This window comes from Vreelandella sp. V005 (genome assembly GCF_052645115.1).
Genome location: NZ_JBQXYA010000001.1, coordinates 574982 through 804106, shown reverse-complemented (window position 1 = coordinate 804106; position 229125 = coordinate 574982). Strand labels below are relative to the sequence as shown.

The following is a 229125-nucleotide window of genomic DNA, read 5'->3' as shown; positions in this document are numbered from 1 at the left end:
AGGCAATGCCCAATACGCCCCAAGCGATGCTGCTTCGCGGTCAGAACTTGCTGGGCTACCGCCACTACGCCGATGACGTCGTCGATAAGTTCGTCGAGCGGGCGAAAATCAATGGTGTGGATGTTTTCCGTGTGTTTGATGCGATGAATGATCCGCGCAACCTGGAACGCGCCATTCAAGCTGTGCGTAATGTGGAAGGCCATGCGCAAGGCACGATCTCCTATACCGTCAGCCCGGTGCATACCCTGGATAGCTGGGTCGATCTCGCCAAAACCATTGCCGGTTTAGGTGCGGATTCATTGGCTATCAAGGATATGGCGGGGCTTCTTACGCCTTATACCGCCTTCGATTTGGTAACGCGGCTCAAAAAAGAGCTGTCGATTCCGGTACACCTGCACTGCCACGCCACCACCGGCCTTTCCACCTCGACCATCTTGAAGGCGGTGGAAGCAGGCATCGATAACGTCGACACCTCGATTTCCTCCATGTCGATGACCTATGGCCACAGTCCGACGGAGTCCGTCGTGGCCATGTTGAAAGATACCGGGCGTGATACCGGGCTGGATCTTGAGTTGCTAGAAGATATTGCCGGTTACTTCCGCGAAGTGCGCAAAAAGTACGCTGCTTTTGAAGGTTCGCTGCGCGGTATCGATTCGCGCATCCTAATTGCCCAGGTGCCGGGCGGCATGCTGACCAACATGGAAGGCCAGTTAAAGGAGCAGGGCGCAGGCGATAAACTGGACGACGTGCTGAATGAAATTCCTCGTGTGCGCGAAGATCTGGGCTTTATTCCGCTGGTGACACCGACCTCGCAAATTGTCGGCACCCAGGCCGTCATGAACGTCATGATGGGCGAGCGTTACAAGTCCATTTCCAAAGAAGTTCAAGCGCTGCTCAAAGGTGAGTACGGTGCGGCGCCTGCGCCGTTTAACGCCGAGCTGCAAAAGCGCGTGTTGGAAGGCGGCGAGCCGATTACCTGCCGCCCGGCGGATAATCTCTCACCTGAGATGGAAAAGCTGGCCGCAGAGCTAAAAGAGAAGGCCAGCGCTGACGGTATCCGCTTGGCCGAAGGCGAGCGCGAAGTGGATGACGTGCTGACCTACGCACTGTTTCCCCAGATTGGCCTGAAATTCCTCAAGAACCGTGACAATCCAGAGGCCTTTGAGCCTGCCCCGCAGGTGGCTGAGGCGAGTGCCGAAAAAGCGCCTGCTCCAGCAGAGAGCCGCGCGCCCGTCGCCAGCAGTGGGCCAGAAACCTACACCGTTAAGCTCAACGGCAAAGCGTATGTGGTGGAGGTCTCCGAAGGTGGAGAGCTTGGCGAGGTGCAAGAGCAGGCGACTGCGAGCAACAGTGCACCCCAAGATGAAGCCCCGGCGCCCAGTGGAGAAAGTATTGATGCCCCCTTGGCGGGCAACATATTCAAGGTCAATGTGCGCCCTGGCGAGCAGGTCGCTGAAGGGGATGTCGTCATCATCCTGGAAGCGATGAAAATGGAAACCGAGGTGCGTGCCAGCAGTGCAGGCACGGTGTCTAAGGTTAACGTCAGCGAGGGCGACAGCGTAGCCGTAGGCGACACGTTGATCGAGCTCTAAGGGCCCAGTAATGGATAAATTAGTCACGTTGTGGGAAGGCTCTGGGCTGTATAGCCTTGAGCTTGGTCAGGCGGCCATGATCCTGGTGGGCCTACTGCTGCTTTATCTGGCCATCTATAAGAAGTTTGAGCCGCTGCTGCTGGTGCCGATCGGTTTTGGCGGCATCCTCGCTAATATTCCTGAAGCGGGGCTGGCAATTTCAGCTCTCGACCAAGCGATTGAGGTAGCTAAACCCGCGGTGCTACAGCAGATGGCGGCCGCGTTGGGCGCTACGTTGGATCCGCTCGTGAAAGCGGAAGCGTGGCGCGAAGCGTTAAAAACGATTGCTCATGACGGCGCCGCGCCGGACCAACTGCGTGCGGCACGAGATATTGCCATTGGCGTTGGTTACAGCGATGGCATGCTTTACAACTTCTATAAAGTGGCGATTGGATCGGGCATTGCCCCGCTAATCATCTTTATGGGCGTTGGGGCCATGACGGACTTTGGCCCGCTGCTGGCGAACCCCCGCACGCTGTTTTTAGGGGCTGCCGCTCAGTTTGGTATTTTTGCCACGCTATTTGGTGCTGTGGCGCTCACCTCGATGGGGATCATGGATTTCTCGCTCAATCAGGCGGCCGCTATCGGTATTATCGGTGGGGCAGATGGTCCGACCTCTATCTACGTTTCCAGCGTGTTGGCACCTGAATTGCTGGGGGCGATTGCGGTGGCTGCCTACGCCTATATGGCGTTGGTGCCGCTGATACAGCCGCCGATCATGCGTCTTTTGACCACTGATAAAGAGCGTCAAATCAAGATGACGCAGCTACGGCCGGTCTCCAAGTTGGAGAAGGTCGTCTTCCCCTTGATGCTGTTGATTCTGGTCGCGCTTTTTCTACCGGATGCCGCACCACTGCTGGGTATGTTTTGCTTCGGTAACTTGATGCGTGAATGTGGCGTAGTAGAACGCTTGTCGGACACCTCGCAAAATGCGCTTATCAATATCGTCACCATTATTCTTGGCCTGTCGGTAGGTTCTAAGCTGATGGCCGAAAGCTTTCTGGCATTTGAGACGCTGGGCATACTGGGACTGGGCATTGTTGCCTTTGGTATCGGCACCGCGGCGGGGGTATTGATGGCGAAGCTGATGAACTTGGTTAGCAAAATGCCCATCAATCCGCTGATCGGGGCCGCAGGCGTATCGGCGGTGCCGATGGCCGCCCGAGTGGCTAACAAAGTAGGATTGGAATCTAACCCGCATAACTTCCTGCTGATGCATGCTATGGGGCCCAATGTTGCAGGCGTTATTGGGTCTGCGGTGGCTGCGGGTGTAATGATTAAATATCTGGGCTAGTCATTTACTGACTGTCATCGCGAACGAAGCGCGGCGATCCCGTTTTTGTGTTCCACCGCAAGACGAGATCGCCACGTCGCAAGCTCCTCGCAATGACCGGTAGGTGTCATTGCGAACAAAGTGAAGCAATCTGGGTTCGTTCTCAAGGTAAGACGAGGTTGTCGCGTCGCAGGCTCCACGCAATGACATATGGGGGTCTTCAGCCCTGCTGCGTCATGTCGTTGGTGCAGAGAGAATCTCAACAGCGCTCTTCAAGCGGTTTTCTAGCGGGGCAAGGTCAAGCGGGCAATCTCGCGGCCAGCCAATGGTCAGGCGGACGCCGTCGCCATCATAGTCTGCTTGTTCAATGGGGATATCGCCTTCTTCGCACCAGGCGCGGGCAATGGCTTCGTTGGCAAAGCTCAGCCGTAAGGTGTAACGGTCGCGTTCGACCACTTCCTGGGTAGGTAGCGTTTCGAGCGCATGGCTAACGGCCTGAGCGTAAGCGCGGGCCAAGCCGCCGGTGCCTAACTTGGTGCCGCCAAAATAGCGAATCACCACGCAACCAATATGGCCGAGTTGGCTGCCTTGAAGCACTTGGTACATGGGCCGTCCCGCGGTGCCGCCAGGTTCGCCGTCATCCGAAAAACCAATCTGATTCTGCTCGCCGGGCGGTCCGGCTATAAAGGCGGTGCAGTGATGGCTCGCATTGGGGTGCGCGGCTTTAGCCGCTGCCAGCATATGGCTGAATGCATCGATCGCTGCGGCGTGGCAAATCCAGGTGATGAATTGGCTCTTTTCTACTTCTATCTCAGACGTGTGCCAGGAAGAGGGGGAAAGCTCTGGAACCCGATAGCGCATTAATGCTCCGTGACAGTTGGCTTACTGTTCAGGCAATCTCTTGGATGAGGTTCAACACCCATCACCATGCCCAATACCTGAATATCACGGTTATGCAAAAAAAGCGCTGGCTGCACGGCATCTTCAGGCCAAAGTTCAACGCCAAAGCGGCTGATCGAAAGGTGCTTCAAGGCTATTGTTTGCTGGTTGATTTCGGCAACAGCGGTTTCTGTTTGGGCATCGTGTTGATAGCGCCGAATAATAATGACATCGCCGTCGAACAAGTTGCAATCACACAGTGCGTTACCGCGGATTTTAAGCGCGTAGGTATTACGGCGTGTCACGCTGGGTGCCATGGCGAAAGCCTGCGGTACTGGTTGTCTATGGCCGAAGGTCGCGGTGGGTACTGCCATCGATATCGTCATTGTGAAATCTCCAGTGCTGAGCTCGCCAGAACATGTCTTTTCATACAGTGGTTTTAGTATAGGCCTGTTTTTGCATACAGTGCTAGCAGTAATTAGTCGTAATGCTGATGGCGGTAGATCACGCTGCGACCCAGCGCCGCATAGAGTGAGTGGCGAGAAACGGGCTTTCCGTGTAGAGTTCGACCCGAAATCAATGTGCCTGGAGAGTCTCTTGAGCCTGTGTCTACAAGCCCGACAGCTGTCCTGCGAACGTGATGATCGCTCACTGTTTAAGGGGCTGGATCTCGATATTCGCAGCGGCGAGATCGTGCGTATTGAAGGGCCGAACGGCAGCGGTAAAACCAGTCTGTTAAAAATCCTCTCTGGGCAGCTCAGCGACTATCAAGGCGAATTGTTCTGGAATGGCGCACCCATGAAGCGCGTGCGTGAACATTTTCTCGCAAATTTACTCTATCTAGGGCATGCGCCAGGTATAAAAACAGGCCTTTCTCCGTTGGAAAACTTAGCCTGGTATCAGGCGCTATATGGTGAGAAAAACGCGGATGGCCACAGCGAGGACCAACGTCTGGACGCCCTTGAACGGGTAGGTTTGGCAGGCTTTGAAGATGTGCCCACTGGGCAACTCTCGGCGGGGCAGCAGCGCCGGGTGGCGCTGGCGCGCTTAACCCTGTCGCCGCGGGCGCTGTGGATACTGGATGAGCCTTTTACTGCGATTGATCGCCACGGCGTCGCCGCGCTTGAACGGCAACTGACGATGCATGCGCAGACGGGTGGCTGTGTGATTGTCACCACCCACCATGCGTTAACCGCCTCACCGCTGCTAAGGCGTATAGCGCTAGGGTAGAAGGAGACAGGGTTGCACAGCACTTCACACAGCACTTCAGACAGTACTTCACATAGTTCTGAAAATAGTTCTGCACACGGAGTGCCAGCTAGCGCTATAGATAGCTCTTTACCAGGGGCAGAAACCGCTAGAGAGGCACCGGCGTTGCCACTGCTTGAACATCAGGGCGGGCTGATGGTCGCCGTGAAGGCGACCTTGGTGCGAGATCTAACGCTGCTGCTGCGGCGGCGTGGCGAAGTGCTCAACCCGCTGGTGTTTTTTGCGCTGGTGATCACGCTGTTCCCGATTGCGATTTCGCCGGACCCAGAGCTATTGGCCGTTATCGCACCCGGCTTGCTGTGGGTGGCCGCCTTGCTAGCCGCGCTGCTGTCGTTGGACAGTCTATTTCGCAGCGATTATGACGATGGCAGCTTGGAACAGTTGCTGTTGGCGCCGCAGCCGCTGGCCGCGCTGAGCTTAGCCAAAGTGGCGGTCCATTGGCTACTTACCGGGCTGCCTTTAGCGCTGATGGCGCCCCTGCTGGGCATTATGCTCGCGCTGCCTGCGGGTAGCTACGCGGTATTGGCACTGTCGCTGGCGCTGGGTACAGCAAGCTTGAGCCTGATTGGCGCCATTGGCGCAGCGCTAACGGTCGGTTTGGCGCGAGGCGGTGTACTGCTTTCGCTGCTGATACTGCCGCTGTATATCCCGGTGCTCATTTTTGGCGCAGGCGCGGTACAGGCCGCTATTTTAGGTGACGGTGTTGCCGCGCACCTGGCTATTCTAGGGGCGCTGCTTGCCGCTGCGCTCATGTTGGCGCCGTGGGCGATTGCCGCATCGCTGCGTATCAGTATTAACGGTTAAGGACAGGACACGCTATGTGGGCCTTTATACATAAACTGGGATCACCCAAGTGGTTCTATGGCATTAGTGCCAAATTGCAGCCCTGGTTTTGGGCGGCAGCGGCGCTGCTGCTGGTGGTGGGTTCGCTGTGGGGGCTCGTATTTGCGCCAGCGGATTACCAGCAGGGCCACAGCTTCCGGATCATTTATGTCCACGTGCCGGCGGCGTTTTTAGCCCAATCCATTTTTATCTCCATGGCAGTGTCTGGGCTGGTGTTTATGGTCTGGAAAATTAAAGTGGCCGATATGGCCGCTGCAGTCATGGCCCCGCTGGGCGCTGCCATGACCTTTGTGGCGCTGTTTTCCGGGGCGGTATGGGGCGTGCCTACGTGGGGTACGTGGTGGATGTGGGACGCACGGCTCACCTCCATGCTGATTCTGCTGTTTCTTTATTTAGGCGTCATTGCGCTGCGCGGCGCGTTCTCCAGCCGTGATAGCGCGTCTCGGGCGGCCTCGGTGCTCGCTATGGTGGGGGTCATCAATATTCCCATCATCAAATACTCGGTGGATTGGTGGTACACCCTGCACCAACCCGCCTCGTTTACGTTAACCTCGCGGCCAACAATGCCCACCGAGATGTGGCTGCCGCTGGTCATTATGGTGCTGGGTTTTTACAGCTTTTTTATTGCTTTAACGCTGATGCGCACGCGCAGCGAGATCCTGCGCCGAGAAGCCAGCAAGCGCTGGGTGCAAGACCTGGTTAATGGTCAAGCGATGCACGTTCAGGCAGAGGAGACGCGCTAATGGCATTTGCCTCATTTTCAGAATTTCTTGCCATGGGCGGGCACGCGCCTTATGTCTGGTCCGCCTGGGGAGTAACCGCACTGCTGCTGGTGGCCACCGTTTGGCATGCACGCGTTGAGCAGCGTCAGTTATTGAATGGCATAAAGCGTCGGGCGCGGCGCGCAAACAGCTTGAGAGGTAACGCCCAATGACCCCTAAACGTAAACAGAAACTCTTCGTCATTATGGGTTTGGTGTCGTTAACCGCGATTGCTGTCGGGTTAACGCTTTATGCGCTGCGTGCCAATATCAATCTGTTTTTTAGCCCAGTACAAATCGCTCAAGGCGACGCCCCTATAGAACGCCAGATCCGCGCGGGCGGCATGGTGAAAGAGGGCTCGGTTTCCCGCGACCCTGAAAGCCTTGATGTAGCGTTTACCGTAACCGACTACGTCGATGATCTGGAGGTCTACTACAGCGGCATCCTGCCCGACCTGTTCCGTGAAGGCCAAGGCGTCGTGGTGGTGGGTGAGCTGCAGGCCGATGGCCGGTTATATGCCGATAAGGTGCTTGCCCGCCACGATGAAAACTACATGCCCCCGGAGGTAGCGCAGGCGTTGGAAGAAGCTGGCTATTCGCCAGCTGACTACCAGGCCAAAGCCGCCGAGGTTGGCCAACGCCTGGATGAAGAGGGCGTCCCCGAGGCAAGCGAATACTAGTTAATGCAACACCAGGGTTGGCAACTCAGCCTCATGCGGAGCACACATGTTCATCAAATTGATCCCTGAAATTGGCCATTTTGCGCTTATCATTGCGCTGTTAATGGCAATGGTGCAGGCAGTGATGCCACTGGCAGGCGCAGCGACTCGCCGCCCCCTGTGGATGGCTTATGGCCAGCCCATGGCGGCCGGGCAGTTTCTATTTGTCGCTATTGCTTATGCCTGCTTGACCGCCAGCTACATGCTGGATGACTTCAGCGTGGCAAACGTGGCCAATAACTCCAATTCGCTCCTGCCGTGGTACTACAAATTCAGCGCGGTGTGGGGCAACCATGAGGGCTCTGTCCTGTTATGGAGCCTGATGCTGGCGGGCTGGGGCTTTGCGGCCAGTCTGTTCACCGGCAACCTGCCGCGGGATATGGTCGCTCGGGTGATGGGTGTAATGGGCATGGTGTGTGTCGGCTTCTTACTGTTTATCCTGATCACCTCCAATCCGTTTGAGCGCCTGCTCCCCGATATGCCGCAGGATGGCGCTGACCTTAACCCACTGCTGCAAGATTTCGGCTTAGTTGTTCACCCGCCGATGCTCTATATGGGCTATGTGGGCTTTTCGGTGGTCTTTGCGTTTGCGATTGCCGCGCTGATGGGCGGGCGTTTGGATGCGGCCTGGACCCGCTGGGCGCGGCCCTGGACCAACCTGGCCTGGGCGTTTCTGACCGTGGGTATCGCGCTGGGGAGCTGGTGGGCCTATTACGAGCTGGGCTGGGGCGGCTGGTGGTTCTGGGACCCGGTCGAAAATGCTTCGCTATTGCCCTGGCTGACCGGCACTGCATTGGTTCACTCGCTGGCGGTCACCGAAAAGCGCGGCTCGTTTAAAAGCTGGACCGTGCTGCTGGCGATCTCGACCTTTTCGCTTTCGCTGATGGGCACCTTCCTGGTGCGCTCCGGCGTGCTCACCTCCGTGCACGCGTTTGCCAATGATCCTGCCCGCGGTTTCTTTATCCTGATGCTGCTGGCGATCACGGTCACACTGTCGCTGCTGGTGTTTGCCCTGCGCGCCCCCCGGGTCAGCCACAAAGTGGGCTTTAACTGGCTCTCCCGCGATGCGCTGCTGCTGGTGAATAATATCTTCCTGGTAATCATGACCGTGACCGTGCTGCTCGGCACCGTCTACCCGTTGATTCTCGACTCCTTGGGGCTGGGTAAAATCAGTGTGGGCCCGCCCTATTTCAATGCGTTGTTTGTCCCGCTCACCGTGGTGATGTGTATCTTTATGGGGCTTGGTTCGGTTACCCGCTGGAAGAGCATGGCGGCGCGGGATTTAGTCCACAAGCTATGGCTGGCGGGCATGGCTGCGCTGGTATTGGGCCTATTGATGCCGCTGCTTTATCGCGGGGAGTGGAATCTCTTCGTCTCCCTCGGCATTGTCTCTGCGCTCTGGATTGTGCTGCCGATGGTGCGCGATGTATTTGATAAAACCCGCCACGCCAGCTCGTTTGTCGCTGGCGTGCGCAAGCTCTCGCTCTCTTATTGGGGCATGGTATTAGGCCACATTGGGGTGGCCGTCACGATCGTGGGTGTGGCGGTGGTTTCCAACTACAACATCGAACGCAACGTGCGCATGTCGCCGGGTACCACGGTAGACGTCGCCGGCTATCAGTTCTCCATGCGCGAGCTGACCGAGCGCCGCGGACCTAACTTTCTCGCCGATACCTCGATTATCGAGGTGCAGCGTGGCGATTCCGGTAGCCGCTTTATCATGCGCCCTGAAAAGCGCCTTTATCTAGCGACAGGCATGCCGATGACCCAGGTGGCCCTGCGGCCGGGGCTGTTCCGTGATCTGTATGTGGCCATGGGCGAAGACCTGGGCGACGGCAGTTGGGCGATGCGCGTGCAGTACAAACCGTTTGTTCGCTGGCTGTGGCTCGGTGCACTGCTAATGGCATCCGGCGGGCTGTTGGCGGTACTCGACAAGCGCTACCGTCGTGCTGCCGTCCACAGTAGCGCGTCGAGCATGAAGAGTAATAGCGATACACCCAGGGAGGCCACGGCATGAAGCGACGGCTTTTACTATTACTTCTACCGGTGGGTTTCTTAGGCTTGGCACTGTTTTTCTACCACGGCCTGTCACTGGATCCCTCGCAGCGCGATTCGGCGTTGATGGCGCGCGAGTTTCCGGCCTTCGAGGCGACCACGCTGCGCGATGAAGCTCAGCAGGTCGATCAGTCGCTGCTCAAGGGGGAGGTCACGCTGGTTAACGTATGGGGTGAATGGTGCCCCGCATGCAAACAGGAAATGCCTCAGTTGTTGGAACTGGCCGACCACGATATCCGCATGATTGGGGTTAACTATCGCGATACCCGCGAAAAAGGCCTAGAGTTTCTAAGCGAATTTGGCGACCCGTTTGAGACCAATATTTTTGATCCGGAAGGCGCATTAGGCTTTGATCTTGGCGTCTATGGCGCTCCGGAAACCTTTTTGGTCGATGCCGACGGCGTGATTCGCTACCACCATAAAGGCTATGTCTCGCCGGAAGACGTACGCGAACGGATACTGCCGGAGGTGGAAAAATGGCGTTGATGCGTATCATCGCGGCACTAATGCTGTTGGTTATGACGTCAGGCGCCGTGGCGGCGGGCATTGAATTACGCGAGTTTGACGATCCCGTCATGGAGCAGCGCTACCGCGACTTGACCTCCTCAATGCGCTGTCCGCTATGTGAAAACCAAGCCATTGATGATTCCGACGCCCCTATTTCGGCGGATATGCGCGAGCGGGTCTATCAACTGCTGCAAGACGGGCAGTCGGACATCGAAATCGTTAACCATATGGTGCAGCGGTTTGGTGAATATATTCTCTATAATCCGCGATTAGAGAGTCGCACCTACCTGCTTTGGGGGCTGCCTATTGCGCTGGTATTGCTAGGCGCGCTGGTGGTGGTCTTGATGATTCGCGCCCGCCGACATGCTTCTGCCAAAGCGCTCAGCGTCGAAGAGCGTCGCCGCATAGAGGCGCTGATTAACCGAAAGGGGTCTTCATGACGCTGCTCTGGATTGCGATTGCCGTTTTACTGCTTCCCGCGTTATGGCTCTTGGTCCTACCGCTAAGAAACGCGCGCCGATTACATGACCAACAGCATGCGTTTGAAACCAATGATACTTCTGCCGAGCAAAACGTAGCGATATTCAAACGTCGGCTAAGTTCATTAGAAGCCGCGCGGGCGCGTGGCGATATTGGTGCCGAGCGCTTTGAAGAGGACCGCCTGGAGCTCGAGCGGAGCCTGCTGGAAGACACCGCTGCCCGCGAGCGTCGGCCGCTCAAAGCGGCGGGCGCAGGGCGCTTTGCTGTCCCGGTGGTCATGGTGGCCATGGTTGTCGTCAGCGTACTCTGGTATCAGCAAGAGGGTGCCGAGGGTGACCTTGTACTGCTGTCGGTACAGCAAGCGGTGCAGAACGACCCTGACGGTTCGCTGGCGCTGTATATCGAACGCATGGAGGAGCAGGCCGAGCGCCAGCCGGATAACCCTAACGTATGGAGCTTGCTATTCCCTGCCTATCGCGAAACCGGCCAGCTGCCCGAGGCGGTGGATGCGCTTGAGCATTTGATTGGCATTGAGGGGCGTATTCCGCCGCTGCTTGCTCAACTGGCGCAAATTCGTTTCTTTATGGCCGAGCGTGAACTCACCGATGAAGTGCAAGCACTGGTCGATGAAACCCTGGCGCAAGACCCGCGCCAACCAACGGTGTTGGGTTTGCTAGGGGTTAACGCCTTTAATAACGGCGATTACGCACAGGCGATTGATCACTGGCGTCGAGCGATCGCCAACATCGAAGACCCCAATACGGTTACCTCTCTACGCGAAGGCATTCGCGTGGCTCAGGAGCGCCTGGGTATCGAGCCTGAACAAACCAACGCCGAGAGCAGTGGCATTCGCGTGCACGTCTCGCTGGATGAAGCCATCGCTGAACGCGTTGACGGCGATGACACGGTATTCATTACCGCGCGTGATTTGGAAGGTGAACTACCGCCGCTGGCTGTCGTGCAGGCACAGGTGGCTGAGCTTCCCATGACCGTGGTGCTAGACAACAGCGTCGCCATGTCGCCACAGGCGCAAATCTCTCAGGTACGTGAGGCGCGTTTAGTAGTGCGCGTTTCGCCTTCTGGCCAAGCCATGCCCCAGCCGGGGGATTTATTTGGCGACCTGGAAAGCGTCAGCGTTGGGCCAATCTCAGACGATGAAGCCGCCGAGGTGGTGATTAACCGTGTCTTTGAGTAGCCTCGCTTTGAACCGCTCTGCTTTGACGCCGCGAAAAGTGACGCCGATATGCGTTTAACCTCGATACGCTTAGTCGGGTTCAAGTCCTTTGTGGATCCTGTCACGGTCCCTTTCGATGGCAACATGACAGCCATCGTGGGCCCGAACGGCTGCGGTAAATCCAATATTATTGACGCCGTGCGCTGGGTCATGGGGGAATCCTCCGCCAAAACCCTGCGCGGCGAATCGATGGCGGACGTTATTTTCAACGGTTCCACCGGCCGGAAACCCATCAGCCAAGCTTCGATCGAACTCAAATTCGATAATCGCGACGGCGGCATGGGCGGCGTTTATGCGCAGTATGCCGAAATCGTCGTTAGGCGCTTAGTGACCCGCGACGGGCAATCCAACTACTTCTTCAACGGCCAAAAGTGCCGGAGGCGGGATATCGCCGACCTGTTTATGGGCACCGGGCTAGGCCCGCGCTCCTACGCGATTATCGGTCAGGGCATGATCTCGCGGTTGATCGAAGCCCGCCCCGACGACCTGCGCTCGACGCTAGAAGAAGCTGCGGGTATTTCCAAATACAAAGAGCGCCGGCGTGAAACCGAAAACCGCATGCGGCGCACGCAGGAGAACCTGGAGCGTCTGGACGATATTCGTGAAGAGTTGGATAAACAGCTAGAACGTCTCAAGCGTCAGGCCGAAGCCGCCAAGCGCTACCAAGAGCTTAAAGAGCAAGAGTACCGACTCAAGGGCGAGTTGGCGCTGCTGCGGGGCCGCACCCTTCGCGCGGAACAATCGCACCAGGAGAGCCGCGTTCGCGAATTGGAAATAGCGGTAGAAAAAGACGTCTTTGGGGTGCGCCAGTGCGAAACCCGCTTGGAACAAGCCCGCGAGCAGCACGACGAACTTTCAAAAGTGTTGGATCGCCACCAGCAGCAGTTCTTTGAAACCACCACCCGCATTGCCCGCTTAGAGCAGGATCAGGCTCACCGCCGTAGCCGTGAAACGCAGTTGGCCAGTGACATCGCCACCGCCAAGCGTGAACTGGACGAGCAGCGCCGGGTGAGCGAAGGCGATCAGTCGCGTTTAGCCGCCATCGATGAGCGCTTTGACGATCTGCTTCCCGAGCACGAAGCGTTAGAGGAGCAGCTCGAAAGCCTGGAACAGGCGCTTGCTGATGCCTCTCCCGCGCTAGAAGCCGCCGAACAGCAGTGGAGCGATGCCGAAACCCGCTGGCGGGATGCCAGCCGCGATGCAGACCGCTCCCAGGATCAACTGCGTGACCTGGAGCAGCGTATCCAGCGCCTGCAGGCTGAAAATCAGCGCCGCCGCCAGCAACGCAGTGAGGTCGCCGATCTTACTGGGCTGCGCGAAGAGCATGGTGTGTGTGACGAACAGTTAGCTGCTGCCCAGCAGCAGGCGGAAAGCTTTCAAGCCCAGCGCGACCAGTGGCAGCAGCGCTATAGCGACGCCAAAGCGGCCTACCAGCAGGCCACCCAGTCACGCGATCAGCAGCGCGCTGAACTCAGCCAGCGCCAAGGGGAGTTGGCCTCGCTGCAAGCACTGATAGACGCGGCGTTGGCAGACCACGACCCAGCGCTCGGCACGACCCTTGAAGCGCATGGCCTGACAGAGGCGCCGCAACTCGGTGAGTTACTACAGGTCGAGCCCGGTTGGGAAGCGCTTACTTCCTGGCTACTCGCCCCCTGGCTCAATGCACGGCTTGTAACCCCTCAACAGCTGGCCGCCTTGCCTGAGGCTTTAGCCACCGACTGGCGCTTGATTGATAAAACGGCACCAGCCGCTTCAGCGTTTGGGCAGCGGCTGGACAGCCTCGTCAAAGGCGCCGGTGCGCTGGGCGAGTGGTTAGCAAGCATTCACTACACGCAAACGACAGCAGAAGCTGAGGCACAGGTCGCTCATCTCGCCCCCGGCGAAAGCGTGGTGAGCCAGGAGGGCGTATGGCTGGGGCGCGGTTGGCTACAGCAGCAGGCCAACGGTGAGGGCATCGACGGGCTACTGCTGACGCGCCGACGTTTCGCCGAGCTGACTGCGCAGCGCGAGCGTGAAGAAGAGGCGTTGGCGCTGGCCGAGGAGCAGTGCGACGTTGCTAGCGAAGCCATCGAAACCCTGGAGCAGGAGCGTGAACAACAGGCCGAACAAGAGCGCGCTCATGCCGTCAGCCTGCAGCAGTTAGCGGTTAAAGAGCGCAGCCTGGCGCAACGATTGGAGCACTTGGAAAGCCGCGCCAAGGAGCTGGATGAAGAGCTTGCCCAGCTACAAGAGGCTGAAGCAGAGTTAGCGCTTACTCTTGATGAGCAACGCGCCCGTTGGCATTTGGCCATGGAGCAACTGGAGAGCGCGTCGCAAGCGCGGGAAACCAACGCCGAGCAGCGCAACCGGCAGCGTGAGGCGCGTGACCAGTTGACGCAACAGCACGCCCCACTCAAAGCGCAGCAGCAGGCATTGGCATTAGAACGCGAACGCTTAAGCGCCGAGCGCGATAGCCTACGTTCTCAGCAGGCGCGCTCCAGTGACGCTGAGGAGCGGCTCTCGCTGCGCATTGCTGAACTGGAAGAAGCGCGAGAGATGTTGATCGAGCCCGACGAGCTGGCGGGGGAAGAGCTTGAAGAATTGCTCCATCAGCGTGAGCAGCAGGAAGGGCGATTGAATGCGACGCGTCAGCAAGCCCAGGCATTGGCAGAGCAACTGCGTAATGACGAACTTGCCCGCCAGCAGCATGAACGTAACCTAGAACAGAGCCGCGAGCAGTTACAGCAGCGGCGTATGGACGTGCAAGCGCTGGCACTTAAAGCAGCCACCCAGGATGAGCAGCTAACTGAGCTTGGCCATAACGTCGAGACCCTCGCCGAACAATTGCCGCAGGAAGCGACGGAAACCCGTTGGCAAGAGCGCCTGGAAAGCACCACGGACAAGATTCGCCGCTTGGGGGCGATCAACCTGGCCGCCATTGAGGAGTACGACCAACAGGCCGAGCGGCGCAACTACTTAGAAGCCCAGCACGCTGAACTCACGGAAGCACTGGAAACCCTTGAACGGGCGATTAAGCGTATCGATCAGGAAACTCGGGTGCGCTTCCGCGAGACCTTTGATCAGGTCAATAGCGGGCTGCAAGCGCTGTTTCCTCGTGTGTTCGGTGGCGGCGCGGCATGGCTAACGTTGACCGGGGATGATCTGCTGGAAACCGGCGTGGCGATTATGGCTCGCCCACCGGGCAAGAAGAACAGCACCATTCATCTGCTTTCGGGCGGTGAAAAGGCGCTTACCGCGCTATCGCTGGTATTCGCCATTTTTCAGCTTAATCCCGCGCCTTTCTGTATGTTGGACGAGGTAGACGCACCGCTAGACGACGCCAACGTGGGGCGTTACGCCAAGCTGGTAAAAGAAATGTCCGAGAACGTTCAGTTCATCTATATCACCCACAACAAAATCGCCATGGAAGCCGCCGAGCGCCTGATGGGGGTCACCATGCAAGAGCCCGGCGTCTCACGGTTGGTCTCGGTGGGTATAGAAGAAGCGGCGGCGTTGGTCGATTAAGCGCCTTAGCCGCTTACCCTTCACCCATAACTTTCATCCTTAACTTTCACCAAGCGCGCGCATGACGGCATAAAGTTTAGACTTCGCTTCGAAACCCACACCGGGAATGTCTGGCAACCCTACATAGCCATTCTCCACCTGAATACCATCCGCAAAACCGCCAAACGGCTGGAAAACGTCCGGGTAGGATTCATTGCCGCCTAGCTGTAGACCTGCGGCGATATTCAGCGACATCTGGTGGCCGCCATGGGGAACCACGCGGCGCGAAGACCAGCCAAGCTCATCCATGACCTGCAGGGTACGCATATACTCCACCAAGCCATAGGAGAGTGCGCAATCGAACTGCACGTAGTCGCGGTCGGGCCGCATACCGCCATGGCGAAGTAAGTTTCTCGCATCCTGATGCGAGAACAGGTTCTCGCCTGTCGCCATGGGCAGCTCATAATGGTTGGCAAGCTCCGCCTGCAGGGCGTAGTCGAGCGGGTCGCCAGCCTCTTCGTACCAGAACAGGTTGTAAGGCTTGAGCGCTTCGGCGTAGGCAATAGCAGTGGCTTGGTCAAAACGGCCATTGGCATCCACGGCTAACCGGCTGCCATCGCCGACTACCTTAATAACGGCTTCGATGCGGCGTATGTCCTCTTCTAGTGGCGCAGCGCCAATCTTCATTTTGACCACGTTATAGCCGCGATCCAAATAGCTTCGCATCTCGTCCTGCAGTTTGCTGTGATCCTTGCCTGGGTAGTAGTAGCCACCGGCTGCGTAGACCCAAACTTTATCGTCTGCCTGCCCGTGGCGATAACGATCAGCCAGCAGCCGGTAAAGCGGCTTGCCTTCGATTTTGGCCACTGCATCCCACACGGCCATGTCGATTGTGCCTACCGCCACGGAGCGTTCGCCATGGCCGCCGGGCTTTTCGTTGGCCATTAAGGTTTTCCAGATAGCAAAGGGGTCCAGGTTGTCATTGGCCTGATCAATCAGGCTTTCCGGGTCGGCCTCGCTGATACGGTCAAGAAAACGGTCGCGCATCAAGGCGCCCTGGCCATAGCGGCCATTAGAGTTAAAACCGTAACCAATCACGGGCTTACCGTCGCGAATAACGTCGGTGATGACCGCCACCACCGAACAGGTCATCTTGGAAAAGTCGATATAAGCGTTGGCAATGGGCGAGGCGATAGAAACGGTTTTTTCGCGGATTTCAACAATGCGCATGCTGTGCTCCTTAATGGGTGATGGCACCACATTAAGCGTGACAACTCGGCGCTACCAATGCTATTACTGCGCCACCCCATGCTGAAACGGCATTGCCCATGGAACTTGTTTGGCTCGAAGACTTTATCGCCTTGGCAGAACACGGCAGCTTTGTGCGCGCAGCAGAAGCACGCCACATTACCCAGCCTGCGTTTAGCCGGCGCATTCGCTCGCTTGAACAGTGGATGGGCGTCAGCCTGTTTGTGCGCACGCCCCAAGGAACCTCGCTCACCGAAGCCGGTGCCCATATTCATACGCGTGCATTCGAAGCGACAAGCCGCCTTTATCGGCTGCGCGCAGAAGCGCAAGAGGTGGCAGGTAAAGCAGCGAAAACCCTGCAGTTCGCCGCCACCCACTCGCTCTCCTTTACGTTTTTTCCACGCTGGATTCGCCAGGTGGAGAGCGGCGCGCCGATTGAGGCCATGCAACTCCACTCAGACAGCATGCTTGGCTGCGAGCAGTTGTTGGTGCACGGCGAGGTTCCCTTTCTGCTCTGTCACCGGCATCCAGAAGTGCCGTCGCCACTGGCCAAGGAGCATTTCGTCAGTCAGCAAGTCGGTAATGACACCCTCATCGCCTTAGTCGGAAGCTCGCTAGACAGACATGTCGCCACTCACCAGCTTCCCTATTTAGCCTATACCGAAGCGTCGGGGTTGGGGCGCATTGTGGCCCATCGTTTCCATGGCAATAGCGAGCAGTTAGCGCTTAAGCCGCAGTTTAGTAGCCATTTAGCGGCTGTGCTGATGTCGATGGCTCTAGAAGGGAAAGGTCTTGCTTGGCTGCCAAAAAGCCTTGCAGAACAAGAGATTATCGATGGGCGATTAGTGAGAGCTCTGGATGAACAATGGGATATTACAGTACAAATTCATCTTGTACGGCCAATAGCCCCATTAAGCGTTGCCGCCGAAAACTTTTGGACGCGTGTGTCAGATCAATGTGCAAGCAACTAACAAAGAGCGATTAATGTTAGGCTGAAAGCGTAAAAATATGTTCTTAAGCGCTCATGTTAACTATATTACCTCTATTAAGAGCGCGCTAGTGAAGGCTAAGCGATTTATTGAGGAGTTGGGCAACGGTAGCTGAGGCGCTTGTCAAAACGGCTTTTCTTGCTACTTTGTTTCCTTTATAAAGCTATATATAAATGTTAAAGCAAAGCGTGTAGCACTTTTGTTTGAAGTTGAGGTCGTATTTTCTTGGCTTAGCAGCGCCGAAAATTGGCGGAGACGTGAAAATCGCGTTAAATGCAGCAAAAATTGGCCATTTTCATAACATTCGCGCTATGCTTGGACTTATTGATGGCACGCATTTATTTAATAGCCGTTACCTATATTCAGATTCAGGCATGAATTTTTAGACGCAGTGCCTTAGCAACCGGCAAGATGACCATGGAACGTTCGACATGGAACTAAGAGAGTGGCTAATCATTTTAGGACTGGCGTTGGTATCGCTCATCGTTATAGACGGTGCGCGTAGACTTCAACGACAGCGGCGTGTACCCCGTTTGGATCAAGCGGGTCAGGATCTTTCTGCTAGTCAGCAAGAAGATCCCGATGAGGCTGCTAAAGCAGCGGAAATCAATTGGGAACTTCCCAATGGAGGAGCCCGCGTTGTTAAACCCGCTGACTATAGTGGCTTAGGTAATAAACCCAAGCTAGAGCGTCAAGAGCATCCTGGCCCTTCCAGGGTGCTTTCTGAGTTTAGGCGTTCGGCATCAGCCAAGGCAGCTAAGCGTAAGGCGGATAAAGCGGAATTCACTGCTAATAAGCACGCCGTGGCAACTGAAAAATCGCAACGTCCAGAAGTCGCCCAATCCACAGTGGCGCCTTCCATGCCGTCTGAGCATGAGCGACGCGAGCCCAGTATTTCGATGGCTAGTACGGCTGCACCGCAACCACACTCCGATCAACCGGCTGCTTCCACGCCAGCGCCCTCTGTAGCTGCTACCAGCGCACAGATAGACCTAACAGAATCTTCACCAGTCGCCACTGCAAAAGAATCCACCGCGGCGGTAAAAGAAGCGCCAGCGAGTACACCGCCCGCAGCTTCTTCTGACGCTGGTGCCATCAGTACAAGTTCCATCAGCACCCGGGATGCCGATACCGACACCACCGCTCAGCCTCATTATGAAGCGGAGCCGGTACTGCGCGCCGAGCCCGAAGATGCCGTGTTTGCCAAGCATGCTAATGAACACTCGCCTAAACGCCGCCAACTGCGCTCCGATACCGTCGGTGAGTACGACGAGCTGGGCGATGATGAAGTGGATGAGTATCGGTTAGTCGATTTTGAAGGCATGGGGCGCTCACTTAAGCGGCGTTTGATTGAGCGACGCAAAGAGAATCAGCGCAAAAAGGCTGAAAAAGCAGCGCGCGATAAAGCCTTGGCGCAGCAGAAAGCCGAGCGTAAAGCATTAGAAGCTGAGCAGCGGCGCGAAGCGAAAGAAGCCGCCGATGCTGAGCGAGCTCGCGTGGCTCAAGAGCAGGCGCAGGCACGTGAAGAAGCGGCGGCGGAAAGGCTCGCCGCCCAACAGCGTATGGATGAGCAGGCGCGGGAAGAGGCCCACTATGAAGCGCCGGGTTATGAAGCGGATTATCATGGTGATGTGGCTGAAAGCGACGATTATCTCGGCGATACAGGCTATGCACTTGATGAAACAGAGCGTGGTGAAACAGAGGCGTATGGGAGCAACGAGAGAGTTCGCATTCATCCCACGTTAGAAAAAGCCCTGCGCCACGATGTCAGCGGTGAACATGCCAAAGAGACGCTCTCCAGCGCGGAAGAAGTCGTGGTGATCAGCGTTCTTTCCCGCGACCCTGAAGGTTTTGATGGCAGCAAACTGCTCGAACTCATGATGGTGTGTGGCTTGCGCTATAGCCGTGAAATGGGCATTTTTCATCGCTTTGAAACGGAAAGTGATGACAGCGAATTGCAGTTTTCCATGGTCAATGTCGTCAAGCCCGGTACCTTCCCCATTGAAGAGATGGGTGAGTTCATGACGCCAGGCATTACCTTATTGATGCCACTGCCGGGTGCGCTCGATAGCGCGGCCGCCTTCGAGGCGATGGTCGAGACCGCTATGGTCGTGGTGCGTCATATGGGCGGCGAATTGAAAGATGAAAACCGCAGCGTGATGACCGCACAAACGATTGAGTTTGCCCGTCAACGCGTGCGTGAATTTGAACGTCGCCATCGCCTGCATCGGCACATGCAAGCCCGCTAATTTATGTTGGCTGTTCAACACCCGCCTTCTTGCCAGAAGGCGGGTGTTTTTGTTCAATACGCACTAATTTTGCAGTCATTTACTGTTCGCTTTCATTCTATTTTTTAACTGCTTAGGTTTGGCGTTGTCGCTGCCAAGTACTGGAACCCATTCTAATGAGCAAGTCTGATTCTCAACCTGTGGAAGAGATTACCCAACTGCGCGCCGCCCTGGACGAGGCCAACTACCGTTACTACGTGCTGGATGATCCTACCCTCACCGATGCCGACTATGACCGGAAACTGCAGCGTCTCAAGCAGTTGGAAACCGATCAGCCAGAACTGATCACCAACGATTCACCTACTCAACGTGTCGGCGCCGCCCCCGCTGATGGCTTTCCCTCTGTGGCCCACGCCATCCCCATGCTGTCATTGGATAATGCCTTTAGCCGCGGCGACATTCATGCTTTTGCCGAACGAGTAGCGGAACGCCTGGAGTGCACGGCAGACGAGGTGGAATTTACCTGCGAGCCGAAATTGGATGGTGCGGCGGTGTCCCTGGTGTATGAACAGGGCGTGCTGGTGAGTGGCGCGACCCGAGGCGATGGGCGCACCGGTGAAGGAATTACCTCTAATCTGCGTACACTGCGCTCGGTGCCGCTAAAGCTGATGGGCAAAAACACCCCCGAGTTACTAGAAGTCCGGGGTGAAGTGATTATGCGCCACCAAGGCTTCGAGGCGCTGAACGAACGCGCTCGGGAAGAGGGCAGCAAGGTATTTGCCAACCCGCGCAACGCTGCGGCTGGCAGCCTGCGTCAGCTCGACCCGCGCATTACCGCCAAGCGCCCGCTGGAGTTTCATGCTTATCAAGTTGCCCGCATCAATATGGCTAATTTGGATGACAGCGTAATTCCTACGCATAGTCGCCAGATGGAAAGGCTTAAAGATTGGGGCTTTCGATCAAGTAATAAACTTGAAATTGTTACAGGTCCCGAGGCGGTCGCCGATTACTGTGAGCAGTTGGGCGCAAAACGTGATGCCCTGGGCTTTGATATCGACGGCGTCGTCATCAAGGTGAATGACCTGCGTTACCAGCGTGAGTTGGGCTTTGTGGCCCGCGCGCCGCGCTGGGCGGTGGCGTTTAAGTATCCTGCCCAGGAAGAGGTCACCACCCTAAACGATGTCGAGTTTCAGGTCGGCCGCACCGGCGCGATTACGCCGGTGGCGCGGCTCGAGCCGGTCACGGTGGCTGGGGTGACGGTCTCCAATGCCACGCTGCACAACGCCGATGAGATCAACCGGCTGGACGTGATGATCGGTGACACGGTCTCTATTCGCCGCGCTGGCGACGTTATCCCTCAGGTCGTCAGAGTGCATGTGGAGCAACGGCCTGCCGATGCCAGAGTTATTGTTTTTCCTGAGCACTGCCCGGTGTGCGGTTCGGATATTGAGCGCATCGACGGCGAAGCGGTCGCCCGTTGTTCCGGTGGCCTCTATTGTGCCGCTCAGCGCAAAGAGGCCTTGAAGCACTTTGCCAGCCGTAAGGCGCTGGATATTGACGGCCTGGGCGAGAAATTGATCGTGCAACTGGTCGACCTGGATTGGGTGAAAACCCCGGCGGATCTGTTTCATCTCACCATTGAACAGCTCAAAAGCCTGCCGCGCATGGGCGAGAAATCGGCTACGAACCTGGTCAACTCCCACGAAAAAGCCAAATCGACTACCCTGGCACGGTTTATCTATTCGCTGGGTATTCGTGAAGTGGGCGAAGCCACCGCGGCCAACTTGGCCAACCATTTTGGCACGCTCGAAGCTGTTCAAGCGGCCGAGCTGGCAGCGCTGGAAGCGGTGAACGATGTTGGCCCGATTGTCGCGGCCCATGTGCATACCTTTTTCCGCCAGCCCCACAACCAGGAAACCATTGCTGCGTTGATTGATGCCGGCGTTACTTGGCAAGAAGCAGCGGTTACCCAAGGGCCGACGCCGCTGGAAGGCCAAACCTGGGTGTTGACCGGTTCGCTGGAAAGCATGACGCGGGATGAAGGTAAGGCACGCCTGCAGGCGTTAGGGGCCAAGGTGGCAGGCAGCGTATCGAAAAAAACCACGTGTTTAGTCGCTGGTGAAGCGGCAGGCAGCAAGCTGACCAAAGCCGAACAGATGGGCGTGGAAGTTGTCGACGAAGCCACTTTTATTGAACGTTTGGCAGAGTGGGAGCAGGGTTAATGAGTCGTTTTATTGAAGTGCCCGCCAGAATGTTGCCGCCGGAAACCCTCGATGCCTTGCTAGAGGCGTTTGTGACCCGCCAGGGTTACGACACCACTGATACCACGGGTGAAGGCATGCACGGCTGGGTAGCCGAGCTAAAAAAGCAGCTAGAGCGTAATGAGCTGATCATCGCCCACGACCTCGAGCTAGAGATGACCGAAGTCATGACCCTAGCACGATGGCGCTCGTTTGGCCGTGATATCGCTGATGACGAGGAAGAGGGAGATTATTGAGCGCGAATAATCGCGCTAATAATGCGCCGTCCTGGGTGCAGGTGATCGACCAGCGGCGCTTCCAGCGGCATCGGTTCGTCGCACATGCGTGAGGCAATCACCTCGGCGCATAAAGGGGCGCTGGCCAATCCGCGCGAGCCGTGTGCGGCGGATATCCACAGGCCCGAATAGTGCGCGCCGGGTGTGACGGGCACGCGGGTGGCATCTTTGCTCAGCAGGGAATAATCCGCCCGCCACGCCTCTGCTACCGGCACTGGCCCTGCGTAAGGGGTTTTATCGGGGCTGGCTGCACGTACCGCCGCACGGCCCTGAAGCTGCTCTGGGCTTAGCGCAATACCCGCCTGCTCCAATTCCGCCACCAACGCGGGCAGCGTTTGCCGCAGCTCCTCAATATTGCGCTGATGATCGTCGGCGGTTACATCGCTGGTTGCGTTATTAGGTAAAAAGCTGGCGCCAAAGGTCAGTACCCCATCTAGAGCAGGCGCTACATAGCCCCCGGCGCATACCACGCGGGTTGGGCCTGTTACCTCATCGGGTAGCTTTATCTCGCTTATCTGGCCGCGCACCGATTGCAGCGGCAGCTCAGCCGTTTGTGCAAAGCGATTGGCTAAATGGGCGTTGGCGATCACCACCTGATCCGCCTTAAGCGTACTGCCATCGGCCAAGTTCAACTGCCAGCCGGTGTCGAGTGGCGTAAGGGAGCTAACGTCACCCTGCAGGCAGGTCACGCCGGGCTGTTTAAGCAAGTGTTCACAGAGAGCTTTGGGCCGCACCCAACCTGCTTGTGGGTAAATTAGCCCATGGGGTGCATCAATGGGCATTGCCGCGGCTTCGCTGAGAGCCGGGTTGCTTAACCCGGTAACGACGTCGCTGGGCAGCGGGTGCTGTTCGATAAAACGCTGCTGGCGGCGCGCTTCTTTATCGCTACTCGCCAACTGCACCACACCGCAGGGCTGCCACAAAACGTGGGCGGCACGTTGCTGTGACAGCCAGCGCTGGCTATACAGCAGTCCAGAAAGATAAACCCGGCTTTGATGATTGGTTTCAGCCGCCAGTTTTACATACAGCGCCCCTTGGCGGTTGCCTGAGCCGCCTGCGCCGGGGGCTTCGCGCTCAATCACCGTCACCTTAATGCCACGTTTAGCCAGCGCCGCCGCCACGCTGCTGCCCGCAAGCCCTGCACCGACGATGGCTACGTGCATCGCAGCGTGCTTTACATTGACCAAGGGCGGTGGCGTAAACCAGGGCGTTGCTTGGCGGCGCTGATCCACAGGCGGCGTTTCAATACTGCCCGCGAGCATTTCCCGCTTGCGGCCATAGCCCGGTACTTTCTTCCAATCAAAGCCCGCTGCTTTCAAGCCCCGCTTAACGATGCCTGCACAAGTGAAGGTGGCAAACGTCGCGCCGGGCCGCGAGCGGGCGGCCATGGCATTGAATAGCTCGGGTTGCCACATGTCGGGGTTTTTGGAAGGCGCAAAGCCGTCTAAAAACCAGGCGTCGACTTGACCATCCAGTTGCGTCAGGCGTTCGGTGGTATCGCCGTAATGCAGGTCGAGGGTGACGCGCTCGGTCAAGTGCAGGCGGTGGATACCACTGACGCCCGCGGGCCACTGATCACACAGCACGCGCGCATAAGCCGCTAGCGATGGCCAGGCAGCCAGGGCCTGTTCCAACGCTTCTCGCGCAAGCGGAAACTTCTCTGTGGATATCAGGTGTAGCCGTGCAGTGGGCGCTGCATGCTGCTCAAAACAGGCCCAGGCGCAGAGCATATTAAGCCCAGTGCCAAAGCCGGTTTCGCCAATCACAAAGGGCCGTTTGGCTTCCCAGGCGGCAAAGCGTTGAGGAAGGTGGTTGGCACCGAGAAAGACATGCTCGGTTTCAGCACGCCCATCCCCACGGGTGAAATAGACGTCATCAAATGCTGCCGAATGGGGCGCGCCCTCGTTCCAGGTAAGCAGTGGCGACGTTAATGCCGCGAGGGCAGGCAAAGCATTGGAACGTTGGGTCACGCAGATATCCGTCTAAGTAAAAAGCTGGTTAAAAAATGATCAATTTGTCGCCGCTGGCGCTGGCTCTGGCTTAGCGCAAAGCGTCCGCCGGGTTTGCACAGAGTTTTCCACAGGCTCTGTGAAAAAGCGGGCGGACCCTCCACACTCGCCTATTGGGGTCAAGGCAAAACTTTTTTGAACGGCTTAACAATTACCTTGGCATAGACCCCTGCAATCATGTATGGGTCGGCGTCGGCCCATGCATTGGCGTCTTCCAGGCTCTCGAATTCGGCCACGACCAAGCTGCCGGAAAAGCCCGCATCGCCTGGGTTTTCAGCGTCGATGGCAGGGTGTGGGCCAGCCAATACTACGCGGCCTTCATCGCGCAGCGCTTCCAAACGGGCTAGGTGATCAGGACGAGCGGCCAAGCGGCGCTCTAAGCTGTTGGGCACGTCTTCACTGATAATGGCATACAGCATTGGGGATAACTCCTTGAAAACAAGAGGGATGAAAAGCGACCGCTAATTGACCGCGCTAGCAGATGCGCGCACCATATCTTACCTATTACACGTACTTTATTCACAGCTGAAAAAGCGCATTCTGACAAACTGCTCACACGGCGTCATTTATGTCCCGACTTCCTAATACCTTTGATGCCGATCAACGCTACCCGGTTGATTTGCACATGCACTCCACCGCTTCTGATGGTGCGCTATCGCCCACGGAACTAGTAGCGCTGTGCGCTGCACGTGGGCTGACGCATATGTCGCTTACCGATCACGATACCATGGATGGGATTGATGAAGCGGCCCACGCGGCACAGCAAGCAGGCCTATGTTTGATTCCTGGCTGTGAGTTATCCACACGCTGGCAGGGCGTCAATATCCATGTCGTGGCGCTAATGCCCGGCGGCTTGCAGGGGGCCATGGTGGAAGGCCTAATTCAACAGCGCGAGGCGCGTATTCAGCGTGCGGAAGTGATAGCCGAACGGCTGGAAAAAGTCGGCTTAACGAATGCGCTAGAAAAAGCGCGACTTCACGCCGGAAGCGACCGCCCGCTAGGCCGCCCGGATTTTGCCCGTGCCCTGGTGGAAGATGGAGTGGTGCCCGATTGGGCGAGCGCCTTTAAACGCTATCTGGGCAGCGGTAAGAAGGGCGATGTTAAAGCCCATTGGCCGGAAATTAGCCAAGCGGTTAGCTGGATTGTCGGATCCGGCGGCGTCGCAGTTATCGCCCATCCATTGCGCCATGGGCTTACCCGACGCAAGCGTGGCCTGCTAATGGATACTTTTCAGGCAGCGGGTGGGCAAGCGGCCGAACTGGTGAGTGGGCAGCAGAACCCGGATAGCACTCGCGACCTGGCGCGTCAATTAGTGGAGCGCGGCCTTTACGCCTCTATGGGCAGCGATTTTCACTTCCCCGGCAGCCATGCGGCCCCTGGTAGCATGAGCTTGGTACCGCGCACGGCAGCCCCCCCCATATGGCAGCATCCGCGCCTGGTACATCTGCACGATGCCGCCCCCGGCCAGTTAGCGGCCGGCTAAGTCGTCAGCCGCTTAAGTGATCACCGGCATAAGTTATCAACAGCCAATGTCAGCTATGCTGTAGGTACGCGCTAAGCGAGTGAGCTTTCAAAGGAGCAGTTTTATGAGCCAATATTTTCAGATTCACCCGGAAAACCCTCAAAAACGCCTCATTGATCAGGCGATTACGATCATTCGTAAAGGCGGTGTTGTCGCTTATCCCACCGACTCTGGATACGCCTTGGGTTGTCACTTGGGGGAAAAGAAAGCCATCGAGAAAATCAAATGGCTGCGCTCTCTGGACGATAAGCACAACTTTACCCTGGTATGTTCCGACCTATCGCAAATCGGCACCTACGCCAAGGTGGATAATGACGTTTTCCGCTTGTTGAAAGCGCATACGCCGGGGCCTTATACCTATATTTTGGACGCGACCTCCGAAGTGCCGCGCTTATTGTTACACCCTAAGCGTCGCTCCATCGGCGTGCGCGTGCCGGACCATCGCATTACTCACGCGCTGCTGGCCGCGTTGGGGGAGCCGTTGATGAGTGTCACGCTGATTCCGGTAGGCGATGATCTGCCCATGAACGACCCGGAAGGGATCCGCGAGCGTTTTGGTGCGCACCTGGATGCCATTATCGACGGCGGCGCCTGCCATCTAGATCCCACCAGCGTTATCGACTTGCGTGCATTACCGCCCACCATTATTCGCGAAGGGCGCGGTGATATCAGCCCCTTTCAGGCATAGATTCATGTGTCAGTAAGCTAGTCCGAAGGCGGGTCTGCCTGCGCGTCTTTGTTTTCGTCTTTCTTGCGCGGGTCTTCGCTGTCTTCGTCTAGCCAAGTACCGCAGCGTAGGCAGTAGCGGGCACGTTTTTCATGTCGTTCGTGCCCGCAGCCGGGGCAGGCTTCTTCTGAGTAGCGCTCTTCGCGAATCGAGCGAATCACCTGCGCGGAGAACACCCCGGTGGGTACGGCAATGATCGAGTAACCGAGCAGCATTAAAATCACGGTAATTGACTTACCCAGCGACGTGGCGGGAACGATGTCGCCGTAGCCGACCGTGGTCATGCTAACGATAGCCCAATACATCGACATGGGAATGCTGGTAAAGCCCGCCTCGGGGGATTCGATGGTGTACATCAAGGCCGCGAACAGCGTGATGACCATCAAGATGGCGCTAAAAAATAGCAGAATCTGACGCATGCTGCGTTTGAGCGCATCTAGCAGGAGGCGCGCCTCGCCGACAAAATCCATCAAACGTAGAATGCGGAAAATACGCAGCACACGCAGTAAGCGAACAATCACCAACCCATGGGCGCCCGGTACCAGAAGTACGAGCCAAGTGGGCAGAATGGCAATTAAATCCACGATTCCATAAAAGCTTCTTAAATAGAGCAGAGGTCTTTCCAGGCAGTAGATGCGCAGCGCCAGCTCGATGGTAAACAGCAGCGTAAAGGTCCATTCGAGGTAGAAAAAAATATGCCCGTAACGCTCAGCATAAATTTCAATGCTGTCCAGCATAATGACCGCAACGCTGAGCAAAATTGCCCCAATCAATGCGATATCGAAGGCTTTGGCACCCGGCGTGTCGGACTCAAAAATAATATGGAACAGACGGGCACGCAGCCCTTCGGCGCCAGGAGTTAAGTGTAAATTCATTGCATCATCCTGAAAGGGGGCTCAATACGGTCCTTCAAAACAGTCCTTCAAACCAGTTCCTCAAAACAGTCCTTAATGTTACTTACCGCTAGCGTAGCGCGGTTTGATACGCCAAGCGATGGGCGAGTGCCAACGCAGCTTTACCGTAAGCGGTGCTGGGCTGGCCCTGGGCGTCTAAGCCGCCAAGTAGCGCTTGTGCGTACGGGCGGGTAGTCGCATCCAGGGCAGGGTGATGGGCCAGAGTGGTTAACGCCTGCTGGGCATCGGTCAGGAAGTTTGCCTGCTGGCTGTCGTGGTAGGCGTCCAGCGCCAGCGTGGCGCGATGCAGCCACTGCGCCAGGGAGTGCGCTTCAGGCAGTGGCCAGTGCTGTGTGCTGAGTGCATTACCACGCGCCGCTTTGCTGCTATCGGAAGGGCGCAGCGGCACCTGCTCTGAAAGCGTCAATGCCAAGGCCCACAGCGTCTCCGGATCGCCCTCCTTCAGTTCAAGTTCCATCTCTCGAATAGGCGTGCGGTAGCCGCCGCTGCTAATTTCACCTTCATCAAGAACCAGTTCGATATGCCCAGGTTGGGGTGAGGACGCATCAATGAGCTGCCAGCTGCGGCGTGTAAAGTCGGTGCTAAGTTGAGGGGTGAGGCAGCTCAGCACCTTGCCAAGCTCGCCTTTAAAAGGAGGAAGCTCAGCGAGTGCGGCTAGGTCTAGCGCGTCGCCAGGCACCTGCCACTCCCACTCTGCCCGTTGTGAAAGTCCGCCACCGCCCTGGCCAGCGGTTTTCACTGTTTGCAGTACGTGGCCATCTATTTTGCGTAGGCGTAACGCGATTCTTGCCTTGGCCAAATCACCGTCAGGCGTATCAAAGTAAGTGTTGGTTAGCGTTTGCTGGCGCGCCAATGTTGAGCCAAGGTGAGGGTGTGCGCGTAGCGCCGCAGGCCCTTCAGGTGCTAGGGCAAGCTTCAATTCCACTTCCATGGGATGGGTATTTTTCATGACACTTGCCACCTCGTTATCGTGACATTTAAATGAATATTTGGTTACATTTGTGAACTTTTCATGACGGCGGCGGGCGCACTCTTTATACTGGCGCCGCCATTTCCAGGCTTTCCGAAAACAGGCTAAAAGGCATTATGGTTACCTCCAATCCTTTTTCTTCGATGTTTGGCCGCTCGCCATTCCAGCCGTTATTGGCCCATATCGTCAAGGCGAATGAATGTGCCGACCAGCTGTTGCCGTTTTTTGAAGCAACGCTTGCCAACGACTGGGACAAAGCAGCCGAGCTACGCGAAAACGTCACCCGTTTAGAGCATGACGCCGATACGCTGAAAACAGAGCTGCGGTTGAATCTGCCCAACACCATGTTTCTGCCGGTCTCGCGCTCCGACCTACTCGACCTGATCAGCGTGCAGGACAAAATCGCCAATAAGACGCGCGACATTACCGGCATTATGCTGGGGCGTAAAATGCGCGTGCCTGACGAGCTGGCGGATCCTATGCGCGATTACATCCGTACCAGTGTTGCTTGTGTTGCCCAAGCCCGCCAAGCGTTGGAAGAACTCAAGGATCTGCTTGAGTCCGGCTTTGGCAAAAACGTCTCTGATGTCATGCAAAATATGATCCGTGAACTGCATACCCTTGAGCACCAAGCTGATGATCAACAGGTGACGATCCGTCGCCAACTCTTCGCGCTTGAGAGCCAGCTACCGCCAGTAGACGTGATCTTCCTCTACAAAATCATTGAATGGGTTGGCGAACTATCTGATCGCGCTGAGCGCGTGGGTAGCCGCCTGCAGATCCTGACTGCCCGCTAAGGGGACCTTTCATGCAGATTATTGCCCAGCACGGTGACATCTTCATTATCCTGGCCTGTTTGTTTGGCTTCTTCATGGCCTGGGGTGTGGGTGCCAATGACGTCGCCAACGCTATGGGAACCTCGGTGGGGTCGAAAGCGATCACCATCAAGCAAGCCATTCTTATCGCTGTCGTCTTCGAGTTCTTAGGCGCGTGGTTGGCGGGCGGCGAGGTGACCAACACGATCCGCAAAGGGATTATCGATCCTGAGCTGTTGCAAGATGACCCGCAACTGCTGGTATACGGCATGCTGGCAGCGTTGCTGGCCGCTGGCACTTGGCTGCTGGTGGCGTCCATGAAAGGCTGGCCGGTTTCCACGACCCACTCGATTGTCGGCGCGATCGTGGGCTTTGCGGTCGCAGGGCTAGGCCCCGCCATGGTGGATTGGGGTGCCGTGGGCACGATTGCCGCTAGCTGGGTGGTGTCGCCCTTGTTGGCAGGCACCATTGGCTTTGTGCTGTTTAAATCGGTTCACCACCTGATTTTTGAAGATGCCAACCCATTCACGGCCGCTAAACGCTATGTGCCGGGCTATGTATTCCTGGTTGGGTTTATCGTTTCGATGGTAACGCTGACCAAAGGGCTGTCCCATGTGGGGCTGGACTTAACCTTTAACCAGAGCCTGCTGCTGTCGATTCTGCTGGGGCTGGTGATTATGGTGATTGGTTTGGTGATGCAGCGGCGTATCAAGTTTGAGCACAACGCGAATGATCACTTTGGCTACGCCAACGTAGAGCGCGTGTTTGGCGTGCTGATGATCTTCACCGCCTGCGCCATGGCCTTTGCCCATGGTTCAAACGATGTGGCGAATGCGGTTGGCCCGCTGGCAGCAGTCATCAGCGTGGTACAAACCGGTGGTGAAATTGGTAGTTCTGCGCTGGTGCCTTGGTGGGTACTGGTACTTGGCGGCGGCGGTATCGTGGTGGGTCTAGTCACTTACGGCCATAAAGTCATCGCCACTGTAGGTACTGGAATTACCGAGCTCACGCCCAGTCGTGGTTTCGCGGCCACGCTGGCGGCAGCCACGACGGTGGTGCTTGCATCGGGTACTGGCCTGCCGATTTCCACTACGCATACCCTGGTAGGGGCAATTTTAGGTGTTGGACTCGCACGCGGCATGGCGGCGCTTAACCTACGGGTTATCGGTACGATTGCGGCGTCTTGGTTGATCACCTTGCCCGCCGGTGCTGGTCTTGCGATCCTGTTCTTCTTCATGTTCAAAGGCATGTTCGGCTAAATATAGGCTCGAAAGTCTTTAAGCAGTACCTGAGCGGGAATATCACAGCGGCATCTTCATGTTTATCTGCTTTAGATCGAGCAGATTTGCATTAGAAGGTGCCGCTGTTTTTTGTGCTCTGGTAAAGTAACTCATTGGACGTGGACAACGTCGTATGTTTCTTTCACCTGCTGCCGGAGAGCGGCCCTTGGATACGCGCTTCCCCTTTGTTGATTGGTTTCGTAACGCTTCCCCCTACATTAATGCGCACCGGGGGCGAACCTTTGTCATCTTAATTGAAGGCGAAGCGATGGCGTCTGGCCGAGGGGAGCAGCTGATTCAAGATTTGGCTCTGCTGCACACCTTGGGCGTTCGTCTGGTCGTGGTGTTTGGCATTCGCCCACAGGTGCATGAATCGCTAACCGCTGCGGGCGTGGAACCCACGCGAATCGACGGCCGCTGGGTGGCGGATCGCGCAGTGATGGCTCACGTAGAACAAGTCGCCGCCCACCAGCGGCTATGGCTCGAAGCGCGTCTGTCGCTTGGCCTGCCGAGTACACCGCTGCACGGTGTAGAGCTCAGCGTGATCTCCGGCAACCTGGTGACCGCCAAGCCGCTGGGCGTGCGTGAAGGGGTCGATTTCGACCACAGTGGTGAAGTGCGCCGCGTGCGGGCCAGCGCGATTCAGGGATTGCTGGAAAAAGGCTCGCTGGTGCTGCTACCGCCGCTGGGCTTCTCCAGTACCGGTGAAGTGTTTGATCTGGACGCCTCCGAAGTGGCCCAGCACGCCGCCGTGGCGCTAAAAGCCGACAAGCTGATTCTGCTGGGGGAGTCCGAAGGATTGGAAGACGAGCATGGCGCGCTGCTGCGTCAGCTTTCGCCAGCGGAAGCCGAGCCACGGTTAACCCACGCCGTGCCGGGTAGCGAGCTGGCCCGCCACCTACAGGCTGCCTGCACCGCCGCCCGGGAAGGCGTGGCGCGCACGCATCTACTTTCCTGGCACAACCACGACGCTCTGCTGGGTGAGCTGTTCACCCGTGACGGCGTGGGCACCATGATTACCCAGCACCGCTACGAACAGCTGCGCCCAGCCACATTGAACGATATAGCAGGGCTATTGGAACTACTCGAGCCGTTAGAGCGCCGGGGCATGCTGGTCGCCCGTTCCCGTGAGCGGTTGGAGCACGAGATCGATGATTACATGGTGATCGAGCGCGACGGCATGGTGATCGGCTGCGCTGCGCTGCACGTATTTACGGATACCAGCATTGCCGAACTCGCCTGCGTGGCAGTGCACGACAGCTACCGCGGCGGCGAGCGCGGTGAACGCCTAGTAGAAGCCATGGAGCGCCGTGCTCGTCAGCGTGGCTTGGATGAGATGTTTGTGCTCACTACCCACACCGCCCACTGGTTTGTGGAGCGCGGCTTCCGCGCCGCCAGTCTGGAAGACCTACCGCCACTGAAACGTGAAACCTACAATCACGCCCGTAAATCGAAGGTGTTGGTCAAGCAATTGGCGTAATGCGCTTATTAGCAGATCTGGATTAGCTGATTGAGCTCGGCGTTAGCGAAAACAGCGCCGGCTGTTGTCGCGCTTCTTGTTGAATAGCGTCGTCAATCGGTGTGTCGTAGGTGTTGAGTAAATAACCCAGCACCGAATAGAAACCCACCATAGCGATCAGGTCGATCACTGCCTGGCGCCCGATCGCCTCGGCAAGCTCTGCTTCCTGCTCCTTGGCCAGCATACGCTCATCGAATAACGCATCCACAGCGTTGACGATAAGGCCGTCAACGCCTTCGGGCGTACCGCGAATAGCCGTAATGCGATGCTCGGAGAATCCCAGGGCGAGCGCCCGGCTCACATGATGAGCCCACTCGTAGGCGGAACCCATACGCAAACCCGCACGTAAAATTACCACTTCGGTCAGTTCTGGGCCTAACGCATTCTCCTTGACAACGTGCTGGCGTAAGGGCGCCCATGCGCTAAGCAAGGCCGGGTGATGGGCCATGGTGCGATACACATTGAGCGCGCCAGCAAACCCCTCGCGTAAATCAGTGATCTCTTGAGGCCAGTCAGCGTTGGCAATGGGCGGGCAGGGAGACGGTGGCATGGGTGAGCTCCAGTTAGATCGTTATTTAGGTAGTTGTCGTGTTATTACTCTGCAATGGCGGCGTCGATGGCCTCGGCGATACGCTCAATGATCAGATCTACTTCGTCAGGCGCAATAATATAGGGCGGCGCCAGCAGGATATGGTCACCATGAATGCCATCAATGGTGCCGCCCATCGGGTAGCTGATCAGGCCGCGCGCCATCGCCTGCCGCTTGATCTTGGCGTGAAGCTTGCGAGCCGGGTCGAAAGGCGTTTTGCTTTCCCTCTCCGCGACAATCTCGATGCCGCGAAACAAGCCCCTGCCGCGAATATCGCCCACGTGGGGGGATGCGCCGAGCGCTGCTTCAAGGCCGCTCTGCAGTCTCATGCCCATGGCCTTTACGTTAGCCAGCGTCTCTGGTCGTGAGATGATCTCGACCACTTTGTTGGCGGCTGCGGCAGCCACAGGGTGGCCCAAATAGGTATGGCCATGCTGAAACAGCCCAGACCCATTGGCAAAACTGGCGTAAATGTTGGCCGATAGCATCACCGCGCCGATCGGCTGATAGCCGCCGCCCAACCCTTTGGCGATCGTGACGATATCCGGGACGACACCATCTTGCTCGCAGGCAAATACGGTGCCGGTTCTTCCCATGCCGCACATCACTTCGTCGAGAATCAGCAGCACGCCGTATTTATCGCAAATGGCACGCACGCGCTTGAAGTAATCTGCCTCAGAGGCGACCGCCCCTAAGGTGGCGCCGACGACGGGCTCGGCAACGAAGGCCATCACTTCTTCAGGACCAAGTGCCAGAATTTTCGCCTCAAGCTCCTCGGCAAGCCGTGCCGCGTAGGCTGCAGGCGACTCGTCGCTGCCCTTATCGCGATACGCATAGCAAGGTGATACATGGTGGGTTTCTGGCAAAATGGGCTGAAATTGCTGGCGCCGCATGGCATTGCCACCGGTGGCCAACGCGCCGATGGTATTGCCATGGTAGCTCTGGCGTCTGGCAATGATATGCCGACGCTGAGGCTGATTGATCTCGACAAAATACTGCCGAGCCATTTTCAGCGCCGCTTCAACGGCTTCTGACCCACCCGATACCAGGTAGACGTAATCCAGCCCGTCTGGGGCCAAATCCACCAACTTTTCGGCAAGTGCTTCGGCGGCATCGGTTGTGAAAAATGAAGTGTGGGCGTAACAGAGGCTATCGATCTGGGAGCGCATGGCGTCCAGCACTTCCGGGTGGGCATGACCGACACTGGTGACCGCAGCGCCTCCCGACCCATCCAGATAGCGGTGCCCCGTGGTATCCGTGATATAGACGCCTTGCGCCGACGCAGCATGAGGTAGCTGCGCGCCGATACCACGGTGAAGAATACGTGTCATAGCCTCTTTTCCTCATTATTAAACGGTAGCCATTCCTATGACAATGAGATTGGCACACTCGCAAAGATATTTGCAACAAATAAATCATTTAAATATATTATGAAACAAATAGATCATTTTTCACAGAGCCAACCCCTATTTCTACACAGAGCTAACCATTATGCCGCCGAGCGATTCGCTGAGAGAGCAGATAATTGCCCAGTACGATGACATGTCTGTGCAGTTGCAACAGGCCGCTCGCTACGTACTTGAGCATCCGCAGGAAGTGGCGCTGGTATCTATGCGTGAGTTGGCGCGCCATGCGGGGGTGCAGCCCGCCACCATGACACGGCTGGCCAAATTCCTGGGGTTACCAGGCTACGACGAACTTCGGGCGCAGCATGCCGCGGCGTTACGCGAGGGAGGCGATGGCTTCGCAGCCAAGGTTCGAAAGCGCGGGGGTAAAGGCAGTGAAAGGGGAGTCAGCGATACCGCCTCGCATATGCTTCAAGGGCTAAGTGCCCAGCTGGCTAAGCTGTGTGAGCCTGATTCGCTGCGGCGCCTGGAAGCAACGGCCGATAGGCTAAGGTCAGCGAGAAAAGTATACGTGCTGGGTTTACGTTCCAGCCATGCCGTTGCCTGGCACTTCCACTACGTGATGACCCTGCTGGGCGAACGTTCGGTGCACCTGGATGGGCCTGGAGGAACCGGCGGTGATGCGTTAATTCGCGCTACGCCTGAGGATGTCTTGCTCGTTATCTCCATCAACCCTTATGCAACAGGGGCGCTGGAACTTGCCCAGCTGGCAAAAGAGCAGGGGGTGGGCATTGTTTCTATTACCGATAGCGAGGTGTCGCCGCTGATAGCGCTGTCAGAGCAGACTGTTCTATGCCCCACGGAAAGCGATAGCTTCTTCCATACGCTAACCCCGGCATTAGCCGTCTCCGAAGTGCTTTGCAGCTTATTGGCGGAGTTCGACCGGCCCAAAACGCTAGAGGCCTTACAGCAAGCAGATAAACATCTCTTACAGCGCAATACCTATGCAACGGCTATACCTCGGCGGCAGTGAAAATCGAGGCTTCTGAATCCAACATGACTGTCAGATAAAACCCTTCAATGATTACCGAGCGGTAACTATCAACCGTCACTTCGGTTTATTAGGAGTCAATATTCCCGAACGGGAGTATATTAGCAGGCAGCGATTTTATACGAAATGCATTAACGGGGCGGCCAAAGGCCGCCCCGTTAAAGTGCGCGCCATATTCAAATAAGAAACGCTTAGGTGTTTAAAATCACACCACCATTGAGGTGCATGGTCTGGCCACTCATGTAGGAAGACTCTTCACTGGCCAAGTAGACATACGCAGGGCCCATTTCACTAGGCTGGCCTGCGCGATTCATCGGTACCTGACCGCCGAATGAAGCTACTTTCTCATCTTCAAAGCTGGCAGGAATCAGCGGGGTCCACACTGGCCCTGGCGCCACGGCGTTGACTCGAATGCCTCGATCCATCAGCGACATTGCCAGCGAACGCACTAACCCCTGAATAGCACCTTTGGTGGCGGTGTAATCGATCAGCGTAGCGTTGCCCTTAAAGGCGTTGATCGAAGAAGTCGAAATGATCGTATCGCCCTTTTCGAGGTGCGGCAGGGCAGACTTGGTCAGGTAAAAGTGGCTAAAGATATTGGTCTGGAAGGTACGCAGCAGTTGATCATCGGGGATCTCGGTAATGTCGTCCCAATCATACTGCTCGGCGGCATTGTTGATCACAATATTGATCTTTCCGAAGTGATCCATCGTGCGCTTGACGATATCGCGGCAAAACTCGGGTTCCGCCACATCTCCTTTCAATACCAAGCAGCGGCGGCCTTCCGCTTCGACCAACCGTTTGGTCTCTTCGGCGTCACTATCTTCGTCTAGATAGGCAATCGTGCAGTCTGCTCCTTCGCGGGCATAGTGAACGGCCACGGCCCGGCCAATGCCGCTGTCGCCGCCAGTAATAATCGCGACTTTGTCCAATAGCTTGTCAGTGCCGCGGTAGCTATCACGAATATATTCTGGCTCTGGACGCATCGCGTACTCATCGCCCGGCTGCTTATCTTGATGCTGGGGAGGCTGTTTTTGATCACTCATGTGCGGTCACTCCATTGTTAGCACGGAAGTGTGTCGTTCAACGTTGATAATGAATCACGCCATTAACCAGCGAATATCCGTTCCTCGAATATTCACCGCTTTTAAGGTAGACCAAAGGCGTAGAAACAAGCAAACCACGACAAATGAACTGACTTACTTTCATTTCAGTGCCTTATTATTATTTCAATAACAAGCGTTAAGATAAAAACCTAAGCCGCAAAACAAATAACCTATGTTAAGTAGATAGGCGGTTGTTTAAATGTCGTCGCGCAACAATTGACATTAATAGAAAGCGCACTATGTTTTTAAAAGCATGTTTGGAATGTGCATGATTTAAAAGTGCCATTTTAAAAGTGCTATGTTTTAAAAGGGGTTAATCTACTAAGGAGGGTAAGCTTGCTAAATTTAAGTGCTTATTCTTTTCTAAGTGCATCATTGTATTAGCTTCTTAGTGATAATTGAGCGCACTTAATAGATGTGTAGCGATGCTGATTGTGTTTCACCACGGATGCTGAAAAGTGAGACGACAAGGAGGAAGTGACAGATGACCGATCAAGGAAAGCAGCCCAACACAGGCGCACCCAACCAGTCCAACCGCTCAACGGAGTCGCTCAAACAGCAAGGGCGTGACACGGCCCATGATGTCAGTGATGCGGCCCATCACCAAGCTGAAAACTACTTCAATCAACAGCGTGATAACGCGGCAGAACAGTCCCACAAGTTCACCAGCGTTTTGCAAAAAATGGCTGATGAGTTCGATAATCAGCAGCAACCCTATTTCTCGAAACAAGCGAGAAAATTTGCTGATACCACCGAACGGTTTTCCAGCTCATTACGCGATAAAGATTTACGCACGGTATGCAATGAAGCGCAAAGCTTTAGCCGTCGTGAACCGGCGTTATTTGTAGGCGGTTTGATTGCTGCTGGCTTTCTAGCGACCCGCTTTCTGCGTAGTTCCGGCCAACACTCGCACAGTGATGATGCGAATTCAGGTTATTCACACACGACGGATGAGCGCACCACGGGGCTTCCGATGCAGGAAAATGTACCCGCCGGGCAGGCGTCACCGGCTAGCCAGGCATCGAGTCTTTCAGGCAGCCCCATTACCGGTAACGGGGCAATGGGTTCGTCAGGTCGAGAAAATGGAATGCCCTAACGTCAGGGCCAGGGAGGCACAGAATGGATTCGGATAACAAACCAACGTCGCAAAGCTCATCGGTCGGTTCGCTACTCTCGACAGTGATGCAGGAAATAAGCTCGCTGGTGCGCAACGAGGCCGCACTCGCCAAGACAGAGATGACCGAGAAAACCCACCAAGCGATGGGGGCAATTGCTTCGATTGCGATGGCCGGTGCGGTTTTGCTAGGCGGCTTTTTGACTCTGTTAGCAGCGCTGGTCTTTCTGCTCAACGAAGTGCTTCCGCCTGACACCACGCCGTGGCTCTCTGCCTTAATTGTCGGCGTCGTGGTGACGATTATTGGTGTGATGATGCTTAAAGCGGGCCAGAAGAAACTGCAGGCGCGCAACCTGATGCCCAGCCGTACGATGCATAGTTTGCAGAGCGATAAGACCACGGCGCAACAGCATCGGCACAACGTCAAGGAGGAGTTGAAATGACGGATCATGACCATCAGCGCAGTCCTGAAGAGATTGAAAAGGATATCCATCAGTCGCGCGAGCGCCTTGATTCAACCCTGCATGAAATCGAAGAGCGTTTCTCTCCTCAGCAGTTGTTGAATACCTCCTATGAGTATATTCGCCATGGGGGCGCTAACGAGTTCGTTTCTAATTTAAGCACCACCATTAAGCAGAACCCCTTGCCGTTCCTGCTCACCAGTGCCGGTATCGGCTGGTTAATGCTGGCTCAGCGCCAACCGAATGCGTCACGCAATCATCAGCAATACGCATCGGATATGGACCGGCGTTTCTACACCGGTGGGCAGTCTTCTCAAGAGACGAGCGGTGCCCATGGCACGCCAGGCGTGCCCGTGCACGAAGGCACTCATCCTAACGGTGGAACGCCCGCTTATAGCAGTAGCCCTTCCGGGGTAGCCGGTGGTTCAGAGAGCCATAGCGATGGTAAAGGCCGTATGAGCCGGGCGAAAGAGGGTGCCAGCAGCATGAAAGACGGCGCGAAAGGCAAAGCCCAGCACTTAGGTCAAAAAGCCAAAGACACCGCCCAGCAATGGGGCAGCAAGGCACACCAAATGGGGGATAATATGCGTAACTCTTCATCCCATCTTCAGCATGGCGCTCACGACCGCATGCATAACATGGGGCATCGTGCTCACCAGTCTGGGAGCCAAGCCTCCGATTTTATTCAGGATCATCCGTTGGTAGTGGGTGCACTTGGGTTTGCGCTGGGGGCGGCCCTGGGCGGCATTTTCCCCGCCACCAAGAAAGAGGATGAGTACATGGGCGAATACCGCGACCGCATGATGCATAAAGCTGCTGAGACCGGGCAAGCGCAAGCGGACAAGGCTCAACACACCATCCATGAAAAAGCCGAGTCCTATAAAGGCGAGCATCAAGATGATGCGAACGTGAATGCCTCGCAGCATCAAAACATGGGGTTGGCTGGGGCAACCACCCCAACGCCCACCACGGAGCGTTCGACGCCTGAGAAACACGACCAGGATCATGAAAAGAAACATAGTCAGGGTTTGGCAGGGTCGAGCACGCCTTCCGGTAACACCCAAGGTTCAGGCACTAATCACACGTCTTAAAAGTGTGAACAACAGCGTAAGAAACAGTGGCCGCTTAATGCGGCCACTGTCATTTAGCACCTCGGTATTTAGCATCCAGCTATTAATAACCCAGATTAAGCGCAAAGCGCCGGAAGCTACGCCCGCCGATAGCGCCTGACCATAAGCATCATTGGTATTCCCAATAGTGTCTTTTTAGTATGTGTTTTCTGATCAAGTAACTGTTTTTAAAGTATTATTTTGAAGATGGTGACTTGGTGGGCGCTGTGCGGCTGCATTGCAAGTTAACCATTAAGCGCTACAGTAAAAGCAGCTTGGATGGGAGGTAGCGTTCTTGGAGAATTAGCTGCCTCCATTCTTGCGTTCATCACGCTACTCAAGGAGCCCGGTTCGCCACAAAGGCTAGGGCAATAATGAACCTCAGTACTTGAACATTAGTACGTCAGCGAAAGGAAAAAACGATGACTCAAGCCTCCGAGCACGACAAAAAAGCGCCTAAAGAGCGCGATGATCACCACGATGATGCCAATCCAATGCCGGATACCCATCACGTCAACCCCGATTCCGACAGCCAGAAATCGAAGGATGGCCAGAAAAAGGGGCACTGAATACGCTTTAAGCGCTGCTGATAACAGCGCTGATACGGCTAAGGCGCTACTGATAAGTAGCGCCTTTTTCATATAACGCTAAATCTCAATGTTGATAGACGACGTTGATACGGAAACGTCACCGAGCGAAGTAGGTAGCAACTGCCCCAATGAGGAGTAAAGAGCGTCAGAAGCTGATGCGGCAACTGTTTGGTTCGTCTTATCCATGACCTCTTCCGCTTTCTTTAGCTCCCTACGGGCTTCCTTGTCTTCCTCTCTCAGCCGAACCTTAAGTTCATTAACCGCTTCGCGCAGCGCTTTCTGGGCGTCAGTCAATACGCCGCGGAGTGCGTGTTCACTAGCGCTGGCGCCGTTGGATTTCGAGCGATTATCTTCATTTTGAATGAGGCTGGGTAGGCTAGGTAATACGCCGAGCTCGGTGGCTTCATCACCTTCAGGCTCGCCCGCGGCTTTCTCGGCCTCTTGCTCAGCGTTTTCTTCAGCTGTTTGTGCACTGGCTTCGGCTTGCTGCGCGTCGCTTGATACGGTTGCCTGGGCGCTCTCATCGCCACCCGCTGGCGCCTCAGCTGATTCTGCTCCGCTGGGTTGAGCTACCGCTTGTGAAGCGGCTGCCGATCCAACTGCTGGCGTCGAAACCACTGAGGGGATAGCAGTCATGCCGGCACTACCGCCCCCTTGGCTGTTCAACAGCTTAGCCGCCCCGGCAAGTTCACGGGCGATGCTCTTGAGCTCCTTGGCCATATTTTTAAGTTGTTCAGGAGAGGCGAAGGCCATCATGGCTTTCAGCATTTCAATCCGCTGGCGCAAAAAGCCTACTTTATCGGTGGCCTGCTGCTGGGAGGCTTCTTTGGGAGTAGGTAAAGACGCCAAGCTCTCCAATGCTTCTTGCTGCTTTTTAAGACGCTTTGTGAACGGGTCGTCTTCCGCACGCGCGGCGGCAGGCTCTCTCTTCTGCGGTTCAACGCGGGTAGAGGCTAAAAACTGTGGCTTATCCTGGCGCTGGTTAATCAGTGTAAATAACGAAAATCCTATCTTCATGGCGGTGGCCTCTCCTCATTGTTATAAGGTATCGGCCATTTAACTTAGGTCTTTAGACGCCGCTTCACTTCTACACTTAGCCTACCTTCACCTAGCTTCAGTTTCAGCTTCTGGCCGGGCTTTGTATCTTCCGCGCGCCGAATGACCTGGCCCTGCTCATCTTGGGCAATGGCATAGCCCCGCCCCAGCACCGCCAGCGGGCTGACCGCATTGAGCTCCCGCGCAGCACTGGTTAAGCGTGCCTGACGGTTTTCGAGCTGGCGCTGCATGGCCACACCCAAACGCCGCTGCAGTTGGTTTACCCGCTCGCTTTCTGCCCGATGCAGTCGCGTCATATCCTGGCTGGCCAAGCGCCTGCTCAGCTGTGTGAGCTGGGCTTTTTGCTGGCTGAGCGCTTGCTGTATGGCGCGATTCAAGCGCTGATCAAGGGCAGTTAAATGTTGTCGCTGGCGATTGAGCTGCTCGCCGGGGTGGCGCAGCTTGGCGCGCAGGGTATCCAGCCGCTGGCTATCGCGCTCCAGGCGCGCTTGCATCGCCCGTTGCAGGCGGCTGTGCTGATGCTCCAGCTGGCGCTTGAGGGTGGTCTGATCCGGCACCAAGCGTTCTGCGGCAGCGGAGGGCGTAGGCGCGCGCATATCCGCCGAAAAATCCGCCAAGGTGATATCCACTTCGTGGCCCACCGCCGACATCACCGGCAGCCGGGAGTGAAAAATTGCCCGCGCCAAATGCTCGTTGTTGAAGGCCCATAAATCTTCCAGGCTGCCGCCACCGCGGGTGATTAGAATCACGTCCCGCTCAGGGTCTAATCGCGCCTGGCGGTTAAGCAACGCCAGCGCCGAGATCATCGCAGGCGCCGCTTCGGCCCCCTGTACCGGCACCGGTATCAGCGTCACGTCCGCCAGCGGCCAGCGCGCTTCCAGCACCGCGAGCACATCGCGGATGGCCGCCCCGGTACCGGAGCTTAAAATCAGCAGCTTGCGGGGCGGGAAGGGCAGCGGTCGGTCGTTAGCAAACACGCCTTCGCCTTCCAACTGCGCCTTCAAGCGCTCGAACGCCGCCAGCAGTTCCCCCAGGCCAGCCGCCTGCACGGCATCGGCAATGAGCTGGTAGTCGCCTCGCGGCTCAAACAGTGACACCCGCCCGCGCAGCTTCACCTGATCGCCATCGCGCATCGGCGCCGAGACAAACCGCGCCCGCTGGCGGAACAGCGCGCAGCGGATCTGCGCCCGGTCATCCTTCAAGGTGAAATAGACATGCCCCGACGCCGGGCGGGAGACGTTAGAAAGCTCGCCCTCCACCCACACTTCGCCCACATCGCGCTCAAGGGTTTGCTTGGCGCGTTGGTTGAGTTGGCTGACGGAGAGCGCCTGGGGAGTAGGGGAGGCCATAGGGTTATGCCCGCTCTAATAAATAACGTTTTAACGCCGCAGGATCAGGCACGCCCTGAATCACTTCGCCATCGATCACCAGCGTTGGTACCGACTGAATACGCGCTTCATCCACCGCGTGGCGCTGCGCCGCTTGGTGTTGCTCGCGGTAACGGCCTTCGGCCAGGGCATCGAGTACTGCTTGGCGCTCCAAACCTACCGACTCGCCAATATCGGCCAGTACCTCGGGGTCGCCGATATCGCGTTCCTGTTGAAAGAATGCTTTCAAGGCCGCCATGGAGTAGGCGTGGCCCACTCCCTGTTCTTCGGCCATGGCAAACACTTCAAAGGCCTTATCCGTACGCGGCTGCGGGGAGATGTTGGGCAGCGTAATGGGCACGCCGAGCTTTTTAGCCATGGGGTAAACCGAATCCTGCCATATCTTAGGCAAGTAAGGGTCTTCCACCTTCAACGTGGGCACCGGGGCAGGGCGCAACTCAAAAGGCCGCCAGCGGATTTCCACATCCAGGCCGTTGGTCGCTTGAACAATCGCCTCTTCGGCCAGCAGGCAGAAGGGGCAAACATAATCGGTATATACAATGATTTCCTGAGGCAACAGAACGCCCTCCGCGTCGTAAAATTTCCAGTCAGCAGCCTAACATTAAACGTCATTAGCAATTGGTATAAGCACAACAGCCTGACTGCATTGCTGGAGCACCCCTCAAAACGCTATAATAGACGATTAACCTTTCACGCCCCACTTCCTCTCAATCAGGGTGTTGCCGCTATGCTACGTATGGCCCAAGAAGCACTTACGTTCGATGACGTTCTTCTCGTTCCCGGCTTCTCCGATGTCCTCCCCAAGGATGTCAGCCTCAAAACTCGCCTGACCCGCAATCTCTCGCTCAATATTCCCCTGCTTTCTGCCGCGATGGACACCGTTACCGAAGCGCGCCTAGCGATTGCGATGGCTCAGGAAGGCGGCATTGGCATCATCCATAAAAGCATGACCATGACCCAGCAAGCGGCTGAAGTGCGCAAGGTCAAAAAGCACGAAAGCGTGATTGTGAAAGATCCGGTCACCGTGAGCCCGAAGGCTAAACTCGAAGACCTGCTTGCCATGGCGCGGGAGTACGGCTTCTCCGGCTTCCCCGTGGTAGAAGGCGAAACCCTGGTAGGCATCGTGACCGAGCGCGACATGCGCTTCCAGCCTAACCACGGCGACAGTGTAGAAGCGATCATGACGCCGCGCGACCGGCTGATTACCGTCAAAGAAGGCACCGATCTCGAAACCAGCAAAGCCAAAATGCGCGAACACCGCATCGAGAAAATGTTGATCGTCGATGACGAGTTCCACCTGCGCGGCCTGGTCACCTTCCAGGATATCGAAAAAGCCCGTACCTACCCGATGGCCGCCAAAGACAGCGACGGTCGTTTGTTAGTCGGCGCTGCGGTCGGCACCGGCCCGGAAACCCCGGATCGTGTTGCGGCCCTGGCTGAGGCAGGCGTGGATGTGATCATTGTCGATACCGCCCACGGCCACTCCAAAGGCGTGATTGACCGCGTTCGCTGGATTAAAGAACACTTCCCACAGATTCAGGTGATTGGCGGCAATATCGCCACCGCCGCCGCTGCCAAAGCGCTGGCCGAAGCGGGTGCGGATGCTGTGAAAGTGGGTATTGGCCCCGGCTCGATCTGCACCACGCGCATCGTTGCCGGTGTGGGCGTACCGCAAATCACCGCGGTTTCCAACGTGGCCGAAGCGCTCAAAGCGTTCGATATTCCGCTGATTGCCGATGGCGGCGTGCGCTACTCCGGTGATTTGGCCAAAGCGATTGCCGCTGGCGCCAGTGCCGTGATGGTCGGTGGCCTGCTGGCCGGTACCGAAGAAGCGCCGGGTGAAGTCGAGCTTTACCAGGGCCGTACCTATAAAGCCTACCGTGGCATGGGCTCCATGGGTGCCATGTCCCAGAACCAAGGCAGCGCCGACCGCTACTTCCAGGATAAGAGCGAAGGTGCCGAGAAGCTGGTGCCGGAAGGCATTGAAGGTCGCGTTCCCTATAAAGGCATGATGAGCGCCATCGTTCACCAGTTGATGGGCGGCCTGCGCGCTTCCATGGGCTACACCGGCTGCCGCGACATTCAGGAAATGCGCACCAAGCCGGAGTTCGTACAGATTACCGGCGCTGGCTTTAACGAATCCCACGTCCACAACGTGCAGATCACCAAAGAAGCTCCCAACTATCGGGTGAGCTAATACAGCGTTTTTAGTTAAAACGGCGGCGGGCAAAGCTCGCCGCTTGCTTTTTGGCCTTACCAGCGGCACCCACACCGCTTAACCGAGACCCCGCCATGAGTGACATTCACGCCCACAAGATTTTGATTCTCGACTTCGGCTCGCAGTACACCCAACTGATCGCCCGCCGCGTTCGCGAGATCGGCGTTTATTCCGAAGTCCGCGCGTTTGATATCACCGAAGAAGAGATCCGCGAGTACAACCCCAACGGCATTATCATGGCCGGTGGACCGGAATCCGTGACGGAACTGGACTCCCCGCGTGCGCCGCAGTGCGTGTTTGAAATGGGCCTGCCGGTGTTTGGTATCTGCTACGGTATGCAGACCATGGCCGAGCAGCTGGGCGGTAAGGTAGAAGGCTCTAACCAGCGCGAATTTGGCTACGCGCAGATTCAGATCGACGAAGACAACGCGCTGTTCAAAGACATCAAAGACCACGTAGACGCTAAAAGCGGCAAAGCCCTGCTGGACGTATGGATGAGCCATGGCGACAAGGTGGCCCAAGCGCCCGACGCGTTCACCGTGACCGCCTCCACGCCGAGCTGCCCCATTGCCGCCATGGCCTGGGAAGAGAAGCAGTTTTACGGCGTACAGTTCCACCCGGAAGTGACCCACACCCTGCAAGGCCAGCGCATTCTCGAGCACTTCGTGCTGGATATCTGTAAAGCCGAAAAACTCTGGACGCCCGCGCAAATCATCGAAGACCAGGTACAGCGCGTGCGCGAGCAAGTGGGCGACCGCCATGTACTGCTCGGCCTCTCCGGCGGTGTGGATTCCTCTGTGGTTGCCGCGCTGCTGCACAAAGCGATTGGCACTCAGCTGACCTGCGTGTTCGTCGACAACGGCCTGCTGCGTAAAGCGGAAGGCGACCAGGTCATGGAAACCTTCGCCAAACACATGGGCGTTAAGGTGATCCGTGTAGACGCCGAAGACCTGTTCCTCGGCAAGTTGAAAGGCGAGAAAGACCCGGAAGCCAAGCGCAAGATCATCGGTAACACCTTCATCGACGTATTCGATGAAGAGGCCAGCAAGATCGACGGCGTCGAGTTCTTGGCCCAAGGCACCATCTACCCGGACGTGATCGAATCCGCCGCCTCTAAAACCGGCAAAGCGCACGTGATCAAATCTCATCACAACGTGGGTGGCCTGCCGGAAACCATGAAGCTCAAGTTGGTCGAGCCGCTGCGCGAACTGTTTAAAGACGAAGTGCGCAAACTCGGCCTGGAACTCGGCTTGCCCTACGATATGGTCTACCGCCACCCGTTCCCTGGCCCCGGCCTGGGCGTGCGTATCCTAGGCGAAGTGAAGAAAGAGTACGCCGACATCCTCCGCGATGCCGACGCCATCTTCATCGAAGAGCTTCGCGCCTCCGGCTGGTACGAAAAAACCAGCCAAGCCTTCGCCGTGTTCCTGCCGGTGAAATCCGTAGGCGTTGTCGGCGACGGCCGCCGCTACGAGTGGGTCATCGCACTCCGCGCGGTAGAAACCATCGACTTCATGACCGCCCGCTGGGCGCACCTGCCCTATGAACTGCTGGAGAAGGTTTCCAACCGGATTATCAATGAGTTGGAAGGGGTTTCGCGAGTGACTTATGATGTGAGCAGCAAGCCGCCTGCTACTATTGAGTGGGAGTGATCAACGTTGTATGACAGCATTGAAGGGTTCATCGAAAGATGAGCCCTTTCTTTTTTTATGTTATGTTTAGTTAGCGAATGTTGGCTTTTTATAAATAATTCATTCTTAATAGATGCTGCTGTTTTTAATAGGCGATGCTGGTAAATGGAAAAGTATGAAAATGTTGTTCTAAATAGCAGAGCTAAATATGGGCAGTTCTATACTGATCCAAACGTAGGGCGTTTGCTTGTCAGTCGTATAGAAACTGCCGCTCCAAATTCTGTGATTGATCTAGGGGCTGGGCTCGGAAGTCTTTCGATGGCGGCAAGTAAGAAATGGAAAAGTGCATCTATTGTAAGTGTTGAGTTAGATAGCCTGTCTTATTTTTCATCTTTGAAAGGCAATCATTTTCACATATATGCTGATGCGCTTGACTATGATTTGCCAAATAAGATTAAAAATGAATATGGTGAATTTGATGTAGCATTATGTAACCCTCCATATACGAGGCCGTTATGGAAACCAGAGTATGAGAAAATCCTTGAAGAGGCAGGGCTTAGCGAAACAAGGGGCGTCCCTAAAGATGGTCGTGCTGAACTACTGTTTTTAGCTCAAAACTTAAGACTAACAAAAAGTGGTGGAGAGTTAGGCGTTATAGTGCCAAGTGGAATTATAACTGGCGAGCGATCGTTAGATATCCGAAAGAAGCTGTTAGATAACTATTGCGTAGAAAGTGTTGTTGACTTGCCAAGAGGTGTTTTTTCAAATACAGAAGCAAAAGCACATATTTTATTTTTAAAAAAATCGTCTCCTTATAAAAAAAATATTAAACTTTATGAAGTGAAGAAAAAGGGTGGAGTTTCTAGACCAATCTTCATACCAAGAGAAGCAGGTATAGACCGTCTCGATTATGGTTTTCATAGCCAAAAAATTACGAAAGTTAGTGACCACTGTAAACCATTAAGTTTTTTCGATGTGAGTATTATTCGTGGTTCTCTTTCATCTAGAGAAGTAAGGGAAGCAGTGATTCCAGTGTTTCACACAACTGATTTCCCTATAAACTCAGGAACGTCTATCGTTGACCTGCCAATAGTTAATGGAGGGTTAGTTGATCGGTTTGCGCATGCGATTCAAGGGGATATCCTAATCGCACGAGTTGGCAGAAATCTTGAAGAGAAAGTTTGTTATGTGCGAGAAGGAATGGTTCCTGTGTCAGACTGCATTTTTATATTAAGAATTATTGATATGGAGTTGAGAAAGGTGGTCTTTGAATACCTTGTTTCTAACGAAGGAAAGCGATGGTTAGGGGCTTGCTCACGAGGAGTTGGTGCTAGATATATTACTCGCTCTGATCTTCTAAATATGAATATTAAGCTTTAGAGGCTAATATGAAAGAAGAATTGACACGTCGAGAAGAGGCCGAGCTTCAACAAGCTTTAGATGAAAGGGCGGACCATATACCTGCTGAGCAGTTGAAAGAAGGTACTGCTCAGGGAGAGTTTTTTAATTCAATACATAAGTCACTGGTAGCTAGAGGAACAAAGCTAATTGTGGGTCCTAGAGGGTGTGGTAAAACACATCTTATGCGCTATACATGGCTGTTGTGTAAAGAAGATGATTCTCTTCCGTTAGCAATCTATGTTACATTTAATCGCTACTATAGACTTGAGCCTTTGTTAAGGGGGCGTGCTAATGCCACAGATCTTTTTCATGTTTGGGTTCTTGCTCGAATAATAAAGTCACTTAAAGAAGTTGTGCCTAGTTATTTTTTGAAGAATATTAGTGATGAAAAGTCTAGATATTTAAATTTTGATGATGATCTTCTTGATGGCTTGATAGGTCGGCTCGAGAGAGGAGTGTCTTTAACTGAAGATGATGATTATGTTGTAAAAAATATTAATATAAATGAATTAATATTGTCGGTCGAGTTAGCTGTTGATCTTTTGGAAAGAAAACGAGCTGTTATATTAATGGATGATGCGGCTTTAACGCTTACCCCTGAGTATTTGACAGAATTTTTTGATGTAGTAAGAGTGTTGAGAACACAAAAAATTTCTCCTAAAGCCTCAGTATATCCCGCTACAGATTATGGTGCCAAGTTTCACGCTGATCATGAAGCAGAGAAAGTTAACGTATGGCTTTCTGTCAATGATCCTAATTATATTGATGTAATGGGCGCGATAGCAAAGCAAAGATTTCCAGTTTTAAATATAAATCAAGATGTTGACGTTTTGTTAAGATATGCTGCTTTTGGAGTTCCGCGAGCTTACCTTACTATGCTTAGAGAGTATGAGCATGGTAAAGGCAGACCTCATCAGTTAGCAAATAGTGTCATTGAATCGCATTACAATTCTAGAAAATACGAATATGAGTCCATGTCAATTAAGGTGCCTAGGTTCGAAACTTTAATAAAGGCTGGTATGCAGGTTTTTGACTCAATGATTCACGATCTAAAAGACTTTAATGCTAAATCTATCGAGAAAGATGAAAAGCAGTTAATGCTAGGTGTTCCAGGTGCAGAGATATCAGCGCAACCATTAGTAGATAGGATGTTTAATCTTCTTATCGAAGCGGGAATGTTGTACGAAAATCCAAGTGTATCGCATGGAGAAGATAGAATTTACCGACGCTATACTCCTCACTTGGCGGCACTAATATCTTTACGTGCTCTCAGTGGAGGAAGCCGGAGCTCTTCAGCAAGCCTAACTTTAAAAACAATAGGCTTAAAATCTGCAAAGCATCCGCTTAGACGAAGTGTTTCTAAGCTTGCTGACCATGAAATTTTGGAGGGCTTACGCATAGACCTTCCTCCATGTAGAGTGTGCGATACCCCAAGGTTAACAGACCAACAGAAGTTTTGTCATAACTGTGGTAGTCAATTGCTAGATGACTCAACATTTACTAAGTGCATGTCTTTGCCCCTTAATAGTGTACCTGGCTTAACTACTTGGCAAAAAGAAAAAGTGTCAAAGCTTGAAAGAGTCCAAACCATTGGAGATTTATTAGCTATACGCGATCCTGGAACTGAATTGCGCAAAATTCACAGGGTTGGAACTGTGCGTGCAAGTAAAATGATAGAGCTTGTTACAAGTTTTGTTGATGATTTTTTATCTTGATTACAGGGTTGTCTTTTTATGGCTACAGCACAAAATCTATTTCGCTCTATTACAGTAGTTCAGACATCTCTGCAGACAGTTGAAACTACTGCTATGTTTGATGCAACTCATGTTGACCAAGATATGAGCCCAGTCGATCAATTTATAGATAATACTAATAAAATAAATACTATTTATTTGCCTTTGAATTCTTTAAGTCGAGAAATGGGTACGTTGGTTCTGCTTGGTTATATGTCGGCAGTTGAAAGCTACTTTAGAGCTATTTTTAGGCACTTGGTAAACGTGGACGAATACTCTAGGAAACTAGTTGAGCCTTTAAATGTTACTTATGGAGCTGCGCTTAACCATAAGCCTGAAATATTAGCTGAAGCCCTGCTTGAAGAATATTCTTTTTCCGGTTCTTATAATGTTAAGCAAGCATTAAAGGATTTTGCAGGTATTAAAGGGAATCGTCCTGCTGAAGTTGAAAAAGCTTTTTTAGATTACCAGAAAATATGTGAGATGAGGCATTGTTGTGTGCACAGATTTGGAAAGCTCGGAGCTAAAAATGCTATTAAGCTTGGATTGGATTCTCATAAGGATATATTGGAAAAACCACTTTCTTTGACTATGGATGGTCTGCAAGATGTTTCAGAGGTGATTAGGAATTCCGTTAAAATAATTAATAATTATATGTTTGAGAGTATTTTGTTAAGGACTTTTAAGAATCGTGTAGATGATGGTGTGATACCTTACCAAAATAGTTGGACTTGGGATTTTAGAAGAGACAGGAATCGTTTCTCAAAGTACTATAATATATTTTCAAGCAATCTTGACACTCGCCCCTCGCCACCCTTGAAAGATGTTTATAATAGTTTTAGAGATAGCTGTAAGTAGGTGTTTGTATTTTATTGTTTCTCTATGTTTTTTAATAGCTGAAGTGTTATTTTTTAAGTGTTGATTTTAGTTTCTGTGTTTGCTAAAAGCTATTTATTGCAGGGCATGGATAATTAGGGTTGTCGCAAGCCGTGTTTTGTATTAGAAGGTGGTAAAAATAATCATAAATAAACCAAGTGCTAGAGTAATACTATTGATTTTTAGCCGCTGGATTTAAACCCTGAATTCAGGAACAGAAAGGCTATTCGAGAAGTCATGAACGTTGTGGAATCGGTATCGGCAGAGAAATCGCCGATGGCTTTGTGGTACTTAAAGGCTTTTTGGCTCGTGCTTAAGAAGCGGTGTCTATCCACGACCACATGCGCGAGCAGCGCCAGCTTTCGAAAGAGCGCGGTGCGCTCGCTGCTAGATGGAAAGCTGGTGTTTACCCAAGATTTTCGCTTTTCATCTCTTTCAACAGTAGCAGGGATGTTGGTGGACGGCAGCGCCAACGGTCGGCTCGTCTGGAAGGATGCTAATGGCAAAACTCTGAAAGCCATTCAAGACGTGCGGTTATCTGTTATTTAGCCAATGCGCTTTTCAACTTGTCCAAGTTGAATGTTCGACGCTGCTGAAACTAATCTTTTCCCCTATCAAGTCCTCGGCCTAGCCCGTGAGCCGAATATAAACCATAATCGGCTCATAATATGATCTGAATAGGTGAGGCAAACGGCTCATGTATATCTGGGAACAGCGACATTGGCCGCATTTTGAGTGGAATGAGTTCGTTCTGCGGCCTACGCTGGATGCCGTGCGGTTACTGCAGGGCAGGGTGTTGGGTAAAACTGAGGCTATCCACGGTCAGGCCGATCTGGACGTGGAGATGGACACACTGATCCAGAACGCTATTCGTACCAGCGAAATCGAAGGTGAGCACCTGGACGTTGGCTCTGTGAGGTCTTCCGTTGCTCGCCAGTTGGGTTTAGAGCAAGCCGGTGTCTCCGCCAGAACAACACCAGAATCTGAAGCGCTGGTCGAGCTATTGCTGCAATCCACGCATCAATTGGATGAGCCGCTTTCCCGCGAACAGTTGTGCCTCTGGCAATCCATGCTTTTTGTGCAAGGCCCCGGCGTGCTTGGCAATGTACGTGTAGGCGAGCTGCGTGGCGATCACCCCATGCAAGTGGTGTCGGAGCGGCTTGATCAACCTGTTGTGCATTTTGAGCCACCGCCCCGTGGGCAGCTTGAGGCTGAGCTGGATGCATTTATTACGTGGTTCAACCATCCACCACTGGGGCTTGATGGGCTGGTTCGCGCTGGCATCACCCATCTATGGTTAATTACCTTGCATCCCTTTGATGACGGTAATGGGCGCGTTACCCGCGCGGTGACAGATCGCGCGCTGGCTCAAGTAGAGCGGCAATCCGTTCGCTTCTATTCCTTGAGCGCGGCCATTATGGCGCGCCGCCATGCCTACTACGATCAACTTGAAAACGCCCAGAAAGGCAGCCTCAATATTACGCCGTGGTTGTTGTGGTTTCTGGACACGCTGAAAGAGGCGCTTGAACAGGCGCTGTTAAGAATCGACCGTGTGTTAATGAAAGCCACCTTCTGGCAGCGTCATGCCACCACCGTGCTGAACGAACGGCAAATCAAGGTGCTGAACCGTTTATTGGATACCGCAGGGGAGGAGTTTGCGCAGGGCATCAATGCGCGTAAGTACCAATCGTTGACCAAAGTGAGTAAAGCTACCGCAACGCGGGATTTGGCAGAGCTGCTGGAAAAAGACTGCCTTTCCAAGCTACCCGGCGGTGGGCGCAGTACGCGCTATACGGTTTTACTTGGGTGAACAGTGGATGGCACCTTGTAGTGGAGAATACGCAAGCCGCTATGCCATGGCATGGGAACAAGACACCTGCTGGTAAGGTTTATAAAATTTCTTATAAAGTCACTCTGAGTGACTTTTTTTACTCTTTATTAAACCCAGGTCATTGTGCTGGTTTATAGACAGTGTATTTTAGTCACTATGAGTGATCAAAATGATGGAAAATTAAACCGCCTGTTGGCAGGGCTGAGCGATACCGGCGTGGTTTCCAGCCGGTGGTTAAGAGCGCACGGCTATTACAGCAGCTTGTTGGCCCGTTATGTCGCCAGCGGTTGGCTGGTCTCACCGGCGCGTGGCGTGTACATGCGCAAAGGAGGCTCGCTGCAGTGGGAAGGGGTGGTGCGCACGCTTCAACAGACGGAGGGTTTGTCGCTGCGTGTAGGTGGGCGCTTTGCGTTGGCTTGGCTGGGGCATGAGCACTACCTACGGCTTGGCGAAGCCGCAGTAATCACACTCTATGGATCGGATCGCTTGCCGGGGTGGGTGTGCAATTTGCCGTTAGTGGAGCGGGTCGACTACTGCGGCAAGGGGCCTTTTGACCTGCCAGTTATTCCGCTTACTGATGAGACAACGGATCACGCGTTGCTGGACCAAGGGCTGGAACGGCGTGAAGCGGTGCCGAGCGTGGGGCTTGTATGCTCTACACCGGAGCGGGCCATGCTGGAGTTATGTAATGAGGCGTCTGATGCTGGTGGAGTCTATGAGGTGGATGCATTGATGCAGGGTATGGCCACACTGCGTCCAAAGCGGCTTGAAACGCTGTTGCGCCATTGCCACAGCATCAAGGCTAAGCGTCTTTTTCTCGCGCTGGCCGAACGTCATGGGCACGCTTGGTTTTCGCACCTAACGGTTAATGGTTTAAATCTCGGGCGTGGTAAGCGATCGCTGGTTCCTGGTGGCCGTTTGCATCCCAAGTATCAAATTGTCCTGCCGGGAGATCTTGATGAGCAGTTGGGATAAAAGAGACGCTCCGTTCCAGCCGCTATGTGCTTTACTATCTGCAACTGTTATTCACGGAGGAAACATCCATGGCCATAGGCGGCTTGATAGGATTACTGGATGACATTGCCGCATTGGCTAAGTTGTCCGCAGCCTCACTGGACGATGTGAGTGCCGCCGCTGGGCGTGCGACGGCGAAGGCGGCCGGGGTGGTGGTGGATGATACGGCGGTGACGCCGCAATATTTGCAGGGGGTGGCAGCAGAACGTGAACTGTCGCTTGTGAAGCAGATCGCGCTGGGCTCGATCCGCAACAAGCTGATTTTTATCCTGCCGGTGGCGCTGCTGCTGAATCACTTTTTGCCCGCACTATTGCCGATCATCCTGATGGTGGGCGGCACCTACCTGGCTTTTGAGGGCGCGGAGAAGGTGTGGCACAAGCTCTCCGGCCAGCATGGGGACGACAAGCCCGCGGTAGAGAAGGGGCCGGAAGCCGAGAAAAAGATCGTGAGTGGGGCCGTTCGTACCGACCTGATTCTGTCTGCTGAAATCATGGTGATCGCGCTTTCAACCGTTTCCCATCAAGGGTTCTGGTCGCAGATGATGAGCCTGGTGGTGGTCGCGTTTGTCATCACCATTCTGGTGTATGGCGTGGTGGCACTGTTGATCAGGATGGATGATATCGGCCTGAAGCTCGCCCAGCGGGATAGTTCGGGAGTGCAAGCCCTTGGCCGTGGACTGGTGACGGCCATGCCCAAGGTGCTAAAGACCATCTCAGTCGTGGGCACCGTTGCCATGCTCTGGGTGGGTGGGCATATTCTGATGGTCAATCTGGGGGCCGATGGCACGGGTTGGTTCAACGCGCCCTATGCGTGGGTACACCATATTGAGCAAGGCATTAGCGAGGCAACAGGTGCCTTGGGCGGCGCGCTGGGTTGGAGCTTCAATACACTGTGCTCTGCGGTGATTGGCTTTTTGGTGGGCTCGGTGGTGGTGGGGGCGCTGCACCTACTTCCTATCAAGAAGGCGCATGCCGAGTAGGTGCGCGTCGCTAAGTAAGTATCAGGCATCTAAATGCCCGCCATCAAGGCGGGCATTTTTGTGAGATAGGGTGCAGGTATTTCCCGTGACCTTACTCTGCCAGCGCCGCTGAATATTGCTGACCGGCGCTCGCCCAGGCAATAACGGCCAAGCCTAAAGCGATCAACGAAAGGATGGCGCCCGCCCAGTTTGGAGAGGCCAAACCGAACCCGGCGGCAATCGTTGCGCCACCCACCCATGCGCCGATAGCATTACCCAGGTTGAACATACCGATGTTCACCGACGCTGCCATGGTGGGCGCGCCTGCTTGGCTGGCACGGTCCATTACCAGTTTCTGGATCGGCGAGACTGTGGCGAAGCCAAAGGCGGCCATGAGGAAGACAGAGGCCGAGGCCACAACGCTGTTCCCAACGCCGAGCCAGAAGACGAAAAGTACCGCCGCCTGCGCTGCAAGGGTTACAAACAGCGTTCCGAAAAGTGAACGGTCAGCAAAGCGACCGCCTATCCAGTTACCAACCGCCAGACCCAGCCCGAACAGAACCATCAGTTTTGCCACACCGGTGTCGGAAAACCCTGCCTCTTCGACCATCATCGGGGCGATGTAGGTAATAGAGGTAAAGAAAGCGGCAGGGCCGAAGACGGTAATGCCCATGGCGAGCAGAACCTGGGGGTCTGCGAAAGCACGTAGCTCACTCTTCAAGGCGATGGCCTTGCCCGCTTTGATGGGGGGCACTAGCAGCGCGATGCTGATGACGGTGATAAGGCCGATCCCGGCTATCAACCAGAACACTAGCCGCCAGCTGTAGGCTTGCGCGAGCCAGGTGCCAGCAGGAACGCCGAATAGGTTGGCCATCGTTAGCCCGGAGAACATGAAGGCGATGGCACTTGCTTGACGGTCTTTCGCGACCAGCGAGGCGGCGATGATGGAGCCCATACCGAAGAAAGTGCCGTGGTTGAACGCCGTTAAAATACGGCCCGCCAGCGCGATGGGAAGCGTCGGCGCCACTGCCGTAATCACGTTACCTAGCGTGAAGATGAGAGCGAGGCTAATTAGCATCGTTTTACGTGGCACCTTGGCGCCTAGAATCGTCAGGATGGGCGCACCTACGAACACGCCTAATGCGTAGGTGGTGGCCATTAAACCTGACGTGGGTATATCGACGCCGAAGTCCCTGGCGATCTGGGGAAGGATGCCAGCGACGACGAATTCAGTCAGTCCGATACCGAATGCGCCAATCGCCAACGCGAAAAGTGCTAATGGCATAATAGTGTCTCCGTATATGATATTTTCAATCGAATGTGGTTCGGTTATATTTATTTTATTGAAAATAATATTCGGAGGTAAAACGATAATGGTGCCGTCAGATAAAGAAACAGATGCTATTCGGCAGATAAAGCATCATCCTGCTGAACTTGATTCAATTGACCGAAAAATATTAGGCGCGCTCGCCGAAGATGCGTCGCGTAGCTACGCAGAACTCAGCAAAATCGTGCACCTCTCCGCCCCGGCTGTGCATGACCGTGTAAAAAGGCTTAAGCGTGATGGCGTCATCAAGGGCACCGTCGCCATTCTCGACGGCTGCAAGCTTGGCCGAACCTTACTGACCTTTCTGCTGGTCGATACCAGTAGCTACAGCGCCACACGCAAACTGCTGACCTTTGCCGACAGACCCGAAGTAGAAGAGCTGCACACCGTGGCAGGGGATGGCTGCGTGCTCATTAAAGTGCGTGCGGCGAATACTGAATCTCTCGAGGACTTCCTGATGGAGATTCAGAGCCTTGAAGGGGTCAGGTCTGTCCGCAGCTATATTGCACTTTCCACCTTCCTGGAAAGAGGCCCATCGCCAGATTAGATAGCCTGCTCGATAGCATGATGGAAGGGGGACGGCGAGCCAAAAGGGATGCTCGCGTTTCCTTTTCTTTGTACTGCGAAATATAGGCGTCAGCCCCGCCGCTGCCGTAACACCATCACCCCCGCGATTAAGATCATGCCCATACCCAGCCAGGTCATGGCATCGGGCACTTCGCTGAATAGCAGGTAGCCCCAAAGGCTGGCAAAGATGAGGTAGGCGTAGTCAAAGGTGCCGATTAACGCCGAAGGGGCTACTTGATAGGCCCTTGCCACCCCGGTATTCACAATGATCAGCAGTAGGGCGTAGGCGCCCACGATCAATAACGCTTCGGCGCCTAGCGGTTGCCAACCGGCGAACAGGAAAGGCGCGCATTCAGCGATTGATACTGTGCTGTTGATTGCCACCAGCACGCTGAAGAGGCTGCCTGCTGCCAGGAAGGCTAGATTTAATCCCAGGGTGAGAAGTAAGGGGTGCTCTCTTTGGCAGTGGTGGCGAGTGACCAGCATGGCTAGCGCATAAAAGAGGGCGGCAAGTACGGGTAGCAGTGTGGCAGGTGTGAAGGTATCGCCGCCAGGGCGCAACACCACCACCACGCCCAGGAATCCGCAGAGTATGCCCAGCCACGCCTGGCGTGAAAGATGCTCGCCCGCCCCAAAAGCAGCCAGCACGGCAATAAACAGCGGCGTGGTGTAAATGGCGACCGCCGCCACCGAGAGTGGAATCAGCGGCAGTGCTGCGTAGTAGGCGATCCACATCAGCAACAGAAGCAGGCTTCTTATCGCCACCCAGCGGTGTGATTTTACCTTGGGGCGGGGGCCTGAATGGCCAATGATCAACCCAAAGAGTATCGGCAGCGATAGTGTTGAGGCGATGACATAGAGTTGCCATAGCGACATACTGGCACTCAGATACTTAACCAGAGCGTCGGTCAACGCCAGGAGAAAGACAGCCCCCACTATAAGGCTTATGCCCTGTAGGATATTATCTTGTGGTTCAGCGGTGGCCTTCATTGCAGCATTCCAAGTATGAATTCCGCTCTAGAATGCCGCTGCCTTTAGCAGTGCTTCAAACGACTTCTGCGTCACCATGCATGAGCTCAGATTATGGATAACTTCATTAAGTCTCTTCCACCGCTGGCAACGCTGCGCCCCTTTGAGGCAGCCGCCAGGCTGGAAAGCTTTTCGCGCGCGGCGGATGAGCTCCACCTGACCCAGGCGGCGATCAGCCGACAGATCCGTGCGCTGGAGGAAGACCTTGGCGTGATGCTTTTCGAGCGCCGTCATCGCCGTGTGTTTCTTACCCGTGAAGGGCGTGAGTTTGGCCGCACGGTCTCCCAGGCGCTGGAAAGTATTGCCACTGGGGCTCAGGCGCTGCGCGGCGATCCGGATGATAAACGCGTCGTGTTGTTCTGCCAGTTATGCGAAGCGTTCTATTGGCTGATGCCACAGCTGGCTCACTTCAATCGTCGCTATCCTGAAATCGAGATACAGCTGGCGACGTCGACACGGCCGATTACCGAATTTAGCGGAAGCTTCGACATTGCGCTGCAAACCAACGGACGACCCAGCGGGAGCCATCGATTGGTGTTTACCGCCGAGGACGAGATATTTCCGGTCTGCAGCCCTGCCTACCTGAACGGTGTCTCCATGCCGCTGAGTCTCAATGCGTTACGAAACCAGCGACTACTGCACCATCACGCTGACCCGGCAGATTGGCTGGAGTGGGATGGCTGGTTGCGTGCCATGGGGCACTTTGAACTCTCATCAGCGGAGAGTGCTGTGTTCGATAGTTACCCACTGCTACTGCAAGCGGCTGTCGCGGGGCACGGTATCGCCTTGGGATGGCGGCGCACGACGCAACGCTTAATCGAAAATGGTGAACTGATCCGCCCGGTGGCAGAGAGCTTGCCCCAGCACAATGCCATCGCCCTATACACACGCCAGGGCGCGCCTCAACGCGCAGGCAGCGAAGCGTTACTGGGTTGGCTGCGTGAGGTGTTGGGTGACGAGGTTTGTACGGACTAACAAAGAGCGTATCGACAAGATGTTTACCCGCTGGGCAGGCGCGCCTAATACTTGAAGGTCGTTAATCAGTCAGAAAATAGGAGATGATATCCATTTCTTTGTGTGGAATGCCGATTATCTCAATGTATTCATGGCCAATCAGGTAAAAGATAACGTGCTGGCCCTGAGGGTGGCTGAAATAACCCTCGTTGATATCCGAGCGATGTTTTCCTAGCAGAGGATTTTCTGCGAGCCAGTGAAACCGTTTTTCAAAATCCCTTAGATAGGTATTCCGTTGGTTCTTGCCCCACTGCCATTCCGTTTAGCGGCCGATATCTTTTAAATCGTCCCTCGCTCTCGGTGTAATATGGAACGTGGGCATTACGTTTCTCTATCCAATTCGTTGATTAGTGCATCCATTGGGAAATCGTCCACGAATTCACCGGCGCTAGCTTGCTTGGCACCTTGGGCTAGATGCGTACGTAGCGCCTCAAGTTTGCTTTTGCGTTCCTCCATGGCACGTAAAGCATCACGGACAACCTCACTGGCAGAGCCGTAGCGGCCGCTAGAGACTTCGTTTCTGATAAAGACTTCCCAGTGCTCCCCTAAGCTAAGGCTGGTCGTAGCCATGATTTTCTTCCTGTATTCAAAAGTAACAAATATGAATATAGGTATGGCTGACAAGAAAGACAAGTGGGCAGACAAAGTGATCGCCCTTTCTGGTTTTGGCTGCTGAGGATGGCAGACATTCTCCACGCCATGAAAGAACCTAATACCGATGACTACGGAATGTCTGGAAAGTGTTGTGCTAACGCCTGAACCAACTGCTTTTACGCTTTCTGTTGACGATTAGCCGCCCAAACAAAAGCGCTGGGAGACTGGCCGAGCACCTTGCGAAACATGCTGGAGAAAGCAGCAGGGGTGTCGTCACCGAGTTCCAGCGCGGTTCAGGTCACGGAGCTGCCGGAAAGCAGCCTAGGGATCGCCGCCATTAGGTAGGCCTGCTGGCGCCATACGCGATTGAAGGTGCGCTGACTGCAATACAACTGCCGAGCATTTATAAGAGTGGAGAACTGAATGAAGACAGCACATATGCCATTTAGGAACATATGGCTGAGCATGGGCAGCGATACCGCACCAAACACTACAACCTTGATGTCATTATCTCCGCTGGCTATCGGCTCAGCTCTAAGCGTGCCACCCAGTTTTGTAGATGGGCCACTCAGGTTCTTAAAAACCATTTAATTCAAGGCTATATTATAAACCAGCGCCGCTTAACCGAGCGCGGTATAGCGTTTGAACAGGCGGTGAGTTTGCTCAGCCGAACCCTGACCAATCAAGGCTTGGTTTCAACAGAAGGCGAAGCGGTTGCTCATGTGATTAGCGATTACACTCGTTCTTGGGATCACGCGTAAACTGCACGAAAGATAAGCGCGAAGGCCACTTGGCTTATGAGCCGAATACAAACCGTATTCGGCTCATAAAGTGAGCTAATTAATGGGGTGTGCTAGCGCTTATAGATAACGCTGGGGCAAGGGGTTGTTGAGCTACGCCCAGCGTTATCTAACTCTTTGCACCTAAGAGCAGCGCTTTTCGCCTGTTACGCGCTTTCCCCCCATAGCGTTGCTAGTGACCCGTCTACCGGGGAATCTTCAGGTAAGGCAACGTCAGCCACCCGTTCTTGAGCCGCTTTAAGCTGTGCGGGGTCACCGCGCTCTATCTCTGGCTCTTGGCCGGGTGGGTAGGCGCCGACCATGCAGAAATCTTCGTCTGCTTCGATGCTGGCATGCCCAACCCCCGCTGGCAGCACTAGCACATCGCCCGCTTTAAGCACCGTCTCTTGGCCGTTAGGGCCGCCCAGCCGCGCCCGGGCCTGCCCACGGAAGATCCCTAATGCCTCGTGAGCGGTGGAGTGGAAGTGATCGAAGTCATACAGGTGGTAGCGCCATGCCGGTGGCCAGCCGTGGCGTTTGAACATGGCTTCAAACGACTCGGCTCGTTCTTCTGCACTGCCGGTGTCGAGCACCTGACGGTATATCAGCACCGGCAGTGGTGAATTGGGGTAGCCGGTCGTGTCATCGCTGTCCAAATGGAGCGTTTCTGGTTGTGGTATTTGCACTATGACCTCCTTGTGCTGATGTTAGCGGCTAAGTGAAGAGACACATGGTTTAGCCTAGCAGCGCTTTTTCACTCATGCTGTTTCTATGCACGCTATTGCTTAAAATCACCCACTGACAGGCTACCTATTGCAAATTTGCTTCAGGTGACTTCACATCTGTACCGCTATCTCTGCATCCGAAACGTGATGCCGCTTACTCACTCCATGCCGCCCGAGCGGTATCATCATCGGTTTGCCGGTAACGGGGTCTTCGATGACCCGGCTCTCCAGGCCAAACACGTCGCGCACCATCTGCTCGGTCAGGATTTTCTCCGGCGGGCCTACCGCGTAAACCTCGCCGTTGGCCATGGCGACCAGTTGGTCGGCGTAGCGGGCGGCCAGATTGAGTTCGTGTAGCACCATCACAATGGTGGTGCCGCGCTGCTGGTTGAGGTCGGTGAGAAGGTCGAGCACGTCGACCTGGTGGTTGATATCCAGAAAGGTGGTGGGCTCATCCAGCAGCAGCACTTTGGTTTGTTGGGCCAGCGCCATAGCGATCCACACCCGCTGGCGCTGCCCGCCGGAAAGCTCATCCACGTGGCGCTCGGCCAGCTCACTCATATGGGTGGCGGCCAGGGCGTCGGCAACGGCGGTCTCATCGGCTGCGCTCCAGCGTTTGAATAGCCCCTGGTGCGGGTGGCGGCCGCGGCTGACCAGTTCGAGTACGCTAATGCCTTCCGGGGCGATAGGTGATTGCGGCAGAAACCCAAGCTGCTGCGCCAGGCGGCGGGTGGGTAGCTGGTGTATGGCTTTACCCTGCAGCAGTACGCTGCCTTGCGTGGGCGTCAGCAACCGCGAAAGCACGCGCAAAAGCGTCGATTTCCCGCAGGCGTTGGCGCCTACGATAGCGGTTGTGTGGCCAGCCAGTACGTTGAGATTCACCTCATTGAGAATGGTGCGTTCCCCGTAGCCTGCCACCAGGCCTTGGGCGAGTAGCGAACAAGCGCTCATAGGGTGCCTCGGGTTTTATTGTCGCGAAGTATTAAATAAAGGAGATAGGGGGCGCCCAGCACGCCCGTCACGATGCCGACCGGGTAGCGGGCGGGCAGTAGAAACTGGCCCGCATAATCGCCTAATAGCACCAGCAGAGCCCCCACCAGCGCGGCGGGCACCAGCAGCGAGCCGTTGCGGCCCATCAGGCGCGCTGCAATGGGGCCGGAAAGAAACGCCACAAAGGCCACCGGGCCGGAAACAGCGGTGGCAAACGCCACCAGCGCCACCGCGGTGATGACCACGATCACTCGCGTCACTGCTAAGCGAACCCCCAGCCCGGCGGCAAGGTCGTCACCCATGCGCAGCGTTTCTAGATCGCGTTGGCGGCTTAACAATAGCCCGCCGAACAGCAGTAGGGCGACCAGTAGCGGCAGTGCTTGATCCAATTGCGCGCCGTTCACGCTCCCGGTGAGCCAGCGCAGGGCTTCTTGTAGCGTCCAACTGGGTGCTCGCATCAGCAGGTAGGCGGTCACGCTTTGCAGCATCGCGGCCAGACCAATGCCGATCAGAATCAACCGTCCGCCGGTCACGCCCTGACGCCAGGAGAGCGTGTAGATCAACAGTGCCACGCCCAGCCCGGCAGCAATCGCTACCATTGAAACCGCCGGGCCGCTTAGCGAAAGCACCACGATGGCAAACACGGCACCGGTGCTGGCGCCGGTGCTGATGCCAATGATATCCGGGCTTGCCAGCGGGTTGCGCAGCATGGTTTGAAAGGCGATGCCGCCCAGGCCAAAGCAGGCGCCCACCAGCACTGAAACGACGGCCCTGGGCAGGCGTAGTTCGCGCACGGTGAAACCCGCCCCCGGCACCTCCGCACCGCCCAGTATGCGCAGCACCGTGGTTAGCGGGGTGAAGGACTGCCCCAGCATCAGGGTTAACAACACGCCCGCTAAAAGGCAGGCAAAAAGCACCGCCATGATGCGTAAGCGATGCCTCGCGTTTGCTCGGCGGATGTGCCGGAAGTGGCTGATTGCGTTGAGTGGCGTCTGGCTCATAGCGCGCCTACCTTGCGGTTGCGCACTATCCAGATAAACACCGGCGCGCCAATAAAGGCAGTCACAATGCCCACGTCCAGCTCTGAAGGGTGGGCGATCAGTCGCCCAGCCACGTCTGAAAAGGTTAGCAGCACGGCGCCCCCGAGGGCAGAGAAGGGTAGCAGCCAGCGGTAGTCGCCGCCTGCTAGCAGGCGGCAGGCGTGGGGCACTACCAGCCCTACAAAACCGATCGGGCCACAAACGGCGGTGATCGACCCACACAGCAGCACCGCACCGATGGCTGACATGGCTCGAGCTACCGCTACCTTTTCACCCAGCCCGGCAGCGGTGTCATCACCCAGTGCTAGCATATTGAGCTTGCGCGCGGCGAGCAGGGTGATCACAAACCCTGTGATCAGAAAGGGCAGCATGGGCAGAAGTTGATCGTAGGTCGCGCCGCCCACGCCGCCGACTAACCAGGATTGCGCCAGCCCTCCGATATCGCCACGCGGTAACACCACGGCGGTCGTCAGCGAGCTAAGCGCGGCGGTAATGGCCGCCCCTGCCAGGGCCAGCCTGAGCGGCGTGGCGCCGCCCTGGCCGAGGCTGGCAATGGCGTAAACCGCACAGGCCGCCACACTGGCGCCGGCAATGGCAGTCCATATGTAGCTGGTCGTCTCGTCGATGCCGAACCAGGCAATGCCAATCACCACCGCCAGCGCCGCCCCCGAGTTAACCCCCAGCAGGCCGGGGTCTGCCAGCGGGTTGCGGGTCAGGCCCTGCATTACCCCACCGGAAACGCCCAGTGCCGCCCCCGCGAGAATGGCGAGCAACGTACGCGGCAGGCGGCTGGCCACGGCGGCATCGCCAATGTTTTCTACCTGGCCACTTAGCGCGGCGACGATTTCCGGCCAGCCTACTACACGGGCGCCAAACGCCACAGAGAGCATGGCCGCAAGGCCGAGCAGCACAAGCAGCACCACGCCGCCCGCTAACCGGCGGGTGGCGTGATGTTTGAGGCGAACAGCCGCTGAGCGATTAACATCTGAGCCCAGCGCGACGCCGCTACTCGTGTGACTTGCGTGCGGCTTCTGAGAGTAGGTCTGCATAATCGTCCAGCAACCATGAAATCGACATGGGGGTAGGGTTGGCGGCTGTACCCAGCGGGGTATTACCGAGTGTGACAATGGCCCCATTTTCTACCACCGGCAGCCGGGAAGTGAGCGGGTGGGCGTTGAGCTGCTCGATCAGCGGCTGGCCACCGTAAGTGACGAGAATGTCCACATCATTGAGTTCGTCGATCAACTCAGAACTGATCTCTCCAGCGAATTTGCCGGGAGTGGAGTTCTGTTTGACGACCTCAGGCGAGGCCAGCCCTAGATCGTGGAAAAACCGTACCCGTGCGTCGTTGTCGGTGTAGAACGAAATGCGCCCCAGGTTGGTGGGGTCAAGGTGAGTCACGAACATGGCGGTTTTGCCCGCAAGGTCCGGGTGGTTGGCGGCGGTGTCGGTAATGTGTGCCTCAAGCTGCTCGATGAGTGCTTGGCCTTCCTCGGCCATGCCCATGCCTTGGCTGTTCAGTTGGATCATATCGCGCCATTCGGTCGCCCACGGGCCTTCGGGGTAGGCCACCACTGGGGCAATCTGGCTCAGGGTGGTGTAATCCGCCTGACTCAGCCCCGAGTAGGCGGCCAAAATCACATCCGGCTGGCTAGCGGCCACGGCTTCAAAATCGATTCCGTCGCCTTCATCGAACAGGGCAGGGGGCGTGGCATTCAGGTCTTCAAACCGGGTTTCTACCCAGGGCAATAGCCCGTTGCCGTTGTCGTCGCCAAAGTTGGCAGCGGCAAAGCCGACCGGCACCACGCCAAGCGCCAGCGGCACTTCATGATTGGCCCATGCCACGGTGGCTACCCGTTCGGGCTTTTCGGAAAGTACCGTGGTGCCCAGAGCGTGTTCGATTTCAAGGGGGTAGCGCTGTGCGCTAACGGGCACTGCGCTAAGGCTGCACACAGTGAGAAGCGCTATGCAGGTGGCTGAACGTTGATGGAGCGATGCCATCCCTTCCTCCGAAGGCTTGAGTTTTTGAAATAGCTCTTTGAGATAGCTCTTTGAAACCGCGCTTTGAATAGCGTGCCCCACCGAGAGGGAAGTGCTCAATATCGGTGGGGTTGGCAAGCGGCACAGGCAGGCATGGCATATTGCTAGCATGGCTGTTTTTAAAATAAATGATTATGATTGACATTAGCACTATTGACTCGGTGTTGCTAGCTCCGGATACTCTTGCGGCCTTTCAAAAGAAAACCACAAGGCAAGCAAGGCGGGTTTATTCATTCCAAGGGATCTTCAACATGACTGATAGCAAAGGCACCGTCCGGCTTAACGCAAGCCGCTTGCGGTGGCAACAGACGACGACTGCCCTTCTGTGCGGTTCGACGCTGGTCTCACTTCCCATGCTTGGGAACGCGCAAGAGTCAGGCGAAGCCAGTGACAATAATGAGGGCTATCGCCTCGCGCCCATTATCGTCAATGCCCAGGCCTACGCCGATGATGATGCCAACTCGATAGTGGCCCAGGAGCTTTGGGTAGGCGGTAAGGTAGCCACCAGTATTCTCGATACGCCGGCCTCTGTGTCAGTCATTACCGAACAAGAGATTGAGCAACGCAACGCCTCTACCACTGAAGAAGTGCTGCAATATACGCCAGGTGTCCTCACCGATTATTACGGCACTGATGACCGTAACGACTATTTTAAAATTCGCGGATTTCAGGCGACCACTTACCGTGACGGGCTGACGCTAGGCTCTATGCGCGGTGTGCGTGAAGAGCCTTATGCTTACGAGCGCGTTGAAGTGTTGCGCGGCGCCAACTCGACGCTGTTTGGCCCGGCGGATCCCGGTGGTTCGGTCAACTTCGTGAGCAAGCGGCCACGCTTTGAGCGGTTTGGCGAGGGCTATCTCTCCTACGGTTCATTTGATGCGAAAGAGGCCGGTGTTGATGTGGGTGACACGCTGAACTCTGACGAGACCGTGGCCTACCGGTTTACCGGCACCATCCGGGACAGCGATCGCGAATACGATCACTCCAAAGACAACAATGGTTTCTTGATGGGCGGCCTGACGTGGGAGCCAACGGATGCCACGTCAGCCAGTGTTATTTTCGATTATCTGAAGCGTGACGACACACCCAATAGCGGTGGTTATCCGCTCGACCGTGAGTACGACCGCAGCGAGTTCTTTGGTGAGCCTGGCTTTAATTCTCATGACGTCGAGCGTACCAGCCTCACCGGTCAGCTCACCCATGATTTCAATAACGGCCTGACGCTGCGCGGCAACCTACGCTACAGCGATCTAACCGATGATTTCGGTTACGTCTATATCACTGACTCGGCGGCGCGAGTCGGCAGCGTGGTAGATCGTGATTACTTTGGTACTGACAGCGAAGCCCAGGAATTGATCGGTAATGCTATTCTGCAATACGACGCCCGTTTTGATCAGGTCGATAGCAGCACGCTTGTGGGCGTCGAGTATCGCGATGCTTCAACCGAAGACAGTTCGTTTTACGGGGATGCGACGTCAATCGATATCGCCAATCCTGTCTTTAGCGGTGCGCCGAGTAGCCTGAATATCTATCGCAGCAACAAGCAGGATTACACCACCGAGTCGGTCTTCCTGACCCAGAACCTGTCTTTCTATGATCGATTCATCGTCACCGCGGGCGTGCGCAATGATGGTCTGGATATCTCGAGTACCAACATGGCTGGCGTCACCGAATCTGACGACTACTCGGAAACTTCCGTTCGTGGCGCGCTTACCTATCGCGTCACTGATGAAATTTCCACCTATGTCAGCATGGTGGAGTCGGTTGCACCGCCCACCGTTGGCGTCGAGCCGGAGCGGGGCGAGCAGTATGAAATTGGTGCGAAATACTCGCCCTTTGGTACGAACGCCCTGTTTTCTGCGGCCGTTTATGACCTCACCCGCGATGACGTCACTATCTCGGTTGTCCAAGACAATGGCGTGATCGAACGGGAAACCGTGGGTGAATCCCGCGTGCGAGGCCTTGATTTAGAAGCCAAAGCCGAGCTGACCGATAGCATTAGCGTAGCCGGTGGTTACTCCTATATGGAGTCGGAAGTGGTACGCGACAGCAACGCCGCCAGAGAGGACAAAGAGTTTACCGCAGCGCCCAAACATACGGCGTCGCTATGGGGCTACTATACTTTACCACGCCAGGATATGAGTGTTGGTCTCGGCGCCCGTTACGTTGGCTCCTACTACTTTGATGTTGCTAATACGTCCAAGAGCAGTGCGGCAACGCTTTTTGATGCGGCCTTTAGCTACCAGCTCACCCAAGATGCCGACTTGGCCGTCAACGTTAGCAACTTGCTTGACGAGCAGCACGTGGTCGGTTCAAGCACGGCCGACTACTATAATCCGGGTCGTGAAATCAGCGCGAAGGTAAGCTACCGCTGGTGATGTTATAGCGCCCATCCCGGTAGGCATTACTAAAACCCCCGCTTTGATAGCGGGGGTTTTACGCTTTTACGCTTCTTGAATACCGTCAACGATAAAGGCGCGGTAGTCGGCGCCCTGGAAGCGGTGTTGGCGGGCTTCCTGGTAGGCGGGGCTTTGATACCAGGCGCGGGCGGCGGCCATGTCGGGGAAGCGTAGAATGACAGCACCTTCCATCGCGCTGCCTTCCAGCACTTCAAAATCCCCATAAAAAGCCAGTGGCTGTGGGTCGTGGCCTTCACGGGCGGCTTTTGCCTTCTCGCCGTAGCGCTCCATTTCCTGGGCGTCGTGGGTGTGTTCGCGGGTCAGTACGACATAAGCGGGCATTCGATTCTCCTGTTGTCATCATTAAACAATCCGCTAGAGCATATCACCGCCCCACAGCGTAGCCCTATTAGCAAAGCTGCTATTCCGCTTTACTGGCCATATCGGTAGTTAAAGGTGGCACCGGTTCCGGCGTTGGCCCTATCAATGCGACGGGCTCAAGCTGCTCGTTTGTCAGTGTTGCCAGGGCGATCTCATAACAGTCATCGATATGGCTGTTGCCCATGTATTTCATGGTGGCAAAGCTGATGCCGCCCGCAATGGCGCTGCCCAGGAAGGGCACATATTTCGACGCACTTTTTGCCGAGATCCTGCCAGCCATCTTTTTGAACATCACCGTGATCAATTTGCGGGTGATATATTTACCCGCCATTTTGCTTCCGGTCGTTGAGATGGAGGTCATGACGAACAGCCGGGTTTCTGTATCCAGACTCTCGATCTGTTCCGGCGATAAGCCAAATTGCTCGTTAATCTTCGGGATCAAGCGCAGCAAGATAGCGACGTCTGAACCGATGTTCACGCCGGGAATGGGGATAATGGCGGTACCGGCAGAAAGGCTAGAGCTCTTGGTTACCATTGAGCGGCACGACTGTTTAACGGCTTCGAGCTCTTCCAGTGATCTGATCATATAAATCCCTTTTAAAACAAACGGAAAAGGCGGCAGCCTAAGTGGCTGCCGCCTTCTTCACGCTATTGAATAACGCAGAGCGCGGTTAGTCATTGCCATCATAGGTGACGCGCCACACGGCATTCGTCAGGTCATCGGCGATGATGAGGGCGCCGTCCGGGTCGATGGTGACACCAACGGGGCGGCCGCGTGTGCGGCTGTCGTCAGTCAGAAAGCCGGTAACGAAATCGATCGGTTCGCCATCGGGTTCGCCGTTGCTGAAGGGCACGAACACTACTTTGTAGCCGACCGGGTCATTGCGGTTCCAACTGCCGTGTTCGCCGATAAACACGCCTTCCGCGAATTCATCGCCCATTTCAGGAATGGAAAAGGCGAGCCCTAACGGCGCTACGTGCGAGCCCAAGCCGTAATCGGGCGATATCGCCGATTCCACCTTGCCAGGGTTCTGTGGGCGAACGCGTGGGTCGACATGCTGACCCCAATAGCTGTAAGGCCAGCCATAAAAGCCCCCTTCCTGCACGGTGGTGAGGTAGTCGGGTACCAAGTCGGGGCCCAACTCATCACGCTCGTTGACCACGGCCCATAGCTGGTCCGTGTCGGGCTGAATGGTCAGTGCGGTCGGGTTACGCAGGCCAGTGGCATAAGGCCGGTGCAAGCCGGTTTCGGCATCAATTTCCCATACCTCGGCGCGATTGACCTCGGCGGCCATGCCGCGCTCGGTGATGTTACTGTTGGAGCCAATACCCACGTATAAGAACTCACCATCGGCGCTAGCGGTCATTGCTTTCGTCCAGTGGTGATTGATTTCAGCGGGTAGCTTGGTCAGTTCTTCCGGCGGCCCGCTGGCTTCGGTTTGGCCTTCCTCGTAGTCAAAGCGGACGACCGCATCCTGGTTGGCCACATAGAGGTTGTTATCCACCAATGCCAGCCCGTAGGGGGCGTTGAGGTCTTCGGCAAACACCGACTGTTCGTAATTGCCATCGCCATTTTCATCGCGCAACAGGGTTAAGCGATTGCCACTTTCAACACTGGTGGTGCCCTGGCTTTTGATATACCCAGCAATGAAGTCTTTTGGTTTCAACTTGGGTGCATTGCCGCCACTTCCTTCGGCCACCAAAATATCGCCGTTGGGCAAGACCAGCGTCTGCCGGGGGATCTGAAGATCGGTGGCAATGGCGGTAATCGTGTAGCCATCGGGCACGGTGGGCGTTTGATCGCCCCACTCTGCGGGTTCGGGTACCGTCATGTCGGGGAGAAGCCCGCGCTGAGGTTCGGGCAGTGCGGGGTCAGGCCCATACTGCTGAGCTTGTTGCGCGTTGGCGCCACTGACGAGCAACAGTAACGAAAGAGGCGCGACGTAAAAAGGGGAAAACTTCATGGCTTACCTCCGGCGCCTAAACGAGAAAAACCTACCCATGCCGCCGTGCCTGCCAGCAACGCCACTACGATGGAGAGGGCAAAACCAGCCGGCATCATGGCCCAGACGTCCCGTGCATGTACCAGCGAATTGACAAAGCCAAGCACCCAGGTAAGCAAGAGCAGCGCGGGGTAAACCATATTCACTACGCCCCGGTGCGAAGACCGGAAGAAGCCAATCACCGCGCATAACAAGGCAAAACCCGCGAAAATGAGCCCGCCTACGTTCAGCCAGGAAGCGAAGGTAGCCCATTGAACGTGGTAGCTCGTGGAGTAGGCGTAATCACACAAGGTGGCGCCAAGAAAGAGTGGCACCGTCCCAGCAAGCATTACGGCGTGAAACGGGTTCGGCCCGCTTCGATAAGTACGATCGTCAGTGGCTGTCACGGCAAACTCCTTATGCTGTTCAAGCGGATTAATTCACCTAAGCTGGCGTGACAACGACGTTCAACCAACCCAGGCAACGACATCATGTTCGTTACGGCGCAGTATAGTTGACGATTTGGAACTTGCCCAAAGCGCAGCGGAGGCTTGCACGCCACGTATCGGCCCGCCCGTTATAGTGACGGGTATTCAATTAAACGGCGTCGAAGGGGGGCCACCATGTTCATGCAGCCTGCAGTTTCGCTTTGGTGGCGCTTGCCAGCCCAGCGGTGAACGTGAGGCACGCAAAGATGATTACGGCGTAGTCGGTATTCAACTGATCCATGAGTAGCCCGAATATCGGCGCGCCTGCGGTCTGGCCGATAGCGATCGTCAGGAAGCCAATCATCAAGCCCGTGGCGGGTCGGTCGGGCAGTGCAGAGACGCCCCATATTAAATAGACACCGGTGAGCATGATATAAGCCGCACCGAAAAGCATGCCGCCGAGGAGCGCCAGGAGGGGGGTGGTGACGCTGGTGCCGACTAAGATAATCCCTGCTGCTAAGGCCGCCAGAAAACACCAATGGGTGAAATTGAGCCCAAAACGCGCCACTAATGTACCCGCGCCTGCCCCTAAGATGCCCGCAGTACCGATAGCGATCCAAAGCAGCCCGGCGCCAGTGGTACTCCAACCCAGTTGATCTGAAACGAGTTGGCCACCAAAAGACCAGAGCGCAGTGCTTGATGCACCCATCAAAAAGGCGGCCACGATCAGTCGAGCAATGTCAGTGGTAAACAGTGGCAAACCGGCGGCGGTTTTCGAGGTCGCTTTCGTTTTGCTGGGAACGCTGAATGCGGCAGCGATCGACATTATAAAAGCAGCGACTGCAAAGCCCGCGAAGGCTAACCGCCATTGGCCGCCAAGCAGTAACGCGATTGGCCCTGAAAGTGCCACGCCTGCGCTGGTGCCGGCATTAATGATCGTATTAGTAGCGCTTTGACGATCGGGTCTGACAACCGTGGCCACTGCTGCGGCCATAGGGGGTGATGCTAGCCCGGTGCTTGAGCCTGCGAGCATGACTACCGTGGCGAGCAGCAGGGGAGAAGGCGCCACTGCAATGCCCACCATGCCTACCGCGGCGACCAGGGCCGCACCAATGGCAACCGCGCGGGCGCCGATGCGTTCGGTCAGATATGCCGATAGCACGATGGCCACGCAATAGCCCAGAAAAGCGCCGCCGGATATCAAACCACTTAGAGTAGAGGTTAGGGAAAGATCAGCGTCGATCTGGGGCAGGAATAGCCCAAAGGCGAAGCGAGCAAAGCCGTAGCAGACGGCAATTAACCCAAAGCCAGTGGCGCCCAAATAAAGGCTAGGGCTCATGCGCGTGCCTGCTAGATAAGCGCTGATGCCACAGTGCGTGCCGACACGATTGCGTCCACACCACGGTAGATAGCCGTCGCCGTTGCGCCCTCGAAAAGAACCAGAACCTGTTCGGCCAGTTCCGGATGACGGTCACCGGTCTCTAGGCTGACGATTTCCTGAATTTTTTCATAGAGAGCCGCCTTATGTGCCAGCACAGCGTCGGCAATTTCCGGCGTATCGCCGCCGGTTTCACCCTGCGCACGCAGGAAAAGGCACCCGCGGCAGCCTTCGACCCGCACCCACGCTTCCAGCGCATCAAACAGTGCCGCAACGGTGTCTACTTCGATGGAGCGCTGGAAGCGACGGTGCCGCTCTGCGAGCACATCGCTTATCAGCGCCGTTTTGCTGCCAGCATGTTTGTAAAGCGTGCGGCTCGACATGTCAGCGGCCTGGGTTAGCTTGTCCATACCGGTGGCGGTAAAGCCGTGCCGGTCGAAGAGGCGTTCTGCTGATGAAATAAGCTTTGTTTTGGTATCCATGTGGACAATGTAAAACGATCGCTTTACACCGTCAATTGTTACTGGCTTGTTTTACGCCCTTTCAGTCACCTGATAAATATCCCGGCAGTGCGGCTTCTGCCTCTAAAGCAATTAGCCATTCCGGTTCAGCAAGACCGTGCACAATCAACCAAGTGGCCGCTGGAGGTGCGTTGGGGAAGCGGCGCTTAAGCCCTTCAATCACCACATGTTGATCGTAGCGCGCGGATTCGGCTAGGTAGATTCTCAGCATCACCACCCGCGAGAGATCGCCTCCTAGGCCTGTTAGTAGCCGTTCGATATTGTCCAACGCTGCCTCGGTTTGCTCGGCAAGTTCGGGACCCGCCAAATGACCCTGGGGATCAACGCCTAATTGACTGGACATCAGTACCCGCGAACCTCCCTGCACTAATACGGCTTGGCTATGGCCCTCATCCAGGGTGTCGGGCAGATTGGGCGGATTCAGGGGCTTGCGTCTTAATATTTGCATGACCACCTCTTTGGTAAACTTATGGTTTTGACGATCTCTCGATCAAGTGCGAGTGATGCTCCGCAGATCGCTTTCACTGGCCTTGCTTTCTCTGCATAGGGTCATGATTAATCCCGGATGAGCATTACGGGCTGACAACATCCAACCGTGTGCCATGGCAATCTCCTGACAGATGGCCAGCCCCAAACCGGCGCCGTGGTCGCGTCGATGCGCACCTCGCCAAAAGCGAGAGAACAGTAGAGGCAACTGTTCTGGCTCGACGCCAGGCCCCCGATCTCGCACGGTTATCCTGTTTTCTTGGATCTCTATGCTGACAAGGGTCTGCTCGGGGGCGTGCTGGATAGCGTTCTCCAGCAAGTTCTTGAGCAGAGTGAAGCATGCCCCGCGATCAGCCTTCCATGTCACCTTGTCGTCGGCGGCGAGTACCGTTAAATGCACGTCGGCGGACTCCGCCATGCGTTGCAAGTAGGTGGAAGCTTCGTGGGCGATTTCGTGCATTCGAACAACGCTAAACTGGTAGTTGTGCGCCTCGCTCGCTTCGGCCAGAAGTAGCAGTTGTTGCACCTGGCGTGTCATGTACTCGACATCGCTCAATAGCGCCTCGCGATCATTCTTACCATTCGCGATCAATTCAATCTGGGCACGAATCAACGCCAGTGGTGTTTTTAACTCGTGGGCCGCGTGGCCGAGAAACTCCTGCTGGAGACGATAACCCCGCTCAAGGCGCGCCAGGGCGTGATTGAAGCTGTCCACTAGTGGCGCTATCTCCGCGGGCACCGCGTCCGTATTCAGTCGGGCGTTGATGGAGCGCGGCGAGATGGCCGCCGCGGACTCCGATACGTCTCGCAACGGCTTGAGGGTGTAGCGCAGGGTAATATAGGCGCATAACCCGAAGGCGATGAACAGTACGAGCCCGAACACCGCCACGGCAGCGACCACCTGCGGAAAAGACACGGTATAGACGATATCCAGGAACCTCGCACTGACCACGAATTGCAGATACCACCTTCGTCCCTCATGCTCGAGGGGCTGCGTGGCGCCGTAGAAGGTCTTTCCCTCATGCTCGAAGGTGAAGTTGCCACGTGCCAGCCGAACAAGATCGCCGTCGGCCTGCCAAAACTCCTCTCCTGAGCTCGAAAAGACGGCCACGTTTCCGGCTTCATCCAGAATCCGGTAAGCCGCTTCGCGCTGCGGGCCCTCGTACAGCCAGGCGCGGTCTTCCAGACTCGAGTCGAAGCCGACGGGCCGGCCACGGTTGTCGAACTCGATATTGTCCACCAGCCCCTCGGCCGCGTCGGCCAGGTCCATCTGCGCCAATACATTGCTCTGCAGCAATGCAGTCGCCGCGATTACCAGCAGCATGATGCTGAGCACCATGCCCGCCACATACGCCAACAGTATCTTCAGCCTTAGGCTATTGAGCGTTATCCGCTTGACGAAGCGCATACCCCATTCCTCTGACATTGGCGATCTGCTGACGCGAACCGATGGCAAGCAGCTTACGGCGTAAACGGTGCAGGGCAACATCCAGTGCGTTCGGTGTCACTGCCTCGCTTAGCCCCCAGGCTGCCGCCTCTAACGCGCTGCGGCGGACTACTTCATCGTGCTTGTAGAGAAGTAGCTGCATAATATGCAGCTCCGCCGGGGCAAGAGTAATGCTCTCGTCGCCGCTAAACAGAACGCCGCTTTCCGTATGCAGTCTCAGGTCGCCGTGAATGGGGTCGATTGAATGGAATTCTGCAGGGCGGCGGAGCAGGGCACGCACACGTGCCACCATCTCATCCATGGCAAACGGCTTGGGCAGGTAGTCGTCGGCACCGGCTTCGAGGCCTTCTAGCCTGTCATGCAGCGCATCGCGCGCCGTTAATACCAGGCAGGGCACGCTAAGGCCTGCGGTGCGCAACTTCTTGAGGAATAGCAGCCCATCGCCATCCGGCAAGCCGCGATCGAGTACCAGTGCCTGGTAGGGCATCTGCTGAACGGCTGCCCAAGCCGAATCAATGCGGTCGACAACATCAACGGCGATACCAGCGGCCACCAGCCCTTTGCACATTAAATGCGCTAGCCGGTCGTGGTCCTCGATCAGCAGTATGCGGCTCATCAGAAGGTATAAAGATAGCCAACTAACACGGCGTTTTGGGTCGAGCGATCCACCAGCGGGCTATCTTTGATTTCGTCCGCCAGGCTCGTGACCTCAACACCTAGCAGCACAGAGTGATGCTGGTCAAACTGGTACACGCCGCGCACCCCCGCCTCGATAGTGACACCTGATTCCCCTGAATAGGCAGGGCGATCGAAGCGAACTTCACTATCGCGAACGCCGAAGTAGTAATCGATGTTCTTGTCGTCCTGCCAGGACGCCCCCACGTGTGGGGTTAGCATGATATGTTCGCCGAATTCCCACGTTCTCTCCAGGCCAAGATCGAAGCGCTGCCCGTCGCTGTTGCCGGAGACGTCGGTGAGCCATTCGGCGCTGACCTCGAACAGCTCGCTTTCCCACTCCACTTTTGCCCCCGCCCAGAAGCCGCCCTCGCGCTCACGCATGCCGTTGAGAATCGAGGCATCGCCCTGCTCGTAGCCGCTCTCATCGTACTCGGCGACGATACCAAAATTGAGCTGTTGAGAGTCGCTGATGACAAGGCTCGGCAGTTTGAATTCGATTTCCGGGCCGAAGACACTAATGTACCGGTTCTCGATCAGGAGCAAGGGGAATGGCGTGTTTTCCCTGTCCATACCGGCATAAGGATCCTGTTCGCTTATGGCGCCTACGCCTAATCCCCATGTGGTTTCGTCTGAGCTCTCTTCGTCGGCGAACGCCGCCGGAGAGGCCATAACAAGCGCACTGATAAACGCGCCTGAGGTTAATTTCACCGTGGTGAGGCGGCTGTTTAAAAATAGCGACTGATGAGAACCCATGATTGCACTCCTAGCGTGTTGTTAAAGGGAGAGTGGTAGGAAAGCGCCATCATCAGGAGAGTTATCTTACGCGTTTCTTACTGGTGGCTGATTTATTTAAAGGTTATGTCAGTAAGTAACGAGAAAGAAACAAAGGCCAATAGTTGTTCAAACGCAATTCTTGCTTTCACTTTTTCATCAGTGAACTGAACAATTTGAAACAGGCCTGAATTATGTCATCTCCCATCAGAAAAATGTATCTCGGCGGTATGGTTGCCGTGATCGCTAGCGCTGCCGCGCTGGCCTTTATGCAGGCGGTGTCGGCGCAAAGCGATGGCGTCGCCGAACCGACGGCGCAGCCCTCACTATCCGTCAACGTGACGACATTAGCGCCTCAGACGCTGCCGACGACGATTGCGGCCAATGGTGATATCGCTGCGTGGCAGGAGATCATTATCGGTACCGAAATCGGTGGCCTGCGGCTGGTAGACGTCAAGGTAGACGTGGGTGATGAGGTCACGAAAGGTCAGGTGCTGGCCGTTTATAACGACACGACGGTGCGCGCGGAGCTTGCCAGGAGCCGCGCCGCCGTGGCGGAAGCCGAAGCAACGCTGGCCGAAGCGAATGCCAACGCCCAGCGCGCCCGCAGTTTGAAAACCACCGGCTCGCTTTCTGAACAGCAGATCCAGCAATACGAAACCGCCGAACTCACCGCCCGGGCGCGCCTCAACGTTGCCCAGGCGCAGAATGAAGCCCAAGCGCTACGCTTGGCTCAGACCCAGGTGATCGCCCCGGACGACGGATTGATCACCACGCGCACGGCCACGCTTGGCGCTATTACCGGCGCTGATCAGGAGCTGTTTCGGTTGATGCGCTACGGCAGGCTGGAATGGCGGGCTGAGGTCGCCGCCTCTGAGTTGAATAAGCTGCGACCCGGCCAGAGTGCCAGGGTCACCCTGTCAGGCGGCTACGAGCTCGACGGGCGTTTGCGCACCATTGCGCCGCTGGTGGACACCGCTACCCGCAATGGCCTGGTCTACGTCGATCTTCCAGTAAGCGACGTCGCCCGAGCGGGAATGTTTGCAAGGGGTGAATTTGAATTGGGCACCCGCCAAGTGATGACGCTACCCCGTTCCGCGGTGCAGCTACGCGATGGCTTTGGCTACGTCCATCGCGTCAGCGATGAAGGCCAGATAACGGAGCAGAAAGTTGCCCTCGGCCAGCACACGGAGGATCGAATCGAAATTCATGCCGGGCTAGAGCCCGACGACCGGGTGGTTACCTCGGGCGGTGCGTTTCTCGGCAACGGTGACCAGGTGCGGGTGATTGAGGGAGAACCGGGGCATTCACTCCAAACAAGCGATATCGACGTCGAGGAGGGGGTATGACGCTTAACACCTCATCCTGGGCAATTCGCAATCCTATTCCGGTGGTTCTGCTCTTCATCCTATTGACCTTCTGGGGGCTCATCTCCTTCCGAGGCTTGTTTATTCAGGACTTGCCGGATGTGCAGCTGCCCCTCGTGGAGGTATCTGCCTCGTTGCCGGGGGCGGCCCCTGCCTTAATGGAGAACGAGGTTGCCCGCAAGATCGAGGACGCCATCGCCACCGTCTCCGGCGTCAAAAATATCTCTACAACGCTGACGGATGGCAATGCCGACATTGCTATCGAATTCATGTTGGAAAAGTCCTTGCAAGAGGCGATTGAGGACGTGCGCGACGCGGTTGCTCGCATCCGCTCGGAGCTACCCGCCGACCTGCGTGATCCAGTGATTCGGAAGGGTGAGTTTTCCAGTGAGCCAATTGTGCGCTACGCGGTGAACTCCTCCGATCTAGACGATGAGGCACTATCCTGGTTCGTCGATGACAAAATGACCAAAGCCGTCTTGGCGGTGCCGGGCGTTGGTTCGGTTCGGCGTATCGGCGGGGTCGATCGCGAAGTCCGCGTGGCATTGGATGCGGATCGCCTGCTGGCGCTGAACACCACGGCGCTGGATATCTCACGCCAGCTGCGCCAGGCGCAGTTGGAGGCCCCTGGTGGCCGTGTGGATGTCGGCGGCGCCGAACAGGCCGTGCGCATCATCGCCAACGCTGAATCCGCCGCCGAGCTGGCGACCATGGAGCTGGCGCTCAGCGACGGTCGGCGCATTCGCCTTGATGAGGTGGCAACGGTTACCGATACCGTGGCCGAGCGGCGCTCAATGGCACTCTTGGATGGCGTTCCCGTCGTCGGCGTCGAGATAACCCGTGCCGAGGGGTACGGCGAGGTGGAGGTGGCCGAGGGGGTGCAGTCTGCGCTCGCGGCGTTGCAGGTGCAATATCCCCATATCGAGATCGAAGAGGCCTCCAATTTCGTCGGGCCGATGCTGGAGAACTATCAAGGCTCCTTGCACATGCTATTCGAGGGGATGGCGCTGGCGGTGCTGGTGGTGTTCTGCTTCCTGCGCAATTGGCGGGCGACACTGATTGCGGCGGTCACGCTTCCCCTCTCGATCATCCCCACCTTCGCCTTCATGCACTTGATGGGCTTCTCGCTCAATACCGTGACGTTGCTGGCGCTCTCGCTGGTAATCGGCGTGTTGGTGGATGATGCCATTGTCGAGATTGAGAATATCGAACGGCACCTGCTAATGGACAAGCCCCCGCGACAGGCTGCTATGGATGCGGCGGCAGAAATCGGCTTGGCCGTGGTCGCCACTACCTTTACGTTGATTGCCGTTTTTCTGCCCACGGCATTTATGAGCGGCACCGTCGGACAATTCTTCGTTCAGTTCGGTTGGACGGCCTCGGTAGCGGTGCTGTTTTCGCTGCTGGTGGCGCGCCTGCTGACGCCCATGCTGGCTGCGTATCTGCTGCGCAAACCCCAACATCCCTCGCGCGATCCAACGTGGATTAGCGTCTATCTGGTCGTCGCCCGTTGGTGCCTGCGCCACCGTAAGACAACGCTCCTCGCGGCGGCGGCCTGCTTTGCAGGCGGCATCTGGCTGGCCTCGACCCTGCCGGGAACCTTCATCCCCCCCGATGATAATTCCCAGACGCAGGCGACGCTCACCTTGCCGCCCGGTAGCACCTTTTCTGAAGCGGCGGCGCTTGCCGAGCAGGCACGCTCACGACTGGTGACGCAGCGGCATGTCCTTAGCGTCTTCGCGGCTATCGGCGGGGGCTCCGGCAGCAATAGCTCTGATGTGACCTCGGTGGAACTGACCATTGGTTTGGCGGATCGCGCAACCCGCGAGGGCGTTACGCAGCAAGACATAGAGCAGCAGTTACGCGTTGCACTCGCCACGCTTCCCGGCGTGCGAACTCGCGTAGGCGACGAGGGGGATGGCTATGAGTTGGTGCTCGCCGGTGAGGATAGTCGGGTGCTGGAACTGCATGCCCGCCAAGTCGAGCGGGAGATGCGCGCCATTCCCGGCATCGGCGCGGTGAGTTCGACGGCCAGCCTGGTCAGGCCTGAACTCATTGTACGCCCTGATGTTGCCCGTGCCGCCGATCTTGGGGTCTCGGCTCTGGCCATCGCCGATACGCTGCGCATCGCGACAGTGGGCGATAACGCCGAGGACCTTCCTAAGTTGAACTTCAGCTCGCGTCAGGTGCCGGTGATGGTGCGGCTGGCGGATGCCGCTCGGGAGGATATAGCGACCCTTAAACGGCTACCCGTGCCTGGTGCGAACGGGCCAGTGCCGCTGGAGAGCGTGGCTAACGTTGAGTGGAGCAGCGGTCCTTCGGAAATCACCCGGCATGATCGTCTGCGCAACGTCAATTTCGAGGTGAGCCTGCAAGGGCAGCCTTTGGGAGAAATCGAACAGGCCGTGCAGGCACTGCCCAGTTTACGTCAGTTGCCCCGCGGCGTGTTTCAGGCCGCAGAAGGCGATGCGGAGGAAATGGAGGAGCTTGCCTCAAGCTTCGGGATTGCCATGCTGACCGGCGTGCTGTGTATTTATATGGTGCTGGTGCTGCTGCTCAAGGATTTCATGCAGCCGGTCACGATTCTGGTGGCGTCGGTGCTCTCCGTCCCCGGGGCTTTCCTGGCGTTGTTCCTCACGCAGACGCCCGTGTCGCTGCCCGCCATGATCGGATTGATCATGCTGATGGGCATCGCCACCAAGAACTCGATCCTGCTGGTCGACTACATCATCATCGCCCGTCGGGTGCATGGGTTGGAACGCCTAGACGCCATTCTTGATGCCTGCACAAAACGTGTGAGGCCCATCGTAATGACGACGATCGCCATGGGGGCAGGCATGATGCCGATCGCCTTGGGTTGGGCCGGCGACCCCAGTTTCCGGGCCCCCATGGCCTTTGTTGTCATTGGTGGGCTGATCACGTCGACGCTCTTGAGCCTGCTGGTGATTCCCGTTGTTTACAGCTGTATCAATGATTTTGTGAGCTGGCTGCGCTGTTGCTGGAAGCGAAAGCCATATCAGGAGATTAGGCAAGCATGATAATGATAGCGCTTACACTAGACGTTGAGTTCAATGGTACGCCCGATAAACGTGAATGCTGGCATGAATCTAGCCTTTCACTATCAGCCACGTATGAACTCACATTTTGCTAAGCGCCTCCACCGCCTGATCGAAGTGCCCATCGCGCTCCGCCCAGCGCAGGAAATTTACTTTCTCCACCAGAATTTCTTTGGGTGTCGGCTGCTGGCTAAACAACGCCATGACCTCTTCGATATAGTCATTGAGAGGCATATAGCCTTCGCGGGTCGACTGTCCTGGCGTCAACTCTGTCTGTACGGCGGGGGGAGCCAGTTCGATAAGTTCGACTTTACCCTTGAGCTGTTCGCGAAGGGAGATTGTGTAGGAGTGGATGGCTGCCTTGGTGGCGTTATAGGTTGGGGTACCGCTCAACGGCACAAACGCCAACCCGGAGGAGACGTTCACGATCGCCGCGTCGGGTTGGTTGACGAGGTGATCGGTCAGCGCATTCGTTAACCGGATTGGCCCGAGCAGGTTAGTGACGACGGTCTGCTCGGCATCGCTCAGATCTCGATTGCTGGACAGGTCTTCCCGCCGCATGATGCCTGCATTGTTGATCAGAATATTGAGATTGGGGTGCTCGGCGATGACCCGCTCAGCGAAAGCTTCGATGGACGTTGGGTCTTCGACATCAACGACCATCGCGTGCATGTTTTGCTGGCCAGCAATGGTTTCCTCCAGCGTTTCAATGCGCCGTCCGGCGACGATGACGGTGTTGCCAAGTGCATTGAAGCGCAAGGCAAGTTCACGACCAATCCCGGAGCCGCCACCGGTGATAAGCATAGTATTTACTGATGTTTTCATTATTTCGCGCTCCGTCTATTTTTAGGACTCAATGCCACTAATGTTTTAACAATTCGGTGGCGGCGGGGCTTGCCAACAACTGCGCAAAACTTGCCTGATCCTGCAGGTGTGGAGAAACGCCTTCATCACCATGCTAACGTGAGTCGAAATGCTGGAGGAAAGCTTATGAACTCACTCATACAGGCGGTTCAAGCGTATGCCAAACGCCACGCCAATAGCGATGGCTTGGTGATAACGCCGGTAACGGGGCTCAGCATGATGAGCGTCGACACCGCTGCTGGCGATCTGCAGTCGATCTACAAGCCAATGGTTTGCCTGGTATTGCAGGGGGCAAAGCGGATGACGGTGGGGCACCAGCAGAGGGTATTATCTGCAGGGCAGTCGGCGATCGTTAGTGCAGATATGCCGGTCGTTGGAAGAATTGTGCAGGCTAGTCATAGTGAGCCTTATCTGGCGGTCGCGGCCGAGCTGGACATGGTGATCATGCGCGAGCTGGCCGCCCATATTGAGAGTACTCACGCTCAGCGAACTTCTGACATGCAGACGCTATTCGCTGAAGACACCGAAGCCGAGGTGATAGACTGCGCATCAAGGCTGATGAAGCTCTTGGATCGCCCCGATTCAGCGCCGCTTCTACGCCCAGGTATCATGCGGGAGTTACATTATTGGCTGCTGTCAGGGCCTCATGGTGCCGCCTTGCGGGAGATTGCAGATCCGGATAGTTATGCGAGCCGCCTTGCCGCCGCCATTGCTATCCTGAGGGCCGAATACACATCGCGGGTGTCGGTGGAACAGCTTGCGACAGAGGCAGGCATGAGTCTCAGTTCGTTTCATAAACACTTCAAGCACATGACGTCGCTAACACCGGGGCAATACCAGCAGCGGCTGCGCTTGATCGAAGCGCGCCGCCTGATGCTTGATGAAGGATGTTCCGCGAGCCATGCAGCCTTCGAGGTGGGGTACGAAAGTGTCTCTCAGTTCACTCGCGAATACGGTCGCCTTTTCCAGTTGCCGCCAAAGCGCGATGCGTTGCGTTTCCAAAAATCCAGCGAGACTGCCGCCAGCCACGCAGCGGCGTCGTAACGTCTAGGTGCCTGAGTCTTATCGCTTGTTTACTCGGGTACCCTAGCAATGACCTTGATTTCAAAGTCGAACCCCGCTAGCCATGTCACGCCGACCGCCGTCCAGTTTGGGTAGGGTTTTTCCGGAAACGCGCGCGCCTTGGCTTCCAACCAGATAGGGAATTGGGCTTCCGGGTCAGTATGGAAGCTCGTCACATCGACGATATCGTCGAAGCCTGCGCCCGCTGCTTCCAGTACTCTCTGTAGGTTATCGAAAGCAAGCTGCACCTGAGCGGCAAAATCTGGCTCGGGCGAGCCGTCTTCACGGCTGCCGACCTGGCCCGACACGAACAAAAAATCGCCAGAGCGGACGGCAGCAGAATAGGTGTTTTGCTCATAAAGCGCCTGGCGGCCCGAGGGGAAAATAACGTCACGCTTAGCCATGTGAATCTCCATCAGTAGGTCGAAGCCGACCCTTTGTTTACGATGAAGTCACTTTAAGCCGACATTAGGGGTGGATAAACGGCGAATTCTGTTCAACATTGTTTGTATATTACAAACAATCAAAAGGTGCTTGGCATAGTCATGGATCGTTTTAACGCAATGCAGGCCTTTGCCCGAGTCGTGGAGACGGGCAGCTTTACCAAGGCCGCTGAAACACTTCACATGAGCAAGACCAGCGTGACACAACTGGTGCAACAATTAGAGGCACGGCTGCGTGTCAAACTGCTCAACCGCACCACCCGTAAGGTTAATGTCACGGCTGACGGTGCCGCCTATTACGAGCGCGTGATAAAGCTATTAGCCGATATGGATGATGCCGAAACCAGCCTCTCCAACGCCTCGGTGCAGCCGCGCGGACGACTGAGAGTGGATGTGCCCAGCCCGTTTGCGCGAATGATCTTAATCCCCGCTTTCCCCGCGTTTCATGCTCGCTATCCCGATATTCAACTCGACATGGGGGTGAGTGATCGCATGGTCGATCTGATCAGCGAAAGCGTGGATTGTGTGGTGCGCGGCGGGGAGCTTACCGATCTATCGCTGGTGGCACGACGCGTGGGGGATCTAACGCTGGGTGTTTACGCCGCACCAAGCTATCTGGAAAAGAGCGGTCACCCTACACACCCGCAAGCGCTTTCGCTCCCGCCTCATTCCATTGTCGGGTTCAGATGGGCACGCGATGGCTTGGCTTTTCCTTATGCTCTGTGCCGCGATGGAGAGCGTGTTGCCGTGCAAGGGCGCCACGTGATCTCCGTCGACGATGGGAATGCTGGGCTTGCCGCGGGTCTGGCGGGACTCGGTGTGCTTTGGCTACCTGATTACATGGCTAGAGAGCATGTGTCTCGCGGCGAACTGGTGCGCTTGTTTGACGATTGGCACATCGAGGCGATGCCGATGTACATCGCCTTTCCGCCGAATCGGCACGTTAGCGCCAAGCTGCGCGTGTTCATTGATTGGGTCGTGGCGTTGATGGAAGAGCATGCGCCTCGGGTAGATCGAAAGAGTAAACCCGTTAACGATTGAAGGAGCTAGGCAGCTTCGTTTGTTCTGCCATGATGCGCGCCAACCGTTCCAGGGCCAGTTCGAGCCGCTCGATCAAGCCTTCCAACAATACCCGGCGGTCGGCGGGCACGCTGCCATAAGCCTCGATCGCCGTTTCCAGTTGCTGGCCTGCTTCTCGAATGCCTTGGGGTGGGCGCCCGTTGGCACTCTCTTCAAACCCTTGTGCCAGCGTGTGCAACAGATGTTGATGTGCATCGCGGATGAGCGGGTGTGGGGCATCATCGAGCCGGTCACGCAGGCGCAGCGTGGCGGTGCCCAGGTCGAGCCCGGTCAAACCAAGAATAAATAGGTGGCGCTGGTCTTCTGGCAGCATGTCGTCGTGCTGGGCCAGTTGCAGTAAACGGTCTGCCATGTGGCCACTGAAACGGGTTTCGGCGTCGCGGATTGAGCGCCGCCTAAGCGCGTTTATATCCTTGGAAATCGCCTTGATAAGGCGCCGCCGCCTGAGTCTTGCCCCTGGCCCCGGCAGTAGACGAAACCCCATCACCACGCAGCTAAGCCCGATGATGACGGCTACCACTCGATTGGCGAAACTATCGAACGAGAAGTCCATACCATTACCGGGCATGGTCAGCAGAATATTGAAAATGGTAAACGCCAAGCAGTAGCCCATGGTCGCCGGGTTGGTGGCCCCCATCAGACCTAAAAACAGCGGCGTGCCAAACAGCATGGCCAGCATCGGAAAACCATTGGCCTGGGAAAGCAGCACGTGGCCAAACAGAAAGGCGCTGGGAATTGCTACCAGCATGCCTTTATAAAACATCTTAGTTATGGCCAGCGGGTTTTCGCGACTGGCGAAGAAGGCAGAGAAGAGCGTACCCAGCATCATCGCGATCATGGCGCTTTGCCAGGCAGTCACAATCCAGAAGGTGGCCAGCAGCGCAAACAGCACCCCAGAGCGTAGAGCGTTGATGCTGGCGGCGAGGTAGTCACGGTGCCAGGCCAGTGGAGATGAACGGAGCTGGTGACTAGCCGGTGAGGCAATCGCTTCGCGGGCATCGAGCATCACCATCGCGTGGCCAATCGATTCACGTAGCCCCAGGCGCATTCGTCGATCTAGCGGCGTTAATGTGCTCTCCTCATCATGTTCGTGGACACGGTGGCGTAACGCCTGCAGGGCTTGGCGAGCGTCAGCCACCCCTTTGACGTGCTCGGCATCGCGAAAACCACTGGCTACTTTTCTGGCAAGTTCGATGCTTTCCGGAGCAAGGCGGTCAGCGTGGTCATGCATCAATTGATGAAGTGCCTGCAAGTTGGCGAAAAAGCGCAGCGTGCGCCGCGTTAGCACATGGGTGGCGCGCACTCGCCCGGGGCCCACCGGGCCTTCAAAGCGGGCGGCTTGGCTATCGGTTTCAAGCAGGGTTAACGGTCCGAGACTGTTGCGTAAAGCTTTCTGCATGGCTGGGATGTCGTCACTGGCTTCTAAGCGCAGGGCGGCGTGCTCGAAGGCTTCGTTGATCACGCTGTCGGCCTGGGTGGCAAGGTGGGTGCCCACATGGGTGGGCCAGAGCAGTGAGCTGACCAACATGGCACAGATGGCGCCAAGCCCTAGTTCTGAAAGGCGTGCTAAGGCGATATCGAAGATGCCTGCTGGGGTACTGCCGCTGGAGATCACCACGATCAACATCGCCGTCACCGATGCCATCAAGCAGCCATAGGTGTAGTTATTGCGCCACAGTGAGCCGACATAGGTGCATAGCATAATCCAGATGGTCAGTATGATAAGGGCCGGTACTCGGGCTTGAGCAAACAGGGCCATAATCGAGACGCCTGCGACAGCGCCGATGAAGGTGCCACCAAGCTGGCAAATGCCTTTTTCGACCACCATACCGCTCATGGGCCGGATCTGGAGAAACGCCGCCGAGATTAGTGCCCAGTAAGGGCGCTCAAGATCGAACAGCAGGGCAACATAAAGTGCGAGCATCATGGCCAGGGTGGTCTTGATGGCGAATTTGACCGCCGTGGCGTTGGGTGTCAGGTAAGTGCTAAGAAACGGTGACATGGTCACTCTGGCGGCTGTTCGTTAGCGTGCTCGCCAGGATCGACGCGTACCGTAGCGGTCATGCCAACGCTCAGCAGGGTATCGTCGGGAACCTCGTCTAGCGCGATGCGCACCGGAATGCGCTGCGCCAGCCGCACCCAACTGAAGTTGGGCGCTACCTGCGGTAGCAGCTGTTGATTAAGGGACGTGTTTCTGTCGGCAATGCCACGGCCAATACCGGCGACGCGCCCTTTTAGGTGGGTGTCGCCGCTCATCAAAATGACATCGACCGGGTCGCCAACGCGGATAGCGGGCATTTTGGTCTCTTCAAAGTAACCCACGACATAGAAAGAGTCTTCAGCAATCAACGCCATGACCGGGGAGCCCCGATTGACGTAGGTTCCCGCGCTGAGCTGCACATTGAGTAGGTGACCACTTACGGGGGCGGTGATCTGGGTGCGCGCTAAATCAAGCTGGGCGCTGGCCAGTTCCGCCTCGGCCTGCTGCAAATCGGCTTCGGCAATCCGCGAGTTGATCTGGGCAATCTGCTGGTTCTCTGCGCTAATCGCACGATTGTTGCTCAACTGGTTGCGTCGGCTCTCCTCGGCGCGGTTTAGCTCCAGCGTGGCTTCACGATGGTCGACCGTGGCCTGAGCACTGTCGACTGCGGCTTGATAGCGCGTATCGTCAATTGAAAACAGCGTATCGCCCTGGGTAATCTGGGCGGTGTCAGCGACGTTAAGCGCGCGCACCCAGCCGGAAACATCTGGGGCAATGGTGACGACCTCGGCGTGAACACGAGCGTCGCGGGTCCAGGGGGTGTAAAGATAGTAGCGCCATAGCCAGGCGCCTGCGGCAACGGCAATGGCGACAATGATCAAGGTGAGCAACATACGAAGCGAAGGGCGCATCAACGGTTCTCTCAACAGCTGTCTTAAAGGCTAGCTAAAGGGGTGATATCAAGCGCTTTCAAGTAAGACGGTAAATAGGAAGGTAGTCGCCGCTAGTAAAATGACAAAAAGCGAGATATCGAACCAGGCTTCATACCAAAGCGCGTATTCGCCGACTACCCAGTGCAACAGCGAGCGAGTGACCAGCGTGCCGATAAACGCGATCAGGGCGTATATCAGCAGTGGGCTGAGATAAATGCCGCCAACGGCGATTTCTTGAAGACCCATAACATCCTTAAATGATCTGAATTCCTGCTAACAGAAAAGAACTAATGGTTTATTGAATCAATGCCCCTATGTTTCGCGCTAGTAATAGCATAGTGAGCTTAAACGAATCTTGCAGCGATGAGGTAAGAGGAGATTTTCATTCTGCATATTTTTACTTTTCTAATTTAGATATTACAGAACTATACTTTGGTGGTGATGTCTGATTTCCGACTAATTATATGGTTGGAGAAGGCCCTTGCTGATCAAAAAGAAGAAAGCTCGCTCTCATACCGAAGACCGCTGCTTGGCACTGGTGCTGGCGACAGCTGCCGGTATCCTCAATGCCATGGCGTTGGGGGCATTTGGGTTCCTTCCTTCCCATATGAGCGGCAATGCCTCACAAATGTCGACCGAAGTGGCCAATTCCGATACCTATGGCATTCTGTTTTTGGCCACCCTCATCATGGCGTTCGTACTAGGCGGTATGCTCGCGCGCATTGTCGTGATCGTGGGGCAGAAACTAAGAACCATCTTCTGTCTAATTCTCGTGGCGGAAGGGATGGCTTTGACCGTAGTGTCAGCATTTGAACTTTTATTTTACTCAACGCGCTTTAACGCGGAAGTACTCATCGCGTTGGGCTTCTTGATGGGGATACACAACTCGACTTCAACGCAGCTGTCGAATGGTCGAGTGAGAACGACGCATGTGACCGGTACTCTAACAGATGCTGGTATCGCGCTAGGTTCGTTCTTGCTCTCATTGGTATCACCCAGCGAAGCGCTTGATCGACGAGCTTTTCGTAAGCAGCTCTACACTCATTTAACGACGATTTTTTCATTTCTGAGCGGATGTATCGTTGGGTTAGTATTGTTCGATTTATTTGGTTTCATAGCTATGCTGGCGCTGGGAGGTGTTTTGATCGTTGTACCCTTGAGCGTTATTGTTATGACAGTGCGTACGGCAGGTAAGTTGGTGAACGTCAGAAGAGCGTGATGGGCAGTGACATCGCTTGCTCGAGTAGCACGTTTACAGTTCACTAAATTGGAGGGGGCATAAGGCCTGCTGTAGCGATGGCGAGAATCAGTTTTTTAAGCATGGGCCGTGAGCTGAGGTATCAAACAGATCTCCCCTGCAAATAATTCCCCGGCAACCTTTCCGCCAGAAAATCCATAAACAACCGTGCTCGCTGGGAAAGCGTAGCCTGGCGGTAGTAAACAACGTTGACGGCTTGGTTCTGGCATTTGATATGGTCGGGCAATACGTCGACCAGCGACCCCTTCTGGCGTGGCATGATGGTCATAAAGTCGGCCAAGCAAACAATCCCTTCTCCCGCCATGGCGAGCTCTATCAGCGTGCTGCCGCTGGAAGCGGACAGCGTCGGTATGATGTGTAAATGCTGGCCATCTCCGAGGATGAGCGGCCATTGGTTAAGATGGTCGAGCTGGCTGAAGCCCAGCAGGCTGTGAGCTTGAAGGTCTTCAATGCCCTGCGGTATGCCGGCGCGTTCGAGATACGCGGGACTGGCCAGAAGACGCAAGGGGCTGTAGCCAAGTAGCCGGGCGTGCAGCGATGAATCCTCCAGTTCGCCGATGCGAATGGCTAGATCGACCCGCTGTTCTAAAAGGTCGACAAAGCGGTCATGGGTATCTAATTCCAGTTTGACCCCTGGATAGCTGGCGCGGAACTCGCCAATCAATGGCACAATCACGAACTGCATAAAGCTGGGGGCGGCGTTAACACGCAGCCGCCCTTGAGGCTGATTGTGGCGATCCAGCATCGCCTCTTCGGCTTCTTCTACGGCGGCCAGGATACGGCGGCAGTGCTCAAGGAATGTTTCGCCCTCTTCGGTAAGCTCCAAACGGCGTGTGGTTCTGCGCAGCAGGGTGGCGCCCAGTTTTTGCTCCAGCCGGTTCAGCGCACGGCTTACGCCAGAAACGCTAATGCCTAGCCGTTCAGCGGCACTGGTGATTGAGCCGCTATCTACGACCGTAACGAAGGCCTGTTGCTCTTCAAGGGTACTTTTCATTGGAGGCTTTCCATCAAGAAGCGAGTATCGACGTACTCTACGCTGAGTATTGTTGACTTTAAATCAAAAGTGTCTTGCCGCAGCATCGCTTCTTTTTTCTCATCGTCACTCCCACAATATGTGCCAAGGACATCGTGCCTAGTTCTGTTAGCGCTGATGATCAACCTCTTGGGGAGAAAGTGATAGATGAAGATTCTGCTAATTAACGGTGGTAAGGCCTTTGCGCACTCTGGCGGTGAACTCAACAATACGCTACACGGCGTGGCGGTGAATGCGCTGAAGGAGATGGGCTATGAGCTTCGTGAAACGGTGATTGACCAAGGCTACGATCTCGAAACCGAGGTGCAAAACTTTCTGTGGGCAGACACCATTGTGTATCAAATGCCGGGCTGGTGGATGGGCGCGCCTTGGATTGTGAAGCGTTACATCGATGAAGTGTTCACCGAAGGCCACGGTTCCCTGTATGCCAGTGATGGCCGTAGCCGCCAAGACCCAACCAAACAGTACGGCAGCGGTGGCTTGCTGCAAGGTCGTCGCTATATGCTGTCGCTGACCTGGAATGCGCCTTTAGAAGCCTTCGATGAGCCGGGTAACTTCTTTGAAGGGCGTGGGGTGGAAGGGGTTTATTTCCCGTTCCATAAGTCACAAGAATTTATTGGTCTAGAGGCACTGCCGACATTCATCGCCAATGATGTGATGAAAGTGCCGCAGGTAGAGCGTAACAAAGCCGATTACCGTGACCATTTACGTAAAGTTCTTGGCTAATGTCATTTGTTTAAGTCTTGTTTGGAAAGCGCCCACCTGGCTAGGTGGGCGTTTACGTCTGCTGTAGGTGAGCTTAGCGCTCCCGGCTTAGGCTTTGTACGGTTAGGTCCAGTGCTTTGTACATGTTCAGCCGGGCTGACAGGCCGATATCCGGGTGGTTTAGCTCATTGGCGCGCTCGGAAGGCAGTATCGGGGCTGTCAGGTCATCGGCGTCCGTTGGCTCGAAATCGTACTCTTCACCGATGGTCATGGCGCTGCGGCGCAGCAGCATGCGAAGCTGCGCGGGCGTAAGCTCGGGTTCAATTGACAGCATGGCCGCCAACAGGCCAGCCACCAGCGGCGTCGCGTAGGAAGTGCCGCAGTGCGCCTCGCCTTGCTCACCTTCTATTAATGAAGAGCCCCGCACACAGGCGGCAGCGGTGATATCCACGCGCATATCGATATTCGAGGCGTTGCGTTTGACCACGTAGCGGGGATCATCGACCTGGACATCTTCATCGCTGCGCTGATGGCCACCCACCACGAACAGCTGATCGGTTACGAAAGAGGAGGGCAGGCGATACTCGTCTCTTCCCGAATAGGAGGACGCGTTGCCCGCTGAATTGACGACCACTACATCGGGGTGCTCCTCGCGTAGCCACAGGAAGAATTCTTCCAACAGTTCCTCGTAACCGCTCATGGCGATACCCGAGCGCACCAGTGAATCGATTTCCTTTCCATCGATGTCGATGGCCCCGACGCGGTGAATGCCCCAGCTCCAGTTGAGTACGCGTGCCCCGTCCTCGACCAGATTGACCGAGGCGGCGACATTGGCGGTGATGCCCGCATCCGAGTTGCGGTCCACAATCACATCGAAGCCAGGACCTACCTCGTCCAGCCCACGCAGAAAGCCGCTGTTGCCGCCTTCATTCCAGGCCGCAGCAAATACGCCGGTGACGGTCGTGCCATGCCCGTCGGGCTTGGCGGCATCGCGGGCATAAACACAGGTTCTCGTCGATTCAGTACGGCACTCTCCCAGGTAATCCGCAAAATCGGGTGCGTCGAAATCGACCTCGCGTTCGATAACGCCAATGCGGATTGGCTGCGTCTCAATATCGCCGTCCTGCCCCTCGAGCGATAGTCGGCGCTGGTAAAAATTCACGGCATCCAGAAAACGATTCGACGCCCACTCCTGGTCGCCCGCATCGGGCGGCCTGCTTGTCTCGCTCTCGATGCTTTTCTCCGCCCCCGACTCTTCTGTCACTACGGCATCCACACTGACTTCGTTACCCAGCCTGAGCACCAGTGCGTCGCGTTCATCCAGGTGGCTGACAGGCAAGCGCAGCTGATAGGTGTTGAGTGGTGGAATCATGCCGACTACTTCGGCACCGTATTTTTCTGCTAAACGCTGGGCTTCTTGGGCACCCTCATGGCTCTCTTCAATAATCAGGCTGATTAGATCCACATAGGTAGTGATGCCATCCATGTTCTTCGCCACTTCTTGCTCAGTGGCTGCTACCACATTGCTGCCCTGGAGGCTGACCCAGACTGGATTGCTGGCCTGCTCATGCTGTGAGAGCCATAACGGGCCGCTTTGCGCCTCAGCGCTATTGAGGCTGATACGTAGCCGGTCGCCATTATGGTCGATCGTCTCTGCTGGGAGTGGTGTGCCATTCAGCGTAACCTGGACGTGGCCGTTATCAAGGCCGCTGGCCTGAAGGCAGAATTCTTGAATATCCATCTGCAGCAGGTTGCCACAGCGCTGCAGTTGTTCGATGCGTAAAGGCTCTTCGGCCCCCGTGCCTGTAGTTATCCACATCAATGCCAGCGCTGTTGCCAGGCGACCGGCGCCTTTATAGGTGACCGCCATGCGGTTACTCCAAACGGTAGTTGGTTAATGATGCGTAGCATAACCGTATTGGCTGAATGGAACATGAACCCGGCTTGTATGTGTAGGTAAAGTTTTCTCTTTTTAACGACTAAATCGGTAGCGCAGTTTAGGCAGCTTGCGAGCGACAGGCGGTAGGCGGGTGGTCATGATTAGCGCCGCAATGGCCGCATACATCGCCCATTCCTGCATATCCGCGCGCACCACCCAGAAGAAGTGAAGTAGCACCAAACCCAAAATAGCGTAGGAAAATTTGTGCAGCGGTTTCCAGCGTTTACCCAGGCGCTTCATCGCCCAGCGATTGGAGGTGGCGCCCAGTATGGCAAGACCGAGCAGCGCGATCATGCCGACCACGATATAGGGGCGTTTCACCAGTTCACTGCCCAACAGCCCCCAGTTAAGGCCGAGGATGAACAGGGCGTAGCTGAGCAAGTGCAGGGTAGCGTAGACGAGAGTCCAGAGGCCAAGCTGACGCCGGATCAGCGCAAAGCCTTTCCAGCGGGTAAGCTTGGTCAACGGCGTAAGACTAAGGGTGAGCAGCAATATCCACAGACCGCCGATGCCAAGATTCAGCAGCAAGTAGCGCCCCGGTTCGGGGCCGGCGGCGTTGTTGGCCACTTGCCAGCTCCAGAATAGCAGCGGCGCTAGCGCGGCTAAAAATACGCCCACGCGCCAGAGTAGCCATGTGCGCTGTGTTGCCATCAGTAGTTAGCTCTCAAATCCAACTCTGCATAAAGCTCGGCGACTTCGTCGGCGTAGCCGTTAAACATCAGGGTATCAATGGTGTTCGTGTTGAACAGGCTGTTGGGTAAGCGGCGCTCGGTGGCTTGACTCCAGCGGGGGTGATCAACCTCAGGATTAACGTTGGCATAGAAGCCGTATTCATCAGGGGCAATGAGCTGCCAGGAATTGACCGGTTGCTCTTCCACCAGCGAGATCCGCACGATCGACTTGATGCTCTTGAAGCCGTATTTCCAGGGGACTACCAGGCGCAAGGGGGCACCATTCTGGTTAGGCAGTTCGCGGCCGTACATGCCCATGGCAAGCAGAGTGAGAGGATTCATGGCTTCGTCTAGGCGCAGCCCTTCCACATAAGGCCAATCGATCAGCGAAAAAGAGGAGCGCTGCCCCGGCATCTGTTCAGGGTCGACCAGGGTTTCAAAGCGGACGTATTTGGCTTTGCTGGTGGGGTCGGCGCGTTTGATCACCTCGGCAAGTGGGATGCCGAGCCAGGGAATTACCATCGACCAGGCTTCAACGCAGCGCAGGCGGTAAATGCGCTCTTCAAACTGGGCGGGCGTAGCGAAATCTTCCAGGGCAAAGCGCCCGCCGTTATTGACTTCACCATCTACCACCACGCTCCAGGGTTCTGTCTTCAGGCTGCCTGCGTGGCGCGCAGGGTCGTTTTTGCCTGAACCAAACTCATAGAAGTTGTTGTAGCCGCTGGCATCATCAAAGGGGGCGATCTTGTCTTTAGAAGGGTCGCTGGGCGTCATCGCTTCCCACTGGGTCTCACTAATCTTCTCCTTCAACCATGCCGGGGCGCTGCCTTCCGGCACATCCGAGTAATCGGCGCTGGCGCTAGCGTGACCCGAGAGTGCAAGCCCAGCACCCAGGCCCGCCATCCCGCCCATAAAACGCCGCCGGGAAAGGTAGATGGATTCCGGGGTAACATCGGATTCGCTTAAGTCACTCGGCTTGGCAATTTTTATTAGCATGAGGTGTCTCCAGTTAATGCAACAACCGCTTTAGAATGCGCAGTAGTAAGCTATATAAGAAGCTATACAAAAGGTTATGCTTCGACGCTTGGATCGGTAGAAAGTTCTACATAGCTTATATGGCTTGAAAGTTGATAACCGTTCATGAATAGCTAAACAGTCATTGTCGGGAGTTTATAAAGCGTTGTGTTGGACGCTTTCTGGTCTGCACGCATCCTTATTCTCAACGTTTACCTATGAACAAGGAAACCTATGGCTTCCCCTCGACGTGAGTTGGTGTCGTTAATTGAGCAGGGCGCTATACCACCTGAACAGGTGGCACACGCCGTTGAAGTGGCTGGGTTATGGCCGACGCCACGCGCGTGGGTGATATTTTTTGACCGATTATTGCTGTGGCTGGGTGGGTTAGCAACGGCATTTTCAGTGCTGTTTTGGGTGGCCTATCACTGGGACGAGATGGGGCGATGGTTGCGCTTTGGCGTGGTGGAGGCAACCCTACTGTTGGCAGTCGGTGTCGCCGTTTGGCCCCAGACTAGCCCAATCGCTAAACACGTCGCGTTAACGGCGGCCTCTTTGTTAGTCGGAGTGCTGTTAGGGCTGTTCGGCCAGGCGTATCAAACCGGTGCCGACCCGTGGCAGCTGTTTTTTATCTGGGCGCTGCTCGTGCTGCCTTGGGTCTGGGTGGCGCGCTTTCCACTGCTCTGGGTATTGTGGCTGGGATTGCTGAATCTGGCGATCGGGCTCTATTTTCGTACCTGGGGCGGGCCGTTGGGTGTGTTGGCCAGCAGTGACGCCGCCCTGTGGGGGCTGTTTGGGCTCAATACCCTCGCTCTGGCAGTCGCTGAGTGGGGCACGCATTATTCGGGCTGGCGCTCAAGTCAGTGGGCCATTCGCGTAGTGGCGGTGGGTAGTGGCGTCCCTGTCACTCTATTAGCGATATCTTTGTTGGTTGACGCAGGCCTCGTGTGGTCGCCAGTGGTTGCGATTTACCCAGTTTGGCTGGCGGCGCTGTATGGCGTTTACTGCCACGGTCGGCCTGAACTGTTCATGCTCGCGGGTGGTTGTGTCTCGGTGATAACGGTGGCGACACTGCTTCTTGCCCGGCTGTTGTTATGGGAAGGCGAATGGCAGGAGGGAAGCCTGATGTTGATCACCATCGCGGTGTTAGCAATGGGCGCTGGCGCTGTGATATGGCTGAAGCGGCTACATCGGGCGCTTTCACAATGACGAACAGTAATGTTGATTTCAAAACTGAGCTGAGCCGCGCGGGTATCACCTTAAAAGAGCCAACCACCTCAGCGCCGTTGGAACCGCCTTGGTTTGTGCGCGCGCTTCAGGCGTTTAGCGGCTGGTTGGCAGCGCTATTCCTGCTCGGGTTTATTGCCATGGGCGTGGTGTTCGTGGTGGAAAGCAGCGCTGCTTCAATGGGGTTAGGTCTTGTGATGATTGGTGCTGCGTTTGGACTCTTTCGTAGGGCCCGCAGCGATGTGCTGGAACACCTAGCGCTGGCCATTAGTCTAGCGGGTCAGCTGCTCATCGTCTGGGCCTTGGTGGCGTGGTGGGAAGCAACCTCTTATTCACTATGGTCGCTGTTGGGCTGGTCACTCGTTGGCTTACAGTGCGTTTTGGCGTTGGTCATGCCGAGCCAGGTGCATCGTACGTTTTCAGCATTTGCCGCCACGCTGGCACTCTATATGGCCTTGGCAACCAGCAGCTTGGCGCCCCTCGCCAGTGGTTTTGTATTGTTGGTGATAACGCTGCTCTGGCTCAATGAGTTCCGCTGGCCTAACCGTATCAAGCACTTGCAGGCCTGGGGCTATGGGCTGTTGATTGGTCTTTTGCTCATACAGGGTGTCGTGCCCAGTGAGCAGACTTTCTGGTTCTGGTTTGAGGCTCACACCAGCAGTGATTTTAGTCGGCTAGCGCCTTGGCTGAACGCTGTATTCGTCGCGTTCTCTCTGGTGGCTCTAATGTATGCGGTATTTCGGCGGCGACGTTCCTACCGTTTTCACGGGAGCATTTATATGGCGCCTGTGGTGATACTGCTGATCGCTTTTTATGCACCTGGCATAGCCGCTGGGGTCGTCATTTTACTGCTAGGTTTCGCCATTGGGCATAGGCCGCTGGTCGGCATTGGCGTGCTTTCGCTACTGATGGGGATTGGCAGTTATTACTATTGGCTGGATACAACGCTATTAGCTAAAGCACTTTCGTTGTTAATCATGGGGTTGAGTATGCTGACGCTGCGTTGGGTGTTGCATAAACGGATGCCCCTGCGTGAAAACGAGCATGTGGAAAGGGGGCGCTACGAATGAAATTGACCCCCAAACAGTACCGATGGCTGGTTATCGCGGCTGCCGTTGTGATGCTGAGTGTTGTTAACGGCGCGATTTGGCAAAAAGAGCGCCATTTAGCGGAGGGTGAGATTGTCTATCTGGAACTGGCACCAGTCGATCCGCGTTCGTTAATACAGGGCGACTATATGGCGCTGAATTTCGCGCTGGGAAACCAGGTTCAAAGCGCACTAGTGCAACAAGATGAAGCCCCGCAGGGTAGGCCTCAGAAAGCCCGCAATGGCGCTGTGTTTGTGCGATTAGATGAACAGCGTATCGCTCACTTTCAGCGCTTAGATAATGGGGCTGCGTTGGGTGCTAAGGAGAAGCGGTTGCGCTATCGCCTGCGCAACGGCCAAGTTCGCTTCGCTACCGATGCGTTCTTCTTCCAGGAAGGTCACGCTGAGCAGTATGAATCTGCCCGGTACGGCCAGTTTCGGTTGAACACCCAGGGCGAGCTACTGTTGGTCGCTATGTACGATGAAGCGCTTAATCGGTTAGGTGAAATGACCCAGTAAGGGCTGGTTTTCATGCTGTTGCTCACTTTTCGCCCATGATATCCCCGGTGCGTCTTGCACCCTTTAGAAAGGTAAGCTGTAATTCTTCCTCCCACTGACAAGGATGGCGCCAAGGTGACCCTTGGGCAGGCTATTAATTAGCGTGTTGGTGGTTGGCAACGTGGCTCACCAAAATGAATAAGGTATTTATGAAAGTAACCAGCTCGTGGCTCGCATGGGGGATGTTCGTACTAACGTTAACATTTTCCAGCTTATGTGCAGCACAAACTCAAGGAGGAGAGAGCGGGAACAGCCGATGGTTTACCGTTGATATAATCAATAGTGGGCTGGGTGAAGCGCCTGAAGAAGCAAACCGGGTAACGCCCCGGGAGTCGATGCGCAGTTTTTTGGAACTCACCCATCAAGAGGAGTATGAAGCTGCTGCCCATATACTCAACCTCGCCGAATTCTCCGCAGCGGAGCAGCAAGCGCAAGGGCGTGAACTGGCTAGGAAACTGGCCGAAATTCTTCGCCGTGGTGAATGGCTGAGTGTGTCTGATCTCCCCGGGCGGGAAGACGCCGTTATTGAAGACTCCTCTGGCCAGAATCCTCGCGTTGGTGAAACCCGCCGCAATATTGAAGTCTCTTCCATGCAGGCCAATGGGGAAACTTACGATATTCGTTTGGGCAGGTACCGGGCAGGGGAGCAGGAGCCTGTCTGGCTGATCATGCCCATCAGCGTGTCGTATATCCCCGTGTTGTATGAGCAGTACGGCCCCTCAATGCTGGAAAGTTACATACCCGAGCGCTTCCAATCGTCGTTTGGCGTGTTGAGGATTTGGGAGTGGATCGCCATCCCTATCTTTATATTGTTCATCGGCATGGTCGGATGGATGGTGCACCGCTTAATCGGGTTGATGTCTAAATGGCTGCCTTCCGGTATTTCAAGCATCTTTGCTAGCCAAATTGGCATGCCCGCAGCGCTCATTGCGATGTCCTTGGTGACCCAGGTGCTGCTGGATTATGTCGTGTCGTTTTCGGCGGTCGCGACGACGACCTTTCGCGTGCTGTTAATCAGTATCCTGGCCTGGGGGGCAGGTACGATTGCACTGCGCTTAGTGGATACCATCATGCTGCGCATGACGCGGCGTCTGGTAGGCGAAATAGACGACACCAAACCCCGCGACGAGCGCCGGCTGTTAACCTCTCTTTACGCCCTGCGCCGTATTATTATTTTGATCACTGTCACCGGGGTCTCGATCTACATACTGGGTCAGATCCAACTCTTTGAGTCCCTTGGCCTCTCTATTCTTGCTTCGGCCAGTGTGCTGGCGGTGCTGGTAGGTGTCGCCGGTCAAGCAGTGTTGGGAAATATCTTATCGTCGTTTCAGCTGTCGTTTGCCAAGCCTATTCGTATTGGCGATCTGGTCATTTTTGAGGGCCAGTGGTGCTACGTAGAAGGCATCTTTTATACCTTCATTCGATTAAGGTCGTGGGACGAGCGGCGTGTGATTGTTCCCGTTACCTACTTTACCTCCAAGCCCTTTGACAACCTGTCGGTCAAGAGCACCAAGATGTATCGGTTTTTAGAGCTGACCCTACATTTGAGCGCCGATATCGGTCTTGTGAGGGATAAGTTCATCGAATTCGCTAAAGAGGAAAACAGTGTTATCGAACACCATAAGCTGCTGTGCTACGTCACCGGCCAGACCGGAACCGCGCAGACGGTCTCGTGTTATTTAATGACCTCAGACCCATTATCGGGCTGGTCAGCCGAGATGAACGTGCGCGAGAAGCTACTCGCCTATATACGCGACAATCATCCAGAGTGGTGGCCACGTGAAATCGTGGTGCTCAGTCACAACGATATCGCCCGTGGTGAGCAGAGCGAACGCACAGGAAAAGCGGATAGTTCTGAAGCAGATAGCTCTGAAACAGATAATTCTTAGGCGAACTCCTCCGCAGGCAAGTAGGCAGCGATAAAGCACTGTCTTACCAATATTGGTGGGGGGATCTCCTCCCCTTTAATCTTACTAATAAGCGTCTTCATTGCCTGCATTGCTTGGTTGAATATAACGTTCCATCAGCGTTAAGAAGCCGTCTTCGTCGATGGCGCCTTTATCACCCGTGATATACCAGCGTTGACCATCCATTTCGTGGATCACTTGAGCGGTGCGCTGATGGTCGTTGAGGTAGCCCTGCATGATTTGCGGGCCGCTAATCAATACCATACCGGCCTCCCCGGTAGGCAGCTCTTCATAACTTTCTGGGTCGATGATTTTGAAGCTGGTGCCGGGTAGTGGCATGCCCACCGTGCCGGGTTTGCTGCCGCGCTGAACTTGCTGATAGTGCACGCCTAGGGCGTCGGGCAGGTTCACCGAGGCCACGGGGGCAACTTCGGTGGCGCCATAGCCTTCATAAACAGGCTTTTGAAATTTCTGTTCAAAGCGGGCGCGCACGTCTTCGTTAAGTTTTTCACCTCCAGCAACGACCACCCGCAGGCTTTCCAGCATCTGTGGGTGCACGGCTTGGTGGTTGATAAACGCGGACAGAAAGCTCGGCATGCTAAATAAAATGGTGGCCTTATGTTGGGCAACGGCACCTGCAATGCTGGGGGCATCGGAGGGATTCGCGTGGCAGACCAGAGGCAATCCTTCGATGAGCGGCAGTAATTGGGTCACCGTGAAACCAAATACATGAAATAGAGGCAGCGAGCCCATGACGACGTCATCGCTCTGGGTGTTCAGTACGTCAGAGGTCTGTTTGATATTGGCCATCAGGTTGCGGTGGCTGAGCATCACGCCCTTGGGTTTGCCTGCACTGCCGCTGGAAAACAGGATGGCGGCAGTGGCGTCGGCATCGTGACTATGACAGAGGCAGCGCTGTATCAGCCAAGTCGGCAATATTCTCACCGCAAGCCAAGTATTTAAGCGTTCGCCACGGCCAATGTTAGTCTGCAGCTCTTCTAAAAAGACCAACTGCTGATTACTGAGCAGTTGACTAACGTTTAACCCACTTTGCGCAAGCTTTTTCACAAAGCGTCGTGAGGTAAATACGGTGGTAATCTCTGCCTGGGAAAGCGCGGATGTGAGCACTTCTTGATCGGCGGTGTAGTTGAGGTTAACCACCGTTTTACCCGCCAACAGCGTCGCCATATTGGCGATAACCCCGTTACTGCTGGTGGGCAGCAGCAGGCCAACGTTTTTACCTAGATTGAGCCTGCGAAGTCGCTTCGCCAGCAACAGGCTGGCGCTCAATGCTTGGCTTGCATTGAGCGGCTTGCCCAGCGTGTCGGCTAGGGCGAGGTCACTAGGCCGGCGTTTGACGCTGTGGATCCAGGCGTAGGGTAGCGTGGGCAGGTCGCCCATGGCTTTCTGCCAGGAGCGCGTAGCCTGCTCAAAAATACGCCGTTTGAGTACATCAGCAGGGGTATCTTTGGGAATCGGTTTACCAAACGCCACGATGACGGAACGGTGAAGCGGTGCATTGCGCAGCACTTTTAACTTGCTGGAGGAGCGAGAGAACTGGCTGCCCCACAGGCCACGCAGGTAAAAAGGCACAATGCTGACGTCCGGGTTCGCCATTGCACAGGCGCGCTGGTAGCCACGGCGGAATTCGCCTAGTTGGCCAGTGCGGCTGATTGCCCCTTCCGGAAACAGGCACACCACTTCGCCTGCATTGAGTTGTGCGGCGACTTCCGCCAAAGCCTTTTCAGCCCCTTCACCGCGCTCAATGGGGATACACCCCAGTGCTTTGAAAAACCAACGTAGGTACCAACGCTGGTAAACCGATCTGAGCATGACAAAGCGCACTGGGCGGGGACTAGCGATTTGTACCATGGCCCAATCTACCCAACTGATATGGTTGCCCAATAGCAGCACACCGCCCTGGGCGGGCAGGTTCTGTAAACCATGGACGTCGACGCGATAGCGGCGGGTCAGCAGGAAACTCAATAGAAAGCGCACTAAGCTTTGGGGCAGCTTAACAATGGTGTAACCACCGCCCACCATCGCCACGGTAGCGATAAGTAGCAACAAGTAGTGGCTATTCACTCCCGCCAACGCGAACAGCGCCGTGAGCACCAAAAAGCCCAGCATGGCGATGTTTTGAATCCAGTTACTGGCGGCCAGCACGGTGCCTAATTCTTTATCGGCAGCGTGAAACTGAATCAATGCATTAAGCGGCACAATGAAAAGCCCACCCATCATGCCAATAAACACAAAGTTCAGCGCTTGGCTGACGGGAGTGGTTAACAGCGGCAGGCATCCTAAGCCAACGGCTACGCCGATAGCGCCCACCGGAATTAAGCCGGTTTCAATGCGATTGTGAGATAACTTGCTGGCCAACAGTGAGCCCAACGCAATGCCGATACCGCTTGCAGCCAAGATGCCTTGAAGTACCAACGTGTTATCGATACTGAGTGCCTCTTTGGCATAGGCCGGGAAGGCTGCCAGCAGTACTTGTCCGACTGACCAGAAGGTGGCCAGGCCGATAATGGAGAGCCTAATCACAGGCTGGTGAACGATAATCCGCAGGTTGTCTTTGAGCGCACTGCCCGTCAGGTAGCGCTTCCAGGTCAGTGGCGTATTCGAAGAGGCAGTGTTATCCAGCGGTAGGCGGTAAAGCGTTACCACCTGAAGAGCGCTATTGAGCACCAGCAGCCAGCCCAAAGGGGCTATTTGGCGCAACAGTTGCGCAGGCGTTTGTCCATTGGAAGACACCCAAGTCTCAAATAGCGCGGTAAACGCTACAGTGCCCGCCAGAATGGCGCCAATAGTGACGGCCTGGATTAGCCCGTTGGCTTCCGCCAAGCGCGGCTTACCGAAGAGCCCTTTGACTAGGCCGTATTTGGCCGGCGAGTAGAAGGCTGACTGAATCGCCAGCAGTAGCGTCATCGCGAACGCCAACCAAAACCAACCCTGGTAGTAGGCGGTGGTGATCACTAATGAAACTATCACGGCGGCCCAAGCCGATGTGCGCAGAATGCGCACCTTTGGGTAGCTATCTGCCACATGGCCCGCTGGGCTAAACAGTAAAATAAAGGGCAGCAAAATTAGCCCATTCACCAGCGCAGTGAGCACCACTTGGGCGGTGCCATCGTAACTTTTGAAGATCGTATTCTGGATCACGATCTTATGACCCAAGTCTACGAAGGCATTTAGAAAGATAGCAATCAGGTAAGGCCAAGCGCCGGTTATGCGCAACAGTCGATCCATGAGGTGTCGCCTTGTCTTTGCTTGAAAGTCGTTCGGTGACAGCATTATACCGCCAATAAACGTATCGGCTTGCGCGAGTTACTAGCCGCTTAGCAATACGTCTGTCTACAGCGGGGCGCCACGAAAATGAGTGGCTTCTTGCTCCAACCACTCGATGAAGCGTGCCACCGCCGGTGGTGTTACGCCTTCAGAAGGCAGGATCAGTTCATAGGCGAACGGAGAAGCGAGCGGATAGCGTTCCGCAAATGGGCGCACCAATACTCCGCTGGCGAGCCGGTCGGCCACCAATGGGTAGCTGGCCAGTACCACGCCTTGCCCCGCCATAGCCTGATCGAGCGCCAAGCTGTAGAGCGAATATTGGCGTTGTCGGGGGATTTTTTTTATTGCCACCTCGGCGTTTTTAAACCAATCGTGCCAGCTTGGAATTGGGTGACCCGCGTGGCTACACCAGTCCACGGTGAGCAGTGTCTGGGCCAGCAAGTCAGCGGGCTCGTGTATATTTTTCTGCGCTAACAGGGTGGGCGAGCAAACAGGAAAGAGGGTGTCTTTAAATAGATGCTGGCTGGTAACGCCGGGCCAAGGCCCTTGGCCATAGCGCAGCGATAAGCGAGCCCTATTAGGCATCCATAGCGGCGGCGTTAAACGCGCCTCGGCATCCAGGGAGATTTCTATTTGCCGCTCATTGGCTTCAAAGCCGGATAAGCGGGGAAGTAGCCAAAGCTGTAGGAAAGAGGGCGGGGCGCTCAGTAGCAAGCGAAAAGCATCTTCTGAGCGCTCGGTGACGTTCTGCACGCCGCTGGCGATGCGTAAAAGACCTGCTTGCACATCTTCAGCAAGCCCTCTACCTGCTTCGGTTGCACACACACCATTGGCGTGGCGTTCAAACAGCACCACCCCCAAGTGATCCTCAAGCTGTTTGACCTGTCGGCTAACGGCGCCAGGGGTAACCCCCAAACGATACGCGGCGGCTTTGAAGCTATTTTCTCGCACCGCTTCGGCAAACGCGCGCAGTGAATTCAGCGGTAGCCTCTCAATTCGCATAGCGTGAGTTTTCCTAAGCCTAGGTTCGATAAGTAATCGTTTGTCTGCCGTTTCGATTACTGCTGCAATGAACGCCTTAATGTTATAGGAGCTTACAGTGAATAATCAAAGGGTAGTCTCAAATGCCCAATCTACAAGCATATCAGGGCGCTCGCAGCGAAAGTCTATGGATGCTACGGCAGCATCGCTAATGCTACTGTTTTGTCTGGTGCTGGGGTTTCAGCAGGTGGCGATTAAAGGGGTGGCTGAGGATATCTCACCTGTAGTGCAGGTAGCCCTGCGTTCCGCTATCGCTGGATGTCTGGTGGGGTTGCTTGCCTATTGGCGCGGCATTCGCTGGGCGGAGGTGGGGCGCCATTGGGCACCTGGATTACTGGTTGGTCTTGGGTTTGCTGCCGAGTTCGCTTTTGTCGCTTGGGGGTTGACCTACACACTGGCTTCACACATGTCGGTCTTTCTCTACACGGCGCCCATCTTCGCCGCACTTGGGCTACATCTCTGGGTACCTGGAGAGCAACTCTCTCTTCGCCAGTGGTGGGGAGTGGGGTTGGCGTTTCTGGGTATGGTAATTGCCATGGCGCCAAGCGGTGCCTATAGCACCGAGATTATCATTGGTGATGCACTGGGTTTGCTCGCCGGGCTCTCTTGGGCGGCTACGACTGTGATGATCCGCAAGACCTCACTTTCCGAGGCGCCCGCGGAACTCACTCTGAGCTATCAACTGAGTGTGACGGCGCTGCTGTTACTGCCCGTGGCGGTACTATCGGGGCAGTTAATGAGCGCGCAATTTACGTCCCTGGCGATTGCTAGCCTCGGTTTCCAGGCGCTGATAATTTCATTTGCCGCGCTGATGCTGTGGTTCACGTTACTGCGCCGTTATCGTGCGTCGCAGTTGGGCGTGTTCTCTTTTCTGGGCCCGCTTTTCGGCGTCCTTTTTGGTACCCTATTGCTCAACGAGCCGCTAAGCATCAACTTTCTGTTCGGCGGTGGCGTCATCTTGGTTGGTATTATTTTGGTGACGCATTGATCAGCGCGAGTCTCGCTGATAGCTAATTTCCTTCTGATGTGCGAAAACCTACCCTATGAGTCTGAGCATTTTATGAGTACCGACCCTTTTCAAGCGCTGGAATGTCCGCTGGACGGCGAGCCGCTAGCGCTAGCGGGCAATGCATGGCGTTGTGCCGCTGGGCATAGCTTTGATATTGCCAAGCAGGGGTACGTTAACTTGCTGCCGGTGCAGCAGAAGCGCTCCCATGACCCTGGCGATAGCAAGGTAATGGTGGCTGCTCGGCAGCATTTTCTAAGCGCGGGCCATTATCAGCCAGTGGCTGAGGCCGTCAGTCAGGCCGTTATACGCCGTATTGAGGAGCGGCAGGCGGTAGGTAAGCCGACGGTTAGCTGCCTAGACGCTGGTTGTGGTGAAGGCTATTACCTGCGCCATCTGAATCATGCCATGCCGGCCCTGCAGTCACGGGCGCTAATAGGGTTAGATATCTCAAAATGGGCAGTGCTGGCGGCGGCCAAGCAGGATAACAAGCAGTCTCCCATAAGCCGCTGGGTAGTGGGCAGCAATGCCCACCTGCCCGTGCAGGCGGGCAGTATGGATAGCGTGTTGTGCATGTTTGGTTTTCCGGTGTACAGCGAGTTTGTGCGGGTATTAAAGCAGGGTGGCATGCTGCTGCAAGTGGAAGCAGGGCCTGATCATCTTCGCGAATTGCGGGAAATTATCTATCCGACCCTAAAGCCAGGGCGTGCGAATACTGAGAAGGTGGCGGAAGGCTTTGCTCACCATCGCACGGACTCGCTGCGTTATCCACTGGCGCTGACGGGGGCGAAAAAAATAGCCGATCTGTTGGCGATGACACCCCATCTTTACCGGGCCAGTGCGGAAGGGCGTGCCCGTGCGGCGGCACTTGAAGCGTTAGACACTACCGTGGATGTGCGGCTGGTGCAGTGGTTACGAATTTAGCCGTTATCTAAAGTAGGGTTGCTGGGTGGCGTTTATTGTTTACCTTAAACGCAACAAGGCCCGCATAAGCGGGCCTTGTTATTCGAACCTCGGAAGGTCCGAACAAACTCTAAAGCGTTATCTCTTAAGACTTAGTCTTAAAAAACCTAGGCTTAGGAGATTTGCTTGATGTTCGAAGCCTGAAGGCCTTTCTTACCCTGGGTAACGTCAAAAGAAACGTTAGCGCCTTCTTGCAGGGTTTTGAAGCCGTCTGCTTGAATTTCAGAGAAATGGGCAAATAGGTCATCGCCGCCGTCAGAAGGAGCAATAAAACCGAAGCCTTTAGTATCGTTGAACCACTTAACTGTGCCAGTAGACATAGTAAAAATCCTTTCGCGCAATGCGCTTTGTAAAGTTCCTGGTATCACCCAGATTAATAGCGGATAAAACAAGGAATACAATTACAGTCTTGCCGAAAGATTTTGTACACGTCTATCTCGTACATTTCTAAATCTTTTTCGTACACTTCTGAAACCATGCTTGCTTGCTAACCAACTGGCGTTACAGTGTCATGAAACATTGCGTATGTCAAAGCCTTTAATGATTATCTTGCCTTTGAGGCCACTAAAGAGCCTCTATTGCCAGCCCGCTTTCCATACGCTGTCATTTTTTAAGTTTTTCCACGGGACAAAGCGTTCGCGAGGAGAGTAGATAGCCTCAATCACGACCTCCACAACATTTTCTTCTTCATCGCGCAGTAGCTGGGTAACGATAAAATGCTTTTCTTTATTACTTGGCTGGGCAGCCGTCCATTTGCTGTGGTGTAGCTTGTTGGGATTAATCTTATGCATTTACGCTCCTTAATCGCTACATTACCAATCATGCATAAAGCTGCGTCGGTTTAAGGCACTTACGCACTAGCAAAGCCATCGGGTCTTCATTAATGATGACGGCCCATGCTTTTCCAGGCTACTTTTGGCGATAAAGCACCATGCCGCCGTGATAGAGCACGTCATCAATGAATTCCCCATCAGCGGTGAAGCCGGTGTCATCCCAATATTCGATGTAGTTGTCGGTTACCCGATAGCGCCCTTGATAAGCGCTTTCGCGTTCGCCGCGTGCCTCGTCGTAACGGTTGTTGGGTAACAGCTCATGGCGAATTTGGCCATCTTTAGTTACCCACATGCCTACATAAGGATGCTCTGCCATGGCGTTCTCTCCTGCATCAGGGGGTGTTTGCGCCGCTGCCAGTGTTGGCATAATAGTGATAATGCCAGCGACGACGAGGGCATGTTTCCAATAAATGGGAAGCTTGGTGTCTTGCATGTGAAATCACCCCGTTCTAGACGTTATCTCGGCAAACCATCCGAGCGTGACACGTGTGACGTTATCGACTGGTGATGGGCCGAACGCCGATATCGCGGCTAGCACCGGTTAGTAAGACCGCTTTTGATGGAAGTGGGTGGGTGAAGGGGCTCGTTGTGGCAGCGTTATTGCTCGCCGTCACGCCATCATCCGCTCGTTTATCATTACCTGACGAAGCTTAACGAGTGGCAGCCAAAGCCAATAGAGGCAATCCTGCTGCATGCTTGCCTAATCCTACCGTATGTAGTGGAAAGGGCAGGGCGGCTTCACGATAAGCGAAAGATTTTCCTTTCACGGTCAATATCAAGGCAAGCTGATAAGGCTGTGCCACACTGCCAAAATAGCAATGTAATTTTTGAATCGAATCGTAGGGATTTAAATGACAAGCATATGGAAGGCCTACTCTCAGGCGTCGTTGATTTTACGCGTCACTATTGCCCTAGTGCTGGGTGTTTTGGTCGGGCTGGTGGGTGGTGAGCCGGTAGCAGCTTGGCTGGCGCCGCTAGGCGATTTACTGCTTCGGCTACTCACTTTTCTGATTGTCCCGATTGTGCTGTTTACGCTGATGGTCGGAGTAAACCAGTCCAGAGAGGGTAGTGCCGGACGCATCGGTGGCAAGGTGTTGGGCTACTATTTAGTGTCATCGGCATTAGCGATCACGGTGGGATTAACGATCGCTTCGCTGTTCAACCCGGGTAGCGGAATGAGGCTGGAGGAGGAAGCCAGCTTCTCGGTGCCGGATAACCCCGGCGTTGTCGATGCACTGCTTAATATAGTGCCCAGTAATATTATCGGAGCGTTTGCCGAGCTGAATATGCTGGGTATTATTTTCACGGCGTTAGTGTTTGGCATTGCGCTGCTGAAAATGCGCCAGTCTGATCGTCAGCAGGCGATGGGCGAGCGTCTGTATGAGGTGATTGAAGCGCTCAATGAGGTCACCTTAAAGGTGATGTCGGGCGTACTGCACTATGTGCCTGTTGGCGTGTTTGCAATTGTCGCCGAAACGGTAAGCCAGCAAGGGATGGAAACGCTGCTGTCGTTGGGCGATATGGTGGTGGTGCTGTATATCGCGCTAGCCACTCATTTGCTGATTTATTGCGGCATCATGCGGCTGTTTGGGGTCAAACTGCGTACCTTCTTCCGTGAGGCCCGCACGCCCATGGCAACGGCGTTTGCCACACAAAGCAGCTCAGGCACACTGCCGCTCACTATTAATGCTGCGCATCGGCTGGGAATTTCCAAAAGCATTTATGGCTTTAGCCTGCCACTAGGGGCTACCTTGAATATGGATGGCGCGGCGATACGTATCGCCATTTCGGCGGTCTTTGCCGCCAACGTTATTGGCGCGCCGCTGGATTTTATTAGCATGCTGCAGATAGTGCTGATTGGTACGTTGGTGTCGGTGGGCACCGCAGGCGTGCCAGGCGCGGGAATCATTATGATTGCCACGGTGTTTGCCCAGGTGGGGCTGCCTATTGAAACGGTTGCGCTGTTGACCGCTATTGACGCACTGGTGGGTATGGGGGCCACGGCGCTTAACGTGACAGGCGATTTAGTCGGCACCTCAGTTATTGCCCGCAGCGAAGGTGAGGCGTTACAAGAGACCACACTGGAAGATTCGCCTGCTACGGTAAAGGGTAGTGCTTAAGCATTACTGATTTAAAGGAGAGCGCGCAGTGAATGATCGAGAATCCGCCTACCTGACGCGTGCGGTTGAGCTGGCTGAAGAAGCTCTTAATGCAGGCGATGAGCCCTTTGGTAGCGTGCTGGTGAGTGTGCAGGGCGATGTCTTGGCAGAAGACCGCAATCGCATTGCCGGTGGCGATGCCACCCAGCACCCCGAGTTTGCTCTGGCGCGCTGGGCGGCGCAGCACATGACCCCCGAAGCAAGAGCAGCGGCGACTGTCTATACCTCAGGCGAACACTGCCCAATGTGTGCCGCGGCTCATGGCTGGGTAGGGTTGGGGCGCATCGTTTATGCAAGCTCATCGGAGCAGTTAAGTGGCTGGCTTGCGGCGTTGGGGGTTGGGCCGATGCCGGTTGCCACCTTACCTATTCAACAGGTAGTGCCAGGGCTTAAAGTAGAAGGCCCTATTGCAGTGTTCGATGAAAGGGTGCACGCATTGCATCAGCGTCGGCACAGACAGCCGGGTTAGGCGCACAAAAAAGCCGCCTAACACTTGGTTAAGGCGGCATTGTAGCTATCTTGCATTTTCAAAGTACTGATGCGGTGACTAGTGCTTCAATATCACATAAAAGGCATGGATGATGCCGGGTATGAAGCCAAATAGCGTCAGGATAATATTCAGCCAGAAATGCCCTTTAAAACCAACCTCAAAGAATACGCCGAGTGGGGGGAGAATAACGGCAAAAATCATCTTGATCGGATCGGTCGCTGTAAACGCCATGAAGCCTCCTATGCTTACATTGGGGTAACTTGTACAAGTTTAGGCACTGGTAGAAATTTAATCCAGGCCGTGGTGAATGCTTTGGGACTAATCAAGTAGCAAATCGTTCAATTGTATTGCTAATTTTCATTAAAAACTGTCTGGGAGGGACCCCATGTCCAACGCAACACTATCCTATGCAACATTACGAGTAACCACCGCCTCTTTAGGAGTGTTGAGCTGCTTTGTTGCAGGTCAAACCTGGGCGCAAACGAGCCAAACGGATGACACGACCTTGGCCACGGTAGAAGTGACCGCCCCCCGTTTGGCGCGTGAGCTTTACGCCACGCCTGCGGCAGTATCCACCATCGATCAAGATGCTATTGCGCAAGGTCAGCAGCGCACGCGATTGGACGAGTCCCTGGTGCGAGTGCCGGGTGTTTTCCTGCAAAACCGCGATAACTTTGCCCAGGGTCAGCGTATTTCCATTCGCGGTTTTGGTGCTCGCGCCCCGTTTGGCGTGCGCGGCATTACTGTCATGGTCGATGGTATTCCTTACACGCTCCCCGATGGCCAAGCGCAGTTAGATGCGATTGATCTGGACAGCGCCGAGCGTATTGAAGTCATTCGTGGGCCCTCTTCGGTGCTCTACGGTAACGCGGCGGGTGGGGTGATCGATATCACTACCGCCGATGGTCGTGAGAACCCAGGTTCTAGCGTGCGGACAGAGGTAGGCAGCGATGGCTACCGCAAGGCGGTGGTACAAACCGGCGGTGCCCAAGGCGACTGGTCACATCATGTGAGCTTCTCAGCGCTGAATGTGGATGGCTACCGTGAGCAGAGCTCTACGGAAAAGTACCTATTGAACGCCAAGCTTCGCCGCGAGCTAGGCAGCGACCGAGCGTTAACCGCGATTATCAATTTGCTCGATAACCCCCGCTCTGAAGATCCCGGTGCACTAAATGCAAGCGAAGTGGCGAGAGGCCGCGATCAGGCGGCGCCGAATTCCTTGGCATTGGATGCGCGCCAGAACGTTGATCAACAGCTCCTCGGCTTACAGTACGAAGATTTATCCGTGGGTCCCGGCGAGTTTTACCTAAAAGGCTTTATCTCCCAGCGCGATTTTGAACAGCAGTTGCCCTATGTGGGTGATAGCCGTATTGGCTACCAGCGCGATTATCTGGGCGCGAGCGCCGAGTATCACCATGAGGTTAACCTGGGCAGCTTACCGTTGAGCTACATTACAGGTGTTGATGTGGCCCGTCAGGACGATGAGCGCTTCCGTAATGACGTTAATCCCCAGGGCGTGGTGAGTGAGCAGTTGGCGGAAGAGACCCAAACCGCGACCTCGGCAGGGGTGTTTGCCCAGGGCGATCTGGCACTGACCGAGCAGGTCACGCTTTCGCTCGGCGCGCGTTTTGATCGGGTGGAGTTGGAGGTGGATGATCGCTATTTGGACGATGGCGATCAAAGCGGTGAGCAGACCTTTAATGAGTGGAGCGGCTCGGCGGGGCTGAGCTACCGCTATCGCCCGCAGCATCAGGCGTATATCAACACCGGTACCGCGTTTGAGACACCGACGTTCTCAGAGTTTGCGAACCCAGCGGGCGGCGGTTTTAACCCGGCGGTTGAGCCACAAAAAGCGTGGAATCGCGAGGTAGGCCTGCGTGGCTATGTGGAGCCGCTCGCAATGGACTATGACTTGGCGCTGTTTTCAGTTCGTGTGCGCGATGAGCTAGTCCCTTACGAAGAGGAAAATGGGGGGCGTACGCTCTATCAGAACGCGGGTGATACCGATCGTGACGGCATCGAACTGGCGCTAGGTTGGCAGTTAGCCGACCAATGGCGGCTGGATAGTGCCCTGACGCTGGCACGTTATGAGTTTGATCAATTTGCCACACCCACGGAGAGCTTTGGCGGTAATCGAATCCCTGGCTTACCCGAACAGACCTGGGTCAATCAGTTAACCTGGGAAGGAATCGATGAGCGCTTTGCGACGCTGGAAAGCCAGTATGTGGGTGACTTGGTGGCGGACAACGCCAATGAAACCGAGGTCGATAGTTACTGGCTGGTCAATTTGCGTGTGGGAGATGGCTGGCAGTTGGGCAGCGATACGCGGCTCAATGCTTATGTGGGCGTACGCAATCTATTGGATGAAGAGCATTACGCCAATGTGCGCTTGAACGGCACCTTTGGCCGCTTTTACGAGCCTGCGCCAGGGCGCAGTGTTTATGGTGGCTTGGAAGTGCGTTTCTAAACCCCGAATCAATAACACGATGAATAAAAAAACGGGCGGCCCATCATTTGGGTCGCCCGTTCTCGTTGGTGCGTCTATTAGGCCGATCGGTTACTCCGGCAGCGCGTAGCCAATCACATAGTCACCCATCTTGGTGCCAAAGGTGCCGTGACCGCCCGCCGTGACCACGACGTACTGACGACCATCTTCGCCGGTGTAAGTCATGGGGGTGGCTTGGCCACCTGCCGGTAGGCGCGCTTTATACAGCTCTTCGCCAGTGGTGATGTCGTAACCGCGCAGGTACTGATCCAGCGTGCCGCTCAGAAACGATACACCGCCCGCCGTGGTGATCGGGCCGCCGAGTGCGGGAACACCGACATTCAGCCCAATCGGCAGATCGAACGGCATGCTGTCGCGCGTCGTACCATTACGGTGCTTCCAGGCCACCTCTGCATTTTGCAGATCAATACCGGCCACATCGCCCCAGGAGGGTGCTTGGCAGGGCAGCCCTAGCACGGAAAGCAGTGGACCAAGCTCAACGGCATAGGGGGCGCCTGCATTGGGCTGTAAACCTTGTTCGCTGGCCGAGCCCTGTCCCTCTTCTACTTCTTCGCGCGGTACCAGTGTGGAAACGAATGCCAAGTACTTGGCGCCGGTAAATAGCGCTTGACGCTCAGGGTCAACCGCGACGCCACCCCAGTTCATGACACCGACATTGCCCGGATAAACAATACTGCCTTCCAGCGAAGGCGGGGTGTACTGGCCTTCATAACGCAAGGCGTTGAACTGAATGCGGCACATCATTTGATCAAACGGGGATGCGCCCCACATGTCGCGCTCGGTGAGCGGCGGTGGCAGAAGGTTAAGTGCTGAACGCGGCTGGGTTTCGGCCGTCCAATCACCTTCAATAGCGCCTTGCGGAGCGGGCACCTCTTCGATGGGTACAATGGGCTCACCGGTTTCGCGGTTCAACACATACAGGCTGCCCTGCTTCGTTGGCTGAATTACCGCGGGCTGGGTGCCTTCATTGGTGGCAAGGTCAATCAGCACTGGTTGTGCGGGTGTGTCCATATCCCACAGGTCGTGGTGAATGAACTGGTAAACCCATTCAACTTGGCCATCTTCCAGATTAAGGGCTACCAGACCTGCGCTGTAGGTTTCATCGTTTTCGCTACGGTTAGCGCCATATTGGTCAGGTGTGGCGTTGCCCATGGGCAGGTAAACCATGCCCAGCGCTTCATCCACACTGATCGGCGCCCATACGTTAGGCGAGTTACGTGTGTAGGTTTCACCCTCCGCCAATGGTTCGGTGTCATCGGGGTTGCCGCTATCCCAGTTCCACACCAGCTCGCCGGTGTGCACGTCGAAAGCACGAATAACGCCAGAAGGCTCATCAGTGGAGCTGTTGTCGGTAACGTGCCCGCCTAAAATAACCAAGTTTTCCGTTACCGTTGCAGGTGAAGTGGAGTAGTAACCACCAGGATCGAAGTCGCCAATATTGGTAGTCAAGTCGACTTCGCCATTCTCGCCAAAGTTGGCGCATCGCTCACCGGTATCGGCATTCAACGCAATCAAGCGCGCGTCGGCGGTGGGTAGGTAAAGCCTGCGTGGACACATGACGTCGGTGTCGCTTAGCATCGGCGTCGCATTGCCTTCTTCTCCAGTCCCAAACATGAGAGATAGGAAAGAGAGGTTCAGGCTGAATATATCGCTGTTATCGAAAATGTCGAAAGAGAGTGCGGTGTCTGTTGACGTGCTGTCACTCTCTGCTTCGCTGGTGTCAGCCGCAGCGTTGTAGTTAGCTGCATCGTAGTAGGCGAGGCCGCGGCAGGTCATATGGGCCCAGAGCGAAAAGTCCTCGGCACCCATCGTGCTCACCTCAGGGTCAAACTCCCATAGCGTTTCCCCGGTTTCCGGCGAGAGCGCCATCGCGCGGCTGTGCGAGGTGCAAATATACAGGCGGTCATTTACTTTCAGCGGGGTGTTCTGGTTGGTGATTTCGGGCGGCGCGCTGGGTCCCGCCACGTCACCGGTCTGAATGCGCCATACCTCTTCCAGTTCACCGATGTTGTCAGGCGTAATCTGTTCAAGTGAGGAGTAGTGAGTGCCTGCATTGGTGCCACCATAGGCAGGCCAGTCGTCTCCCGCTACTTGCGCGGGATTAACGGTGCTAGCCGCTTCGTTGGGGTTGGAAATCGTCCCTTCGATGCTGCCGGGGTCGCTTAACTGGCTCGCAATCGCCACCAGAATGGCCGCCACAATGCTGCCTACCAATGCCAGGCTGCCGCCCCGTGAATGTAGCGGTTTACGCCACCAGGGAAGCAGTAGAATGATCCCGATTAAACAGGGGATGGCGACGCGTGGTACCAGCTGCCACCAGTCTAAGCCGACTTCCCATAACGCCCATACCAGGGTCGCAAACAAAATGAGCGCATAAAGCCAAAGCGCCGCGCCCCGGCGCATGGCCAGTAAAATACCGCTGCCTATAACGCCTATGCCGGCGATCAAGTAATACGCACTACCGCCTAAGCTAAGCAGCTTACCCCCGCCAATCGCCAAGGCAAGTCCCGCCGCCGCTAGCAACAGGCCAAGCAGCAATAGCGGCCATCTGCTGTGCGTACGTGAGTGTTCATCCATGAGGTGACCCCTAATTAACAACGAGTTAATGCCACCTAGCGGTGGTGGCCAAGTGGCGATTACGCACTGCGCTCTCCCCTGTCAGCGACGCCAAGGGTTAAAGCACACTTTGATAGCTAAGCGATTTTAATAATCAATTCGCTTTTGGTCTAACGTTTTCTGATCGGCCAGTACGAACAGTGATCAATAAAAAAGCCGCACTACCAACGTAGCGCGGCTTTCGGGGGCAGGAATAGATAAAGCCAGCAAGTTTAATCTAGCGCAACGACTCGTTGTTTAGCTTAACCAACATCTTGCCAGTATTGTCGCCTTCAAATAACGCCAGAAATGCCTCTGGCGTGCTCTCTAATCCCTCTTTCACGGTCTCTTTGTAAACCAGTTTGCCAGCGGCGACTTGGGGGGCCACTTCGTTTAGGAAGTAGGGGTAGCTCGACCAGTGGTCCGCTACGATAAACCCCTGCATTTTGGCTTTTCGTATCACCAGCTGCGAAAGGTTGCTGGGGCCGGGAGTCGGCTTTTCGGCGTTATAACTTTCGATCATGCCGCACACGGCGATCCTGGCACCCTCGTTTAACTGGCTGAGCGCGGCTTCCAAACAAATACCCCCCACATTCTCGTAATACACATCGATACCATCGGGGCTAGCAAGCTTAATGGCATCACTGAGCTCCTGCGCATTGCGATCACGATAGCTAACCGGCTCGACGCCCATTGATTCGAGCCAAGCGAGCTTATGGGCAGCGCCCGCAATACCCACGACATGGCAGCCTTTTGCTTTGGCTAATTGTACTGCCAGTGAACCAACCGCACCGCTGGCCGCACTGACCAATACGTTATCGCCCGGTTTGCACTCTGCGATCAGATTGAGGCCGGTCCAGGCGGTCATGCCGGGCATGCCTAGCACTCCCAAATAAGCCTGCTCAGGAACGTCTAGATCGGGTAATGGCGTGACTCCCTGGGCAGGCAGCTGGGCGATGTCACGCCAGCCGCCCATATGGCTGACGCGATCACCCACCTTGAGGCTTGCGTCATTGGTTTCGATCACTTCGCCAATAGCGCCGCCTTCCATGGGTTTGCCGAGCTCAAACGGTTCTACATAGGTACGAACGCCGCTCATGCGGCCGCGCATATACGGATCCACTGAGAGCCAGTGATTACGAATGCGTACTTCGCCGCTGGCTAACTCTGGTAACGTCTGCGTTTCCAGTGAAAACAGAGAGCGATCGGGTAGGCCGCGAGGATAATCGGTAAGCGTATAAAACTGTGACTGCATAAATGCCTCCTGCAACTACTTCGCGTATTGAACAACGCATGAGTCAATCCTTGCAGCATAGAGACCATTAGCTTGCTTGCAAGTTCGCCGCTATTGCAGAAAGCGCTGAGAGAAAAACACCCAAAAGAAACAGGGCGACCATTGCTGGTCGCCCTGTCTTTATTAGCTGGCATTATTTTGACTGGTTTACTGTCGCATTAATTAGTCTAAGGGTATCACACACCAACCAAGAATGTGTTATCCGTTAATCCAACAGCGTTACCATAACCGGTGCTGTACCGCGGCGTAGCATGCCAAGCTTCACTGCCGCGCGTTTGGATAAATCAATAATGCGCCCTTGAACAAAGGGGCCGCGATCATTGATCAATACTTCTACTTCTTGCCCTGTGTCAGGGCGCGTCACCAACACCTTCGTGCCAAACGGCAAACTAGGGTGGGCGGCGGTCAACGCTTGTTGATCAAAAGGCTCTCCACTGGCAGTGGTCGCGCCTTGAAAGCGGTCACTGTAAAAGGAGGCAACGCCTTCCTGTGTTGCTGTTTCATGTGCAAACGCACTGTTGGCAGCACTACCAACCACTACTGCTGCCAAACAAATCGTTCGGATCAGTCGTTTTTGGGCTCCCATAGGAGTACCTCGATTTTGCGTATTACGGATCCCGCATTCTTCGATGAGGTGCCGAGTAGGCCTTGCGATACTACCCTTGTCGTTGCGGGTCAGCAAGCTTTGAGAAGATCGACGCAGTTAGGTTCAATTTCAAGATTTTTAAATCGCAATGTACCTAGTGTTGAGTTTCAGTGACTTATCGCCCCACGGGTTAAGTTAGTCAAAAATGAGTTTTGTGCAATGCAGTATTTTTTATGAAACGCTCACTTGAATTCGTTAAGCATCATATAATCACGTATGCTTAGTTTATTAATGATTGTCATTACGACTTAACAAGGAATTGCTCATGGCTAAATCTGCTTCGCTAGCATTTGTTTTGGTGGCTTTCGGGGGCGCTGCCGTCGGCTTTTTCGCCGCTCAGGCATTGCCGTTAACCGAGGGTATGGCGGAAAAGGCACCCGCCGAAAACACCGAAACGACTGATCAGCCAGCGGTCGCCGAGGCTATTATGGGTTTGGAGAGACTGGCGCTAGCGGAGCGCACACGCGGAGAAATAACCTCGGCGAGCGAACTTAACGGTAACGATGGCAGCCGCTTTATGCGCTATGCCATCGCCCTAGAAGCGGATGAGATTGTCGAAATCTCTCTAAGCGGTGCCTTGCAGGGCGTCATGGCGCTTTATGATGACCAGCTCCAACTGCTCAATAATGCACCTGTTGTGCGCCATCGAATCGAGGAGAGCGGTGACTATGTGGTGGTGGTGAGCGGTGCCGATGCCCATAGTTACGGCCCGTTTAATATTGATAGCCGACGGATAGAGCTCACCGATGCTGACACGGTGACCGTCGGCGAGCCCATCGACAGCTGGCTGCAGGGCGATGCGCATGAAATAACGCTCAATATTGAAGAGGCAGGGCTTTACCAGATTGAAATGCGCTCTGGTGACTTTGACCCCTACTTGGAAATGGCAGGCCCCAGTGGTTATGCCCGTGAAGATGATGACAGCGCCGGTGACTTAGATGCCCGCATTGCTGATTTTCTTGCGCCCGGTGAATACACGCTGACCGCCCGCAGCGCCTACGGTGACGGCAATGGTGTCTACACGCTGACCGTGGAGCCCCATGAATTACCCGGAGATGGTGAGCTACGTAACGATGGCCCGCTTACCGCGGATGAATCGCTCAATGGTTGGTACAGCGGAGAAGCGCTGCGTTACCAAGTCGAGATAGAAGAAGCCGGCATGTATCAGATCGAAATGCGTGCCAGCGATATCGATTCCTTCCTGGTGTTGGAAGGCCCCAATGGCTATTACCGCGAAGACGATGACAGCGCGGGCAATCTGGATGCTCGAATCGCTGACTTCCTTGCTCCCGGTGTTTACGAACTCACTGCCCGTACCGCCTATGGCGAAAGCAGCGGGATGTTTACGCTCGCCATGCAGCCGCGCGATATGCCGGAGGTGGAGCTGCGCAATGAAGGCACGCTCACGCCGAGTGAAGCGCTCAATGGCTGGTATAGCGGCGAGCCGCTGACCTACCAGCTGGAGGTAGAAGAGAGCTCATTAGTCACCTTGGAAATGCGCTCTGCCGATTTTGATACGTTCATTGAGATTAGTGGCCAAGGGGTAAATGCAAGTGACGACGACGGCGCAGGGGGCACCGACTCCCGCATTCAACAACAGCTGCTGCCTGGCACGTACACCGTCAGCGCAAGCGGTTTTAGCGCTACCGGTAGCGGTTTATTTGAACTAAACGTTGAAATGGAGCCGACGGATATCCCTCCCGAGCTATAAACACTTTCCGTTAGTTAGTGGATTTGACGCGCCTATCGCTAATAATGATAGGCGCGTTTATGTTTCCGCCGTTCGCTCAGCATTACGTAGTAGGCTTTAGGCCAGTTGACACGTTACAAACCTGACGAGCCGCTGTCGCTTCACCGAATGGCTAATTATCCCGGTAAATCTATGCAAACCAGCTAGGCTAAAAAGGCATTGCCGAGCGCGCACGTTGCCGCTGCTTTAGCCGTGTATTCTGCACTTTATCAATAGGCATGGATCGCTTATGAACCAACAAATCAAAACACGCCGTTCAGCACGTTTAATGGTGGTCGACCCGCAAGGGCGCCTGCTGCTTTTTCGTTACCATGATGAACATCAAGCCCCTTTTTGGGGCACCGTTGGCGGTGAGTTACTTGAGGAAGAGAATTACCCCAGCACCGCTATCCGTGAGCTTAAAGAGGAAACCGGCCTCACTTGTCCCATCGGACCCTTACTGCGCGAAAGAGATGACATATACGCCGTGGCGCGCTCTACCCCCGCCCGCTGGTTGGAGCGCTACTTCTTAGTGCGTTGCCCGCCAACGGAGGATATCTCTAACACTCACTGGAGCGATGAAGAGCGCTCGACGATCCAGGCTTGGCACTGGTGGACACTGGAAGAGATGCACGAGGCTGATCCAGCGTTGTTCAAGCCTAACTGGTTGACGGAGTTGCTCGACGACATTTTGCAGAGTGAGCCAGCGCTTTAATCACCGAACGCCCTCGCGTTACATCCGCTTAGCGGCCAGCTTTGAGGCAGCCGACCACCACCAGTACCGCCGCCGTGGGTAAGCGCCAATCGAGCACGCTCATTCCGGCAATTACCAGTAATAGGGCGGCGAGTACTGGTACGCCATACGCTAAGCTGCCCACTAAGCTGGCGTGCCCCCAGCGCAGTGCTTTGTCCCACGCCACCATGGCCACGCCGTAGGGGCCTAACCCCAATGCAATGCCCGCCAGCAAGGCTTCACCGCTGGGTAAAGGCAATGGGCCTTCCAGGAGTAGGCTAGCGGCTACGGCAATCGCGCAGGCGATCAGCAGCAGTCGCGGCAGGAGTGGCGCCAGGGCTAACGGGGCCGTCTGACTGAGCCACGAATAGAGTGCCCAGCAGCAGGCAGCCAGCAAGGCCAGTGCGTAACCCGTGGTGGCGCCACCTAAACCACCGCTGGCGGCTTGGGGAACTAACAGCAGTGCCGCGCCTGAAAATGCAATCAGCGCGCCTAGAACCCCGGCGATGCGCAGGCGACCAAAGCGACTCCATTGGCTAAGCAGAACGAATAACACAGGCCATGTGTAGGTAATCAGCGCGGCCTCGGCTGCTGGCGCGAGCCGCATGCCAATAAAATAGCTACTGACAGCGCCAAAAATAAGTAACGGAATGCCCACCCAGACACTTATCTGCCAAACCGCGCCGCTGGCAGCAACATTAACGCGGCGGCTCAGTGGCAGCGTTGCTAGCGCCCCCGCAAGCAGTGTTACGGCGGTTAGCTGTAAAGGCGGTGTCGCCTTGGCAAACGCTGCCAGCAACGGCGCTGCGCTCCACAGCATCACGGCCACTAACGCCGCACCAACACTGTACCAACGTGGAAAAAGGGCGGGGGAGTGAACGTGATGCATGGGAGATCTCCTTGATTTGAGCATGTGCCGAGCAGCATACTCATCATCAATGCATCACAATATCGATCTTTTATGATCGTTTTGATCAAGAATGGTGATATATGCGCGCGCCTACCTTAGACCTAACCCTGCTGCGTACCCTGGTGGCCATTGCGGATACCGGCAGTGTGACCGCCGCCGCCAAACGCTTGGCGTATACGCAGTCTACGGTGAGCATGCAGTTACAAAGGCTGGAGGCGCAGTTATCGCTAACACTGCACGAGCGGGAAGGGCGGCGAATACGCTTTACCTCGGAAGGGGAGCGGTTACTCAATCATGCTCGGCGGCTGTTGGCACTTAATGATGAAGCATGGAGTGATATGCAGGCGCGCCAGGTGACCGGTGATCTAACGCTGGGCATACCGGAAGATTACGCCTCGCTGTTGCCCTCGGTGTTTGCTTACTTTCATCAGCTCTACCCGGCGGTGGGGCTCAAGGTGATTTGCGGCACCAGTGCCCACCTTGTGGAGCAAGTAAAAGCCAAAGCGCTGGATCTCGCGCTGGTGACACGTCAACGCAATTCGCCGGGGGGCGATGTCATCCGTCGAGAGCCGTTACTGTGGGCCGTTGGAATGCACCAGCAGCCACTGTTAAGCGACCCATTGCCGTTAGCACTGTATTCACCAGGAGCGGATGTGTTCCGGGAAGTGGCCGAGCAGGCGTTGCAAGCAGCAGGGCGGAGCTGGCGCGTTGCTTATACCAGCCAATCCATGGCTGGCCTGGCGCCGATCGTGACCGCCGGATTGGCCATCGTGGTGGTGACCCGCAGTATGTTGACCCCAGCGCTTAGGCCGCTGGACGAGAGCAGCGGGCTGCCCGCCCTGCCGATGATTGAACTGGCGCTTCACCGAGCGCCGCATCGTCCTTCAGAGCCTGCGCGTCGATTGGGTGAGTTAATCCGTGAGCAGTTAGCCGCGCCAGACCAAGGCTAATAGAGCGGCCAGTTCAGTAAGGCGGTCTTCATTAACGTTCTTGGCCGAGGTAAAACGCTCATCGTTAGATAAATTGTTAGGTAAGAAGTAGCTGCTCGGCTAGCCCTGCAGGCGTTTCCAACGTAATAAAGGCAAAATGCTCTATGAAGTAACGCTTAACGAAGAGGGCCGTGAGGTGCTTTAATCAGCGTAAGGGAACGTTACTGACTAGACTACAAAGCAAATGAATTTGCTGTTAGGAGCACTCTATATGCATGAACTGGATCACTATATCTACCCGCACCGAGTGCTTCATTGGCTTGTCGCGGGCGCGGTGTTGCTCTCATTGGCCAGCGGCTTAACGTTAGGCTTTCTGGGGTTTGAGCGCACTGTTGCGTTGGTAGGCAACACGTTGACGAACTTGCTGTATACCAGTCATAAAACGCTCGGCGTGTTGATATTACTGCTGATGACGCTGCGTATTATCACCCGACTGGCGTTCGTAGTGCCTGACCACGAGCCCCCGTTAAATGCATTCGAGCGTATCGTCAGCTCCAGCGTGCACCATCTACTCTACTTAGCGCTTATTATTATGCCGCTATTGGGCTGGGCCGCCACGGCTAGCGGCGGCTTTCCGGTAGAGTTTTTCCACTGGCACTTACCCGGATTGCTGGCTGAGCGTGAACAGCTTTCTGAGCAGCTGTTTATGTGGCATGAGCGGCTAGGCTGGATCATTTTAGGCTTGGTGGTACTCCATGTGGCGGGCGCGATGTTCCACTGGAAAATTAAGCGCGACAACGTGATGAAGCGCATGAGCTTGTTTGATTAACGGGCTAAACACTCGCCGAGCCGTAGCGCAAGCAGGCTGCCGCTTGGCGTGATTTAACGGCATACATATGGCTGTCGGCTTCGCGCAGCAAACTCTCAAGAGTGGCACTCTCTGAACCGGAGCAGAGACTGATTCCAATACTTGCGCTAACGCTGACACGTTCACCGCAGGGAAGCTTGATCGGTGAGCGTATGGCTTGGTCAATGCGAGCCACGATAGGTGCCAACACATCGTCGGACGCTATATTCTCCATAATAATAATGAACTCGTCGCCTCCAAACCGGGCGCAGTGGTCATTGTCGCGCGCTAAATGCGCGATACGCTTGGCAACTTTTTGTAAGACAAAGTCCCCCGCTTCGTGGCCATAGCAATCATTGATCGGTTTAAAGCGGTCCAGGTCGAGCATGAGCAGCGCCAGGCACTGCTCATGCTTTCGATTGCGTTCCAGCGCGCTTTCGGTGGCACGCATCAATCCATGACGATTTAACAAACCGGTCAACACGTCATAATTGGCTAAATGCTCCAATGCCTTAGTGCGAGCGGCCACTTTCTGTTCTAGCGCGGCCTCTTGCTTCTTAAGTGCTGCCAGTACGGCGGATTGCGCGCGCTCTTTTTGCCGTTTCAGCTTGTTAAAGCGCGCTGCCAGGGCAAACGAGAGCAGCAGCATTTCCAACGCTGAGCCAATTTGAATACCGTATAAAGTAATGAAATTGGCGGGAAGCAGGCTGAGGTTACGTAGCGCGAAGACGCCAGCGCCCAGTAAAAATAGCGACCACGCAAATACAAACAGCCGAGCACTAGGCACGCGACGTAAGCTGCAGTAGCTGCCGCAGAGCAGTAGCAGTAACGCGGCCGTAAAACCCGTCACATCCATCAGGTAAAGGGCTGAGGGGATAGGCAGGAACAGCGTGGCAAACACGGCTAACCAGCAGTAGCTGCGAAAGTGGCTTAATACCTGATGCCAGCGAGGGCTGTAAGTCTCTGTGTTTAAAAAACTTTGTGCAAACAGGGTTGCCATGGTGGATGCAAAGGTAAAGCCGAGTGCTACCAAGCGTGCGGTATTCTCGCCTAGAAAGCTCCAAAACATCAGGGTGCCAATACCGTTAAAGGTAAAAATGGCCACACCAAAGCCAGCGACAAAAAGTGAGTAGTGCAGAAACACACGCTCTTTTAAGCCCAAAAAGAGCAGCAAGTTATATAAGCCTAACGCTAACAGCATGCCAAAATAACTGGCTATCCAGAAATTATGACGATCATTTTGGGCATAAAACGTGTTGGGGGCCATTGCGTTGAAGCTAAGCATTTTACTGCCTGAGGCAGCCACATGGACATACAGCGTTACACGCTCGTTTGCGGCCAGTTCCAACGGAAAAACCGCCTGACGGTGGGCGAGCGCCCGCTTTTCGACCGGTAAGGCGCTACCGCTGCGTTGCGCAACAATGCCCTGTTGGCGCAGCGTGTAAAGCGTAACGTAATCCAAAAAGGGGTACTCAAACTGCACTAACCAGTGTTGGGTGTCTGAGGCACCATTATGTAGTTCGGTTTTTAACCACACATCACTTTGAGTATAACCGAAGTTTAAATCCTCTGGGTGATGAGCCTGCTCGAACGCGGGAGGATCAGCGAGCAGTTTCTCTAGCGTTATTGCTTTATCAGTGTCATGCCAAAATTCACTATAAGCGCTAAGCGAGTAGCTCGCCTGATTGGGCGATAGTGAAAGAAAAGCGTTTGCATGTGCTATCGGCATCCAGCAACCAGCTAACAGCAGCATAAAGCAGATGTAAACACCTGCCGTAAAACGTCCAGCATGCATAGCGCATCGCTTTTATTAGTTTTTATCCCGTCTTTATTCCCTGGGTTCCCTTACCGCTGCCAGGGGCCGCTCATCATTGTAGCCGCTAGAAAAACCTTATCACCGAGTTTTCTGTGCCGTTTGATAAGCCCTTATAGTGTAGCCGGTTTTTAAAAAATCACTGTTTAAAAGGCTCATGCTTAATAAATGATATGGTGAAAATGGTCGGTAAGCCGTTGAATTATCTTTCCACTATGGCGCCAAAAATGCCAATAAAGAGGCACTGATAAATAATGGGTTGGCGCCACGCTGACCAGTTGGCCACTTTGCATTAGTTCCTTTGTCTGCAGTTGCGGCATCATGCCGTAACCAATCCCCGCCGCGGCTAAGCGGACAAAACCTTCTGACGAGGGGCAAAGGTGATAAGGGAAGCGGCCTTGAAAACCAAACAGCGCCATAAACCGATGCTGCAATTGATCGTGTGGGCCAAAAACAATGGCCGGTGCACGCTGAAAGTTCTCCGTGGTTGGGCCATCTGAAAAGTAGCGCTCAACGTAAGCAGGGGTTGCCAGGGGATGGTAGCGCATTTCCCCTAACGCTACGCAGCGCGCCCCGGCAATGGGGTGCGGGGTGGCGCATAGGCAGGCGGCGACATCCCCATCACGCATCCGCTTGAGTCCGACATCCTGGTCTTCAATCACAAGATCCAGTAATACGCCCTCCTGCTGACAAATAGCGGCGACCGCCTCGGCCCACCAAGTGACGAGGCTGTCGGCATTGATCGCAATACGCAGGCGTGGCGCTTGATCATCCAAGGTGGGTAGAGAGCCCCGCAGGTCACGCTCTAATAGCTGTACCTGTTGGTAGTGCGTTAATAGCCGCTGGCCCGCAGGTGTGGGGGCTAAGTGGGGATGGCGTACCAACACAGGCTGACCCAGGCGAATCTCCAGCGCTTTTATGCGTTGAGAAACGGCCGATTGTGACAGCCCCAGCACCTCGCCTGCGCGCTCAAAACCACCACACTCCACCACGGTCGCCAAGGCGTGAAGCAGTTTGTAATCCAGCATGGCGATTATCCAAGCTTATAGAAGTATGACGTTAATCAAAAAACGGTAATGAAACAAATGTATTCCAAAGCAAATGAAAATCAATTCATGATTGACTTGGCCCATCAGTGCGTCACAATTCGCCGCTTATAAAGCACTAAAGGAAGGCAAGGAGACTCATGGAACTGCTTCATTTAGTATTTCGCCACTACCGCTGGCCTTTTATGGGCGCCATTGTGCTGAGCCTATTGAGCGCTGGCTTAGGGGTTGGAGTGATTGCCTTCATCAATCAGCGCTTAATCGAGGTCGGCAGTTTGGCGGCATTGCCGCAGTTTCTAGGTCTGTTAGCGGTATTGCTGGCGGTAACGCTGGGGACGCAGTTGGCGCTTACTTTGCTGGGCCATCACTTTGTATTCGATCTACGCTCGCGCCTAGTGAAGCGAATTCTCGATACTGATATTGAGCGGTTGGAGCAGTTGGGTAATTCTACCTTGCTGGCCAGCCTTTCCAGCGATGTGCGCAACATCACCATTGGTTTTGTGCGCCTGCCTGAGCTGATTCAGGGCGTCGTGCTTACGCTGGCTTCGGTCGCTTATTTGGCATGGCTCTCGCCCCAAATGGTGGTCATTACCGTACTATGGATCGCCTTCACGATGGGGGTGGGCTGGTGGCTGGTCTCCAAGGTGTATCGCCACTTTCACCTCGTGCGGGAGAGTGAGGATCGCCTTTACAAAGATTACCAATCGGCGATAGAAGGGCGCAAGGAGTTGGCGCTCAACCGTGACCGTGCCCGACGCTTTTTTGACGAGCGTTACACCCTCAATGCCCGGGACTACCGTTACCACATCATCCGTGCCGATACCTACCACCTCAGTGCCAATAACTGGTCTAACATCATGATGTTGGGCGCTATCGGCGTGGTGTTTTTCCTTTCTAATGGGTTGGGCTGGGCCAACACCATGGTGGCTTCCACCTTTGCGCTGACGCTTTTATTTCTGCGCACGCCGTTGATTCAAGCGGTAGGCGCTTGGCCAACACTGATTAGTGCCCAGGTCGCCTTTGATAAATTGAGCAGCCTGGAGCTAGCTGAATACCAGCCAAGTTTTGCGGTAGACGATACGCTGACCGATTGGCAGCGCATTGAGCTTGAAGCGGTCACCTATCACTATCCTGCTACTGCCCAGGGCGAAGGGTTCCAGGTGGGACCTTTAAATATGTCCCTTGAGCGTGGCGAGCAGGTGTTTCTGATCGGCGGCAACGGCAGTGGCAAGTCGACCCTTGCCAGGTTGCTTTCTGGCCTATACCGCCCGCAAAGCGGTGTCATCAAAGTCGATGGCCAAGTGATCAACGCCGATCAGTGGGAGGCCTTTCGCGCCCGCTTCGCCAGTGTGTTTACTGATTTTCATCAATTCGACCAAACCATGGGCCCCGAAGGGCAGCCTGCCGACCCTCAGGTCGTTGATACTTGGCTTGAGCGACTGCAGATGCAGCAAAAATTGCAGTGGGAGGGGGATCGCGTCATTAACACCCAGCTCTCCCAAGGGCAACGCAAGCGCCTGGCGCTTTTGCTGGCGATTGCTGAAAAGCGCGATATTTTACTGCTCGACGAGTGGGCGGCGGATCAAGACCCGCAATTCCGGCGCCTTTTCTACCGCGAGCTGTTACCACATTTAAAAGCGATGGGGAAAACCGTATTTGCCATCAGCCATGACGATAGCTACTTCGTCCACGCTGATCGCTTGCTGGAAATGTCTAAGGGGCAACTTAGCGAGCTGAAAGGCGAGCAGCGTGCGCGAGCAAGCGAGGACGCGGTTGCGCAAATCAATGGCTAACAGCGCAGAAAGCGGGCGTTTTAGCCGGTGACCTGCTTGGTGCGCTTACGCGCTTGTAGGTCGCAGCCCTCGAGCGGGCAGGTGCCGCAGACATCAAATTCATCCAGCAAGTAGCGCAGGCAGCAGAGCTTGCGCACCCGCTTAACCTCTTCACTACCTTTGGGCGTAAAGTAACGCACCGGCTGAAACAGCGGGTTGCGCTTACCGTTAGGGAGCGTACGCGTTTCTAACAGCGCTTTAGCTGCTTCAAGCGCTGCTTCATTTACCAGTGGGTGCTCGGCCAACGCATGCACGTAATAATCCAGGTAGCCACCGGCGTTGCTCCAAAACACTCGCTGTGCAGCACCAGAAATAGCCGCTAACTGCTCAATCAACGGTGCCCAGTGTTGCTCAATCAGCGTAGTGAAGCGCTCAAAAGGGTCATCGGTGGTTAAAGGCGAGCCTTCATGAGGTAGCCAAAGCCGTGCCGTTGCGCCGTTTTTGTTGAAGATTACCTGTACATTATCCAAACCGATCGGCAAGTCTCGGTTGAGCAGCAGATTGGCCGTGAGCGTAGGGACGGTCAGCGCGTTGAAGTGCCACTTGGACCATAGGGAGACGACTGCCCGCGAGTCACCGTTTGGATATTGAGACGAGAAGCGTGCCAGGTCCTGTTTGAGCCAATTGATATCCCGCCAGCGAGCGGCTTTGAACGCTTCCAGCGGTGGCATCCCACCCACTAACGGGGGCGAAAAGTTAGCCAGCGGCCCGGTATAGCAGGCGGCCAACGAAGGCTCGAACAGTGACGGCTGACGCAGGGCAAGGGGCATAACCGAACTCCAACACTAGGCGCTGGGAAATAAGCAGTGGCTTAGGTTAAACGGTAATGACTATCAATTAAAGGTCTTTGTTGAGAATGACTATGTTTTAAATGCCTATGTTTTAAATGACGGCTTAAGCGTTAACGTCATTGCGCAACGGCGATATTGTGCTCTCCGTTGGGGTGTTTCATCACCTGCATTGGCAGGCCATAAATCGCTTCTAAGGTACTACAGCTCATCAAATCACTGGGACTGCCATGCGCCAATAAGCGGCCGCTATGTAGCGCCATCAGCTCGTCGCAGTAGCGTGAGGCCATATTGATATCGTGCAGCACGATAATCACACCCAGGTTCAACTCATCGCACAGCTTACGGATCAGCGCCAGCACTTCCATTTGATGAGCGATATCCAACGCTGCCAGTGGCTCGTCCAGCAGCAGGAAACGGCTGCCCTGGGCAAGTAGCATCGCCAGCCACACCCGTTGGCGTTCCCCACCGGAGAGCGTATCGACCAAGCGGTCTGCAAATGCTTCGGTGTGAGTGAGAGCAATAGCGCGCTCCACGGCGTCTTTATCTTTTTGCGTATGACGCCCCAAGAGCCCATGCCAAGGGTAGCGACCAAAACCCACCAGCTCACGCCCGGTCAAGTTTTCGGCACTTGGCAAATGCTGCGGCAAATACGCCACTTGGCGTGCGAACTCGCGGTTTCCCCAATCATTGAGTGGACGTTGATCAAAATGGATATTGCCCTGGGAGGTAGGCTGCTGCTGGGCCATCAGCTTAATTAACGTCGATTTTCCCGAGCCGTTATGGCCAATCAGACCGTACACTTTGCCCTCATGAAAGGTGTGTTCAATGGGCGCTAAAAGCGGCTTGCCATTGATTTCAAAGGTGGCGCCTTTGACCTCGAACATGAATGACTCCTGGCGGAAGGATAAAGAGTAATAGCCCTATTCTAGTGCTAATAGTTCTCATTTGTAACCTGGTGACAATAATAAAATGTCTCCCTACCTCGGTTCCTTTAACCCATCAAACGCGCCGATATTGGATCTCTGAACCATAAGCGATGAACCAGGGCAATAACGATATGACTGATGATTAGTCCCAATAGCAGCCAGGAGAGTGGACTATGCAGTAAGCCGGCAGGAGCCATCATCCAAGTGATGTTACGCTCTGCTTCAGGCAGTAATTCAAGGCCGTAGAATTGGAGTGCTCCACCGCGGCCATACTGGCGCAATAGCCCAAAAGCGGGCAGCCACAGCAGCAGTCCATAAAGGGTGATATGGACGATACGTGCAATTTGCCCGCTAGATCCAGGCGGAGGCAGTGGGCGATGCTTACGGTTACTCAATGCCCAGCCAAGGCGGGCCAGGGTCACAAGTAATATTAGAAAACCCAGGGAACCGTGCGGGCCAATGCTCGACAGGAATATAGTGAGTGTGTTTTCGCCCATGGCTCGCCAAGCCAGTACGACGATAAACTGAAATAAAACCAGCGCCGCCGTAAGCCAGTGTAAAGCTCGACTAATCCGCCCAAAGTGATGCGGGCTGTCTCGCCAACCAAGTGGCGTTTGAGCGGACTTGCTAGTGGGCTGACTGTTTAATACCGTGCTGTTTGTCATGCCCTTAACCATTGACCTTGCCCAGGCGCCAGTAGCCCATACTGGTAACGTACTGCTTGGGTAGCCCGCACTCGTTGACCAAATAGCGACGCAGCTTCATGGCGACCTTGGTTTCAGCGGCGATCCAGGCGTAGAAGGGTGCGCTGTCATCCAGGGTGGCAGGTTCCCAGAGCGGGCCGTCCTCATCGTCGCTTTTGTCGTTGGGAGCGGGTGTCGTAGGCGTGCCGCCTAGCGCTTGAATTTCCTTATGCAAATCGATATCACGCAGCGCCCGCATTAGCAGTTCACCGTGTTGACAGCCAGGTTCGGTATCACGCGCCAGCCAGCGCAGCTTGGCAGCCTGGGGGAGCGGCTGAACATCGTCGCTGCGAGGCACTTCGAACAGCGCTTCTACCTTGGGTTTGAGCGGCAGGTCATCGAGGGTTTCCAAAATGCCGGCAGCAGCGGGAAGAGCGGTTTCATCGGCGATGATCAGAATACGGCGCACGTCTTGGGGCGGCTTCCATTCATAGCCCAGCTTTGGGCCATCCGCATTGGCGATAGGAGCCGTCATGGCCAGACGGTCGCCAGGGCGGGCCTGCATTGCCCAGCGTGAGGCAGGTCCATTGTCACCATGAAGCACGAACTCCACGTCCACCTCGGCTTTTTCAGCGCGCAGGGCGCGGATAGTATAAGTGCGTGCAGAAGGTCGCTGGGCATCCGGCAGGGCACGGTAGGCGCTGTACCAGTCGTGCTCATCCTGTTTGGCGATCTCAAACAAGGGGTCGAGAGTACCGCCTCTTTCCGGGAAAAACAGTTTGACGCGCTGATCCGGTGCGTAAGTCGCCATCTGGCTAACGGCAGGGCCGCTGAACGTAAATCGAACCAATGAAGCGCTGACTTGGGTGCGCCGAGCGAGGGTGATATCGAATAGCTGGTAGCTCGGTTTGGCTGCCATAGAATTGCCTCCCTTAATAAAGGTGTCAATTGTAGTGCTAATCGTTATCATTTAGAATCGATACTTATCATTTAATGACTGATTTCCAAACACGATTAAGGCTAAAAAATGATGCTGCTGCCTATCGCCGCCCCTGCGGCAAGTTCCTCGTTTATGAAAGGGGATGGCTCGCTATGTTAGGCGCTGCTCAATTTACCCAGCGGATAGGAGGGATGTCGCCAGCGAAAGCCTGCCTGTTGCTTAGCCTGCCGATGGTGGTGCTGTTTTGGCTGGGGTTGCAGGGCCAAGGTGGTTTTGCGCTGGGTCTACAGGCCCTTGTGGCGCCCTCTTTTGAGAACGTTGACGAGCTGCTGCTTTATTTCGCTTGGTGGCCGCGCCTTTCGATTGCTTTGCTCGCCGGGGGTGGGTTGGGATTGGCCGGCGTACTGATGCAGCAGGTGCTGCGCAACCCGCTGGCCTCGCCCACCACCCTGGGGGTGGCTTCGGGCGCTAACCTGGCACTGATGACCGCCACCTTACTAGCGCCGGGGCTGCTGGTAGCCGGGCGTGAATGGGTGGCTTTGTTGGGCGGTGCGCTAGCGGTGGGATTAGTCTTCCTGCTTTCGTGGCGGCGCGGGTTGGCGCCGATCGTAGTGGTGCTGGCGGGCCTGGTGGTGAATCTTTATCTGGGAGCGCTCTCCACAGCGCTACTGCTGTTTAACCACGAAGCGCTCTCTGGGTTACTGATTTGGGGCGCTGGTTCGCTGGCGCAAAACGGTTGGGACGGCGTTGCGATACTGTGGCCCCGGCTGGCCATTAGCTGCGTGGCGGCATGGTTTTTATTGCGCCCGCTGGCCGTGTTGGAATTGGATGATGCAAGTGCCAAGAGCCTCGGTGTATCGCTTGCCTATCTACGTTTTGCGGGCATGGGACTGGCGGTGTTTATTACCGGCAGCATTGTCAGCGTGGTGGGTATCATTGGCTTTATCGGCTTGGCAGCACCCAATATCGTGCGTATGTCGGGTGCGCGCCGGTTAGGGCCACGGCTACTCTGGTCAACCCTATTAGGGGCCGTACTGTTGGCCACGACGGATCTGTTGCTGCAGCAGTTTTCGGGCATGGCGGCCGCCTTTATTCCTACCGGGGCGATTACCGGTGCGCTAGGGGCACCACTATTAATGTGGCTTATTCCGCGCTTAAAACTGCAGGGCGATCGCCCACCGAAAGGCGCGGACGTATTCACGCATCGCCACCCTGCACCCTCGCGGTTAGCCGCTGGCTTACTGCTCGCGTTACTGGGGGCGACGGTTCTCGGCTTGCTGTTTGGCCAGGGCGTCGATGGCTGGTATTGGCTGGCGCCCAATAACTGGAATGTCATGCAGTGGCGTATGCCCCGGGTAATGGCAGCGGCGGCCAGCGGGTTGATGCTGGCGATTGCAGGCACTATTCTTCAGCGCCTTTCCGCCAACCCCATGGCCAGCCCTGAGGTGTTAGGCATTAGTGGTGGCTGCGCCATTGCGCTGATTTTAGGGATTTTCCTACTTCCTGCGCCCACCAATATGATGCTGATTGGTGTGGGAACGTTAGGGGCTTTCGCGACACTGCTGGTGCTGGTCGGCATCAACCGCAAAAGTGGTTTTCTCCCTGAACGCTTATTGCTCACCGGGGTGGCCGTCAGCGCGCTATTTGATGCGGTGCGCAGCGTGATGCTGGCAGGCGGCGACCCACGCGGCCAGCAGGTGATTGCTTGGCTGGCAGGTTCTACCTATTACGTAGACGTTAGCAATGCAGTGGTGGTCGGCGGGATTGCGGCGGTGCTGGCGCTAGTCACGCTACCCTTTACCCGCTGGCTGGATATCTTGCCGTTAGGCGCACCAACTGCCAAAGCCCTTGGAGTAACGCTCAACCGAGCCCGCTTGGCGTTACTGCTATTAGTGGCGCTGCTCACCGCCTGCGCCACTCTCGTAGTGGGGCCGCTTTCGTTCATTGGTCTGCTGGCGCCGCATATGGCCCGATTAGTGGGCTTTTCTCGGGCTAAGCAGCATCTGCTGGGGGCGGCATTAATCGGTATGCTTTTGATGGTGCTGGCGGATTGGGTAGGGCGTCAGGTTATCTTCCCCTATGAGATACCCGCGGGCTTGGTCGCCTCCTTAATTGGCGGTGCTTACTTTATGTGGGGGCTGCGGCGGCTTTAACTATATAAGAAAAACTAATGCCCTATTAGCAGAATGATTATTTATTATTGAGATTGTCCATTACCTTAGCGTCACGTGGGTTGCACGCGACACTTATTCTGGCAATGGGGATTGGGCAATGTGGGAAAGTTACCTCACTGGGCTGCTGGTATGCGGCGGCATTATCATGGCGATTGGCGCGCAGAACGCTTACATCCTAGGGTTGGCCATTCGCCGTGAGTACCACTGGTGGTCGGCTGGGCTATGTATGAGCGCGGATATTATCCTGCTCACGGCGGGCATGTTTGGGGTGAGCGCCTTCCTGCTGACGATGCCCAGTGCGCTGGAGGTAATGCGCTGGGTCGGCGTGGCATTTTTGAGCTGGCTGGCGGCACAGGCGCTATTCCGGGCGGTTAGCGGGCGGCAAGGCTTGAGCGCCGAAGCGGGCAAAGCGCCCAGCTTAACCAAAGTAATTTTCGCGACACTTGCCGTTACGGTGCTCAATCCCCAAGTGTACTTGGACACGCTGCTGCTGATACCGGCCATCGGTGTCCAGCAGGAGAGCGCTGGTGTTTTTGTGGCGGGCGCCTCCACGGCTTCCATACTCTGGTTTAGCCTGCTGGCCTGGGGTGGCGCCGCACTTTCACCCTGGCTATCAAAACCTATCGCATGGCGTATTATCGATGGCCTGATAGGGTTAATGATGGCGGGTATCGCCGTTCATCTCGCCTTGGACGCCACCTCTTTTAACTAAACCGATTAGCCATTAATGGCGGCTGAAATAGACCTCCATTACTGCGACTACTTTCTCAATATCCGCATCGTTGATATCGCGATGGACGACAAAGCGGGTGGCGTAGAGTAACTCAATGAGTATGCCATGCTCTTTAAGCCACGCAGCCAGTGGCTGCACATGGGCGTCAGGAAACCGGGCAAATACCATGTTGGTGGCTTGTGAGGTTATCTCGACGCCTGGCAGCTTGGCTAAGCTTTTGGCCAATAGGGCTGCGCGACGGTGATCATCGCTTAAATCAGTAACGTGGTGGTCCAATGCATACTGACAGGCTGCAGCGATAATGCCCACTTGACGCATACCACCGCCCACCATTTTGCGTAAACGGCGAGCCTTATCAATTAGTGCTTGCGAGCCCACCAACGCCGAACCCATCGGCGTCCCCAGGCCTTTTGAAAAACACAGAGAAACGCTATCGAAGGGCAGGCAAAGCTGCTTGAGCGATGTGTCGGTAGCGATGGCGGCATTAAACAAACGTGCACCGTCTAGGTGCGTAGCCAAGCCACGCTCCCGCGCTAGGTCGGTCGCTTTTTGCACATAATCGGCCGGAAGCACCTTGCCGCCAATGGTATTTTCCAGTGCCAGCAGTTGGCTGCGTGCAAAGTGGAAATCGTCGGCTTTAATGGCCGCGCTGATTTTTTCTAATGGCAATGCGCCATCGGCGGCATTCTCGATGGGCTGAGGTTGGATACTGCCCAAGACCGCCGCGCCACCGCCTTCATAACGGTAGGTATGCGCTGATTGGCCAACGATGTATTCATCGCCGCGTTCGCAGTGAGCCATCAGCGCCACTAGGTTACTTTGTGTGCCGCTGGGGAAAAGGAGTGCTGCCTCTTTCCCAGCTAGCTCCGCTAGATTGGCTTGAAACGCATTTACCGTTGGGTCATCGCCCCACACATCATCACCGACCGGCGCGGCCATCATGGCTTCCAGCATGGCGGGAGTGGGGCGAGTCACCGTATCACTGCGCAAATCAATCATGCAGAACTCCTTTTATGTGTAAAGGCAACAACTTAGATTAAATTTTCGAGCAAGATTATAAGAACCATCTATGGTTAACAGCATACTGCATGTCACTCACACATAGGCACCCCATGGATTTAAAAAGTGGCTACCCCTTTTGGGCCGTCAAGAACGGCCTGCTCAAAGCATACCCTCCGCTTGCTCGCGATCACCAATGCGATGTGGTCGTTATTGGTGGCGGTATTACGGGGGCATTGATTGCAGATGAGTTAAGTCGCCATGGCCATTATGTCGTGGTGCTTGAACGGCGTGATGTCGGCTGGGGCAGCTCCGCCGCCAGCACGGCTTTATTGCAATATGAAATCGATACGCATATGACCGACCTGGCGAAGCTTTATGGCGAAGCAAATGCTGTACTCGCTTACCGCGCCTGTGCCGACGCGATCAGAGAACTCGAAACATTAGCGGCAGGGCTGGGTGATGTGGATTTTGCACGTCAACAAAGCCTCTATTATGCCAGTAACGAGGAGGATGTTACGGCCTTAAAAGAGGAGCTGGCACTGCGTCAAAAGCACGGTTTTGATGCTTCCTGGCTTGATCGAGAAACTATTTTAGCGGAGTACGGCTTTGCTGCACCGGGCGCTATTCTTACCCAATTAGCCGCCAGTATTGATCCCTATCGTATGGCTTACCAGCTGTTTGCCAAATTGGTTGAGCGTGGTGGTGAGGTCTATGACCGCACAAAAATGGAGACGATGGCGCCGGATGAACAAGGCGTCACGCTGACACTGACCAATGGCACCACCCTGCGCTGCCAGCATGTGGTGATAGCGGCAGGCTACGAGTCTCAATCCTGGTTGTCAGAGAGCGTGGCGATCAACCGCAGTAGCTACGCGCTTATCACCGATCCGCTCTCACCCGAAGCATTGGGTAAATTACGCCATACCATGGTGTGGGAATCTGCACGGCCCTATCTCTATCTACGTACTACCTGCGATGGCCGCTTGCTTGTGGGTGGCGACGATGATGATGAAGATATCCCCAAGCGTCGCGATGCGCGGGTCGAAGAGAAAGCCCAGGGACTGGCGAGCAAAGTAGAGGAGCTATGGCCTAAGCTGGATATTAATCCGACGTTCTCTTGGGCCGGCACGTTTGCCGAAACCAAAGACGGACTGCCATTTTTTGGTCCCCATGAGGCCCAAGGGCCACACGTACACTTCGCCATGGCGTATGGCGGCAATGGCATTAGCTATAGCATGATCGGTGCAAAATTACTGCGCGCGCTAATCGAAGGAGAAGAGCATCCGCTGGCAGAGCTGTTTTCATTCAAGCGCCTAGCCAAAATGACCTGACTATCGGAGCCTCTTTATCATCGAAAAACTAGGTGCTTACTGCAGACGTTAAACGCGCCTTAAATTTAGCAGCGAGCCGATGGGAAGCGGGTATGCTTATAGGGTACCCACCAGAGTAGAGGACAATGAGTCACACACTTTTTTTAAGGGCCCTAGAGCGCAATGATTTGCGCTTTGTCCACGAGCTCAATAATAACCAGAGCATAATGTCGTACTGGTTCGAGGAGCCTTACGAGTCATTTGACGAACTGGAGGAGCTTTACAACAAACACATCCATGATAACGCCGAACGACGCTTTGTTGCCGAAGATAGCCAAGGTAATGCGATTGGTTTAGTGGAACTGATCGAAATCGATTACATCCACCGCAGTGCCGAATTCCAAATCATTATTACCCCTGATCATCAGGGCAAAGGGTTCGCCCGTTCATTGATCCGTCAAGCCTTGCATTATTCGTTCACCATTCTAAACCTACACAAGGTATATCTCATCGTGGCGGTAGAGAACGTTAAAGCGATTCACCTCTACGAAGAGAGCGGTTTTATTGAGGAGGGGCATCTAGTGCAGGAGTTCTTTATCAATGGCCGATACCGGGATGTGAAGCGCATGTATATCCTACAGAACACATACCTCGACCAGTTAGACAGTGTTGATACGCCCGAATTTAACTGGTTGTAAACCCGGCTAATAGTGACCAGCACCACGCCTCGCTGAGGCGTGGTGTTAATGGCACCGAGTGCTAATAACTTGTTCTTGAAACTTTAACAGGCCTTAATCTCAGTAGGTATTTAGCCTAGGTAAGCCTTGATCGCATCAAGCGCTGCCCGCTGTTGCAGAGCGCGCTGGCCCCATACTTCCAAGATGTCAGCTTCCATGGTGGGTCGTTGATTCACTGAGTGCTGCATGGCGTCTACTCCTTTTTTTCAGGGGGCAAGGGGAGGGGGAAGAGATCGTTACTGACAGCTTATTTTTGTACAAACATTGAATTGTGCAATGCAGTATTTTAGCTGTAGGTAATGATCATAAGGTCTTTTGCGTCATCAGGGTAGCCCAAAAGATGTAGGTGATTTGCCATTTTGTGTAAGCATTTGCTTACATTTAGTCTGCTAACAACGTTATCTGTTTGAATGGAAAAGATTTTCATAGGCATAAAAAAGCCGGGGTCGACCCCGGCTTCGGTCACTATCTTTTAGCCTAATGTGAATAAAAGCACCTGATTCAACCTAGATAGGCTTTCAGCGCTTCGGCTGCGGCACGATGGCATTGGGCGTTCAAGCTCCAGAACTCTAGAACTTCACTATCGCGTGCAGGGGATGTTATTAAAAACGTCATATGTGGTCCTCCTGTAGGACTACACTTTCAGTATAGTGCTTTTTTGTTGCGATGCAGCATAATTGTTGTTTGATAGACGTATGGACCGTGCAGAAGGCGTAAAGTGAAGTGTGTTATGTTGATAGGCGACTAATAATAACCCTCGATAAAAGCCAATGACTGACTTCACTTCTTCGCTGGTTACGACGCATGATGGCCTGATAGATGCCCCGGGTGGGAGATTATTCGTACGCCGTTGGCAGCCAGCCAGTGCGGTGAACTCTGATGCAAGCCCGATTGTTTTGCTGCATGACTCGCTGGGCTGCGTTGCGCTATGGCGTAGTTTTCCAATGGCGCTCTGTGCTGCCACCCAACGCAGTGTGATTGCTTATGATCGTCTCGGCTTCGGCCAGTCTGATGCAAATCACGACACGCTACCGCTGAGCTTTATCGATGACGAGCCGACACAAGGGTTCGCCGCACTTCGTGTCGCGTTGGGTATTGATCGCTTTATCGCGCTGGGGCATAGCGTAGGCGGCTGTATGGCTGTTCACTGCGCGGGTGTTTATGCAGATGAGTGCGATGGCTTAATTACTCTCTCTGCCCAAGCGTTTAATGAAGCACGGACGCGCAGCGGTATTGTTGAGGCCAAGGCGCTGTTTCAGGCACCAGAACAGCGTGCCAAGCTGGAAAAGTATCATGGCGATAAAGCACGTTGGGTATTCAATGCCTGGACGGAAACTTGGCTAAATCCAGCGTTTAAAAACTGGTCATTAACGCCAGCATTGGAGCAGGTGACCTGTCCCAGTTTAATTATTCATGGCGAGAAAGATGAGTATGGTTCGCATCGTCAGCCAGAACGTATCGTCCGCTATATGAATGGCCCTGCACACTGCGAAATTCTCCCCAATATTCACCATGTCCCTCATCGTGAGTGTGAAACCAGGGTAGTGGAGTTGGTCAGCGATTTTATTGCACGTCGTTAAGGCTTGCCACCCACGCTGAATAGGCACAAGGAACCCTATGCGTCTGCGTATTTTATCTGACTTACATTTGGAGTTTTTTGACGGTCATCGCGACCTGCCTGACGTCGATGCCGATGTGGTGATTCTAGCGGGCGATATTCATCGTAAGAGCGAAGGGCTTGCCTGGGCGCGTCATCGATTCCCGGACATGCCGATTATTTACGTACCTGGCAACCATGAATTCTACGGCACCTGCATGCCACTGCTACGTGAAGCGTTGGCGGAAGAGGCTGAACGCCTTGATATTGAGTTGTTGGATAACCGCGAGATCACCCTCGGCGGAGTACGCTTTTACGGCACAACCCTATGGACAGATTTTGCACTTTACGCGGGGAACCCGACCAAGGACCCTGCTCACACTGTGTCTAAAGCGCTGCGTTATATGCCCGATTTTAAGATTGTCCAATCATCTCCAGGCGTGACGTTGACGCCTCAAATGAGCCAGCAATTGCATACCGAGGCACTTGCTTGGCTAGAAGGCGAGCTGGCCCAGCCATTTGACGGCCCCAAAGTGGTCATTAGCCACCACGCGCCGATGCACGATTGTATTCCCGACCAATATTTGGGCGACGCACTTTCCCCGGCGTTTGCCTCTAACCTGCCTCACCTAATGGGCAAAATGGATATATGGGTGCATGGGCACGTCCATGAGCCTATCGATATATTGCGTAATGGTACTCGTATCATCGCTAACCCTGGCGGTTATCCCTATGAATTTACTCCTGAGTTGTTTAAGCCTGATTGGGTGATTGACGTATAAAATATGTTTTATTTCGTAGGGTTGTTACTACCTCATGGCAATTTCGGGTAGCTACTTGGAGCTTCGTAGGAGTTCTACTTTGGTTTAGGTTTAATATCTGCTGCTTGCGCCGTTACTATAAGAAACATATCTTTGTTTATGTATGATGTATTACCTTATAGTGACGGTATGTTTCTTCAGTCTAGGCGGGAGTATCATCAATTTTTATTTAATGCTCGGCTTTGGTGTTTTGTGGTACTTCCTTAATTGCAACAATTTCGGTATAGAGCAAGGCAATCTGGGGTTGATTGACGAGGCAAACCTGCGTCGAGGACCGCAGCCATTTAAAGGTGATTAGATGCCGTTCTTTACATAGCCTGTCTACGTCACTTTTATAGCCACCATTTGGGACTATTGGAGCTTACGCTGTGGCAGCACTATCCCACCCGCTAACAATGTGAGGCAGCTGGTGATACATGCTGTTGATACATGAAGTTCACTTCCGCTAAGTAAGGCGGTTAGGTATTGAAGCCCACTCACAGGAGTGGGTTTTTTTATATTTGGAGTAAGTGATGGCTAATATCGATTTTGAAACGCTGCGCAATACTATAGAGAGGTCGCTAATGAAAGCGGGGCTAAAACCCACTGATGTAAAGACCTGCGCACAAATCCATGCTGAAAGTACCCGCGACGGTGTTCATTCGCATGGTATTGGTCGGATTCCACGATTCATTGAGTACGTTGGGCGCGGCTGGGTCGATATCAATGCTAAGCCACGTCTAGTTCAGCGGCTGGGGGCGATTGAGGTGCTCGATGGGGGCTTTGGAATAGGCGTGATTAATGCTCTTCATGCCACGGAACGGGCCATTGATTTAGCACGTGAGCACGGATTGGGACTGGTCGCGATACGCGATACGACCCACTGGATGCGGGGCGGGAGTTACGGTTGGCATGCAGTTGAGCAGGGCTTTGCGGCCATTATGTGGACCAATACCGAATCCTGCATGCCTGCCTGGGGTGGTGCTTCTCAGTCGATTGGCAATAACCCGTTAGTAATGGCCGTGCCGCATGATACTGGGCCGCTTGTGCTCGATATGGCGATGTCGCAATTTTCCTACGGAAAGCTGCAGGCGACTCAATTAAAGGGCGAGCATTTGCCCGTCGACGGCGGTTTTGATGAGCGCGGCGAGTTGAGCCGTGACCCTGCTGCGATAGCTGCGACGCGCCGCTTGTTGCCAACAGGTTATTGGAAAGGCTCGGGATTGGCGATTCTCTTGGATGCGTTAGCCGCGCTACTCGCCCAAGGGCGCTCTAGCCATGCCATTGATAAAGTTCAGCGTGGCAGCGGCGGTGGTTGCAGCCAAGTGTTTATGGTGTTTGACCCTGAACAACTCGGCGGCCGTGATGCTTGCGATAGCATTGTCGAAGGCATTCAGTCCCATCTGGCCGCCACCACGCCGGCCAAGCCGGGGCGCACAGTGCGCTGGCCGGGTGAGTCGACCGCTGAGCAGCGATACTCAGAGCGGTCGATTGTGGTCGACGACATGCTATGGCGGTCTGTATGTGAGCTCGCAGGTAACTAGCTAAAGGTGCTTTCACCCTCAAAAGGGGTTCAGGACATGGCTGCTACTTTGGTTTAAATTTCGATAGTTCAGCTTGCACGCGACCAGCTAGGTACTTATCTTCTATATTGCATGATGTATGATGTATGATGTATGACATATGATAGTTGGCTAACGAATGATATCTGCTCACTCAGTGGCCAACACATTTTTTAAAGAGGGCGCAACGTGACGTTTTCAAGAGAAGCTGTAACAAATGCCATTGGTGATGGCCTGCTATCGTTCCCGATTACGGACTTCGATAGCCAGGGCCGTTTCGATGAAGCGAGTTACCGCAAGCGGCTTGAGTGGTTCATCAGCCACGAGATCTCGGCGGTATTCGTCGCGGGTGGCACGGGAGAATTTTTTAGCCTAACACTTGAAGAGTATCGCGAGATTGTCCGCGTTGCTGTTGAAGTGATTGACGGGCGTTTGCCGGTCATTGCAAGCGCGGGCTTAAGCGTTGAGGCGGGCAAGGCCTTTGCAAAAGCAGCTGAAGAGGCGGGTGCTGATGGTATTCTACTGATGCCTCCATACCTCACCGAGTGTCCTCAGGATGGCTTGGTCGAGTATGCCCGCCAGATTTGCGATGCCACCGCCATTAATGTGATTTATTACAATCGCGGCAACGGTATTTTGAACGCCTCCTCGGTTCAGCAGTTGGCCGATCAGTGCCCAAATTTGGTGGGTCTGAAAGATGGCAAAGGCGATATTCAGGCATTAAACAAAATCGTTAAAACCGTCGGTGATCGCTTGGTTTATATCGGTGGTGTGCCCACAGCAGAAATTTTCGCTGAGGCCTATGTTTCTATTGGCGTGAACACCTACTCTTCGGCCGTGTTCAATTTTGTGCCGGAAATGGCGGTGGGGTTCTACAAGGCATTACGCAAGGGTAATAAAGACGTTGTGAAACAGATTACCAACGACTTTTTTATTCCTTTCGTGAATCTCCGCGATCGGAAAGCGGGCTATGCCGTTAGCCTGATTAAAGCAGGTGCAGACATTATTGGTCGTCCCGCCGGCAGTGTCCGTGCGCCACTCACGATGCCAACCCAGGAGGAGACTCAGGAGCTTAAAAAGCTAATTGATAGTGTTAAGCAATAAACATTAAGAACCCATTAACTTATTAAACCACTAAGCCATAACAATTAAATAACAAGCTAAAGAGGTGTAAGCATGATCGTTTCCAATAAATTAATCACAAACGTTGGTTCAGCGGCGCTGATGGCAGCCTTAAGCGTCAGCTCTGGTGTTGCCATGGCACAAGATGGCCCATTGCGCGGTAATATCCGTGTCGTCATCGGCTCAACGTCCACTGGCGGCGATACTTATCAAAACTCAAGCATTGTGGTGGACCAGCTAGCTGAAAAGCTGGACCTCAACATGAAAGTGGATGCCGTTGGCGCCAGCTCGGCTTTCCGCACCCTTGACCGGGATTCTCGCGGCAACACGCTAATGATCTTTCACGATCAGGCCTATCTTGGTCACCTGTATGGGGTAGAGGGTTACGACGATATTTTTGAAAAATATACCGTTGGACCGACTGTCGCCATCAATCCAGGCAATGCTTACTTAGTTCCCAAGGATTCGCCTTATCAAACACTTGACGACATCATCGCTGCCGTCGGCAATGGTGAAACCGTGCGTGTCGCGATCCAGCCGGGTGGCGTCTCGGAGATTGGTTTCAGTGCTTTAAAGAATGCCATTTCCATTGAGCATCCTGGTCAGGAAGATAATCTGGTCGCTGTTAACACCGGCTCTCAATCCGATAAAAACCAGCAGCTGTTTGACGGTCAAGCTGACGTGATCAACGGCACCGTACAGGCGAACGAGCAGTACACCCGTTTGCCTGAAGATGATCAAAAAGCGATGCGTTTTGTGTGGTTAACGGCGCGCGAAGATACCATTGAGCAGGCACCTGAGGAGGGACTAGGACAGACCTCTCGCGAGCAGTTGCTGGAGTATGTAGAGCCTAACGTGCACGTCACCATGGGCGATGACGAAAGCTTCGCGTTCGATAAAGAGTTTTTCTTCCTCTACAACAAAGATATGGACCCGGCGATTGTCGAGCAAATCGATGAAGCATTAGCGGAAATCTACGAGGAAGGTGAAATCCAGGAAATTCAGAAGAACGCTTTCTTTATTCCCAACTTCAAACCCTCCGATGAAGCCTCTGAGTACCTCGCCGATAAAATGGCGCGCTACGAAGAAATCATTAATAACATCAAGTAAAAAGTAGGGCGCCCGCTGTGTGTGGCGGGTGCTCCACTTATGCGTGAGCCGCTATAGAAAGAACTATGGTAAGCAGGACACCCTGCTGCTTATGCCCGGAGCCATTATGGAATCAGGTCTGTCAAGTCTACTCAGTGTCTCAATAGATTTTGAGACCTCCCACTTGTTCTTCCCGAAGATCATCAGTTGGTTACTGGTAATACTGTTTATTGCTGTTTTGGTAACCAAAACGGTTCCTTTTTTGGCCGCTGTGAAACGGGGCGAGCGCACCTTGCCGATTTTCGGTGAGTCCATGGATGGCTTGCGTTTCTTCGGTACGCTTGCCTTGCTGGTGGCGTACTTCTATCTCATGGCGGTCGTGGGCAATATGTTCCCTTACACGGGGTACGGCTTCCTGTTCGTCTCGATGGGATTCGTTTTACTCATGGCATTAATGTACATGCATGAGTGGACGAAAAAGGCGTTGGTCACCGCTGTGATTACCGCCATTGTTGCGCCTAGCCTGGCTTGGTTCATTCTGGCCAAGCTGTTCCAAATCACCTTGCCGTGACCGAAGTGAGTATCCCTATGGAATTCCTGTCACTTCTTGACATAACGTTCTTTCTTCTCGCTGGCCTGGGTGCTCTGGTCGGCATCATTTTCGGTGCTATCCCGGGCATGACTGCCACGATGGCGGTGGCCGTGTGTCTGCCTTTGACGTATGCATTGGGTCTTAACCACGGCTTGGCGTTGCTTCTAGGCCTATACGTGGGGGGCATCTCGGGTGGCATGGTGCCAGCGGTTCTGCTCAACATTCCTGGTACGCCGTCTTCCATCACTACTACCTTTGATGGCTACCCCATGGCTCAAAAGGGCCAGGGTGAGAAAGCGCTGAAGATTTGCGTTGTTGCCTCTGTTGTCGGCGGTCTTATCAGTGCCGCTATACTCTTCTTTTTTGCGCCTGTGCTGGCCGATTTCTCGATCAAGTTCTCCTACGTGGAGAAGTTTCTGATTATCTTGCTGGCGTTAAGTGTCATCGCGTCGCTTTCCAGCAGCATGCTGATTGGTATCTTTAGTGGCGTTATTGGTATCTGGCTGAGTCTGATTGGTGACTACAGCATCTCTGATGGCGGTAATGGCAAAACCCGATTGATGTTCGATTTTATGGAACCCTACTTATTTGAAGGGTTTTCACTTTTGCCGGTGCTGATCGGTGTCTTTGGTATATCTACCATTTTGCTTGAGGCGGAAAAGGGGGCCAAGAGTGGGCTGGTCAACGAACGCATCAAGCTTAGCAAAGGGGGCGGCTTTTCACTGTCGATCTTTAACGGGCGCCTGACGAACTTGGTGCGTTCTTCCTTTATCGGTACTTTTGTTGGCATGCTGCCGGGCGTCGGGGGCAGCGCCGCTTCCGTGTTGGCGTATACCCAAGAGAAAAATCTAACGCGGGATGCCTCGCAAATGGGCAAAGGGGCTCCCCAGGGGCTTATCGCCTCGGAGTCAGCCAATAATGCGTTGACCGGTGGTGCCTTAATTCCATTGCTGTCGTTGGGTATTCCCGGTGACTCAACCACGGCTGTTCTGATTGGCGCGTTTACGCTGCAGGGGATCCAGGTCGGACCGCTATTTATTCCCGAAAATACAGATACTTGGTACATCATGATGACGGCGCTGGTGTTCGCCAATATCGTGATGTTCTTCTTAATGTTCTATGCCATTAAGTACATCGCCAAAGTGGTGATGGTGCCCAAGCATCTTCTTTTTCCCATCATTGTGATGATGTGTGTGGTCGGTGCCTATGCCATCAACTACGGGATTATGTTTGATGTCTGGACACTGCTTATTTTCGGTATTTTAGGCTACCTGGTTCAGAAGTTCGGCCTGGAGGTCGCCCCGCTCATCATAGGTTTTATCTTGGGGAGCCAGGCAGAAATCTACTTCGTCAAGAGTCTGGAATCGTTCGGCACCTATTCGATCTTTTTCACCAAGAGCCCTATCGCCATGGTGTTGTGGGGATTAATCGCTGCCTCGCTAATGTTCGCAATCGTCATGGGCTTCAAGTCCCGCGCTAGACAAAAAATGGAGCTGACTCAGATAACGGGCAGTACACATTCAGCCTCAGGGAAAGGACATGACACAAACAACGACTAGTAGGCGCGTGATACAAGTACACCCCGACGACAACGTGGCTATTGTGGTCGAGCAGGGCGGACTCGCTGAAGGCACTGCCATTGAGGGAGGCATTACCACCACAATGGCTGTTCCACAGGGCCATAAGGTGGCCCTTGCGGATTTGGCGGAAGGTGAGCGAATTATTCGCTACGGTGAGGTTATTGGAACGGCGGCCACCCCTATTCCACGGGGCGGTCACGTCAGCGAGACCAACTTACACATGCCTACCCCGCCTCCGCTTGCGGATCTACCACTTGCGACCCGGCCCGCCCCAGAGGCCGAGCCACTTGAAGGGTACACCTTTGAAGGCTTCCGCAATCCGGATGGCAGCGTAGGCACCAAGAACGTGCTGGGTATTACCACCAGTGTGCAGTGTGTGGCGGGCACCGTTGACTTTGTCGTGCAGCGGATCAAGCGCGAGCTGCTGCCGCGATTTCCCAACGTGGATGATGTGGTGGGGCTCAACCACTCCTATGGCTGCGGGGTAGCGATTAATGCGCCGGCGGCCATCGTGCCGATTCGAACGCTTAAAAACATTTCGCTGAACCCTAATTTCGGCAATGAAATAATGGTGATCGGCTTGGGGTGTGAAAAGCTACAGCCGTCGACGCTGATGGCCGACCGGCCAGTCAAGATTTACCAAAACACCGAGGCGGCCGACCCTGAAGCCAACGTGCTGAGCCTGCAGGATGACTCCTTTCAGGGCTTTGGCGAGATGGTCGAAGGTATTCTGGCCATGGCCGAACGTCACCTTGAACGACTCAATCGCCGTCAACGCGAAACCTGTCCCGCTTCCGAACTGGTGGTCGGAATGCAGTGTGGCGGCAGCGATGCCTTTTCCGGAGTGACGGCCAATCCTGCGGTGGGCTTTGCCACCGACTTGATTGTGCGGGCTGGCGGTAGCGTGATGTTCTCAGAGGTGACTGAGGTGCGCGATGCCATCCACCTGTTAACCCCGCGTGCTGTTGACGAAGACGTGGGCAGGGCGTTGATTGAGCAGATGGCGTGGTACGACAACTACCTCGCTCAAGGCCAGGCAGATCGGAGCGCGAATACCTCACCGGGCAACAAGAAGGGGGGGCTTTCCAATATTGTTGAGAAGGCGCTGGGCTCGGTGATCAAGTCTGGCAATTCGCCGATTGTTGATGTCATCGGCCCCGGTGAACGGCTACGCCGCAAGGGACTGACGTTTGCCGCCACCCCCGCCAGCGACTTCATCTGTGGCACGCTTCAGTTAGCCGCAGGGATGAACCTGCAGGTGTTCACCACCGGTCGTGGCACACCTTATGGGTTAGCCATGGTGCCGGTGCTGAAGGTTTCCACCAACTCGGCGCTAGGAAAACGTTGGCACGACCTTATCGATCTTGATGCGGGACGCATCGCCACTGGTGAGGCTAGCATCGAAACGGTGGGCTGGGAGCTTTTTTACCTCATTCTTGATGTAGCAAGTGGACGCCAACAGGCTGCCGCCGACCGGCTAGGTATTCATAATGATTTGGTGTTGTTTAATCCGGCACCCGTGACATAACCCCTCAATGGGCTGATTATTTAAGAGGCAAGAGCGATATGTTTCCCAAGATCAAATCCATGCGTGTTGTGCCGGTCGCCGGCTATGATGGTTTTTTGCTTAATCTGAGCGGTGGCCATGCACCCTGGTTTATCCGCTGTGTGTTGATTCTCGAAGATGACGCCGGTAACCAAGGGGTCGGCGAGATCCCTTCAAGCAACGGTATCCTCAATGGCTTGGAGCAGTGCCGGTCGCTCGTCGAAGGCTCGCACGTCAATAACGTCAAGCAGACGCTGAATCAGGCACGTCAGGTTCTGGCTCGTAACGGCCGTGAAGAGCGCGGTCGCCAGACCTTCGATCTGCGTGTGGCGGTTCACGTGATCACTGCTATCGAGTCGGCGCTATTTGATCTGTTCGGTCAAGCGTTGGGCATGCCGGTGGCTGATCTGCTGGGGCAGTATGGCCGTCAGCGTGATGAAGTCGAGGCCCTTGGGTATCTGTTCTTGCTCGGTGATCCGGCTAAGACCGACCTGCCTTATCCCAAGGCCGAGAACCCGAAAGATGCCTGGGATGAAGTGCGCTATAAAGAAGCGCTTACCCCGGAGGCAGTCGCAAATTTGGCCAAAGCTGCCTATGAACGCTATGGCTTCAAGGACTTCAAGCTCAAAGGCGGCGTGCTGCGCGGCGAGGAAGAAGCCGACTGCATCCGCGCGCTCCACGAAGCTTTCCCCGAAGCGCGGTTGACGCTTGACCCCAACGGGGCCTGGAAGCTCGACGAAGCGGTACGCGTGCTCGACCCGATCAAGCATCTGCTCAGCTATGCTGAAGATCCCTGCGGCCAGGAAGAGAGCTACTCCGGACGTGAAACCATGGCTGAGTTCAAAAAGCGCACCGGCCTGCCCACCGCGACCAACATGATCGCCACCGACTTCAAGCAATTGCAGTATGCCGTGCAGCTTAACTCGGTAGATATCCCGCTGGCTGACTGCCACTTCTGGACCATGCAGGGAGCGGTAATGGTTGGCGAGCTTTGCAACGAATGGGGCATGACCTGGGGCTCTCACAGTAATAACCATTTCGATATCTCGCTAGCCATGATGACGCATGTTGCCGCTGCATGCCCGGGCAAGATTACCGCCATTGATACTCATTGGATCTGGCAAGACGGCCAACGTATTACGAAAAATCCTTTACTCATTCGTGATGGCAAGCTGAAGGTTCCCACTACGCCAGGGTTGGGCGTTGAGCTCGACGAAGAGAAGTTGATGGAGGCGCACAACCTTTATAAGTCGCTTGATACCACCCAGCGAAATGATGCCATGGCCATGCAGTTTCTGATCCCTGGATGGGAGTTTGACCCCAAGCGACCGGCGCTCGCTCGTTAGTACCGATTTTTTACAATGGTGGAGTAAGTGATAGGTATTGCCATAGGGAGATGAGGCCAAGGAAGTGAGTGACCGACTTTGGTCTATTCTTTACATCTCTCTATTGCAGTCCTCACAACAAAACACTAAGTTTCAAGTTGTATGATGTATTACCTTAATGATAGGAGTCGTGAAACCTTTAGCGTGAACTGGCTTGTTAGCTACTTGCAGCGCTTGATGCACAAGAGAACATTATCCAAAAACGCATAACAAGACGTATTTAATGAGGAGTTAAACTATGTACAAAAATAACCAAGCCATACTGCTACTGGCAGCTGCTGTCGCTTTACCCTCACTATCGGGAGCGGCGCTAGCTGACTACCCTGAACGCGATATTCGCGTCATTGTGCCGTGGGGAGCTGGTGGTGGCACCGATGGTATCGTCCGTAAGCTGACCACCATCGCCGAAGATAGCCTTGATGTTGCTATGTATGCAGAAAACATTGAGGGCGGTGTGAGCGCTACCGGTATTGGGCAACTCATGAGTTCACGGCCAGATGGCTATACCATCGGTGCGTTGACCTACGACAGCTTGGTGACCGTACCTTGGCAAAACATGTTGCCGAGTTACGATGTTGATAAGTTGAAGCTGATTGCTCGCGTAACCAGCGAACCCGATGCCATCGTGGTTGATGCCGATTCTGAATACCAAACTATTCACGACCTTATTGAGGCGGCTAAGGCTAATCCTGGTGAGATTCGTATTGCGATCCAGAATCTGGGCGGGCGCATCCACCTAGCGATCCTGCAACTCCAGGAATTGACCGGTACGAAGTTCAGAATCGTCTCCTATCCCGGTGGTGCTGCCCCGCAAAAAGAAGCCATCCTATCCGATGAAGTCGATGTTGCATTGACCAGCCTGGGCGATTTTTCCAACCTTCTGGAAGATGGCACCGTGCGCGGTCTCGTTGAGTTCTCCGATACGCAGAACCCGACATATCCCGATGTTCCCACCACAGCCGACGAAGGGATCGACCTTCAGATCGGTAGCTTTATCGTTTTCGCAGCACCAGCAGATACCCCCGAAGAAGCCATTACTATATTAGAAAGCGCTTACAAAACGGCGTATGACAGCGAAGAGTTTCAGGAGTGGGTGACTAATGTAGGGGTGACGCCTAACTGGCTCGGCACTGATGAGGTGACTGCCTGGGCTGATGAAACGGCCGAATCGTTGTTCAGCGAAATGGATGCACTGGTTGAATCAGGCGTAATGTCCAAGTAATTCGCAGCTCAAAGAGCGTGGCGTCAGTTACTGGCGCCACGACTAGCTCAATTAGAGGATTTTGAGTTCATGAATAACGTCGAACGATTCAGAAGGTCGGCCGTGCTTTTTCCAGCCTGCCTGCTGATATTGACTACGATCTACCTGGCGGAAGCCTTGAGTATACGCTCACAGTTTGGTGGCGACACCTTCGTGGGACCGCGCTTCATGCCTATCCTGATGGCGTTCATCATGTATGCGGCGCTGGTCGTGGTGATAGTGGGTGAATGGCGAAAAGAAGCAGAGGCGGATGCTGGCGGCTCTTTGCTAAGGCCATTGCTGATTGTCGTCGCGACAGCCATCTATATCGGCGTGTTTCATCCCTTGGGATATGTGCCCGCCACGTTGGGTTTCGTCGTGGCACTCTTTCTTATCTTTGACTTCGAAAAACATCGACCCGCCTTCTTTGTATTTTATGTGATCGCGGTTACGGCTCTCTTTTATGGGTTGTTTGCCGGTATTTTCGGAGTGCGCCTGCCTCCCGTGTTAGGAGGGTTCTAATGGAGACCTTTGTTAGTTTTCTGGGTGGTTTTGAAGCGTTGCTAAGCTGGGAAGTACTTGGCTTCATGATTGCCGGGTTTTTGATTGGTACTTTTTTTGGTGCGATGCCTGGTCTTACCTCCGTGCTGGCGATCGCTCTCTTATTGCCCATTACGTATACGATTGATGTGGTACCTGCATTGGTCATGTGCGCCTCGATTTTCATGGCGGGGATGTACTCTGGCAGTATCACTGCCACGACCATCAATATCCCCGGTGCGCCATCCTCTATGATGACCGCCGTGGAAGGTAACGCCTTGATGTTAAAAGGGCACGGTGCCAATGCGCTAGGCCATGCGGCGCTTGGCTCAATGATTGGTGGCTCAGTCGGCGCATTATTGCTGATGGCGTTCATGCCGATTGCCGGTGAACTGGCGCTATTGATCCGCACGCCGGGTAAATTCTCGCTTGTGCTCTTCGCGCTGGTGGTGATCATCCTTGTCGATAAAGGGGCCATTGCTAAAGGAATTGTTGCCACGACACTAGGCATCATGCTGGCCACGGTAGGAATCGATGTGCTTCAGCCAATTCCACGCTTTGAGTTTGGCACTGAACTGCTGGTCGAAGGTATTGGCTTAATGCCGGTGGTGATCGGTGCGTTTGCGGTCAGTGAGCTACTGGTGCAAGCGCAGAACTGGAACCTTTCACTGGAAGGGACGCTAAAGCGGGCGAAAGGCTTAAAAATTCGTCGGCGCGATTTTATTCCTCCTTGGTCTGAAATCCGTGAGGTGGGCTTCTTTACCTATATCAAGAGTGCTTTCATTGGCTATGCCATTGGCATTCTACCTGGCGCGGGTGGCTCGATGGCTGCTTTCGTGGCCTATGCCGACGCCAAGCGCGGTTCGAAGAAGCCCGAGGAGTATGGCAACGGCAGTCGCGAAGGGATTGCGGCGGCCGAATCGGCTAATAACTCCATGTGCGGGGGTGCCTTCGTGCCGATGCTGATGTTCGGGATTCCAGGCGATCCAACCACCGCTATCGTGCTTGGCGTTTTGGTGATCAATGGCTTGCAGCCAGGGCCACGCCTCATTGAACAGCAGGCCGACCTGATCGCACCGATGTTTGCCTCTTTGTTTGTGAGCGCGTTGATCCTCATCCCGCTGACGCTGTTTCTGTTCGGGCCGTACTTTATTCGTATCGTCTCGATTTCTCGTGGGCTGCTCTACAGTGCTATTGCCGTGGTGGCGCTCGTTGGCAGCTACGTGGCAACTTACTCCATTTTTCAGATGTTTCTGGCGCTGATATTTGGCGTGCTGGCCTTCTTCCTGCGCAAACATAATTATTCGGTAGTGGCCATGCTGTTGGGCTTTATCCTAGGGCCGGACCTGGAGCAGTATCTGCGCCGATCCTTGTCGTTTAATGACGGTAACCCGATTGTCTTTCTGACGAGCCTGGACAGTTTGGCTTTTCTGGCGCTGACTGTCGTCTTTGCTTATCTGATTCTGCGCAAAAAGCCAAAGCTTAACGCCACTCCCTAGTTTGCAAGCAACAGAGTTTGGTTCTCTTATTCGATAAGCGCCTCCCGTACTGACCATTACGAACGGCTGGAGGCGCTCACCTCAGCCCTTAGGATGCCAACATGACAACAAAAACTCGCCCCTTACCGCGTACCGGGGGAAAAGTACTGGTTGACCAACTTCTCATACATGGCGCTGATAGCGGCTATTGCGTGCCGGGGGAGAGCTACTTGGAAGTGCTCGATGCCCTTTATGATCAGCGCGAGCATTTTACCCTCTATAATGCGCGACATGAGGCGGGTGCGGCGAATATGGCTGAGGCCTATGGAAAGCTGACGGGTCGCCCCGGTATATGCCTGGTGACAAGAGGCCCAGGTGCCTGCCATGCCGCTATTGGTGTCCATATTGCCCAGCAAGATTCGACACCAATGATTCTTTTGGTCGGCCAGGTCGATCGAGGCTCAATGGATCGAGAAGCCTTTCAGGAAATCGACTACCGGACCATGTTTGGTGGGATAGCCAAATGGGTCGCCCAGATCGAGGATGCTCGACGAATCCCAGAATATATGGCGCGCGCCTTTCGGGTTGCTACCTCTGGCCGACCAGGTCCGGTGGTGCTGGCGCTGCCCGAGGACATGCTGACCGATATTGTCGAAGTTGATGATGCCCCGCCCTATACAGCCTCGCGACCGGGCGTCGCTGTGGAAGACATTGAGGAAATCGCAGCCCGGGTAGCGCGTGCCGAGCGTCCCATGATGTTGGTAGGTGGGGCTGGATGGACGGATGAGTCCTGTGTGCAGATACGCACCTTCGCTGAAACTAACGGCATTCCAGTGGCTTGCTCGTTTCGTCGCCAGGATATCCTGGACAACGCGTCAGCGTGCTATGCCGGTGATTTTGGCACCGCCGTGGTGCCATCACTGATTAAACGCCTTGCCGAGGCAGATCTGCTATTCGTCGTCGGTGCCCGGCTCGGTGAGATGACCACTCGAACCTACACTACGCTGACTGCTCCCAATCCCAGCCAGACGCTTGTCCATGTGCATATTGACCCCGATGAAATAGGCCGTGTATTTAGCCCGGCGCTGGGCGTTGTTGCAGCCCCTGATAAGCTGGCCGCAGCGTTAGCAACTCAAGATTGGAAACAGCGCAGCCGTTGGAGTGAATGGTGCAAAACCCTTCGCGATGAGTACTTGGCCGATACGTTGCCTCCTGCGCATGACCACCCCCTCGATATGGGAGCGGCACTGCACGCAGTGCGCGATAGCTTGCCAAAAGAGTGCATTGTGACGTTAGATGCAGGCAATCACACCGGCTGGGCGCAACGCTTTCTAGCCTATCAGCGTCCCGGTCGTATTATTGGTTCCACCTGTGGCGCGATGGGCTATTCGGTACCTGCCGCCGTAGCGGCATCCCTCCGTGAACCCAATAAGTGTGTGTTGGCGTTCGTCGGCGATGGCGGTTTCATGATGAGTGGTGTCGAGATCGCGACCGCCGTGCAGCATGGCGGGCGGCCCATCGTGCTGCTATTCAATAATGGTACTTACGGCACAATTCGTATGCATCAGGAGCGTGAGCATCCCAACCGCGTTTCGGGTACCGATCTCGTAAATCCGGATTTCGGCCAATTGGCCGAGGGGCTTGGAGCCCATTTCGAGCGAGTCTGCGCTACGGGCAGCTTCAAGCCCGCTCTAGAGCGGGCCATAGCGTCGGGTCGCCCCGCCGTGATTGAGCTGGTGACCGACCCCGAGCGAATTTCGACACGGACTACCGTTACGGCGCTGCGTTCAGCGAAGCACAACGCCTAAAGGATCAATCGTTGAAGAAAGGGGCGGGAATAACGAGCTTGTTTTCCTGACTGATGAGGTAACCCGCCTCAGCACTTTTCTTGAGATAGGCGGCCCATTCCGGGTCGCTTTGCATGGCGGCGCGCTTTTGGCTACGGTCAGCGGCGTCCTTAAATATCCAGATGTGTACATACGAATTGACGTTGCCGGTTTCGACCGGCCCATATAGTAGAGGCTCACCCAGGTGGCGTTTCTGGATAGGCCAGCCATGCTCTTCGTAGAGCGCCATTTGCTTCTTCAGCGTGCCAGGTGTGCAGGTATAAGTGCGGTGGTCATATAGCATAGTCATACTCCTTGATAGTTAAATAGCCTAAATGAGAAGGCTGAATGGCGATGGAAACGGAAGTAATCAAGCATGCTTTCGAACGCTGTTAAAACCTTCAAATTAGTCAACGAGGCAGGTTGGATTAATAGGCACTCCTCGATCAAAGGCCTAATGTTGATTGCCCAGTGGGTCACCATGCGAACCAGATTGTCACGCGTCATTCCGCTGGCATGGGGCAGGGTTACGGCACTGTCGAGCGTGAGAAGAGGGTTGTTGGAGGAGGGCGGTTCCTGTGCGCCATTGATGGATAAAACGAACCGCTTTTGCCTGTTTCAGCAGGCTGGCAGGGAAAGGCAGACCTCGTGTGACGATACAAGACGCATCCGAGACAATATCGGCAAAATCACTAGGGTCGCCGGTTCGGGGAAAGCGTAACTTTAGCGTTGGGCAAATCTGGCGCACAAATTCCTGCATGGCAGTAGACATAGGCTTCAATCCAGCTACAGGGCCGACCCCCTCTGAAGCGTCCTTAATCGCTTTATCGTTCATCTTACTCCCAGTGTCTCTCAGTACTCTTACCCAACCATGCTGTATTACATCATACATCTTATCAATAAAAAATTTACGCATCGATCCGTAAAGGATAAAAATGCTTGTCTTTTCAAAGTTACGCTTACACATCGTTCGAAGGGGGCGTCGTTGGTAAGTTGATGGCTGCTACTTTGGTTTAATTTTTGATAGTTCTGCTTGCGCCTTAATGGCTAGGTACTTATCTTTATGGTTGTATGATGTATTACATAGCATGTTGGCTAAGGACAAGTACTTGCTCATTCCACGCCAACGCATTCATAACGAGGGCTCAACGTGACGTTTTCAAGAGAAGCAGTAACGAATGCCATTGGGGATGGCCTGCTATCGTTCCCTATCACCGATTTCAATAGTCAAGGCCGTTTCGATGAAGCGAGCTATCGCAAGCGACTTGAGTGGTTCATTAGCCACGAGATCTCGGCGGTCTTCGTGGCGGGTGGGACGGGCGAGTTTTTCAGTCTCTCGCTTGATGAGTATCGTGACATTGTCCGAGTCGCTGTCGAGGTGATCGACGGGCGTTTGCCAGTAATCGCCAGTGCGGGCTTAAGCATAGAGACCGGCAAAGCTTTTGCAAAAGCAGCGGAAGAGGCGGGTGCAGACGGCATCCTTTTAATGCCCCCCTACCTCACCGAGTGCCCACAAGACGGCTTGGTCGAGTATGCTCGCCAGATTTGTGATGCCACCGCCATCAACGTGATTTATTACAACCGCGGTAACGGTATTTTAAACGCCTCTTCGGTTCAGCAACTCGCCGACCACTGCCCTAATTTAGTAGGGCTAAAAGATGGCAAAGGTGATATTCAGGCGTTAAACAAAATCATCAAAACCGTGGGTGATCGCTTGGTGTATATCGGTGGCGTGCCGACAGCTGAAATTTTTGCCGAAGCCTATGTCTCCATCGGTGTGAATACTTACTCTTCAGCCGTTTTCAACTTTGTACCGGAAATGGCCGTGACGTTTTACAAGGAGTTACGTAAGGGTAATAAAGACGTGGTGAAGCAGATCACCAACGACTTCTTTATTCCTTTTGTGGACCTCAGGGATCGAAAAGCAGGCTATGCCGTTAGCCTCATCAAAGCAGGTGCTGAAATCGTAGGTAGGCCCGCCGGTAGTGTCCGCGCACCACTGTCTATGCCGACCAGCGATGAATGCCTGACACTTGAAGCCCTTATCAACGCAGCAAAAAAGCACTCATAAATTTCTACCCTACCAACAAGTGTTAATAAATAAACGCCAATAATAAGAGGATGTTAGACATGCGTACACACAACAACTGCATGAAAGCCAGCTTTATCAAAGGTCGCACTTTAAAAACGTTAGCCCCCATCGCCGGCGTGGCTGCATTAGTCGCCATAGCGCTACCTGCCCAAGCAGAAGACTGGCGCGGCTGGAATATTCACCCTGACGGTTACCCCAACACCACGGCTTTAGAAGAATTTGCAGACGCCGTGGCGGAGCAAACGGAAGGGCGCGTTAACCCACGTGTTTACAACAATGCGGTACTGGGGGATCAGTCCGACGCTATCGAGCAAACCCGCAACGGGGCGCTGGATTTTGCCAATTTTAATATGGGCCCGATGGGGCCGATCGTTCCAGAAACCAATGTGTTCTCGTTACCCTTTCTGTTCAATGATGTTGAACATATGCATACGGTAATGGACGGTGAAATTGGCGAGCGCTTTGCTGATGCGCTAGAAGATAAAGGCTTGGTGGTGCTTTCTTGGTTCGATTCAGGTGCTCGTAGTATTTATAACACCCAGCGCCCTATCAAAACGCCTGAAGATGTCGAAGGTTTGAAGATCCGGGTAATGAACAACGATCTTTACGTCGACATGATTGCCGCCATGGGCGGTAACGCTACACCGATGTCTTACGGTGAGGTGTACCAAAGCTTAACCACCGGCGTACTTGATGGTGCTGAAAATAACTATCCCTCTTTTGAGTCAAGCAACCACTATGAAGCAACGGGTTACTACTCGTTAACCGAGCACTTGATTATTCCTGAATGCTTATGTGTGGCTAAATCCAGCTGGGAGGAACTCTCGGAAGAAGATCAACAAATTGTTCGTGAAGTTGCCGAAGAGGCTTCCGCGCGTCAGCGTGAGCTGTGGGTGGAAAGTTCCGAAGAGAGTCGTCAGATCGTTCTCGATTATGGTGTTGAGATTAACGAAGTAGACGATAAAGCCGCCTTCCAGGCCCTTATGGAGCCTATGTATGAGGAATTTATCGCCAACAACCCTGGCACGGGTGAACTGATCGAGGAAATTCGCGCCACCGAGTAATACTGACACCCATACGCTTCCGGCAGTTAGCTAGCGGTTATATAGTCGCTGTCGGAAGTTAAAAAGGAAATGTGCCGTGAGTATCGAACTTGAATCGTCGGTCGATAAAGAAGACGCAGAACATAGCGGCTCACTGAATCGAATTTTAGATAGTGTTGCCAATTTATGCATTCTGGTAGCGGGTATTTTGTTAGTTGCCTTGATTGCTATCTTTGGATGGTTAGTCTTTGGCAGATATGTACTTAACAATACTCCTACGTGGGTTGAACAGGCCTCGTTAGTGCTGGTTGTGTATATCACCTGTTTAGGCGCAGCGGCAGGTGTCAGGCATCATAGTCATCTTAATATCGATTTTATACGCGAGAGTTTTAGCGGTCCTTTACGTAGCTTAATGCATCACCTTGCTGACCTTTTTATTCTTTCCTTTGGCGGATTTATGGCCTTTCAGGGATGGACACTCGTCATGTCAAACCTGAACAGAGCTATTCCGATGATAGGATTATCAGAAAGTTGGCGTGCAGCTCCCCTAGTCATATGTGGTGTATTAATCATGCTTTTTGCAGCCTCTGATATGGCGCAGCGCTTACTGACTCGAAAAGTTAAGAGGGTATAAACGATGGGTCTTATTATTCTTTTCGGGATCTTTTTCCTAGGGCTTATAGTTGGCGCGCCGGTTGCGTTTGCTGTTGGCTTAGCCGCCGTTGTTACCTTTCTCTATGAAGGCTTGCCATTGTTTGTGGCTTTTCAGCGCATTCTCTCCGGTATTTCCGTTTTTTCATTACTCGCGATTCCCTTCTTTATCTTTGCCGGTGAGTTAATGATGCATGGCGGTATCTCCACTCGCCTGGTGCGCTTAGCATCGGCGATGGTGGGCAAAGTGCGCGGTGGTTTGGGAATGGTGAATATAAGCTCTTCCATGCTATTCGGGGGAATTTCCGGCTCGGCAGTAGCGGATACCTCTGCTTTGGGTTCTATCCTGATCCCGGTAATGAAAGAGAAAGGCTATGATGCCGACTATGCGGTTAACGTTACCGTGACATCATCCATTGCGGGTGTCGTGATTCCACCTAGCCATAACATGATTCTTTATGCGGTAGCGGCAGGCGGCGGTATTTCCGTTACCCAGTTATTTATCGCTGGTATTGTTCCAGGGATTTTGATGTGCCTTAGCCTAGCGGTTGCTGCCTACGTTGTTGCGGTGAAACGCGGCTATAAAGGTGAAGCATTCCCTGGTTGGTATGCGTTGATGATTAGTTTTGTCGCCTCGCTGCCTGGCCTGATGACGGCTGTCATCATCGTGGGTGGGGTGCTGTCAGGCATTCTAACCGTGACGGAATCGGGTGCCTTCGGAGCTATCTATGCCATTGTGGTGACCGGTTTGGTTTACCGCGAATTGACTTGGGCATCGTTTAAGGCGGCGGTGGTTCAGGCTGTTAAAACCACCTCGCTTGTAATGATCTTAGTCGGGTGCGCATCGGCCTTTTCCTACCTGCTAGCGCTCTACAACGTTCCGGAAATGCTGACGACAGGGTTAATGGCCATTTCCGACAGGCCGCTAGTTATTTTCCTAATGCTCAATATTATCTTATTGATTTTGGGCATGATTATGGATATGGCGGCGTTAATCCTTATCTGTACGCCCATTTTTCTCCCCGTGGCCATGCAGTTTGGGATGGATCCCATTCAATTCGGCATTATTTTAATGATGAATTTGGGGCTTGGTTTGTGTACGCCACCGGTAGGGGCATGTCTGTTTGTCGGTTGTGTGATTGGGAAAATTAAAATCGAAGAAGCGGTGCGCACTATCTGGCCTTTCTTCTTAGCGCTGTTTGTTGCTTTAATGATGGTGACTTACATACCCGCTATCTCTTTGACACTACCTAGCTTTTTCCAATAAAGCCGCTCTAGAAAAGCTGCTTTCAATCAAGTGGCCAGGGGAAGAGATCGATTATGAAAGTCGTTGCCGTAAATACGCATATACTCGACTACCAACTTGAAACGGCGTTTGAGAGTGCTTCAATGCATTTTTCGCGTCGCCAGCACTGCTTAGTCGAAATCATCTGTGATGATGGCACTACCGGCTGGGGCGAGTGTTTAGGGCCTGCTAAGCCTAACGCAGCGATCGTCGATGTTTATGCTCAGTCGTTAATAGGTGAAGATCCGCTTCAGACCGAAAAAGTGTGGCTAACACTTTACAATCGCTTACGCGACCAAGGCCAACGAGGCTTAACCATGACGGCCTTGAGTGGTATTGATATTGCGTTGTGGGATATAAAAGGCAAGCACTTTGGTGTGCCGATATCAACGCTACTTGGGGGGCGTTTTCGCGACACTGTACGCGCCTACGCAACGGGTTCTTTCCGCCGTGAGGGTGTGGATCGGGTCACCGATATTGCCGCTGAAGTAGCTGGCTATCGCCGTGATGGTTTTCATGCTGTCAAAATAAAAATTGGCTTTGATGTCGAGGAAGACTTGGCGGTGATTGCCGCTGTGCGTGAGGCCATCGGCCCGAATACACGCCTGATGATCGATGCCAATCATGGTTACGATTACCTGGAAGCGATTGAGCTAGGCAAGCGTGCCGCGCAGTTCGGTATCGACTGGTTTGAAGAGCCCGTTTTGCCTGAACAAATTTCTACCTACGAAGCCGTTCGGGCCGGTCAGCCAATCCCCGTTGCGAGCGGTGAAAACTGGCATGGCCGCTATGCCATGCACGAGCCGTTGGTCCGCCGCGCCGTGGATATTGTGCAACCGGATATTTGCGGAGTCGGCGGGTTCAGCGAAATGCGCCGAGTGGCTGATATGGCCGCTCTACATGGCGTGCGCTTGGTTCCCCATGTGTGGGGAACGGCGGTCTGTTTGGCGGCAAGCCTGCAGTTCATGGCAGCTTTGCCACCTAATCCCCCACGTCGCAACCCCATCGAACCCATTATGGAGTTCGACCGCACTGAAAATCCCTTCCGCCAAGCCGTTGTACAGACCCCTTTAGAGCATCATCAGGGCGTGATGACGATCCCTGATGGCCCCGGGCTGGGGATTGAAATTAACCGTGATGCGCTATCCACCTACGCACTTAGGGAGAAGTAACGTTGTCTATCCCCACCAATACACGGCCGTTAACAGGGCGGCCACCGGTACTAAAGGCGCCTGCAGGGGCAACCGATTGCCATATGCACCTGTATCTACCCGACTATGAAGCCCAGCCGGGTGGTCCAGGCATTGCTGAGTTAGCGACAGTTGCCGACTACCGACAGGTTCAGCAGCGGCTTTCGCTAGAGCGCGTTGTGGTCACGCAATCCAATGCTTACCAATTTGACAACCGCTCGATTTTACAAGGCGTGGCGGAAATCGGACAGGAGCGCGCCAGGGCGATTGTGGCGGTAGCGCCGGATGTTGCTGAATCACAGCTTGAAGCTCTGCATGCACAAGGTGCCCGTGGCGCCAGAATTATGCAGTTACCTGGTGGGGCCGTCGGGATGAGTGGGTTAGCCGCCGTGGAAGCACGGATAAAAGCGTTTGGTTGGCACTTGATGGTGCAATTCAATAGCCGTGAGATTAACGACTATGTGGAGATTCTTAAGGCTATTGAAACCGATTACATCATCGATCACATCGGCAAATTTATGCCGCCGGTAGCCGTTGATGATCCACGTGTGGATCAAATACTAAGCTTGCTGGATCGCGGTAATGCATGGGTAAAAATATGCGGCGGTTATGAAACGAGTTTAAGCGGCGGGCCTGAGTATGCTGATGTAAGCCCTATCGCTAAGCGGATTATTCAACATGCTCCTGAACGGGTTATCTGGGGCTCAAATTGGCCGCATGTAGCGGTCCCTCGTGAGCAGTATCCCAATGATGCAGAACAGCTTGATATCTTGCTCGACTGGGCTGACGAGCATGCCCGCCAAAAGATTTTGGTAGATAACCCCGCCGTGCTCTATGGCTTTTAAGTCTGAGCATTTTTAATCTGGCTTTTACAAAATAGTAAGGAGTTCCCATGTTAAATAGAATTTTAGTTACCGGTGCGGCCGGTGGCCTGGGCAAAAGCTTGCGGCCTCATCTATCTATGCTTGCAAAGCATGTTCGTTTGTCTGATTTGGCGCCATTAGGAGAGGCTGGAGAAGGTGAAGAGCTCGTCCAGGCGGATCTTAATGATATGCAGGCCGTGATGGGCCTGGTGCACGATTGCGATGGTATCGTTCATCTAGGTGGTATGTCGGTAGAGAGCCCATGGGAAGCTATTTTGCAGGCCAATATCATGGGGACATACCACCTATATGAGGCAGCAAGAAAGCAGGGTAAGCCAAGAATTGTTTTTGCTAGTTCCAATCACACTATTGGTTTTTATGAGCGCCATCAGCGCATTGACACTCAGGTAGTACAAAAGCCGGATTCTCTTTACGGGGTTTCAAAATGTTTTGGTGAAAATCTCGCTAGCCTCTATCACGATAAGTTTGGCGTAGAAACGCTGAGCGTTCGAATTGGCTCTTGTTTTGACAAGCCTGCTGATACCCGCATGATGGCCACTTGGCTGAGCTTGGCAGATTTTGTCAGCCTCTTACAGCGTGCTTTTGTGACGCCGCGCTTAGGGTATACCGTTATTTATGGCGTATCCGATAATGCTGAAAAGTGGTGGGATAACGCCCATGCCAGCTTCTTGGGTTGGGCACCTAAAGACAGTTCTGAGCCATGGCGTGAAGAGACCGAAGAGCTTGATCGTAATATTGATGGGTCTGATTTAGCGGTGCGTTACCAGGGCGGCAAATTCACTAAATCAGGGCACCCTGACGACGTTTAATAGTATCTATCAGTTCTGGGTTGTACGATATAGTACAACTGAGAAATTATTGAAGGACAGCTTTCATGGCCAAACCTAGCGCAACGGCATCTGCCCTAAAACCGCTTCAAGTCAGCAAAGTGGCACAGCAGGGCAGCTTATCTGTGCATGTGGCTGACCAACTGGAAGCGTTGATCACTCAGGGCAAGGTCGCGGTGGGGGATAAACTACCTACCGAGAACAGCTTGTGTGACTCCTTTGGCGTTAGTCGCACGGTAATACGCGAGGCAATTACTCACCTTAAATCGCTGGGTCTAGTTGAGACTCGACGGGGGGTGGGCACATCGGTGCTGCGCTCATCGACCGTCGAGGCGCGGCCTGCTGAGCGTATTAACCCGACCACCGTCGAAGATATCTTACATTTACTGGAGCTACGTTTAACGTTAGAGCCCGCCGCCGCTGAACTGGCAGCGTTACGTTACGATGATGAAGATCGTCAGCGGCTCGAAGCGCAGCATGCTGCGTTTAGTAAAACTTACGCTGCCAAATCACAAGCGCGTGAAGAAGATTATCTTTTCCATTTTGCGATTGCCACAGCGACCAAAAATCCTTTTTTTCAATCTTTTTATAAACAGTGGAGTCAAAGCGTCATTCCTCGCGCCAAGCTGTTGAGTATTGATATTAATCCAATCTCCTCTGAACGCTATTTAGAGCGGGTGCAGGAAGAGCACACTTACATTCTTGAAGCGATTCTTTCCCGCGATGCTCAAGCTGCCCGCGAAACGATGTTTCAGCACCTCAACCGGGCGCGCAATACCTATGCCCAGTATCGCGAACAGTGATAGCACTGACCCCTATAAGGAGCGACCTATGACGATTCGAGGCGAAATGCTAATCGGTCAACAAGCAGTGACCGGTACCCAAGCCAACATTCAAGCCATTAATCCTGCCACCGGTGAAAAGCTAGAGCCCATTTATGTGGGTGGCAGTCGGGCCCACGTGGATCAAGCCTGCGAACTAGCCGAGGCAGCTTATAGCACCTATCGCGAAACGTCACTCGAAGAGCGGGCGGCATTTCTAGAAACTATCGCCAATGAAATTGAAGCCATTGGTAGCGAACTGGTTGAGCGCGCCATGGCCGAAACCGGCTTACCACAAGCGCGGATCGAAGGTGAGCGGGGCAGAACCTGCGGTCAGTTGCGTCTGTTTGCTTCGGTCGTACGTGCCGGTGAATGGTTAGATGTACGTATTGATCCAGCGATGCCAGAGCGCCAGCCACTGGCGCGTGCGGATCTACGCCAGCGTCATATTGCCCTAGGCCCGGTAGCGGTGTTTGGTGCCAGCAACTTCCCGCTGGCGTTTTCGGTAGCTGGCGGTGACACCGCTTCTGCCTTGGCCGCTGGTTGTCCGGTGGTAGTGAAAGGTCACTCAGCGCATCCGGGGACGTCGGAGCTGGTGGGGCAGGCGATTCAAAAAGCTGTAAAAGCCTGTCACTTGCCGGAAGGCGCTTTCTCGCTGCTGTTTGGTGCCGGTAACGAAATTGGCCAGGCGCTAGTCGATGATCCACGCGTTCAAGCGGTGGGTTTCACCGGCTCGCGCAGTGGCGGCATGGCGCTGATGAAAACGGCCCAAGCACGCCCACAGCCGATTCCGGTCTACGCCGAGATGAGCAGCATAAATCCTGTGTTCTTGCTACCGGCGGCCCTTAAAACGCGTGGTAAAGAGTTAGGTGAAGCCTTTATCGGCTCGCTCAACATGGGCGCGGGCCAGTTCTGTACTAACCCAGGGTTGGTTATTGCGCTAAAAGGGCCTGAGCTGGACGCCTTTATTGAAGCGGCACGTGGTGCAGCAGAGGCCAGCGGCGCGCAGACCATGCTGACGCCGGGTATTCATCGTGCCTATCAAGAAGGCGTGAAGAGCCTAAGCGGCGCGGCCAACGTGCGTGAAATTGCTCGTGGCCAGACCGGCAGCGACTATCAGTGTCAGACAGGCCTGTTTGCTGCGTCAGCGAGCGATTTCCTCGCATCGAAAGCGCTGCAAGCCGAAGTGTTTGGTGCCAGTTCACTGGTCATCGAATGCGAAAATGACGCTGAGGTTAAGCGCGTCGCTGAGCAGTTAGAAGGCCAGCTCACCGTCACACTGCATATGGACGATGCCGACCTGGAGGCCGCTAAAGCGCTGCTGCCAACGCTTGAGCGCAAAGCTGGACGTATTCTCGCCAATGGTTGGCCTACCGGTGTTGAAGTGTGCCATGCCATGGTACACGGTGGCCCCTTCCCGGCGACATCTGATTCGCGCACTACCTCGGTAGGTTCAGCGGCCATCCACCGTTTCTTACGGCCAGTTTGTTACCAGTCATTACCAGAAGGCTTGCTGCCTGAGGCGCTTAAAGAGAGCAACCCTCTCAACGTATCGCGGTTAGTTGACGGCAAGCGCGAACTTTAAAGGCTGTCGTTATTGCGGTCCTAAAGCAGGCATTCATTGCCTGCTTTTTAGTGTGGCTTTTAAAAAAATTTTCAAATAAAAACGTAACAATAAGAGTGTGTAAGGTAATGCTATGAGTAATGATGTCACTATTTCGCTACAAGAAGCCGAAGCGCTGAGTAACAAAGTGCTCACCCATCATGGCTTTAGTCAGGCCCATGCTGGCGCGATTACGCGCAGCGTCATGGCTGCTCAGTGTGATGAGTGTCATTCCCACGGTTTATACCGGCTGATTGGGTGCGTCCAAACCGCTTTGAATGGCGGCGTTGATACCCAAGCCGAGCCGACTATCACTGACCAGGCAGCCAGTGTGGTTAAAGTTAATGCGAATAAGGGCTGCTCGCTGCTGTCGTTTGAAATGGGTAAACCGTATTTGATCGAGAAAGCTAAACGCAGTGGAGTGGCGGCGCTCGCTATTAATAATAGCTTCCACTTCTCAGCACTGTGGCCCGAAGTGGAAGCACTTTCAGCTGAGGGGCTGGTGGCGTTAGCAGTGACGCCGAGCCATGCCTTTGTCGCTCCGGCCGGTGGCACCTCGCCCCTGTTGGGTACCAATCCCATCGCCTTCTCCTGGCCGCGCCCAGGTAGTACACCCTATACGTTTGATTTTGCCACCAGCGTGGTCGCCCGTGGCGAGATAGAGCTTCATCGGCGAGCCGGTAAATCAATTCCCGAAGGGTGGGCAATGGATAGTGAGGGCAACTCAACGACTGACCCCGTGGCAGCGCTCGCTGGTGCCATGCTGCCCTTTGGCAGCTATAAAGGCTCTGCGCTCTCTACGATGGTGGAGCTATTGTCAGGCCCATTGATTGGCGATCTGCTGGGCCATGAAACCCAGGCAGCCAATGCGGAAAAAAACGGCAAGCCCTTTCACGGGGAACTGATTGTCGCAATGTCGCCGGAAGTTTTTCTGGGTAAAGACGCTGATACCCACCTTAGACACGCTGAAGTTCTTTTCGAAGGTATATTGGCGCAAGGGGCGCGCTTGCCTTCCCAGCGCCGCTTTGCAGCAAGAGAGCGCAGCCGGATTAATGGAATTACTTTCCCTAATGCGCTTTATGAGGAGCTCAAGGTATTAGCAAGTAACTAATATCGCCATTATGGATAGAGACTGGGTAAGCTGCGCACGTTATTTTCTACATGTTTTTTGGGGCTGGTACAAAAACTGTCTAGAATCGGGGGGTGGCGCCGGGTTTTCGGTGGTCACTTGAACACATTGGGTGAGGGGACTTGCTGGGTTTTCTAGGCACCCGAGTGTGAACAAAAGCTAACTGGAGAGCATTCCCATGGAGACCCTCGAATTAATCATTGCCCCGCTGCGAGATGGTCTCTATACCATCATGATGCCTGTCAGTAACTTTATCTGGAGCTATATTCTTGTCTATCTGCTGCTAGGCGCGGGCCTACTGTTTACCATCATGACCAAGGGTATGCAGTTCCGCCTATTCAGGCACATGGCACACGTGACCTTTACCGCCCGCGGGGCTGGGGATGGCATCAGTGGCTTTCAGGCGTTTGCTACGTCCATGGCGGCCCGCGTCGGTACCGGTAATCTGGCCGGGGTGGCGCTGGCACTATGGATTGGTGGGCCCGGAGCCATATTTTGGATGTGGGTAACGGCGCTGCTCGGTTTTGCCACTGCGTTTATCGAATCGACGCTAGCGCAGGTTTATAAGCACCGCAACGAAGACGGCGTCTTTCGCGGTGGCCCGGCGTTTTATATCGAGCGCTGCCTAGGCTGGCGCTGGCTGGGGTCGTTGTTCGCGATATTTTTGATCATTGCTTATGGGCTGGCATTTAATGCGGCGCAATCCAATACCATCGCTCAGGGGATGGAAGGTGCCTTTGGCATCCCCAATTGGTTAACGGGTGTGGTGATTGCCATCTTGGCCGGTTTCGTGATCTACGGCGGGCTTAAATCGGTAGCACGAACCGCCGAGAAGATCGTGCCGGTGATGGCCATCGCCTACCTGCTGGTCGCACTATGGATCTTATTTGCCAACCTCTCCGCCGTGCCCGATATGCTTTCGCTGATCGTGATGAGCGCCTTTGGCCTTGGCCCGGCAGTGGGTGGCGCGGCTGGCTATGCGATCAAAGCGGCGATGGAAAACGGCATCAAGCGAGGCCTTTTCTCTAACGAGGCGGGCATGGGCTCTACGCCCAACGCGGCGGCCCAAGCAACGGTCAAGCATCCAGCGGCGCAGGGGCTGGTGCAGTCCTTCGGGGTGTTCGTCGACACCATCGTGATTTGCAGTTGTACCGCGGTTGTCATCCTGCTCTCTGGCGTTTATGAACGGCTGATGTCGGAGTCCCCAGGAGACAGCATTGAAGGGATCCAGCTCACTCAGGATGCCATGGTGGATCACTTGGGCGGGTTTGGTGAGATATTCATCGCGCTGGCGATTCTGTTTTTTGCCTTTACCTCTATTTTGGCCAACTTCTCTTTCTCGTCGGTCAACATCGAGTTCCTGTTCCGCCGTCACGCCAAAAAAGCGGTGGGCGTGTTCAAGGTGATCATTTTGGCCATGGTGCTGCTCGGTTCGGTGGCAGAGCTAAGCGTGGTCTGGGATTTTGCCGACCTGGCGATGGGGCTGATGGCCACCACGAACCTGTTTGCTATTCTGTTCATGGCGCCCATCGCGGTCTCCGTGCTGAGGGATTACGAGCGCCAGCGGCGTGAAGGCATTGAAGAGCCGCTCTTCGACCCTGCCATATTGAAACGCCCTGAGCTAGTGGATGCCGATGTGTGGCCAGTGAAAGAAGCCACGGAAGAAAAAAGATAACCAGGGGTTTGCCAGCGGCCTTTGAGCGAAGCTGAAGGGCCGCATAACTACGGCTAACTTGCCGCCTCGATAAACCCTTTGGCCCTCGGGTCCTGCATATAGGCAACGTTAAGGCGTAGCCAGGGGGTGGCTTGATGGTCGGCAAAGAACAGATGCCCCGGTGACAGCGTCACCTCCCATTGGTTGGCCAGTTTTGTAAGTGCCTCTGGCGTCATCTTGGCCGGTGGCTTGGCCCACATAAACATCCCTCCCGCCGGTTCGGTATAAATCTCCCACTTCGCCTTTTTGAGCAGGGCGAGTGCCATGGCCATTTCACGGGAAAGCTTGGTGCGTAGTCGCTCTGTCAGCTTTCGATAGCTCCCGTTTAGCAACATGGTCGTGACGACTTGCTCTGCAAAGCGCGATGCGGAAATACTGGTCAGCATCTTGATATCGACTAAACGCTGCACCAGTGAGGGCGGGGCGGCAATAAAGCCTACCCGTAGCGAAGAGGAGAGGCTTTTTGAAAAACTTCCGAGATAGAGCACCCGGTTCAAGCCGTCCAACGCGGCAAGGCGTGTCGTCGGCGTGTGCTGAAAATCCGCATAGATATCGTCTTCGATAACCTGAAAATCATGCTGCTCGGCGAGCTGTAACACCCGGTGAGCCACCGCCGGTGCGAGAGTACTACCGGTTGGGTTATGAAATACGCTGTTAATATAAAAAAGTTTGGGCTGATACTGCGCCAATAATGCTTCCAAGCGCTCGATATCAGGCCCATCTGCCAAGCGCGGCACGCCAATCACGCGAATGCGCTGCAAGTGCAGTAGGCCGAACAGATTGTAATAACCCGGTGATTCCACAAACACGACATCGCCGGGCTCAAGCAGCATTCTTACTAATAAATCCAGCGAATGACTGCCGCCGCCGGTTATCACGATTTGCTGGGCATCGGCATTAATCGCTAGCGGGCGCAGGCGCTCTTGGATCAGGCGGCGTAATTCTTCAGGCCCCTGAGGCGTGCTGTATTCGAAAATTCCCGAGCGGCTTTTACGCGCCACCTGACGAATGGCATGGGTCAGGTCGTCGCTCTCTCGCCAGTGGCTGGGTAGCCAGCCGCAGCCCAGCTTTAGCGTGTGCTCATTGGCACTAAAAAGCCCCCACAGGCCATTGGTGACCTCTTCCAGCGCGCTAGCAACGGACGGCTGGGCGGCCAACGAGGCACTACTTTCGGCAACGTAAAACCCTGAGCCGGGCCGTGAACGCACCAACCCCGCCGCAATCAGGCGCTCATAAGCGTCAATAACCGCGTTACGGCTAATTTGATGGGCGGCTGCCAAGCGGCGAATGGAGGGTAAACGATGGCCGCCACCCGCGCCGTGGGCAGCAATCCAAGCGCTGATGCCAGCTTCAACCTGCTGCGCGATGGGAGTAGGCGAGTCGCGGTTAACCTTAAGTTTCATAGCGGACCCTGTTGTTCACAACGGCATGGTTCAAAACGGTATGGTTCACAACGGTATGGCTCACAACTGTTCGCTAAAAGAGCGAAACAGTGTCTGCATAGTGGTGGTTAAGTGTACCTTACCGTTGCGCGGTAAGCGTGCGAGCTTAGCGGTTCACTGACTGACTTATTGAGGACCCTCGCTATGAGCCGCTCTGCCAATCGTGCTATCAATAGCCAGCCTGCCGCCTGCCTCGCCTTTGCCCTGTGCATGATCACTACCGCGGTCAATCTACAGGCCCCGCTTTACGATGCACTCGCGGCGCGCGATGGCGTGGGAGTAGGGGCAACTACCATCGCCTTTGCCTGCTATGTGGCGGGCGTTTTGCCGGTGCTGCTCGGTTTAAACGGCTTGGCAGATCGCGTGGGGCGCAAGCCACTAATCATTACCGCACTTCTGTTAAGTTTGTTGGCGACGGCGTTGACGTTGCTGGCGCCAACGTTAATAGCAGTGGGGGCGGCTCGATTTTTATTAGGCGTCAGCATGGGGTTAACGTCGGCAGTGGCGCCGGTGTATATGCAGCTATTAGTGGGCAAGGCGGATAATCGCATCGCCACTAACAGGGTGACGGCTAGTACCTCGCTTGGGTTTGGCCTGGGGGCCGCGGTGACTAGCTTGTTTCTCTTTCACTCTCCCAGCGTAACGCCGCCTAGCCTGTGGATTTACTTGGTCGCCGCCACGCTAGCGCTCATCGTGGTCACTCCCTTAGCAGATAGCCCGCCGGATACCACTAAGCGTTCGTTGCTGCGCCTGCCCAGCTACCCGCCAGGCGCATTCGCCTTTGGGTTGGCTATTTTGCTGGCGTGGGCAACAGTCGGGTTGGTCATCGCGATACTTCCCTCAACACTACAGCGCCACGGTTTATCCTCCTGGAGCGGGTTCGCCACCTTCGGTATTTGCAGCGGCGGGGTGCTTTTTCAGCCCTGGGCCAGAAGATACACACCGCGAAACGCTACGTTGCTGGGATTACTGATCCTGCCGATCGCTTATGCGCTCATCGCTTGGGGCGCCGTGCAGGGCTCTCTGACAGTGGTGCTGCTGGGCACGGTGGCCGCTAGCAGCGCTTGCTATGGATTTATCTACCTAGGAGGGCTAAGTGGCGTATTGGCAACGGCCGGTGCGGCTGCGCCCCAGGCCAGTGCGGGCTATTTTTTACTGGCCTATATTGGCTTCAGCCTGCCGGTGATCACCACCGGCATGCTCATCGATACGGTGGGGCATGCCCTGGCACTAACGCTGTTTGGATGTGCGCTCTTGGGTGGTGTGATCGCGGCGGTGGTTTTGCTGCACAGGGCGCCTGTGATTGGCGGGCGCGCAAGCTACCCTTTTTCTACCAATAGCCCACAAGAGGGGGCTGCCCAACGAGTGTCGGCGGTAAACACCACGTCGCATACCACCGGCGAGTAGTCGCGGCGCACTTCTTCATCGATACGTTGGCGCAACAAGTCTTGGTCCGCCAAGGTCGTCTCAGGAAGTGATTTGGGAAGTACCACATGGACGATCACGTAAAGCAGGCGGCCAGGGCGCACCATGCGAACGCGCACTTCTTGGGTGTCGATATCCGCCAGGCCGCGCGCCACCGCTTGTCGTACCGGCTCAGCGACTGCTTCGTCAGGCGTTTTATTGAGTAGCTCGCTCAACGCTTGGGACGCCATGCGCACAGGCACGCCCAAACAGAGCACCACCACCGCGATTACCAGCACGGAATCCACGTAGGGGAGAATGGCCCGCCAGCCCAAGTGTTCAAACAGCATCACCAGACAAAAGGCCGCTAACACCGCGGCAGAAATAACGCTGTTGACCAGCCAATTTAACTTATCTGCCGCCACCAAGGGGCTACTCACATGGCGCTGGCTGCGGTGCATGACCCAGGCAGTCAGTGAACATGCCACGGTGGCAAATAGCGCGTAAAGCACCGCTAAGCCCGCCGCGATCTCACGGCCGCCGGTAAGCAGGGCAGCAATGGCATCGACCAGGGCAAAGATAGAAACGCCTAAAATCAGTAGCCCTTTGCAGAGGTTCACCAGCGACTCAAAATAGCTATAACCAAAAGGGTACGACGCGCTGTCCGGTCGGCTGGCTAATTTGCTGACTTTTATGGTCACCAGGGCGACGCTGAAATAGATCAGATTGAACAACCCATCCAGCAAAATGGCTTGGGAGTTGGAGGCCAGCGTGGCCACGATACCGGCACAGCCGATGAGCAATGCCATCAAGGCGGAGAATGCCAACGTACTCGACTCTTTCTTCACGAACGCTTCTGCTCCAATGATTGCTGAATAAGAGGCTGGCAAGCATAGCAATATCGTTGATCGTCATGTCAGTGTTTTTGTTTATCGCTAGCGCATAAGCGGCGCGAGGAACAGCCTGTTTGGCAATACATGAAACGTTGTACTAGCTTTGTATGACATCTTTTCAATGTATGCCATAGCGACCAGGAGGGTGCAGCAATGCCGTTTTTGAATGCGGGGACAGAGCAAGGAACACCTGTCGAGCTTTACTACGAGGTGCGCGGGGCGGGTAAGCCCGTGGTGCTGATTCATGGCTGGCCTCTAAGTGGCCGCTCATGGGAGCAGCAGGTGCCCGCGCTGGTGGAGGCCGGCTACAAAGTCGTCACTTATGACCGCCGTGGGTTCGGTTGGTCGACCCAGGCAGATGGTGGGTACGATTACGACACACTTGCGTCAGATTTGAAGAAATTGATCGAGGCCCTGGACTTGAACGACGCTACTTTGGTGGGTTTCTCCATGGGCGGCGGTGAAGTAGCCCGATACCTCTCAAGTTATGGCACCGGCCGGGTAAGTAAAGCGGTGTTTGCCGCTGCGGTGCCGCCTTACTTGTATAAAGCGGATGACAACCCCGAAGGCGGCCTGGATGACGCCACTATTAACCAGTTCCTGGAAGGTGTGAAAGGGGATCGCCTTGCGTTTCTGGAAGACTTTACCCAGAACTTTTTCACTGCCGGTGAGCGCAGTGATTTAATTAGTGAACCCAACCGTCAGTACCACCGCGATATAGCGGCGTTTGCCTCCCCGCAAGCGACCTATGAATGCATCAAAGCGTTCAGCTATACCGACTTCCGCAAAGACTTGCCCAATATCGATATCCCCACCCTGGTACTGCACGGGGATACGGATGGCATCGTGCCTTTTGAAGTCAGCGGCAAGCGGGCGCAAGCGTTACTGCCTAATGCGCAAATGGAAGTGATCAAAGGTGGGCCTCACGGGCTCAATGCCACGAACCCTGATGAGTTTAACCGGGCGCTGATTACCTTTTTGGATAGTTAAGTATCCCTAATAGCTAGGGATCACCGTTTGAAGAGTATCATCGTCAAAGGCGCCGCCTGTTCAGGTGGCGCTTTTCTTTAGTGATAATTACCCCTCAATCCAAACCTCTTCCCCTTTAAACTCGATGTTCCAGGTGCGCAGCTTGACGCTGTCGTCTTCCAGGCACTGGCCGTCTTCAAGGCGGAAGTGCTGCTTATAGATAGGCGAGGCGACGACGGCGGCGCCTTTAAGATCACCGACGATGCCGCGGGCGATCACGTTGGCTTTGGAAAAGGGGTCAAAGTGGTCGACGGCGTAAAGTGGGTCGCCTTTACCTGTTAAACGCTCGCTTGGGAGATAAAATATCGCCACTTGTGCAGGGCCTTCAGCGGTTTCAATCCAGGCGGCGACGCCCGAAAACTCGACAAGTTCGGCTTTGGTACAAACCTTTTGCCATGTTTTGGTGGTTTGTTCCGCCATGGTATCTATCTCTTTTTTCAGTGCTGTTGCGGTCATGGGTTGCCTCGTTTTTATTCAGTATCTATGAAAACGCACAGGGTCGATTAAGCGGGCCGTGGCTGACCGCGCTCAGAGGTCATGATGATCGACGGGTCCGGGCGGTCATCATTAACGAAGCTGCGGAAGCGCTTTAGCTTTTCCGGGTCGCTGATGGCGTCGGACCATTCGCACTGGTAGGTATCCACCACGGTTTGCATCTGGCGCTCCAGCTCGGCATTGATGCCTAGGCTGTCTTCCAGAATCACTTCTTTGAGGTAGTCCAGACCACCGTCGAGGTTTTCGCGCCATACCGAGGTGCGCTGCAGCCGGTCGGCGGTGCGCACATAGAACATCAGGAAGCGGTCAATGGTGCGGTAGAGCTGCTCATCATCGAGATCTGTAGCGAACAGTTCGGCGTGGCGCGGGCGCATGCCACCGTTACCGCAAACGTAGAGGTTCCAGCCGTTTTCAGTAGCGATAATGCCAATGTCTTTGCTCTGCGCTTCGGCGCATTCACGGGTGCAGCCGGAAACGCCAAACTTAATTTTGTGCGGTGCGCGCAGGCCCTTGTAACGATTCTCTAGCTGGATCGCCATGCCGACGCTGTCCTGCACGCCGTAGCGGCACCAGGTACTGCCCACGCAAGATTTCACCGTGCGCAGCGATTTGCCGTAGGCGTGGCCGGTCTCGAAGCCTGCTGCAATCAGCTCGCTCCAAATATCCGGCAGGTCTTCCAGGCGGGCGCCAAACAGGTCGATCCGTTGGCCGCCGGTCACCTTGGAGTAGAGGCTATATTTTTTGGCCACTTCGCCCAGGGCAATGAGTTTGTCGGGCGTGATTTCACCACCCGCCACGCGCGGCACCACCGAGTAAGTGCCGTTTTTCTGCATGTTGGCCATAAAGGTGTCGTTGGTATCCTGCAACGGGATATGCGCCGCATCGGTGATCGGTTCGTTAAAGCAGGAAGCCAGAATAGAGCCCACGGCGGGTTTGCAGATATCGCAGCCTAAGCGGTGGGTGTCGGGGTTGCCGTGTTTTTCAATCAGATCAGTGAAGGTTTTGATGCCCTCGACCCGCACGATGTCGTAAAGCCCTTGGCGGGTATGAGCGAAGTGTTCGCAAATGGATTTATCGACCTCGACGCCGCGGGCTTCCAGCTCGTAATCCACCACGCTTTTGAGCAGCGCGGTGCAGCCGCCGCAGCCGGTGCTGGCCTTGGTGACACCTTTGACACCGGCGAGATCGACTGCGCCGTCATCGATAGTGGCGCAGATATCGCCCTTGGTGACGTTGTGACAAGAGCAGATGGTGGCGGTTTCAGGCAGTGCACCAGGGCCAAGCGTGGGGGCGGCGCCGCTGCTTTGGGGCAGAATCAGCGAGGCGGGCTCTTCTGGCAGCTCAATGCCATTGGCGTAGTACTGCAGCAAGGTGTCATAAACGTCGTTGTTGCCCACCAGCATGGCGCCGAGCAGTTTTTTTCCATCGCTGGAAACGACCAGTTTTCGATATTCTTGCTTGATCGGGTCCAGGTAGCGGAACATTCGCGCGCCGGGGTTCTGATTGCCGTGGGCGTCGCCAATCGAGCCCACATCCACGCCCAATAGCTTGAGCTTGGTGCTCATATCCGCGCCGCCAAAATGGGTATCGCCGCCGGTGAGGGTGGAAAGGGCCGCCTTGGCCATTTGGTAACCCGGGGCCACAAGCCCGAAAATGCTCTGGTTCCATAGCGCGACTTCACCAATTGCGAGGATCGCCGGGTCACTGGTGAGGCACTGGTTATCGACCACGACGCCGCCGCGCTCGCCAATTTCCAGCCCACAGCCTCGGGCCAACTGATCGCGGGGGCGAATGCCTGCGGAGAAGACAATCAGGTCAGTCTCCAGCACTTTATCGTCCTGAAAGACCATTCGGTGGCGGCTGGCGTCACCATCCTCAATATGTTGGGTAGCCCGCTCGGTCAGCACCTGTACGCCGAGCGCTTCGATTTTTTCGCGTAGCAGTTCACCGCCTTCATTATCTACCTGCATCGGCATCAGACGTGAAGCGAACTCCACCACGGCAGTATCCAGGTTTAGTCCGCGCAGGGCGTTCGCCGCCTCTAATCCCAGTAAACCACCCCCCACGACCACGCCGTTAGTGGCGGTTTCAGCCGCGGCTCGTATGGCGTCCAAATCGTCCAGGGTGCGATACACCAGACAACCTTCGCGATCGTTGCCGGGGATGGGCGGCACAAATGGGTAAGACCCCGTGGCTAACACAAGTCGGTCGTAAGGGTAGCGGCCTTGATCGGTAATCACTTCGTGGGTAGTGCGGTCAATCTCAATCACGCTTTCGCCACTGCGCAGCGCCACACCGCTAACGTCGTAGTAATCGGCATCACACAGCGCGAGCGAATCGGCATCGCGGCCGCTGAAGTATTCGGACAAGTGCACCCGGTCGTACGCGCGGTGGCGCTCTTCGCCAAACACGGTGACTTGATAGCGCTCAAGGGCGCCGTTATCGACGAGCTGTTCGACCAAGTGGTGGCCGACCATTCCGTTACCAATAATAATAAGCTGTTCGGGAGTTGCCGCTGGTTGGGTAGACATCATGCCACCTCTAAGGTCGATAAATGGGGAGTGTCGTTCTGTTGGTCAGCCATGCTCGCCTGGAGTGCTTCTACATCAGCGGCGCCAAACAGCAGTGCTTGACGGCTGTCGCTAAGGTCATTGCCAGCGAGCGCTTGCTCGAAGTACCAAGGGCCTTGGGTGGTATCGCCGTAAAGCACCGCGCCCTCTATCCGCCCGTTGCGCAATAGCAGGCGGCGGTAGTCGCCGCGCTCAATGTCGTGGTAATTCAATACTTCATGCTCGGCGCTGGCCTCGGTGGGGCCAAAGGCGTAAAGCGTCACGCCGCTGATTTTGAGTTTGGTGGCGCTGGGAGCATCCGCGTAGCCAAGGGTAGGCATGCCACCTAAGCGGGCGGCGAGTACTTCCACCTGACGCCAGATCGGTTCTACTAAGCCGTACGTAGTGCCATCAAATTGGCAGCACTCACCCAGTGCTGAAATCGCTGGGTCGCTAGTGGTGAGAAATTCATCCACCACGATAGCGCGCTCGGTGGTCAGGCCCGCCTGATGGCCAAGTGCTGCGTTAGGCGTAATGCCCGCCGCAATAATGACGCTCGTGGCAGCCAGTTGGCGGCCATCAGCAAGATGAAGCTTGCTGACCTGTCCTTGGGCGTCGCCTTCTAGCCATGCTAACTGGGCGCCGGTAATAATCTTCAAGCCGCGCTGGGACAGTTCGTTTTCAAGCAGATGTGAGGCGGTGGTATCCAACTGGCGGTTCATCAGCCGTTCGCTGCGCTGGAGCACGCTAACGCGGATATCGTTGCCGCGCTTACGCAGCCCTTCGGCCGCTTCCAGGCCTAACAGGCCGCCGCCAATCACCACCGCATCACCACCACGTTGAGCGATGGCGGTCAGCGCATCGGCATCTTGCAAGTCACGAAAGCCTTGCACGCCCGCAAGCTCAATGCCTGGAACGTCGGGCATCGCTGGGCGCGAGCCGGTAGCAAGCACCAGGTGGTCATAAGGCAACGTGCGGCCGGTGTTGGTGACCACGGTGTGGCGGTTACGATGAAGGGTGTCGACTTTCTCGCCAAGAATCAGTGTGACACCTTGGTTTGCGTACCACTGGGCATCGCGCAGCGTCAGCGCGTCCTGATGCATCTCACCGGCGAGCATTGGCGAGAGCAGAATACGGTTATAAGCCGGGGTGGGCTCTGCACCAATCACCGTGATGTGCCGAGGACGCGTGGGTAGCTTCACCAATGCCTCAATCAGGCGATGGCTGGCCATGCCGTTGCCAATAATAACTAGATGGTCGCTGGGTGAGCACCGGGAAGTGGTTTCCATGGGTAGCTCCTCTGTCTTTTTACGGCTGCTTGAGCACCAAACAAAAAACGCCCCTGACGCTCCCTTCTACCCACACTGGGTAGAAGGGAGCGTCAGGGGCGTCGTTGCCCGGTAGCGTTATTTAAAATCTATGCGTTAAACGCACGGCAACCGCCATTGGCTGCCAACTGATTAAAAACCTTACCGTGTATAAAGCAAGGAGCTAGCCAACTGGCCAGTAATCACCATTTTATCAATTATGTCAGGTGTTTAAGAAATAAGGGTAGAGAAGCGGTTGCGTTGCTGCTTGAGCAAGCTGCACAGCGATGGTGCGAAAAGGGAGGTGGCCTGCACTCTCACAAGACATTTAGCGTCACTACAGTGTTAAAAAGAGCGCTGCGTGATGATCTTTATTTTTATAACTGTTTGTTTTTAATTATTTAATTTCTAATCGGCCGGTTGTCGGCTTGGCTCTTGCAGCTATCAAGATAATAAGTGAGTTAACAAGGTATAAGTGCTCATTGTATGGCGATGGCAGAGAACAACTCCAACGCCGTTATTAGAAGAATAAGTAGCCGTTAAAAAAATGTGAAGCTGTTAGTAAGTCTTCATTTGTTTGAAGAGACTACTGCAAAGAGTGTTGCACCGATGAAGGTGCGCTGTGGCAACGACGTCCAGCCCTCTTCTCTTAATGCGTTGATAGTGCGCATTAGAGAAGGGGACTGGGCGTTTTTTTATGCCTGACGCCAATGAGGAATCCGAGGAGTAGCTATGACTCAGGCCAAAACCACATGCCCCTACTGCGGCGTCGGCTGCGGCGTGACGGCAACCGTTGAAGCAGGCACGCTGAGTGCTGTAGAAGGCGACCGTGAACACCCTGCGAACTATGGTCGGCTGTGCGTCAAAGGTTCTGCGCTGCATGAGACGTTGGGCGAGCAGGGCCGCCTGACGCATCCACGCGTAGATGGCGTTGAGGTCTCCTGGGCGTCCGCACTTAACACCACCGCTGAGCGTTTAAATGCTCAGCGGGCCGAACATGGCAATCATAGCGTCGCGGCGTACCTTTCGGGGCAGCTATTAACGGAAGATTACTATGTGGCCAATAAGCTGTTTAAAGGCTTCTTGGGCACGCCTCATTTAGACACCAACTCACGACTGTGTATGGCCTCAGCGGTGGCTGGTTACAAGCGTGCCTTCGGTGCGGATGCGGTACCGTGCAACTACGAAGATCTGGAGGAGGCGGAGCTGGTCGTGTTGGTAGGTTCTAACCTGGCCTGGAATCACCCGGTGCTTTACCAGCGGATTAAAGTGGCGAAAGAGCGCAACCCACTGATGCGACTAGTGGTCATTGATCCGCGGGTCACCGATAGCTGCGAGATTGCTGACCTCTATTTGGGTATCAAACCGGGCACTGATGCTTACCTGTTTAACGGGCTGCTGGCATGGATGGCGCAACGTGAAAAGCTCGATACTCTCTATCTTGAGCGTCACACCGATGGCGTTGAAGAGGCCCTGGCGGCAGCACAACAAACCGCTGGGTCGGTGGCGGAGGTAGCGGCTAACTGCGATGTCGACCCCGAGCGCCTGGAAACCTTCTACTACTGGTTTGCCAGCCAACTGCATGTGGTTACGCTTTATTCCCAGGGCGTTAACCAATCCGCCAGCGGCACCGATAAGTGCAACGCGATTATCAACTGCCATCTTGCGGGTGGAAAAATCGGCTTGCCAGGGGCGGGGCCATTCTCGATTACCGGCCAGCCCAACGCCATGGGTGGGCGCGAAGTGGGCGGTTTGGCTAATCAACTGGCCGCGCATATGGATTACCATACCCCCGGTGCCCGAGAACTGGTCAGCCGTTTTTGGGCAACTGAAACACTGACGCCGAACGTGCCGGAAGGCCCAGGCTATAAAGCGGTTGAGCTGTTTGAGGCCATTGAGCGGGGCGAGATAAAAGCGCTCTGGGTAATGGCGACCAACCCCGCCATTAGTCTGCCCGACGCGGCGCGAGTACGCGCCGCCCTGGAAAAATGCCCGCTGGTGATCGTATCCGAGTGCGCCGCCCATACCGATCTGCTGCCCTATGCGGATATCGTGCTGCCTGCCTCGGGGTGGTCGGAAAAAGATGGCACTGTAACTAACTCCGAGCGGCGCATTTCTCGCCAGCGGGGCATGCTGCCGCCACCTGGTGAAGCGCGTCACGACTGGTGGATCGTATGCGAGGTGGCAAAACAGCTGGGGTTTGCCGATGCTTTTAATTACACGCATCCCTGGGAGATTTTCGACGAACATGCTCGCCTTTCTGGGTTTGAAAACGGCATGGCCGACCGCCCGAAGCGATTGTTTGATATTTCTGGCTTAGTAGGCCTGGATCGAAACGGCTATGACGCCTTAGCCCCCCTCCAGTGGCCGGTGACAGTGACGGCGCCACAGGGTACTGCAAGACTATTTGAAGACGGTGAGTTTGCCACCGCAAATGGCCGCGCCAAGCTGCTGGCAATTTATCCCCAAGGGCCTCAGCAGACGCTGAGCAACGCCTATCCGCTGCGTTTAAACACTGGCCGAATTCGTGACCAGTGGCACACAATGACCCGCACGGCGCGGGCACCCCGGCTAATGAATCACCGCGCAGAACCCTTTATGGATTTGCACCCTGAAGATGCTCAGGCTGCAGGTGTGGTCGATCAGGCATTGGCGGTATTAACCGCCGCGAAAGGTGAATTTCGTGGCCGGGTGCGGGTGTCCAACGCCCAGCGCCGCGGTGAAGTGTTTGTGCCTATCCACTGGACCGACTGTTTTACCCGCCAGGCCAAAAGTAGCTCGTTGATCGATAGCATCACCGATCCGCTCTCCGGTCAGCCGGAAGCCAAACATGGCGCTGTAGCGTTGTCGCCGCTTGCTACTGATTGGCAGGCCACTCTGCTAATTGCCGATGGCGTTACTGTATCAACCCCTTGGTGCACTAACGCATACTGGGCGCGTATTCCCATGCTAGCCTGCCAGCGTTGGCAGCTTGCTGATACGCAGCCAATCAATGACTGGTTGGCACAGTTGAAAACATGGCTGCCTGGTGAAGTGTCGGTTGTTAGCCAAGACCCGACTAATGGAAGGCTGCGTGCCGCCTGCGTGGAAAACGGCCAACTGCGCTGGTGGCTGATGGTCGGCCCACCCAATGAACTGCCGGGCTTAGCGTGGTTGGAAGCCCGTTTTAACGATACCCAATTGAGCGATAGCCATCGCCGCCGTTTACTCGCTGGCTGTGATGACGGCGCTACGGATACTGGCCCGGTGGTATGCAGCTGCCACCAGGTGGGCCAAACTACCATTACCAATGCTATTCGTGCAGGCGACACCAGCGTAGAAGCGCTGGGTGCTAGACTTGCCTGTGGCACACAGTGCGGTAGCTGTATTCCCGAATTGAAATCTCTAATTGAAGAGGAACGGCCCTATGCGCGCACTAAGCAACCCCTTGCTAATGAAGTGGTTTAACGCGGTGGTGCGATTGTCGTCAGCGCTTCGGTCGTCGCTAGGCGGCAGGCAGAACGCTGAATTACGCCTGCCGCTAAAAGGGCGGCGGGACCACTGTCGTGCCGGGCATGTGTACTTGGTCGGCGCCGGTAGCGGCGATGCAGAGTTGTTAACCCTCAAGGCCGCACGCTTACTCATGCAGGCGGATGCTGTGGTGTATGACCGTTTGGTGGGCGATGAGGTGCTAGCGTTAATTCCCAGCGGCAGTGAGCGTTACTACGTGGGCAAAGCCCGCGGCCATCACAGCGTACCCCAAGCGGAGATCGGTGCGCTGATGGTTAAGCTGGCGCGCGAAGGAAAATCGGTCGTGCGGCTGAAAGGGGGGGACCCAGCAGTGTTTGCGCGCATGGGCGAAGAGCTGGATGCCCTGGCCGCCGCCGCCGTGCCCGCCACGATTGTGCCGGGCATTACCGCGGCCTCTGCTGCCGCTGCCTGCATGGGCATTCCACTCACCGACCGTGGCCATGCGCAGCAGTTGCGGTTTGTCACTGCCCAACTGTGCCGCGAAGACGGCACGCCGGATTGGGCAGCGCTGGCGCGTAAGGAGGAGACGCTGGTGTTTTATATGGGGCTCTCCAAAGTCACGGCGATTTGCCAAGGCTTGCGCCAGGCGGGTTTGCCTGATGAGTGGCCCATCATGCTAGTCGCCAATGCCAGCCAACCCGAGCAGCAGTCTTTGGTGGGTTCACTGGCGGATATGCCCGAGAAGCTTGCCGCCCACCCCTTGCCATCACCCTGCTTGATTGTGGTGGGGAGTGTGGTGCAACGAGTCTCCACATCGCCCGTTGCGTTGGCCGCCGCCTGTAATTTCAGCAAAGGTGCTAGCTAGCCAATGGCAACACTGGCCATTTCGCTCGGCCAGCACTCAGATAAAGGCCGCAAGCCGAGCAATCAGGATTTTTATGGCGCTTACCTACCCAATGAATCGCTGCGCGCCACCAAAGGCATCGCCATTGCGTTGGCGGACGGGATCAGCAGCAGCGAGGTAAGCCGAGAGGCAAGTGAAGCAGCGGTGGGTGGGTTCTTGACCGATTACTACGCCACCCCGGCGACGTGGGCTGTTAAAACCTCCGCTCAGCGAGTGCTGCAGGCCACCAATGCCTGGCTTTACGCCCAAACCCGGCAAAGCCAATACCGTTACGACCTGGACCGCGGCTATGTATGTACCCTGAGTGCAATGGTGATCAAATCCACCACCGCCCACCTGTTTCATGTTGGTGATAGCCGCATTTATCAACTGTCGGGCAACACGCTGGAGCCGTTGACCGAAGACCACCGCTTCTGGGCGTCACGAGAAGTTAGCCATTTAAGCCGCGCGATGGGCGCCGGTCAGCACCTGGAGCTGGATTACCGCCGCCTATCGATCAGCGTGGGTGATGTGTTCGTTCTTACCACCGATGGCGTTCATGAGTGGCTTACGGCGGCCACCATGGGCGCCATTATTCATGCGCATTGGGGGGATCTTGATGCGGCGGCCGAGGCGCTGATTACGGCAGCTATCGAAAGCGGCAGCGATGATAACCTGACCGTTCAGATCGTGCGCATTGAGACGTTGCCTGATGGCGATGCCGATGAGCTTTATGCGGCGTTGAGTGCGTCACCCCAGCCGCCAGAACTGCGTGCAGGGAGTGAACTAGACGGCTATCGCATTGTGCGCCAACTGCATGCCAGTAGCCGCAGCCATGTGTTCCTGGCGGAAGAAATCGCTAGTGGCGAGCAAGTCGCGCTGAAAACCCTTTCCACCGAGTTAAGTCAGGACCCCGCAAGCATCGAGCGATTTGTGCGCGAAGAGTGGATTGCCCGTCGCATCGACAACGTCAATGTGCTCAAAGCACCCGCTCAAGAACGTCCTCGCCATTACCTTTACACGGTGCTGGCCTATATCGAAGGGCAAACCCTGACTCAGTGGATGCGCGATCACCCTAACGCCGACTTAGCCATTGTACGGCCTATCATTGAGCAGATCGCTAAAGGGCTACGCGCTTTCCATCGCCTGGAAATGCTCCACCAGGATTTACGCCCCGATAACGTCATGATCGATAACCACGGCACGATAAAACTGATCGATTTTGGCGCCGCCAAAGTAGCGGGCATCGCCGAAGCGGTTAGCGATGGCCATTCTAGCCACGATATTTTAGGCACCGCGCAGTACACCGCACCGGAGTATTTTCTGGGGGAAGGTGGCACGCCGCAAGCAGACCAATACTCCCTTGCCATCATCACCTATCAACTGTTAACCGGAACGCTGCCCTACGGCACGGAGGTGGCCAAAACCAGAACGCGGGCGGCGCAGCATAAACTGGCCTACCAATCGGCGCTCAACGAAAACAGGCAACTGCCCGCCTGGGTGGATGAAGTGCTTAAAAAAGCGCTACACCCCAGCCCACACAAACGCTACCCGGCACTCTCTGAGTTTATTTATGAACTGCGCTCACCCAGCGCGGAACTGCTGAAGCGCGCTCAGTTACCGCTGCTAGAACGTGACCCGGTGCTGTTTTGGAAAGGCGTGTCGTTGGTGCTTGCGGTGGTGGTGATTGCCCTGTTAATGCGTTAGGCAAAACCAGCGGGCCGTTATTAACGCGCATCGTCAAAGCGATCGACCTGGCGTAACGTTGGGAAGAACCTCATCCAGGCACCGACGACAGCTAATGTACCGACACCACCAATGATGGCGGCGGGTACGGCCCCAAACCATGCTGCCATACTCCCCGCGCGGAATTCGCCTAACTCATTGCTGGAGCCGATAAACAGCATGTTGACCGCATTCACACGCCCACGCATGGCGTCAGGGGTGGCAAGCTGAATGAGCGTCATACGCACATAAACGCTAATCATATCGGCGGCACCGGCCACCAGCATGGCTATCATGGAAAGCCAGAAAAACGTCGAGAAGGCAAACACTAGATTGGCCATGCCGAAAATAGCCACGGCCGCAAACATGACCACACCGGCACGGCGCTTGATACCGCGGATGCCCAAGTACAGCCCCATCAACAAGGCGCCTACCGCAATAGCGCTACGCAAAGCACCTAGCCCTTCTGGCCCAACATGAAGCACTTCCTGGGCGTAAATGGGTAGCAGTGCCACCACCCCGCCTAACAGCACCGCAAACAGGTCCAGCGAAATAGCACCGAGGATGATGGGTTGATGGCGAATATAGCGAATGCCCGCGGTAAAACGCTTTACGGCCGTACTCTCCAGCACGTGGGCAGCTTCCACATAGCGAATGGGCACGGGTAGCAGTAGCCCAAGGGCGGATACAAAACAGCCTAAACACACGCTGTAGGCCAAACCGCCGCCACCCAAACCATATAAAATGCCCCCAAGCAGCGGACCGCCAATTACCGCTATTTTCATGATCGAGCTATTCAGCGCAATCGCGGAGGCAAGCTGCGCGCGAGGCACAATATTGGGCAGCAAGCTCTGTAGGGCAGGGCCAGTAAAGGCACGCGCCGAGCCAAACAGTGCGAGCACCGCGTAAAAGCCTGACACTGCTTGGCTGCCATTCAATGAAAGGGTGAGCAGCAGCGCACTACACAGCCCTTGCACGGTCCAGCTCAGTTGCAAAATGCGTTTACGCGAAAAACGATCAACGAAATCCCCTGCGGGCAGTAGTAGCACTACCATGGGTAGAAACTGCGCCAGCCCCACATAGGCTAGTGCCATGGGGTCACGGGTAATGTCATAAACCTGCCAAGCGACGACAATCGCCTGAATCTGCATGGCAAACACGGCTGCTAAGCGCGACAGCAAAAAGCTCAAAAAACCGGGTTGACGATACAATGGCATTAAACGTTCTGAAGTGTTGCTTGGCGCGTCGGTTGAGGAGGTCATGGCGTCTTCATGGTGGGCATAGTTTTAAGCGCAAAGGGTTGAAGTAAGGTAGTGGCCACCCCATGTTAGTTAACACGCTATCAATAGAAAAGGATGTTAATGATGCAGAAGGTAATGCCTAACCCTGGTTTCGGTACTTTTCGCCTGGAAGGCGATACGCTCAAGCAGAGTATTCATGCGGCGCTTGAGGCAGGGTATCGGCACATCGATACGGCGCAGTTTTATGGTAACGAAGCGGATGTAGGGGAGGCGATTCGCGACAGCGATGTGCACCGCAGCGATATTTTCCTCACCACCAAGGTATGGTTTGACAACCTCGACCCCACCACGCTGAAGGCCAGCGTAGACGAAAGCCTCCAGAAGTTGGGCACAGGTTACGTTGATCTGTTGTTGATTCACTGGCCATCGCCCAACGATGAAGTGCCGATGGCGGATTATTTGACGGCTCTCAAAGAAGTCAAAGCAGAAGGTAAAACGCGCCATATTGGTATTTCCAATTTCACCTGCGAGCAGGTGGATGAAGCGATTAGTATCCTCGGCAAAGGTGAAATTCTGACCAATCAGATTGAGGTTCACCCTTTCCTTCAGAACCGTAAACTGGTGGAGCATTGCGAGCACCAAGGTATTCAGGTCACCGCCTTTATGCCGTTGGCAGTGGGTAAGGTAATGGAAGACCCGACGCTTCAGAAAATTGCCGGCGCCCATGGCGTAACGCCTGCGCAAATTACCTTGGCCTGGGTAAACCAGCGCAATATGATCACCATTCCGTCTTCCACCAAGGCGCGGAATATTCAAAGCAATATTGCTGCCTTTGATTTAGTACTAAGCGACAGTGAAATGGCCGATATTGCCATGTTGGATCGCCAAGAGCGGATTGCTAACCCGGATTTCGCGCCCGCTTGGGATGAGTAAGCGGCCGGAATAGGCAAGGCGAGGAACGCTGAAAGTGAATTGCTGTCTTGTTCGATGCCTGCTAGAAGCAGGCATTGTTAATTGTTAAAAGCACGGAGTTAATGATGAAACACGGTAAGGTTCAAGATAACGCGTTAAAAGCGCAACTGCGCACGCCCATGTTTAAAATGCAGCAGCAAACGCCTAAAAAGGGCAAAGGCAGTTATTCCCGTAAAGGTCGGATGAATAAGCAGGGAGTAAAACAGGCATATAGCCAAGCCGCTTGATGTTCAGTCGCGCGATTTAGACATGTTTATCAAGCGCTTTGGCTCTATGTCTGCCACTTACCTGAAGATTTAAACGCCCCGGCCACAATGGGTGGCCGGGGCCCTCGCTATGCCAAGCGGCTCCGCAATGTGGATACGATGATGGGGCCTCAACTTATTTAGCTATTTGCTCATCCTGAGTCACTTGACACGTTTCCATCCGGTAACCTGATTGGTAAACGCTGCGCAGGCGCAAGCCGTGGCGGCCATCCAACTCCAGCTTGCGGCGAAGGCGGCTCACGTGGGTGTCCACCGTGCGGGTCGATACATCGCCCTTAATGCCCCATATCAACTCCAATAAATGCGCGCGTGTTATCAGCTCGCCAATTTTGGAAAAGAACAGCGCGGCTAACCGATACTCGCGTTCGGTTAGGTCAACGGCGCTATCTGCCACGCTGATATAGTGCTCATCGGTATGCAGGGTGAACGTATCGGGGCATGACGAAGCAGCGCGCGGTGTCGAATAGCCTGACCGCCTTCCGAGAGCGCTCACCCGGGCAATCAGTTCATTGGGACGAAGCGGTTTGGCAAGAAAATCATCCGCGCCGTGTTCAAGCGCTTTAACAACATCATCTTCATCCTGGCTGGCGGTAATAAACAGGATAGGACCTTGCCAGCTGTCATGCTGGCGTAGATGAGCAACCATATCCAGGCCGCAGCTATCCGGGAGCCGCCAGTCAATAATAAAAAAATCGAAGGTGTGCTGCAGGGTAGCGCGGCGCAGCTCGTTAGAACGGGTAAATAAAGACACCTGATGACCGGCCGTCAGTAGGCACTGTTTAATAAAAATTTGCTGATCAAGGTCATCTTCAAGTACACCAATATGCATGATGAATTCCCTTGCTGTTTTTAGTAATTGTCATTCCTGAGAGAGTATAAAGCTCATCTTTTAAGTATAGTTGAGGAAGGTGCGTTGACACAAAGGTTCACAGTTAACCGCTAAATGGCCGATATATACTGGTTGCACTTTAACGTTGGCATTGAGGTGCAGCATGGGGTGTCGCTTTGTGGTCCGAAAATTCATGGCTCTAACCGCTGCGGTGGGTATCGGTCTGTTATCGTCATCCGCCATTGCTCTGGATGCCCCTGAAGGCCCGGTGATTTTAGTAATCAGTGGCAACGTGGGCCAGCCAAACGTCGGGGATGAAGCTCATTTTGACAAAGCGATGCTGGAGATTTTGGCTCAGCACGAAACAGTGACTCGGACACCTTGGTACGATGGCGAAGTGCGCTTCATTGGCCCATTGGGAAGAGCAGTTTTGAATGCTGCTGGGGCCACGGGGGATAATATGCGTGTGGTGGCGCTGAATGAGTATGCGGCGACGATACCGGTCACTGATTTTGAGAATCTTGATGTCATACTGGCCATGCAGGCGAACGGTAAAACACTGCGTATCCGCGATCAGGGGCCACTATTTGTTATTTATCCTTTTGATAAACACCCTGAACTTTTGAATGAAGAGATCTTCTCGCGTTCGGTGTGGCAGGTAAAGCGTATTGAAGTTGAATAATCTCCAACCGAGTAGTTGTCATGCTAGCCTTTTTTAAGTTCTATTTCTCTCGCCGTATCAGGGTCGCTACATTCTCAGCGATCCTTTTTTTTCTTTCTGCGTTAACCACTGGCGGCGTAATCTTTAATCGCCAGCATGCGTTGGAAAACCGACTGCTTGAAAATTTGTTATGGGCTGGGTACCAGTTCGACCGAGAGGTGCGTGAGCTTCGCCTGACCCTACTTGAATTGGGCTCTGATAACGCCACTGTCGATGATCTATTGATACGTTATGAAATCCTCTTCAGTCGACAATCACTCTTTTTTCAAGGCGAGATCGGGAAAGCAGTCAATAATTTACAAGGGGTGGAGGACGTTATCCGGCAAGCTCAAGGGCTGATTCTGGAAATGGAAACCCTGCTTGAACCGTTATGGGATTCTTCCGCCGCTTTAAATACGTCGCTGATGCTGGATCTCCTGGAGAGGTTATCGACGCTCCAACAGCTCACGGGAACTATCTTAAACGAAACGAATGCCCATGTTTCCTTTATGCGTAGCGAGGAGCGTCGGGTATTGACGCAACTCTACGGTTTGGTACTGGTGCTCATTATTCTGTTAATGCTTTCAGGCGGTATGTTGGTGCGCGCGCTGATTCTAGAAGGGCGCTCCAGTAACCTTAAAGCACAAGCCTTGGAAGCCAAGAGCCAAGAGCTTAATGAGGCTGCCAATCGCGCAGAGAAAGCCAGCTTGGCAAAATCTGAGTTTATGGCCGTTATGAGCCATGAAATTCGTACGCCGTTGAATGGCGTAGTGGGGATGGCGGATTTATTAAATGAAGAGGTCAAAACAGCGAAAGCCGGGGCATATTTGGCTGCCTTGAAACGCAGCGCAGAGAGTTTACGCGCCGCGATTAACGATATTCTCGATTACACTAAAATTGAGTCTGGGCGTCTTGATCTCGATTATCAGCCATTTAATCTCCACCAGTGTATTGATCAGCTGTGTGAAAGCTATGTACTGCGGGAGCCAAAATCCAAGGTAACCTTCAGTTATTCTATGGATTCTGCCCTTCCCCCTTATGTAATGGGTGATATCGCACGCCTGCGCCAATTGATCATGAACCTAATCAATAACGCTTTTAAGTTCACCGCAGAGGGATTTGTTAAATGTCATGTAAAGCCTCTTGAAAACGACACTATTTTAGTTGAAGTACACGATACCGGTTGCGGTATTGCTGCAGCGGACCAGGCCCAGCTGTTCTCAGCTTTCACGCAAGTAGATACCTCTATAGCACGTCGTCATGAAGGAACAGGTCTTGGACTGGCGATCTGCAAGCGATTGGCCGAAGCCATGCAGGGCGACATCGGGGTGAACAGTCAGCAGGGGCTGGGTAGCCGGTTTTGGTTCAAGGTGACGATGCCCGAAACCGAGCCGCTGACGGCCTATCAAAGTGGCAAAAGCCAGTATGCACTGGAGGCAAATCAACATATCTTAGTTGTTGAGGATAACCCACTGAATCAAAAAGTAGCTAAGGTAATGCTGGAGAGGCTTGGCCAGCAGGTCATAATTGCTGAAAACGGCCAGGAGGCTCTCCAGCTATTGAAAGCCGATCCCGGCAGGTTCGATTTAATATTAATGGATATGCAAATGCCTGTGCTAGACGGTACAGAGACCACTCGCCAATGGCGCCAATATGAGCATGCGTATCAACTGAAGAGGCTGCCCATCGTCGCAATGACTGCCAATGTGATGCCTGAACACCGAGAGCGCTGCATGCAGAGTGGCATGGACGATATGATCCACAAACCGTTCACGCGGGATGAGCTGTATCAGGTGGTGTGTCGCTATCTGGCGTCTGAACAGTCGAATGAAATCGCTATGGGCGCCCCTTTACATCACACTGCGGAAGCGCTTCCGCAAGTAATGCAGGGGGAGGCGGTATTTCCTCTGCTGAACGAGCGTATTTGCGATGAGTTGAAAGAGACCTTCGAGCAAAGTGCCTTAGACGCACTAATGACCACCTTTTTAACGCGACTTGACGATCGTCACACTCGGCTCAAAGCTTATTGGCAGTCAGAAGATCGTGCCGCACTGGGCCATGAAGCACACTCTCTCAAGGGGGCTGCTTCATCGTTAGGGTGTATTGCTATTGCCGAGCAAGCTAGCCAATTAGAGCTAAGGGCGCTTGAAGCGTCAACAAGCGAGTTAGCGCTTTACATCGAACGCATCAAAGTCTTGAAGGTTGCTACTCATCAAGCCTTGCAACAAGAGGGTGTCCTCTGCCCTTAGTCTGCCAATGACACTGCTAAGCCACTGAGGCGGCGGGCAACTGTTGACTAAGCCACGCATTAAAGGCGGGAGCTGGTAATGGGCGAGCAATAAAATAGCCCTGTCCCAGCGTGCATCCCGTTTCAACCAGTAGAGCGAGCTGCGCCGCCGTTTCGATTCCTTCTGCGACTACCTTGAGCCCCAGGCGTCTGCCTAAGTCGATAATTGATGCAGTGATCGCCAAAGCATTCCTGTCATGTTCGATACGTGAGACAAAACTCCGATCAATTTTGAGTTCGCTGAAAGGTAGTCGATGGAGTTGTATGAGGGAGGAGTACCCAGTGCCAAAGTCATCTAGCGCCAGTTGGCAGCCACGTTGCTGCAACGCATTCAATATATGGCAAGCGTAGCCCAAGCACTCAACGCCCACCGACTCGGTCAGCTCGAGAGTTAACCCGGAGTGAGAAACGCCACACTGGCGGGTGAGCTGGTCAAACTTTTCAAGCATTTTTTCTTCTTTAATAAACGCAGCCGTCATATTAATCGCGACGTTCAGACGCCATCCTTGCGCTTGCCACTCGGCCTGCTGTGCTAGCGCAAGCTCAATAACGAGCCAGGTGAGCGGAACCATTAGATCGCTCTGCTCTGCCAGGGGGATGAAGGCGTCGGGATAAAGTACCCCGCGCTCAGGATCACGCCAACGTACTAATGCTTCAACTCCCATAATCCGGCCCCGTGGAAGCTCTTTTTTCGGCTGGTACTCTAAAAAAAACTGCTTATCACGAATAGCATTATCCAGTTCTTCCCGTGTGGGGGCTTTGGGAATCTTTTTTAACGGCTCAAGAAATGTCTTAAGGTTGGTGAGTAGGTTCGCTTTTGGTAAAAATCCTAGCATGTGAAGGCCTTTTTCTCTGCCAGCTTCGATGGCATAGGCGGCGGTTTCTTTAGAGCAGCTACTGATTAATAAAACCGAAGCGTTTAAGCGCAGGTCATATAAGTAATCCAATACATCAAGGCCCGAAAATTCTCCCAGGCCAATATCAAGTAAAATTAATTCTACATTGAGTAGCTCAGGCTGGCGGGCCAGCTCTCCGAAACTGCTTGCCGTTACCACGGCATAACCGTGCTGCCCGAGCAGCATGTTACCCAGCAGTTGGACATCAAGATCATCATCAATGATTAAAGCATTCGACTGCATAGGCGGTTCCTGCTGACCTGTATCGTGAACTACCGCTATCGGATAGCCACTATTGTTATACAGCACGTTGAGTGAAACGGGAAAATAGTCATTCAGCAAGTAATAAGCTTCCTTGGGCTAAGGAGGAAGCCCAAGGAAGAGGAGAGAGTTATGAAGGTGTCTTAGAATGATTCCCACTCGGGTTGCTGGTGGCTTACTAAACGGCGCGGTGAGGCAGTCGTAGACGATGGCTTATTCGCTGACGGGGCAGGCGCTGCTTTGCTTAAGGTGGGTTGTTCATTTGTATTGCTAAGTTTAAAGGCCCCCACTAATTTCCCTAGCCGATCGGCTTGTTCTCTCAGCTCTGCTGCGGCAGCACTGGATTCTTCCACCATGGAGGCATTGTGCTGTGTCATGCTATCCAGCTCGTTCACAGCGTCGTTGACTTGTCCTATCCCCACACTTTGCTCTTTAGCGCCTGCACTGATTTCGGCAATAACGTCAGCCACACGCTCAATGCTCTTAACCATCTCCTGCATGGTGTCACCGGTTTTCTTGACCTGATCAACACCCGATTTTGTACGCCCTAACGAGGTATTGATCAGGGTAGCAATATTTTTTGAAGCATCACTTGAACGACTGGCCAGGATACGCACCTCTTGAGCTACCACGGCAAATCCTCTGCCATGCTCACCCGCGCGAGCAGCCTCTACCGACGCATTGAGTGCGAGGATATTGGTTTGAAAAGCGATACTATCGATCAAACTGACGATATTACTGATCTCAGAAGAGGAGTCATTGATGGTATCCATCGTCTGCTCCACGCTTTGCATGGAGTGCAAGCCCTGTTGAGCGAGATCACGAGTTGAGAGCGCAAGCTGGTCAGCCTGCTGCGCCGAATCGGAGGCGTTGTTCACGACTGCGGCAATCTCCTCCATGGAGGCCGAGGTTTGCTGCAGGTTGGCGGCCGCTTGCTCAGTGCGCGCTGCGAGTTCATGGCTGCCTTTGGCGATTTCACTGGAGGCGTGCTGAAGGCTGGCCGTGCTGCTGCTAACTGACTGAAGCGTATCGTCAATACGTTTAATGAAGCCATTAAACTGCTGGGCGAGTTCGCCAATTTCATCACGGCGATTACTTTCAATACGCGCGGTTAAATCTCCATCACCTTCGGTAATTTCTTTTATGCGGCCACTAATTTGACGTATCGCCCGTGACATCATTAACGGTCCTAAAAGAGCAATGAGCGTTGCAGCAATAAAAATGATTAATGCAATTATAATCGTAATGGTTTGTTGTAATTGGATTCTTTTAATAACGGCTGCTTCTGCTTGATAGGTGGCGGTTTCAATGTTTATTCCTGAAACATCGTAGACATCCCGCAATGCGTTAAAATGCTCTAATGAAGAGCCAGATAGCATGCTTAGTGCTCTAGCCGTCTCGCCGTTTTGATGAAGTTCAAAAACCTGCTCTGCTTCCTGTTTCCACTCACTATACAGCGTCTCAAAATTGGCTAGCTGCGTGGTTAGTTTTGGGTTGTCCTGCATTAATTCGGCATACACCCCCATACGCTCGGAGGCCTGCTGTGCATTCTCCTCAAAATCAGCGATTAGCGCTGCTGCCCGCTCGCTGTCGGGACTGGATAGTAGATACTCAATTTCCGCTACCCGCGCTTGGTAAAGATCACGATCGCCGTTAAGGGTAGCGGACGTGGCTGGGATGTAGTTAGTAATAAACGTATCTAAACGCTTTTTAACCATATTAACGAGCAGTGCATCGGCTACTACAATAACCAGTAGGGCTAATGCAACGCTAATGAAGGCGAGGGCGTATTTAATTTTTATCTGATGGAGGCGGTTCATATGTAACACTCCTGGGGTTAGAAACAATGAGTGCACATTACCGTTAAAGTATTAGCGCGGTCGATATTTTAATGGGACTTGTCACTTTTGTTCACGTTCTATATTTTAACTAGCCTTTTAACGATTTAATGATAACTGTAATAAGAATTATTTATCTTTAAGGCTTATTGATAACCTGCTGCTTGGAGCTTAAACAGCTTCGCATAGCGACCACTCGCTTCCAGCAGCGCCTCATGGGTACCCCGCTCGATGATATGCCCTTGATCGATCACTAAAATGAGATCCGCACTGCGCACGGTCGAGAAACGGTGAGATATTAAAATAGCCATCTTATCGCGGCTATGTTCGCGAAAACGAGCGAAAACCTCGGCCTCCGCGGCGGCATCCATTGCTGCGGTGGGTTCATCGAGCACAATGATATCGGCGTTTTCGCGCATGTACGCCCGCGAAAGGGCTATTTTTTGCCACTGTCCGCCGGAGAGTTCCTGGCCATTTTTAAACCAACGACCTAATTGGGTTTGGTAGCCGTTGGCCATGCGAGTAATAAAGTCATCCGCCATACCGTGACGTGCGGCCTGCTGCCAGCGCTGCTCATCATCGAAAGCATGGGTATCGCCCACACCCAGATTCTCACCCACCTGCAGTTGGTAGCGCACGAAGTCTTGAAAAATCACACCCGTGCGATCACGCAGTGCTTGCGTGCTCCAGTCACGTAAGTCGCTGCCGTCTAATAGAATCCGGCCACGAGTGGGGTGGTAGAGCCGTGTTAATAGCTTGATCAGCGTGGTCTTGCCTGAACCATTCTCTCCGACTAAGGCTAGGCTCTGGCCAGGGGAGAGATGCAGGGAAATATCGTGCAGAACCGGATCTTGGAGAACAGAATCGCCCCCAGGATAAGAGAAACTAACGTGCTCAAAGCGCAGCCCGTCGCCGGGCAGGGCGCCCTGATTGAGTATACCTGTCTCGGCTTCTACGGGTTGCTCCAGGTACTCATAAAGGTTGGAAAGGTACAGGTTGTCTTCGTACATCCCGCTGATTGCGGTAAGACTGGCAGAGAGCGCCGCTTGGCCCTGTTTGAAAACCATCAAATACATGGTCATTTGGCCCAAGGTAAGTGCCCCAGCGATCGTTTCAACCACGACCCAGCCGTAAGCCGCGTAAAACGTTAAGGTGCCCAGCAATCCCAACAGAAACCCCCAGCTTTCACGACGCAGCGTGAGGCGACGATCTTCGGCAAACAGCTGGGTAAAAATATCGCGGTAGCGCTTCAGAAACAGCTCTTCGAGACCAAACAGTTTGACCTCTTTAATGCTGTCTTCTCTGGCGAGTACCGTCTCCAAATAGATCTGCATACGGGTTTGGGGCGAGCGCCAGCGAAACAGGCGAAAGGCATCACCTGAGAATTTAGCCTCCGAGATAAATACCGGCAGGGCGCCCACCACCAATATCAGTAGCGCCCAGGGGGAGAACTGCACCAGAAGCACGCCGAAGCTGCCTAGCGAGATAGCGTTTTGCAGCAAGCCAAAGGTTTTGTTGACTAGCGCTAGTGGCCGCGTTGAGGCTTCGCGCCGTGCCCGGGTAAGCTGGTCGTAAAGCTCTGAATCTTCAAATTGGCTGAGCGACAGCGAGCCTGCTTTTTCCAGGATCATGACGTTAACCTTCTGACCAAGAAGTGCTCTCAATAGCGACTGTTGGGCAGAAAGCCCACGCTGGGCGAGTGCTATTGCGGCAATGATGAGTGCCTCTATGCCCACCAGCTTCAGCACAGGTGTGATTGACGCCAATAAGCTGGGCTCGGAAGCCGCCTGATGCGCCTCCATGGCATTCACCACGCCATCGACAATTAACTGCCCGACCCAGGCCGCCACTGCAGGCAGCACGCCGGCCACCAGGGTGCAGAGCGCTAACCCAAGCATCATCCAGCGTGAGGTTTCCCAGACTAAGCCAAGCGCGCGTCGACTGTAACGGAAGACACCAAAAAAGCCGCTTAACGGCGAAGAGGAGGTTTCAGAAGCGGGTGGGGGCATAGGCAACTTGGCAGACGTCTCACAAAAAAGAGTGCCATGATGCGGTGGTTGAACGTGGATAGCCAGCTCAACCGCCGGTTGCCTTCAACGGCAACGCGGCGGAGAGGAGTGGATAGGCTGCGGCTTATCTCAGTCGTGGCTTACCAGGGCCACGATTTACCAGGGAAGCACCGCCCCGTCTGTGCGCGGTTCGGTGCCGCCTTGCAGCACGCCGGTTTTAGGGTCGCGCAGAATGATTTGGCCACGGCCAAAGCTAATCGAGTCTGCGACCTTGACGATGTCATGCCCGCGGCGGGCGAGTGCCAGTGCTAGGTGATTGGGGAAATCGGCTTCGACTTCGATGGTTTTGCCTTTGGTCCACTTCCAGCGCGGCATATCGAGCGCCGCTTGCGGATTCAATTGATCCTCAAGCATGGCTGTTACCACCTGCACATGCCCTTGGGGCTGCATATAGCCACCCATCACACCAAAGGGCCCAACGGCTTCATTAACTTTGGTGATAAAGCCCGGGATAATAGTGTGGTAGGTGCGTTTGCCGGGAGCAAGTGCGTTAGGGTGCTGCGGGTCGAGGGAGAAGGACCAGCCGCGGTTTTGCAGGCTGATACCCGTGCCGGGGACGACCATACCGGAACCAAAGCCTTTGAAGTTGCTCTGGATCAGCGACACCATGTTGCCATCGTTGTCCGCGGTTGCCAGATATACCGTGCCGCCCTTGATGGGATTACCGTGTACTGGATCAATGGCTTGTTCACCGATCAGGGCGGCCCGTGATTTTAAATAATCGTCGTGCAGCATCTGCTCAATAGTAGGGCGCATAGCGTCGAGATCGGTAACATGCGCGAAGCCATCGACATAGGCGAGTTTGGTGGCTTCAATACGCCGATGCAGCGTTTCAACCGGGTCTTTTTCGTCTTGGTCTAAGTGCTCAAGCATACCCAGCGCTTGCAGTACGATCATGCCACTACCGTTGGGGGGGATTTCCCAAATATCGTGACCCTTGTAACGGATACTAATCGGGTCGACCCACTCCGTTTGGTAAGCCGTCAGGTCTTCTTTGCGCAACAGGCCGCCGTGTTCGCGGGAAAAGGCGTCGATAGCCTCGGCGAGTTCGCCCTCATAAAATGCTTTAGCGTGAGTCTCGGCAATCGCTTTTAGGCTTTTAGCGTGCCCTTCTGAGCGCCACAGTTCACCTGGCTCTGGCGCTCGCCCTTCTGGGGCAAACGTATCGAACCAGGGTTTAAAGGACGCTTCGCTGTACGCTGAGTAGTTGGAGAAAGCCTCCTTCCACATTTGATGGATCACCGGAGAGACGGGGAAGCCTTCATCGGCTAGCGCAATCGCTGGGGCCAGCAACTCGGCGAACGGCAGCTTCCCAAAGCGCTCTGAAAGCGCTGCCCAGGCAGCAGGGGCGCCGGGCACGGTGACAGGCAACATGCCGTGGTTGGGCATCACCTCATGGCCGAGCGCTTTTAGAGCTTCAATGGTCGCTGCTTTTGGTGCTGGGCCGCTGGCATTGAGGCCATGAAGTTTGCCGTCGACCCAGACAATCGCAAAAGCGTCGCTACCAATTCCATTAGAGGTAGGTTCGACCACCGTTAACGCAGCCGCGGTGGCAATCGCGGCGTCAATTGCATTTCCCCCTTGTTGCAAAATACGGATACCCACCTGCGCCGCTAATGGCTGCGAAGTGGCGACCATGCCACGCTTACCGAACGTTGCCATGCGGCGTGAAGCGCTGGGGTAATAAAGAGCATCGTGTTGCATGCCAGGATCCTTATGAGCGGTGTTTTTGATATAAGCTATTGATGAACTATACATTTTCTCGCTGAGCAGGAGTTCTTAAACGCTGGATCTTGCGATCCTGATAGAGCGAAAACAGTATCGAAGCGACGGCGAGTGCCAGAAAAAGCGCAGAGAGTGGCCGAGTTAAAAACGTCAGCCAGCTTTCATTAAGCTCAAGGGCGCGGAATAGCTGGCGCTCAAGGTTGTCGCCAAGCACTACGCCGAGTATCAGCGGCGTTAGCGGTACTTCAGCTTTCCAAAGTAGATAGCCGATAATCCCGAAGATGAAGAGCACCCAAATATCGAATAGGTTGTTATTCAGGGCATAAGCGCCAATGGCACACAGCATGAGTACGACGGGCACGAGTATCTGTTGAGGAATCAGTGATATCTTGGCGAACCAGCGCACCAGCAGCAGGTTGCAAAGCACCATGACTACCGCGCCGATCAGCAGGCTGGCGTAAATGGCACCTACGAGCACCGGATTTTGCTCAAACATCATCGGCCCCGGCGTTATACCGTGCAGAATCAGCACGCCCATCATGATCGCCATGGGCAAATCGCCCGGTATCCCGAGGGCAAGCGTGGGCACGAACGCGCCACCCGCCACTGCGCTATTAGAGGCTTCAGAAGCCACGATGCCGCTAGGGGTGCCAGTACCAAACTCTTCTGGGCGCCGAGAGAATTTCTTCGCTTGATCATAACTCAAGAAATTTGCCACGGTGCCGCCCGTTCCGGGCAGTGCGCCCACTAAGCTGCCAATTAATGAAGAGCGCAGCGTGTTAAGCTTTTGCCCTGCCATATCTTTGATGATTTGGCCGTAGGGAATCGTCACATTGGTATCGATTTTTTTAGCTTCGCTTTTCTCATCTTTGAGCTTTTCAATATTCCCAAGCAGTTGAGAGAAAGCAAATATACCGATCATCACGGGAAGAATTTCAAACCCAGAGCCCATGGCAGGCAAGCCAAAATCAAAGCGTAGATTGCTGTTGCGGTCATAACCCACGGTCGTAATTAAAAGTCCGAGCGCCGCAGCCATTAAGCCTTTAAGCAGTGCGCCACTGGAAAGCCCTGCCACCAGTGTTAAAGCAAAAACAATCAGCGCGGTGATCTCCCAGGGGCGGAAGTTCATGCTGAAACTGGCGATCAGAGGGCCGAAAAAAACCAGTACCGCGACGCTGATAATGGTGCCCAGAAACGATGAGGCAACGCCTATGCCCAGTGCGCGACCAGGCTCACCTTTCTGTGCCATTGGGTAGCCGTCATAAACGGTGGTGATTGAAGAGGGTGTGCCGGGTATCCCTAACATAACGCCCGATACGATGCCGCCTGAGTACCCCCCCACGAAAACACCGACCATCAACGAGACGCCACTCACCGGGTCCATTGCGAAGGTGAAAGGGAAGACCACCAGGATGGCCATGGTGACGGTAAAGCCAGGAATACTGCCGCCAATAATCCCAAATAACACGCCAATAACGATCAAGCCCAATACCGATGGCGTGCCGACCTCAGCGAGCGCTTGGAGAAAAAAGTTCGTCATTATTTACTCCAGGTTAAGGCAGCCAAACATTCAGGCCATAGCGGAAAACCACAAAGATGATGATCGCCAACGAGCAGCTCAGCGTTAAGTTGATCAGCCATTTGCGTGGCGAATTAATTCCCATCAGCAGCGCGAATGAGGTGACAAGAAAGCCGATGGTCGCGGCGATGTAGCCCACCACCGGCAGTAGTGCTGCATATAGCCCAAAGAGTAAAAACAGCGCAAGAATGGTGCGTCGGCTTTGAAACCACTCTCCAATGAGCTGTTTTGCGCCTGCTCGCTCCGGCACTTTTACCAGCAGCGAGCGCACCAAAATCAGCAATGAAAAAATGCCAATCACCACCAGTAAAATGCGTGGGAACAGCGCTGACCCGTAAGGTTGCCAACTAGTAGGCGGGGCTATACTGCCTGATTCCACCCACATGACAGCCACAATTAAAAGCAGCGCCAGCGCCAAAGCGCGGTCTTTCGTTAGCGTTAGCATTAGCGATGTCTCCGGCAACCCTAGCCCGCGTGCATACGAGGGCTAGGGGATGCGTCCTCAGTTCTGGAAATCGATGTTTTCGGCAGCTGCACTTAGCGCCGCTTCGTTTTCATCCAGGAACGCTTGATAATCCTCGCCCGCTAGAAATCTCACTACCGAGCCAAATTCGTTTTCGATCCGGCTCTGCACTTCTTCGTTTTCTAGGGCCTGTTCGTAAGCGTCAGCGATAGTATCGAGGACTTCTTGGGGTGTGCCTTTGGGAGCGAAAATGCCACGGCTAGTGGAGTGGTCCATCTCAATACCTTGCTCGCGGAGGGTAGGAACATCCGGCATGCTGTCGAGACGTTCCGGATGAGCAATGCCGAGAGCGCGGAAGGTGCCGTCTTCAAAGAAAGCACCGCCAGAAGGCAGATTGAACATAGCGAAATCGACTTCTTCCGCCATCAGAGCAGATACCTGCTGGCCAGTGTCGGGGTAGCCGACTAGGCGCACATCGGCCATATCAATGCCCGTTTCCTGGAAGAACTGTGCCCAGAAAAAGTGATCCGTGGAGCTTGGGATCATGCTGAAACGCACTTGGCCTGGGTTTTCACTCACGTAGTCAGCGATTTCGTCAGCGCTCTGCACGGGATGATTGGCATGTGCGGTGGGAATGTTGATGGTTTGGGTAAGAAGCGCTATGGGTTCGAAGGCGTCAAAGGAGTAGTCGACGGTGCCCGCTAGCTTTGACAGCGCAATGGTGTCGTGGCTGCCAAGCAGTGTATAGCCGTCCGGGTCGGCATCCTTCACATTGCGCGAACCCAAGGTGGCGCCCGCACCCGCCATATTAACGGGGACAATGGATTCGCCCAGCGTTTTTTCAGCCTCTTGGGAAATCAGCCGGAACAGTATGTCCGTTGCGCCGCCTGGGCCGTAAGGAATAATCAAGCGGATATCCTGTTCGGGATAATCTGCTTGCGCGGTCGTTGTCATTGCCAAACCAGACGCAAATCCGATGGCAGCGATGGTCGTTTTTAGCGTAGTGCTTAGAGTCAATGTTGAACGCGTCATTCTTTTACACCTTTATAGATTGAGTTTGGTGTTATGGGATGCCGCCCGTAAAGCAGCGACGTGGTGAGCGCGTGGTCCCGTTATCGGGTTCTTGTTGTCACAGCACAATCCTGTTTTATAAGACTGTGCGGCAGTGATTGTCAGCCGAGAAAGAGCCCTCCATAAACCAGAGCGCCCATGACCACAAACGCAGGGTGCGTGTTGAAACGAATCAGGGCGATCGCCGCGACTACGCCAATAATCAGCGTATGGAGTGCGCCGCTGCTGTTAAGGCTTTCAAGCAGAAAGCCTAAGGTTAACCACGCCATCATCATGGCAATGACCGGGCGAACCCATTGGCTCATGCGCTTAACCCGTGGGGAATCGCGATGACGGTAAAGCAGCCCCAGCGCGCCAAGCATCAACAACAACGTAGGGATGACCGTGGCAACCACAGCGATAATGGCACCGCCAATGCCAGCGACTTCATAACCCACATACCCTGCCATTTTGGTCGCGATGGGGCTTGGCAGGGCGTTGCCTAACGCAAGCGTTTCTGCAAATGTCTGTGCGGTCATCCAGTCATATCGACCGACGACTTCGGCTTCAATCAGCGGAATAATGGCGGGTCCACCGCCATAACCGATAATGTTCGGAATGAAAAACGCTAAGAATAGCTCCCAATAAATCACGCGTTACCCTCCGCTTTCTTAGCACCTGTCGGTTTCGTGCCGGAAGGGCGTAGCAGGGCGGCAACGAGAATGGCACCAATTACCCAACCTGGGTGGATGCCAAGCCAGTAAATGAGACCAGCGGCGACAACGGCCATGGCAATACTGACCCACCAGCCAAGCGCGGCCTTGGATTTATCGAAAAAGTCCCAGGTTAGCTGTGCCATCATCACCATCACCACCGGGACGACCGCTTGCCCCATGCCACGAATCCAGGCGACATCGCGGTAACGGCTAAAAATGCCTAACATAACTATCATCGCTACAATCATGGGCAGGATAATGGCAACGACGGCGGCGATGCAGCCGGCCACTCCGGCCACGCGGTAGCCAATATAGCCTGGCATTTTGGTGGCAATCGGCCCGGGCAACGTATTGCCAATGGCTAATACGTCGGCAAATTCTTCATCCGTTAGCCAGTGATGGCGGGTAACCACTTCTGCGCGCACTAACGGGATCATGGCGGGACCACCGCCGAACCCAAAGATACCGACGCGAAAAAAAGCCCAAAACAATTGCCAAGCGGCACCCCGTCTTTTCATGGGCGCGTATCCCGCAAGGCGAATGAGGTAATTAAATGCATGCCAGAGCCTTATTTATCGTTTGTAGGTCAAAAAATCGATTATCTTGTCTAAAATAGAATATAGGTAGTGCCCGTTCCGACGTCAACCGTCAAAAAGGGAAGGGACAGCGGGAACTGAGATGAATAAAGGACATTGTCATGAATAATTCTTTACCTAAATCAGCAATGCCAGTGGGCCCCGTCGGGACTGCTTCAAGTCGAGTTTTCGACCATTTGCGTAAAGATTTGGTGGGAGGACGCTTTGTTGCTGGCGAAAAACTTGCCATCAATGCGCTTAAAGAACGTTACCAGGTTGGTTTGAGCCCGTTACGCGAAGCGCTTAACAAATTGGCAGCTTATGGATTATTGATCCAGGAAAATCAACGTGGTTTTCGTGTGCCGAAGCTGTCGCGTGAAGAACTGGACGATATTGCCCACATGCGCTTAGAAATGGAGGGAATGGCATTAGAGCGGGCAATTGCCAACGGGGATTCGCTCTGGGAGGCTGATTTGTTGGCGGCCGCACACCGTCTGAAGCGTGCCGACATCACCTTGGATAAGGGCGAAGAGTGGGAGCATTTGCATACCCAGTTTCATCGTACGTTAGTCGCTCCCTGTGGCTCTGTATGGTTACTGCGTTTTATTGAGCAACTGCATGATCAGTTTGATCGTTACCGCCGCCTGGGGCCGAAAATGCCGACCATTCGTCAAGAGCTAGACGAACAGCATCATCAACTCGTGGAGTTGGCGCTACAGCGTGATGCCAAAGCTGCGCGGGAGTTAATGGATGACCATATCCATAAATCTTACGAAGTGGCGCTAAAACGTTATCAAGAACATGCTTAGCGAGCCATATTGCGGTCTAGCCGTCAGTTAGCCACGACATAGCACGTAGCCAGTGTGTAAACTGCTGTACGCATGCTAGAACCAACGTGACTGATTTACTGATCTAGAGGGCAGGGTGCCATGCACACAGATAAACAGATAATGGCGCAAACCCTAACCTGGGTGCGTACCTTCATCGTGGCGGAGAATATTTGCCCCTTTGCACAGCGGGAGTTGGAGCGTGAAACAATCCGCGTCGAAGTGGTGCGCTCAAAAAAAATGGAAGTGGCGCTTGAAGAACTGATGGTGGAAGTGCAGTGGTTAGATGACCACCCTGAGACAGAAACCACGTTGCTGGTATTTCCCACGTTGTTTAAAAGCTTTGATCACTACTTGGATTTTGTCGAACTTGCTGAAAGCATCTTGGTCGATCAAGGGTATGAAGGCATTTACCAGCTCGCCACTTTTCATCCAGATTACTGCTTCGAAGGCACTGAGCCTGATGATGCTTCCAATTATACCAACCGTTCTCCCTACGCGATGGTTCATTTGCTGCGTGAAGCAAGTGTGGAAAAGGCAATCGAGTTCTATGGCGACACGGATGCTATCCCAGAGCAAAATATTGCCAATTTAACCGCCATGGGCAGTGAGGCTGCCGAGCAGCAGCTTCAACGCTGCTTTAAAACCAGTGCCTAGGCTGAATGGATAACGAGTTGGTGTTTCCCTCTCGCTTTCGCCGAATAGAGCGCCTCATCGGCCAGTTGCAGCACCGTATTGATGCTGAGCCCATGGTGGGGCCACCAAGCGGCGCCTAAGCTACAACCAACGTAGGCCTGCTCATTATCAGGTAACAAGACGGGGTGATCGATAGAGCCGAGCAAACGCCTGCTAATCTCATGAGTGAGCATTTCCAGGTGCTCCTCTTTCGTTTTAAGTACCATGACGAATTCATCGCCCCCCATCCGGGCCACCACATCGCCACTGCGCAGGGCATTTTTTAGCCGTTGAGTGACCTCAATGAGCAATAAATCGCCCGCATGGTGCCCTAAGTCATCGTTAACCTGTTTAAAACCATCCAGGTCAATGAAGACGACGACCATGCTTTGGTGGTTTCTCTCCGCCTCGGGTATCGCAAGCTGCAAGTATTGCTTCAAAAAAGCCCGGTTCGGCAGCCCCGTTAAGGGGTCCGTGTTGGCTAAATCTTCCAAGCGGTTAATGGTGCTTCGTTGATCCAACAGGCGGGTAACCATGTTACGCATCGAGGTAGAGAGTCGTTTTAGTTCGGGGGAGCCACTTTCGAGAGGAATACTATCGGCGTGTTCGCCATCCTGCATTTTATCGGCGGCGCTGGCTAAGCGAGTAAGTGGCGCAACCATGCGCGACGCCATTACCCAGCCAATGATTGCAAATAGCAATGCCAATAAAATCCCAATGCCCATAATGGCTGACTGCAGTCGCTCGACGGGAGCAAAAGCTGTCGTAATAGGGTTTCGCGTGATCGCTATCCAGCCTAAACCCGGAAAGTCCTCATAGCCACTGCTCCGAGCATAACCAGTTACAAAGCGTTCGCCATTTGGCCAGGTTTCAATGGCCCACTGGGGCGATGTATTTGTCGGGGCTGGTATATGCTCTAGGCTCGTTAGTGTCTGGCCCATCAATGTCTCTGGGCCTAATAGTACCGTGCCGTTGGCGGATAGCAGAAGCATTTCATTATCTTGCCGGTGCGGCGACGGTGCTAGCATCGATTGTTGAACATACTCAGCCCACTGCCAGCTCAAATGCACCGCCAAGACGCCCTGCAGGGTTTGGTTGCGGTCATAGACAGGCGTAGCGATATCGACAAACTGAAGCTCTTCACCGCTGGGGTTGGGCAGTAGCTGTGCCAGCAGGACCGCTTCGTGCACATCGCCTACCCAGAGCGCCTCACGGCCTTCTATAAAGACGGGACGTTGGGCGATCGATACCCCTTCTAAGATTCCCCCGGTAGCCGCTTGAACAGTACCCTCTGGATCAGTGAAACCTATCCACGACACCACATTATGATTGTCTTGCAAACGCTCTAGCTGTTCGCGTAGTAAGCCAGTGTCTGTGTCGTTGGTGAACGCTTGGATACCCAGCAACAGTTTCACTTCTTTGATTCGGGCATCCATGCTGCGATCCAGCTTATCAATCATTTGATAAGCGGCTTCAGAAGCTGCATTGCCAATATTGGCCTCCATTTGTTCTGCCGACTCATGAGAAGCTACCCAACCAAGCAGTAGCGTCGTGGCAAATACCAGTGCCGCAATCAGGACGATAAAACGTGAGCGCAGTGAGAAACGTGCGAAAAAAGAGGAGCTAGGAAACATTACAAGAGGCTTTACCGTGGGCTGAGTCGTGCTCGGGTGGTTAAGGCAATCAATGGATGCTTCTCAACCAAGCAATATAATTTATGTTAAGAGAATGACTTTACCGGAAAAGCTTTCAATATGCGCGGCGTTTGCTGAACTGAGAGGGCCAGAAAAAAGTTTTTGACACAGCAGCATGTCACCAAAATAATCAATCAATTGTATGAGGCTAACCTGTCCAAGTCGCTAGAGCGCCTTATACATGACGTGAGCGTCGACAAAACCAAAGCGTGCGTGACGGTAGGCATTTGGTACCGTGCCTACGATGCGAAACCCTAGCTTTTGCCATAAGGCCACCGCGATCTCGTTCGTTGCTACCACCGCGTTGTACTGCATCGCCTGAAAACTTAGCTCCCTTGCTTGTTTCTGTGAATGCTCACACATGGCACGTGCAACGCCTTTGCCGCGAGCCATTGGCGTTACCATGTAACCGCAGTTGCAAATGTGATCGCCGGGGCCAGCCGCATTGGCTTTGAGATAGTAAGCCCCCAGTAATTGGCCGCTTTCATCCTTGGCGACCCAACTGACCAAGGGCGTTGTACACCACAGTTGGTAGGCCGCGCCATAGCTGATATCAGGGGCTATAGCGTAGGTTTCCTGCGCCGCAACGACGGCTTGAAAGGTGGGCCAAAAAACGCTGAAATCCTTTTCTGTCATTGGCGCGAAGGTAATGTTTGTCATTCGTTTTGTTCCATTATCCTCGATTTTGGCCGTACCATGGCTTATACACTCGCTTTTCGTTTAGCGAACGACTTCTGCCACGATCTCGTAGCTGCGCAGACGGTCTGCATGATTATAAAAATCACTGTTAATCATTAACTCGTCAGCGCCAGTGCGGGCTTGGAACTCTTCAAGCGCTGCTTTCACAGTTTCCGGGCCGCCAATGATCGCCGCGCCTAAAAACTGGCTGACTTGCGCCTGTTCCATGGGAGACCAATCCAATTGTTCGACCGGCGGCTGAGACTGGGTGGGTTTGCCGCGAATTAGATTCAGGAATTTCTGCTGTGCGGTAGTGGCCAAATAGTGCGCCATCGCGTCGCTCTCTGCTGCTATAACGGGGAGGCCGACCATCGCATGGGGCTTGTCCAAGTGCTCGGAAGGGCGGAAATTGTCACGATACAAACGCAGGGCTTCAAACAAATAACCGGGCGCAAACTGGGCAGCAAACGCAAAGGGCAAGCCCAGTTTAGCTGCTAGCTGTGCGCTATAACCGCTAGAGCCCAGCAGCCAAATAGGCACATGAGTACCCTGGCCAGGCACGGCTTTTACTCGTTGCTGGGGCTCCGCATCGGCTAAGTAGCTACGCAGCTCGTTCAACAACTGCGGAAAATCATCGACGCCTGCATGGGCATTACGACGCATGGCCTGCATTGTGGCACCATCTGAGCCGGGTGCACGACCTAAACCCAAATCAATGCGACCCGGGTAGAGCGTTTCCAGGGTGCCGAACTGCTCGGCGATCACCAGCGGCGGGTGGTTTGGCAGCATAATGCCGCCACTGCCCACGCGAATGGTAGAGGTTTGCCCGGCAACGTGCCCAATCAGCACAGCGGTCGCCGCGCTGGCGATACCGGCAATATTATGATGCTCAGCCAGCCAGTAACGTGTATAGCCGAGTCGCTCGGTTAGCTGTGCCAGCGCAACACTGTCACGAAAAGTCTCAGCGGCGCTCCCGCCCTGGCGAATCGGTGCTAAATCCAGCACTGAAAGGGCAGTATTAGCGAATTGGCTCATGGGTCACCTGCAAATTAATTCGTGGGCACGCATAGAGTGAAAAATTACTTAGCGCGCTTGGTAATATCACGTAATGCGGTCAATGACCATGAATTACAAGGTCTGGTTCCGTGCGACAGGCCCGTGTTGGTTTCGGCTGTGTGAAAGCGATTAGGGTTTCGTTCACCTATTCTAAACGGGCGGTGTGGGGCGAATCAGGATTTCATTAACGTCCACATGGGCCGGTTGAGAAAGCGCGTATACCACGGCATTAGCAATATCGCGATCCTCTAATGCATAGTCGGGTGGCTCATTAAAGAAAGGCGTGGCGACCATGCCCGGCTCGATTAGGGTGACGCGCATGCCGGTACCACGCAGCTCTTCACGCAGATTGTAGCCAATTCCCGTGACGGCCCATTTTGTAGCGCTATACATGGAGCCTGGGATGGTCGTGCGCCCCGCTGCGGAACCGGTTAATAGCACATGCCCTTTGCGACGCTTAAGGGCGGGCAGGCAAGCTTGTATCGTGAGGCCGACACCGTAAATATTGGTAAGGATCATCTCGCGCCATGCTTCGTGATCTGCGTCACTAAACCCACCCGGTGAGCCGCCGCGCCCAGCATTGGCAAAGATCGCGTCCAAACGACCAAAGGTTTCAAGTGCATGCTCTACCATCGCCTGCTGCTGCTCTAGATTGGTGACATCCACCTCGCAGGCCAGCACGTTTTCGGGCCCCAGCTCATGAGCCAGTGCAGTAAGTTTTTCCTTCGAGCGGGCGGCCAATATCAGTTTGTAGCCTTCCCGAGCCGCCGCGCGGGCGGTGGCTGCGCCAATACCGCTGGATGCGCCGGTGATCAAAAGCACGCTGTCATGCATGGGTGCACTCCTTGCTTGTTTCATTAGTTAAGCCTTTAGCATGGCTAAGGTGATGGCATCCTGCAAACATCCCCTCGCCTGCGCGCTTTGGCTTTGCTAATGGAACGTTAGCGTGGACGTCCCTCTTATTTGCGTTTCAGTCTTTGCGTTTCAACATTGCTGAGAGGTCCAAGATAGCCTGGGCCATGTCTGCCATGCTTTTGCTTTGATCCATCGAGGTTTTACGCAGAAAGCGGTAGGCCTCTTCTTCGCTCATTTCCTGATGCGCCATGATCAGCCCTTTGGCGCGCTCGATGAGTTTGCGCTCTCGCAGCGCTTTGCGCGTATTTTCAAGCTCATCGCTCAGGCCCTGTAAGCGGCTAGCCTGCGCCTGGGTGAGTTCAATCAGCGAGCGCCCTAATGGCGAGGTGAGTGCGCTGGCCGTCAGGTCGCCGAGTGGCTGGGCGCCCGAGAGCGAGAGCAAATGTTCGCAGTGGGCGGGTGTCGAGCGGCAAGGGCCCGCTTTGGCTTTTTCCAAGGCATCTTCGGCCTGGGTGATTTTACGCTGGCAAAGCACGCTCAACTGAGTGATCAGTGCGTTCTCCACTGTTTTGATGGCGTCGAGACGCAGAGTGGTAAGCTCATACCAGGTTTCAGCCAACCGATCGGCTGCATTGCTTGATGAAGCTGGCGGTGCCGAGTGTCGCTGGCAGGCAATGTCGCGAAGGTGACAAATGCCGTCCAGAGTGCGTGGTGAAAGCTCTTTTCGCCACGCTTGCCGAGCCTCTGGCGTTGCAAACTCTACAAAGGTATCGAAACAGCGCTGCTGGTCGGCCACCAACTGATTGAGTAAATCACGGTGAGCCTCATCGAAATGGCCATGGGTAAAACCGTATGCACCACAGGCCCGCTCCTGCCCAGCCAGCTCTTTTCCTTGCATTAAGTGAAAAATGGCGACCAGCGTACGGGTGATGTCGGGGTCGATAGAAGTATCAGCCGCCTCGAAAACAATGGCCAGCAGGCCGCTGGTCAATTGATTAAAAGCTTGAGTGGCCGCATCGGGTGAAATGGCGAAAGTATCGATGGCCTCGCGGAGCGCGCCCAGCTCATCCAGGGCAGACCAAACGGCAGCAATTCGGCGCAGTAGCCGAGCGGCCGCCTGGGGGCGAGCCTCTTGGCTAAGCGCTTCCAGCCGTTGGCGCATGAGTGTTTCCGCCTGCTGGCTATGCTGCCGATAGGTGTTGCGGCGGGAGCTGAAGCGCTGGCCTTGAGAGGCTAAATAGATGGTGGACGCGCCCCGTTCACGTTGGAGCATATGAATAAAATGACTAATGTCGCCCACAATGTCGGCCGTGGTGGCAAGGTGAGTAAGGTTGTCGATATCGCAACGGATGGCGGTTAACAGCAGCTGCTGCGCTGAAGACATAATCATTTCCTTAATGGCTCGCCGCCTACCTTCAAACACTCCCATAATGCTTGCTAAAGGATAAAGGCGTCTGGGAGTGCCATTGTTGAGTTTATGAGCGCGTGTTTAGCGAAGCGACAGCGCACCTGCGCCTACGTCATCACCAACGGCGTCACGGTAAGCTTTCGCCTCTTCGGCTTCAGTTGCATCGCTAAAGCGTACCAGTAACACGCAAGAAGCCAGCACAAGTACGGTGAGGCCGAGGTAAAACAGCCCCTGCTGATAGCTTAAGCTTTCGCTACGAAATAAGAAGGCAGCGCCGACTGCGCCAACGTTACCGCCAGCACCGACAATGCCAGCAACGGCCCCGAGCGCTTTTTTATTGATAAAAGGAACAATGCCGTAGGTGGCCCCTTCCGCCATCTGCACAAACAGACTAAATACCAACATGATGCCAATCGCGAGGCTGAGTACGTGCATCTGCGAGAACGCCACCAGCGCAATCCCTTCGCAAATCAAGGCAATAAACAGCCAGCGAACGCGTCCCTTCAGGCCACCTTGTTTAGCGAAAAGATCCGAGAAAACGCCGCCTAACGTACGCGCAAAAATATTCATCAAACCAAATAGACCGGCAATCAGACCTGCGGTGGCCAAGGTAAGGTCAAACTTATCGAAAAAGTAGATGGCGGCAATGTTATTGATCGTTAGCTCAACCCCAAAGCAGAGGCCGTACACCACAAACAGCGCCCACACCCGGATATCTTTGGCGGCGGCGAGGAAGCTATGCTTTGCGCCATTTTCGCCATTGGCTTCGGGCAGCTCGCCGCGTGCGCGCAGCTCACTGAAATTGCCGTTGGGCGCATCTTGGGTAAAGAACCAGTAACCGATGCCGGTAAAGAACATCACCACACCAGGCACCATCATCGCTAAACGCCACCCAAAGGCTTCGTTGACACCCAGCATTAGCATGCCTGAAAAAATCAGCGGCATGAGTATTTGGGTGGTGCCGCCGCCTAAATTCCCCCAGCCCGCACTGGTCGCGTTGGCTGTGCCGACCACATTGGGGGCGAACATCATGGACGTATGGTATTGGGTGATCACAAAGGAGGCGCCAATCGCGCCAATGGCTAAGCGCGCTAATAGAAACGTTTCAAAGCTATCGGCCAAGCCAATCCCCATGACTGGGATAGCCCCTAATAGCAGCAGACCAGTGTAAGTTTTACGCGGCCCAATGCGGTCGCACAGCACGCCAATCGCCAAGCGGACAATAACGGTGATCGCCACCGAGGCGATAATGGTGTTGCCGATTTGCGTTTGCGTCAGCGAGAGATCTTCGCGGACTATCGCCATCAGGGGGGCGATGCCAAACCAGCCGAAGAAACAGATATGAAACGCGAACCATGAGAAATGGAAAGCGCGCATTTGGGGAGTCGAAAAGTTGAAGAGCCGAATGCGGTTGGCTTTGTTGCGTATGTCCATGGGATGGCCTCACGGGGCATAAAACGAGTTGATCGCAACGCAACGCATTTAGCGCGTCGCGCAAACAATTGACGAGAACATGCCTTCACCATTGAAGGTCAGGTTCGACGCACTCGTACCCACTTGGGCCTGGTCCACGCCTACCATCACTGGTAGGCATTATGCAGATACTTTGCCAGTTGAATTTTTATGTCAAAAAATCAGACGCTTAATTTTATATTGGCCAATGGCTAGTCAAAAAATCGCGGCGCACGTGCTGCATCATTGGGCATGTCACGCTTTTGTTGCCGCATCTTGGTGCTTTCAAAACGAGCTGAGCGCTGCGCTCATTGTCTAGTCATTAGGCGAACAGGCCGTTACTCATTTAAATAGACGGCGTCTATATCCAGCGTTGAGTATTCACCAATGGCATCAAAATGGTCACTCAGCCAGCGCTCCGCAGCCGCCTGACCCTGTTCGAACAGATGGCATAAGAAAGGCCACTCGGAATTGGACTTACTAGAGACAGACAGCCCCTCCAGCGCTAGCTCACCGCTAATACGGTGAAACAGCGCCTGCTGATAGCAGTTTTCGATACCTTGCTCATCCAGCGCGTGTTTAAGCAGGGCGATCATACGAATTTCTTTAATCAGTGCCGAATTAAAGGTGATCTCGTTAAGGCGATTCATAATGGCTGTCGCCGAGGTGGGCACTTCATGACGGCTAATCGGATTAATTTGGATCAGTAGGATATCGCGTGCGCTGCACTCTTCCATCAGAGGAAAGAGCGCTGGATTGCCCATATAGCCACCATCCCAATACGCTTCGCCGTCGATTTTGACCGCTTGGAACATAAAGGGTAGACAGGCAGACGCCATGACGGCATCAACGTTCATCTCTTCACGACGGAACACACGCTGTTTACCGGTGCGTACATTGGTCGCCGCTACGAACAGCTTGAGCTGTTCACATTTGCGAACCCGCTCGAAATCGATATGGTTTGCCACGATATCACGCAGCGGATTGATGTTGAGCGGATTGAGTTGGTAGGGCGAAGCCACTCGGCTTAATAGATCCATGGCAATGAAACCGGGGGAGTGATCCATACTCCAGTTGCCGGTCAAGATATCCAACGGTGAGCGGCGAATGGGGCTGGCCATTCCGGCGCGGCTGACTGCTCGCCAAAAGTCGTGCAGTGCCTGGCGCGCGGTTTCTTTATCACCTCGGGTTAGCGCATCAGCCATGACAACGCCATTCATGGCGCCGGCGCTGGTGCCGCTGATACCCTCAATTTCAATGCGATCATCCGCCAAGAGGCGGTCAATGACCCCCCACGTATAGGCGCCGTGAGCGCCACCGCCTTGTAACGCGAGATCGAGTTTTTTGACCTGTGCCATCGGCTTTATCCCGTTGCGACTGGTGAGGAAGAAACTTCCCATTTACCCAGCATGGCATAGGCAGCTTTAGAAAACGAAGTGCGATTTAGCAGTTCACTGCAATAATGGCGCTCAAACGACCAGCTACTGGCAGGGCTCTTGGCGGGGTTATCATTACACCGGGCAATAGGTAATGGCTTAGCCTAACATTACCTTTCACACCCTACGGCGCGCCGGCTAGCGGTGAACGGTGGCTGGTGGAGTAGGGCGCCTCGAACATGGCGTGCTCCATTAAGTTATCAAGCTGATGCGCTAGCTGCTGACTGGCTTCTTCCATGACGCCTAACGCTGCCAATTGACCATTGCGATCCCCCAGGCAGGCAAACTTTAGCGCTTCAGCTCCGCTTTCATGCATGCGGCGGTGCGGTGCAGTTAATGCTCGGAAAGCCTCAGTGCGCACATAGCGCTGGTAACCCTCACCCTGCTGGTGCCAACGCCCTAAGCGGCATTGGTGGTGATCTTCCAGAGGTGTATCGGTGTTGGCAGATAAAAGCTGCTTATAGAGCCGACATTTCCACACCGCATGGTCAAGCTTGGCGGAGTGTAAAAATGCAGCGGTAGCGCTGTGATGGATTACCTTGTGCATATGCTGCGTTTGATCTGTTAACCGGTGCAATGCATGCTTTGCTGTTAGTGCGTTTTGGGCAGTCTCCTCGTCGGTTTGGTGTTTTTTGACCACTGCTTGCGAGTGGGTTCTAACCTGGCTATTGACTTGCTCCATTAGCAGGCTGAGTTGATGGCTGATTTGCTGCATATCAAGCGCTAGCCGATGAACGTCATCGGCAATAGCGGCTAATCCTGGCGACTGTTGTTTGGCTGCATCATCACTGCTCAGTAGCCCTTGGCTATGGGCCGTTTCAAGCGCAGTGCTTACGGCCAGTGATTGCGCGTGGCCCGCATTGCGCGCGAGGGTGATTTGCAGTTGGCTTAGCGCGTGCAGGGTTTTCGCTAACACTAACGGCGAGGTGGGGAGCGCTTCAGCATACTCGGGGTCATGGCAGCGTTGGGCAAGGGTATCAATAGCCTGCTCGGCAGCGGCGATGAGATCAAACGTTTCTGTCAGAGTAGCGCGCTCACCGGCCAGTTGGTCGGCATAGGCTTCAAGACCTTTATTGAGAGACGTGAGCATATCTGCCCCTCTCGCTTGCAGCATACCGATCGATTGCGAGGGTTTCATTAGATTGAGCAGGCGGCAACTGGGAGAAGGCGTCGCCGCTTCAAGCTGCGCACGCAAGTCGGCGACTTCCTGTTCCAGGCGGCGAATTTTCTGAAAGGGGTGCATAAAGGTGAACATGGCAGAGACACCTACGGCATATTGCAACAATTTGTGTTGATTTGTCACGAAGTATTGCAGAGAGTTCCCCTGTACGCCTGTTTTAGCGGCATCGAATGATTAAAATCAGCCATCAACGGGGTTCGAGGATGAGGTTGTTAACGCTCCCGACTATTACAAGTGTAGATAAGCACGCGGCTTAATCGCTAGAAATTTGGATAACGTTAGTTAACATTAACGGCGGGCAAGTTGGGCTACGGTACCCGTACAGCCTAGAAATGCTGAGGTCGCCAGCCACTCGGCATCAGGATAGTACGCGAACACATACTGATCCTCTTTAAGGCTATCGATCAGCGGATAAGTCACTTCTTCCCTTACCGCCGGGCAGCCATGGCTGCGCCCCAGCCTGCCCGTTTGGGTAATGAACGCGTCACTTACGTAATCGGCTCCATGTATCACAATGGCGCGCTCAAACGCTAAGTCGTTCACGTTAGGTTCCAGGCCCTCCAGGCGCAGTGAGTAACCGTTGCGGCCGTAGTAGCTGTTCATGGTACGAAACAGGCCAATGCTGGATTGGTGGCTGTTGGGGGTATTGGAAAACGTCTCTGCCTTAGCATCGCCAGAGCCTTGACCGTGAGAAACAAGCTCTTCGAAAAGCAGCTTATGCTGATGTAGGTCAAACACCCATAACCGCGGCTCGGTAGAAGGCAGTGAGTAATCGATCACTGCGAGTCGCTCGGCATTGGGTTCTGCACAGTTAAGTGCTTGGGCGGCTAAACGCAAAGCTGCAGGCGTTGCCTGTGGGGCTAGCTGCTGTAATTGATGGTGCAAGGGCTGCACACCACGAGGCGGTGTCGAAGCCACTTGAGCAAAGAAACTGGCGGCATGAACGGGTAATGTAAATAATAGTGAAGACATAGAAAAGAGTAACGTGGCAAGATTCAATCGAAGGGGCATATAAAACGATCCCGCATTAATAATAAATTATGATGAAGAGTCGCCCGCCAAGATGAAAAAAACGAGGTCGGCGGGTGTGGAAGACCACAGTTGGAAGACCACAGTTGGAAGACAATAGTAACGCAAGGAGAGGGCGATGAACGAGATGCAGCCACTAAGACGATGGGCGATAGGTACCGCGCTGTGTCTAACGCTTACCTACGGCCCTTTAAGTAGCAGCCCTGTCTATGCGAACTCAGCACCCTTACAACAAGCGTTGACACAACAGATAAGCGCATTAGAAGCGCAGCCGCTTCCCATTGCTGAGTTTTATCAGTTGCATGATGACCAGCCTGCTTGGCAGACAACCGCAGCGGTTGAAGCATTGGTGGCGGCGCTCAACGGCCTGGAAACCGATGGCTTGGTGCCCGCGGACTATCGTGCGGATTCACTGCTTAGCGAGTTTCAGCGTAGCCAGGCCGCCGGTGAGGCAGCCCAGGCTGCTTTTGACATCCAGGCCACTCGCTCGCTATTGCTGGCGCTGGATCATTTGCAGCGCGGCAAGGTAAACCCACGTGACGTCGAACCCCGCTGGGATGCACCACGGACTGAAACCAGCTATTCGTTGTTGCGGGTTGTGCATGCGGTTGAAGATCGCAACATCGATAATGCCATTGCACTGGCTAGGCCCACCTCCTCGGAATATCAGCAGTTACGTGATGCCTTGAAACTGCATTATCAGTTGGCCAACCTGGGTAGCGTGCCGTATCTGGATGCGCGGGAGGCATCACTTCGGCCAGGCGACGAGGCTGATGATGTTGTCGTCCTGCGTCAGCGCTTGGCATTGTGGGGGGAAGCGGACTTGTTAGCCGCCGACAGTAGCGCGTACCCACGCATTGGTGTTCAGACGACGTCCAATCGACGGGCGTTTGACGCCCCGCTTGAATCTGCCGTGAAGCGTTTCCAGCGCCTCCACTTACTCCAGGAAGATGGCGTGGTAGGGGAGCAAACGCGGCAAGCACTGAATACTTCAGTGGCGTCCCGAATTGATCAACTTCGCGTTAATTTAGAGCGCGCCCGGTGGATTCGCCCTATGCAGTCTGCCGAGCCACGGGTATGGGTCGATATTGCCGGCTACCGAATGCACTATATGCGGCCCAATGGTCAGCATTGGGATGCCCGCGTGGTGGTGGGTTCTCCGCGCCGTGAAACGCCCATCATCCATTCGACCATTAGCCATTTGACGATCAATCCCTCCTGGACCATTCCGCCCACCATTATGCGCGAGGACGTATTGCCTCGCGTTAGGACCGATATCGATTACTTGGCGCGTCAAAATATTAGCGTCATTAGCCCTTCCGGCGAGCCGCTTGTGGCAGAAGAGATCGATTGGCAGCGCCCAGGCAACGTGATGTTGCGCCAAGTGGCAGGCGCTGGTAACCCACTCGGTCAGGTAGTGGTGCGGTTTCCCAATAATGACATGATTTATTTGCACGATACCCCTGCGCGAGGGCTATTTCAGCGTAGCCAGCGGGCACTCAGCTCAGGCTGCGTTCGGGTAGAAGGGGTGGCTGAGCTTGCCCAGCTATTGCTGCAAGATACGGGCAGTCATTATCAATTTAATAAGCTGTTAAGCGGCGGGAATGACCGCAACGTGAATTTGACTCAGCGTATTCCTATCGCGCTGCACTATCTAACTGCTTGGCCAAATGCACGGGGGGAGGTGGAGTTTAGACCAGATATCTACCACCGTGATGCAGTGCTGCTAGCTGCATTACAGCGTTCTGCTTAGCAAGGGCCATTAACCCGGTGCTTTAATGGTTAGCCACCAGTAAGAGAAATAGCTTTCACCAACGCAAAGCACCGCCCTTTGGGGCGGTGCTTTGTAGTCTTGAGCCATCACTCAGCTTAGTCGTCGCTGTCCTGTTGGTAGGTTGCAACGCTAACCGGGCCTGTCTCGCCACTTTCCAAGGTAGCCAGGATAGGCGCGGCTTGGCTCTTGAAGGCAATCAACGTATCGCCGCTTAAGCTGGTGTTTTCAGGCAGTGCAACGGTCATCGCGTTGACCGGTGAGTTATTGACGATGACTTCGTAGTGAAGATGGGGGCCAGTACTGCGCCCGGTGTTGCCAGACAGCGCAATACGTTCACCCATGGTCACGCGCTCGCCCTGGCTAACCAGTGGGCGTGAGAGGTGAAGGTAGCGGGTGCGGTAGCCATTATCGTGGCGCACAACGATATAACGCCCAGCAGCATGATGGTTGCTGACACGCTCAACGACGCCATTGGCAGGCGATGTGACAGGTGTGCCAATCGGCATGGCAAAGTCAGTGCCATTATGCGGGCTAACGCGTCCCGTTACCGGATGCTTACGGCGTGGATTGAAATTCGAGCTTAAGCGGTAGCTGCCGTCAAAGGGGTGGCGTGCAAACGCAGGATCCAGGCTGCCGCCCTCAGGCGTATAAAAGTTATCGTCGGTGGCGTTACGTACCACGGTGAGGTCCATGCGCTCGCCATCGTAGTGTACCGCCAATACCCGTGAATCCAGTGTTTCACCGTCGATCATGTCTGACTCGACGAGCACTTGGAAGCGGTCACCACGGCGGCTATCACGCCGAAAATCGAGTTTTTTCTCAAGTAGCTTCGTCAGTTCCGTGACCGAGCCGCTGTTGAGGCCGGTTGCCTGGGCTGAGCGTGCGAAACTACCGCTGACGCTACCCGCGTAAAGGCGCTGAACAGGCTCGCCCTGACGCTCAATAGTAGTGACGGCGAAATGCTCTGCATCTTTCTCCAACAAAATGCCATCGCGGGTATTTTTCATCATCCGCAGTGACAACAAACGCCCATCTTCATCCAACTGATAATCAAAGCTATGCCCTGCACGCCAGTTGGTTAATATGCGTTGGTCGGGTAAATCCTCAAGTAGGGTCAGTACTTCGCTGTACCCCAGGCCTAATTCATTTTGTGCCAGCACCGCGAACGTTTCGCCAGCTTCGACAATGTGGGTTTCCCATTCAGGCACAAAGGGCTCTTCAGCCGCCAGCTCTAGATCCAAAAATGAGATGTCGTCGAATAGCTCAACGCCATAATCTTCGTAGGAAGTGGCATCGGCAATTTCAACGGAGGAAGCATCGTCCACATCCAGCATGCCGCTAGAAAGGGTGCCAAGCACAATCGCCATATGCAGCGCGCCGTCATCTAGCTTAGCGCTACTTAACATGGCGTTGTTTAATGCAGGAATGTTCACGGCTGCCGCGTTCAATACCGTCACTTCGCCGTCCAGGGCACTTTGTCCTGCCATATCGGCTTTTGCGCTTGAAATGACGTTCATATCGAGATCGACGATCTCGGTAGCCGTTAGCTCGCTAAGGGGGATATTTTCGCGGGTGGCATCGAGGGCGCGGGAGGCGCGGTCGATCGCATCAGCCACCGGGGTGCGCTCTTGACGCAGCGAAGGAACACCTGGGGCAGAATCGCTAGGAAGCGGTACCAGCACGCTTTCAAGCGGTGTGTGTGTTTGGTTTATATCGTGATATGTCGTCAGTAACTTCTGTGTGCCCAGCACAGTGACCATTGTGGCCACGGGTAACAGTAATAATTTGTGCGTGCGGGGCAGCGAATGGAGGATTCGCAACATGGGTAAATAGACCGCCGAGTTCGTGATTAAAAGCAACAATTAAGCGCATAAACCCGGAAACCATACCCCATGAGGGAAGGGGTGCCTAGACTGTATGTCTATACATAAAATTTAATTAAATAGAATAATGGGCGTAATAGACAATTATTATGATTTATAAACACCGTTTGCTAAGAAATGTAACAGACAAAGCAGGCTAACTAAATAAGCTATATTCATCATAGACGAAAACTGTTTTTTATAAAGTAAAAATATAACAAACGTCTAAAGTTTATCTGGTCGCTCAGCAGTAGTGTGCTTTTGGAAAGCGTATTTTCTAATCCTAACAGGCTTTTTATACGCATAGGCGGAACTGTCGTTCGTTTCCTGGCATTCTAGACATGTTTTTTCGAATAATAAGCGCATTGTTTCGCTGTATTGCGTTGAGGAAATCGAAATGTCCCGGGTAACACTTTCACAATGGCAAATGTTAGCCGCCGTGGTTGACCATGGTGGGTTTGCACGTGCGGCTGAAGCCGTTCATAAAAGCCCATCGACGCTGAACCATGCCGTGCATAAATTGGAAGAGCAGCTAGGGGTACAGGTGCTGGAGCCAGTAGGCCGCCAAGTACGCTTAACGGAAGCCGGAGAATTGCTGCTTCGCCGTGCTCGCCAGTTAATTGAAAGCGCTGCCTCGCTTGAAGATGTGGCGACGCGACTGGCCGCTGGTCTAGAAGCGGAAATCGTGGTGGCCATCGACCAGATTTTTCCCGCCGCCGCCCAAGCCAAAGCGCTGGAGCGCTTTTCTGAAACGTATCCCCAAGTGCGTGTTCAGCTACACGAAAGTGTGCTCAATGGCGGCATTGAAATGCTCTACGATGGTCGTGCAGACTTGGTGGTTTCTGGTATTGAGGCGCAAGGTTTTTTGGGCGAGCCGCTGGTGACGGTGCGCTTTATTGCGGTCGCCCATCCTCAGCATGCCCTGCATCAACTAGGCCGCTCACTGGATTTGCGTGATTTGGCGCAACATCGCCAGTTGGTGGTACGGGATTCCGCGCTTCGCCAATCCACTAACTCAGGCTGGTTGAAAGCTGAGCAGCGTTGGACCGTCACCCACCTGAACACATCGTTGGATATGCTGCGTCGTGGGTTGGGGTTTGCATGGATGCCTGAAACCCGTATCGGTGAAGAGCTAAAAAACGGCCAGTTAAAGGTACTACCGCTGCCATCGGGTGGTGTTCGCGAAGTGCCCATTCAACTGATATTTCGTGATCGTGACCGTGCAGGGCCAGCGGCGCATGCGATGGCCGCCGCGTTAAAACAAGCGGTCATCAGCGAGTGCGCGCAGCATGATTCGACTCTCTCGAATGAAAGACCGTAAAACATCCGCTTGAGCATCCTTCAGGCGGGCGTATGCTGAAAAAATGATAGCGGCATCAAGCCAAGCCATTCATGGAAATTTTTCAGGAGACGCCCTATGGGATTACTCGTCAACGGCGAATGGAAAGACCAGTGGTACGACACTAAAAAACACGGCGGCGAGTTTGTCCGTGAGTCCGCGCAGCTGCGCGATTGGGTAGGCGCTCAGCCAGAGACGGAGGGCGATTGCTACCCGGCAGAAGAAGGCCGCTACCATCTATACGTGTCGTTGGCGTGCCCCTGGGCACACCGAACCTTGATCATGCGTAAACTGAAAGGGCTGGAGCCGTTGATGGGCACCTCCCACGTTAGCCCGCTGATGCTCGATCAAGGTTGGACCTACTGTCAGGATGAAGGCGCCAGCGGCGATCCGATCAATGGCGTGGACTTCCACCATCAGCTGTATACTAAAACCGACCCGCACTATACCGGCCGTGTGACGGTGCCCGTGCTCTGGGACAAGCAGCGTAGCGCTATTGTCAATAATGAGTCTGCCGATCTGCTGCGTATGTTCAACCATGCGTTTGATGAGCTCACCGGCAATGACCTGGACTTTTACCCTGACGACTTGCGTAGCGTGATCGATGAGGTCAACGCCGATGTCTACGACCACATTAATAACGGTGTTTATAAAACGGGCTTTGCGACCGAGCAGGCGGTTTATGAAAAACACGTTAAGGCCCTGTTTGACGCCTTGGATCGGATGGAGGCACGTCTGGCAGAGCAGCGCTATTTAGCTGGCGAGTGGTTGACCGAGGCAGATATTCGTCTATTTACCACATTGATACGTTTTGATGCGGTGTATTACGGCCATTTCAAATGCAATTTCAAGCGTATTGAAGATTACCCCCATCTGTCGAATTACGTGCGTGAAATCTACCAGTGGCCCGGTGTGGCTGAAACCGTCAACATGGATCATATCAAGCGCCACTACTACTATAGCCACGATACGATCAACCCTACTCGTATCGTGCCTGCTGGCCCGCTACTCGATTTTGGACGTCCTCATGACCGAGAGCGCTTACCCGGTCAAGGAGTACGTCGCCGCTAAGCGAATGACTAACGCAAGAAGGGCCGCCCATTGGGCGGCCCTTCTAGTTCCTTACATGCCAAGCGGGTATATACACCAAGTTGGCATAAAGGCTTAAGCGCTTACTCGTCGGCGTTAACTGCTTCGCGAGTATTTTGCCATGCACTCTGAGCGCCTTCTTGGGTGGTTTCCCACGCGTCACGTGCGTTGGCTTTAGTCTGCTCCCACCAGTCGTTGTTATAGGCAGGGAAGGCTTCTACTTCTTCCTGGCTAGCTTCGACCATGATGCGATGCTCGGTATCACCGTCTTCTTCTGTATCGGTTTCCAGCGTGAAGTAATCGGTATCTACCACGATTTCACGACCGCCTAGTCCAAGCACGGAACCACTTTCGATAACAATGGCACTGATGCGCATCTCTTCATCGAACAAGATGTCGTCAACGTCACCAATTTCTGCACCGGAACCGCCGGCGAAGTATACCTCTGCATCGAGAATGTCATCGGCAGAATACATGCCTTGAGGCTCATTTTGAGCGTGAGCGCTCATAGCGAAGATTCCCAGTAGGGCTGTACCGATTGCTGTTGTCAGAATTGTCTTACGCATAGCATCTCTCCATGTGGCTACGATAACGAGTAGGCCGAGTCATCCATAGATGAATGAGTTATGTTTGCCTACTTAGTAACGAAGATAGTAAATGTAACGAAGATAGTAAATGTGACTGGTACGTAAAGGGCTGCTTATTAGGACGTTATTGCTGATCAGCCCACTCATCAGCTCTGCGTTCGGCTTCTTCGCGCTCAAGGCCATACTTTTGCTGAAGCTTGCCGACCAATTCGTCTTTTTTACCACCGATCTGATCCAGCTCATCGTCGGTTAGGTCGCCCCAACTAGAACGTGCTTTCCCTTTCATTTCTGTCCATTTGCCTTCGATCTGATCCCAGTTCATCGTTTCGCTCCTTGAGAGTAGTGAACTTGTTTAGGCATTTATTAGGTTAGACGAAATTTGCACAAGTGCAAGCCATTGATTCAGTGTGGTGTAAGTTAAAAAGGGCTGGTCAGAAATAAAATGTAATGTTAGGATGCGCGCTCCTCGCATGTGCTGACCCCTCCATCACGACGGTAAGCGTACATTTGCATAATTATTAACGCGTAGTGATTAATCAAAACGCAGTGGTTAATAGTTATTAGCAGTATCGCTTGCGGGAACATCTTGCCAATTGCTGGATGTTCATTGCTGTGAAGATGGCGCGCCTCCAGTATTTCACCACACGGGTGAAATCGGCGCAGAAGGTCGCCACAACGGCTGGCCCGCAAATGCGGTGTTTGCCAACCGGATGCTAGGTGCGACCGGCGTCTCCGACTCCATTGATGGCTATGACCGCTTCGGCGGTGCCTGTTTTCGATAACGACCATTTGATTGGCGTTTTTGCGATAACAGAGTCAGGGACGCTCATGATGTTTTTTGCCGGTACTTACCGGCCTACCAAGGTGTGATTAATGACCTCGACTTCTGTCGCCTCGCCGAGCTTCGGCGATCTTGCTCTTTTGCCTGCCGTTCTGTCTGCTGTTGAATCACAGGGCTACGTAACCCCTTCGCCGATTCAAGCGCAAACCATCCCTGCGCTGCTTGAAGGCCGCGATATGCTGGGCCAAGCTCAGACAGGTACCGGTAAAACAGCTGCGTTTGCACTGCCGTTACTGTCACGTTTAGAACTGACTCGCCGCGAACCGCAAGTGCTAGTAATGGCGCCTACTCGCGAGTTGGCTCAGCAAGTAGCTGCCTCGTTTAGTAAGTATGGCCAAAACCTCAAGGGTCTTGAAGTGGCTACCCTATGCGGTGGTCAAGAGTACCGCGAACAGCTGGGTGCCCTTAAGCGTGGCGCGCAGGTAGTAGTGGGTACACCAGGCCGTATTATCGACCACCTGGATCGCGGTAGCCTAAAGCTTGATGGCCTGTCCGCCCTGGTGCTGGACGAAGCTGATGAAATGCTGCGCATGGGCTTTATCGACGACGTAAAACGCGTGGTTGCCGATACCCCGAAAAATGCTCAGCGTGTGTTCTTCTCGGCAACGCTGCCCGCTGAAATCGAGCGCATCGTTAACCGCTATCTGGTTGACCCGGTGAAGGTGGCCATTGAGTCACGCACCACTACTGGCGAAAACATCGAACAGCGCATTGTGCGTGTTGATGGTGGCGCTAAGCTGGAAGCCGTGGCACGTATTCTTGAAGTCGAGCCGGTCGATGCCGCTATCGTCTTCGTACGTACCCGTGCTGCCTGCACCACGTTGGTCGAGCAGCTAACGGCCCGTGGTGTTAACGCGGCTGGCCTGTCAGGTGATCTTGACCAGAGCCTTCGTGAGCGCACCATTACCCGTTTGAAGCGCAGCAAGATTGACGTACTGATCGCGACCGATGTGGCGGCTCGTGGTCTAGACGTGCCGCGTATCACGCACGTTATCAACTACGATTTGCCTCAAGATGCGGAAGCTTACACGCACCGTATCGGTCGTACTGGCCGTGCGGGTCGTAGCGGTATTGCGATTACCTTTGCTGGTTTCCGTGAAGGCCGTAAAGTAGGTTGGATGGAGCAGGCAACCGGTCAGAAAATGACCGAAATGCCGTTGCCCGACGAGGCAGCCATTCGCGCCCATCGTGACGAAGTTTTCCATCAGCGCGTCATTGCTTCCTTGACCAAAGGGGCAGAAGAGCAGCGTGCCTTGATTGAGCGTCTGATCGAAGAAGGTCACGACCCCATCGAGCTAACCTGTGCGTTTGCTGCCATGGCACGAGCCGATGAAGCACCGATTGGTCGCCTGCAGGCGCCGCGCAAAGAGAAGCCCTCGCGTGATGGCGCTCCTGGCGGTAAACCGGGTGCCCGTCGTGAACGCACTAGCGGCCCGACCGAAGGCATGACGCGTTACCGCGTCTCCGTCGGACATAAAGATGGCGTGAAGCCCGGCCAGCTAGTGGGTGCGCTTGCCAATGAAGGCGGTATTGAAGGTGCGCGTATCGGTCGTATCGATATTCGCAATGCCTTCTCTGTCGTGGAACTGCCGAGCGGTTTGCCCTCGACGATTCTAGCCAAGATGGCGCGTGCCCGTGTGGCAGGTCGTCCGCTGGAAATCAGCGAAGACAGCGCACCGGCTGAGCGTGCACCACGCCGCCGTCGTGATGAAGGCGATGCGCCGGTTCGTCGTCGTGAACGCGCTTAAAGAGTAATCGACCGCCGCCCCGCGGCAGTTGAGCCACTCTCAATGCCCCCGCACCTGTTCAGGTGTGGGGGCGTTTTTTTTTGCTACCTTATGTTTTAGTAAACTTGTGGTTTAGCAAATTTATTGATTAGCAAACTTATGTATTAGAGAAGAGAAAGATAAGACCGCGTTTGTTGAATGTTCAAGGAGGATGACATGCCAGCACCGCTACACGAATGGAATCTAGCCCCCAAAGAAGCGAGGGCGTTACAAACACAATTGGCGCGGCAATTGGAAACCACTGACCGCGTGTCGTCGGTCAAGCATATCGCTGGCGTCGATATCGGCTTTGAAGACAGCGGCGAAACCACCCGGGCAGCCGTAGTGATGCTCAAGTGGGATCCGGAGACCGCGCCCAACTTAAGCGTGGTGGAGCAAGTGGTTCACCGCGAGCCGACGCGCATGCCTTACATACCCGGCTTGCTCTCGTTCCGTGAAATTCCCGCCGCACTGAAAGCGTTTGAAAAACTCAGTGTGATGCCCGAATTGGTCATGGTCGATGGGCAGGGGATTGCCCACCCGCGCCGATTAGGCGTAGCGGCCCACTTGGGGCTTTGGCTTGATTTGCCCACCATTGGCATCGCCAAATCCCGCCTGTATGGCAAATATACCGAGGTGGGCGAACAGCGAGGCGACTGGGTGCCGCTTTATGCGGGTAAAGAGAGAATTGGTGCTGTCTTGCGCTCCCGTGCCAAGGTTAAGCCGGTGTATGTATCGCCGGGGCATCGCATCACCCTGGAATCCTCGCTTGAGTGGGTAATGCGCTGTTTAGGGCGTACCAAGCTGCCTGAACCTACACGACTCGCTGATCGGTTAGCATCGCGGCGAGACCAGCACAAAAAGTAAATAATGGCGGGGCGAGCGGCTAAACAAAGCTTAAAAAGCGCTGCAGCAGGCTAGCCGCTTCGGGGGCATCAATTACCTCAGCCGAGAGGGTTTCAGGGTTCTCGCCCTGGTCGCGCAAGGCAGCACGTTGGCGCTCAATATAGGCGCGCATAACAGGGGCAGTGAACTCTGGGTGAAACTGGACGCTCCACTGGCGTGGGCCATAGCGCAGCGCTTGGTGGGCGTCGTGGCTATTGTGGGCAAGCACCGTACAGCCATGGGGCGCCTGCATGACCGACTGCGCATGGGAAAGGTGGGCGTTAAAGCGTTCTGGGAGTTGGCTGAATAGCGGGTCTTGTTGACCTGCCTGCGTGAGTCGTACCGGGTGAGTACCTGACTCCCGGCCAGCGGGGTGATAATCACTAACACCGCCGAAGGCAGCCGCCATTAGCTGGTGGCCGTAGCAAACGCCCAGCATTGGCGTGTCGTTGGCCAGGGCGCTTTGCAGCCAGGGTTTCAATGCTTCGCTCCAGGGCTCAGCATCGCTGACCATACTGTGCGAACCGGTGATCACAATGCCCGCCAAGGTATCGAGCGCTGGCGGGGTGGCGCTTTGTCGAGCGTCCCATATGGTCAACGCTAAATGATCGGGCAGAGCGGTGCTGAGCTGCTGTTCAAATAGCGCTTCAAAGTCACCGTGCTGCTCGGCAATTTCTGGATAGGCGTCACCGGTTTTAACGATCAAGACACAAGCCATATCACTCCCTCAGTGCATTGAAACGCAGTTATTGAACGAAGCGCTTTGCGGTGAGTCTGCAAAGGCGAGAAGATAGCCTATCATGGCTTATCAGATGGTTAGAACGCTTTCATTATTAACGACATAAGGAAACGACAATGCAACAAATTACCCGTGCAGGTGAACCGCTGGATGTCGCTGGTACGCTGCCTGGGAAAGGCCAGCCAGCGCCAGACATGACGCTGACCAACACCGACCTGCAAGACGTCACGTTAGCCACCTATGCTGGCAAACGTAAGGTGCTCAATATTATTCCCAGCGTGGATACGCCCACCTGTGCCATGTCAACGCGCCACTTCAATGCGTTGGCCTCGAAACTCGACGATACCGTGGTATTGGTCGTTTCAGCCGATTTGCCGTTTGCGGCCAAGCGCTTTTGCGGCGCGGAAGGATTGGACAATGTCGAGACGCTGTCGACCTTCCGGCATCCAGAGTTTCGTGAAGCCTGGGGTGTGGCGCTGAGCAATAACGCCATGGAGGGACTATGTGCCCGTGCAGTGGTCGTGCTGGATGCCGACAACCGTGTGCTACACAGTGAATTAGTGAGCGAGTTGAAAAACGAGCCCGACTACGACGCTGCTTTGGCGGCGCTAAACTAAATCACACTTCTATTGCTATATTATAACGACGCTATGGCGTGACTACTGCAGTGTGTTTGGCTGTGTGGTGGGTTAGCCACGCCGAGTTGCGTGGCGTTTTGACGCTCTCACCAGTGCGCGGATTAGGCGCTGTTGGGGGCGGTTAAAAATCAACCACTCGGGGTGCCACTGCACGCCAATCAAAAACTCATGCTCGCGTGATTCGATGCCCTGAACTAGGCCATCTCGGTCACGGGCCACGATCTCAATGCCCCTTCCAGCCCCATAAACGGCTTGGTGATGCAGGCTATTGACGCGGCACCACGTTACACCGAGTAAGCGGTGTAGTTTACTGGCGCCAACGATATCGACCGTTTTGCGGGGTAGTACAGTACGGCGCCGTTTCAAACCTTCATGAGTGGTATAAATGTCCGGATCCAGCGTGCCACCGAGATGGACGTTAATCAGTTGCGCGCCGCGGCAAATCCCCAGCACTGGCGTATGCAGGGGAATAAACCGTTCAAGCAGCGCAAGTTCCAGCTCATCCCTTGCCGGGTCTAGCCGCACATCCAGCTGTACTTCGCCGCCGTAAAGGTGGGCTTGGATATCGTCACCGCCGCCAATGATCAAGCCGTCAAGGTGCTCAGGCTGGGGCCGTGAAGGCGATAAGCGCAGCGGCTTGCCGCCGTGTCGCCAGACGGCAAACCAATCAAACCACCACGCTAAGTGGCTTTTTTGGTCAGAGGTGGTAATTCCGATAAGCGGCCGAGACATTCCGATGGTTTCTCACTGTGGCAATAAAAAAGTAGAAGCGGTATTAGTGTTTACGCCGCAGCCAGCGGCTTAGTTTCTGTGCAGAGCGGACGAGGTTTGCTTTTACCCGCACCAGCACCGGGCGATTATGCTCGGCAATATATTCAGCGCAGCGAGCGAGCAACACGTCGGCGTTAGCCGCTAATTTTTCGACTTCTACCCAGCGGTTCCACTCAATGGCTGAGCCCCAGCCTGGCTGGGAAAGCTGGGCGTTGGGCAAGCGGTAGTGAAACGTTGGACGCGGTTGCGTAAGCTGAGAATGTAACAGCTCATGGCCATGATCAGGGCGCAGATAGGCAAATAGTGGCAGCATATCCAGCTCGCGATTGCGTGTTGGGTTGTGGTGCAGGTAATCGTCAATCAATGTGTCCAGATCCGGCGAGTAGCGGCTATCGAGTACTTTTAGCGCGTAGGCTTTGTGAAATGGATTGGCATGGGGCAGCATCTCACGGGTAATATCGACCTTAATTTCATCGCGCAGCCACCCGGCCAGCAACAGGTATGCGCGCAGCATGGCGAGTATATAGTCGGCGTCATAGCGCTCGACTTCAGGGTTGAGATGCAGCCCAAAGCCATACATCAAACTTGCATCGGTTCCTTTGGCACCATGCGCCCGCAGCGTTTTAAACAGTGCATCAAGGTCTTCCAGCTCATTCCAGGGTACCGGTGGGCAAACAATTTCGGTAGGCACTAAACCCGTCACCATGTCACCAATCAGTTCGCGAGTTTTCTGGTGAAACTCAACCCGTCGCTGGTGCTGGTGACGCGACCACTCACTATCTTCCGCATGGGGGTCGTTGACGAGCGTTTTGTCAGGATGCGCATACTGGGTATCGAGTTCAATGCCAAACTTACCCCAGCGAGTGTTCTCTACTAGTAGCCGGTGAGGGCTTACCACGTTAAGCTCCCCGCCAAACAGATCACGAACAATCATCGCCGTGTCACGGGGTGGCAGACCAGCGAATTCGATTTCGACGCCAACCTGCCGGATATTCCCATGGCTGTTTAAGCGGTTAGGTGGAGCTTGTAGCGTCATCTCGGCATCCTTGAGGTGAACGTTTGAGCAGTCAGCCTATCATAGTCACGCGTTGAGGCTGAGTGCATTACGCCCATCGCGGTGACAGACGGTGAGCAGGCGCCATCAAAGCTAATTTTCAGGAGTAAGGCGTGCGACAGCACTGGTTAATCAATTCGCTAATAGGCGTCGTGTTTTGGGCATTGGCGAGCCTCGCCTTGACGGGTGTAGTGACGAGCATGGCCATCACTCAAGCCCAGGCGCAAACGGTTTCGCTACCGGGGTTGGGTGATGGCAGCGAGGAGGAAACCGCCGATATTAGTGGCGAAGAGTTCCAGGCCTCGTTGAGTGACGTGATCACCCTGCTTGAAAACGAGGAGCGCCGCACAGAACTACTGACGTCACTACGCGAGCTGCAGGTGACCACCGATGCCGCTACTGAAGATGAAGGCGTGGTGCGCCAGGGGCTGCTGGGTGCTCTAGCCGACACCTTGAGTGACCTCGGCGACCAGGCCCAGGCTGGCGACTCGCCGGTTGATCAATGGTCGCGTCAATTGGTGCAGGGGGCGGAAGATTTACGCGCCATAAACGACGATGCCGACCAAGGTGAGGCCCTTCGTGCGGCCGCAGAAGGGGCCGTTCTGGCGCTGATTTGGATCGTACTGTTGGTGGTCATGATTGCCTTTGGGCGCATGGTGGCTACCCGTCGTGAATGGCCGCTGGATCTGCCCCGGGATCCCAAAGCCTGGCTAATGGCGGTGCACTTTTTGCGCCGTATGCTGCCCTGGGCGTTGGCCTTTGCCATTACGTTGGGGGTTGGCCAAGCGCTGCCGGATAGCCCTGGGCGTACGCTGGTGCTGGTGGTGGCCTATATATGCCTGTGTGGGCGGGCGCTTTCAGTCGTGTTCGAAACCGTGATTGCGTTCTTTAGCCGCGGGCATCGCTTTACCGCGGTGCAACTGCTTCAGCAGCATGCCCTGCGCGGCATGTTTGTGATTGGGGCGTTGATTGCGCTGGGCGATGCGGCCAACTCGACTCGCCTGGTGGAAATGCTGGGAAGTGAGCTATCGAGCCTGGTCTCGGTGCTCTCCAATATGCTGGCAGCGCTGCTTTCTGCCCGGTTTATCATTAAATTCAAACGCCCCGTGCGCCATTTGATTTGCAACCGGCCGTTCAAGCAGCGCCGTGATGCGAGCACCGCCGTTGAAATGATCCGCTCGCTGGGTGGCCTATGGCACATTCCTGCGCTGCTGCTGGTCAGTGGTTCGCTGCTGGCGATTTTTATTACCGTTGGCGATGTCGGCACTGCCCTTGCGCGCTCAATCATATCCGCCAGCCTGTTGGTACTCACACTGGTGGTGACTGGCCTGCTACGCCGCCAGGCGGAGCGTCTGGGCCGACGCCGCCATCGTCACCGTCAGAGCCAATATCGCAAACGCCTGGAGCGTTTTGGTTTCGTCCTCGCCCATATCTTCGCCTGGATGGTGTTTGCTGAACTCTCGATGCAGGTGTGGGGCAGTTCGTTCTTTGGCCTGGGGCAGCAAGCGGTTGCCAGTGCCCGCATTGGGCAAGCGCTCGTCAGTCTCGGCGCGACCGTTCTGCTGGCGTGGTTGGTGTGGATCTTTGCCGATACGGCTATCCAGCGTGCATTGATGTCATCAGCGCGTTCGCGGGGGCGGCGAGTCAACCAAGCGCGGGCGCAAACCATTACGCCGATGATTCGCAATGTCATCTTCGTGACTATTTTAATCATTGCCGTTATCGCCGGGCTGGCCAACCTAGGGGTAAACGTAACGCCGCTGTTAGCCGGTGCCGGTGTGATTGGTCTGGCGATTGGTTTCGGTGCCCAAACGCTCGTGCAGGATTTAATTACCGGCATCTTTATTTTGATCGAGGACTCGCTGGCGGTCGATGACTTCGTGCAGATCAATAACCATATGGGCACCGTTGAGGGTCTGACACTGCGCACCGTAAGGCTTCGCGATCTGGATGGGATCGTTCACATCATCACGTTTAGCCGCATCGAATCGATTCATAACATGTCGCGTCAGTTCGGTATTGCGCTGATGCGTATCCTTATTCCGTTCGGCATGAAAATCGACGATGCGATTACCTTGATGCAAGAGACCGCCCAGGAGCTGCGTCGTGACCCCATGATGCGCCACTACATCTGGTCGCCGCTGGAAATGCAGGGGGTTCAGGGGTTTGAAGATGGTTGCCCGATCCTGCGTATGCGTTTTCGCACCGCGCCCGAAATGCAGTGGGATGTATCTAGGGCGTTTAATCTATTGCTCAAGCAGCGTATGGAAGAGCAGGAAATCGACCTGGGCGTGCCGCGCCTCAGCATCAGTATGGAGTCGCGCTCGGAAGATCGTATGGAGGCTACCGCAGGGTCGTCTTTCTCGCTTGACGATGATGCGCCCACCAGCGACCAGGGGACTTCAGACGCTGAGCAAGAATCGGACACAGAAGATCACAAGCGACCCGCGCCGCCAAAGCCAGCGCCACGCCCGACCAAAGCAGAAATTCGTCGCGATGATCAGGCACGCAAGCATGATCAGCCGGCTAATCGAGCTGCGTCACATCGGCAACAGTCCCCAGCACAAGGCAAGCCCCAGGCCGGCACCTATGCCAGCACCGGCGGCGAACACGGCGATGAGTAACCACGGCGCGCGTAAGCGCCGCCACCGGTTATATAGAGAGACCGCATGACTCACCCGGTCAACCATTTCGTCATGGCGCGAGATGGCATGATCGGGCGGCAATGAAAAGTCGTTGGCCACATCGCCTTGCCAGTGGGCGCCGTGGCTGAGCCCCAGGCGTGCGCGCAGCCTGCCAATATCGCTTACGGTGTCGTGCAGCGTGTCGTAGGCTTCGCGGCGCGCGGCAACGGCAAATACTGCCTCGGCGTCTTGGCGCAGGGCGCTATGCTGGCAGCTAGCCACAGCGTGCTGGATCTCTTGGTCGTCAGCCTCGGGGGGAATCGCGAGGCGCTGGTACAAATCGCGCATAGGGGGCTATCGTTTCTCTTATAGCTTGATTCTCGCAGGCCAGCGCAAAGTGTTTAGCATTGCATGACCTCAGTAAGTTTGCATTAAGTAATCGTAGGCGTTTTTGATACGTTGAAAACGTGCGGACGCCAGTGCGACCTGATGCTCGCTTTCGGAGTAGAAGCGGTCTGGATGGTGTAGTTGCGCCATTCGCCGATAGGCATGGCGAACCTCCACACGGCTTGCACCGGGGGTAAGCCCAAGCACTGAAAGTGCCCGTGCGGTGCGGTCAGGGGGCGGGGGAGCGGTGCGCTGCTGGCGTGAATCATGGCTGCGCCGCTCATGCTGATACGAGCCTTGCCGTTGGGAGCGCTGCTTTGCCTGTTCGGCTTGCTCGCGTTGGCGTTGGCGCGCTTGTTCCTGCTGGCGCGCCTGTTCTTGCTGGTGCTGCTGGTCGCGCTCCTTCGATTGGCGGGCCTCCTCTTGGCGTCGCTGCTTCTCTTGCTGTTTTTCCTGCTGTTTTTGTTGTTTCTGCTGGTGGCGCTGCTCTTTTTGCTGCTGTTGCTGTTCGGCCCGTGCATGGGCCTCTCGATGCCGCTGCTCGGCCGCCGCCGCTTCGCGTGCTTTGCGGGCGTGGTAATCTGGGTCGTGGGTTTGCCAGTAGGCATCACGACTCGGGTCTTCGGGGGTACTTAGCGGCGTCCCTGTCAGCTCCTTAAATAGGGTGTTTAAGGTCATCGGGGCAACGGTGAGCAAGTCAGCTAAAAAGCGCAAAATATAATGGTTGGCCAACGACAACTCACCATCATCGGTGGCCACGGTAATCGCTTGGTGAATAACGCTTAAACTTCGTTCAGTACCACACTCTTTGCGTACCACCTCGGCGGCTAACTGGATCGCTTGCAGGTCCTGGCTATGGGCAATACTCATCACTGGGGCCAGTTCATGGCCATGGCGAAACTGTGCCGTCACCTGGGCTAGGCGCCGCCGTCGCTGGCCTTCAGACACGTGTTGGCGGTGCACCAGCACCCAAGCCAACAGTAGCAGGGTTGCCGTATCCACTTGGCTGCGGCTCTTTAATAACAGCAGCTCAAAGGGTGAAAAACGGGCAATGGGCATTTCCTAGCTCCACAGATGAAGAGGTGAACAGCGGGCAGTGATTGAGTGCAGTACCCTGATCATTTAAGCCATGGTATATCATCACGTTAGGCAAAGGAGTAGGAGATTGGTGAGTTGATCAACGTTGAGCGTAAAAACAGCTTTCAGCTGCGTCTTACTCGGCGGCTCAAGGAAGAGACATCGCATAACCTCGACGTCTACCTTTTTGTACCTGGCGAGCTGGGGTTAAGTACTCAGCTTATCTCAGAGGAGGCTTTTTATCATGCCGCCATCCATGTATCGCGCACTTATTACAGCGACGAGTACCTGCTGCCACTCGTGCATAGCCGGTTGGCCAGCCGTAACCGGCTGGGCAGCGACTCCTATCGGTTGAGTTTGAGCCTTTACGCCTATCAATACGTGGAAGCGATGGAGCGCACTACCCAAGCAATGTTAGTGACCGCCAATAAACTGCGTCATGCACGCCAAGATCAACGCGAAGAGAGCAGTGAGGTACAAGAGAGTGCCACAGCCTTAAGTGATCAATTGCATGAAATGATCGACTTGAGCGACGGTATTCTCAAGCGGCTGCGGCGTAATCAGCCGGATGATGAAAGTTTCAAAAAGTACTTTGCCAACATTGATAACTACCTCTCCTGGTTTACCGAGCAGCAGTTGTTGGCGCTGGTAGCGCACATGCCTCGCGGCGGCGAGTTTACCGATATTCGCCGGCGCTTTATCAGCGTGTGCCATCGTGAGAGCGAGCACCGCCGCGACCAGCAGTACAACGCTGAGCGGGTAATGGCGGACCCGACGCGTATGTCGAACAAAATGCGCCTGCTGCGGCGCTTGATCGAGCACCCGATTACGCTGAAGCAAGAAGCATTAGAGCTCGGCAGCGGTGAGCAGAAGGCGGTCAAAGCCCTAGCCACGGCAGTAGTGATGGGGTTCGTGACGCTAGGGGTGCTGCAGTTACGTAGCGCGCTTGGGGATCTTTCTGCGCTATTCGTCTTAGCCATGGCGCTGCTCTATGCCATGCGTGAGGTGTTTAAAGATGATTTGCGCAACACGCTTTGGCGTTGGCTGCGCAAAGGCCGTCCCAAGTGGCGCCGCCAATATTTAGACCCCACGCGCAATGCCGTGGTGGGCCGCCAGTTAGAGTGGTTCGACTACAAACGCTTTACGTCACTGGGAGATGACATTCAACAGCTGCGGCGACGCAAAGTGGCTCAGCGGGAAGAGGTGGTGCTGCACTACCGATCAAGCTCACGTATGTCGCCCACCCGCTTTTTAAGCGGCTACGAACATACTCGCGAAACGCTCAACGTGGATATTTCCATGCTGACGCGGCTAATGAGTAAAGGCAAACATCACATCTATCGTCTTAAAGATGGGCAGGCGGTGCGCGAAGGTGTCGAGCGTCGTCACCTGTTCAATCTAATCATTCGTGAAACAGGAAGCGAAGACACACCCTACCTAGCCCGCTGGAAAGTCGTGGTGAGTCGCTCCGGCATTGTGGATGTCGAAAAAGTGGAGGAGAGCAGCGCTGTTGATGCGAACAAACCAGTCGGTAAGTAAGCATAAAGCTGCGCTAGATCAGCATAAGCTCAGTGTGCTTGATTAAACGGCCAGCATCGACAAATTTTCAGGCGCAATGAAGGATGTCACAGGGCGCAGGGTATAAAGAATGCTATTACAGGTCTTAACAAAGCCCGCTCTTTAAACGAGCGGGCTTGCTTTTTTACACCGCTTTTTCCTACCGCCTTATACGACTGCTTTGATTGCCTGTTCCAGGCTATCCACGCTGCGCTCTGTGTGGTGCAGTTTATCTAAACCGAACAGGCCAATGCGGAAAGTTTGGAAGTTATCACCTTCATCGCACATCAGCGGTACGCCGCCGGCTACCTGCACCCCCGCCTGGGCAAGTTTACCTACCAGGCCGCTATCGTCGCTGTAGCAGACCACCACACCCGGTGCCTCAAAGCCTTCCGCCGCCACGCTGACAAAACCGTAGCGCTTGAGCATGGCACGGACTTCACGGCCAATGGCTTGCTGCTCCTCTTTCACCTTGGCAAAGCCGTAAGCGCGGGTTTCCTGCATGATATCGCGCAGCTGTCGTAAGGCGTCCGTGGGCATGGTGGCGTGATAAGCGTGCCCGCCATTTTCATAAGCCTGCATGATGCTATGCCACTTGCCTAAATCGCAGGCAAAGCTGTTGCTCTGAGTCTCGCTCAATCGCTGCGCGGCCCGCTCTGACAGCATGACCATGGCGCAGCAGGGCGAGCCGCTCCAGCCTTTTTGCGGCGCACTTACCACTACGTCAATACCCAGCTTCTGCATATCCACCCACAGGGTGCCCGCGGCAATGGCGTCCAGCACCAATAAGCCGTCTACTTCGTGGGTGGCCTCGGCGAGTGCTTGAATATACGCATCCGGTAGCAGTAAGCCTGCAGAGGTCTCTACCTGTGGGGCGAATACGACCGCAGGCTTTTCGCGGCGAATCTGTGCAACGGCTTCATCAATAGGAACCGGCTGAAAAGGTGAGCGCGGGTCCTCGGCATTCAGACGCCGCGCTTTGAGTACTGCGTGCTGGTCGGTTAAACGGCCCATCTCGATAATCTGTGTCCAACGATAGCTGAACCAGCCGTTGCGGATCACCAGGGTTTTCTGATCGACGGCAAACTGACGCGCCACCGCTTCCATGCCAAAGGTGCCACTGCCGGGAACGATGACGGCTGAGTGAGCGTGATAGACCTCTTTCAGCGTGGCCGATATATCGCGCATCACCGATTGAAACTGCTGTGACATATGGTTCAGCGAGCGGTCCGTGTAAACCACTGAGTATTCAAGCAAGCCGTCGGGGTCGATGTTGGGCAGTAAACCAGCCATGGCGTTCTCCAAATGGGGGCTGTGTGCTTATCGGCACACTTCATCAAAGGCATACAGTGGCTATTAAGAGTACGAGCAATAAATGCACAAAACCAGCCCGCGTGGGGGCTGGTTTTGATTGCCGAAGGGACTGGCTTAACGCGGCGGCAACTGCTCTGGCCCAAAGGCGTCAGGCAGCAGTGTTTCCATGGTGTAGGTTTTCATCAATTCCCCACTGCCGGAAAGTACCTTGATTTGGGTTTCTGGCGTGGCGAATTCACGAATCCGCTGGCGACAGTCGCCGCAGGGCGTGCAGAGATGGTCCCCCGGGCCCATGACATAAACGGTCGCCAGTTGGCGCTGCCCGGCGGTGATCATGGCGGAAATGGCCGAGGCTTCGGCGCATAGGCCTTTGTAGTGCGCCACTTCCACGTTGGTACCCGCAAACTGCTGACCATCGGGGGTGACCATGACTGACGCCACCGGATGCGCGGAGTAGGGCACATAGGCATTGGCTCGCGCGCTCAACAGCTTTTGAACGATCTCTTCTGATACTTGCGTCATGCTTCCTGTCTCCTAGGCGCGGGCAGCGTCGTCGCGAAGCACGGTGTCGAGTGCAATCAGCATCATGTCGTCGAAGGTGGTTTGGCGATCGGCACTGGAGAGCGAGTCGCCTTTCAGGATGTGATCCGACACGGTACAGATGGTCATGGCGCGGGCGCCAAACTCGGCGGCGACGCCGTAAAGGCCTGCGGCTTCCATCTCGACGCCAACAATGCCGTAGCGCTTGAGCATTTCAGCCATGTCGGTTTGCGGGTTGTAGAACAAATCCGCTGAGAAGATGTTACCCACTTTGACCGGCACGTTTTTGGCCTTGGCGGCGGCAACGGCGTGCTGGGTCAGTTCAAAATCCGCAATCGCAGCGAAGTCGTGGTCGTTAAAGCGCATGCGATTGACCTTGGAGTCGGTGCTGGCGCCCATGCCGATCACCACATCGCGCACGTTGACGTCGTCGCGTACCGCACCGCAGGAGCCCACCCGAATCAGCGATTTAACGCCGTAGTCGGTGATCAGCTCTTTGGCATAGATGGAGACCGACGGAATGCCCATGCCGTGGCCCATCACGGAAATCTCGCGGCCTTTGTAGGTGCCGGTATAGCCGAACATATTGCGCACATCGTTGACCTGACGCACGTTCTCCAGGTAGGTATCGGCGATGTATTTGGCGCGCAGCGGGTCGCCGGGCATCAGGACAGTATCAGCGAAATCACCGGGGGCAGCGTTAATATGCGGGGTTGCCATCAAAGGTCTCCTTTAAGCGGCGCTAGCCTTTATGAAGCGTTAGGTAGAAAGCTTTTGCCATCGGCCATGGCCGGCAGCAGGAAAAAGTCAGCCAGGGTTTGGCCAATATCGGCAAAGGTGCCGCGCTCGCCCAGCGGGCCGGGGGTAAAGCCGGGGCCGTGTACCAGAACGGGGATATACTCGCGGGTGTGCTCGGTGCCGTGCCAGCTGGGGTCGCAGCCGTGATCGGCGGTGAGAATCAGCAGGTCATCGTCGCTTAGCGCCGCCAGGAGATTAGGCAGCTTGGCGTCGAAATCTTCTAGCGCGGCGGCATAGCCTGGCACATCCCGGCGGTGGCCATAGACTGAGTCAAAATCGACAAAGTTGGTCATGATCATGGCGCGCTCGCCTTCGTCGCGTTGGCTGGTGCGCTTGATCTCGTTGAGCGTCGCGTCCATCAGCGCGTCGTGACCGCTGGCTTTTACCTTATGAGTAATGCCGCAGTGGGCGTAGATATCGGCAATTTTACCAATCGAGACCACTTCGCCGCCGGCATCATCGAGCTTTTGCAGCACGGTAGGCGAGGGCGGCTCAACGCTGTAGTCGCGGCGGTTACCGGTGCGTGCGAAGGTGTTGCTGTCTTCGCCGATAAACGGGCGCGCAATCACGCGGCCGATGTTGTAAGGCTCCAGCAGCTCGCGGACGGTTTCACACAGTTTATAGAGCCGCTCCAGGCCAAAGTACTCTTCATGGGCGGCGATCTGAAATACCGAATCCGCCGAGGTATAAACGATGGGTTTGCCGGTGGCTATATGCTCTTCACCCAGGCGAGCGATGATCTCGGTGCCGGAAGCGTGGCAGTTGCCAATCACACCGGTGAGGTCGGCTTCCTGGACGATGGCATCGAGCAGCTCAAGGGGGAAACTGTCGGTTTTATCCAGAAAGTAGCCCCAATCAAAGCGGACCGGGACAC

204 protein-coding genes and 1 pseudogene (2 of these 205 only partly in view) are annotated in these 229125 nt (G+C 54.8%); 107 read left to right on the top strand and 98 right to left on the bottom strand.

The annotated features are described in order from the left end of the window. Together oadA and ACUN8H_RS03675 are read left to right on the top strand one after the other, a co-directional pair. Nucleotides 1-1592, top strand: the 3' portion of a protein-coding gene (oadA, locus tag ACUN8H_RS03680; protein WP_445530804.1) for a sodium-extruding oxaloacetate decarboxylase subunit alpha. Its footprint begins 223 nt before the window's first position; the window shows 1592 of its 1815 coding nt (coding positions 224-1815); its start codon lies beyond the left edge, outside the window; the stop codon is at nucleotides 1590-1592. A 10-nt stretch (nucleotides 1593-1602) separates the two neighbouring features. Beyond that, nucleotides 1603-2925, top strand: a complete 1323-nt coding sequence (locus tag ACUN8H_RS03675) for a sodium ion-translocating decarboxylase subunit beta (protein WP_445530803.1) — start codon at nucleotides 1603-1605, stop codon at nucleotides 2923-2925. A 213-nt stretch (nucleotides 2926-3138) separates the two neighbouring features. On the opposite strand, the gene ACUN8H_RS03670 is transcribed toward ACUN8H_RS03675, so the two are convergent. After that, nucleotides 3139-3765, bottom strand: coding sequence for an IMPACT family protein (locus ACUN8H_RS03670; RefSeq protein ID WP_445530802.1), 627 nt, complete (start codon nucleotides 3763-3765; stop codon nucleotides 3139-3141). Next, a complete protein-coding gene (locus ACUN8H_RS03665) occupies nucleotides 3765-4169 on the bottom strand; it encodes a LexA family protein (RefSeq protein ID WP_445530801.1) in 405 nt (134 codons plus the stop codon). Before ACUN8H_RS03665 ends, ACUN8H_RS03670 begins: the two co-directional genes overlap by 1 nt. A 211-nt stretch (nucleotides 4170-4380) precedes the next feature. Between ACUN8H_RS03665 and ccmA the strand changes: the two genes are divergently transcribed. The 10 genes from ccmA (at nucleotide 4381) to smc (ending at nucleotide 15154) form a co-directional block, all read left to right on the top strand. Then, the gene (gene ccmA / locus ACUN8H_RS03660) at nucleotides 4381-5013 is read left to right on the top strand and encodes a cytochrome c biogenesis heme-transporting ATPase CcmA (RefSeq protein WP_445530800.1); all 633 of its coding nucleotides are present in this window, start codon (nucleotides 4381-4383) and stop codon (nucleotides 5011-5013) included. A gap of 174 nt (nucleotides 5014-5187) precedes the next feature. Next, nucleotides 5188-5856: a heme exporter protein CcmB gene (ccmB, locus tag ACUN8H_RS03655; RefSeq protein WP_445531076.1), complete on the top strand. Its 669-nt coding sequence runs from the start codon at nucleotides 5188-5190 to the stop codon at nucleotides 5854-5856. Between the two features lie 14 nt (nucleotides 5857-5870). Then, the gene (locus ACUN8H_RS03650; RefSeq protein ID WP_445530799.1) at nucleotides 5871-6638 is read left to right on the top strand and encodes a heme ABC transporter permease; all 768 of its coding nucleotides are present in this window, start codon (nucleotides 5871-5873) and stop codon (nucleotides 6636-6638) included. Next, nucleotides 6638-6829 (top strand): heme exporter protein CcmD, encoded by a 192-nt coding sequence (ccmD, locus tag ACUN8H_RS03645; protein ID WP_179916484.1) that lies wholly within the window; start codon nucleotides 6638-6640, stop codon nucleotides 6827-6829. The genes ACUN8H_RS03650 and ccmD overlap by 1 nt, the downstream gene beginning before the upstream one ends. Then, nucleotides 6826-7335 (top strand): cytochrome c maturation protein CcmE, encoded by a 510-nt coding sequence (gene ccmE / locus ACUN8H_RS03640; protein ID WP_445530798.1) that lies wholly within the window; start codon nucleotides 6826-6828, stop codon nucleotides 7333-7335. Before ccmD ends, ccmE begins: the two co-directional genes overlap by 4 nt. A gap of 46 nt (nucleotides 7336-7381) precedes the next feature. Continuing rightward, nucleotides 7382-9391, top strand: a complete 2010-nt coding sequence (locus ACUN8H_RS03635; protein WP_445530797.1) for a heme lyase CcmF/NrfE family subunit — start codon at nucleotides 7382-7384, stop codon at nucleotides 9389-9391. Beyond that, nucleotides 9388-9915, top strand: coding sequence for a DsbE family thiol:disulfide interchange protein (locus tag ACUN8H_RS03630; protein ID WP_290700097.1), 528 nt, complete (start codon nucleotides 9388-9390; stop codon nucleotides 9913-9915). The genes ACUN8H_RS03635 and ACUN8H_RS03630 overlap by 4 nt, the downstream gene beginning before the upstream one ends. Beyond that, the gene (locus ACUN8H_RS03625; RefSeq protein ID WP_445530796.1) at nucleotides 9906-10376 is read left to right on the top strand and encodes a cytochrome c-type biogenesis protein; all 471 of its coding nucleotides are present in this window, start codon (nucleotides 9906-9908) and stop codon (nucleotides 10374-10376) included. Before ACUN8H_RS03630 ends, ACUN8H_RS03625 begins: the two co-directional genes overlap by 10 nt. Further along, on the top strand, nucleotides 10373-11611 hold the full coding sequence (ccmI, locus tag ACUN8H_RS03620; RefSeq protein WP_445530795.1) for a c-type cytochrome biogenesis protein CcmI: 1239 nt from the start codon (nucleotides 10373-10375) through the stop codon (nucleotides 11609-11611). Before ACUN8H_RS03625 ends, ccmI begins: the two co-directional genes overlap by 4 nt. Before the next feature lie 48 nt (nucleotides 11612-11659). Next, entirely contained in the window at nucleotides 11660-15154 is a 3495-nt protein-coding gene (gene smc / locus ACUN8H_RS03615; protein WP_445530794.1) for a chromosome segregation protein SMC, read from the top strand. Nucleotides 15155-15193: 39 nt separating this feature from the next. On the opposite strand, the gene ACUN8H_RS03610 is transcribed toward smc, so the two are convergent. Beyond that, the gene (locus ACUN8H_RS03610) at nucleotides 15194-16363 is read right to left on the bottom strand and encodes a mandelate racemase/muconate lactonizing enzyme family protein (protein WP_445530793.1); all 1170 of its coding nucleotides are present in this window, start codon (nucleotides 16361-16363) and stop codon (nucleotides 15194-15196) included. Between the two features lie 98 nt (nucleotides 16364-16461). Between ACUN8H_RS03610 and ACUN8H_RS03605 the strand changes: the two genes are divergently transcribed. The 4 genes from ACUN8H_RS03605 to ACUN8H_RS03590 all read left to right on the top strand — a co-directional run bounded on the left by ACUN8H_RS03605 (nucleotide 16462) and on the right by ACUN8H_RS03590 (nucleotide 22095). Then, complete coding sequence (locus ACUN8H_RS03605) at nucleotides 16462-17352, top strand: LysR family transcriptional regulator (protein ID WP_445530792.1); 891 nt, start codon at nucleotides 16462-16464, stop codon at nucleotides 17350-17352. A gap of 449 nt (nucleotides 17353-17801) precedes the next feature. After that, entirely contained in the window at nucleotides 17802-19619 is a 1818-nt protein-coding gene (gene zipA / locus ACUN8H_RS03600) for a cell division protein ZipA (protein ID WP_445530791.1), read from the top strand. Nucleotides 19620-19774: 155 nt separating this feature from the next. Further along, a complete protein-coding gene (gene ligA, locus ACUN8H_RS03595) occupies nucleotides 19775-21820 on the top strand; it encodes an NAD-dependent DNA ligase LigA (protein WP_445530790.1) in 2046 nt (681 codons plus the stop codon). Next, a complete protein-coding gene (locus ACUN8H_RS03590; RefSeq protein WP_176303260.1) occupies nucleotides 21820-22095 on the top strand; it encodes a YheU family protein in 276 nt (91 codons plus the stop codon). The genes ligA and ACUN8H_RS03590 overlap by 1 nt, the downstream gene beginning before the upstream one ends. Here the strand turns inward: ACUN8H_RS03590 and mnmC are convergent. After that, nucleotides 22089-24104: a bifunctional tRNA (5-methylaminomethyl-2-thiouridine)(34)-methyltransferase MnmD/FAD-dependent 5-carboxymethylaminomethyl-2-thiouridine(34) oxidoreductase MnmC gene (mnmC, locus tag ACUN8H_RS03585; protein WP_445530789.1), complete on the bottom strand. Its 2016-nt coding sequence runs from the start codon at nucleotides 24102-24104 to the stop codon at nucleotides 22089-22091. The genes ACUN8H_RS03590 and mnmC overlap by 7 nt on opposite strands. A gap of 158 nt (nucleotides 24105-24262) precedes the next feature. Then, nucleotides 24263-24562, bottom strand: coding sequence for a YciI family protein (locus ACUN8H_RS03580; RefSeq protein ID WP_290700066.1), 300 nt, complete (start codon nucleotides 24560-24562; stop codon nucleotides 24263-24265). Nucleotides 24563-24711: 149 nt separating this feature from the next. Here ACUN8H_RS03580 and ACUN8H_RS03575 point away from each other — a divergent pair, with 149 nt between their 5' ends. Together ACUN8H_RS03575 and ACUN8H_RS03570 are read left to right on the top strand one after the other, a co-directional pair. Beyond that, nucleotides 24712-25626 (top strand): PHP domain-containing protein, encoded by a 915-nt coding sequence (locus ACUN8H_RS03575; protein ID WP_445530788.1) that lies wholly within the window; start codon nucleotides 24712-24714, stop codon nucleotides 25624-25626. 103 nt (nucleotides 25627-25729) lie between these two features. Next, nucleotides 25730-26353: an L-threonylcarbamoyladenylate synthase gene (locus ACUN8H_RS03570; RefSeq protein ID WP_445530787.1), complete on the top strand. Its 624-nt coding sequence runs from the start codon at nucleotides 25730-25732 to the stop codon at nucleotides 26351-26353. A gap of 17 nt (nucleotides 26354-26370) precedes the next feature. Here ACUN8H_RS03570 and ACUN8H_RS03565 read toward each other — a convergent pair whose 3' ends face one another. Beyond that, entirely contained in the window at nucleotides 26371-27267 is an 897-nt protein-coding gene (locus tag ACUN8H_RS03565) for an ion transporter (protein WP_445530786.1), read from the bottom strand. Nucleotides 27268-27355: 88 nt separating this feature from the next. After that, nucleotides 27356-28255 carry a CYTH domain-containing protein gene (locus tag ACUN8H_RS03560; protein ID WP_445530785.1) on the bottom strand — a complete coding sequence of 300 codons (900 nt, stop codon included), beginning with the start codon at nucleotides 28253-28255 and terminating at the stop codon, nucleotides 27356-27358. A 137-nt stretch (nucleotides 28256-28392) separates the two neighbouring features. Here ACUN8H_RS03560 and ACUN8H_RS03555 point away from each other — a divergent pair, with 137 nt between their 5' ends. From ACUN8H_RS03555 to argA, 3 genes are all read left to right on the top strand, one after another. Further along, nucleotides 28393-29073, top strand: a complete 681-nt coding sequence (locus ACUN8H_RS03555; protein ID WP_176303266.1) for a TIGR00153 family protein — start codon at nucleotides 28393-28395, stop codon at nucleotides 29071-29073. A gap of 11 nt (nucleotides 29074-29084) precedes the next feature. Next, nucleotides 29085-30350, top strand: coding sequence for an inorganic phosphate transporter (locus ACUN8H_RS03550; protein ID WP_445530784.1), 1266 nt, complete (start codon nucleotides 29085-29087; stop codon nucleotides 30348-30350). A gap of 187 nt (nucleotides 30351-30537) precedes the next feature. Next, nucleotides 30538-31851: an amino-acid N-acetyltransferase gene (gene argA, locus ACUN8H_RS03545; RefSeq protein ID WP_445531075.1), complete on the top strand. Its 1314-nt coding sequence runs from the start codon at nucleotides 30538-30540 to the stop codon at nucleotides 31849-31851. Between the two features lie 22 nt (nucleotides 31852-31873). On the opposite strand, the gene ACUN8H_RS03540 is transcribed toward argA, so the two are convergent. Then, nucleotides 31874-32440 carry a carboxymuconolactone decarboxylase family protein gene (locus ACUN8H_RS03540; RefSeq protein ID WP_445530783.1) on the bottom strand — a complete coding sequence of 189 codons (567 nt, stop codon included), beginning with the start codon at nucleotides 32438-32440 and terminating at the stop codon, nucleotides 31874-31876. A gap of 44 nt (nucleotides 32441-32484) precedes the next feature. Further along, the gene (locus ACUN8H_RS03535; protein ID WP_445530782.1) at nucleotides 32485-33810 is read right to left on the bottom strand and encodes an aspartate aminotransferase family protein; all 1326 of its coding nucleotides are present in this window, start codon (nucleotides 33808-33810) and stop codon (nucleotides 32485-32487) included. Nucleotides 33811-33970: 160 nt separating this feature from the next. On the opposite strand from ACUN8H_RS03535, the gene ACUN8H_RS03530 reads away from it, so the two are divergent. Then, nucleotides 33971-34858: a MurR/RpiR family transcriptional regulator gene (locus ACUN8H_RS03530; protein ID WP_445530781.1), complete on the top strand. Its 888-nt coding sequence runs from the start codon at nucleotides 33971-33973 to the stop codon at nucleotides 34856-34858. 209 nt (nucleotides 34859-35067) lie between these two features. Here the strand turns inward: ACUN8H_RS03530 and ACUN8H_RS03525 are convergent, their stop codons facing one another. Continuing rightward, nucleotides 35068-35922, bottom strand: coding sequence for an SDR family oxidoreductase (locus tag ACUN8H_RS03525; protein ID WP_445530780.1), 855 nt, complete (start codon nucleotides 35920-35922; stop codon nucleotides 35068-35070). A gap of 544 nt (nucleotides 35923-36466) precedes the next feature. On the opposite strand from ACUN8H_RS03525, the gene ACUN8H_RS03520 reads away from it, so the two are divergent. The 4 genes from ACUN8H_RS03520 to ACUN8H_RS03505 all read left to right on the top strand — a co-directional run bounded on the left by ACUN8H_RS03520 (nucleotide 36467) and on the right by ACUN8H_RS03505 (nucleotide 39235). Then, the gene (locus ACUN8H_RS03520; RefSeq protein WP_445530779.1) at nucleotides 36467-37078 is read left to right on the top strand and encodes a hypothetical protein; all 612 of its coding nucleotides are present in this window, start codon (nucleotides 36467-36469) and stop codon (nucleotides 37076-37078) included. 23 nt (nucleotides 37079-37101) lie between these two features. Next, complete coding sequence (locus tag ACUN8H_RS03515) at nucleotides 37102-37539, top strand: phage holin family protein (RefSeq protein WP_445530778.1); 438 nt, start codon at nucleotides 37102-37104, stop codon at nucleotides 37537-37539. Then, on the top strand, nucleotides 37536-38648 hold the full coding sequence (locus ACUN8H_RS03510) for a DUF3618 domain-containing protein (protein WP_445530777.1): 1113 nt from the start codon (nucleotides 37536-37538) through the stop codon (nucleotides 38646-38648). Before ACUN8H_RS03515 ends, ACUN8H_RS03510 begins: the two co-directional genes overlap by 4 nt. Before the next feature lie 440 nt (nucleotides 38649-39088). Beyond that, nucleotides 39089-39235: a hypothetical protein gene (locus ACUN8H_RS03505; RefSeq protein WP_445530776.1), complete on the top strand. Its 147-nt coding sequence runs from the start codon at nucleotides 39089-39091 to the stop codon at nucleotides 39233-39235. 78 nt (nucleotides 39236-39313) lie between these two features. Here ACUN8H_RS03505 and ACUN8H_RS03500 read toward each other — a convergent pair whose 3' ends face one another. Genes ACUN8H_RS03500 through ACUN8H_RS03490 form a run of 3 tightly spaced genes read right to left on the bottom strand, consistent with a single transcriptional unit; the run spans nucleotide 39314 to nucleotide 42256 of the window. Beyond that, nucleotides 39314-40273 carry a hypothetical protein gene (locus tag ACUN8H_RS03500; RefSeq protein WP_445530775.1) on the bottom strand — a complete coding sequence of 320 codons (960 nt, stop codon included), beginning with the start codon at nucleotides 40271-40273 and terminating at the stop codon, nucleotides 39314-39316. 44 nt (nucleotides 40274-40317) lie between these two features. Beyond that, a complete protein-coding gene (gene xseA, locus ACUN8H_RS03495) occupies nucleotides 40318-41661 on the bottom strand; it encodes an exodeoxyribonuclease VII large subunit (RefSeq protein ID WP_445530774.1) in 1344 nt (447 codons plus the stop codon). A gap of 4 nt (nucleotides 41662-41665) precedes the next feature. Next, nucleotides 41666-42256 (bottom strand): DsbA family oxidoreductase, encoded by a 591-nt coding sequence (locus ACUN8H_RS03490; RefSeq protein WP_445530773.1) that lies wholly within the window; start codon nucleotides 42254-42256, stop codon nucleotides 41666-41668. 171 nt (nucleotides 42257-42427) lie between these two features. Here ACUN8H_RS03490 and guaB point away from each other — a divergent pair, with 171 nt between their 5' ends. The 5 genes from guaB (at nucleotide 42428) to ACUN8H_RS03465 (ending at nucleotide 49541) form a co-directional block, all read left to right on the top strand. After that, nucleotides 42428-43897 (top strand): IMP dehydrogenase, encoded by a 1470-nt coding sequence (guaB, locus tag ACUN8H_RS03485; RefSeq protein ID WP_445530772.1) that lies wholly within the window; start codon nucleotides 42428-42430, stop codon nucleotides 43895-43897. Nucleotides 43898-43992: 95 nt separating this feature from the next. Next, a complete protein-coding gene (guaA, locus tag ACUN8H_RS03480; protein WP_445530771.1) occupies nucleotides 43993-45570 on the top strand; it encodes a glutamine-hydrolyzing GMP synthase in 1578 nt (525 codons plus the stop codon). 144 nt (nucleotides 45571-45714) lie between these two features. Beyond that, nucleotides 45715-46929, top strand: a complete 1215-nt coding sequence (locus tag ACUN8H_RS03475) for an N-6 DNA methylase (protein ID WP_445530770.1) — start codon at nucleotides 45715-45717, stop codon at nucleotides 46927-46929. An 8-nt stretch (nucleotides 46930-46937) separates the two neighbouring features. Then, nucleotides 46938-48665 carry a hypothetical protein gene (locus ACUN8H_RS03470; RefSeq protein ID WP_445530769.1) on the top strand — a complete coding sequence of 576 codons (1728 nt, stop codon included), beginning with the start codon at nucleotides 46938-46940 and terminating at the stop codon, nucleotides 48663-48665. 18 nt (nucleotides 48666-48683) lie between these two features. Next, a complete protein-coding gene (locus tag ACUN8H_RS03465) occupies nucleotides 48684-49541 on the top strand; it encodes a hypothetical protein (RefSeq protein ID WP_445530768.1) in 858 nt (285 codons plus the stop codon). Nucleotides 49542-49741: 200 nt separating this feature from the next. Here the strand turns inward: ACUN8H_RS03465 and ACUN8H_RS03460 are convergent, their stop codons facing one another. Continuing rightward, a complete protein-coding gene (locus ACUN8H_RS03460) occupies nucleotides 49742-50032 on the bottom strand; it encodes a hypothetical protein (RefSeq protein WP_445531085.1) in 291 nt (96 codons plus the stop codon). On the opposite strand from ACUN8H_RS03460, the gene ACUN8H_RS03455 reads away from it, so the two are divergent. The 4 genes from ACUN8H_RS03455 (at nucleotide 49962) to ACUN8H_RS03440 (ending at nucleotide 53384) form a co-directional block, all read left to right on the top strand. Continuing rightward, the gene (locus tag ACUN8H_RS03455) at nucleotides 49962-50108 is read left to right on the top strand and encodes a DUF4357 domain-containing protein (RefSeq protein WP_445531074.1); all 147 of its coding nucleotides are present in this window, start codon (nucleotides 49962-49964) and stop codon (nucleotides 50106-50108) included. The genes ACUN8H_RS03460 and ACUN8H_RS03455 overlap by 71 nt on opposite strands. Before the next feature lie 148 nt (nucleotides 50109-50256). After that, on the top strand, nucleotides 50257-51369 hold the full coding sequence (locus ACUN8H_RS03450; RefSeq protein ID WP_445530767.1) for a Fic family protein: 1113 nt from the start codon (nucleotides 50257-50259) through the stop codon (nucleotides 51367-51369). A 177-nt stretch (nucleotides 51370-51546) separates the two neighbouring features. Then, nucleotides 51547-52365 (top strand): type IV toxin-antitoxin system AbiEi family antitoxin domain-containing protein, encoded by an 819-nt coding sequence (locus tag ACUN8H_RS03445; protein ID WP_445530766.1) that lies wholly within the window; start codon nucleotides 51547-51549, stop codon nucleotides 52363-52365. 68 nt (nucleotides 52366-52433) lie between these two features. Next, nucleotides 52434-53384, top strand: a complete 951-nt coding sequence (locus ACUN8H_RS03440; protein ID WP_445530765.1) for a DUF808 domain-containing protein — start codon at nucleotides 52434-52436, stop codon at nucleotides 53382-53384. 91 nt (nucleotides 53385-53475) lie between these two features. On the opposite strand, the gene ACUN8H_RS03435 is transcribed toward ACUN8H_RS03440, so the two are convergent. Next, a complete protein-coding gene (locus tag ACUN8H_RS03435) occupies nucleotides 53476-54648 on the bottom strand; it encodes an MFS transporter (protein WP_445530764.1) in 1173 nt (390 codons plus the stop codon). 88 nt (nucleotides 54649-54736) lie between these two features. On the opposite strand from ACUN8H_RS03435, the gene ACUN8H_RS03430 reads away from it, so the two are divergent. Then, nucleotides 54737-55237: an Lrp/AsnC family transcriptional regulator gene (locus tag ACUN8H_RS03430; RefSeq protein WP_035563724.1), complete on the top strand. Its 501-nt coding sequence runs from the start codon at nucleotides 54737-54739 to the stop codon at nucleotides 55235-55237. An 89-nt stretch (nucleotides 55238-55326) separates the two neighbouring features. Here ACUN8H_RS03430 and ACUN8H_RS03425 read toward each other — a convergent pair whose 3' ends face one another. Continuing rightward, nucleotides 55327-56247 (bottom strand): DMT family transporter, encoded by a 921-nt coding sequence (locus tag ACUN8H_RS03425; protein WP_445530763.1) that lies wholly within the window; start codon nucleotides 56245-56247, stop codon nucleotides 55327-55329. Between the two features lie 93 nt (nucleotides 56248-56340). On the opposite strand from ACUN8H_RS03425, the gene ACUN8H_RS03420 reads away from it, so the two are divergent. Continuing rightward, nucleotides 56341-57261 (top strand): LysR substrate-binding domain-containing protein, encoded by a 921-nt coding sequence (locus ACUN8H_RS03420; RefSeq protein WP_445530762.1) that lies wholly within the window; start codon nucleotides 56341-56343, stop codon nucleotides 57259-57261. A 61-nt stretch (nucleotides 57262-57322) separates the two neighbouring features. On the opposite strand, the pseudogene ACUN8H_RS03415 reads toward ACUN8H_RS03420, so the two are convergent. Continuing rightward, nucleotides 57323-57547: pseudogene (locus ACUN8H_RS03415) on the bottom strand (type II toxin-antitoxin system RelE/ParE family toxin); the annotation flags it as partial. Nucleotides 57548-57621: 74 nt separating this feature from the next. Further along, on the bottom strand, nucleotides 57622-57870 hold the full coding sequence (locus ACUN8H_RS03410) for a type II toxin-antitoxin system ParD family antitoxin (RefSeq protein WP_445530761.1): 249 nt from the start codon (nucleotides 57868-57870) through the stop codon (nucleotides 57622-57624). Nucleotides 57871-58349: 479 nt separating this feature from the next. Here ACUN8H_RS03410 and rhuM point away from each other — a divergent pair, with 479 nt between their 5' ends. After that, nucleotides 58350-58655: a RhuM family protein gene (gene rhuM / locus ACUN8H_RS03405; RefSeq protein ID WP_445530760.1), complete on the top strand. Its 306-nt coding sequence runs from the start codon at nucleotides 58350-58352 to the stop codon at nucleotides 58653-58655. A gap of 185 nt (nucleotides 58656-58840) precedes the next feature. Here the strand turns inward: rhuM and ACUN8H_RS03400 are convergent, their stop codons facing one another. The 5 genes from ACUN8H_RS03400 to ACUN8H_RS03380 form a co-directional block, all read right to left on the bottom strand. Next, nucleotides 58841-59359, bottom strand: a complete 519-nt coding sequence (locus ACUN8H_RS03400) for a cupin domain-containing protein (RefSeq protein ID WP_445530759.1) — start codon at nucleotides 59357-59359, stop codon at nucleotides 58841-58843. A 150-nt stretch (nucleotides 59360-59509) separates the two neighbouring features. Then, nucleotides 59510-60349 (bottom strand): ABC transporter ATP-binding protein, encoded by an 840-nt coding sequence (locus ACUN8H_RS03395; protein ID WP_445530758.1) that lies wholly within the window; start codon nucleotides 60347-60349, stop codon nucleotides 59510-59512. Beyond that, nucleotides 60346-61389 (bottom strand): FecCD family ABC transporter permease, encoded by a 1044-nt coding sequence (locus ACUN8H_RS03390; protein ID WP_445530757.1) that lies wholly within the window; start codon nucleotides 61387-61389, stop codon nucleotides 60346-60348. Before ACUN8H_RS03390 ends, ACUN8H_RS03395 begins: the two co-directional genes overlap by 4 nt. Then, nucleotides 61386-62477, bottom strand: coding sequence for a FecCD family ABC transporter permease (locus tag ACUN8H_RS03385; protein WP_445530756.1), 1092 nt, complete (start codon nucleotides 62475-62477; stop codon nucleotides 61386-61388). The genes ACUN8H_RS03390 and ACUN8H_RS03385 overlap by 4 nt, the downstream gene beginning before the upstream one ends. After that, nucleotides 62434-63429 (bottom strand): iron-siderophore ABC transporter substrate-binding protein, encoded by a 996-nt coding sequence (locus ACUN8H_RS03380; protein WP_445530755.1) that lies wholly within the window; start codon nucleotides 63427-63429, stop codon nucleotides 62434-62436. Before ACUN8H_RS03380 ends, ACUN8H_RS03385 begins: the two co-directional genes overlap by 44 nt. A gap of 290 nt (nucleotides 63430-63719) precedes the next feature. Here ACUN8H_RS03380 and ACUN8H_RS03375 point away from each other — a divergent pair, with 290 nt between their 5' ends. Then, nucleotides 63720-65846, top strand: a complete 2127-nt coding sequence (locus ACUN8H_RS03375; RefSeq protein ID WP_445530754.1) for a TonB-dependent siderophore receptor — start codon at nucleotides 63720-63722, stop codon at nucleotides 65844-65846. A 66-nt stretch (nucleotides 65847-65912) separates the two neighbouring features. Here ACUN8H_RS03375 and ACUN8H_RS03370 read toward each other — a convergent pair whose 3' ends face one another. The 10 genes from ACUN8H_RS03370 to ACUN8H_RS03325 all read right to left on the bottom strand — a co-directional run bounded on the left by ACUN8H_RS03370 (nucleotide 65913) and on the right by ACUN8H_RS03325 (nucleotide 73921). Continuing rightward, complete coding sequence (locus tag ACUN8H_RS03370; RefSeq protein WP_445530753.1) at nucleotides 65913-66209, bottom strand: DUF1330 domain-containing protein; 297 nt, start codon at nucleotides 66207-66209, stop codon at nucleotides 65913-65915. Nucleotides 66210-66288: 79 nt separating this feature from the next. Continuing rightward, a complete protein-coding gene (locus ACUN8H_RS03365; protein ID WP_445530752.1) occupies nucleotides 66289-66834 on the bottom strand; it encodes a hypothetical protein in 546 nt (181 codons plus the stop codon). Nucleotides 66835-66919: 85 nt separating this feature from the next. Continuing rightward, nucleotides 66920-68212 carry a PQQ-dependent sugar dehydrogenase gene (locus ACUN8H_RS03360; RefSeq protein ID WP_445530751.1) on the bottom strand — a complete coding sequence of 431 codons (1293 nt, stop codon included), beginning with the start codon at nucleotides 68210-68212 and terminating at the stop codon, nucleotides 66920-66922. After that, nucleotides 68209-68637: a DUF2231 domain-containing protein gene (locus tag ACUN8H_RS03355; protein ID WP_445530750.1), complete on the bottom strand. Its 429-nt coding sequence runs from the start codon at nucleotides 68635-68637 to the stop codon at nucleotides 68209-68211. Before ACUN8H_RS03355 ends, ACUN8H_RS03360 begins: the two co-directional genes overlap by 4 nt. A gap of 220 nt (nucleotides 68638-68857) precedes the next feature. Beyond that, the gene (locus ACUN8H_RS03350; RefSeq protein ID WP_445530749.1) at nucleotides 68858-69997 is read right to left on the bottom strand and encodes an MFS transporter; all 1140 of its coding nucleotides are present in this window, start codon (nucleotides 69995-69997) and stop codon (nucleotides 68858-68860) included. Between the two features lie 11 nt (nucleotides 69998-70008). Next, nucleotides 70009-70518 carry a TetR/AcrR family transcriptional regulator gene (locus ACUN8H_RS03345; protein WP_445530748.1) on the bottom strand — a complete coding sequence of 170 codons (510 nt, stop codon included), beginning with the start codon at nucleotides 70516-70518 and terminating at the stop codon, nucleotides 70009-70011. Nucleotides 70519-70579: 61 nt separating this feature from the next. Then, the gene (locus ACUN8H_RS03340) at nucleotides 70580-71005 is read right to left on the bottom strand and encodes a Rid family hydrolase (protein ID WP_445530747.1); all 426 of its coding nucleotides are present in this window, start codon (nucleotides 71003-71005) and stop codon (nucleotides 70580-70582) included. 42 nt (nucleotides 71006-71047) lie between these two features. Beyond that, nucleotides 71048-72451 carry an ATP-binding protein gene (locus ACUN8H_RS03335; protein WP_445530746.1) on the bottom strand — a complete coding sequence of 468 codons (1404 nt, stop codon included), beginning with the start codon at nucleotides 72449-72451 and terminating at the stop codon, nucleotides 71048-71050. Continuing rightward, the gene (locus ACUN8H_RS03330; protein ID WP_445530745.1) at nucleotides 72420-73106 is read right to left on the bottom strand and encodes a response regulator transcription factor; all 687 of its coding nucleotides are present in this window, start codon (nucleotides 73104-73106) and stop codon (nucleotides 72420-72422) included. Before ACUN8H_RS03330 ends, ACUN8H_RS03335 begins: the two co-directional genes overlap by 32 nt. Next, nucleotides 73106-73921 (bottom strand): MipA/OmpV family protein, encoded by an 816-nt coding sequence (locus ACUN8H_RS03325; protein ID WP_445530744.1) that lies wholly within the window; start codon nucleotides 73919-73921, stop codon nucleotides 73106-73108. The genes ACUN8H_RS03330 and ACUN8H_RS03325 overlap by 1 nt, the downstream gene beginning before the upstream one ends. Before the next feature lie 212 nt (nucleotides 73922-74133). Here ACUN8H_RS03325 and ACUN8H_RS03320 point away from each other — a divergent pair, with 212 nt between their 5' ends. Both ACUN8H_RS03320 and ACUN8H_RS03315 read left to right on the top strand, forming a co-directional pair. Next, nucleotides 74134-75288, top strand: coding sequence for an efflux RND transporter periplasmic adaptor subunit (locus tag ACUN8H_RS03320; RefSeq protein WP_445530743.1), 1155 nt, complete (start codon nucleotides 74134-74136; stop codon nucleotides 75286-75288). Beyond that, a complete protein-coding gene (locus tag ACUN8H_RS03315; protein ID WP_445530742.1) occupies nucleotides 75285-78344 on the top strand; it encodes an efflux RND transporter permease subunit in 3060 nt (1019 codons plus the stop codon). The genes ACUN8H_RS03320 and ACUN8H_RS03315 overlap by 4 nt, the downstream gene beginning before the upstream one ends. A gap of 99 nt (nucleotides 78345-78443) precedes the next feature. Here the strand turns inward: ACUN8H_RS03315 and ACUN8H_RS03310 are convergent, their stop codons facing one another. Then, entirely contained in the window at nucleotides 78444-79187 is a 744-nt protein-coding gene (locus ACUN8H_RS03310; protein WP_445530741.1) for an SDR family oxidoreductase, read from the bottom strand. A 165-nt stretch (nucleotides 79188-79352) separates the two neighbouring features. Here ACUN8H_RS03310 and ACUN8H_RS03305 point away from each other — a divergent pair, with 165 nt between their 5' ends. Continuing rightward, nucleotides 79353-80270: an AraC family transcriptional regulator gene (locus ACUN8H_RS03305; RefSeq protein ID WP_445530740.1), complete on the top strand. Its 918-nt coding sequence runs from the start codon at nucleotides 79353-79355 to the stop codon at nucleotides 80268-80270. Between the two features lie 29 nt (nucleotides 80271-80299). Here ACUN8H_RS03305 and ACUN8H_RS03300 read toward each other — a convergent pair whose 3' ends face one another. After that, nucleotides 80300-80692: a RidA family protein gene (locus tag ACUN8H_RS03300; RefSeq protein ID WP_445530739.1), complete on the bottom strand. Its 393-nt coding sequence runs from the start codon at nucleotides 80690-80692 to the stop codon at nucleotides 80300-80302. 141 nt (nucleotides 80693-80833) lie between these two features. Here ACUN8H_RS03300 and ACUN8H_RS03295 point away from each other — a divergent pair, with 141 nt between their 5' ends. Next, the gene (locus ACUN8H_RS03295; protein WP_445530738.1) at nucleotides 80834-81772 is read left to right on the top strand and encodes a LysR family transcriptional regulator; all 939 of its coding nucleotides are present in this window, start codon (nucleotides 80834-80836) and stop codon (nucleotides 81770-81772) included. Here ACUN8H_RS03295 and ACUN8H_RS03290 read toward each other — a convergent pair. The 3 genes from ACUN8H_RS03290 to ACUN8H_RS03280 are packed head-to-tail and all read right to left on the bottom strand — an operon-like array spanning nucleotide 81762 to nucleotide 84970. Beyond that, nucleotides 81762-83813, bottom strand: a complete 2052-nt coding sequence (locus ACUN8H_RS03290) for an FUSC family protein (protein WP_445530737.1) — start codon at nucleotides 83811-83813, stop codon at nucleotides 81762-81764. The two genes, ACUN8H_RS03295 and ACUN8H_RS03290, sit on opposite strands and share 11 nt — an antisense overlap. Before the next feature lie 2 nt (nucleotides 83814-83815). Then, nucleotides 83816-84703 carry an efflux RND transporter periplasmic adaptor subunit gene (locus tag ACUN8H_RS03285; protein WP_445530736.1) on the bottom strand — a complete coding sequence of 296 codons (888 nt, stop codon included), beginning with the start codon at nucleotides 84701-84703 and terminating at the stop codon, nucleotides 83816-83818. 48 nt (nucleotides 84704-84751) lie between these two features. Continuing rightward, complete coding sequence (locus ACUN8H_RS03280; protein WP_445530735.1) at nucleotides 84752-84970, bottom strand: DUF1656 domain-containing protein; 219 nt, start codon at nucleotides 84968-84970, stop codon at nucleotides 84752-84754. Nucleotides 84971-85205: 235 nt separating this feature from the next. Between ACUN8H_RS03280 and ACUN8H_RS03275 the strand changes: the two genes are divergently transcribed. Beyond that, nucleotides 85206-85943 carry a YoaK family protein gene (locus tag ACUN8H_RS03275; protein WP_445530734.1) on the top strand — a complete coding sequence of 246 codons (738 nt, stop codon included), beginning with the start codon at nucleotides 85206-85208 and terminating at the stop codon, nucleotides 85941-85943. A gap of 121 nt (nucleotides 85944-86064) precedes the next feature. On the opposite strand, the gene ACUN8H_RS03270 is transcribed toward ACUN8H_RS03275, so the two are convergent. Next, the gene (locus tag ACUN8H_RS03270) at nucleotides 86065-86976 is read right to left on the bottom strand and encodes a LysR substrate-binding domain-containing protein (RefSeq protein ID WP_445530733.1); all 912 of its coding nucleotides are present in this window, start codon (nucleotides 86974-86976) and stop codon (nucleotides 86065-86067) included. 186 nt (nucleotides 86977-87162) lie between these two features. On the opposite strand from ACUN8H_RS03270, the gene ACUN8H_RS03265 reads away from it, so the two are divergent. Further along, nucleotides 87163-87741, top strand: a complete 579-nt coding sequence (locus tag ACUN8H_RS03265; RefSeq protein ID WP_445530732.1) for an NAD(P)H-dependent oxidoreductase — start codon at nucleotides 87163-87165, stop codon at nucleotides 87739-87741. 73 nt (nucleotides 87742-87814) lie between these two features. Here ACUN8H_RS03265 and ACUN8H_RS03260 read toward each other — a convergent pair whose 3' ends face one another. The 3 genes from ACUN8H_RS03260 to msrP all read right to left on the bottom strand — a co-directional run bounded on the left by ACUN8H_RS03260 (nucleotide 87815) and on the right by msrP (nucleotide 91326). Continuing rightward, nucleotides 87815-89590 carry a S8/S53 family peptidase gene (locus tag ACUN8H_RS03260; RefSeq protein ID WP_445530731.1) on the bottom strand — a complete coding sequence of 592 codons (1776 nt, stop codon included), beginning with the start codon at nucleotides 89588-89590 and terminating at the stop codon, nucleotides 87815-87817. Between the two features lie 102 nt (nucleotides 89591-89692). Continuing rightward, entirely contained in the window at nucleotides 89693-90310 is a 618-nt protein-coding gene (gene msrQ, locus ACUN8H_RS03255) for a protein-methionine-sulfoxide reductase heme-binding subunit MsrQ (protein ID WP_445530730.1), read from the bottom strand. Further along, nucleotides 90310-91326 (bottom strand): protein-methionine-sulfoxide reductase catalytic subunit MsrP, encoded by a 1017-nt coding sequence (gene msrP / locus ACUN8H_RS03250; RefSeq protein WP_445530729.1) that lies wholly within the window; start codon nucleotides 91324-91326, stop codon nucleotides 90310-90312. Before msrP ends, msrQ begins: the two co-directional genes overlap by 1 nt. A gap of 252 nt (nucleotides 91327-91578) precedes the next feature. Between msrP and ACUN8H_RS03245 the strand changes: the two genes are divergently transcribed. From ACUN8H_RS03245 to ACUN8H_RS03230, 4 genes are all read left to right on the top strand, one after another. Next, nucleotides 91579-92553, top strand: a complete 975-nt coding sequence (locus ACUN8H_RS03245; protein WP_445530728.1) for a DUF2157 domain-containing protein — start codon at nucleotides 91579-91581, stop codon at nucleotides 92551-92553. Then, entirely contained in the window at nucleotides 92550-93641 is a 1092-nt protein-coding gene (locus ACUN8H_RS03240) for a DUF4401 domain-containing protein (RefSeq protein WP_445530727.1), read from the top strand. The genes ACUN8H_RS03245 and ACUN8H_RS03240 overlap by 4 nt, the downstream gene beginning before the upstream one ends. Beyond that, a complete protein-coding gene (locus ACUN8H_RS03235; protein ID WP_445530726.1) occupies nucleotides 93638-94177 on the top strand; it encodes a GDYXXLXY domain-containing protein in 540 nt (179 codons plus the stop codon). The genes ACUN8H_RS03240 and ACUN8H_RS03235 overlap by 4 nt, the downstream gene beginning before the upstream one ends. A gap of 188 nt (nucleotides 94178-94365) precedes the next feature. Further along, complete coding sequence (locus ACUN8H_RS03230; protein ID WP_445530725.1) at nucleotides 94366-96105, top strand: mechanosensitive ion channel family protein; 1740 nt, start codon at nucleotides 94366-94368, stop codon at nucleotides 96103-96105. 84 nt (nucleotides 96106-96189) lie between these two features. On the opposite strand, the gene ACUN8H_RS03225 is transcribed toward ACUN8H_RS03230, so the two are convergent. Both ACUN8H_RS03225 and ACUN8H_RS03220 read right to left on the bottom strand, forming a co-directional pair. Then, nucleotides 96190-99372, bottom strand: a complete 3183-nt coding sequence (locus tag ACUN8H_RS03225) for an acyl-[ACP]--phospholipid O-acyltransferase (protein WP_445530724.1) — start codon at nucleotides 99370-99372, stop codon at nucleotides 96190-96192. A gap of 105 nt (nucleotides 99373-99477) precedes the next feature. After that, a complete protein-coding gene (locus ACUN8H_RS03220) occupies nucleotides 99478-100413 on the bottom strand; it encodes a LysR substrate-binding domain-containing protein (protein WP_445530723.1) in 936 nt (311 codons plus the stop codon). 166 nt (nucleotides 100414-100579) lie between these two features. Here ACUN8H_RS03220 and ACUN8H_RS03215 point away from each other — a divergent pair, with 166 nt between their 5' ends. Continuing rightward, the gene (locus tag ACUN8H_RS03215) at nucleotides 100580-101440 is read left to right on the top strand and encodes a DMT family transporter (protein ID WP_445530722.1); all 861 of its coding nucleotides are present in this window, start codon (nucleotides 100580-100582) and stop codon (nucleotides 101438-101440) included. Between the two features lie 72 nt (nucleotides 101441-101512). Further along, nucleotides 101513-102382: a putative RNA methyltransferase gene (locus ACUN8H_RS03210; RefSeq protein ID WP_445530721.1), complete on the top strand. Its 870-nt coding sequence runs from the start codon at nucleotides 101513-101515 to the stop codon at nucleotides 102380-102382. Nucleotides 102383-102534: 152 nt separating this feature from the next. Here the strand turns inward: ACUN8H_RS03210 and ACUN8H_RS03205 are convergent, their stop codons facing one another. The 3 genes from ACUN8H_RS03205 to ACUN8H_RS03195 all read right to left on the bottom strand — a co-directional run bounded on the left by ACUN8H_RS03205 (nucleotide 102535) and on the right by ACUN8H_RS03195 (nucleotide 103687). Next, nucleotides 102535-102741 carry a cold-shock protein gene (locus tag ACUN8H_RS03205; RefSeq protein ID WP_007111402.1) on the bottom strand — a complete coding sequence of 69 codons (207 nt, stop codon included), beginning with the start codon at nucleotides 102739-102741 and terminating at the stop codon, nucleotides 102535-102537. Between the two features lie 255 nt (nucleotides 102742-102996). Continuing rightward, nucleotides 102997-103212, bottom strand: coding sequence for a TIGR02450 family Trp-rich protein (locus ACUN8H_RS03200; RefSeq protein WP_445530720.1), 216 nt, complete (start codon nucleotides 103210-103212; stop codon nucleotides 102997-102999). Between the two features lie 118 nt (nucleotides 103213-103330). After that, complete coding sequence (locus ACUN8H_RS03195) at nucleotides 103331-103687, bottom strand: Atu4866 domain-containing protein (protein ID WP_445530719.1); 357 nt, start codon at nucleotides 103685-103687, stop codon at nucleotides 103331-103333. A 418-nt stretch (nucleotides 103688-104105) separates the two neighbouring features. Between ACUN8H_RS03195 and ACUN8H_RS03190 the strand changes: the two genes are divergently transcribed. Together ACUN8H_RS03190 and ACUN8H_RS03185 are read left to right on the top strand one after the other, a co-directional pair. Beyond that, a complete protein-coding gene (locus tag ACUN8H_RS03190) occupies nucleotides 104106-105374 on the top strand; it encodes a dicarboxylate/amino acid:cation symporter (RefSeq protein ID WP_445530718.1) in 1269 nt (422 codons plus the stop codon). Between the two features lie 28 nt (nucleotides 105375-105402). Continuing rightward, entirely contained in the window at nucleotides 105403-105882 is a 480-nt protein-coding gene (locus tag ACUN8H_RS03185) for a nucleoside deaminase (RefSeq protein ID WP_445530717.1), read from the top strand. Nucleotides 105883-105960: 78 nt separating this feature from the next. Here ACUN8H_RS03185 and ACUN8H_RS03180 read toward each other — a convergent pair whose 3' ends face one another. Next, on the bottom strand, nucleotides 105961-106134 hold the full coding sequence (locus ACUN8H_RS03180) for a YqaE/Pmp3 family membrane protein (RefSeq protein ID WP_035538925.1): 174 nt from the start codon (nucleotides 106132-106134) through the stop codon (nucleotides 105961-105963). 154 nt (nucleotides 106135-106288) lie between these two features. On the opposite strand from ACUN8H_RS03180, the gene ACUN8H_RS03175 reads away from it, so the two are divergent. Then, nucleotides 106289-108370, top strand: a complete 2082-nt coding sequence (locus ACUN8H_RS03175) for a TonB-dependent receptor family protein (protein WP_445530716.1) — start codon at nucleotides 106289-106291, stop codon at nucleotides 108368-108370. A 90-nt stretch (nucleotides 108371-108460) separates the two neighbouring features. Here ACUN8H_RS03175 and ACUN8H_RS03170 read toward each other — a convergent pair whose 3' ends face one another. The 3 genes from ACUN8H_RS03170 to ACUN8H_RS03160 all read right to left on the bottom strand — a co-directional run bounded on the left by ACUN8H_RS03170 (nucleotide 108461) and on the right by ACUN8H_RS03160 (nucleotide 112884). Further along, nucleotides 108461-110986 carry a glucose/quinate/shikimate family membrane-bound PQQ-dependent dehydrogenase gene (locus tag ACUN8H_RS03170; RefSeq protein WP_445530715.1) on the bottom strand — a complete coding sequence of 842 codons (2526 nt, stop codon included), beginning with the start codon at nucleotides 110984-110986 and terminating at the stop codon, nucleotides 108461-108463. 256 nt (nucleotides 110987-111242) lie between these two features. Next, nucleotides 111243-112259, bottom strand: coding sequence for an NADP-dependent oxidoreductase (locus tag ACUN8H_RS03165; RefSeq protein WP_445530714.1), 1017 nt, complete (start codon nucleotides 112257-112259; stop codon nucleotides 111243-111245). 244 nt (nucleotides 112260-112503) lie between these two features. Next, nucleotides 112504-112884, bottom strand: a complete 381-nt coding sequence (locus tag ACUN8H_RS03160) for a septal ring lytic transglycosylase RlpA family protein (RefSeq protein WP_445530713.1) — start codon at nucleotides 112882-112884, stop codon at nucleotides 112504-112506. Between the two features lie 325 nt (nucleotides 112885-113209). On the opposite strand from ACUN8H_RS03160, the gene ACUN8H_RS03155 reads away from it, so the two are divergent. After that, the gene (locus ACUN8H_RS03155) at nucleotides 113210-114655 is read left to right on the top strand and encodes a hypothetical protein (RefSeq protein ID WP_445530712.1); all 1446 of its coding nucleotides are present in this window, start codon (nucleotides 113210-113212) and stop codon (nucleotides 114653-114655) included. Between the two features lie 268 nt (nucleotides 114656-114923). Next, entirely contained in the window at nucleotides 114924-115388 is a 465-nt protein-coding gene (locus ACUN8H_RS03150) for an NUDIX hydrolase (RefSeq protein WP_445530711.1), read from the top strand. A gap of 28 nt (nucleotides 115389-115416) precedes the next feature. Here ACUN8H_RS03150 and ACUN8H_RS03145 read toward each other — a convergent pair whose 3' ends face one another. Then, nucleotides 115417-116295 (bottom strand): DMT family transporter, encoded by an 879-nt coding sequence (locus tag ACUN8H_RS03145; RefSeq protein ID WP_445530710.1) that lies wholly within the window; start codon nucleotides 116293-116295, stop codon nucleotides 115417-115419. A gap of 101 nt (nucleotides 116296-116396) precedes the next feature. Between ACUN8H_RS03145 and ACUN8H_RS03140 the strand changes: the two genes are divergently transcribed. Then, nucleotides 116397-117266, top strand: coding sequence for a LysR substrate-binding domain-containing protein (locus tag ACUN8H_RS03140; protein ID WP_290693603.1), 870 nt, complete (start codon nucleotides 116397-116399; stop codon nucleotides 117264-117266). Nucleotides 117267-117516: 250 nt separating this feature from the next. Further along, complete coding sequence (locus ACUN8H_RS03135) at nucleotides 117517-118074, top strand: cytochrome b (RefSeq protein ID WP_445530709.1); 558 nt, start codon at nucleotides 117517-117519, stop codon at nucleotides 118072-118074. Between the two features lie 4 nt (nucleotides 118075-118078). Here the strand turns inward: ACUN8H_RS03135 and ACUN8H_RS03130 are convergent, their stop codons facing one another. Together ACUN8H_RS03130 and ACUN8H_RS03125 are read right to left on the bottom strand one after the other, a co-directional pair. Beyond that, nucleotides 118079-119887, bottom strand: coding sequence for a diguanylate cyclase (locus ACUN8H_RS03130; protein WP_445530708.1), 1809 nt, complete (start codon nucleotides 119885-119887; stop codon nucleotides 118079-118081). A 179-nt stretch (nucleotides 119888-120066) separates the two neighbouring features. After that, nucleotides 120067-120933, bottom strand: a complete 867-nt coding sequence (locus ACUN8H_RS03125) for a LysR family transcriptional regulator ArgP (RefSeq protein WP_445530707.1) — start codon at nucleotides 120931-120933, stop codon at nucleotides 120067-120069. A gap of 158 nt (nucleotides 120934-121091) precedes the next feature. Here ACUN8H_RS03125 and ACUN8H_RS03120 point away from each other — a divergent pair, with 158 nt between their 5' ends. Beyond that, entirely contained in the window at nucleotides 121092-122744 is a 1653-nt protein-coding gene (locus tag ACUN8H_RS03120) for a multidrug ABC transporter permease/ATP-binding protein (RefSeq protein WP_445530706.1), read from the top strand. 20 nt (nucleotides 122745-122764) lie between these two features. Here the strand turns inward: ACUN8H_RS03120 and fhuF are convergent, their stop codons facing one another. The 4 genes from fhuF to ACUN8H_RS03100 all read right to left on the bottom strand — a co-directional run bounded on the left by fhuF (nucleotide 122765) and on the right by ACUN8H_RS03100 (nucleotide 126102). Beyond that, on the bottom strand, nucleotides 122765-123553 hold the full coding sequence (fhuF, locus tag ACUN8H_RS03115; protein ID WP_445530705.1) for a siderophore-iron reductase FhuF: 789 nt from the start codon (nucleotides 123551-123553) through the stop codon (nucleotides 122765-122767). 137 nt (nucleotides 123554-123690) lie between these two features. Beyond that, complete coding sequence (locus tag ACUN8H_RS03110; RefSeq protein WP_445530704.1) at nucleotides 123691-124458, bottom strand: ATP-binding cassette domain-containing protein; 768 nt, start codon at nucleotides 124456-124458, stop codon at nucleotides 123691-123693. A 107-nt stretch (nucleotides 124459-124565) separates the two neighbouring features. Continuing rightward, complete coding sequence (locus ACUN8H_RS03105) at nucleotides 124566-125165, bottom strand: cytochrome b (RefSeq protein ID WP_445530703.1); 600 nt, start codon at nucleotides 125163-125165, stop codon at nucleotides 124566-124568. A gap of 4 nt (nucleotides 125166-125169) precedes the next feature. Then, nucleotides 125170-126102 carry a siderophore-interacting protein gene (locus tag ACUN8H_RS03100; protein ID WP_445530702.1) on the bottom strand — a complete coding sequence of 311 codons (933 nt, stop codon included), beginning with the start codon at nucleotides 126100-126102 and terminating at the stop codon, nucleotides 125170-125172. A 173-nt stretch (nucleotides 126103-126275) separates the two neighbouring features. Between ACUN8H_RS03100 and fhuB the strand changes: the two genes are divergently transcribed. Continuing rightward, nucleotides 126276-128276: a Fe(3+)-hydroxamate ABC transporter permease FhuB gene (gene fhuB / locus ACUN8H_RS03095; RefSeq protein WP_445530701.1), complete on the top strand. Its 2001-nt coding sequence runs from the start codon at nucleotides 126276-126278 to the stop codon at nucleotides 128274-128276. 118 nt (nucleotides 128277-128394) lie between these two features. Next, nucleotides 128395-129009, top strand: a complete 615-nt coding sequence (locus tag ACUN8H_RS03090) for a LysE/ArgO family amino acid transporter (RefSeq protein WP_445530700.1) — start codon at nucleotides 128395-128397, stop codon at nucleotides 129007-129009. A gap of 12 nt (nucleotides 129010-129021) precedes the next feature. Here ACUN8H_RS03090 and ltaE read toward each other — a convergent pair whose 3' ends face one another. After that, nucleotides 129022-130029, bottom strand: coding sequence for a low-specificity L-threonine aldolase (ltaE, locus tag ACUN8H_RS03085; protein ID WP_445530699.1), 1008 nt, complete (start codon nucleotides 130027-130029; stop codon nucleotides 129022-129024). Between the two features lie 113 nt (nucleotides 130030-130142). Here ltaE and ACUN8H_RS03080 point away from each other — a divergent pair, with 113 nt between their 5' ends. The 15 genes from ACUN8H_RS03080 (at nucleotide 130143) to ACUN8H_RS03010 (ending at nucleotide 148418) form a co-directional block, all read left to right on the top strand. Then, on the top strand, nucleotides 130143-131363 hold the full coding sequence (locus tag ACUN8H_RS03080) for an NAD(P)/FAD-dependent oxidoreductase (RefSeq protein ID WP_445530698.1): 1221 nt from the start codon (nucleotides 130143-130145) through the stop codon (nucleotides 131361-131363). A 125-nt stretch (nucleotides 131364-131488) separates the two neighbouring features. Beyond that, the gene (speG, locus tag ACUN8H_RS03075) at nucleotides 131489-132040 is read left to right on the top strand and encodes a spermidine N1-acetyltransferase (protein WP_445530697.1); all 552 of its coding nucleotides are present in this window, start codon (nucleotides 131489-131491) and stop codon (nucleotides 132038-132040) included. Nucleotides 132041-132849: 809 nt separating this feature from the next. Further along, on the top strand, nucleotides 132850-133659 hold the full coding sequence (locus ACUN8H_RS03070) for an alpha/beta fold hydrolase (RefSeq protein WP_445530696.1): 810 nt from the start codon (nucleotides 132850-132852) through the stop codon (nucleotides 133657-133659). Between the two features lie 37 nt (nucleotides 133660-133696). Further along, nucleotides 133697-134458, top strand: a complete 762-nt coding sequence (locus ACUN8H_RS03065; protein WP_445530695.1) for a metallophosphoesterase — start codon at nucleotides 133697-133699, stop codon at nucleotides 134456-134458. Between the two features lie 551 nt (nucleotides 134459-135009). Continuing rightward, on the top strand, nucleotides 135010-136020 hold the full coding sequence (gene yiaK / locus ACUN8H_RS03060; RefSeq protein ID WP_445530694.1) for a 3-dehydro-L-gulonate 2-dehydrogenase: 1011 nt from the start codon (nucleotides 135010-135012) through the stop codon (nucleotides 136018-136020). 207 nt (nucleotides 136021-136227) lie between these two features. Further along, a complete protein-coding gene (gene kdgD / locus ACUN8H_RS03055; protein ID WP_445530693.1) occupies nucleotides 136228-137142 on the top strand; it encodes a 5-dehydro-4-deoxyglucarate dehydratase in 915 nt (304 codons plus the stop codon). A gap of 72 nt (nucleotides 137143-137214) precedes the next feature. After that, nucleotides 137215-138270 carry an ABC transporter substrate-binding protein gene (locus ACUN8H_RS03050; protein WP_445530692.1) on the top strand — a complete coding sequence of 352 codons (1056 nt, stop codon included), beginning with the start codon at nucleotides 137215-137217 and terminating at the stop codon, nucleotides 138268-138270. Nucleotides 138271-138376: 106 nt separating this feature from the next. After that, on the top strand, nucleotides 138377-138820 hold the full coding sequence (locus ACUN8H_RS03045) for a tripartite tricarboxylate transporter TctB family protein (protein WP_445530691.1): 444 nt from the start codon (nucleotides 138377-138379) through the stop codon (nucleotides 138818-138820). Between the two features lie 17 nt (nucleotides 138821-138837). Then, nucleotides 138838-140400 carry a tripartite tricarboxylate transporter permease gene (locus ACUN8H_RS03040; RefSeq protein WP_445530690.1) on the top strand — a complete coding sequence of 521 codons (1563 nt, stop codon included), beginning with the start codon at nucleotides 138838-138840 and terminating at the stop codon, nucleotides 140398-140400. Continuing rightward, on the top strand, nucleotides 140381-141949 hold the full coding sequence (garD, locus tag ACUN8H_RS03035) for a galactarate dehydratase (RefSeq protein WP_445530689.1): 1569 nt from the start codon (nucleotides 140381-140383) through the stop codon (nucleotides 141947-141949). The genes ACUN8H_RS03040 and garD overlap by 20 nt, the downstream gene beginning before the upstream one ends. Nucleotides 141950-141987: 38 nt before the next feature. Continuing rightward, the gene (locus ACUN8H_RS03030; protein WP_445530688.1) at nucleotides 141988-143313 is read left to right on the top strand and encodes an enolase C-terminal domain-like protein; all 1326 of its coding nucleotides are present in this window, start codon (nucleotides 141988-141990) and stop codon (nucleotides 143311-143313) included. 277 nt (nucleotides 143314-143590) lie between these two features. Continuing rightward, entirely contained in the window at nucleotides 143591-144574 is a 984-nt protein-coding gene (locus ACUN8H_RS03025) for a Bug family tripartite tricarboxylate transporter substrate binding protein (protein WP_445530687.1), read from the top strand. A gap of 69 nt (nucleotides 144575-144643) precedes the next feature. Further along, nucleotides 144644-145114: a tripartite tricarboxylate transporter TctB family protein gene (locus ACUN8H_RS03020; protein ID WP_445530686.1), complete on the top strand. Its 471-nt coding sequence runs from the start codon at nucleotides 144644-144646 to the stop codon at nucleotides 145112-145114. After that, the gene (locus ACUN8H_RS03015; protein ID WP_445530685.1) at nucleotides 145114-146631 is read left to right on the top strand and encodes a tripartite tricarboxylate transporter permease; all 1518 of its coding nucleotides are present in this window, start codon (nucleotides 145114-145116) and stop codon (nucleotides 146629-146631) included. The genes ACUN8H_RS03020 and ACUN8H_RS03015 overlap by 1 nt, the downstream gene beginning before the upstream one ends. A 101-nt stretch (nucleotides 146632-146732) precedes the next feature. After that, nucleotides 146733-148418, top strand: a complete 1686-nt coding sequence (locus ACUN8H_RS03010; RefSeq protein ID WP_445530684.1) for a thiamine pyrophosphate-binding protein — start codon at nucleotides 146733-146735, stop codon at nucleotides 148416-148418. 4 nt (nucleotides 148419-148422) lie between these two features. Here the strand turns inward: ACUN8H_RS03010 and ACUN8H_RS03005 are convergent, their stop codons facing one another. Next, nucleotides 148423-148740 (bottom strand): NIPSNAP family protein, encoded by a 318-nt coding sequence (locus tag ACUN8H_RS03005; RefSeq protein WP_445530683.1) that lies wholly within the window; start codon nucleotides 148738-148740, stop codon nucleotides 148423-148425. A 192-nt stretch (nucleotides 148741-148932) separates the two neighbouring features. Beyond that, nucleotides 148933-149208 carry a hypothetical protein gene (locus ACUN8H_RS03000; RefSeq protein WP_445530682.1) on the bottom strand — a complete coding sequence of 92 codons (276 nt, stop codon included), beginning with the start codon at nucleotides 149206-149208 and terminating at the stop codon, nucleotides 148933-148935. 378 nt (nucleotides 149209-149586) lie between these two features. Here ACUN8H_RS03000 and kdgD (ACUN8H_RS02995) point away from each other — a divergent pair, with 378 nt between their 5' ends. The 11 genes from kdgD (ACUN8H_RS02995) (at nucleotide 149587) to ACUN8H_RS02945 (ending at nucleotide 161636) form a co-directional block, all read left to right on the top strand. Further along, nucleotides 149587-150507, top strand: coding sequence for a 5-dehydro-4-deoxyglucarate dehydratase (gene kdgD, locus ACUN8H_RS02995; RefSeq protein ID WP_445530681.1), 921 nt, complete (start codon nucleotides 149587-149589; stop codon nucleotides 150505-150507). A gap of 59 nt (nucleotides 150508-150566) precedes the next feature. Beyond that, the gene (locus tag ACUN8H_RS02990; protein ID WP_445530680.1) at nucleotides 150567-151592 is read left to right on the top strand and encodes a TRAP transporter substrate-binding protein; all 1026 of its coding nucleotides are present in this window, start codon (nucleotides 150567-150569) and stop codon (nucleotides 151590-151592) included. Nucleotides 151593-151668: 76 nt separating this feature from the next. Continuing rightward, entirely contained in the window at nucleotides 151669-152205 is a 537-nt protein-coding gene (locus tag ACUN8H_RS02985) for a TRAP transporter small permease (protein WP_445530679.1), read from the top strand. A gap of 3 nt (nucleotides 152206-152208) precedes the next feature. Beyond that, nucleotides 152209-153489: a TRAP transporter large permease gene (locus tag ACUN8H_RS02980; protein WP_445530678.1), complete on the top strand. Its 1281-nt coding sequence runs from the start codon at nucleotides 152209-152211 to the stop codon at nucleotides 153487-153489. Between the two features lie 53 nt (nucleotides 153490-153542). Further along, nucleotides 153543-154679: a mandelate racemase/muconate lactonizing enzyme family protein gene (locus tag ACUN8H_RS02975; RefSeq protein WP_445530677.1), complete on the top strand. Its 1137-nt coding sequence runs from the start codon at nucleotides 153543-153545 to the stop codon at nucleotides 154677-154679. Nucleotides 154680-154681: 2 nt separating this feature from the next. After that, a complete protein-coding gene (locus tag ACUN8H_RS02970) occupies nucleotides 154682-155542 on the top strand; it encodes an amidohydrolase family protein (protein WP_445530676.1) in 861 nt (286 codons plus the stop codon). A gap of 47 nt (nucleotides 155543-155589) precedes the next feature. Continuing rightward, a complete protein-coding gene (locus tag ACUN8H_RS02965) occupies nucleotides 155590-156390 on the top strand; it encodes an NAD-dependent epimerase/dehydratase family protein (RefSeq protein WP_445530675.1) in 801 nt (266 codons plus the stop codon). Between the two features lie 65 nt (nucleotides 156391-156455). Then, nucleotides 156456-157211: a FadR/GntR family transcriptional regulator gene (locus tag ACUN8H_RS02960; protein ID WP_339882340.1), complete on the top strand. Its 756-nt coding sequence runs from the start codon at nucleotides 156456-156458 to the stop codon at nucleotides 157209-157211. A gap of 28 nt (nucleotides 157212-157239) precedes the next feature. Beyond that, a complete protein-coding gene (locus ACUN8H_RS02955; protein WP_445530674.1) occupies nucleotides 157240-158814 on the top strand; it encodes an aldehyde dehydrogenase (NADP(+)) in 1575 nt (524 codons plus the stop codon). A 112-nt stretch (nucleotides 158815-158926) separates the two neighbouring features. Next, nucleotides 158927-159943: an Ldh family oxidoreductase gene (locus ACUN8H_RS02950; RefSeq protein ID WP_445530673.1), complete on the top strand. Its 1017-nt coding sequence runs from the start codon at nucleotides 158927-158929 to the stop codon at nucleotides 159941-159943. Between the two features lie 196 nt (nucleotides 159944-160139). Continuing rightward, nucleotides 160140-161636, top strand: coding sequence for an alanine/glycine:cation symporter family protein (locus ACUN8H_RS02945; RefSeq protein ID WP_445530672.1), 1497 nt, complete (start codon nucleotides 160140-160142; stop codon nucleotides 161634-161636). A gap of 53 nt (nucleotides 161637-161689) precedes the next feature. On the opposite strand, the gene ACUN8H_RS02940 is transcribed toward ACUN8H_RS02945, so the two are convergent. Then, a complete protein-coding gene (locus ACUN8H_RS02940; protein ID WP_445530671.1) occupies nucleotides 161690-163078 on the bottom strand; it encodes an aminotransferase-like domain-containing protein in 1389 nt (462 codons plus the stop codon). Between the two features lie 183 nt (nucleotides 163079-163261). Here ACUN8H_RS02940 and ACUN8H_RS02935 point away from each other — a divergent pair, with 183 nt between their 5' ends. After that, nucleotides 163262-164524 carry an MFS transporter gene (locus tag ACUN8H_RS02935; RefSeq protein ID WP_445530670.1) on the top strand — a complete coding sequence of 421 codons (1263 nt, stop codon included), beginning with the start codon at nucleotides 163262-163264 and terminating at the stop codon, nucleotides 164522-164524. On the opposite strand, the gene ACUN8H_RS02930 is transcribed toward ACUN8H_RS02935, so the two are convergent. Next, nucleotides 164437-165369, bottom strand: coding sequence for a cation diffusion facilitator family transporter (locus tag ACUN8H_RS02930; protein ID WP_445530669.1), 933 nt, complete (start codon nucleotides 165367-165369; stop codon nucleotides 164437-164439). The genes ACUN8H_RS02935 and ACUN8H_RS02930 overlap by 88 nt on opposite strands. Before the next feature lie 198 nt (nucleotides 165370-165567). Here ACUN8H_RS02930 and ACUN8H_RS02925 point away from each other — a divergent pair, with 198 nt between their 5' ends. After that, nucleotides 165568-166404 (top strand): alpha/beta fold hydrolase, encoded by an 837-nt coding sequence (locus ACUN8H_RS02925; protein ID WP_445530668.1) that lies wholly within the window; start codon nucleotides 165568-165570, stop codon nucleotides 166402-166404. A gap of 87 nt (nucleotides 166405-166491) precedes the next feature. Here ACUN8H_RS02925 and nirD read toward each other — a convergent pair whose 3' ends face one another. From nirD to ACUN8H_RS02910, 3 genes are read right to left on the bottom strand one after another with little or no spacing between them, the layout of a single operon-like run. Continuing rightward, entirely contained in the window at nucleotides 166492-166899 is a 408-nt protein-coding gene (gene nirD / locus ACUN8H_RS02920) for a nitrite reductase small subunit NirD (RefSeq protein ID WP_445530667.1), read from the bottom strand. A gap of 47 nt (nucleotides 166900-166946) precedes the next feature. Continuing rightward, the gene (nirB, locus tag ACUN8H_RS02915; protein WP_445530666.1) at nucleotides 166947-169469 is read right to left on the bottom strand and encodes a nitrite reductase large subunit NirB; all 2523 of its coding nucleotides are present in this window, start codon (nucleotides 169467-169469) and stop codon (nucleotides 166947-166949) included. Next, nucleotides 169469-170776 (bottom strand): NAD(P)/FAD-dependent oxidoreductase, encoded by a 1308-nt coding sequence (locus tag ACUN8H_RS02910; RefSeq protein ID WP_445530665.1) that lies wholly within the window; start codon nucleotides 170774-170776, stop codon nucleotides 169469-169471. The genes nirB and ACUN8H_RS02910 overlap by 1 nt, the downstream gene beginning before the upstream one ends. A gap of 750 nt (nucleotides 170777-171526) precedes the next feature. On the opposite strand from ACUN8H_RS02910, the gene ACUN8H_RS02905 reads away from it, so the two are divergent. The 3 genes from ACUN8H_RS02905 to ACUN8H_RS02895 are packed head-to-tail and all read left to right on the top strand — an operon-like array spanning nucleotide 171527 to nucleotide 176834. Beyond that, on the top strand, nucleotides 171527-174241 hold the full coding sequence (locus ACUN8H_RS02905) for a nitrate reductase (RefSeq protein ID WP_445530664.1): 2715 nt from the start codon (nucleotides 171527-171529) through the stop codon (nucleotides 174239-174241). Then, entirely contained in the window at nucleotides 174201-175109 is a 909-nt protein-coding gene (gene cobA / locus ACUN8H_RS02900; RefSeq protein WP_445530663.1) for a uroporphyrinogen-III C-methyltransferase, read from the top strand. The genes ACUN8H_RS02905 and cobA overlap by 41 nt, the downstream gene beginning before the upstream one ends. Before the next feature lie 3 nt (nucleotides 175110-175112). Then, a complete protein-coding gene (locus tag ACUN8H_RS02895; protein WP_445530662.1) occupies nucleotides 175113-176834 on the top strand; it encodes a protein kinase domain-containing protein in 1722 nt (573 codons plus the stop codon). Between the two features lie 20 nt (nucleotides 176835-176854). Here the strand turns inward: ACUN8H_RS02895 and ACUN8H_RS02890 are convergent, their stop codons facing one another. After that, a complete protein-coding gene (locus ACUN8H_RS02890) occupies nucleotides 176855-178114 on the bottom strand; it encodes an MFS transporter (protein WP_445530661.1) in 1260 nt (419 codons plus the stop codon). Nucleotides 178115-178207: 93 nt separating this feature from the next. On the opposite strand from ACUN8H_RS02890, the gene dkgB reads away from it, so the two are divergent. Both dkgB and arfA read left to right on the top strand, forming a co-directional pair. Further along, the gene (gene dkgB, locus ACUN8H_RS02885) at nucleotides 178208-179026 is read left to right on the top strand and encodes a 2,5-didehydrogluconate reductase DkgB (RefSeq protein ID WP_445530660.1); all 819 of its coding nucleotides are present in this window, start codon (nucleotides 178208-178210) and stop codon (nucleotides 179024-179026) included. 104 nt (nucleotides 179027-179130) lie between these two features. Further along, nucleotides 179131-179292: an alternative ribosome rescue factor ArfA gene (gene arfA, locus ACUN8H_RS02880; protein WP_445530659.1), complete on the top strand. Its 162-nt coding sequence runs from the start codon at nucleotides 179131-179133 to the stop codon at nucleotides 179290-179292. A gap of 154 nt (nucleotides 179293-179446) precedes the next feature. Here the strand turns inward: arfA and ACUN8H_RS02875 are convergent, their stop codons facing one another. Beyond that, nucleotides 179447-180160, bottom strand: coding sequence for a response regulator transcription factor (locus ACUN8H_RS02875; protein ID WP_445530658.1), 714 nt, complete (start codon nucleotides 180158-180160; stop codon nucleotides 179447-179449). 193 nt (nucleotides 180161-180353) lie between these two features. Between ACUN8H_RS02875 and ACUN8H_RS02870 the strand changes: the two genes are divergently transcribed. Continuing rightward, a complete protein-coding gene (locus tag ACUN8H_RS02870; RefSeq protein WP_445530657.1) occupies nucleotides 180354-180842 on the top strand; it encodes a molybdopterin-dependent oxidoreductase in 489 nt (162 codons plus the stop codon). A 20-nt stretch (nucleotides 180843-180862) separates the two neighbouring features. Further along, nucleotides 180863-183109, top strand: coding sequence for an ATP-binding protein (locus ACUN8H_RS02865; protein WP_445530656.1), 2247 nt, complete (start codon nucleotides 180863-180865; stop codon nucleotides 183107-183109). A 16-nt stretch (nucleotides 183110-183125) separates the two neighbouring features. Here the strand turns inward: ACUN8H_RS02865 and ACUN8H_RS02860 are convergent, their stop codons facing one another. The 9 genes from ACUN8H_RS02860 to ACUN8H_RS02820 all read right to left on the bottom strand — a co-directional run bounded on the left by ACUN8H_RS02860 (nucleotide 183126) and on the right by ACUN8H_RS02820 (nucleotide 194262). Further along, nucleotides 183126-184385, bottom strand: coding sequence for an EAL domain-containing protein (locus tag ACUN8H_RS02860; RefSeq protein WP_445530655.1), 1260 nt, complete (start codon nucleotides 184383-184385; stop codon nucleotides 183126-183128). Between the two features lie 62 nt (nucleotides 184386-184447). Beyond that, a complete protein-coding gene (locus ACUN8H_RS02855) occupies nucleotides 184448-186124 on the bottom strand; it encodes a methyl-accepting chemotaxis protein (protein ID WP_445530654.1) in 1677 nt (558 codons plus the stop codon). A 164-nt stretch (nucleotides 186125-186288) separates the two neighbouring features. After that, nucleotides 186289-188151, bottom strand: coding sequence for an ABC transporter ATP-binding protein (locus ACUN8H_RS02850; protein ID WP_445530653.1), 1863 nt, complete (start codon nucleotides 188149-188151; stop codon nucleotides 186289-186291). Between the two features lie 156 nt (nucleotides 188152-188307). Continuing rightward, nucleotides 188308-189915, bottom strand: a complete 1608-nt coding sequence (locus tag ACUN8H_RS02845) for a gamma-glutamyltransferase family protein (RefSeq protein ID WP_445530652.1) — start codon at nucleotides 189913-189915, stop codon at nucleotides 188308-188310. 46 nt (nucleotides 189916-189961) lie between these two features. Continuing rightward, a complete protein-coding gene (locus ACUN8H_RS02840) occupies nucleotides 189962-191476 on the bottom strand; it encodes a tripartite tricarboxylate transporter permease (RefSeq protein WP_445530651.1) in 1515 nt (504 codons plus the stop codon). A gap of 13 nt (nucleotides 191477-191489) precedes the next feature. After that, entirely contained in the window at nucleotides 191490-191960 is a 471-nt protein-coding gene (locus tag ACUN8H_RS02835) for a tripartite tricarboxylate transporter TctB family protein (protein ID WP_445530650.1), read from the bottom strand. Nucleotides 191961-192017: 57 nt separating this feature from the next. Beyond that, entirely contained in the window at nucleotides 192018-193010 is a 993-nt protein-coding gene (locus tag ACUN8H_RS02830; protein ID WP_445530649.1) for a Bug family tripartite tricarboxylate transporter substrate binding protein, read from the bottom strand. A 140-nt stretch (nucleotides 193011-193150) separates the two neighbouring features. Then, nucleotides 193151-193681, bottom strand: a complete 531-nt coding sequence (locus ACUN8H_RS02825; protein WP_445530648.1) for a chromate transporter — start codon at nucleotides 193679-193681, stop codon at nucleotides 193151-193153. Beyond that, nucleotides 193678-194262, bottom strand: a complete 585-nt coding sequence (locus tag ACUN8H_RS02820; protein WP_445530647.1) for a chromate transporter — start codon at nucleotides 194260-194262, stop codon at nucleotides 193678-193680. Before ACUN8H_RS02820 ends, ACUN8H_RS02825 begins: the two co-directional genes overlap by 4 nt. Nucleotides 194263-194441: 179 nt before the next feature. On the opposite strand from ACUN8H_RS02820, the gene ACUN8H_RS02815 reads away from it, so the two are divergent. Beyond that, the gene (locus ACUN8H_RS02815) at nucleotides 194442-195128 is read left to right on the top strand and encodes a GntR family transcriptional regulator (protein ID WP_290696261.1); all 687 of its coding nucleotides are present in this window, start codon (nucleotides 194442-194444) and stop codon (nucleotides 195126-195128) included. 120 nt (nucleotides 195129-195248) lie between these two features. Then, nucleotides 195249-195803 carry a DUF1415 domain-containing protein gene (locus ACUN8H_RS02810; protein WP_445530646.1) on the top strand — a complete coding sequence of 185 codons (555 nt, stop codon included), beginning with the start codon at nucleotides 195249-195251 and terminating at the stop codon, nucleotides 195801-195803. On the opposite strand, the gene ACUN8H_RS02805 is transcribed toward ACUN8H_RS02810, so the two are convergent. From ACUN8H_RS02805 to ACUN8H_RS02765, 9 genes are all read right to left on the bottom strand, one after another. Beyond that, entirely contained in the window at nucleotides 195800-197455 is a 1656-nt protein-coding gene (locus ACUN8H_RS02805; RefSeq protein ID WP_445530645.1) for a diguanylate cyclase domain-containing protein, read from the bottom strand. The genes ACUN8H_RS02810 and ACUN8H_RS02805 overlap by 4 nt on opposite strands. Nucleotides 197456-197680: 225 nt before the next feature. Further along, the gene (locus ACUN8H_RS02800; RefSeq protein ID WP_445530644.1) at nucleotides 197681-198175 is read right to left on the bottom strand and encodes a GNAT family N-acetyltransferase; all 495 of its coding nucleotides are present in this window, start codon (nucleotides 198173-198175) and stop codon (nucleotides 197681-197683) included. Between the two features lie 60 nt (nucleotides 198176-198235). Next, nucleotides 198236-199228, bottom strand: coding sequence for an LLM class flavin-dependent oxidoreductase (locus ACUN8H_RS02795; protein WP_445530643.1), 993 nt, complete (start codon nucleotides 199226-199228; stop codon nucleotides 198236-198238). 171 nt (nucleotides 199229-199399) lie between these two features. Then, entirely contained in the window at nucleotides 199400-200083 is a 684-nt protein-coding gene (locus ACUN8H_RS02790; protein ID WP_445530642.1) for an SDR family oxidoreductase, read from the bottom strand. 136 nt (nucleotides 200084-200219) lie between these two features. After that, a complete protein-coding gene (locus ACUN8H_RS02785) occupies nucleotides 200220-201488 on the bottom strand; it encodes a nitrate- and nitrite sensing domain-containing protein (protein WP_445530641.1) in 1269 nt (422 codons plus the stop codon). Nucleotides 201489-201593: 105 nt separating this feature from the next. After that, entirely contained in the window at nucleotides 201594-202946 is a 1353-nt protein-coding gene (locus tag ACUN8H_RS02780; RefSeq protein WP_445530640.1) for a NarK family nitrate/nitrite MFS transporter, read from the bottom strand. Nucleotides 202947-203302: 356 nt separating this feature from the next. Beyond that, nucleotides 203303-204322: a patatin-like phospholipase family protein gene (locus ACUN8H_RS02775; RefSeq protein WP_445530639.1), complete on the bottom strand. Its 1020-nt coding sequence runs from the start codon at nucleotides 204320-204322 to the stop codon at nucleotides 203303-203305. Nucleotides 204323-204524: 202 nt separating this feature from the next. Continuing rightward, nucleotides 204525-205655, bottom strand: a complete 1131-nt coding sequence (locus ACUN8H_RS02770; RefSeq protein ID WP_445530638.1) for a CZB domain-containing protein — start codon at nucleotides 205653-205655, stop codon at nucleotides 204525-204527. Between the two features lie 213 nt (nucleotides 205656-205868). After that, entirely contained in the window at nucleotides 205869-206591 is a 723-nt protein-coding gene (locus ACUN8H_RS02765; protein WP_445530637.1) for a murein L,D-transpeptidase catalytic domain family protein, read from the bottom strand. Nucleotides 206592-206727: 136 nt separating this feature from the next. Between ACUN8H_RS02765 and ACUN8H_RS02760 the strand changes: the two genes are divergently transcribed. Next, on the top strand, nucleotides 206728-208362 hold the full coding sequence (locus ACUN8H_RS02760; RefSeq protein ID WP_445530636.1) for a L,D-transpeptidase family protein: 1635 nt from the start codon (nucleotides 206728-206730) through the stop codon (nucleotides 208360-208362). Nucleotides 208363-208478: 116 nt separating this feature from the next. Here ACUN8H_RS02760 and ACUN8H_RS02755 read toward each other — a convergent pair whose 3' ends face one another. Next, entirely contained in the window at nucleotides 208479-210206 is a 1728-nt protein-coding gene (locus ACUN8H_RS02755) for a peptidoglycan DD-metalloendopeptidase family protein (protein WP_445530635.1), read from the bottom strand. A 436-nt stretch (nucleotides 210207-210642) separates the two neighbouring features. Between ACUN8H_RS02755 and ACUN8H_RS02750 the strand changes: the two genes are divergently transcribed. Both ACUN8H_RS02750 and ACUN8H_RS02745 read left to right on the top strand, forming a co-directional pair. Continuing rightward, nucleotides 210643-211566 carry a LysR family transcriptional regulator gene (locus ACUN8H_RS02750; protein ID WP_445530634.1) on the top strand — a complete coding sequence of 308 codons (924 nt, stop codon included), beginning with the start codon at nucleotides 210643-210645 and terminating at the stop codon, nucleotides 211564-211566. Nucleotides 211567-211662: 96 nt separating this feature from the next. Then, a complete protein-coding gene (locus tag ACUN8H_RS02745) occupies nucleotides 211663-212655 on the top strand; it encodes a glutathione S-transferase family protein (protein ID WP_445530633.1) in 993 nt (330 codons plus the stop codon). A gap of 101 nt (nucleotides 212656-212756) precedes the next feature. Here ACUN8H_RS02745 and ACUN8H_RS02740 read toward each other — a convergent pair whose 3' ends face one another. Together ACUN8H_RS02740 and ACUN8H_RS02735 are read right to left on the bottom strand one after the other, a co-directional pair. After that, nucleotides 212757-213239: a PRC-barrel domain-containing protein gene (locus ACUN8H_RS02740; protein WP_445530632.1), complete on the bottom strand. Its 483-nt coding sequence runs from the start codon at nucleotides 213237-213239 to the stop codon at nucleotides 212757-212759. Nucleotides 213240-213384: 145 nt separating this feature from the next. Beyond that, a complete protein-coding gene (locus ACUN8H_RS02735; RefSeq protein ID WP_290696293.1) occupies nucleotides 213385-213582 on the bottom strand; it encodes a CsbD family protein in 198 nt (65 codons plus the stop codon). 271 nt (nucleotides 213583-213853) lie between these two features. On the opposite strand from ACUN8H_RS02735, the gene ACUN8H_RS02730 reads away from it, so the two are divergent. From ACUN8H_RS02730 to nfi, 3 genes are all read left to right on the top strand, one after another. Next, nucleotides 213854-214042 carry a hypothetical protein gene (locus ACUN8H_RS02730; RefSeq protein WP_290696295.1) on the top strand — a complete coding sequence of 63 codons (189 nt, stop codon included), beginning with the start codon at nucleotides 213854-213856 and terminating at the stop codon, nucleotides 214040-214042. 91 nt (nucleotides 214043-214133) lie between these two features. Continuing rightward, nucleotides 214134-215849, top strand: a complete 1716-nt coding sequence (locus tag ACUN8H_RS02725; RefSeq protein WP_445530631.1) for a DEAD/DEAH box helicase — start codon at nucleotides 214134-214136, stop codon at nucleotides 215847-215849. 195 nt (nucleotides 215850-216044) lie between these two features. Then, on the top strand, nucleotides 216045-216734 hold the full coding sequence (gene nfi / locus ACUN8H_RS02720) for a deoxyribonuclease V (protein WP_445530630.1): 690 nt from the start codon (nucleotides 216045-216047) through the stop codon (nucleotides 216732-216734). 19 nt (nucleotides 216735-216753) lie between these two features. On the opposite strand, the gene ACUN8H_RS02715 is transcribed toward nfi, so the two are convergent. Further along, nucleotides 216754-217470: a glutamine amidotransferase gene (locus tag ACUN8H_RS02715; RefSeq protein WP_445530629.1), complete on the bottom strand. Its 717-nt coding sequence runs from the start codon at nucleotides 217468-217470 to the stop codon at nucleotides 216754-216756. A gap of 137 nt (nucleotides 217471-217607) precedes the next feature. Between ACUN8H_RS02715 and tpx the strand changes: the two genes are divergently transcribed. Beyond that, nucleotides 217608-218108, top strand: a complete 501-nt coding sequence (gene tpx / locus ACUN8H_RS02710; RefSeq protein WP_445530628.1) for a thiol peroxidase — start codon at nucleotides 217608-217610, stop codon at nucleotides 218106-218108. 72 nt (nucleotides 218109-218180) lie between these two features. On the opposite strand, the gene ACUN8H_RS02705 is transcribed toward tpx, so the two are convergent. Both ACUN8H_RS02705 and ACUN8H_RS02700 read right to left on the bottom strand, forming a co-directional pair. Next, entirely contained in the window at nucleotides 218181-218861 is a 681-nt protein-coding gene (locus ACUN8H_RS02705) for a gamma-glutamyl-gamma-aminobutyrate hydrolase family protein (RefSeq protein WP_445530627.1), read from the bottom strand. A gap of 43 nt (nucleotides 218862-218904) precedes the next feature. Further along, a complete protein-coding gene (locus ACUN8H_RS02700; protein WP_445530626.1) occupies nucleotides 218905-219936 on the bottom strand; it encodes an amidoligase family protein in 1032 nt (343 codons plus the stop codon). Nucleotides 219937-220067: 131 nt separating this feature from the next. Here ACUN8H_RS02700 and ACUN8H_RS02695 point away from each other — a divergent pair, with 131 nt between their 5' ends. Beyond that, entirely contained in the window at nucleotides 220068-222578 is a 2511-nt protein-coding gene (locus tag ACUN8H_RS02695; protein WP_445530625.1) for a mechanosensitive ion channel domain-containing protein, read from the top strand. On the opposite strand, the gene ACUN8H_RS02690 is transcribed toward ACUN8H_RS02695, so the two are convergent. Then, nucleotides 222495-222926: a hypothetical protein gene (locus tag ACUN8H_RS02690; protein ID WP_445530624.1), complete on the bottom strand. Its 432-nt coding sequence runs from the start codon at nucleotides 222924-222926 to the stop codon at nucleotides 222495-222497. The two genes, ACUN8H_RS02695 and ACUN8H_RS02690, sit on opposite strands and share 84 nt — an antisense overlap. A 69-nt stretch (nucleotides 222927-222995) precedes the next feature. After that, nucleotides 222996-224024, bottom strand: coding sequence for a DnaJ domain-containing protein (locus ACUN8H_RS02685; protein ID WP_445530623.1), 1029 nt, complete (start codon nucleotides 224022-224024; stop codon nucleotides 222996-222998). 114 nt (nucleotides 224025-224138) lie between these two features. Between ACUN8H_RS02685 and ACUN8H_RS02680 the strand changes: the two genes are divergently transcribed. Next, the gene (locus ACUN8H_RS02680; RefSeq protein WP_445530622.1) at nucleotides 224139-225581 is read left to right on the top strand and encodes a hypothetical protein; all 1443 of its coding nucleotides are present in this window, start codon (nucleotides 224139-224141) and stop codon (nucleotides 225579-225581) included. 186 nt (nucleotides 225582-225767) lie between these two features. Here ACUN8H_RS02680 and ACUN8H_RS02675 read toward each other — a convergent pair whose 3' ends face one another. The 4 genes from ACUN8H_RS02675 to ACUN8H_RS02660 form a co-directional block, all read right to left on the bottom strand. Beyond that, nucleotides 225768-226892: an aminotransferase class V-fold PLP-dependent enzyme gene (locus ACUN8H_RS02675; RefSeq protein ID WP_445530621.1), complete on the bottom strand. Its 1125-nt coding sequence runs from the start codon at nucleotides 226890-226892 to the stop codon at nucleotides 225768-225770. Nucleotides 226893-227027: 135 nt separating this feature from the next. Further along, entirely contained in the window at nucleotides 227028-227435 is a 408-nt protein-coding gene (gene cdd / locus ACUN8H_RS02670) for a cytidine deaminase (RefSeq protein ID WP_445530620.1), read from the bottom strand. A gap of 12 nt (nucleotides 227436-227447) precedes the next feature. Then, nucleotides 227448-228173 carry a purine-nucleoside phosphorylase gene (gene deoD / locus ACUN8H_RS02665; RefSeq protein ID WP_298967901.1) on the bottom strand — a complete coding sequence of 242 codons (726 nt, stop codon included), beginning with the start codon at nucleotides 228171-228173 and terminating at the stop codon, nucleotides 227448-227450. A gap of 29 nt (nucleotides 228174-228202) precedes the next feature. Then, nucleotides 228203-229125: the 3' portion of a phosphopentomutase gene (locus tag ACUN8H_RS02660; RefSeq protein WP_445530619.1), read on the bottom strand. The gene runs 322 nt beyond the window's last position; only the last 923 of its 1245 coding nucleotides appear in the window; its start codon lies beyond the right edge, outside the window; it ends in the stop codon at nucleotides 228203-228205.

What these genes read in the sequence shown, in the direction of transcription:
- ACUN8H_RS03225 (WP_445530724.1), bottom strand. Translation starts at nt 99,372, where the DNA reads ATGGATCGACTGTTGCGCATAACCGGCGCTTGGCCTTACCTGATTGCT.
- ACUN8H_RS03015 (WP_445530685.1), top strand. Translation starts at nt 145,114, where the DNA reads ATGGAGACCTTTGTTAGTTTTCTGGGTGGTTTTGAAGCGTTGCTAAGC.
- ACUN8H_RS03345 (WP_445530748.1), bottom strand. Translation starts at nt 70,518, where the DNA reads ATGGATACCAAAACAAAGCTTATTTCATCAGCAGAACGCCTCTTCGAC.
- ACUN8H_RS03380 (WP_445530755.1), bottom strand. Translation starts at nt 63,429, where the DNA reads ATGGCATCGCTCCATCAACGTTCAGCCACCTGCATAGCGCTTCTCACT.
- ACUN8H_RS03000 (WP_445530682.1), bottom strand. Translation starts at nt 149,208, where the DNA reads ATGTCTACTGCCATGCAGGAATTTGTGCGCCAGATTTGCCCAACGCTA.
- ACUN8H_RS03025 (WP_445530687.1), top strand. Translation starts at nt 143,591, where the DNA reads ATGTACAAAAATAACCAAGCCATACTGCTACTGGCAGCTGCTGTCGCT.
- ACUN8H_RS03190 (WP_445530718.1), top strand. Translation starts at nt 104,106, where the DNA reads ATGACAAGCATATGGAAGGCCTACTCTCAGGCGTCGTTGATTTTACGC.
- ACUN8H_RS03635 (WP_445530797.1), top strand. Translation starts at nt 7,382, where the DNA reads ATGTTCATCAAATTGATCCCTGAAATTGGCCATTTTGCGCTTATCATT.
- ACUN8H_RS02990 (WP_445530680.1), top strand. Translation starts at nt 150,567, where the DNA reads ATGCGTACACACAACAACTGCATGAAAGCCAGCTTTATCAAAGGTCGC.
- ACUN8H_RS03530 (WP_445530781.1), top strand. Translation starts at nt 33,971, where the DNA reads ATGCCGCCGAGCGATTCGCTGAGAGAGCAGATAATTGCCCAGTACGAT.
- ACUN8H_RS02850 (WP_445530653.1), bottom strand. Translation starts at nt 188,151, where the DNA reads ATGCCCCCACCCGCTTCTGAAACCTCCTCTTCGCCGTTAAGCGGCTTT.
- ACUN8H_RS03295 (WP_445530738.1), top strand. Translation starts at nt 80,834, where the DNA reads ATGGATCGTTTTAACGCAATGCAGGCCTTTGCCCGAGTCGTGGAGACG.
- ACUN8H_RS03045 (WP_445530691.1), top strand. Translation starts at nt 138,377, where the DNA reads ATGGAATCAGGTCTGTCAAGTCTACTCAGTGTCTCAATAGATTTTGAG.
- guaB (WP_445530772.1), top strand. Translation starts at nt 42,428, where the DNA reads ATGCTACGTATGGCCCAAGAAGCACTTACGTTCGATGACGTTCTTCTC.
- ACUN8H_RS03350 (WP_445530749.1), bottom strand. Translation starts at nt 69,997, where the DNA reads ATGAGCCCTAGCCTTTATTTGGGCGCCACTGGCTTTGGGTTAATTGCC.
- ACUN8H_RS03215 (WP_445530722.1), top strand. Translation starts at nt 100,580, where the DNA reads ATGGATGCTACGGCAGCATCGCTAATGCTACTGTTTTGTCTGGTGCTG.
- ACUN8H_RS02810 (WP_445530646.1), top strand. Translation starts at nt 195,249, where the DNA reads ATGCACACAGATAAACAGATAATGGCGCAAACCCTAACCTGGGTGCGT.
- ACUN8H_RS03435 (WP_445530764.1), bottom strand. Translation starts at nt 54,648, where the DNA reads ATGCCATTAGCACTTTTCGCGTTGGCGATTGGCGCATTCGGTATCGGA.
- ACUN8H_RS03325 (WP_445530744.1), bottom strand. Translation starts at nt 73,921, where the DNA reads ATGGGTTCTCATCAGTCGCTATTTTTAAACAGCCGCCTCACCACGGTG.
- ACUN8H_RS02820 (WP_445530647.1), bottom strand. Translation starts at nt 194,262, where the DNA reads ATGAAAAGACGGGGTGCCGCTTGGCAATTGTTTTGGGCTTTTTTTCGC.
- ACUN8H_RS03240 (WP_445530727.1), top strand. Translation starts at nt 92,550, where the DNA reads ATGACGAACAGTAATGTTGATTTCAAAACTGAGCTGAGCCGCGCGGGT.
- ACUN8H_RS02685 (WP_445530623.1), bottom strand. Translation starts at nt 224,024, where the DNA reads ATGCCCATTGCCCGTTTTTCACCCTTTGAGCTGCTGTTATTAAAGAGC.
- ACUN8H_RS02765 (WP_445530637.1), bottom strand. Translation starts at nt 206,591, where the DNA reads ATGCCCCTTCGATTGAATCTTGCCACGTTACTCTTTTCTATGTCTTCA.
- ACUN8H_RS03370 (WP_445530753.1), bottom strand. Translation starts at nt 66,209, where the DNA reads ATGCCCGCTTATGTCGTACTGACCCGCGAACACACCCACGACGCCCAG.
- ACUN8H_RS02965 (WP_445530675.1), top strand. Translation starts at nt 155,590, where the DNA reads ATGTTAAATAGAATTTTAGTTACCGGTGCGGCCGGTGGCCTGGGCAAA.
- ACUN8H_RS02790 (WP_445530642.1), bottom strand. Translation starts at nt 200,083, where the DNA reads ATGCATGACAGCGTGCTTTTGATCACCGGCGCATCCAGCGGTATTGGC.
- ACUN8H_RS02815 (WP_290696261.1), top strand. Translation starts at nt 194,442, where the DNA reads ATGAATAATTCTTTACCTAAATCAGCAATGCCAGTGGGCCCCGTCGGG.
- ACUN8H_RS03165 (WP_445530714.1), bottom strand. Translation starts at nt 112,259, where the DNA reads ATGCAGTCACAGTTTTATACGCTTACCGATTATCCTCGCGGCCTACCC.
- ACUN8H_RS03155 (WP_445530712.1), top strand. Translation starts at nt 113,210, where the DNA reads ATGGCTAAATCTGCTTCGCTAGCATTTGTTTTGGTGGCTTTCGGGGGC.
- tpx (WP_445530628.1), top strand. Translation starts at nt 217,608, where the DNA reads ATGCAACAAATTACCCGTGCAGGTGAACCGCTGGATGTCGCTGGTACG.
- ACUN8H_RS03335 (WP_445530746.1), bottom strand. Translation starts at nt 72,451, where the DNA reads ATGCGCTTCGTCAAGCGGATAACGCTCAATAGCCTAAGGCTGAAGATA.
- dkgB (WP_445530660.1), top strand. Translation starts at nt 178,208, where the DNA reads ATGTTAATGATGCAGAAGGTAATGCCTAACCCTGGTTTCGGTACTTTT.
- ACUN8H_RS03565 (WP_445530786.1), bottom strand. Translation starts at nt 27,267, where the DNA reads ATGAATTTACACTTAACTCCTGGCGCCGAAGGGCTGCGTGCCCGTCTG.
- ACUN8H_RS02975 (WP_445530677.1), top strand. Translation starts at nt 153,543, where the DNA reads ATGAAAGTCGTTGCCGTAAATACGCATATACTCGACTACCAACTTGAA.
- ACUN8H_RS03200 (WP_445530720.1), bottom strand. Translation starts at nt 103,212, where the DNA reads ATGCATAAGATTAATCCCAACAAGCTACACCACAGCAAATGGACGGCT.
- ACUN8H_RS03050 (WP_445530692.1), top strand. Translation starts at nt 137,215, where the DNA reads ATGATCGTTTCCAATAAATTAATCACAAACGTTGGTTCAGCGGCGCTG.
- ACUN8H_RS03160 (WP_445530713.1), bottom strand. Translation starts at nt 112,884, where the DNA reads ATGGGAGCCCAAAAACGACTGATCCGAACGATTTGTTTGGCAGCAGTA.
- ACUN8H_RS03470 (WP_445530769.1), top strand. Translation starts at nt 46,938, where the DNA reads ATGAAAGAAGAATTGACACGTCGAGAAGAGGCCGAGCTTCAACAAGCT.
- rhuM (WP_445530760.1), top strand. Translation starts at nt 58,350, where the DNA reads ATGGCTGAGCATGGGCAGCGATACCGCACCAAACACTACAACCTTGAT.
- ACUN8H_RS03110 (WP_445530704.1), bottom strand. Translation starts at nt 124,458, where the DNA reads ATGTTCGAGGTCAAAGGCGCCACCTTTGAAATCAATGGCAAGCCGCTT.
- ACUN8H_RS03305 (WP_445530740.1), top strand. Translation starts at nt 79,353, where the DNA reads ATGAACTCACTCATACAGGCGGTTCAAGCGTATGCCAAACGCCACGCC.
- ACUN8H_RS02800 (WP_445530644.1), bottom strand. Translation starts at nt 198,175, where the DNA reads ATGACAAACATTACCTTCGCGCCAATGACAGAAAAGGATTTCAGCGTT.
- ACUN8H_RS03030 (WP_445530688.1), top strand. Translation starts at nt 141,988, where the DNA reads ATGTTTCCCAAGATCAAATCCATGCGTGTTGTGCCGGTCGCCGGCTAT.
- ACUN8H_RS02905 (WP_445530664.1), top strand. Translation starts at nt 171,527, where the DNA reads ATGACTCAGGCCAAAACCACATGCCCCTACTGCGGCGTCGGCTGCGGC.
- ACUN8H_RS03425 (WP_445530763.1), bottom strand. Translation starts at nt 56,247, where the DNA reads ATGAAGGCCACCGCTGAACCACAAGATAATATCCTACAGGGCATAAGC.
- ACUN8H_RS03100 (WP_445530702.1), bottom strand. Translation starts at nt 126,102, where the DNA reads ATGGCAGCCAAACCGAGCTACCAGCTATTCGATATCACCCTCGCTCGG.
- ACUN8H_RS03140 (WP_290693603.1), top strand. Translation starts at nt 116,397, where the DNA reads ATGCGCGCGCCTACCTTAGACCTAACCCTGCTGCGTACCCTGGTGGCC.
- ACUN8H_RS03550 (WP_445530784.1), top strand. Translation starts at nt 29,085, where the DNA reads ATGCAGATTATTGCCCAGCACGGTGACATCTTCATTATCCTGGCCTGT.
- ACUN8H_RS02735 (WP_290696293.1), bottom strand. Translation starts at nt 213,582, where the DNA reads ATGAACTGGGATCAGATCGAAGGCAAATGGACAGAAATGAAAGGGAAA.
- ACUN8H_RS03020 (WP_445530686.1), top strand. Translation starts at nt 144,644, where the DNA reads ATGAATAACGTCGAACGATTCAGAAGGTCGGCCGTGCTTTTTCCAGCC.
- ACUN8H_RS03290 (WP_445530737.1), bottom strand. Translation starts at nt 83,813, where the DNA reads ATGTCACCGTTTCTTAGCACTTACCTGACACCCAACGCCACGGCGGTC.
- ACUN8H_RS03065 (WP_445530695.1), top strand. Translation starts at nt 133,697, where the DNA reads ATGCGTCTGCGTATTTTATCTGACTTACATTTGGAGTTTTTTGACGGT.
- ACUN8H_RS02760 (WP_445530636.1), top strand. Translation starts at nt 206,728, where the DNA reads ATGAACGAGATGCAGCCACTAAGACGATGGGCGATAGGTACCGCGCTG.
- ACUN8H_RS03230 (WP_445530725.1), top strand. Translation starts at nt 94,366, where the DNA reads ATGAAAGTAACCAGCTCGTGGCTCGCATGGGGGATGTTCGTACTAACG.
- ACUN8H_RS03070 (WP_445530696.1), top strand. Translation starts at nt 132,850, where the DNA reads ATGACTGACTTCACTTCTTCGCTGGTTACGACGCATGATGGCCTGATA.
- fhuB (WP_445530701.1), top strand. Translation starts at nt 126,276, where the DNA reads ATGTTAGGCGCTGCTCAATTTACCCAGCGGATAGGAGGGATGTCGCCA.
- ACUN8H_RS02855 (WP_445530654.1), bottom strand. Translation starts at nt 186,124, where the DNA reads ATGAACCGCCTCCATCAGATAAAAATTAAATACGCCCTCGCCTTCATT.
- ACUN8H_RS03450 (WP_445530767.1), top strand. Translation starts at nt 50,257, where the DNA reads ATGTATATCTGGGAACAGCGACATTGGCCGCATTTTGAGTGGAATGAG.
- ACUN8H_RS03395 (WP_445530758.1), bottom strand. Translation starts at nt 60,349, where the DNA reads ATGAGCGCTTGTTCGCTACTCGCCCAAGGCCTGGTGGCAGGCTACGGG.
- ACUN8H_RS02960 (WP_339882340.1), top strand. Translation starts at nt 156,456, where the DNA reads ATGGCCAAACCTAGCGCAACGGCATCTGCCCTAAAACCGCTTCAAGTC.
- ACUN8H_RS02870 (WP_445530657.1), top strand. Translation starts at nt 180,354, where the DNA reads ATGGCTCTAACCGCTGCGGTGGGTATCGGTCTGTTATCGTCATCCGCC.
- ACUN8H_RS03170 (WP_445530715.1), bottom strand. Translation starts at nt 110,986, where the DNA reads ATGGATGAACACTCACGTACGCACAGCAGATGGCCGCTATTGCTGCTT.
- ACUN8H_RS02845 (WP_445530652.1), bottom strand. Translation starts at nt 189,915, where the DNA reads ATGCAACACGATGCTCTTTATTACCCCAGCGCTTCACGCCGCATGGCA.
- ACUN8H_RS03535 (WP_445530782.1), bottom strand. Translation starts at nt 33,810, where the DNA reads ATGACACGTATTCTTCACCGTGGTATCGGCGCGCAGCTACCTCATGCT.
- ACUN8H_RS03310 (WP_445530741.1), bottom strand. Translation starts at nt 79,187, where the DNA reads ATGAAAACATCAGTAAATACTATGCTTATCACCGGTGGCGGCTCCGGG.
- speG (WP_445530697.1), top strand. Translation starts at nt 131,489, where the DNA reads ATGAGTCACACACTTTTTTTAAGGGCCCTAGAGCGCAATGATTTGCGC.
- ACUN8H_RS02925 (WP_445530668.1), top strand. Translation starts at nt 165,568, where the DNA reads ATGCCGTTTTTGAATGCGGGGACAGAGCAAGGAACACCTGTCGAGCTT.
- ACUN8H_RS03575 (WP_445530788.1), top strand. Translation starts at nt 24,712, where the DNA reads ATGTCCCGACTTCCTAATACCTTTGATGCCGATCAACGCTACCCGGTT.
- fhuF (WP_445530705.1), bottom strand. Translation starts at nt 123,553, where the DNA reads ATGCCCCTTGCCCTGCGTCAGCCGTCACTGTTCGAGCCTTCGTTGGCC.
- ACUN8H_RS02675 (WP_445530621.1), bottom strand. Translation starts at nt 226,892, where the DNA reads ATGGCTGGTTTACTGCCCAACATCGACCCCGACGGCTTGCTTGAATAC.
- ACUN8H_RS03430 (WP_035563724.1), top strand. Translation starts at nt 54,737, where the DNA reads ATGGTGCCGTCAGATAAAGAAACAGATGCTATTCGGCAGATAAAGCAT.
- ACUN8H_RS03630 (WP_290700097.1), top strand. Translation starts at nt 9,388, where the DNA reads ATGAAGCGACGGCTTTTACTATTACTTCTACCGGTGGGTTTCTTAGGC.
- ACUN8H_RS02725 (WP_445530631.1), top strand. Translation starts at nt 214,134, where the DNA reads ATGACCTCGACTTCTGTCGCCTCGCCGAGCTTCGGCGATCTTGCTCTT.
- ccmE (WP_445530798.1), top strand. Translation starts at nt 6,826, where the DNA reads ATGACCCCTAAACGTAAACAGAAACTCTTCGTCATTATGGGTTTGGTG.
- ACUN8H_RS03090 (WP_445530700.1), top strand. Translation starts at nt 128,395, where the DNA reads ATGTGGGAAAGTTACCTCACTGGGCTGCTGGTATGCGGCGGCATTATC.
- ACUN8H_RS03410 (WP_445530761.1), bottom strand. Translation starts at nt 57,870, where the DNA reads ATGGCTACGACCAGCCTTAGCTTAGGGGAGCACTGGGAAGTCTTTATC.
- ACUN8H_RS03210 (WP_445530721.1), top strand. Translation starts at nt 101,513, where the DNA reads ATGAGTACCGACCCTTTTCAAGCGCTGGAATGTCCGCTGGACGGCGAG.
- ACUN8H_RS03515 (WP_445530778.1), top strand. Translation starts at nt 37,102, where the DNA reads ATGGATTCGGATAACAAACCAACGTCGCAAAGCTCATCGGTCGGTTCG.
- ACUN8H_RS03120 (WP_445530706.1), top strand. Translation starts at nt 121,092, where the DNA reads ATGGAACTGCTTCATTTAGTATTTCGCCACTACCGCTGGCCTTTTATG.
- ACUN8H_RS03390 (WP_445530757.1), bottom strand. Translation starts at nt 61,389, where the DNA reads ATGAGCCAGACGCCACTCAACGCAATCAGCCACTTCCGGCACATCCGC.
- ACUN8H_RS03510 (WP_445530777.1), top strand. Translation starts at nt 37,536, where the DNA reads ATGACGGATCATGACCATCAGCGCAGTCCTGAAGAGATTGAAAAGGAT.
- ACUN8H_RS02940 (WP_445530671.1), bottom strand. Translation starts at nt 163,078, where the DNA reads ATGAAACTTAAGGTTAACCGCGACTCGCCTACTCCCATCGCGCAGCAG.
- ACUN8H_RS02950 (WP_445530673.1), top strand. Translation starts at nt 158,927, where the DNA reads ATGAGTAATGATGTCACTATTTCGCTACAAGAAGCCGAAGCGCTGAGT.
- ACUN8H_RS02875 (WP_445530658.1), bottom strand. Translation starts at nt 180,160, where the DNA reads ATGCATATTGGTGTACTTGAAGATGACCTTGATCAGCAAATTTTTATT.
- ACUN8H_RS03570 (WP_445530787.1), top strand. Translation starts at nt 25,730, where the DNA reads ATGAGCCAATATTTTCAGATTCACCCGGAAAACCCTCAAAAACGCCTC.
- ACUN8H_RS02775 (WP_445530639.1), bottom strand. Translation starts at nt 204,322, where the DNA reads ATGGCACAGGTCAAAAAACTCGATCTCGCGTTACAAGGCGGTGGCGCT.
- ligA (WP_445530790.1), top strand. Translation starts at nt 19,775, where the DNA reads ATGAGCAAGTCTGATTCTCAACCTGTGGAAGAGATTACCCAACTGCGC.
- ACUN8H_RS03235 (WP_445530726.1), top strand. Translation starts at nt 93,638, where the DNA reads ATGAAATTGACCCCCAAACAGTACCGATGGCTGGTTATCGCGGCTGCC.
- xseA (WP_445530774.1), bottom strand. Translation starts at nt 41,661, where the DNA reads ATGGCCTCCCCTACTCCCCAGGCGCTCTCCGTCAGCCAACTCAACCAA.
- ACUN8H_RS02840 (WP_445530651.1), bottom strand. Translation starts at nt 191,476, where the DNA reads ATGACGAACTTTTTTCTCCAAGCGCTCGCTGAGGTCGGCACGCCATCG.
- ACUN8H_RS02690 (WP_445530624.1), bottom strand. Translation starts at nt 222,926, where the DNA reads ATGCGCGATTTGTACCAGCGCCTCGCGATTCCCCCCGAGGCTGACGAC.
- ACUN8H_RS02910 (WP_445530665.1), bottom strand. Translation starts at nt 170,776, where the DNA reads ATGGAAACCACTTCCCGGTGCTCACCCAGCGACCATCTAGTTATTATT.
- ccmB (WP_445531076.1), top strand. Translation starts at nt 5,188, where the DNA reads ATGGTCGCCGTGAAGGCGACCTTGGTGCGAGATCTAACGCTGCTGCTG.
- ACUN8H_RS03270 (WP_445530733.1), bottom strand. Translation starts at nt 86,976, where the DNA reads ATGAAAAGTACCCTTGAAGAGCAACAGGCCTTCGTTACGGTCGTAGAT.
- ACUN8H_RS02795 (WP_445530643.1), bottom strand. Translation starts at nt 199,228, where the DNA reads ATGAGCCAATTCGCTAATACTGCCCTTTCAGTGCTGGATTTAGCACCG.
- ACUN8H_RS03605 (WP_445530792.1), top strand. Translation starts at nt 16,462, where the DNA reads ATGGAACTTGTTTGGCTCGAAGACTTTATCGCCTTGGCAGAACACGGC.
- ACUN8H_RS03125 (WP_445530707.1), bottom strand. Translation starts at nt 120,933, where the DNA reads ATGCTGGATTACAAACTGCTTCACGCCTTGGCGACCGTGGTGGAGTGT.
- ACUN8H_RS03365 (WP_445530752.1), bottom strand. Translation starts at nt 66,834, where the DNA reads ATGATCAGATCACTGGAAGAGCTCGAAGCCGTTAAACAGTCGTGCCGC.
- ACUN8H_RS03650 (WP_445530799.1), top strand. Translation starts at nt 5,871, where the DNA reads ATGTGGGCCTTTATACATAAACTGGGATCACCCAAGTGGTTCTATGGC.
- zipA (WP_445530791.1), top strand. Translation starts at nt 17,802, where the DNA reads ATGGAACTAAGAGAGTGGCTAATCATTTTAGGACTGGCGTTGGTATCG.
- ACUN8H_RS02865 (WP_445530656.1), top strand. Translation starts at nt 180,863, where the DNA reads ATGCTAGCCTTTTTTAAGTTCTATTTCTCTCGCCGTATCAGGGTCGCT.
- msrQ (WP_445530730.1), bottom strand. Translation starts at nt 90,310, where the DNA reads ATGGCAACACAGCGCACATGGCTACTCTGGCGCGTGGGCGTATTTTTA.
- ACUN8H_RS03555 (WP_176303266.1), top strand. Translation starts at nt 28,393, where the DNA reads ATGGTTACCTCCAATCCTTTTTCTTCGATGTTTGGCCGCTCGCCATTC.
- ccmD (WP_179916484.1), top strand. Translation starts at nt 6,638, where the DNA reads ATGGCATTTGCCTCATTTTCAGAATTTCTTGCCATGGGCGGGCACGCG.
- ACUN8H_RS03675 (WP_445530803.1), top strand. Translation starts at nt 1,603, where the DNA reads ATGGATAAATTAGTCACGTTGTGGGAAGGCTCTGGGCTGTATAGCCTT.
- ACUN8H_RS03135 (WP_445530709.1), top strand. Translation starts at nt 117,517, where the DNA reads ATGCATGAACTGGATCACTATATCTACCCGCACCGAGTGCTTCATTGG.
- ACUN8H_RS02935 (WP_445530670.1), top strand. Translation starts at nt 163,262, where the DNA reads ATGAGCCGCTCTGCCAATCGTGCTATCAATAGCCAGCCTGCCGCCTGC.
- msrP (WP_445530729.1), bottom strand. Translation starts at nt 91,326, where the DNA reads ATGCTAATAAAAATTGCCAAGCCGAGTGACTTAAGCGAATCCGATGTT.
- ACUN8H_RS03150 (WP_445530711.1), top strand. Translation starts at nt 114,924, where the DNA reads ATGAACCAACAAATCAAAACACGCCGTTCAGCACGTTTAATGGTGGTC.
- ACUN8H_RS03105 (WP_445530703.1), bottom strand. Translation starts at nt 125,165, where the DNA reads ATGACAAACAGCACGGTATTAAACAGTCAGCCCACTAGCAAGTCCGCT.
- ACUN8H_RS03625 (WP_445530796.1), top strand. Translation starts at nt 9,906, where the DNA reads ATGGCGTTGATGCGTATCATCGCGGCACTAATGCTGTTGGTTATGACG.
- ACUN8H_RS03525 (WP_445530780.1), bottom strand. Translation starts at nt 35,922, where the DNA reads ATGAGTGATCAAAAACAGCCTCCCCAGCATCAAGATAAGCAGCCGGGC.
- ACUN8H_RS03580 (WP_290700066.1), bottom strand. Translation starts at nt 24,562, where the DNA reads ATGCTGTATGCCATTATCAGTGAAGACGTGCCCAACAGCTTAGAGCGC.
- ACUN8H_RS03040 (WP_445530690.1), top strand. Translation starts at nt 138,838, where the DNA reads ATGGAATTCCTGTCACTTCTTGACATAACGTTCTTTCTTCTCGCTGGC.
- ACUN8H_RS03505 (WP_445530776.1), top strand. Translation starts at nt 39,089, where the DNA reads ATGACTCAAGCCTCCGAGCACGACAAAAAAGCGCCTAAAGAGCGCGAT.
- garD (WP_445530689.1), top strand. Translation starts at nt 140,381, where the DNA reads ATGACACAAACAACGACTAGTAGGCGCGTGATACAAGTACACCCCGAC.
- ACUN8H_RS03245 (WP_445530728.1), top strand. Translation starts at nt 91,579, where the DNA reads ATGGCTTCCCCTCGACGTGAGTTGGTGTCGTTAATTGAGCAGGGCGCT.
- ACUN8H_RS02830 (WP_445530649.1), bottom strand. Translation starts at nt 193,010, where the DNA reads ATGACGCGTTCAACATTGACTCTAAGCACTACGCTAAAAACGACCATC.
- ACUN8H_RS02780 (WP_445530640.1), bottom strand. Translation starts at nt 202,946, where the DNA reads ATGGACATACGCAACAAAGCCAACCGCATTCGGCTCTTCAACTTTTCG.
- ltaE (WP_445530699.1), bottom strand. Translation starts at nt 130,029, where the DNA reads ATGATTGATTTGCGCAGTGATACGGTGACTCGCCCCACTCCCGCCATG.
- ACUN8H_RS03340 (WP_445530747.1), bottom strand. Translation starts at nt 71,005, where the DNA reads ATGCAAATATTAAGACGCAAGCCCCTGAATCCGCCCAATCTGCCCGAC.
- ACUN8H_RS03280 (WP_445530735.1), bottom strand. Translation starts at nt 84,970, where the DNA reads ATGGGTCTTCAAGAAATCGCCGTTGGCGGCATTTATCTCAGCCCACTG.
- ACUN8H_RS02955 (WP_445530674.1), top strand. Translation starts at nt 157,240, where the DNA reads ATGACGATTCGAGGCGAAATGCTAATCGGTCAACAAGCAGTGACCGGT.
- cdd (WP_445530620.1), bottom strand. Translation starts at nt 227,435, where the DNA reads ATGACGCAAGTATCAGAAGAGATCGTTCAAAAGCTGTTGAGCGCGCGA.
- ccmI (WP_445530795.1), top strand. Translation starts at nt 10,373, where the DNA reads ATGACGCTGCTCTGGATTGCGATTGCCGTTTTACTGCTTCCCGCGTTA.
- smc (WP_445530794.1), top strand. Translation starts at nt 11,660, where the DNA reads ATGCGTTTAACCTCGATACGCTTAGTCGGGTTCAAGTCCTTTGTGGAT.
- ACUN8H_RS02770 (WP_445530638.1), bottom strand. Translation starts at nt 205,655, where the DNA reads ATGTTCACCTTTATGCACCCCTTTCAGAAAATTCGCCGCCTGGAACAG.
- ACUN8H_RS03465 (WP_445530768.1), top strand. Translation starts at nt 48,684, where the DNA reads ATGGCTACAGCACAAAATCTATTTCGCTCTATTACAGTAGTTCAGACA.
- ACUN8H_RS03260 (WP_445530731.1), bottom strand. Translation starts at nt 89,590, where the DNA reads ATGGCGGTCACCTATAAAGGCGCCGGTCGCCTGGCAACAGCGCTGGCA.
- ACUN8H_RS03005 (WP_445530683.1), bottom strand. Translation starts at nt 148,740, where the DNA reads ATGCTATATGACCACCGCACTTATACCTGCACACCTGGCACGCTGAAG.
- nirB (WP_445530666.1), bottom strand. Translation starts at nt 169,469, where the DNA reads ATGTCTACCCAACCAGCGGCAACTCCCGAACAGCTTATTATTATTGGT.
- cobA (WP_445530663.1), top strand. Translation starts at nt 174,201, where the DNA reads ATGCGCGCACTAAGCAACCCCTTGCTAATGAAGTGGTTTAACGCGGTG.
- ACUN8H_RS03360 (WP_445530751.1), bottom strand. Translation starts at nt 68,212, where the DNA reads ATGAAGTTTTCCCCTTTTTACGTCGCGCCTCTTTCGTTACTGTTGCTC.
- ACUN8H_RS03560 (WP_445530785.1), bottom strand. Translation starts at nt 28,255, where the DNA reads ATGAAAAATACCCATCCCATGGAAGTGGAATTGAAGCTTGCCCTAGCA.
- ACUN8H_RS03130 (WP_445530708.1), bottom strand. Translation starts at nt 119,887, where the DNA reads ATGCATGCTGGACGTTTTACGGCAGGTGTTTACATCTGCTTTATGCTG.
- ACUN8H_RS02890 (WP_445530661.1), bottom strand. Translation starts at nt 178,114, where the DNA reads ATGACCTCCTCAACCGACGCGCCAAGCAACACTTCAGAACGTTTAATG.
- ACUN8H_RS03300 (WP_445530739.1), bottom strand. Translation starts at nt 80,692, where the DNA reads ATGGCTAAGCGTGACGTTATTTTCCCCTCGGGCCGCCAGGCGCTTTAT.
- ACUN8H_RS03590 (WP_176303260.1), top strand. Translation starts at nt 21,820, where the DNA reads ATGAGTCGTTTTATTGAAGTGCCCGCCAGAATGTTGCCGCCGGAAACC.
- ACUN8H_RS02895 (WP_445530662.1), top strand. Translation starts at nt 175,113, where the DNA reads ATGGCAACACTGGCCATTTCGCTCGGCCAGCACTCAGATAAAGGCCGC.
- yiaK (WP_445530694.1), top strand. Translation starts at nt 135,010, where the DNA reads ATGGCTAATATCGATTTTGAAACGCTGCGCAATACTATAGAGAGGTCG.
- ACUN8H_RS02745 (WP_445530633.1), top strand. Translation starts at nt 211,663, where the DNA reads ATGGGATTACTCGTCAACGGCGAATGGAAAGACCAGTGGTACGACACT.
- ACUN8H_RS02980 (WP_445530678.1), top strand. Translation starts at nt 152,209, where the DNA reads ATGGGTCTTATTATTCTTTTCGGGATCTTTTTCCTAGGGCTTATAGTT.
- ACUN8H_RS03175 (WP_445530716.1), top strand. Translation starts at nt 106,289, where the DNA reads ATGTCCAACGCAACACTATCCTATGCAACATTACGAGTAACCACCGCC.
- ACUN8H_RS03195 (WP_445530719.1), bottom strand. Translation starts at nt 103,687, where the DNA reads ATGCAAGACACCAAGCTTCCCATTTATTGGAAACATGCCCTCGTCGTC.
- ACUN8H_RS02835 (WP_445530650.1), bottom strand. Translation starts at nt 191,960, where the DNA reads ATGCTAACGCTAACGAAAGACCGCGCTTTGGCGCTGGCGCTGCTTTTA.
- ACUN8H_RS03180 (WP_035538925.1), bottom strand. Translation starts at nt 106,134, where the DNA reads ATGGCGTTTACAGCGACCGATCCGATCAAGATGATTTTTGCCGTTATT.
- ACUN8H_RS02785 (WP_445530641.1), bottom strand. Translation starts at nt 201,488, where the DNA reads ATGTCTTCAGCGCAGCAGCTGCTGTTAACCGCCATCCGTTGCGATATC.
- ACUN8H_RS02740 (WP_445530632.1), bottom strand. Translation starts at nt 213,239, where the DNA reads ATGCGTAAGACAATTCTGACAACAGCAATCGGTACAGCCCTACTGGGA.
- ACUN8H_RS02750 (WP_445530634.1), top strand. Translation starts at nt 210,643, where the DNA reads ATGTCCCGGGTAACACTTTCACAATGGCAAATGTTAGCCGCCGTGGTT.
- ACUN8H_RS03385 (WP_445530756.1), bottom strand. Translation starts at nt 62,477, where the DNA reads ATGCAGACCTACTCTCAGAAGCCGCACGCAAGTCACACGAGTAGCGGC.
- ACUN8H_RS02705 (WP_445530627.1), bottom strand. Translation starts at nt 218,861, where the DNA reads ATGTCTCGGCCGCTTATCGGAATTACCACCTCTGACCAAAAAAGCCAC.
- ACUN8H_RS03475 (WP_445530770.1), top strand. Translation starts at nt 45,715, where the DNA reads ATGGAAAAGTATGAAAATGTTGTTCTAAATAGCAGAGCTAAATATGGG.
- ACUN8H_RS03375 (WP_445530754.1), top strand. Translation starts at nt 63,720, where the DNA reads ATGACTGATAGCAAAGGCACCGTCCGGCTTAACGCAAGCCGCTTGCGG.
- ACUN8H_RS03315 (WP_445530742.1), top strand. Translation starts at nt 75,285, where the DNA reads ATGACGCTTAACACCTCATCCTGGGCAATTCGCAATCCTATTCCGGTG.
- ACUN8H_RS02715 (WP_445530629.1), bottom strand. Translation starts at nt 217,470, where the DNA reads ATGGCTTGTGTCTTGATCGTTAAAACCGGTGACGCCTATCCAGAAATT.
- ACUN8H_RS03445 (WP_445530766.1), top strand. Translation starts at nt 51,547, where the DNA reads ATGAGTGATCAAAATGATGGAAAATTAAACCGCCTGTTGGCAGGGCTG.
- nirD (WP_445530667.1), bottom strand. Translation starts at nt 166,899, where the DNA reads ATGACCGCAACAGCACTGAAAAAAGAGATAGATACCATGGCGGAACAA.
- ACUN8H_RS03670 (WP_445530802.1), bottom strand. Translation starts at nt 3,765, where the DNA reads ATGCGCTATCGGGTTCCAGAGCTTTCCCCCTCTTCCTGGCACACGTCT.
- ACUN8H_RS03010 (WP_445530684.1), top strand. Translation starts at nt 146,733, where the DNA reads ATGACAACAAAAACTCGCCCCTTACCGCGTACCGGGGGAAAAGTACTG.
- ACUN8H_RS03205 (WP_007111402.1), bottom strand. Translation starts at nt 102,741, where the DNA reads ATGTCTACTGGCACAGTTAAGTGGTTCAACGATACTAAAGGCTTCGGT.
- ACUN8H_RS03610 (WP_445530793.1), bottom strand. Translation starts at nt 16,363, where the DNA reads ATGCGCATTGTTGAAATCCGCGAAAAAACCGTTTCTATCGCCTCGCCC.
- ACUN8H_RS03665 (WP_445530801.1), bottom strand. Translation starts at nt 4,169, where the DNA reads ATGACGATATCGATGGCAGTACCCACCGCGACCTTCGGCCATAGACAA.
- ACUN8H_RS02805 (WP_445530645.1), bottom strand. Translation starts at nt 197,455, where the DNA reads ATGTTTCCTAGCTCCTCTTTTTTCGCACGTTTCTCACTGCGCTCACGT.
- ACUN8H_RS03265 (WP_445530732.1), top strand. Translation starts at nt 87,163, where the DNA reads ATGAAGATTCTGCTAATTAACGGTGGTAAGGCCTTTGCGCACTCTGGC.
- ACUN8H_RS03540 (WP_445530783.1), bottom strand. Translation starts at nt 32,440, where the DNA reads ATGCCACCGTCTCCCTGCCCGCCCATTGCCAACGCTGACTGGCCTCAA.
- ACUN8H_RS02700 (WP_445530626.1), bottom strand. Translation starts at nt 219,936, where the DNA reads ATGACGCTACAAGCTCCACCTAACCGCTTAAACAGCCATGGGAATATC.
- ACUN8H_RS03520 (WP_445530779.1), top strand. Translation starts at nt 36,467, where the DNA reads ATGACCGATCAAGGAAAGCAGCCCAACACAGGCGCACCCAACCAGTCC.
- ACUN8H_RS02755 (WP_445530635.1), bottom strand. Translation starts at nt 210,206, where the DNA reads ATGTTGCGAATCCTCCATTCGCTGCCCCGCACGCACAAATTATTACTG.
- ACUN8H_RS03440 (WP_445530765.1), top strand. Translation starts at nt 52,434, where the DNA reads ATGGCCATAGGCGGCTTGATAGGATTACTGGATGACATTGCCGCATTG.
- ACUN8H_RS03080 (WP_445530698.1), top strand. Translation starts at nt 130,143, where the DNA reads ATGGATTTAAAAAGTGGCTACCCCTTTTGGGCCGTCAAGAACGGCCTG.
- ACUN8H_RS03320 (WP_445530743.1), top strand. Translation starts at nt 74,134, where the DNA reads ATGTCATCTCCCATCAGAAAAATGTATCTCGGCGGTATGGTTGCCGTG.
- arfA (WP_445530659.1), top strand. Translation starts at nt 179,131, where the DNA reads ATGAAACACGGTAAGGTTCAAGATAACGCGTTAAAAGCGCAACTGCGC.
- ACUN8H_RS03285 (WP_445530736.1), bottom strand. Translation starts at nt 84,703, where the DNA reads ATGCGCCCTTCGCTTCGTATGTTGCTCACCTTGATCATTGTCGCCATT.
- nfi (WP_445530630.1), top strand. Translation starts at nt 216,045, where the DNA reads ATGCCAGCACCGCTACACGAATGGAATCTAGCCCCCAAAGAAGCGAGG.
- ACUN8H_RS03330 (WP_445530745.1), bottom strand. Translation starts at nt 73,106, where the DNA reads ATGAGCCGCATACTGCTGATCGAGGACCACGACCGGCTAGCGCATTTA.
- ACUN8H_RS03145 (WP_445530710.1), bottom strand. Translation starts at nt 116,295, where the DNA reads ATGCATCACGTTCACTCCCCCGCCCTTTTTCCACGTTGGTACAGTGTT.
- ACUN8H_RS03500 (WP_445530775.1), bottom strand. Translation starts at nt 40,273, where the DNA reads ATGAAGATAGGATTTTCGTTATTTACACTGATTAACCAGCGCCAGGAT.
- ACUN8H_RS03420 (WP_445530762.1), top strand. Translation starts at nt 56,341, where the DNA reads ATGGATAACTTCATTAAGTCTCTTCCACCGCTGGCAACGCTGCGCCCC.
- ACUN8H_RS02945 (WP_445530672.1), top strand. Translation starts at nt 160,140, where the DNA reads ATGGAGACCCTCGAATTAATCATTGCCCCGCTGCGAGATGGTCTCTAT.
- deoD (WP_298967901.1), bottom strand. Translation starts at nt 228,173, where the DNA reads ATGGCAACCCCGCATATTAACGCTGCCCCCGGTGATTTCGCTGATACT.
- guaA (WP_445530771.1), top strand. Translation starts at nt 43,993, where the DNA reads ATGAGTGACATTCACGCCCACAAGATTTTGATTCTCGACTTCGGCTCG.
- ACUN8H_RS03220 (WP_445530723.1), bottom strand. Translation starts at nt 100,413, where the DNA reads ATGCGAATTGAGAGGCTACCGCTGAATTCACTGCGCGCGTTTGCCGAA.